This is a genomic window from Streptomyces sediminimaris (genome assembly GCF_047049295.1).
GTDB lineage: Bacteria > Actinomycetota > Actinomycetes > Streptomycetales > Streptomycetaceae > Streptomyces > Streptomyces sediminimaris.
In genome coordinates this window covers 2848457-3079142 of record NZ_JBJWOT010000001.1, presented here as the reverse complement: position 1 = coordinate 3079142, position 230686 = coordinate 2848457, and the positions used below count along the sequence as shown (strand labels likewise).

General features: G+C 72.2%; 193 protein-coding genes, 4 tRNA genes and 4 pseudogenes (2 of these 201 cut by a window edge). 133 read left to right on the top strand and 68 right to left on the bottom strand.

All coding sequences use genetic code 11. The features are described 5' to 3' along the window. A protein-coding gene (locus ACJ9NR_RS14275) for a Cys-Gln thioester bond-forming surface protein (RefSeq protein WP_412487933.1) crosses the window boundary here: on the top strand, positions 1-1147 show its 3' portion. It extends 269 nt beyond the left edge of the window; 1147 of the gene's 1416 nt are visible here — the last part of the coding sequence; the start codon falls outside the window, past its left edge; it ends in the stop codon at positions 1145-1147. A gap of 367 nt (positions 1148-1514) precedes the next feature. Here the strand turns inward: ACJ9NR_RS14275 and ACJ9NR_RS14270 are convergent, their stop codons facing one another. The 4 genes and pseudogenes from ACJ9NR_RS14270 to ACJ9NR_RS14255 all read right to left on the bottom strand — a co-directional run. Further along, positions 1515-1955 carry a VOC family protein gene (locus tag ACJ9NR_RS14270; protein ID WP_412487932.1) on the bottom strand — a complete coding sequence of 147 codons (441 nt, stop codon included), beginning with the start codon at positions 1953-1955 and terminating at the stop codon, positions 1515-1517. Positions 1956-2323: 368 nt separating this feature from the next. Beyond that, positions 2324-3586, bottom strand: a complete 1263-nt coding sequence (locus ACJ9NR_RS14265) for a tyrosine-type recombinase/integrase (RefSeq protein WP_412487931.1) — start codon at positions 3584-3586, stop codon at positions 2324-2326. After that, the gene (locus tag ACJ9NR_RS14260) at positions 3586-3783 is read right to left on the bottom strand and encodes a helix-turn-helix transcriptional regulator (protein WP_412487930.1); all 198 of its coding nucleotides are present in this window, start codon (positions 3781-3783) and stop codon (positions 3586-3588) included. The genes ACJ9NR_RS14265 and ACJ9NR_RS14260 overlap by 1 nt, the downstream gene beginning before the upstream one ends. Then, positions 3780-4112 (bottom strand): annotated as a pseudogene (locus ACJ9NR_RS14255) (replication initiator); the annotation flags it as partial. The pseudogene ACJ9NR_RS14255 and the gene ACJ9NR_RS14260, both read right to left, overlap by 4 nt. Between ACJ9NR_RS14255 and ACJ9NR_RS41710 the strand changes: the two are divergent. Then, positions 4098-4898, top strand: a pseudogene (locus tag ACJ9NR_RS41710) (transposase); the annotation flags it as partial. The pseudogenes ACJ9NR_RS14255 and ACJ9NR_RS41710 sit on opposite strands and share 15 nt — an antisense overlap. Before the next feature lie 383 nt (positions 4899-5281). After that, positions 5282-8383, top strand: coding sequence for an NACHT domain-containing protein (locus ACJ9NR_RS14245; RefSeq protein ID WP_412487929.1), 3102 nt, complete (start codon positions 5282-5284; stop codon positions 8381-8383). Positions 8384-9045: 662 nt separating this feature from the next. Here the strand turns inward: ACJ9NR_RS14245 and ACJ9NR_RS14240 are convergent. Together ACJ9NR_RS14240 and ACJ9NR_RS14235 are read right to left on the bottom strand one after the other, a co-directional pair. Next, complete coding sequence (locus tag ACJ9NR_RS14240; RefSeq protein ID WP_412487928.1) at positions 9046-9360, bottom strand: hypothetical protein; 315 nt, start codon at positions 9358-9360, stop codon at positions 9046-9048. 592 nt (positions 9361-9952) lie between these two features. Then, on the bottom strand, positions 9953-10231 hold the full coding sequence (locus ACJ9NR_RS14235; RefSeq protein ID WP_412487927.1) for a hypothetical protein: 279 nt from the start codon (positions 10229-10231) through the stop codon (positions 9953-9955). A 78-nt stretch (positions 10232-10309) separates the two neighbouring features. Here ACJ9NR_RS14235 and ACJ9NR_RS14230 point away from each other — a divergent pair, with 78 nt between their 5' ends. The 4 genes from ACJ9NR_RS14230 (at position 10310) to ACJ9NR_RS14215 (ending at position 14101) form a co-directional block, all read left to right on the top strand. Next, positions 10310-11065, top strand: coding sequence for a GntR family transcriptional regulator (locus ACJ9NR_RS14230; RefSeq protein WP_412487926.1), 756 nt, complete (start codon positions 10310-10312; stop codon positions 11063-11065). A 286-nt stretch (positions 11066-11351) separates the two neighbouring features. Continuing rightward, positions 11352-13016 (top strand): energy-dependent translational throttle protein EttA, encoded by a 1665-nt coding sequence (gene ettA / locus ACJ9NR_RS14225; RefSeq protein WP_412487925.1) that lies wholly within the window; start codon positions 11352-11354, stop codon positions 13014-13016. A gap of 6 nt (positions 13017-13022) precedes the next feature. Further along, complete coding sequence (locus ACJ9NR_RS14220; protein ID WP_412487924.1) at positions 13023-13436, top strand: acyl-CoA thioesterase; 414 nt, start codon at positions 13023-13025, stop codon at positions 13434-13436. Further along, complete coding sequence (locus ACJ9NR_RS14215) at positions 13433-14101, top strand: DUF8185 domain-containing protein (protein WP_412487923.1); 669 nt, start codon at positions 13433-13435, stop codon at positions 14099-14101. Before ACJ9NR_RS14220 ends, ACJ9NR_RS14215 begins: the two co-directional genes overlap by 4 nt. A gap of 126 nt (positions 14102-14227) precedes the next feature. Here the strand turns inward: ACJ9NR_RS14215 and ACJ9NR_RS14210 are convergent, their stop codons facing one another. The 4 genes from ACJ9NR_RS14210 to ACJ9NR_RS14195 all read right to left on the bottom strand — a co-directional run bounded on the left by ACJ9NR_RS14210 (position 14228) and on the right by ACJ9NR_RS14195 (position 22323). Then, positions 14228-15205 (bottom strand): ABC transporter ATP-binding protein, encoded by a 978-nt coding sequence (locus ACJ9NR_RS14210; protein WP_412487922.1) that lies wholly within the window; start codon positions 15203-15205, stop codon positions 14228-14230. 505 nt (positions 15206-15710) lie between these two features. Beyond that, positions 15711-18425 (bottom strand): FtsX-like permease family protein, encoded by a 2715-nt coding sequence (locus ACJ9NR_RS14205; RefSeq protein WP_412487921.1) that lies wholly within the window; start codon positions 18423-18425, stop codon positions 15711-15713. Positions 18426-18512: 87 nt separating this feature from the next. Continuing rightward, positions 18513-21758: an FtsX-like permease family protein gene (locus ACJ9NR_RS14200; protein ID WP_412487920.1), complete on the bottom strand. Its 3246-nt coding sequence runs from the start codon at positions 21756-21758 to the stop codon at positions 18513-18515. Between the two features lie 160 nt (positions 21759-21918). Continuing rightward, positions 21919-22323, bottom strand: coding sequence for a globin (locus tag ACJ9NR_RS14195; protein ID WP_412487919.1), 405 nt, complete (start codon positions 22321-22323; stop codon positions 21919-21921). Positions 22324-22467: 144 nt separating this feature from the next. On the opposite strand from ACJ9NR_RS14195, the gene ACJ9NR_RS14190 reads away from it, so the two are divergent. Further along, entirely contained in the window at positions 22468-23526 is a 1059-nt protein-coding gene (locus ACJ9NR_RS14190; protein WP_412487918.1) for a methyltransferase domain-containing protein, read from the top strand. Positions 23527-23612: 86 nt separating this feature from the next. Here ACJ9NR_RS14190 and ACJ9NR_RS14185 read toward each other — a convergent pair whose 3' ends face one another. The 14 genes from ACJ9NR_RS14185 to ACJ9NR_RS14120 form a co-directional block, all read right to left on the bottom strand. Continuing rightward, positions 23613-25067, bottom strand: a complete 1455-nt coding sequence (locus ACJ9NR_RS14185) for an FHA domain-containing protein (protein ID WP_412487917.1) — start codon at positions 25065-25067, stop codon at positions 23613-23615. An 81-nt stretch (positions 25068-25148) separates the two neighbouring features. Continuing rightward, positions 25149-26495, bottom strand: coding sequence for a vWA domain-containing protein (locus tag ACJ9NR_RS14180; protein WP_412487916.1), 1347 nt, complete (start codon positions 26493-26495; stop codon positions 25149-25151). Positions 26496-26603: 108 nt separating this feature from the next. Further along, complete coding sequence (locus tag ACJ9NR_RS14175) at positions 26604-27941, bottom strand: PP2C family protein-serine/threonine phosphatase (RefSeq protein WP_412487915.1); 1338 nt, start codon at positions 27939-27941, stop codon at positions 26604-26606. Further along, a complete protein-coding gene (locus ACJ9NR_RS14170) occupies positions 27942-30434 on the bottom strand; it encodes a serine/threonine-protein kinase (protein WP_412487914.1) in 2493 nt (830 codons plus the stop codon). A gap of 21 nt (positions 30435-30455) precedes the next feature. Next, a complete protein-coding gene (locus ACJ9NR_RS14165; protein ID WP_412487913.1) occupies positions 30456-31790 on the bottom strand; it encodes a coiled-coil domain-containing protein in 1335 nt (444 codons plus the stop codon). Positions 31791-31866: 76 nt separating this feature from the next. Continuing rightward, positions 31867-32913, bottom strand: a complete 1047-nt coding sequence (locus ACJ9NR_RS14160; protein ID WP_412487912.1) for a glutamate ABC transporter substrate-binding protein — start codon at positions 32911-32913, stop codon at positions 31867-31869. Positions 32914-32927: 14 nt separating this feature from the next. Continuing rightward, positions 32928-34385, bottom strand: a complete 1458-nt coding sequence (locus tag ACJ9NR_RS14155) for a GlnX family signal transduction membrane protein (protein WP_412487911.1) — start codon at positions 34383-34385, stop codon at positions 32928-32930. 178 nt (positions 34386-34563) lie between these two features. Continuing rightward, positions 34564-35535 carry an N-acetylglucosamine kinase gene (locus ACJ9NR_RS14150; protein WP_412487910.1) on the bottom strand — a complete coding sequence of 324 codons (972 nt, stop codon included), beginning with the start codon at positions 35533-35535 and terminating at the stop codon, positions 34564-34566. Then, the gene (locus ACJ9NR_RS14145) at positions 35526-36842 is read right to left on the bottom strand and encodes a 6-phospho-beta-glucosidase (RefSeq protein WP_412487909.1); all 1317 of its coding nucleotides are present in this window, start codon (positions 36840-36842) and stop codon (positions 35526-35528) included. The genes ACJ9NR_RS14150 and ACJ9NR_RS14145 overlap by 10 nt, the downstream gene beginning before the upstream one ends. An 89-nt stretch (positions 36843-36931) precedes the next feature. Beyond that, complete coding sequence (locus ACJ9NR_RS14140; protein ID WP_412487908.1) at positions 36932-37825, bottom strand: carbohydrate ABC transporter permease; 894 nt, start codon at positions 37823-37825, stop codon at positions 36932-36934. 2 nt (positions 37826-37827) lie between these two features. After that, a complete protein-coding gene (locus ACJ9NR_RS14135) occupies positions 37828-38796 on the bottom strand; it encodes a carbohydrate ABC transporter permease (protein ID WP_412487907.1) in 969 nt (322 codons plus the stop codon). Continuing rightward, a complete protein-coding gene (locus ACJ9NR_RS14130) occupies positions 38796-40157 on the bottom strand; it encodes an ABC transporter substrate-binding protein (protein WP_412487906.1) in 1362 nt (453 codons plus the stop codon). Before ACJ9NR_RS14130 ends, ACJ9NR_RS14135 begins: the two co-directional genes overlap by 1 nt. A gap of 70 nt (positions 40158-40227) precedes the next feature. Beyond that, a complete protein-coding gene (locus tag ACJ9NR_RS14125) occupies positions 40228-41439 on the bottom strand; it encodes an ROK family transcriptional regulator (protein WP_412487905.1) in 1212 nt (403 codons plus the stop codon). A gap of 187 nt (positions 41440-41626) precedes the next feature. Continuing rightward, entirely contained in the window at positions 41627-42721 is a 1095-nt protein-coding gene (locus ACJ9NR_RS14120) for a mechanosensitive ion channel family protein (RefSeq protein WP_412487904.1), read from the bottom strand. Positions 42722-43040: 319 nt separating this feature from the next. Here ACJ9NR_RS14120 and ACJ9NR_RS14115 point away from each other — a divergent pair, with 319 nt between their 5' ends. The 4 genes from ACJ9NR_RS14115 to ACJ9NR_RS14100 all read left to right on the top strand — a co-directional run bounded on the left by ACJ9NR_RS14115 (position 43041) and on the right by ACJ9NR_RS14100 (position 46540). Continuing rightward, a complete protein-coding gene (locus ACJ9NR_RS14115; RefSeq protein ID WP_186280906.1) occupies positions 43041-43577 on the top strand; it encodes an HNH endonuclease in 537 nt (178 codons plus the stop codon). Positions 43578-43874: 297 nt separating this feature from the next. Then, the gene (locus ACJ9NR_RS14110; protein ID WP_412488874.1) at positions 43875-44108 is read left to right on the top strand and encodes a hypothetical protein; all 234 of its coding nucleotides are present in this window, start codon (positions 43875-43877) and stop codon (positions 44106-44108) included. Next, entirely contained in the window at positions 44109-46196 is a 2088-nt protein-coding gene (malQ, locus tag ACJ9NR_RS14105) for a 4-alpha-glucanotransferase (protein ID WP_412487903.1), read from the top strand. 86 nt (positions 46197-46282) lie between these two features. Further along, positions 46283-46540, top strand: coding sequence for a hypothetical protein (locus tag ACJ9NR_RS14100; protein WP_412487902.1), 258 nt, complete (start codon positions 46283-46285; stop codon positions 46538-46540). An 18-nt stretch (positions 46541-46558) separates the two neighbouring features. On the opposite strand, the gene ACJ9NR_RS14095 is transcribed toward ACJ9NR_RS14100, so the two are convergent. Further along, entirely contained in the window at positions 46559-47155 is a 597-nt protein-coding gene (locus tag ACJ9NR_RS14095) for a TetR/AcrR family transcriptional regulator (protein WP_412487901.1), read from the bottom strand. A gap of 128 nt (positions 47156-47283) precedes the next feature. On the opposite strand from ACJ9NR_RS14095, the gene ACJ9NR_RS14090 reads away from it, so the two are divergent. The 3 genes from ACJ9NR_RS14090 to ACJ9NR_RS14080 all read left to right on the top strand — a co-directional run bounded on the left by ACJ9NR_RS14090 (position 47284) and on the right by ACJ9NR_RS14080 (position 51927). Then, positions 47284-48720 (top strand): FAD-dependent monooxygenase, encoded by a 1437-nt coding sequence (locus ACJ9NR_RS14090; protein WP_412487900.1) that lies wholly within the window; start codon positions 47284-47286, stop codon positions 48718-48720. 1039 nt (positions 48721-49759) lie between these two features. Beyond that, positions 49760-51079: a sigma-70 family RNA polymerase sigma factor gene (locus ACJ9NR_RS14085; protein ID WP_412487899.1), complete on the top strand. Its 1320-nt coding sequence runs from the start codon at positions 49760-49762 to the stop codon at positions 51077-51079. Between the two features lie 89 nt (positions 51080-51168). Further along, positions 51169-51927 carry an SDR family NAD(P)-dependent oxidoreductase gene (locus tag ACJ9NR_RS14080; protein ID WP_412487898.1) on the top strand — a complete coding sequence of 253 codons (759 nt, stop codon included), beginning with the start codon at positions 51169-51171 and terminating at the stop codon, positions 51925-51927. A 67-nt stretch (positions 51928-51994) separates the two neighbouring features. Here the strand turns inward: ACJ9NR_RS14080 and pepN (ACJ9NR_RS14075) are convergent, their stop codons facing one another. Continuing rightward, positions 51995-54571 (bottom strand): aminopeptidase N, encoded by a 2577-nt coding sequence (gene pepN, locus ACJ9NR_RS14075; protein WP_412487897.1) that lies wholly within the window; start codon positions 54569-54571, stop codon positions 51995-51997. Positions 54572-54705: 134 nt separating this feature from the next. Here pepN (ACJ9NR_RS14075) and ACJ9NR_RS14070 point away from each other — a divergent pair, with 134 nt between their 5' ends. Further along, complete coding sequence (locus ACJ9NR_RS14070; RefSeq protein ID WP_412487896.1) at positions 54706-55179, top strand: DUF1203 domain-containing protein; 474 nt, start codon at positions 54706-54708, stop codon at positions 55177-55179. A gap of 9 nt (positions 55180-55188) precedes the next feature. Here ACJ9NR_RS14070 and ACJ9NR_RS14065 read toward each other — a convergent pair whose 3' ends face one another. Then, positions 55189-56205 carry an aspartate-semialdehyde dehydrogenase gene (locus tag ACJ9NR_RS14065; protein WP_412487895.1) on the bottom strand — a complete coding sequence of 339 codons (1017 nt, stop codon included), beginning with the start codon at positions 56203-56205 and terminating at the stop codon, positions 55189-55191. A gap of 222 nt (positions 56206-56427) precedes the next feature. Here ACJ9NR_RS14065 and ACJ9NR_RS14060 point away from each other — a divergent pair, with 222 nt between their 5' ends. From ACJ9NR_RS14060 to ACJ9NR_RS14040, 5 genes are all read left to right on the top strand, one after another. Then, positions 56428-56949, top strand: coding sequence for a sigma-70 family RNA polymerase sigma factor (locus ACJ9NR_RS14060; RefSeq protein ID WP_412487894.1), 522 nt, complete (start codon positions 56428-56430; stop codon positions 56947-56949). Between the two features lies 1 nt (position 56950). Next, positions 56951-57679 carry a hypothetical protein gene (locus ACJ9NR_RS14055; RefSeq protein WP_412512694.1) on the top strand — a complete coding sequence of 243 codons (729 nt, stop codon included), beginning with the start codon at positions 56951-56953 and terminating at the stop codon, positions 57677-57679. Between the two features lie 299 nt (positions 57680-57978). Then, positions 57979-58440, top strand: coding sequence for an NUDIX hydrolase (locus ACJ9NR_RS14050; RefSeq protein WP_412487892.1), 462 nt, complete (start codon positions 57979-57981; stop codon positions 58438-58440). 262 nt (positions 58441-58702) lie between these two features. Then, complete coding sequence (locus ACJ9NR_RS14045; protein WP_412487891.1) at positions 58703-60463, top strand: TIGR03767 family metallophosphoesterase; 1761 nt, start codon at positions 58703-58705, stop codon at positions 60461-60463. A gap of 132 nt (positions 60464-60595) precedes the next feature. Then, positions 60596-61756: a serine hydrolase domain-containing protein gene (locus ACJ9NR_RS14040; RefSeq protein ID WP_412487890.1), complete on the top strand. Its 1161-nt coding sequence runs from the start codon at positions 60596-60598 to the stop codon at positions 61754-61756. Positions 61757-61911: 155 nt separating this feature from the next. On the opposite strand, the gene ACJ9NR_RS14035 is transcribed toward ACJ9NR_RS14040, so the two are convergent. Together ACJ9NR_RS14035 and pepN (ACJ9NR_RS14030) are read right to left on the bottom strand one after the other, a co-directional pair. Beyond that, positions 61912-62958, bottom strand: a complete 1047-nt coding sequence (locus ACJ9NR_RS14035) for a hypothetical protein (protein WP_412487889.1) — start codon at positions 62956-62958, stop codon at positions 61912-61914. Positions 62959-63145: 187 nt separating this feature from the next. Then, positions 63146-65713 (bottom strand): aminopeptidase N, encoded by a 2568-nt coding sequence (gene pepN / locus ACJ9NR_RS14030; RefSeq protein WP_412487888.1) that lies wholly within the window; start codon positions 65711-65713, stop codon positions 63146-63148. 158 nt (positions 65714-65871) lie between these two features. Between pepN (ACJ9NR_RS14030) and ACJ9NR_RS14025 the strand changes: the two genes are divergently transcribed. Further along, positions 65872-66534 carry a mycothiol-dependent nitroreductase Rv2466c family protein gene (locus ACJ9NR_RS14025; RefSeq protein ID WP_412487887.1) on the top strand — a complete coding sequence of 221 codons (663 nt, stop codon included), beginning with the start codon at positions 65872-65874 and terminating at the stop codon, positions 66532-66534. Positions 66535-66579: 45 nt separating this feature from the next. Here the strand turns inward: ACJ9NR_RS14025 and ACJ9NR_RS14020 are convergent, their stop codons facing one another. Genes ACJ9NR_RS14020 through ACJ9NR_RS14005 form a run of 4 tightly spaced genes read right to left on the bottom strand, consistent with a single transcriptional unit; the run spans position 66580 to position 70162 of the window. Beyond that, positions 66580-66810 carry a hypothetical protein gene (locus ACJ9NR_RS14020; RefSeq protein ID WP_412487886.1) on the bottom strand — a complete coding sequence of 77 codons (231 nt, stop codon included), beginning with the start codon at positions 66808-66810 and terminating at the stop codon, positions 66580-66582. After that, positions 66810-68234, bottom strand: a complete 1425-nt coding sequence (locus ACJ9NR_RS14015) for an FGGY family carbohydrate kinase (RefSeq protein WP_412487885.1) — start codon at positions 68232-68234, stop codon at positions 66810-66812. Before ACJ9NR_RS14015 ends, ACJ9NR_RS14020 begins: the two co-directional genes overlap by 1 nt. Before the next feature lie 55 nt (positions 68235-68289). Further along, positions 68290-69345: a 2-hydroxyacid dehydrogenase gene (locus ACJ9NR_RS14010; RefSeq protein ID WP_412487884.1), complete on the bottom strand. Its 1056-nt coding sequence runs from the start codon at positions 69343-69345 to the stop codon at positions 68290-68292. After that, positions 69332-70162 (bottom strand): DeoR/GlpR family DNA-binding transcription regulator, encoded by an 831-nt coding sequence (locus ACJ9NR_RS14005; protein WP_412487883.1) that lies wholly within the window; start codon positions 70160-70162, stop codon positions 69332-69334. Before ACJ9NR_RS14005 ends, ACJ9NR_RS14010 begins: the two co-directional genes overlap by 14 nt. A gap of 198 nt (positions 70163-70360) precedes the next feature. Here ACJ9NR_RS14005 and ACJ9NR_RS14000 point away from each other — a divergent pair, with 198 nt between their 5' ends. The 3 genes from ACJ9NR_RS14000 (at position 70361) to ACJ9NR_RS13990 (ending at position 73412) form a co-directional block, all read left to right on the top strand. After that, a complete protein-coding gene (locus ACJ9NR_RS14000; RefSeq protein ID WP_412487882.1) occupies positions 70361-71884 on the top strand; it encodes an FGGY-family carbohydrate kinase in 1524 nt (507 codons plus the stop codon). Beyond that, on the top strand, positions 71881-72522 hold the full coding sequence (locus ACJ9NR_RS13995) for a histidine phosphatase family protein (protein ID WP_412487881.1): 642 nt from the start codon (positions 71881-71883) through the stop codon (positions 72520-72522). Before ACJ9NR_RS14000 ends, ACJ9NR_RS13995 begins: the two co-directional genes overlap by 4 nt. Before the next feature lie 311 nt (positions 72523-72833). Continuing rightward, entirely contained in the window at positions 72834-73412 is a 579-nt protein-coding gene (locus ACJ9NR_RS13990) for a biotin transporter BioY (RefSeq protein WP_412488827.1), read from the top strand. 93 nt (positions 73413-73505) lie between these two features. Here the strand turns inward: ACJ9NR_RS13990 and ACJ9NR_RS13985 are convergent, their stop codons facing one another. After that, positions 73506-74222 carry a hypothetical protein gene (locus tag ACJ9NR_RS13985; RefSeq protein ID WP_412487880.1) on the bottom strand — a complete coding sequence of 239 codons (717 nt, stop codon included), beginning with the start codon at positions 74220-74222 and terminating at the stop codon, positions 73506-73508. A gap of 211 nt (positions 74223-74433) precedes the next feature. Between ACJ9NR_RS13985 and ACJ9NR_RS13980 the strand changes: the two genes are divergently transcribed. Continuing rightward, a complete protein-coding gene (locus ACJ9NR_RS13980) occupies positions 74434-76740 on the top strand; it encodes a serine/threonine-protein kinase (RefSeq protein WP_491074817.1) in 2307 nt (768 codons plus the stop codon). Between the two features lie 126 nt (positions 76741-76866). Here the strand turns inward: ACJ9NR_RS13980 and ACJ9NR_RS13975 are convergent, their stop codons facing one another. Beyond that, on the bottom strand, positions 76867-78285 hold the full coding sequence (locus tag ACJ9NR_RS13975; protein WP_412487879.1) for an amino acid permease: 1419 nt from the start codon (positions 78283-78285) through the stop codon (positions 76867-76869). A 205-nt stretch (positions 78286-78490) separates the two neighbouring features. Here ACJ9NR_RS13975 and ACJ9NR_RS13970 point away from each other — a divergent pair, with 205 nt between their 5' ends. Both ACJ9NR_RS13970 and ACJ9NR_RS13965 read left to right on the top strand, forming a co-directional pair. Next, on the top strand, positions 78491-78979 hold the full coding sequence (locus ACJ9NR_RS13970; protein WP_412487878.1) for a ribose-5-phosphate isomerase: 489 nt from the start codon (positions 78491-78493) through the stop codon (positions 78977-78979). Between the two features lie 38 nt (positions 78980-79017). After that, positions 79018-79827: an Fpg/Nei family DNA glycosylase gene (locus ACJ9NR_RS13965; protein ID WP_412487877.1), complete on the top strand. Its 810-nt coding sequence runs from the start codon at positions 79018-79020 to the stop codon at positions 79825-79827. Between the two features lie 22 nt (positions 79828-79849). Here ACJ9NR_RS13965 and ACJ9NR_RS13960 read toward each other — a convergent pair whose 3' ends face one another. Beyond that, positions 79850-81100 (bottom strand): GNAT family N-acetyltransferase, encoded by a 1251-nt coding sequence (locus tag ACJ9NR_RS13960; protein WP_412487876.1) that lies wholly within the window; start codon positions 81098-81100, stop codon positions 79850-79852. A 162-nt stretch (positions 81101-81262) separates the two neighbouring features. Between ACJ9NR_RS13960 and ACJ9NR_RS13955 the strand changes: the two genes are divergently transcribed. Beyond that, on the top strand, positions 81263-82453 hold the full coding sequence (locus ACJ9NR_RS13955; RefSeq protein ID WP_412487875.1) for a SpoIIE family protein phosphatase: 1191 nt from the start codon (positions 81263-81265) through the stop codon (positions 82451-82453). Positions 82454-82544: 91 nt separating this feature from the next. Continuing rightward, entirely contained in the window at positions 82545-82994 is a 450-nt protein-coding gene (locus tag ACJ9NR_RS13950) for an HD domain-containing protein (protein ID WP_412488825.1), read from the top strand. Positions 82995-83032: 38 nt separating this feature from the next. On the opposite strand, the gene ACJ9NR_RS13945 is transcribed toward ACJ9NR_RS13950, so the two are convergent. After that, positions 83033-84217 carry an acyltransferase family protein gene (locus ACJ9NR_RS13945; protein ID WP_412487874.1) on the bottom strand — a complete coding sequence of 395 codons (1185 nt, stop codon included), beginning with the start codon at positions 84215-84217 and terminating at the stop codon, positions 83033-83035. Between the two features lie 613 nt (positions 84218-84830). On the opposite strand from ACJ9NR_RS13945, the gene ACJ9NR_RS13940 reads away from it, so the two are divergent. Next, on the top strand, positions 84831-85025 hold the full coding sequence (locus ACJ9NR_RS13940) for a hypothetical protein (protein WP_026178055.1): 195 nt from the start codon (positions 84831-84833) through the stop codon (positions 85023-85025). Positions 85026-85239: 214 nt separating this feature from the next. Here ACJ9NR_RS13940 and ACJ9NR_RS13935 read toward each other — a convergent pair. Beyond that, a tRNA-Gly gene (locus tag ACJ9NR_RS13935) sits at positions 85240-85313 on the bottom strand. A 197-nt stretch (positions 85314-85510) separates the two neighbouring features. On the opposite strand from ACJ9NR_RS13935, the gene ACJ9NR_RS13930 reads away from it, so the two are divergent. From ACJ9NR_RS13930 to clpX, 5 genes are all read left to right on the top strand, one after another. Next, positions 85511-85587: transfer RNA gene (locus ACJ9NR_RS13930), tRNA-Pro, on the top strand. A gap of 201 nt (positions 85588-85788) precedes the next feature. Further along, entirely contained in the window at positions 85789-87195 is a 1407-nt protein-coding gene (gene tig, locus ACJ9NR_RS13925; protein WP_412487873.1) for a trigger factor, read from the top strand. 376 nt (positions 87196-87571) lie between these two features. Next, entirely contained in the window at positions 87572-88180 is a 609-nt protein-coding gene (locus ACJ9NR_RS13920) for an ATP-dependent Clp protease proteolytic subunit (RefSeq protein WP_380858657.1), read from the top strand. A 53-nt stretch (positions 88181-88233) separates the two neighbouring features. After that, the gene (locus ACJ9NR_RS13915; RefSeq protein WP_412487872.1) at positions 88234-88944 is read left to right on the top strand and encodes an ATP-dependent Clp protease proteolytic subunit; all 711 of its coding nucleotides are present in this window, start codon (positions 88234-88236) and stop codon (positions 88942-88944) included. 189 nt (positions 88945-89133) lie between these two features. Beyond that, positions 89134-90420, top strand: a complete 1287-nt coding sequence (clpX, locus tag ACJ9NR_RS13910; RefSeq protein ID WP_412487871.1) for an ATP-dependent Clp protease ATP-binding subunit ClpX — start codon at positions 89134-89136, stop codon at positions 90418-90420. Positions 90421-90495: 75 nt separating this feature from the next. On the opposite strand, the gene ACJ9NR_RS13905 is transcribed toward clpX, so the two are convergent. Continuing rightward, positions 90496-91476, bottom strand: a complete 981-nt coding sequence (locus tag ACJ9NR_RS13905; protein ID WP_412487870.1) for a hypothetical protein — start codon at positions 91474-91476, stop codon at positions 90496-90498. Between the two features lie 137 nt (positions 91477-91613). On the opposite strand from ACJ9NR_RS13905, the gene ACJ9NR_RS13900 reads away from it, so the two are divergent. From ACJ9NR_RS13900 to ACJ9NR_RS13850, 11 genes are all read left to right on the top strand, one after another. Then, the gene (locus ACJ9NR_RS13900) at positions 91614-94244 is read left to right on the top strand and encodes a valine--tRNA ligase (RefSeq protein WP_412487869.1); all 2631 of its coding nucleotides are present in this window, start codon (positions 91614-91616) and stop codon (positions 94242-94244) included. A gap of 108 nt (positions 94245-94352) precedes the next feature. Then, a complete protein-coding gene (gene folC / locus ACJ9NR_RS13895; protein ID WP_412487868.1) occupies positions 94353-95837 on the top strand; it encodes a bifunctional tetrahydrofolate synthase/dihydrofolate synthase in 1485 nt (494 codons plus the stop codon). Between the two features lie 6 nt (positions 95838-95843). Further along, the gene (locus tag ACJ9NR_RS13890) at positions 95844-96200 is read left to right on the top strand and encodes a DUF4233 domain-containing protein (RefSeq protein ID WP_412487867.1); all 357 of its coding nucleotides are present in this window, start codon (positions 95844-95846) and stop codon (positions 96198-96200) included. 65 nt (positions 96201-96265) lie between these two features. Then, on the top strand, positions 96266-96679 hold the full coding sequence (gene ndk / locus ACJ9NR_RS13885; protein ID WP_412487866.1) for a nucleoside-diphosphate kinase: 414 nt from the start codon (positions 96266-96268) through the stop codon (positions 96677-96679). Positions 96680-96946: 267 nt separating this feature from the next. After that, on the top strand, positions 96947-97966 hold the full coding sequence (locus ACJ9NR_RS13880) for a rod shape-determining protein (protein ID WP_004001297.1): 1020 nt from the start codon (positions 96947-96949) through the stop codon (positions 97964-97966). Between the two features lie 146 nt (positions 97967-98112). Then, positions 98113-99051: a rod shape-determining protein MreC gene (gene mreC / locus ACJ9NR_RS13875; RefSeq protein WP_412487865.1), complete on the top strand. Its 939-nt coding sequence runs from the start codon at positions 98113-98115 to the stop codon at positions 99049-99051. A gap of 19 nt (positions 99052-99070) precedes the next feature. Then, on the top strand, positions 99071-99754 hold the full coding sequence (gene mreD, locus ACJ9NR_RS13870) for a rod shape-determining protein MreD (protein ID WP_412487864.1): 684 nt from the start codon (positions 99071-99073) through the stop codon (positions 99752-99754). An 80-nt stretch (positions 99755-99834) separates the two neighbouring features. After that, positions 99835-102087, top strand: a complete 2253-nt coding sequence (mrdA, locus tag ACJ9NR_RS13865) for a penicillin-binding protein 2 (RefSeq protein WP_412487863.1) — start codon at positions 99835-99837, stop codon at positions 102085-102087. Further along, a complete protein-coding gene (gene rodA, locus ACJ9NR_RS13860) occupies positions 102084-103280 on the top strand; it encodes a rod shape-determining protein RodA (RefSeq protein WP_412487862.1) in 1197 nt (398 codons plus the stop codon). The genes mrdA and rodA overlap by 4 nt, the downstream gene beginning before the upstream one ends. Before the next feature lie 86 nt (positions 103281-103366). After that, complete coding sequence (locus ACJ9NR_RS13855) at positions 103367-105022, top strand: CYTH and CHAD domain-containing protein (protein ID WP_412487861.1); 1656 nt, start codon at positions 103367-103369, stop codon at positions 105020-105022. A 139-nt stretch (positions 105023-105161) separates the two neighbouring features. Next, entirely contained in the window at positions 105162-107132 is a 1971-nt protein-coding gene (locus tag ACJ9NR_RS13850; RefSeq protein WP_412487860.1) for a TIGR03960 family B12-binding radical SAM protein, read from the top strand. 82 nt (positions 107133-107214) lie between these two features. Here ACJ9NR_RS13850 and ACJ9NR_RS13845 read toward each other — a convergent pair whose 3' ends face one another. After that, positions 107215-107562: a hypothetical protein gene (locus ACJ9NR_RS13845; protein ID WP_412487859.1), complete on the bottom strand. Its 348-nt coding sequence runs from the start codon at positions 107560-107562 to the stop codon at positions 107215-107217. A gap of 185 nt (positions 107563-107747) precedes the next feature. Next, positions 107748-107999 (bottom strand): hypothetical protein, encoded by a 252-nt coding sequence (locus ACJ9NR_RS13840; RefSeq protein ID WP_412487858.1) that lies wholly within the window; start codon positions 107997-107999, stop codon positions 107748-107750. Positions 108000-108174: 175 nt separating this feature from the next. Here ACJ9NR_RS13840 and ACJ9NR_RS13835 point away from each other — a divergent pair, with 175 nt between their 5' ends. Both ACJ9NR_RS13835 and ACJ9NR_RS13830 read left to right on the top strand, forming a co-directional pair. Beyond that, positions 108175-109404, top strand: coding sequence for a sensor histidine kinase (locus ACJ9NR_RS13835; RefSeq protein WP_412487857.1), 1230 nt, complete (start codon positions 108175-108177; stop codon positions 109402-109404). Continuing rightward, positions 109392-110042 (top strand): LuxR C-terminal-related transcriptional regulator, encoded by a 651-nt coding sequence (locus ACJ9NR_RS13830; RefSeq protein WP_412487856.1) that lies wholly within the window; start codon positions 109392-109394, stop codon positions 110040-110042. Before ACJ9NR_RS13835 ends, ACJ9NR_RS13830 begins: the two co-directional genes overlap by 13 nt. A gap of 37 nt (positions 110043-110079) precedes the next feature. Here ACJ9NR_RS13830 and ACJ9NR_RS13825 read toward each other — a convergent pair. Beyond that, positions 110080-110444, bottom strand: a pseudogene (locus ACJ9NR_RS13825) (ArsR/SmtB family transcription factor); the annotation flags it as partial. 117 nt (positions 110445-110561) lie between these two features. On the opposite strand from ACJ9NR_RS13825, the gene ACJ9NR_RS13820 reads away from it, so the two are divergent. Continuing rightward, on the top strand, positions 110562-110732 hold the full coding sequence (locus ACJ9NR_RS13820) for a hypothetical protein (RefSeq protein WP_030944109.1): 171 nt from the start codon (positions 110562-110564) through the stop codon (positions 110730-110732). Positions 110733-110833: 101 nt separating this feature from the next. On the opposite strand, the gene ACJ9NR_RS13815 is transcribed toward ACJ9NR_RS13820, so the two are convergent. Further along, positions 110834-111199 (bottom strand): hypothetical protein, encoded by a 366-nt coding sequence (locus ACJ9NR_RS13815; RefSeq protein ID WP_412487855.1) that lies wholly within the window; start codon positions 111197-111199, stop codon positions 110834-110836. Positions 111200-111502: 303 nt separating this feature from the next. Here ACJ9NR_RS13815 and ACJ9NR_RS13810 point away from each other — a divergent pair, with 303 nt between their 5' ends. From ACJ9NR_RS13810 to ACJ9NR_RS13695, 24 genes are all read left to right on the top strand, one after another. Then, positions 111503-112219, top strand: a complete 717-nt coding sequence (locus ACJ9NR_RS13810) for a hypothetical protein (RefSeq protein WP_412487854.1) — start codon at positions 111503-111505, stop codon at positions 112217-112219. Positions 112220-112334: 115 nt separating this feature from the next. Beyond that, positions 112335-113009, top strand: a complete 675-nt coding sequence (locus ACJ9NR_RS13805) for a DedA family protein (protein WP_412487853.1) — start codon at positions 112335-112337, stop codon at positions 113007-113009. 123 nt (positions 113010-113132) lie between these two features. Then, positions 113133-113432 carry a hypothetical protein gene (locus ACJ9NR_RS13800; protein WP_412487852.1) on the top strand — a complete coding sequence of 100 codons (300 nt, stop codon included), beginning with the start codon at positions 113133-113135 and terminating at the stop codon, positions 113430-113432. Positions 113433-113517: 85 nt separating this feature from the next. After that, positions 113518-114642 (top strand): hypothetical protein, encoded by a 1125-nt coding sequence (locus ACJ9NR_RS13795; protein WP_412488824.1) that lies wholly within the window; start codon positions 113518-113520, stop codon positions 114640-114642. Between the two features lie 48 nt (positions 114643-114690). Then, entirely contained in the window at positions 114691-115455 is a 765-nt protein-coding gene (locus ACJ9NR_RS13790) for a TIGR03936 family radical SAM-associated protein (protein WP_412487851.1), read from the top strand. A gap of 265 nt (positions 115456-115720) precedes the next feature. After that, on the top strand, positions 115721-119665 hold the full coding sequence (locus tag ACJ9NR_RS13785) for an Rne/Rng family ribonuclease (protein ID WP_412487850.1): 3945 nt from the start codon (positions 115721-115723) through the stop codon (positions 119663-119665). 210 nt (positions 119666-119875) lie between these two features. Further along, positions 119876-120943: a glucose-1-phosphate thymidylyltransferase gene (locus ACJ9NR_RS13780; protein WP_412487849.1), complete on the top strand. Its 1068-nt coding sequence runs from the start codon at positions 119876-119878 to the stop codon at positions 120941-120943. After that, positions 120940-121953 (top strand): dTDP-glucose 4,6-dehydratase, encoded by a 1014-nt coding sequence (rfbB, locus tag ACJ9NR_RS13775; protein WP_412487848.1) that lies wholly within the window; start codon positions 120940-120942, stop codon positions 121951-121953. The genes ACJ9NR_RS13780 and rfbB overlap by 4 nt, the downstream gene beginning before the upstream one ends. 78 nt (positions 121954-122031) lie before the next feature. Further along, entirely contained in the window at positions 122032-122943 is a 912-nt protein-coding gene (gene rfbD, locus ACJ9NR_RS13770) for a dTDP-4-dehydrorhamnose reductase (RefSeq protein WP_412487847.1), read from the top strand. Further along, positions 122940-124940, top strand: coding sequence for a glycosyltransferase family 2 protein (locus tag ACJ9NR_RS13765; protein WP_412487846.1), 2001 nt, complete (start codon positions 122940-122942; stop codon positions 124938-124940). The genes rfbD and ACJ9NR_RS13765 overlap by 4 nt, the downstream gene beginning before the upstream one ends. 9 nt (positions 124941-124949) lie before the next feature. Next, a complete protein-coding gene (rfbC, locus tag ACJ9NR_RS13760; RefSeq protein WP_412487845.1) occupies positions 124950-125543 on the top strand; it encodes a dTDP-4-dehydrorhamnose 3,5-epimerase in 594 nt (197 codons plus the stop codon). 226 nt (positions 125544-125769) lie between these two features. Next, positions 125770-126090, top strand: a complete 321-nt coding sequence (gene rplU / locus ACJ9NR_RS13755; RefSeq protein ID WP_384260991.1) for a 50S ribosomal protein L21 — start codon at positions 125770-125772, stop codon at positions 126088-126090. A 14-nt stretch (positions 126091-126104) separates the two neighbouring features. Next, positions 126105-126359 (top strand): 50S ribosomal protein L27, encoded by a 255-nt coding sequence (rpmA, locus tag ACJ9NR_RS13750; RefSeq protein WP_023550764.1) that lies wholly within the window; start codon positions 126105-126107, stop codon positions 126357-126359. Positions 126360-126494: 135 nt separating this feature from the next. Next, positions 126495-127931, top strand: coding sequence for a GTPase ObgE (obgE, locus tag ACJ9NR_RS13745; RefSeq protein ID WP_412488823.1), 1437 nt, complete (start codon positions 126495-126497; stop codon positions 127929-127931). 262 nt (positions 127932-128193) lie between these two features. After that, entirely contained in the window at positions 128194-129744 is a 1551-nt protein-coding gene (locus tag ACJ9NR_RS13740; RefSeq protein ID WP_412487844.1) for an alkaline phosphatase D family protein, read from the top strand. 97 nt (positions 129745-129841) lie between these two features. Continuing rightward, positions 129842-131038, top strand: a complete 1197-nt coding sequence (locus ACJ9NR_RS13735; RefSeq protein WP_412487843.1) for a hypothetical protein — start codon at positions 129842-129844, stop codon at positions 131036-131038. Between the two features lie 184 nt (positions 131039-131222). Next, a complete protein-coding gene (locus tag ACJ9NR_RS13730) occupies positions 131223-132719 on the top strand; it encodes a D-ribitol-5-phosphate cytidylyltransferase (RefSeq protein WP_412487842.1) in 1497 nt (498 codons plus the stop codon). Between the two features lie 170 nt (positions 132720-132889). Then, complete coding sequence (locus tag ACJ9NR_RS13725) at positions 132890-135028, top strand: hypothetical protein (protein WP_412487841.1); 2139 nt, start codon at positions 132890-132892, stop codon at positions 135026-135028. A 239-nt stretch (positions 135029-135267) separates the two neighbouring features. Further along, the gene (locus ACJ9NR_RS13720) at positions 135268-136509 is read left to right on the top strand and encodes a glycosyltransferase family 2 protein (RefSeq protein ID WP_412487840.1); all 1242 of its coding nucleotides are present in this window, start codon (positions 135268-135270) and stop codon (positions 136507-136509) included. Between the two features lie 164 nt (positions 136510-136673). After that, positions 136674-137780 carry a glutamate 5-kinase gene (proB, locus tag ACJ9NR_RS13715; protein WP_412487839.1) on the top strand — a complete coding sequence of 369 codons (1107 nt, stop codon included), beginning with the start codon at positions 136674-136676 and terminating at the stop codon, positions 137778-137780. Between the two features lie 157 nt (positions 137781-137937). Continuing rightward, on the top strand, positions 137938-138477 hold the full coding sequence (locus ACJ9NR_RS13710) for a DUF8830 family protein (protein WP_412487838.1): 540 nt from the start codon (positions 137938-137940) through the stop codon (positions 138475-138477). Positions 138478-138550: 73 nt separating this feature from the next. Next, positions 138551-139837: a glutamate-5-semialdehyde dehydrogenase gene (locus ACJ9NR_RS13705; protein ID WP_412487837.1), complete on the top strand. Its 1287-nt coding sequence runs from the start codon at positions 138551-138553 to the stop codon at positions 139835-139837. A gap of 139 nt (positions 139838-139976) precedes the next feature. After that, entirely contained in the window at positions 139977-140543 is a 567-nt protein-coding gene (locus ACJ9NR_RS13700) for an SCO2584 family spore wall biosynthesis protein (RefSeq protein WP_412487836.1), read from the top strand. A gap of 146 nt (positions 140544-140689) precedes the next feature. Then, entirely contained in the window at positions 140690-141760 is a 1071-nt protein-coding gene (locus ACJ9NR_RS13695; protein WP_412487835.1) for an SCO2583 family membrane protein, read from the top strand. 99 nt (positions 141761-141859) lie between these two features. Here the strand turns inward: ACJ9NR_RS13695 and ACJ9NR_RS13690 are convergent, their stop codons facing one another. Continuing rightward, entirely contained in the window at positions 141860-142972 is a 1113-nt protein-coding gene (locus ACJ9NR_RS13690; RefSeq protein WP_412487834.1) for a M48 family metallopeptidase, read from the bottom strand. Positions 142973-143100: 128 nt separating this feature from the next. On the opposite strand from ACJ9NR_RS13690, the gene ACJ9NR_RS13685 reads away from it, so the two are divergent. From ACJ9NR_RS13685 to ACJ9NR_RS13640, 10 genes are all read left to right on the top strand, one after another. Then, complete coding sequence (locus tag ACJ9NR_RS13685) at positions 143101-143262, top strand: hypothetical protein (RefSeq protein ID WP_412487833.1); 162 nt, start codon at positions 143101-143103, stop codon at positions 143260-143262. A gap of 106 nt (positions 143263-143368) precedes the next feature. Then, positions 143369-143533, top strand: a complete 165-nt coding sequence (locus tag ACJ9NR_RS13680) for a hypothetical protein (protein WP_412487832.1) — start codon at positions 143369-143371, stop codon at positions 143531-143533. A gap of 71 nt (positions 143534-143604) precedes the next feature. Then, complete coding sequence (gene nadD, locus ACJ9NR_RS13675) at positions 143605-144231, top strand: nicotinate-nucleotide adenylyltransferase (RefSeq protein WP_412487831.1); 627 nt, start codon at positions 143605-143607, stop codon at positions 144229-144231. Positions 144232-144247: 16 nt separating this feature from the next. Then, complete coding sequence (locus ACJ9NR_RS13670) at positions 144248-145966, top strand: LCP family protein (RefSeq protein WP_412487830.1); 1719 nt, start codon at positions 144248-144250, stop codon at positions 145964-145966. 123 nt (positions 145967-146089) lie between these two features. Further along, positions 146090-146533, top strand: coding sequence for a ribosome silencing factor (gene rsfS, locus ACJ9NR_RS13665; protein ID WP_412487829.1), 444 nt, complete (start codon positions 146090-146092; stop codon positions 146531-146533). Then, on the top strand, positions 146533-147204 hold the full coding sequence (locus ACJ9NR_RS13660; protein ID WP_412487828.1) for a histidine phosphatase family protein: 672 nt from the start codon (positions 146533-146535) through the stop codon (positions 147202-147204). Before rsfS ends, ACJ9NR_RS13660 begins: the two co-directional genes overlap by 1 nt. A 72-nt stretch (positions 147205-147276) precedes the next feature. Further along, positions 147277-147349: transfer RNA gene (locus tag ACJ9NR_RS13655), tRNA-Ala, on the top strand. Positions 147350-147558: 209 nt separating this feature from the next. Next, positions 147559-147732 (top strand): hypothetical protein, encoded by a 174-nt coding sequence (locus ACJ9NR_RS13650; RefSeq protein WP_412487827.1) that lies wholly within the window; start codon positions 147559-147561, stop codon positions 147730-147732. A 3-nt stretch (positions 147733-147735) separates the two neighbouring features. Then, a complete protein-coding gene (locus ACJ9NR_RS13645) occupies positions 147736-147969 on the top strand; it encodes a hypothetical protein (protein WP_003976229.1) in 234 nt (77 codons plus the stop codon). A 104-nt stretch (positions 147970-148073) separates the two neighbouring features. Then, positions 148074-148146, top strand: a tRNA-Ala gene (locus tag ACJ9NR_RS13640). A gap of 68 nt (positions 148147-148214) precedes the next feature. Here ACJ9NR_RS13640 and ACJ9NR_RS13635 read toward each other — a convergent pair. Both ACJ9NR_RS13635 and ACJ9NR_RS13630 read right to left on the bottom strand, forming a co-directional pair. Beyond that, entirely contained in the window at positions 148215-149828 is a 1614-nt protein-coding gene (locus ACJ9NR_RS13635; protein ID WP_412487826.1) for an NADH-ubiquinone oxidoreductase-F iron-sulfur binding region domain-containing protein, read from the bottom strand. Further along, positions 149825-151180, bottom strand: coding sequence for a ferric reductase-like transmembrane domain-containing protein (locus ACJ9NR_RS13630; RefSeq protein ID WP_412487825.1), 1356 nt, complete (start codon positions 151178-151180; stop codon positions 149825-149827). The genes ACJ9NR_RS13635 and ACJ9NR_RS13630 overlap by 4 nt, the downstream gene beginning before the upstream one ends. Before the next feature lie 420 nt (positions 151181-151600). Here ACJ9NR_RS13630 and leuS point away from each other — a divergent pair, with 420 nt between their 5' ends. The 8 genes from leuS (at position 151601) to holA (ending at position 162466) form a co-directional block, all read left to right on the top strand. Next, the gene (gene leuS / locus ACJ9NR_RS13625) at positions 151601-154525 is read left to right on the top strand and encodes a leucine--tRNA ligase (protein WP_412487824.1); all 2925 of its coding nucleotides are present in this window, start codon (positions 151601-151603) and stop codon (positions 154523-154525) included. A gap of 153 nt (positions 154526-154678) precedes the next feature. Continuing rightward, a complete protein-coding gene (locus ACJ9NR_RS13620; RefSeq protein ID WP_412487823.1) occupies positions 154679-155416 on the top strand; it encodes a hypothetical protein in 738 nt (245 codons plus the stop codon). Positions 155417-155488: 72 nt separating this feature from the next. Then, on the top strand, positions 155489-156334 hold the full coding sequence (locus ACJ9NR_RS13615; RefSeq protein WP_412487822.1) for a DegV family protein: 846 nt from the start codon (positions 155489-155491) through the stop codon (positions 156332-156334). 608 nt (positions 156335-156942) lie between these two features. Further along, a complete protein-coding gene (locus tag ACJ9NR_RS13610; RefSeq protein ID WP_412487821.1) occupies positions 156943-157668 on the top strand; it encodes a ComEA family DNA-binding protein in 726 nt (241 codons plus the stop codon). Then, entirely contained in the window at positions 157665-160238 is a 2574-nt protein-coding gene (locus ACJ9NR_RS13605) for a ComEC/Rec2 family competence protein (protein ID WP_412487820.1), read from the top strand. Before ACJ9NR_RS13610 ends, ACJ9NR_RS13605 begins: the two co-directional genes overlap by 4 nt. 4 nt (positions 160239-160242) lie before the next feature. Continuing rightward, positions 160243-161049, top strand: coding sequence for an arylamine N-acetyltransferase family protein (locus ACJ9NR_RS13600; protein WP_412487819.1), 807 nt, complete (start codon positions 160243-160245; stop codon positions 161047-161049). Positions 161050-161121: 72 nt separating this feature from the next. Next, positions 161122-161367, top strand: coding sequence for a hypothetical protein (locus ACJ9NR_RS13595; protein ID WP_412487818.1), 246 nt, complete (start codon positions 161122-161124; stop codon positions 161365-161367). 109 nt (positions 161368-161476) lie between these two features. Further along, positions 161477-162466 carry a DNA polymerase III subunit delta gene (gene holA, locus ACJ9NR_RS13590; protein WP_412487817.1) on the top strand — a complete coding sequence of 330 codons (990 nt, stop codon included), beginning with the start codon at positions 161477-161479 and terminating at the stop codon, positions 162464-162466. A gap of 315 nt (positions 162467-162781) precedes the next feature. On the opposite strand, the gene rpsT is transcribed toward holA, so the two are convergent. After that, the gene (gene rpsT / locus ACJ9NR_RS13585; protein WP_412487816.1) at positions 162782-163048 is read right to left on the bottom strand and encodes a 30S ribosomal protein S20; all 267 of its coding nucleotides are present in this window, start codon (positions 163046-163048) and stop codon (positions 162782-162784) included. 222 nt (positions 163049-163270) lie between these two features. On the opposite strand from rpsT, the gene lepA reads away from it, so the two are divergent. Both lepA and ACJ9NR_RS13575 read left to right on the top strand, forming a co-directional pair. Further along, positions 163271-165139 (top strand): translation elongation factor 4, encoded by a 1869-nt coding sequence (gene lepA / locus ACJ9NR_RS13580; protein ID WP_412487815.1) that lies wholly within the window; start codon positions 163271-163273, stop codon positions 165137-165139. Positions 165140-165410: 271 nt separating this feature from the next. Then, on the top strand, positions 165411-167285 hold the full coding sequence (locus ACJ9NR_RS13575; protein WP_412487814.1) for an AMP-dependent synthetase/ligase: 1875 nt from the start codon (positions 165411-165413) through the stop codon (positions 167283-167285). Between the two features lie 15 nt (positions 167286-167300). On the opposite strand, the gene ACJ9NR_RS13570 is transcribed toward ACJ9NR_RS13575, so the two are convergent. Together ACJ9NR_RS13570 and ACJ9NR_RS13565 are read right to left on the bottom strand one after the other, a co-directional pair. Continuing rightward, positions 167301-167885 carry a response regulator gene (locus ACJ9NR_RS13570; RefSeq protein WP_412487813.1) on the bottom strand — a complete coding sequence of 195 codons (585 nt, stop codon included), beginning with the start codon at positions 167883-167885 and terminating at the stop codon, positions 167301-167303. 25 nt (positions 167886-167910) lie between these two features. Next, complete coding sequence (locus tag ACJ9NR_RS13565; protein ID WP_412487812.1) at positions 167911-172062, bottom strand: HAMP domain-containing protein; 4152 nt, start codon at positions 172060-172062, stop codon at positions 167911-167913. A gap of 102 nt (positions 172063-172164) precedes the next feature. On the opposite strand from ACJ9NR_RS13565, the gene ACJ9NR_RS13560 reads away from it, so the two are divergent. From ACJ9NR_RS13560 to ACJ9NR_RS13550, 3 genes are all read left to right on the top strand, one after another. Further along, positions 172165-174084 (top strand): SpoIIE family protein phosphatase, encoded by a 1920-nt coding sequence (locus ACJ9NR_RS13560; protein ID WP_412487811.1) that lies wholly within the window; start codon positions 172165-172167, stop codon positions 174082-174084. Between the two features lie 78 nt (positions 174085-174162). Next, positions 174163-175395, top strand: a complete 1233-nt coding sequence (gene hemW / locus ACJ9NR_RS13555) for a radical SAM family heme chaperone HemW (protein ID WP_412487810.1) — start codon at positions 174163-174165, stop codon at positions 175393-175395. Between the two features lie 99 nt (positions 175396-175494). Next, entirely contained in the window at positions 175495-176073 is a 579-nt protein-coding gene (locus tag ACJ9NR_RS13550; protein WP_412487809.1) for a Uma2 family endonuclease, read from the top strand. Here the strand turns inward: ACJ9NR_RS13550 and ACJ9NR_RS13545 are convergent. Beyond that, positions 176051-176923 (bottom strand): DUF3097 domain-containing protein, encoded by an 873-nt coding sequence (locus tag ACJ9NR_RS13545; RefSeq protein ID WP_412487808.1) that lies wholly within the window; start codon positions 176921-176923, stop codon positions 176051-176053. The two genes, ACJ9NR_RS13550 and ACJ9NR_RS13545, sit on opposite strands and share 23 nt — an antisense overlap. 34 nt (positions 176924-176957) lie before the next feature. After that, positions 176958-177686: an MBL fold metallo-hydrolase gene (locus tag ACJ9NR_RS13540; RefSeq protein ID WP_412487807.1), complete on the bottom strand. Its 729-nt coding sequence runs from the start codon at positions 177684-177686 to the stop codon at positions 176958-176960. A gap of 152 nt (positions 177687-177838) precedes the next feature. Between ACJ9NR_RS13540 and hrcA the strand changes: the two genes are divergently transcribed. The 10 genes from hrcA (at position 177839) to ACJ9NR_RS13490 (ending at position 188702) form a co-directional block, all read left to right on the top strand. Further along, on the top strand, positions 177839-178855 hold the full coding sequence (gene hrcA, locus ACJ9NR_RS13535) for a heat-inducible transcriptional repressor HrcA (protein WP_412487806.1): 1017 nt from the start codon (positions 177839-177841) through the stop codon (positions 178853-178855). Next, positions 178856-179992, top strand: coding sequence for a molecular chaperone DnaJ (gene dnaJ / locus ACJ9NR_RS13530; protein ID WP_412487805.1), 1137 nt, complete (start codon positions 178856-178858; stop codon positions 179990-179992). A gap of 190 nt (positions 179993-180182) precedes the next feature. Further along, a complete protein-coding gene (locus ACJ9NR_RS13525) occupies positions 180183-181304 on the top strand; it encodes a nitronate monooxygenase (protein WP_412487804.1) in 1122 nt (373 codons plus the stop codon). Next, a complete protein-coding gene (locus tag ACJ9NR_RS13520; protein WP_412487803.1) occupies positions 181301-182053 on the top strand; it encodes a 16S rRNA (uracil(1498)-N(3))-methyltransferase in 753 nt (250 codons plus the stop codon). Before ACJ9NR_RS13525 ends, ACJ9NR_RS13520 begins: the two co-directional genes overlap by 4 nt. Before the next feature lie 18 nt (positions 182054-182071). Then, positions 182072-182464 (top strand): VOC family protein, encoded by a 393-nt coding sequence (locus ACJ9NR_RS13515; RefSeq protein WP_412487802.1) that lies wholly within the window; start codon positions 182072-182074, stop codon positions 182462-182464. A gap of 64 nt (positions 182465-182528) precedes the next feature. Beyond that, positions 182529-183080, top strand: a complete 552-nt coding sequence (locus ACJ9NR_RS13510; RefSeq protein WP_412487801.1) for a hypothetical protein — start codon at positions 182529-182531, stop codon at positions 183078-183080. A gap of 45 nt (positions 183081-183125) precedes the next feature. Next, the gene (locus ACJ9NR_RS13505) at positions 183126-186341 is read left to right on the top strand and encodes a S41 family peptidase (RefSeq protein WP_412487800.1); all 3216 of its coding nucleotides are present in this window, start codon (positions 183126-183128) and stop codon (positions 186339-186341) included. A gap of 64 nt (positions 186342-186405) precedes the next feature. Beyond that, the gene (locus tag ACJ9NR_RS13500) at positions 186406-186759 is read left to right on the top strand and encodes an HIT domain-containing protein (RefSeq protein ID WP_412487799.1); all 354 of its coding nucleotides are present in this window, start codon (positions 186406-186408) and stop codon (positions 186757-186759) included. Between the two features lie 6 nt (positions 186760-186765). After that, complete coding sequence (locus ACJ9NR_RS13495; protein ID WP_412487798.1) at positions 186766-187671, top strand: ribonuclease Z; 906 nt, start codon at positions 186766-186768, stop codon at positions 187669-187671. 20 nt (positions 187672-187691) lie between these two features. Further along, the gene (locus ACJ9NR_RS13490; RefSeq protein WP_412487797.1) at positions 187692-188702 is read left to right on the top strand and encodes an adenosine deaminase; all 1011 of its coding nucleotides are present in this window, start codon (positions 187692-187694) and stop codon (positions 188700-188702) included. A 4-nt stretch (positions 188703-188706) separates the two neighbouring features. Here ACJ9NR_RS13490 and ACJ9NR_RS13485 read toward each other — a convergent pair whose 3' ends face one another. Together ACJ9NR_RS13485 and ACJ9NR_RS13480 are read right to left on the bottom strand one after the other, a co-directional pair. Further along, entirely contained in the window at positions 188707-189897 is a 1191-nt protein-coding gene (locus ACJ9NR_RS13485; protein ID WP_412487796.1) for an MFS transporter, read from the bottom strand. 231 nt (positions 189898-190128) lie between these two features. Further along, a complete protein-coding gene (locus ACJ9NR_RS13480; RefSeq protein WP_412487795.1) occupies positions 190129-190914 on the bottom strand; it encodes an IclR family transcriptional regulator in 786 nt (261 codons plus the stop codon). A gap of 120 nt (positions 190915-191034) precedes the next feature. Here ACJ9NR_RS13480 and ACJ9NR_RS13475 point away from each other — a divergent pair. From ACJ9NR_RS13475 to ACJ9NR_RS13430, 10 genes and pseudogenes are all read left to right on the top strand, one after another. Then, positions 191035-191385 (top strand): annotated as a pseudogene (locus ACJ9NR_RS13475) (beta/alpha barrel domain-containing protein); the annotation flags it as partial. 194 nt (positions 191386-191579) lie between these two features. After that, positions 191580-192725 carry a carbohydrate kinase family protein gene (locus ACJ9NR_RS13470; RefSeq protein WP_412487794.1) on the top strand — a complete coding sequence of 382 codons (1146 nt, stop codon included), beginning with the start codon at positions 191580-191582 and terminating at the stop codon, positions 192723-192725. A gap of 141 nt (positions 192726-192866) precedes the next feature. After that, positions 192867-193940, top strand: coding sequence for a PhoH family protein (locus tag ACJ9NR_RS13465; RefSeq protein ID WP_412487793.1), 1074 nt, complete (start codon positions 192867-192869; stop codon positions 193938-193940). Between the two features lie 29 nt (positions 193941-193969). Continuing rightward, positions 193970-194467: an rRNA maturation RNase YbeY gene (gene ybeY, locus ACJ9NR_RS13460; RefSeq protein ID WP_412487792.1), complete on the top strand. Its 498-nt coding sequence runs from the start codon at positions 193970-193972 to the stop codon at positions 194465-194467. After that, the gene (locus ACJ9NR_RS13455; protein WP_412487791.1) at positions 194464-195771 is read left to right on the top strand and encodes a hemolysin family protein; all 1308 of its coding nucleotides are present in this window, start codon (positions 194464-194466) and stop codon (positions 195769-195771) included. Before ybeY ends, ACJ9NR_RS13455 begins: the two co-directional genes overlap by 4 nt. Beyond that, positions 195768-196127 (top strand): MmcQ/YjbR family DNA-binding protein, encoded by a 360-nt coding sequence (locus ACJ9NR_RS13450; RefSeq protein ID WP_412487790.1) that lies wholly within the window; start codon positions 195768-195770, stop codon positions 196125-196127. Before ACJ9NR_RS13455 ends, ACJ9NR_RS13450 begins: the two co-directional genes overlap by 4 nt. A gap of 144 nt (positions 196128-196271) precedes the next feature. Continuing rightward, positions 196272-196625, top strand: coding sequence for a cytidine deaminase (locus ACJ9NR_RS13445; protein WP_412487789.1), 354 nt, complete (start codon positions 196272-196274; stop codon positions 196623-196625). 208 nt (positions 196626-196833) lie between these two features. After that, the gene (locus ACJ9NR_RS13440; RefSeq protein ID WP_412487788.1) at positions 196834-197313 is read left to right on the top strand and encodes a hypothetical protein; all 480 of its coding nucleotides are present in this window, start codon (positions 196834-196836) and stop codon (positions 197311-197313) included. 152 nt (positions 197314-197465) lie between these two features. Further along, positions 197466-198782, top strand: a complete 1317-nt coding sequence (locus tag ACJ9NR_RS13435) for a beta-xylosidase (RefSeq protein WP_412487787.1) — start codon at positions 197466-197468, stop codon at positions 198780-198782. A gap of 57 nt (positions 198783-198839) precedes the next feature. Beyond that, positions 198840-199853 carry a WxL protein peptidoglycan domain-containing protein gene (locus tag ACJ9NR_RS13430; protein ID WP_412487786.1) on the top strand — a complete coding sequence of 338 codons (1014 nt, stop codon included), beginning with the start codon at positions 198840-198842 and terminating at the stop codon, positions 199851-199853. Here the strand turns inward: ACJ9NR_RS13430 and ACJ9NR_RS13425 are convergent. Then, a complete protein-coding gene (locus ACJ9NR_RS13425) occupies positions 199747-200085 on the bottom strand; it encodes a P-II family nitrogen regulator (protein WP_412487785.1) in 339 nt (112 codons plus the stop codon). The genes ACJ9NR_RS13430 and ACJ9NR_RS13425 overlap by 107 nt on opposite strands. Continuing rightward, positions 200082-201392 (bottom strand): ammonium transporter, encoded by a 1311-nt coding sequence (locus tag ACJ9NR_RS13420; protein WP_412487784.1) that lies wholly within the window; start codon positions 201390-201392, stop codon positions 200082-200084. The genes ACJ9NR_RS13425 and ACJ9NR_RS13420 overlap by 4 nt, the downstream gene beginning before the upstream one ends. Positions 201393-201587: 195 nt before the next feature. Here ACJ9NR_RS13420 and era point away from each other — a divergent pair, with 195 nt between their 5' ends. Next, positions 201588-202541: a GTPase Era gene (era, locus tag ACJ9NR_RS13415; RefSeq protein WP_412487783.1), complete on the top strand. Its 954-nt coding sequence runs from the start codon at positions 201588-201590 to the stop codon at positions 202539-202541. On the opposite strand, the gene ACJ9NR_RS13410 is transcribed toward era, so the two are convergent. Continuing rightward, complete coding sequence (locus ACJ9NR_RS13410) at positions 202521-203378, bottom strand: helix-turn-helix transcriptional regulator (protein ID WP_412487782.1); 858 nt, start codon at positions 203376-203378, stop codon at positions 202521-202523. The genes era and ACJ9NR_RS13410 overlap by 21 nt on opposite strands. 136 nt (positions 203379-203514) lie before the next feature. On the opposite strand from ACJ9NR_RS13410, the gene ACJ9NR_RS13405 reads away from it, so the two are divergent. Continuing rightward, positions 203515-204369 (top strand): NAD-dependent epimerase/dehydratase family protein, encoded by an 855-nt coding sequence (locus tag ACJ9NR_RS13405; RefSeq protein WP_412487781.1) that lies wholly within the window; start codon positions 203515-203517, stop codon positions 204367-204369. Between the two features lie 10 nt (positions 204370-204379). Here ACJ9NR_RS13405 and ACJ9NR_RS13400 read toward each other — a convergent pair whose 3' ends face one another. From ACJ9NR_RS13400 to ACJ9NR_RS13385, 4 genes are all read right to left on the bottom strand, one after another. Then, entirely contained in the window at positions 204380-205639 is a 1260-nt protein-coding gene (locus tag ACJ9NR_RS13400; RefSeq protein WP_412487780.1) for an MFS transporter, read from the bottom strand. Further along, entirely contained in the window at positions 205636-206958 is a 1323-nt protein-coding gene (locus ACJ9NR_RS13395; protein WP_412487779.1) for a GH1 family beta-glucosidase, read from the bottom strand. The genes ACJ9NR_RS13400 and ACJ9NR_RS13395 overlap by 4 nt, the downstream gene beginning before the upstream one ends. Positions 206959-207025: 67 nt before the next feature. Next, the gene (locus ACJ9NR_RS13390; RefSeq protein ID WP_412487778.1) at positions 207026-207292 is read right to left on the bottom strand and encodes a protealysin inhibitor emfourin; all 267 of its coding nucleotides are present in this window, start codon (positions 207290-207292) and stop codon (positions 207026-207028) included. 21 nt (positions 207293-207313) lie between these two features. Continuing rightward, a complete protein-coding gene (locus ACJ9NR_RS13385) occupies positions 207314-208384 on the bottom strand; it encodes a M4 family metallopeptidase (protein ID WP_412488822.1) in 1071 nt (356 codons plus the stop codon). Between the two features lie 322 nt (positions 208385-208706). On the opposite strand from ACJ9NR_RS13385, the gene leuA reads away from it, so the two are divergent. The 6 genes from leuA (at position 208707) to ACJ9NR_RS13355 (ending at position 216670) form a co-directional block, all read left to right on the top strand. Then, positions 208707-210437, top strand: coding sequence for a 2-isopropylmalate synthase (gene leuA, locus ACJ9NR_RS13380; protein ID WP_412487777.1), 1731 nt, complete (start codon positions 208707-208709; stop codon positions 210435-210437). A 183-nt stretch (positions 210438-210620) separates the two neighbouring features. Beyond that, positions 210621-211316 carry a TerB family tellurite resistance protein gene (locus ACJ9NR_RS13375; RefSeq protein ID WP_412487776.1) on the top strand — a complete coding sequence of 232 codons (696 nt, stop codon included), beginning with the start codon at positions 210621-210623 and terminating at the stop codon, positions 211314-211316. A 148-nt stretch (positions 211317-211464) separates the two neighbouring features. After that, positions 211465-213546: an MMPL family transporter gene (locus ACJ9NR_RS13370; protein WP_412487775.1), complete on the top strand. Its 2082-nt coding sequence runs from the start codon at positions 211465-211467 to the stop codon at positions 213544-213546. Positions 213547-213564: 18 nt separating this feature from the next. Further along, a complete protein-coding gene (locus tag ACJ9NR_RS13365) occupies positions 213565-214791 on the top strand; it encodes a sensor histidine kinase (RefSeq protein ID WP_412487774.1) in 1227 nt (408 codons plus the stop codon). Continuing rightward, positions 214788-215450 carry a response regulator gene (locus ACJ9NR_RS13360; protein ID WP_412487773.1) on the top strand — a complete coding sequence of 221 codons (663 nt, stop codon included), beginning with the start codon at positions 214788-214790 and terminating at the stop codon, positions 215448-215450. The genes ACJ9NR_RS13365 and ACJ9NR_RS13360 overlap by 4 nt, the downstream gene beginning before the upstream one ends. A 2-nt stretch (positions 215451-215452) precedes the next feature. Further along, positions 215453-216670: a sialidase family protein gene (locus ACJ9NR_RS13355; protein ID WP_412487772.1), complete on the top strand. Its 1218-nt coding sequence runs from the start codon at positions 215453-215455 to the stop codon at positions 216668-216670. On the opposite strand, the gene ACJ9NR_RS13350 is transcribed toward ACJ9NR_RS13355, so the two are convergent. Both ACJ9NR_RS13350 and ACJ9NR_RS13345 read right to left on the bottom strand, forming a co-directional pair. Next, positions 216667-217620, bottom strand: coding sequence for an IS481 family transposase (locus tag ACJ9NR_RS13350; RefSeq protein ID WP_412487771.1), 954 nt, complete (start codon positions 217618-217620; stop codon positions 216667-216669). The two genes, ACJ9NR_RS13355 and ACJ9NR_RS13350, sit on opposite strands and share 4 nt — an antisense overlap. Positions 217621-217737: 117 nt before the next feature. Then, positions 217738-218673: a dihydrodipicolinate synthase family protein gene (locus ACJ9NR_RS13345; protein WP_412487770.1), complete on the bottom strand. Its 936-nt coding sequence runs from the start codon at positions 218671-218673 to the stop codon at positions 217738-217740. A gap of 178 nt (positions 218674-218851) precedes the next feature. Here ACJ9NR_RS13345 and ACJ9NR_RS13340 point away from each other — a divergent pair, with 178 nt between their 5' ends. Further along, entirely contained in the window at positions 218852-219280 is a 429-nt protein-coding gene (locus tag ACJ9NR_RS13340; RefSeq protein ID WP_412487769.1) for a protein-tyrosine phosphatase family protein, read from the top strand. A gap of 41 nt (positions 219281-219321) precedes the next feature. Here ACJ9NR_RS13340 and ACJ9NR_RS13335 read toward each other — a convergent pair whose 3' ends face one another. Further along, positions 219322-220803, bottom strand: a complete 1482-nt coding sequence (locus tag ACJ9NR_RS13335) for an alpha/beta hydrolase (RefSeq protein WP_412487768.1) — start codon at positions 220801-220803, stop codon at positions 219322-219324. A gap of 370 nt (positions 220804-221173) precedes the next feature. Between ACJ9NR_RS13335 and ACJ9NR_RS13330 the strand changes: the two genes are divergently transcribed. The 3 genes from ACJ9NR_RS13330 (at position 221174) to ACJ9NR_RS13320 (ending at position 223124) form a co-directional block, all read left to right on the top strand. Continuing rightward, entirely contained in the window at positions 221174-221389 is a 216-nt protein-coding gene (locus tag ACJ9NR_RS13330) for a hypothetical protein (RefSeq protein WP_412487767.1), read from the top strand. Between the two features lie 62 nt (positions 221390-221451). Then, positions 221452-222198 carry a DNA repair protein RecO gene (gene recO / locus ACJ9NR_RS13325; RefSeq protein ID WP_412487766.1) on the top strand — a complete coding sequence of 249 codons (747 nt, stop codon included), beginning with the start codon at positions 221452-221454 and terminating at the stop codon, positions 222196-222198. Between the two features lie 74 nt (positions 222199-222272). Further along, on the top strand, positions 222273-223124 hold the full coding sequence (locus tag ACJ9NR_RS13320; protein WP_412487765.1) for an isoprenyl transferase: 852 nt from the start codon (positions 222273-222275) through the stop codon (positions 223122-223124). 73 nt (positions 223125-223197) lie between these two features. Here the strand turns inward: ACJ9NR_RS13320 and ACJ9NR_RS13315 are convergent, their stop codons facing one another. From ACJ9NR_RS13315 to ACJ9NR_RS13300, 4 genes are all read right to left on the bottom strand, one after another. Further along, positions 223198-223608: a Fur family transcriptional regulator gene (locus tag ACJ9NR_RS13315; RefSeq protein WP_412487764.1), complete on the bottom strand. Its 411-nt coding sequence runs from the start codon at positions 223606-223608 to the stop codon at positions 223198-223200. Between the two features lie 61 nt (positions 223609-223669). Next, positions 223670-224572, bottom strand: a complete 903-nt coding sequence (locus ACJ9NR_RS13310; RefSeq protein WP_412487763.1) for a metal ABC transporter permease — start codon at positions 224570-224572, stop codon at positions 223670-223672. Next, positions 224572-225327: a metal ABC transporter ATP-binding protein gene (locus ACJ9NR_RS13305; protein ID WP_412487762.1), complete on the bottom strand. Its 756-nt coding sequence runs from the start codon at positions 225325-225327 to the stop codon at positions 224572-224574. Before ACJ9NR_RS13305 ends, ACJ9NR_RS13310 begins: the two co-directional genes overlap by 1 nt. 11 nt (positions 225328-225338) lie before the next feature. Further along, the gene (locus ACJ9NR_RS13300) at positions 225339-226298 is read right to left on the bottom strand and encodes a metal ABC transporter substrate-binding protein (protein ID WP_412487761.1); all 960 of its coding nucleotides are present in this window, start codon (positions 226296-226298) and stop codon (positions 225339-225341) included. 243 nt (positions 226299-226541) lie between these two features. On the opposite strand from ACJ9NR_RS13300, the gene ACJ9NR_RS13295 reads away from it, so the two are divergent. From ACJ9NR_RS13295 to ACJ9NR_RS13280, 4 genes are all read left to right on the top strand, one after another. Continuing rightward, positions 226542-227924: a glycine--tRNA ligase gene (locus tag ACJ9NR_RS13295; protein WP_412487760.1), complete on the top strand. Its 1383-nt coding sequence runs from the start codon at positions 226542-226544 to the stop codon at positions 227922-227924. Between the two features lie 73 nt (positions 227925-227997). Then, a complete protein-coding gene (locus tag ACJ9NR_RS13290) occupies positions 227998-228609 on the top strand; it encodes a LysE family translocator (protein WP_412487759.1) in 612 nt (203 codons plus the stop codon). A gap of 121 nt (positions 228610-228730) precedes the next feature. After that, positions 228731-229753: an aldo/keto reductase gene (locus ACJ9NR_RS13285; RefSeq protein ID WP_412487758.1), complete on the top strand. Its 1023-nt coding sequence runs from the start codon at positions 228731-228733 to the stop codon at positions 229751-229753. Positions 229754-229779: 26 nt separating this feature from the next. Next, the gene (locus ACJ9NR_RS13280; protein WP_412487757.1) at positions 229780-230409 is read left to right on the top strand and encodes a TetR/AcrR family transcriptional regulator; all 630 of its coding nucleotides are present in this window, start codon (positions 229780-229782) and stop codon (positions 230407-230409) included. Between the two features lie 111 nt (positions 230410-230520). Here ACJ9NR_RS13280 and ACJ9NR_RS13275 read toward each other — a convergent pair whose 3' ends face one another. After that, a protein-coding gene (locus ACJ9NR_RS13275; protein WP_412487756.1) for a hypothetical protein crosses the window boundary here: on the bottom strand, positions 230521-230686 show its 3' portion. It continues 62 nt past the right edge of the window; the window shows 166 of its 228 coding nt (coding positions 63-228); the start codon falls outside the window, past its right edge; its stop codon occupies positions 230521-230523.

Genomic DNA, 230686 nt, shown 5'->3' with positions numbered 1-230686 from the left:
CACCCTGCAGACGTACTGCGTCGACATCCACAACCCCACCCAGCGGGACGCCAAGTACCACGAGACCGCCTGGAGCGGCACGTCGCTCGGGACCAACAACGACGCGGGCAAGATCCGGTGGATCCTGCAGAACTCCTACCCGCAGGTCAACGACCTCGCGTCGCTCGCCGCGAAGGCCGGGGTCAAGGGCGGCCTGACCGAGCAGGACGCGGCGGCCGGCACCCAGGTGGCGATCTGGCGCTACTCGGACGCGGTCGACGTCGACGCCGTCGACCCGCAGGCCGAGCGACTCGCGGACTATCTGCAGAAGAGCGCCGTCGCCCTGCCCGAGCCCAAGGCGTCGCTGACGCTCAGCCCGCCCGCCGTCTCCGGTCACCCCGGTGAGCTGCTCGGCCCGGTGACGGTGCACACCGACGCGGCCGGCGTGGCCGTGACACCGCCCGCGGACGCGGCGGCCAGCGGGGTGCGGATCGTCGGCAAGGACGGCAAGCCGCTCACGTCCGCGGTGAACGGCGGCCAGATCTTCTTCGACGTCCCCGAGGACGCCCCGGCGGGCTCGGCCGAGATCACCGTGCAGGCCTCGACCACCGTGCCGGTGGGCCGTGCCTTCACCTCGGAGACCCGTAGCCAGACGCAGATCCTGGCCGGCTCCAGCGAGTCGACGGTCTCGGCGCCCGCGAGCGCGACCTGGGGGAAGAAGGGGGCCATACCGGCACTGTCCGCGGTGAAGAACTGCGCCAAGGGCGGCCTGGACGTCACCGCCGCCAACACGGGCGACGAGGCGTTCACCTTCGAGCTGATGGGCACGGAGTACAGCATCCCGGCCGGGAAGTCCCGCACGGTGACGATCCCGCTGCGGGAGGACCAGGCCTACGACTTCACGATCAAGGGACCCGGCGGCCTCGGGAAGCGTTTCACCGGCGTCCTCGACTGCCAGACCCAGAGCACCGACCGTGGCGACACGACGCAGATCCTCAGCGCGCCGAGCCCCGCGACCGTGGGCGGCTCCGCCGGCGACACCAACCTCGCCGCCACCGGAGGCTCCAGCACCACCCCGCTGATCGCGGGCGCCGCCATCGCTTTCGTGCTGATCGGCGGCGCGGCCCTGGTGCTCGTGGGCAAGAAGAACGCACCGACACAGGACTGAACGCGCGGCAGCCGTAGCCTCCGGCGGCACGGGTCCTCGAAGCGACCCGCTCGCCGGGGCCCCGGCCGGCCCGACCGGCGGGCAGAACCGAGCCGGCGACTCGATCGGCAGCGTCCTCTCCGCCGGATCGCCGGTTCGGCGCTCTCCCTGATCCCGGCTGATCCCGGCTGATCCCGGCCGGGTCCTGGCTGGGCAAGGGAGCGCTGCTGTCCGCGCGGTCGTGGTGGTCGGTCCTCTCCTGGCGCTCCTCGCACGGCGTCCGGTGGGAGGGGGCGGCGGGGACGGCAGGAGTGGCGGCCGCGGCCGCTCTGCCCCTGACCCGGCGGACGCAGAGGGGGAGCACCCCCGCCGACGGCCTTCGGCCTTCTCAGTGAAGTTGCTCGGCCAGTCCGACGATGATGCCCTCCGGGCCGCGGAGGTAGCAGAGCAGATGGCTGTCCTCGAACCGGGCGATCCCGCCGACGAGTTCGGCGCCGTGAGGGCGCAGGCGGGCAACGGTGTCCTCGAGGTCGTCGACGGCGAACATGACGCGGTGCGTGCCCACGATGTTGTGCGGCCGGTCGCGCGGCCCGTCGTTGATCGCCTCGGGACTGCGGTACTTCGCCAGTTCGAGCCGGCTGTGACCGTCCGGGGTCCGGACCATCGCGATGTCACAGCGGACGCCGTCGAGTCCGGTGCACTGGTCGGCGACGGGGCCCTCGACCTCCGCCCTGCCCTCGAGCTCCATACCGAGTTCCACGAAGAACGCGATGGCGGCGTCCATGTCCTCGACGACGATGCCGACGTTGTCCATCCGCTGAATCGCCATGCCGGTCTCTCCTTCTTCCTTGTGCGGCCGGTCGTGGCCACGCGGCCACTGATGTTCCCGGGACGGAGCCGGTCGCGCGTTCTCGACATCCGCGCATCGCCGCACTCCGGGAACGCCGGATCGCGCCTCACCGGATCGCGCCTCAGGCGAGATCCATCCGGACGCACCGACCAATCCTGGCCCAGACCGACTCACAACCGGCCTTGTGCCGTCCCGGACCCCGGTCAACTACGAAACGCCAGGTCAGCGGGGTGCACTCATATGGGTTTCCCCGGAGGGTGGCGGTCAGGCAAGATGGGGTGTTACTTACCGCGAGAGGACACGAAACAGCCCCTCACCAGCGGTTTTCCTGCCGATGAGGGGCCGTGTCAGGCGGCTTGGGCCGTCTCTGGGCCGTCATGAGCGTGACCGGCGGTCCGGTACATCGCGGAGATGGCTTTCCGGGTCCGGGTCTCGCTGGACGGCATGAGGTGCGTGTAGACGCGGAGCGTGAACCCTGGGTCGCTGTGACCGAGGTAGAGGCTCAGCGCCTTGATGCTCTCTCCGGCGTCCAAGAGGACCGAGGCGTAGAAGTGCCGGAGCGCGTGCATCCCGTGTTCGCGGGCGGCGGCATACCGCTGCCCCTTCTCAGGGACCGGGATGATGTTGGCGGAAGCCAGCGCGGGCTTCCACGCCTGATCGTTGAATCCCTGGCTCCAGATGGCGGCCCCGATGCCGCTCGTGAAGACGAGGCGGTGCGTCACCTTCCGCCCGGACGGGGTCAGCCAGGGCAAGGTCACTTCGACGGGCGGGAAACGCGCCATGTGCTCGTGGAGGGCGGCCGACACCTCGGGATCGAGCGGTACGTCACGGAGCTTGCCGCGCTTGGGTGGGGCGAAGACGAGCGTGCCGCGAACCTTCTTCACCTGCTGCCGGACGTACAGCCAGCCGAGATCCCCGATGTTGTCGACGGCCAGGCCAAAGACCTCCCCCTGCCGCTGACCGCATCCGGCGCCGAGGTCGACCGTGGCCCGGTATCGCTCGGGGAGTCCCGCCCGCACGCCGAACACCTGCTCAGCGGTCCACGGGTGGACGCGTGTCGGGGCCGGACGAGGAGCCTTGACCGAGCGCGCCCGGCACGGGTTCGAAGCCAGCAGACGGTCATCCACGGCCGCGTTCAGCACGGACGAGACCGCGTCGAAGATCAGGCGCCGGTACTGGGCGGACGAGAGAGCGTCTTCGAGTTGACGGCTCCACTCACGGATGTGCTCCGGCTGGAACGACCCGATGGGCCGAGTACCGAGGTATGGCAGGGCGTGAAGCCGCAGCCGCCCCTCCACGGCGGCCCGGCTAGTGAGGTCGGTGGTGAGGGCGCCGAGCCAGCGTTCGGCGTACTCACGGAACGTCGTCCGTGCCGCCTTCGGGTCGATGTACTGCCCGCGAGCCATGTCCGCTTCGATGTTGGTCAGCCAGGAGTCGGCCAAGCGCTTCTGCTTGTCGGGGAAGCTCTTGGACTTCTCCGTGCCGTCCGGCCCGACGTACCGGGCGCGGTAGCGCATGCCTGTGCCGTAGCGCTCGGTCTTGACCTTGCGGGTCTTGCCGTCCGGGCCGGTCTCGGTCCTGTACCAGCGGTCTTGGATGTGTCCGGCCATCAGGCAACCTCCCTCATCTGGGAGTTGACCCAGGCGCGTACGTCCTCCGGGTCGAAGCGGAGATGCCGACCGACGCGGAAGCCGCGGGGGCCGGTCCGCTTGCGTCGCCACTGGTAGACCGTCTCTACGCTGGGCAGCTCGAACATCTCGACCAGGTCGTCAGGGGTCAGGAACCGGTTCGGAAGCGCTGTGGTCATGCTGCGGCTCCTTCCTGGGCGAGTTGGTCGCGTAGCGCTTCGCGTGCGGTTTCCCGGTTGAGTTGGAGGTCGCGGTGGATGGTGCTGGCGAGGGCAGATTCACCGGGGGTGTGGCCGTGGCCGGGGTATTGCCAGTCGGCCAGGACGAGGACGGTGTCCGGCTCGACGTTGTCCAGGCCGAGGGCGCCGCGTTCCTGTGCGGCGCGGTAGTCGGCGCGTGCCTGGCGGAGGTCGCCAAGGGTCGTGGAGTAGCGGCGAGACTTGGAGGAGAAGTGGCCGCGGAAGCCGAGCATGTGAGCCCAGGCCCATAGGCGCTGGTCCGGGTACAGCAGGACGCCGTCTGGGACCGTGTCCAGACCGGCAACCGGCTGCGCTCTCACCTGCGCGAGTACTTCCCCGGCTTCCTCACCGTCTTCCGCCACTTCCGCGAAGGCCTCGCCTCACCCGTCACCCGCACCCTGCTCGCTGCGGCCCCCACTCCGACCCAGGCCGCCCAGCTGCGAGCGATCCTGAAGAAAGCCGGACGTCAGCGCGAGATTACCGGTGAGGTCGAACGACTCCACACCCTGCTCCGCGAACCCCAGATGCAACAGCCACCCGTGATCGAGCAGGCCATGGGCACCAAAACCCTGGCTTTGCTACGGCAGTTCGACGCGGCCTGCACCAGCGCCGACGACCTGGAAGCAGCCACTACCACAGCCTCGCCCCCCACCAGGACGCCGAGATCATCACCAGTTTCCCCGGTCTCGGCGCCCTCACCGGAGCCCGCGTCCTGGCCGAACTCGGCGACGACCACACCCGCTTCACCAGCCCCCGCACGCTGAAGGCCTACGCCGGATCAGCCCCCATCACCCGATCTTCCGGACGCAAAACCAACCGTCCTGGCCAGGCACATCAAGAACCAGCGTCTCGCCTCAGCCGGCTACATCTGGGCCTTCGCCGCCCTCACCGCATCCCCCGGAGCACGAGCCCACTACGACCGCCGCCGCCAAGCCGAAGACCGACACGTCGCAGCCCAGCGCAACCTCTTCAACCGCCTACTGGGCTGCCTGCACCACTGCCTCACCCACCGCATCCCCTACGACGAGCAGACCGCCTTCCCCAGCACCGCTTGACTGATCAACCGCATCGGATGTCTGTCTGCGCCCCGGCTGGCCGCGCCCGGCGGCGCGCTGCGTGCATGCGGGCGAGGGTGGAGAAACCCTCTGTGGCTGGGGCCGGTCGGCTCCACGGCTTTAGCCACCTCCCCGGTCCGGGTCCCGCGTCGAGCAAGACCAGGGGGCCACTCGTGCACATTGCGGGCAGGTCCAAAGCCTGCCCGAGTTGCCAACCACCGTACGGCCCCCTGATCATGCTCGACCCCAGACCGGGCAGGCCACCGGCCAAACCCGCTCCGCCGACCTCCGCGTCCTGTACGAAAACAGAGATTTCCGCACATCAGACGCGCGCTTCCGGCACACTTGCACAGGCTTCTGTCGTACTGACCCAGGAGGGCTCTATGTCAACCACGCCCCGGCGTATCACAGTGGCCATCCTGGAATCCGACAACAACAAGAAGGGAGATCTCTTTGGGCGCGCAATGCAAGACCTATTCCATGCACTAGGGTACGAAGATTTTGATCTCAATGTGCATAAAGCGGGCCGGGAAATTGATATCAAGGGAAAACATCGCACCGAAATGCGCACGCTCCTAGCAGAGTGCAAGGCGACTAAGGGAGCAACCGGCGGCAGCGACGTAAACAAGTTCGCCGGCGCTGTTCAAGTGGAAGTTTCACGAGCACTCGACCGAGAGGTCGTTCCTTATTTCGCATCAATTGGAGGATTTACAGCGTCGGCACGAGAGCAGGAAGAGGAGGCGGGGAACCGCATGATCCTTCTGGACTCACCAAAGATTGTCAGCGAACTCGTCAGGGGACGAGTAATTGCGAGTCCGGAAAAAGCGGCCGTCGTGGCCTCGAATTGCCCAGATCTCCCAGATCGCGCAGTCATGGGTGACCGCTGTTCGTTGCTAATTCACGAGATCGGTTGGATCTGGGCCTTCTATTTTAAGGTTGGCGGACGCTACTCGTTTTTTACTCTTGTTCATGCGGATGGTCATGGTCTCGACGATGACCTCGTCACCTCCATCGTCGCTTCTGACGCTCAGTCTACGCACCTATTTTCCGAAATCAATTACGTCGCTCCGGTAGACGTGCCCGATGCCACCCCGAAGCAATATCAAGCAGCATCTGCCTATTTCTCCTTCCTGGAACGTGAATGTGGAGGAATCACGCTCGAAGGGCTCCCGGCTGACCAGGAGGTGGGGGCGAAGACGATTCGACTAGAATCCATCTACGTACCTCTCCACCTGTTTCCGATTCCAAAATCGGATAAGCCTGAGGCGGAAAGCGCCAGTACGGTTGGCTCGGTAAAGGCTAACTCCACACGTATCCCGGTGAGCGAGGTCTTGAACTCGCACCGTCATGTCGCCGTTCTTGCGCCCCCGGGGGCTGGTAAGACAACCTTGCTAAAACGACTAGCGGTCGCTTACGCCGTTGCTGAGCGCCGAGATGAAGTTGGAGATGAACTTCCCGCAGCTGAATGGTTCCCTTTGTTCATCCGTTGTCGTCAACTGGGCAGCGAGGTAAGAAAGCCTGTTACTGAGATCATCCAAGGCCTGCTAAGGCACGCCGAGTTGCCGGCACTTACGCAGGCTTTTACTCGGCGAGTGTCAGATTCACTGAAGCAAGGAAATGTGCTTCTTCTCGTCGATGGACTAGACGAGATTAGCGAACCTGGCGATCGTGCCGCTTTTGCCGCGCAATTGCGGACCTTCATAGGCACCTATCCCGCGGCTCGCGTCATCGTTACTTGTAGGGAAGCAGGATTTCGAGCCGTTTCTGGTGCGATGTCGTCGGTCTGCTCACTCTTTCGCATCTCGGATCTCTCGGTTCAAGATATCTTCACACTGTGCCGGGCCTGGCACCATGAAGTGGTGGGTGGAACTACCGAGTCCGCCAATAAACTTGCACAGTCCATCGTTGGGCAGCCGCGGGTTCGTGATTTGGCGATTAATCCACTTCTGCTGACAACACTCCTACTCGTTCAGCGCTGGCTGGGGGAATTACCGCCTAAGAGGAGTGTGCTCTACGACAAGGCCATCGAGGTTCTCCTGATGACCTGGAACACCGAAGGACATACACCGATTGACCAAGATGAGGCGATTCCACAGTTGGCTTATGCCGCATTCTCGATGATGACTGCAAAACAGCAGAGCATCAGCGCAAAGGGACTGAAAGATCTATTTGAGAAGTCCCGCACAGAAATGCCCGAGGTCCTTGGATACGCTCGCATGTCTGCTACCGAGCTGATTGAAAGGGTCGAAGATCGAAGCAGCTTGCTCGTACAAAGCGGTCACATTGTGGAAGACGGGCACCTCCGGCCACTATACGAATTTAAACACCTGACTTTTCAGGAATACTTGGCAGCTCGAGCATGCGTGGAGTCCTGGAACCCGAATCGAAATGAAACTGACGACTACGCCGAAGTTCTGTCTCCGTACATTGGGGACGAATCATGGGCCGAAGTCATTCCGCTCGCCACTGTTCTATCTGGCAGTCGTGGGGCCAAGCGAATGATCGACCGGTTGATCCTTGCCCTGCAGGAAAAGCCCGACGCCGTCAGCGATAAAGGCAGGAGAAGGAGAGGGTGGGAGCCCCTCGCTTACCAGACCCTAGCTCAATGCCTCATTGATGAGGTACAGATTTCTCCGGGACAAGTGCGTAGAGCTATCGACTGTCTAATTAAGTACGCAAGGCCAAGCGCCGTTTGGGTGATTGAAGAACTGCAGCAGTCGCGCTTTGCCCCTGAACTCCCTGACGTTGCTTGGAACGGCTATTCTGCACAAGATGAGCACGTTATGAGTTATGCGGGGGCTATCGCCTCACTTGCCAATATTACTGTAATGTCCGGGGAATCTCCAGCGAATGAAATTCGTACGCTTCTATGCTCCTCGAACGAACGAGAGGTAGTCACAGGACTCTCCTGCGTGATGGTTGGCTGCTACTCTATGATTCAATTTACGGAGCGCCCAGAGGTCGACGTAGAGGGGAATCCTGACGTCGCACCGAAGGAAAAACTTCCTTCCGCCTCAGACAATTCTGAATTCAAATCACTGATCTTGAAAGCATTGGCAGGCGAAGACGGTAATCCGAGAGTTAGGCTTATGGCCCACTGGGCGTTCGCCTGGATGGGGCACCAGGTTCCCTGGGCTGACATCGAACTCGAGAATGCACTGCTCAGCTGCCTTTCGGCCTGGCGTACGTCCTCCAATGAGGAAATTCAGAGAGTCGCGGCGTGGTGTATCTGGAAGCTGCCACTCGCCTCTTCTAGTTCTGGTGCCAACATTCCCGTAGATGACGACTTGAAGGATTTCCTAATCCAAAAATCCAACAAGCCGTCGAGGAATAGCTTCGTGTGGGATGATGCTCGCGCTGCCCAAGTCATCGCGCACTACACTAAACTCAGGGTGCCTTATAATGAGAAGCTAGAGAAGAAAATGGACGAGTGGTCACAGAAGGAATGGGCGGAGAAGCTGGACAGGATCCGTGACACGGCCTGAGTTGCCAGTTTTCTGGACTCGCCCCGCCTGATCTGTCGTATGCAGGGACCATGACCTGCTGTGTTACCCAGCTACCAAGGGGCCTCCGGAGCAGTGGACTAGTCGGTTCCGGATTTGGCGGACAACACAGCTGATGAGGCCGCATGCTTTGCAGAGGCAGCCCACCAGCTTTCGCCACCGGCATCGCTGACCCTCACACTCCACGCTGCTGGGTTTGGGCACGGTGTCCCCCAGGTGCACTCGCCATGTACGGAGGCCGTGCCGGCCCGATGATGGTTCGCCGCCCACCGGCACTTCTGTTCAAGCTTCATGACCCATAGTCAAACCGAAGTGCGTCACCATCGTCTGTCGAATGCGTGTCGAAGTCCCGCAGACCCCATGGTTCAGGGGCGGGTCTAAGCAGGTCAGCGCAGGGGTGTATCGGTAGGCACTGGGCGCCTTCTAAGCGCATGGCCTCACATGGCAACCCACGGTCTGAGCGGCGCCGTGGTGGGAACCTGCTTGGTGTCCGTTCTCACCGCCTGCCAGCCAACATGACCGATCTCTGTAGAGCTACGGATCAGAAGGCGTACAGGGTGAGACGCCCCGGCCTTTCGCGAGTCGCCTCACCCTGTATTCGGTTCCGTCTGCCTGGTCGGCGACAGGGCTTCCGCGCTGCAGGGTTACAAGCCGGATTCTGTAGCCGCGCCCAGACCGGCCGCATGACCGTGACCGCGACTGGTCGCCACGCGCAACACGTCCCGCAACGCGCCGGCCAATTGCGCGGCGAGGAGGCTCAGCTCCTCCACGTTCGCCGCCTCGTCGCCGAGTACCTCGGTTGCCTGCTCCAGAAGTTCGGACGCCATGCCGAGCTGCACTGACTCGATGTGGTCCGCGAGGCGGGACATGAAGCCGTCCGGGTCATCGGTGTTCAGGTAGCAGGGCTTACCCTCCGGTCCCACCCACGGGAGAAGCCTCAGCTCGTTCTGTGCCGTCACGCTTGCGCCTGCTCTCGATAGTCGATGTCGGATGCCGACGGATCGCCGGAGGCCCAGGCGGTCACCGCGTCAGCTCTATGGGGGTTGGGAGGCCGAGGGCCGAGTGGCATGAGCAGTCGCACGCCTCAAAGATCACTGGGACGTCTACCGGTGCCGAAGCCGGCGAGGACTCCCCGCAGGCGTGGTGCGTGCCGATGTGGCAGGCGGTTGAGCGGTAGGGGGGAAGCGGGACGCTTGGGACGCACGGCTGCTGTTGAGGGGGCATCAGCCAACCCCCAGGAGGATCGACCCCGTATTGGCCGGCGCATCGGGGGCCGCGGCATCCGCCGTGTGCTGTCGTACGCGGTTCTCCCAGGCCAGCATGTACGGGCGGACGAGTGCGACGTCCTCACCTCTGAGTGAGTAGTGGTGACTCGTCCAGCAGCGGACCAGCCCCAGAGCGACCGTCGGCCTGTCATCGAGCGTGGGGGAGGCGGGGATGGTCCGTGGCCGTGCCGCGGTTAAGCGGCGGCGGTGCCTGCCCTTGGGGACGGGCCGCGCCCTGGTGAGGGAGGCGGCGCGGCGGATACGGTTGAGCACGCTGAATCAGCTCCTATCGCTGATAGTTCGGTCCCCCGACATCGCCCGTCGCGGGGACCGCTTTGCGTACGACCGCCCAGAGCGTGCGGTCGTTCAGGCTGGTGGCGTGGAGCCCGAACCGGTCGGCCTCGGCGACCACCTCCAGGACCTCCCTCCACGACTCGGCAGAGAGCGATTCCGGTAACTCCGCTTCGACCGACGTGAACCCGGCGTGCTCCTCCACGCGTGAGGAGAGGCCGACGGTGGACAGCCGGGCGGCGATGGCCGCCGCGCTAACTCCCGAAGTGGGCACAGGGCAGCCTCCGTCACCAGCGATCACTTTCAGTGAAGCTAGTTAACTAGATTAGAGCTAGTGGACTAGATTTTCTATATGCCTGAGCAGCCGCCTTACCTCCGCGTCGCCGACGAACTCCGGCGGCGGATCGCGGAGCATGTGTGGGACCCGGGGGACCGCCTTCCCTCGCGGTCCCAGATCGGCCAGGAGTGCGGCGTGGGCGAGAACGTCGTCCGCCGGGCGCAGGAACTTCTGATCTCGCAGGGTGTGCTGGAGGGACGAGCCGGTTCGGGTACCTATGTCGCCGAGCCCCGCCAGCGCGTGCGGGTCGTCCGGTCCTCGGCGCGCGAGCAGCCCCAGGGGTCTCCGTTCCGCGCGGACATGAAGGCCCTCGGCAAGCAGGGTGATTGGGAGAGCCGGACCGACGCGAAGGTGCCCGCTCCCGCCGACATCGCGGCTCGGCTGGGCATCGCCGAAGGCGATCTGTGCGTGCGGACCTCGTACGAGTTCCTGGCCGACGGGAGGCCCGTGCAGGTGTCCACGAGCTGGGAGCCCTACGACCTCACCGCCGGCACCCTCGTCGTCCTTCCCGAGGGCGGCCCGCACGCCGGGGCAGGCGTCGTCAACCGCATGGCCGCCATCGGGATCACCGTCAGCCACGCCGTGGAGCAACCCGAGCCGCGGCAGGCGACCGCCGAGGAAGCCTCACTCCTCGGCATTCAGAAGGCCGCTCTCGTCACCCACATTCGGCGGACCTACTACAGCGATCAGGGGCGGCCCGTCGAGACCGCGGACATCGTTGTGCCCGCCGCTCACAGCGAGATCGTCTACGAGATCCCCATCAATCGATAGCCCACAACCCTGCCTCGGCCGACGGGTGCGCTGCCGGTACCTGGGTGGGGGCACGGCCCTTACGGAATGCGGTGTCGAGTGATCACCTCTGGGCCGTCCCTGGGCCGTGCGAGGTCGCTCGGCGGCGACTGGCGGCGACAAGTAGTGACAGATCAGCTGCCGGTACGGATGGCGAACCCCCAGGTCAGAGCCCCCCACTCATACGCGTTTCCGCCCAGGGGTGGCCGTACGGCAAGATGGGGTGTATCTGCCCACTGCCAGATTTCAAGCTGCCGGACGGTTTCTCTTGGCTGAGTTCATTTACACCATGCGCAAGGCGCGCAAGGCGCACGGCGACAAGGTGATTCTCGACGACGTCACCCTGAACTTCCTCCCGGGTGCCAAGATCGGCGTCGTCGGTCCGAACGGTGCCGGTAAGTCGACCGTGCTGAAGATCATGGCGGGGCTGGAGCAGCCGTCCAACGGTGACGCGTTCCTGTCTCCCGGTTACAGCGTCGGCATCCTGCTCCAGGAGCCCCCGCTGAACGAGGAGAAGACCGTCCTGGAGAACGTGCAGGAGGGCGTCGCCGAGATCAAGGGCAAGCTCGACCGGTTCAACGAGATCGCCGAGCAGATGGCCACCGACTACTCCGACGCGCTGCTCGAGGAGATGGGCAAGCTGCAGGAGGAGCTCGACCACGCCAACGCGTGGGACCTCGACGCCCAGCTCGAGCAGGCCATGGACGCGCTCGGCTGCCCGCCCGGCGACTGGCCGGTCGTCAACCTCTCCGGCGGCGAGAAGCGCCGGGTGGCGCTGTGCAAGCTGCTGCTCGAAGCTCCTGACCTGCTGCTCCTCGACGAGCCCACCAACCATCTCGACGCCGAGTCGGTGAACTGGCTGGAGCAGCACCTCGCCAAGTACGAGGGCACCGTCGTGGCCGTGACCCACGACCGGTACTTCCTGGACAACGTCGCCGGCTGGATCTGCGAGGTCGACCGCGGCCGCCTGCACGGTTACGAGGGCAACTACTCCAAGTACCTGGAGACCAAGGCCGCCCGCCTCAAGGTCGAGGGGCAGAAGGACGCCAAGCGGCAGAAGCGTCTCAAGGACGAGCTGGAGTGGGTGCGGTCGAACGCCAAGGGGCGGCAGGCCAAGTCCAAGGCGAGGCTGGCCCGGTACGAGGAGATGGCGGCCGAGGCCGACAAGATGCGGAAGCTGGACTTCGAGGAGATCCAGATCCCGCCGGGCCCGCGCCTGGGCAACGTCGTCGTCGAGGTCGACAACCTCAGCAAGGGGTTCGGGGACAAGGTCCTCATCGAGGATCTGAGCTTCACGCTGCCGCGCAACGGCATCGTCGGGGTCATCGGGCCCAACGGCGCCGGCAAGACCACCCTCTTCAAGATGATCCAGGGGCTCGAGGAGCCGGACTCCGGTTCCATCAAGGTCGGCGACACCGTCAAGATCTCCTACGTCGACCAGAGCCGCGAGAACATCGACCCCAAGAAGACGCTCTGGGCCGTCGTGAGCGACGAGCTGGACTACATCAACGTCGGCCAGGTGGAGATGCCCTCGCGGGCGTACGTCTCCGCCTTCGGCTTCAAGGGCCCCGACCAGCAGAAGCCCGCCGGCGTGCTCTCCGGCGGCGAGCGCAACCGCCTCAACCTCGCGCTCACCCTCAAGCAGGGCGGCAACCTGCTGCTCCTCGACGAGCCGACCAACGACCTGGACGTCGAGACCCTCTCCAGCCTGGAGAACGCGCTGCTGGAGTTCCCCGGCTGCGCCGTGGTCGTCTCCCACGACCGGTGGTTCCTCGACCGGGTCGCCACGCACATCCTCGCCTACGAGGGTGACTCCAAGTGGTTCTGGTTCGAGGGCAACTTCGAGTCGTACGAGAAGAACAAGATCGAGCGGCTCGGCCCGGACGCGGCGCGTCCGCACCGTGCCACCTACAAGAAGCTGACGCGGGGCTGATCGGTCTTGCGGCACATCTACCGCTGCCCGCTGCGCTGGGCGGACATGGACGCGTACGGCCACGTCAACAACGTGGTCTTCCTCCGCTACCTGGAGGAAGCCCGTATCGACTTCCTCTTCCGCCCGGACAAGGATTTCCAGCAGGGGTCCGTGGTGGCGCGCCATGAGATCGACTACAAGCGGCAGCTCGTCCACCGGCACGCGCCCGTGGACGTCGAGCTATGGGTCACGCAGATCAGGGCGGCGTCCTTCACCATCGCCTATGAGGTGAAGGACGACGACGAGGTCTACGTACGCGCGTCGACGGTGATCGTGCCGTTCGACTTCGAGGCCCAGCGACCGCGCCGGATCACCGCGGAGGAACGGGACTTCCTCGAGGAGTACCGGGACGACGACAAGGAGGAGGCCGTCGCCGCATGACGGTGCTCCACCTCGCCGACGAGGGGGAGGGCGCGGACCTCGCGGCCTTCCTCTCCCGGCTGATCCACTACGACCGTTCGGCCGCGGTACGCCTCCAGGCCGCCGGGACCGCGCTCGCCGTCTTCGGGCGGCCGCCGTCCTTCGAGGTGCTGGCGGTCCGCGCGGTGCGGCTCGCGAAGCCGTACGAGAAGGGGCTCGACGTCACGCTGGACGTGACCGTCTCGGCCGGTGAACTCCTGGAGTCCGTCGACGAGTCGGCGGCCACGGCGCAGGTGCCGGGTGCGGTGACCGGGCCGCCGTGGGCCGGGGTGCTGCCGCCGCGGGGCGGCTGGCGTGCCGAGTCCGGGCTGCCGGCGCCGGACGCGCTGCGGTCGGCGGTCCGCTCGGCGGTCGCGGAATTCCGGTCCCGTACGGGGGAGTTGACGGCGGAGCAGCACACGCGGGCCGAACTCGACCGGATCGGACGGGAGATCTGGTCCCGGACGGTCGGGGAGACGCCTCTTCCCGTCCGGGCCGCGCACGCGGCGCAGTCGCTGGGCTTCCTCCGGCCCGGCGCGCCCGTGGCCCTGTTCTCGTCGGGGGCGTGGCTGCGGTTGCGGACGCCCTACGGGTCTGTCGCCGTGCGTCGGGCGGGACTCGGGGCGCTGGACGTCAGCGTCCGCTGAGCCCTTTCGCGGCACGGACCGGCCGCACGTCGGCGCGGACCGGCCTTCGCGGCGGGACCTGCCGCCAGTCGGCGCGGACCGGGGCTTGGCGGCGCGGACCAGGGCTTGGCGGCGCGGACCGGTCGTTCAGCCGTGGTCGCCGTCGTCCGGCCGTACGGCTATGTGGTCCGCTTCCAGCTCCAGGGCAACCCGGTCACGCATGCCCAGGGTCTCCGTGTACTCGGCGGGGAGCTGGAGGCGGCCCGCGCGGTCGAGCATGGCGTACTCGCGCGCCACCACCCTCTCGCGGCCCGTCGCCTCGTCGACCTCGCTGCGGCGCAGGACCTCCGTGGAGGTGCGGCCGTCGCGGATGGCCACCGTGCGGCGGACCTCGTGGGCCACCGCCTGGTCGTGGGTGACGATCACCACCGTGGTGCCGAGCTGCTGGTTGGCGGTGCGGAAGGCGGCGAAGACCTGCTCGGCGGTGTGGGAGTCGAGTTCGCCGGTGGGTTCGTCCGCGAGGAGGACGGCGGGCTCGTTGGCGAGGGCCACGGCGATGGCCGCGCGCTGCTGCTGGCCGCCGGACATCTGGTGGGGGCGGCGGTCCCGGCAGTCGGGGATCTCCAGCAGCTCCAGCAGGTGCAGGGCGCGTTCGGTCTGCCCGCGGCGGGCCTTCCGGGAACGCGGCCCCGAGCCCTTCCCGGTGAGCTGCATCGGCAGCGCGATGTTCTGGGCCGCCGTGAGATAGGGGAGGAGGTTGCGGGAGGTCTGCTGCCAGACGAAGCCGACGGTGGTGCGGCGGTAGGCGAGGCGGTCCCTCGCGGTCATGGTCATGAGGTCGCGGCCGGCCACCCGGGCGGCACCCGCGGTGGGGGTGTCGAGGCCGGCGAGGATGTTCATGAGGGTGGACTTGCCGCTGCCGGACGCGCCCACCAGGGCCATGAGCTCGCCCTCGCGGACCAGGAGGTCGAGTCCTTGCAGGGCTTGCACCTCCGTGCCGTCCGTGGTGAAGACACGGACGAGACGGTCGCAGGTGATCAGGGCGTCGTGGCCGTAGGCGGGGCGCTCGCGGGACGCGCGGGCACGGGCGGCAAGGTCCGTCAGGGTGGTGTTGACTGTGGTCATCGGAGGTCTCCCGCGGGGATCGCCTGCTCGGTGGGTCGTCGACGGTGGATCCGGCCCGTGGTCACCAGGAGGATGGGGTGCTCGGCCCGGCGCCGGTGGGGTGTCGTGGTCCTGGGCACGGCTGCCGTCCCCGCGCCGCGGCCGCCCGCGGTGGCAGTGAAGGAAGTCGGCCCGGCGCAGGGGGCGGCGGCTCCGGCGGTGAGGGAAGCCTGCCCGGCACAAGGGATGGCGGCTCCGGTGGGGAAGGAAGCCTGCCCGGCACAGGGGACGGCTGCCGCTCCCGCGCCGCGGCCGCCCGCGGTGGCAGTGAAGGAAGTCGGCCCGGCGCAGGGGGCGGCGGCTCCGGCGGTGAGGGAAGCCTCCCCGGCACAGGAGACGGCTGCCGTTTCCGCGCCGTGACCGTCCGCAGTTGCAGGGAAGGCGGACCCGGCGCCGCGACCGTCCGCAGTTGCAGGGAAGGAAGCCTCCCCGGCACAAGGGACGACGGCTCCGGCAGGGCACGCGGTCATCGGGTGTCCCCCGCCCTCAGTTCCGCGACCGCTCCCCGCCGGCCCGTCCACCAGGCCTGCACCGCTGCGACTCCCACGGTCAGTACGAGCACCCCGGTCGCCGGCAGGGCCAGGGACAGGGGGTCCGTGTGCAGGACGGCGTCCTGCGTGGAGGTCCGGGCCGTGGCCAGGGCGACCGTCGTCAGGTCGATGCCCGGCGACAGGAGGCGGATGGTGGCCCAGCCCGTCAGCGCCCCGCCCGCCGCCGCCAGGACGGCCTGGGGCAGGGACTCCAGGATCAGCAGACGGCGGCCCTGACGGCGGGTCAGGCCCATGGTGCGCAGCCGGGCCAGGAGGGCCGTGCGTTCGGGGGCGGTGCGCAGGAGGGAGAGCAGGAGGGCCAGGAGGGCGTAGCCGGCGCCGGCGGCCACCGCTGCCGTGTAGACGTGTTCGGCGCCCGACTGGAGCGGGGAGCCGGCGTAGCCGGCCCGCTCCTCGGAGCGCAGGTCCACCTCCGCCGAGGCCGGGGCCGAACCGCGCAGGGCGGATCCGTCGAGGTGGGAGCCGGTGAGCAGCAGTGCCGTCGGGCGGGCGGCCGGGCCGTGCAGGCCGGAGCGGTCCACCACCAGGAAGTCGTCGCCGACGACGGCGGGGGTGCGGTTGCGCACGGCGGCGACGCGGACGGTGACGGTCGTACCGTCCCCCAGGCGCACCGGGAACGGCCGGGTGCCGTGGATCCTGGCGGTGGCGGGCGAGGCGAGGGCCGGCAGGGCCCGGTCCGCGGCCCGTCTGCGCAACTGACCCGCGGCGAACGGCCCGAGGTGCGTCCTGCGCGCCAACTCGGCGTACTCCGCGGGGTCCACGCCCGCCAGCGGCACCGACCGTGTCAGGTCGGCCGGCTTCGCCTGGTACGTGATGCTCACCGGTGTCACGGCCCGCACGCCGGGTGCCCGGCGGAGCCGGTCCGGCAGGTCCGGCGGCAGCGGGACCGCCGCCTCCACGCGGGCGTCGGCGCCGACGGCCAGGAGCGCCGCCTGGTCGCGGGCCCGGTGGACGCCCGCCAGCACCGAGCCGCCGAAGGCCGCCGTGGTGAGGGCGGTCAGCAGGGCCAGGAGGGGCAGGACCGCGGAGGTGGAGGTGCGGCCCGCGCGGGCGAGGGACAGATGGCCGACCGCGCCGCGCAGGCGGGCCGCCGGGCGGGCCAGGCCGCGCAGCGGGAAGGGGTGGAGGCGGACCAGCAGCAGGGCCGCGGCCATGCCCAGCAGCACCGGCGCCAGGGAGGTCAGCCCGTTGTCCGACGTGCCCTGCCGGCGCAAGGTCTCCACCGCGGCCAGGGCCACGGCGACCAGGGTGAGTTCCGCGACCGTACGGCGCCGGGAGGGACGTACCGACGCCACGTCCTCACGGGCGCCGTGCAGCCGGACCCGCCGGTGTGCGGCCGCCGCCCGCAGCGGCAGGGCCGCGCAGGCGACCGCCGTCACCGCCACCGCCGCCGCGACCGCGCGGCCGGCGCGCTCGCCGGGGAGCGCGAGCAGGGCCGCGCCCAGGCCCAGCGCTCCCGCGGGCAGCGCGAGAACCGCCGTCTCGGCGCAGAGGCGGGCGGTGAGGCCCCGCAGGGACGCGCCGCGGGCGCGCAGCAGGGCCAGTTCGCTCCGGCGGCGGTCGGCGGCGAGGCCGCCCGCCAGCAGCAGGACCACCGCCGCCACGGTCCCGGTGCCGAAGGCGGCGACGGCCACGAGCGGGCGGACGCCGGCGCGCAGTTGCGTGTACCCGTTCACCACGTCGTCGAGGCCGGTGCTCACCGTCGTGGACGGGTCGGTCGCCGTACGGATCCTGCCCTGGGCCGGGCCGCCCTCCAGGGAGGCGACGGCCGACGTCAGGCGGTCCACCTCATGGGCCCGCAGACGGGTGGACGAGGGCGCCACATGCCAGTAGCGCCAGGGGCGTCCGGGCGTGCCCAGCATCGCCGGGGCCGCCTCGGGGGCGAGCAGCAGGGCGGCGCGCCAGTACTTGTCGCCGTCCGCGCCCGAGCCCGGGGTGAGGACCAGGCTCGGGGTGCGCAGGACGGGCTCGGTGCCCCAGTAGGCGCCGGCGGGGTCGCGCGGGTCGACGACGCCGGTGATCCGGACGGCGAGCGGGGGGCGTTCCACGCCGGGCACGTGGACGACCGAACCGACCCTGAGGCGCAGGTGTTCGGCGGTCTCCGCGGTGACGGCGGCCTCCACCTGCGCGGTCGCGGCGGTGACGCGGCCTTCGGTGCGCGGCAGGCGCCCGGCGCGGAGCGTCGCGTGCCGGGCCAGCCCGTGCTGGGCGGCGAGGACGAGTTGCGGCGGGACTCCGCTCGGCCGCGGCAGCCAGGGATCGGGTGCCGCCAGCGGGCTCGCGGTGCGCACCCCGTACGTCGACTGGCCGGGGTCGGCGGCGAGCGGGCGCGGGACGGCGGCGAGGACCCGCGCGTACTGGCCGCCGAGCGTGGCGGGGCGCAGCGCCTGCTCGCGCCGCTCCTGCGGCAGGAGCAGGCCGGGCTGCTCCGCGGACACGTCCAGGACGGTGCTCGCGGGCCGCGCCCGCTCCACGGCCCGGCGCAGACCCGCGTCCTCGTAGCGGTCGACGGCCCGCGGGAAGGCGGCCGCGAGGCAGGCGGTCAGCGCCACGAGCACCGCCAGCGCGCAGGCGGCACCGGGCGCGGCACGCAGCCGCGTGCGGATCCAGGGTGCCGGCACCGGGTTCATGTCACTCGCTCCCTGCCGTCGGAGTCGGCGGGCGTCATGGGCGGCGCGTACGCGGGTGCGGACGCGGGTTCTGCGTACCGGTTCGCCTCACTCACCCCCCTGCTGCCGCAGCGACACCGCCGGGTCTCCCCGCCGCAGCGCCGGCACCGCCGTCACCAGCAGCGGGGCCAGGGCCACCGCCGCCAGCAGTACGGCCACGCGCGGCACGGGGAGTTCGACCAGTACCCGTGGCACCGGGCGGGTGGCCTGCGCGGTCAGCACGATCAGCGGGACCACCGCCCGGGCCAGCGCCGTGCCCAGCGCCGCGCCCACCACCAGCCCGAGCGTCACCAGGGAGCCCTGCTCGACGGCGATCATGCGGGCCAGCCGGCGGCGCGGGGCCCCCAGGGCCCGCAGCACCGCCAGCTCCGCCTCCCGCTCCCGCAGCGAACCCGCCGCGCTCACCGCGAAACCGACCGCGGCCAGTGCCGCCGCGACCCCGGCCGCCGCCGCGAACGCCGCTTCCGGGCCCGCCCCGAACGGGTCGTCCCGCAGCCGCGCGGCCGTCTCGTCCCGCACCACGACCTGCGCCGGATCGAGGTCGGGCAGGGCGCGCAGCGCCGCCGCGACGCGGGCCGTCCCGCCGGGGTCGGTCCGCAGCCACCACTCCGTGGGCCCGACGCCGGTCCCGTGCCGGGCCGCCAGCACACGGTTCAGGGACCGCAGATCGACCAGCAGGCCGCCCCCGCTCGCGTCACCGGTGGTCGGCAGCTCCCGTACCGAGCGCACGATCCGCACCGGCACGCTCTGCCCGGCGACCGTCACGTCCACCCGCTGCCCGGTGTGCGCTCCCGCCGAGCTGAGGAACCGGTCGGTCGCCACCGCCGTGACCGCGGGCGGATCGGGCCGGCGGACCTGCACCCGCACCGTGAGCGACGCGCTGACCCAGGTCTCGTCGCCCGGCACGTACCCGGTGCCGTAGGCGAGGGCCGGTGGCCCCGGCGGACCCGTGCCGAGCATGACGGGCCTGGTCGCCTCGTCCGGGGAGGCGAGCTGCCCGTCGCTGGTCACGGACGCCTGCCAGGAGGCCGGCAGGGAGACCTTCCGCGCGGTGCCGTCCGCGTCCGTCGCCGTCAGACCGGTGACCCGGAACCGGTGCCGCTCGGGACGGCCGACCGGCTGCGGCATCACCAGCTGCACCGCGGTGAGGGTCAGCGGCCCGCCGGAGACGGGCACCTGCAGGGTGTGCGCCCGCCCGTCGGAGGGGAGTTGACCGGCCGGTATGTCGTACGGCGTGCCGTACGCGTCCTCCACCGCGGCCGTCACGTCCGCCGTCGTGCCCGGGCCCGCGGAGCTGCGCAAGGACACCGTCAGCCGCAGCCGGGTGGTGTGCGCGGGCACCCTCGCCCCGGCCGTCCGTCCCTTCGCGCCGAGCGCCGCGAGCAGCGGCCCCACGGGCTCGGGCGTGAGGTCCCGGCGCATCAGGACCGTGTCCGACGCGTGCTCGGTGTCCAGGGCCAGCAGCGTGGCCGTACGGCTGCCGGACAGCGGCAGATCGGCCCGCAGGGCCGGGGCGGCCTGCCGTACGTGGGGGAGGGCCGCGTACCGCTCCGTGCGCCCGAGCCCGTCCGCCCCCTCGGCGAGGACGCGTACCGGCGCCCCCGCCGCGAAGTCCGCCTGGTCGTCCTGCGAGCGGTCCCAGGAGGCGCCCTGCCCGATCGCGAGCATGCCCAGCGCGACGGCGAGGACCAGCAGCAGCACCGGGCCCGCCCCGCGCATCGGGCGGCGGCTCAGCCGCCAGCCCACCAGCGCCGCGGTCAGCCCCCGCCCGCCCGCAGCCCGGCGCTCGGCCGACCGTGCCACCAGGGGCAGCAGCCGCAGGGTCACCACCGTGCCGGCGAGCAGCGCGAGGGCGGGCGCGGCGACCAGCAGCGGGTCGACGCCGAGGGTGCCGGACCGGCGGGCGCTCACCGCGCCCGAGGTCTGCCTGCCGAGCTGCCAGTACGCCACCGCTGCCACCGCCAGCAGGCCCAGGTCCGCGCCCGCGCGCACCGGGGCGGGCAGGGCGCGGGCCCGCACCGGCCCGAACCCCTCCGCGGTGAGCGCGGGCAGCGTCACCGCCAGCGCGCATCCCAGTGCCACGCACACCGCCACCAGCCACACCCCTGGCCGCCCGCCGGCCGGCACGTCCAGCCGCAGCCCGATCCTGGCCGGCGCCCCGTGCCCGGCCAGCAGCCGGGTGAGGGGTCCCGACAGCAGGGGCGCGCAGACCACCGCGGGCACCGCCAGGAACAGCGCCTCCAGGGCGGCGAGCGCCGCGACGCGCGCCCGGGAGGCGCCGCGGGCCCGCAGCAGCCGTACCTCACCGGCGCGTTCGGCGCTCAGCAGCCGTGCCACGAGCAGCAGCGCGCAGCCGGCGAGGAGTACCAGTTGCAGGGCGACGATCAGCAGGGTGGAGCGGGAGACGAGCAGTGAGCGCTCGATCCGGTCCAGGACGTCGGGCAGGGAGGTGCTCACGGCCGTGGTGCCCCTCAGCGCCGGCTGCCTGCGCAGCGCCGCGCCGCCCGCGACGGCCGCCGCGCGCAGGTCGCCGATCCGCCCGGTCGTCAGCGCCGAGAAGTCGGCCGTGGCCAGCCACGCGGACTGGCCGGCGCTCACCCGGCCGCCGCTGAGGACGCCGGGAGCGGCGAGCAGCGGGCCGTACGTCGTGAAGCCGACCGTCCGGACGCCCCGGCCGCCGAGGTCGTCCAGCCGCCAGTAGGGGTCGTCCGGCCGGGTGGGCCGGTACAGGCCGGTGAGCGTGACGCGCACCGCCGGGCCGCCGAGCCGGTCGGTGAGGGTGAGGCGGGCGCCGGGCTTCAGCCCGAGCCGCCGGGCGGCGGTCCGGGGCAGTGCGGCCTCGACGGCGGAGCCGTCCCGGGGCGCCCGTCCCGCGACGATGCGCACCTGCGTGGGGTCCAGCGCCGCGAGATACGTCAGATCCGGTTCCCCGGACCGCTCGGCGGGCGGCCGCAGCGAGCGCGGCAGACCGTAGGGGCCCGAGCGCACCAGGGTCCGCACGGTCACCGGCAGCCCGTCGAAGGTCCGCCGCGCACCCTGCCGTACGGCGCTTCCGGCCGCGGCGCGGCCCCCGGCCGGCACGTCCGCCTTGACGATCAGAGCGGAGTCGGCGGCGTTCCGCGTGTCGCGCAGGGAGCGACGCAGGGCGGCGTCGCCGATCGCGCCCGAGTAGGCGGTGAGCGTGGTCAGGACGGCCGTGCCGAGCAGGACGGTGAGCAGTGCGGCGGCGAGCAGGAGACGGTGCGCACGGGCACGTAACAGGACGAACCGTGCCACCGCACCGAACGCCGTCACGCCCAACCCCCCGTGGTTGTCCAGACCTTCGGGCGATGCTGTCAGAGAGGTCGGGTCACGGGTAAGCGCTTGTACGGCGGACTTGACCGGATCGTGACCGGATTCCGGCGTGACACGACCGGAATCCGCACGTCGGGTGATGCCGGCCGGGCGGTACCGGTCAGCCCGGGGAGTTGATCATCGAGGCGGCGGCGTAGGTGAGGTACTTCCACAGCTGCTGCTCGTGCTCCTCGGACAGGCCCAGCTCGTCGACCGCGTCCCGCATGTGCCTGAGCCAGGCGTCGTGCGCCGCACGGTTCACGGTGAAGGGGACGTGGCGCATGCGCAGGCGCGGATGGCCGCGCCGCTCGCTGTAGGTCGTCGGACCGCCCCAGTACTGCATCAGGAACAGCGTCAGGCGCTCCTCGGCCGGGCCGAGGTCCTCCTCGGGGTACATGGGCCGCAGGACCGGGTCCTGTGCCACGCCCTCGTAGAACCGGTGGACGAGGCGGCGGAAGGTCTCCTCGCCGCCGACCTGCTCGTAGAAGGTCTGCTCCTGAAGCGTGCCGCGCCGAATCTCATTCACCCGTCCATGCTCTCAGACCGCGGGACGCAGGACTTGAGGCGTAGGTCCCCGCGGTAGGCGTGGGTCCCCGCGGTGGGAGGCCGGATTCCGGACCGGCTCGTCGCGGTGCTCGCCTCGGGCGCCGGCGCGCAGGACAGTGGACGTATGGGTACGCACGCCCCCGGCGAAGGCGACGGCGAGGACATCGAGGTCATCGAGGACGTCGAGGACATCGAGGACATCGAGGTGCTCGCGGCCTCGGCGCGGGCGGAGCTCGTGCGGGAGATCGAGGCGGGCGGGGCCTGGAAGGACGACCCGGTGTGGCGGGAGGCCTTCGCGGCGGTCCCGCGCCATCTCTTCGTGCCGTACTACTACGTCGGCGTCGTCGGCGGCTACGAGCGGCGCTGGGGCGAGAGCCCCGATCCGCGCACCCGGGAGAAGTGGGTGCGCGGCGCCTACGCGGACGCCCCGCTCGCCACCCGGCTGCGCGACGGGGAGCTGCTCTCCTCCAGCAGCCAGCCGTCGCTGATGGCGATGATGCTGGCCGAGCTGCGGGTCGAGGACGGCAACCGGGTGCTGGAGATCGGCGCGGGCACCGGCTACAACGCGGCCCTGCTGGCGCACCGGCTCGGCGACGACGACCTGGTCACCACCGTCGACCTGGAGCCGGAGATCACCGAGGCGGCCGGGCGGCACCTGGAGGCCGCCGGGTACCACCCGGCCGTCGTCACCGGCGACGGCGCCCGCGGGGTTCCCGAACGCGCCCCCTTCGACCGGATCATCGTGACCTGCGCGCTGACCTCGTTGCCGCGTGCCTGGCTCGCCCAGTGCAACCCCGGTGCCCGCATCCTGGCGCCGTTCGCCACCGGCCTGCTCGCCCTGACGGTCCGGGACGCCGCCCGTGCGGAGGGCCGCTTCCTGCACACGCCCGCCTACTTCGTGCCCCTGCGCGGCACGGGCCGCCCCGAGGAGGAGCCGGCCGACCTCGCCGGGATTCCGCGCCGGGCCGGGCAGCACGACCTCTTCCGCTTCCTGCTCTCCCTGACCCGTGGCGCCCTCGACCCGCAGCAGGCCCTCACCCTGTGGGAGCGCGAGGAACGACCGCCGCGCGAGCGCTACGGCGTCACGGTCCGCGGCGAGCGGGAGTGGGCCTGGCTGGACGATCCGGAGGGCCCGAACGTCTGGCCCCTGCCAGGCCGGACCGGCGGCTCGGCAGCGCCCTGAAGGGCGCGGGCAGCCGCGCGACCGGCCACGACGGTGCCGCGGACGGACGACGGCACCTCGCGGCGCTTCCGGCCGGGTCCCGGCCCCTAGCCTCGGCGGATCGTGATCGTCGTCCAGGCGCCCACGTGCACCCGGTCGCCGTCCTGCAGCGGCACCGGCACGAAGGGCTGGATCGGCTCCTCGGAGCCGTTGACCGTGGTGCCGTTCGTCGAGTTCTGGTCGACGACCGCCCAGCTGCCGTCCGGCTGCTGCACCAGCACCGCGTGCTGGTGCGAGACGCCCGGGTCCTCCGGCGGCACCGCCAGGTCGATGTCCGGGGTGTCGCCGGTGGAGTGGCGGCGGCGGCCGATGGTGACCTGGTTGCCGCTGAGGGTGCGCTGCTGCTCCGGCGAGTACGCGGGCAGGTTCAGGCCCGCGGCCTCGGGGCCGGAGCGCTGCATCATCGCCATGAAGTACTCGCGGTCGGGGCCGATCGTCGCCGTCCAGGTGGCGGGGCCGGCGGGCGGCTGCCCGTAGCCCTGGCCGGGCGGCGGGGCCTGGGCCGGGCCCGGCTGCGGCGGGTAGCCGTAGCCACCGCCCTGACCGGGGCCGCCGGGGCCGCCGGGACCTCCCGGGCCGCCGCTCGGCGGGGAGATCACCCAGTCCTCGTCGCCTCCGCCGAAGGACGGGCCGCCGGGCTGCGGCGGCCGCCCCGTCTCCTGCGGGAAGCCGGGCGGGGCCGGCGGACCGGGCTGGTGGAAGGCCTGCGGGGCGCCACCACCTTGACCGGGGCCGCCGGGGCCGCCGGGGCCACCGGGAGCACCGTGGCCACCCGGAGCACCCGGACCACCCGGGCCCCTGGAACCACCGGGACCGCCATGACCGCCGGAGGGCCCGGGGCCGCCGGGGCCACCAGGTCCACCCGGGCTGCCGGGTCCACCCGGACCACCCGGTCCACCGGGACCGGCGGGCGGTGTCGGGCCCGGTGGCGGCGGGACCGGGCGGTCGGAGCCGAAGCCGGACGGGTCGCCGAAGGGGCCGGCCGGGCCCGAGGGGTCCGAGCCGTAGGGCGGGCTCGGCGGGATCGGCTCGGCGGGACGGTTCACCTGGGACGGGCGCGAGCCCTGGTACTCGTAGGAGTCACCTGCGCCGCCGTAGGACGGACCGGGGCCACCGGGACCGGGGCCACCGGGACCGGGGCCACCGGGACCGGGCGGCTGCTGGAAGCGCACCGCGGGGCCGGGCGCCGGCGGGCGCGGTGCGGCCGGGGTGTAGGAGGTCGCCGTGTTCGTCAGGAAGTTCCACCGGCACTCCTCGCAGAAGGGCGCGCCGCCCTCGCGGGGCGTACGGCACTGCGGGCAGAGCTCCGGCTCGGGGTCCGGTACGGCGGACAGGTGCCCGCGGCCGCCGGGCGGGGGGCCCTGGCCGGGCGGCGGGAAGCCGTAGCCACCGCCGGGCGGGGGCGGCGGCGGGGGCGGAGGCACGGCACCGGCCATGCGGTGACCGCAGACCTCGCACCAGTCGTCGGAACCCGACTGGTGTCCGTTCGGGCAGGTCGGCATGTCGGCGCTTCCCCCTCTCCTTTTCCGGCCTTCCGGCCGGGTTTCTCCAACCCCAGGGGGCCGGGCTCGCTCTTCGCTGCGTCACTTCTTCACACGAACAGTCTTCGTCGACCGGGTCTCGAGCGTCATCTCGTCGGCCTCCGCGACCTTCGCCTTCAGTCGCACAGTACCGGTCGCGGCGTCGACCACGTCCACCACCTTCGCAAGCAGTTTCGCAGTATCCGCGTTTCCGGAGGCGCTGGCGAGCTGGACGGCCCGGCCCAGTCTGGCCGTCGCTCCGTCGAAATCTCCCGCTTTGCGCAGATCGAGCCCCTGCTGGATGGCCTGTGCCAGCTCGGCCTGCCCCGTGTAGTGGGCGACCTGGGGGTTGATCGCCGTGGAAGCGGCCATGTCGTCGGTCCACACGGCCCGTACCAGGCCCTGGGCGCCGAGGTTCTGCGCCCCGCCGTCGGGCTGCGGGACGACCAGTGAGACCCGGGCGGCGAGCATCTCCTGGCCCAGGCCCGCGGACGGCACCTCGACGCACACGTGGTAGTCACGGGACTCGTCGCCCCAGGAGCCGGTGGGGTAGTCCCCGGCGCGCGGGCCGGCCTCCGTGCGGCGGTCGGTCAGGTCCTCGACGGTGGGCGCGACCTGCTTGACGAACTTGATGGTGGTGCCGACCGGCGTCCACAGCCGGAGGGCGACGTCGGCGACCTCCTTGCCCATGGCCGTCTCCATCATGTGCGTGAAGTCGGCGGCGAGGGCGGCCGGGTCGGCGACGATGTCGGCCGTGCCGAGGAGCGCGGAGGCGATCCCTGTGACTTCTTTCACTTCCCAGTCGGTGCCCACACCTCGTGCGTCACAGGTGAACCGTCCGGCACAGGAGTCCAGGCCGGCCCTGAGGTCCTCGGGCGACTCGTGCTCGTTGCGGCCGTCGGTGAGCAGGATGCCGTGACGGATGGCGACGTCGGCGGAGGAGAGCAGGCGGTCGGCCAGCCGCAGCCAGGTGCCGATGGCCGTGCCGCCGCCCGCGGCGAGCGTCCGCAGCGCCTGCTTGGCCTGCTCGCGGGTGGTGGCATCGGCGACGGCGAGGCGTCCGCCGCCCGGGTAGACCTCCTTGGCCACGTGCGTGCCGCCGATCACCGCGAAGTGCACCCCGTCGCGCAGGGTGTCGACCGCGGCGGCCGTCGCGTCCCGGGCGTTGCGCATCTTCGTCGGCGGGTAGTCCATCGAGCCGGAGCAGTCGACCATGATCGCCACCGCCGCGGACGGGCCCCGGCCCGGCGCGTAGAGGTGGGGTGCGGCCACCGCGCTGCCGACCGTGCCGCCGCCGGTGGCGGTCACCGTGACGATGGCGTTGACCTCACGGCCGCCCTCGGGCAGGTACTCGTTCTGGTACACGTCCATCGAGAACTGCGGCACGTTGGACTTCGAGAAATTGGCCATGCCTGCTCAAATCCCCCTCGAAGACCTCACAGTCGTGAGGTGGTTCCGGTGGTTCCTGGAAGTGGACCGGTCCCCTCCGGTCCGCCGAGACCGTCCCCGTACGCGGCCTCAGGCCGATCCTGCCCCCTGGGACACGGCCGGGAACGGCACGACGGCCACTGTTACGTTGTCGTGGCCCCCGCCGTCCAGGGCATGGCCCACCAGCACACGGGCGCTGTGCAGGGGACGGCTCGCGGCGTCCGGCGGGAGGAGCTCGGCCATCTCCTCCGCCGCCTCGGCGTAGTTCCACAGTCCGTCCGTGCACACCACCACCGCACCCGGCCGGTCCGGCTTGAAGGACGCGGTGTGCGGCTCCAGTTCGTAGGCGTCCGCGCCGAGCCAGCCCGTGATCGCGTGGGCGCGGTCGTCGGCGTACGCCTCGGCCTCGCTCATCAGGCCCGCGGAGACCATCTGCGCGGCCCAGGAGTCGTCCTCGGTGAGCCGGGCCGGGGGCGAGGCGCGGTCCACCGGGACCCAGTAGACGCGGCTGTCGCCGACCCAGCCGACGACCAGCAGCCCGGGCGTCACGACCGCGCCGACGATCGTGCACGCCGGCGCGTTCTGGTGCGGGCTGTGCTCGCGGGCGGTGGCGGGCTCGTCGGCCAGGGCGTTGACGGCGTGCGAGGCGGCCACGATCGCGTCGTGCATGCCCTGCTGCGGGTGGGTGCCGCGCTCCAGGGCGGCCAGCAGCGACTCGTTCGCCGCCCGGGCGGCGGCGAGCGAGGCGTCGTCGGGGCGGGTCGCCGAGGAGACACCGTCGCAGACCACGGCCACGGACGCGGGGGAGCCGTCCGGGAGGGTGGCCAGTCCGATGCCGAACGCGTCCTCGTTGCGGTGGTGGCGCAGCCCGCGGTCGCTGACCGCGGCGACCGGTCCGGCCTCCTGCTCCATGTGGTCGCGCTCGCGCGGCTGCGCGTGCCCGCAGTTCTCGCAGTAGCCGTCGCTGTCGACGCGGCCCGCGCGGCAGGCCACACAGAGCTTGGCCGCCGACTCGGCGGACGCGGAGGGGCCGGCCACGCGCGGGTCCGGCGCCTGCAGGGGGTACTCGTCGGGCTCCGGCGGCCGGTCGAAGCGCACCCCGGAGGCCGGGGAGACCGGCGATCCCGTGGGCGGCGACGGGGGCGGCGGCAGCGGGGAGCCGGCCGAGTCCCTCCCGGGCACGTCCGCGGACCGGTGCGTCGCCGCCGGGGCGTCGGTGCCGTCCGGCTCGGCGGCCTGGGGCCAGGACGCGCCGCCGTCCGCCGGCGGCGCGCCGTTCAGGGCGATCGTCGGGTGGTCCGCCGGCGGCGCCGGCACCGCGGACAGGTCGTATCCGCACGCACCGCAGAAACGGTCGTCCGACTCGAGCGGCCACTCGCAGCTCGGGCAGTTCGACAGGGCGGCCTGCTGGGGCATCTGCGACATCAACTACACCCACGTCCGGGGGCGGTAACGGTTGGCACGTTCCACCAGGTCGATCCTCTCCTCGCCGCCGGGCGCCAGCCGGGCCAGCGTGCGGTACGAACGCTCCAGGCCGAAGCGGAGGCCCCGCTCGTCCAGATCGCTGCCGAGCAGCACCCGCCGCGCCGCGGGCGCGGAACCCTGGCCTCCGGAGAGTATCCAGTCCAGCGCGCAGCCGAGGACCTCGGCCGACAACTGCTCCCGGCGCGCCGGATCCAGACCATAGGCGTCGAGCGCCTCGACCTGTCCCGCCGCGGCGGTCAGGTCGTCCAGGAACGCCACGTCACCGGCGGTCGCCGTGCGCCCGCGCAGCCGCGCCCGCACGGCGGCCACGCGCGCGGCCGTGTAGTGGATCGACGACTCCGGGACCGACTCCAGCGTCCGTACGGCGCCCGGCCGGTCCCCGGTGGCGAGCTGGACGCGGGCCAGGCCGAAGGCGGCGCTGACGTGGCTCGGGTCGGCCGCCCACACCAGCCGGTAGTACTCGGCCGCGTTGTCCAGCTGGCCCAGCACCTCCGCGCACAGGCCGAGCGCCAGCTTCGGCGCGACCTCACCCGGGAAGGCGTCGTAGATCGCGTCGAAGGCGAGCGCGGCGCCCTCCTGGTCGCCGGTCACCAGCGCGGCCACGCCGCGGTACCAGACCACCCGCCAGTCGTCGGGGCGCTCCTGCTCCAGGTTGACCAGCGCCTCCAGCGCGGTGTGAGAGTCGCCGTTCTCCAGCCAGGCGCGGATCTGCCGGAGCCGGGTCTCCACCGACGGCGCCGGCGCGGCGGCCAGCGCCCCGAGCAGCTCGGCCGGCGCGGTCGTCATCAGGCCCGCCAGGAAGCCGGCGTTCGGGTCGGAGGGGTCGACGCGGGGCACCGGCAGGGCGAGGGCCGCGACGGCGGAGTCGACGGGTCCGACGATCGCCCGGGAGCCGTCGGGCGGCGCGGGCGGCCGGGGCCGCTGCCCGCCCCGGCGCACCGCCCGCGCCCCCAGCAGCGACACGTCCCCCTCCAGCCTGGGGAACAACTCGGTGTCGGTGACTCTCAGTTCGGGCCCGAACAGCGTCGACAGCGCGGGCCGTGCCCGCCCCGACTGCAGGGAGACGACCTCGCGCAGCACACCCGTCAGCTGCTCCGCCATCTCCTGCGCGGAGGCGAACCGGCGGGCCGGGTCGGGGTCGGTGGCGCGGACCAGCAGACGGTAGAACGACTCGTACTGGCGGAAGACCTCGATGTTGTCCGGGTCGGGCAGGGAGTCCGCGAAGACGTTCGTGTAGCCCTGGAAGTCGAAGGTCAGGACGGCGAGCGTGCGGGCGACCGTGTACAGGTCGGACGCCACCGACGGGCCGGCCTCGGCGACCTCGGGCGCCTGGTAGCCGACCGTGCCGTAGATGGCCGACTCCTCGTCGTCCATGCGGCGCACCGCGCCCATGTCGATGAGCTTGAGCTGGTCCTCGGTCTGGATGGCGTTGTCGACCTTGAAGTCGCAGTACAGCAGGTTGCGGCTGTGCAGATGGCCGAGCGCCTCCAGCGCCTCGATGCCGTACGCGCACGCCTGCTCCACCGGCAGCGGATCGCGCTTGCCCGCGGGCGTCCGGCGCGCGTTGGCGATCTCCTTCAGCGACTTGCCGCCGACGTACTCCATGACGATGTAGCCGTCCAGGGAGCCGGTGCGCTGGTCGAGGTGCTCCACGAAGTTGTAGATGCGCACGATGTTGGAGTGCTCGATCTCGGCCAGGAAGCGCCGCTCCGAGATCGCCGCCGCCATCGCGTCCTGGTCACCGGTGTCGAGCAGGCCCTTGAGCACCACCCACCGGTCGGAGACCGCCTTGTCGACGGCGAGGTAGACCCAGCCGAGCCCGCCGTGCGCCAGGCAGCCCACGACCTCGTACTGGCCGTGCACCACGTCACCGGCCTTCAGCTTCGGCACGAAGGAGTACGGGTGGCCGCACTTGGTGCAGAAGCCCTCCGTACGGCCCGGCCGCTCACCCCGCGCCCGGCCGACCGGCGCCCCGCAGTCCGAGCGCGAGCAGAACCGCTTGCGCTCGGGCACCTCCGGGTTGTCCAGGACCATCTCGCGCGGGGCGGGCCGCGGCACGTCCGGCACCTCCACCAGCCCCGCGCCCAGCCGGCCGCGGCCGCTGGTTCCGGTGCCGGAACCGGAGCTGCGCACCGACACCGAACGGCCGGAGGTACGGCCCGACAGGGAGCGGGAGAGCCGTCCGGAGACCGAGCGGCGCGACTTCGACGACTGCGAGGACGTACGCGAGCTGCCGCGGCCGCTGGAGCGCGAACTGCCGCTGTCCCGCGACCCCTTGCCGCCGCCCGTGACGCCGGTGGCCGGCGAGCTCACCGTGCCGGTGGCGGACACCACCGGTGCGAGGCCGCAGGTGTCGCAGTACAGCTCACCACCGCCCACGTCCTCGTAGGCGCCCTCGCAGCCCGGTCGCTGGCACTGCTGCTGTGCCTGGCTCATGACGTCACAGCACCCCCTTCGTCACTCACGCTCCCGCACCCCGCGGTCCGCGGGTCCGCCCTGACCCGGCACCCGCGGGGCGCCCAGCGCCTCGGCCGCCGCCTGCTGGTAGCGCAGCACGGCCTGCTCGGCGACGCGCAGGTCGCAGGGCGCGCTCCACAGCATGCGGCGCGCCGCGTCGTACCTCTCGGTGAGCAACGGGTCCTCGGCCAGCCCGTGCCGGGCGACCTTCGCCCGGTAGGCGTCGAGGCGGCCGCGCAGCTCGGCGCGGACCGCGAGCGGCGCGGTCACCGCGGTGAGCGACTCGCGGGCGCGCAGCAGCTCGTCCTCCGCCTTCTCCTCCAGGGACTCCAGCAGCGGGGAGAGCCGGTGCCACTGCGCGTGCCTGCGGTACTCGGCGGCCGTCGCCAGCTGCTCCTGGAGCTGGGTCGGCGGGCCGCTGACGACCGGCACCTCCGTGGCGGCGATCTTCGCCAGGACCTCGCCGCGCGCGCTGCGCGCCTCCGCGAGCGTGCGGTCCGCGCGGCTGAGCACGTCCCGCAGCTTCACCAGCCGCTGCTCGGCGTCCTGCCGGACGGTGAGCACGGCGTCGATCTCCCGGCGCACCTCCTCCAGGGCGCGCGCCTCGCGGTCGTAGACCGTGGTGTCCGGACGGCCGCCGCCGGGCGCCGAACTGCCCTGCGCGGGACGCCAGTAGGCGAGCGGGTCGGAGACCACCCGCTCGCGCAGGGAGGTCAGGGTCCGCGTGATGCGCTCCAGGTCGTCGCCGGCCGGGTGCTCCCCGGGGCGCACGCCGACGGAGTGGGCGAGCTTGCGGGTGCGCTGCAGCTCCGCGGCCAGTAAGTCGATCCGCGCGGGCAGCGCCGACCAGACCGCGTCGGCGGCGACGACCATGTCCAGGCTCGTCGCGTACAGCTCGTTCATCACGTCGACGAGGGCGGCCAGCGAGAACCGCCGGCTCAGCTTGCCGGACGTGCCGTGCAGCGTGGGCGCGTTCGCGGTGGCCGTGGCGGCGCCCGCGACGGCCACGGCCTCGCCGCGCAGCAGCTCGGTCAGCTCCACCAGGTCCTCGTGGCTGGACCAGCGGCGGCGGGAGCGGATCTCCCGGGCGGAGCGCAACGCGTCCGTGTAGGCGTCGAAGTACGTCCACAGCAGCGTGATCGACGCCTCCGCGGCGGCCCAGCGCTCCTCGGTGACGCCGGTGAGCTGCGCGCCCTCCAGGAGTCTGCGGCCCGCGTGGTCCTGCAGGGCGAGGAGCGAGGTCTCGATCGCCTCGTGCTCCGCGCCGAGCCGCGCCAGCGCACGGTCCACCTCGTCCCGGTCCATCACCGGCCCGGCGGGGTCCGTGGCGCCCATCGATCACCTCTCGCTGCTGTCGTGTTCCGTCGTGTCGTCTCTGACGTCCGTCGTCCGGCGTTCCTTCGATGGTCGGTCACTTGTAGTGGGCGGCGGGAGGGGTCGCCGACGCCGACTTCTTCTCGCCCTGGTCCATGGTGGGGTGCAGCCACTTCGCGTACGAGGCGGCCCATCCACCGTTCTTGACGTAGTTCTCCAGGGTCCGGTTGACCTGGCGTACCAGATCGTCGGAGCCCCGTTTCATCGCCACGCCGTAGTACTCGTCGGTGAACAGACCGCCCTTCAGTTCGACCGTCGGGTCCTGCGCCGCCTGGCTCGCGGCGAGCGCGCCGTCGGTGACCACCGCGTCGACCTCGCCGAGCTGCAACTTCACCAGGCAGTCGAGCTGGTTGGGGACGACGGTGGCGATGTCGGTCGAGGCGGGGATCCTGCCGCCCCGGTCCGCGCGCAGGCTGTCGAGCGCGGTGGAGCCCTCCGCCGAGCAGACCTTCTTCCCGGCGAGGCTCGCGTTGTAACCGGTGATCGTCGAGGTCCTGGGCGCGAGGACCTGCTGGCCGGTCCTGAAGTAGGGGGCGGAGAAGGCGACGTCCTTCAGCCGGTCGCAGTTGATCGTCATGGTGCGCACCACCATGTCGACCTCGCCGCTCTGGATCGCCGGAATGCGCTGGTCGGTGGGGATGGCCTTGAACGAGACCGCGTTCGGGTCGCCGAGGAGGTCCCCGGCGATCCGGTGGACGAGGTCGATGTCGAAGCCCTCCAGCGCGCCGGAGGTGTGGTTGGGGTTGAGATAGCCCCAGCGGTAGCTGTTGGTGTCGACGCCGACGACCAGCCGCCGGTCCTTGCGGGCCTTGATCGCGTCGATGACCGCCGTGTTGCCGTCGCCGCCGGACGGCGAGAGGCTCTGGTCCTGCGGGGCCACGCCGTTGTCGCACGTCGTCTCCGCCCTGGCCTGGGTGCCGTGGGCCAGGCTCCGGCCGCCGCCGTCCGCGGCACCGCTCGGCTGGGTGCGGGGCAGCTGCAGCGCGAAGGCCAGGGCCAGGGCGCACAGGGCCGCCATCGCGCCGACCCCGCCCCAGCCGCGCAGGCCGTTGCGCGGACGCCGGCCCGGACGGTGCGCATCCATCGTCACGCCCCCTCTCACCGGTACTCCGAAAGCCTGCGGCCGATGCCGAGCACGGCGCCGGCCGCGCCCAGCACGGCGAGGACGGCGGCGCCGTAGGGCAGGCCGGTCAGGGCGTCCTTGCCGTCGCCCGCGGCCTGCTGGAACTCCGCCTGCTCGTGGCCGAGGGCCGTCTGGAGCGCCTTGTCCACATTGTCGAAGCACACGCTCGTCGGGTCCTTGCCGACGCCGATGACCTTGTCACGGGCCTGCTGGTACTCGCCCTTGTCGTTGAGTTGCTGCGCGACGCCGTGCCGGTCCTTCCACGCCTTCATGAAGCCGTTCGCGTCCTGTACGGGCTTCCTGCCCGCCGGGTCGTCGGCGAGACCGCCGGCCCTGGTCAGGGACGTGGCCAGCCGGCCGATCTGGGCGTCGTAGCCCGCCGCGTAGGCGTCCTTGGTCGCGCCGCCGACCTTCGTGGTGTCCGCGCCGCGGCGGATCAGGCTGAGGTTCTCGTCGCTGCGGGCGGTCAGGGACGCGATGCGGGCGTCGTGCAGGACGTTCAGCGAGCGGACGCCGTGGTCGTAGGAGTCGTTCAGCCCGGCACGGGCGACGACGTGGCCGACGACGAGCCAGAGCAGGACGACCGCGGAGGCGGCCGAGGCGGTGACCAGGCCCTGGTTGAGCACCCGGTTGGTGCGCAGGTAGGTGCGGCGCTGGGCCCAGGCCAGGCCGCCGAGCGCGACGAGGCCGAGGCCGATCGCGGCCCACGGGAAGGCCTTGGCGTCGGCGTAGTCGGACCGCAGCCGCTGGTTCTCCTTCCGGTACAGGTTCTCGGCCTTGGGCAGCATCTGCTGCTGCATCTGCTCGTTCGCCGCCCGCAGGTAGGCGCTGCCGACCGGGTAGCCCTGGCGGTTGTTGGCCCGGGCGGTCTCGATCAGGCCCTTGTACTGCGGCAGCAGCTGGTTGAGGTCCTCGATGGTCTTCGCCGAGTCGGAACCCGCCCGGGAGTTGGAGGCGGCCGTGACGAGCTTGTCCGCGGCGGTGCGGATGTCCTTCTCGTAGCGCCGGCGCATCGCGGGCTTCTCCTGCGGGCCCGCGAGATAGCCGCTGGCCGCCGCCGTGTTGGCGTCGGCGAGCGAGCGGTAGATGTCGGCCGCGTCGGAGCTGAGCGGCTGGCTGCTGGTGAGCACGTCGTCGGCGGCCGCCGCGCGGTCGGTCATCTGCCAGGCGGTGACCGCGCCGAACGCGACGACGAGGAGGGCGACGAGCGCGCCGATGACGCGCAGCCGGCCCGGCTCCGTCGTCGCCGCCTCGCGCAGCCGGTCGACGCCTTCGGCGAAGGCCGTGCGGCGGGTGGCGGCCGGCGCGGGCACGGCGGCGCCGGGAGACGGGGGCGGCGGGGGAGCGGGCGGCCCCGGCTGCGACGGCACGGCCGGCATCGTGGGCAGGCCGGATCCCGGCGGCGCCGCGCTGCTCTTCGGCGGGTGTGTCACTTCGACCTCCCCCATGGTCATCCGTCGCCGCAAGTATCCCTGGCGGGTCCTGCCGGCGGCAGGGCAGGGCTCCGCATCACCCTGCCCATGAATACGCCTGGGGAATCAGTTCGGTTCCGGGCCGGGGCCGCCCCCCGGGACCCGTGCCGCGGCCCGGTCGATTATGGCGCGCCCGGGCTCAGGATTCGAAGTGGGCACGTACCTTCTCGTGCACCTCCGTCCGCGCGCCCACCCGGTCGAGGCCCAGCAGCGCGGCGCCCAGCACCGGACTCGCCGTCACCACCCGGGCCACCGCCTTCGGCGCGCGTACCGCCAGCAACTCGCGGATACCGTCGCTCAGTCGGGGATGCCGGGCGGCCAGCACCCCACCGCCGAGCAGGACCGGTGTCTCCTCCTCCAGCAGCTCCAGGCGGGTCAGGGCCACCGTCGCCATCGTGACCACCTCGCCGGCGAGCCGGTCGACGATCGCGCGGGCGATCGGGTCGCCGTCCGCCGCCGTCGCGAAGAGCACCGGTGTCAGCTCGTGGCGGCGGGCGTGCGGCACCTGCTCCAGGTGCAGCGCCTCGATCAGCGCGAGCATGGTGGGGCGGCCGAAGTGGGCGGGCAGGGTGCGGGCCAGGGCCGTGGGCTCGCCGCGCCCGTCCTCCGCGCGCGCGGCGAACCACAGGGCCTCCTCCGCCAGCCCCCACCCGCCGCCCCAGTCACCGGAGATGCGGCCTATCGCGGGGAAGCGGGCGGTGCGGCCGTCGGGGCGCATGCCGACGCAGTTGATGCCGGCGCCGCAGACGACGGCGACACCGCGCGGTTCGGTGATGCCCGCGCGCAGGATGGCGAAGGTGTCGTTGCGGACCTCCACGGCCGTGCCCCACGCGCGCGCGTGCAGCGCGGCCGCCAGGCGCTCCTCCTCCACGGGGAAGTCGGCGTTGGCCAGGCATGCGGAGACGTGGTCCACCGAGGTGACCCCCGCTGCGGCGAACGCGGTGTCCACCGCCTCCGCGAGGACGTCCACCGCCGCCTCCACGCCCACCACGGGCGGCCGGAACCCGCCGCCGCGTGCCGTGGCGAGGACGGTCCCGTCGGCCGCCACGACCGCCACGTCGGTCTTGCTGTTGCCCGCGTCGACGGCGAGGACACGTGCGGTCATGCCCACGCGAGGTGCTCCCGGTTGTGTGCGATCAGCTTGTCGGTGAGGGCGTCCGCGTAGGCGTACTGCCCGATGAGGGGGTGGGCGAGGAGGGCGCGGAAGACCCGGTCGCGGCCGCCGTGCAGGGCCGCCCGGAGGGCCAGGTCCTCATAGGCCGTCACGTTCGCCATCAGGCCCGCGTAGAGCGGGTCCACGGACGGCACCGCCAGCGGGAGCGCTCCCTTCGGGCCGACGGCTGCCTGCACCTCGATGACCGCGTCGTCGGGCAGGAAGGGCAGCGTGCCGCGGTTGAGGGTGTTGACCACCTGGTACGGGCTGCCCGCCCGCCGCCCGCCGCCCCTCTCGGCCGGGGGCCCCTCGGGCCCGCCGTCGTGACCGCCCAGCAGCGCCGCCGCCAGGTCCACCGCGGCCTCCGAGTAGTAGGCACCGCCGCGCCTGGCGAGCAGCTCGGGCTTCTCGTCGAGGGCCGGGTCGCCGTACATCTTCAGCAACTGCCGTTCCATCTCCGCCACCTCGGCGGCCCGGGAGGGCTTGGTGCGCAGCTCCTCCACGACCTCGTCGTGGGCGTAGAAGTAGCGCAGGTAGTACGACGGGACCACGCCGAGGCGGTCGAGCAGGGCCCTCGGCAGCCGCAGGTCGCCGGCGATCGCGGCGCCGTGCTCGGCCAGCAGCCTGGGCAGGACGTTCTCGCCCTCGGGGCCCTCCAGGCGTACGCCGGTCTCCCAGGTGAGGTGGTTGAGGCCGACGTGGTCGAGGTGGACGTCCGAGGGCGCGACGCCCAGCATGCCCGCGAACTTCCGCTGGAAGCCGATCGCCACGTTGCACAGGCCGACCGCCTTGTGGCCGGCCTGCAGCAGCGCCCGGGTGACGATGCCGACCGGGTTGGTGAAGTCGATGATCCAGGCGTCCGGGCTGGCGCGCCGGACGCGTTCGGCGATGTCCAGGACGACCGGGACCGTGCGCAGCGCCTTGGCGAGGCCGCCGGCGCCGGTCGTCTCCTGGCCCACGCAGCCGCACTCCAGCGGCCAGGTCTCGTCCTGTGCGCGGGCCGCCTGCCCCCCGACGCGCAGCTGCAGCAGCACGGCGTCGGCGCCGTCGGCACCCGCGTCCAGGTCGGAGGTGGTGACGACCCGGCCGCTGTGGCCCTGCCTGGCGAAGATGCGGCGGGCGAGCCCGCCGACCAGCTCCAGGCGGTCGGCGGCCGGGTCGACCAGTACCAGTTCCTCGACGGGCAGGGTGTCCCGCAGGCGTGCGAAACCGTCGATGAGTTCGGGGGTGTAGGTCGAGCCTCCGCCGACCACGGTGAGTTTCACTGGAGGTTGCCTCGCTTCCGGGCGCGGGGGACGGGGATCATCGGCCGGGGGTCAGGGGGTCGTCCCCCGGGAAGACGCAGCACGAACGGTCAACCCTTCACTCCGGTGAGCGTGACACCTTCGACGAACGCCTTCTGGGCGAAGAAGAACACGAGGATCACGGGGGCCATGACCAGCACGGTCGCGGCCATGGTCAGATTCCAGTCGGTGTGGTGCGCACCCTTGAACGACTCCAGACCGTAGGACAGCGTCCAGGCGCCGGGGTTCTCCGACGCGTAGATCTGCGGGCCGAAGTAGTCGTTCCAGGCGTAGAAGAACTGGAACAGGCCGACGGCCGCGATGCCCGGCCGGGCCATCGGCAGGACGACCCTCAGCAGGGTGCGCAGCTCGCTGCAGCCGTCCACCTTCGCCGCGTCCAGGTACTCGTTCGGGATGGTCATCAGGAACTGGCGCAGCAGGAAGATGGAGAACGCGTCGCCGAACGCCATCGGGATGATCAGCGGCCACAGCGTGCCGGACAGGTCCAGCTGCTTCGCCCAGAAGAGGTACATCGGGATGATGACCACCTGCGGCGGCAGCATCATCATCGAGATCACCAGCATGAGCGCCAGGTTGCGGCCGCGGAAGCGGAACTTGGCGAGCGCGTACGCCACCGGGATCGAGGAGGCGACGGTGAGGACCGTGCCGAGGCCGGCGTAGATCAGCGTGTTCTTCCACCAGGTCAGGAAGCCCGGGGTGTCGAAGACCTTCCGGTAGTTGGACCACTCCCAGGTGTGCGGGATCAGGTCGCGGCTGAGCGCCTGGCTGTCGCTCATCAGCGAGGTCAGGAACACGAACACGAAGGGCAGGACGAAGAAGAGCGCGGCGGCGACGCCGAGCGAGTGGACCGCGATCCACTCCAGCAGCGTCCGGCGGCGGGCCGTGCGCTCGGTGGGGGAGACCGGTGTCTTCACCCGCACCGGCCGGTCCAGGACTTGGGCCATCGTCAGTCACCTGCCAGGTTGAGGCCGCCCCGGCGCCGCATCAGGAACGCGGTGAACACCATGGACAGGGCGAACAGGACCAGGGCGACGACGCACGCGGACCCGTAGTCGAAGCGCTGGAAGCCGAGGTTGTAGACGAGCTGGGGGAGGGTCAGGGTCGACTTCTCCGGGTAGCCCGGCTCGAACTGGGTGCCGGCGCCCTGGATCACGCCGGAGGCGACCTTCCCCGCGATGAGCGGCTGCGTGTAGTACTGCATCGTCTGGATGACGCCGGTGACGACGGCGAACATGACGATCGGCGAGATGTTCGGCAGCGTCACGTACCGGAAGCGCTGCCAGGCGGAGGCGCCGTCCAGCTCGGCCGCCTCGTACTGCTCCTGGGGCACGTCGAGCAGGGCGGCCATGAAGATGACCATCAGGTCGCCGATGCCCCACAGGGCGAGCAGGGTGAGGGCCGGCTTGGACCAGCTGGGGTCGTTGAACCAGCCGGGGGCCGGGATACCGGCCTTCTCCAGGATCGAGTTGACCGGGCCCGTACCGGGGTTGAGCAGGAAGGCGAACGCCATCGTGGCGGCCACCGGCGGGGCCAGGTAGGGCAGGTAGAACAGGGTGCGGAACACACCCGTGCCCGTCTTGATCTTCGTGATCAGCAGGCCGACGCCGAGGCCGAAGACGACCCGCAGGGTCACCATCACCAGCACCAGCCAGAGGGTGTTGCGCAGGGCCGGCCAGAAGAACGGGTAGTGCTCGAAGACGTAACTCCAGTTCTTCGTGCCGCTCCACGTCGGCGCTCTGAAGCCGTCGTAGTGCATGAAGGAGAAGTAGACCGTGGAGATCAGCGGGTACGCGAAGAAGACCGCGAAGCCGATCAGCCAGGGCGACATGAAGGCGAGGTTGCGCAGCGCCTGTTTCCTGCGCTTCGCGGTGAGGCCGGGCGGGCGGCGCTTCGGCGCCGGGATGATCGCGGCCATCACTTCGCCTGCGCGATGTCCGTGTCGATCTGCGCGGCCGTCTTCCTCAGGCCGGCCTGGAGGTCGGTGACCTTTCCGCTCTCGTAGTCGTACCCGAAGTTCTGGATCGTGGCCAGGTAGACGCCGCCGTTGACGGAGGCCGGGGTCGTCGTGGAGTTCGGGTTCGCGGCGATCTCCAGGAACGTCTTGAAGCGCGGGTCGTACTTGAGCTTCGGCGACTTCAGGGCGGCCAGCGTCGAGGGGACGTTGTGGATGGCGTTGGAGAAGCCCACCACCGCGTCCGTGTCCGTGGTCATGTACTTCACCAGCTCCCAGGCCGCGTTCTGCTTGTGGCTGGTGGCGGCGATGCCGGTGATGGTGCCGGTGATGTAGCCCTTGCCGTACTGGCTCACCTGGTCGTCGGGGACGGGCAGCGGGGCCACGCCGATGTCGAACGCGGGCTTGGCGTCCAGGGCCATTCCCAGGCGCCACTCACCGTCGAGCTGCATGGCCACCTGGCCGGTGTGGAAGGGGTGCTTGGGGCCCCACTCGTCGCCGAGCTTGGCGCGGTAGGTCTCCAGCTTCCGGAATCCGCCGAGTTCGTCGACGAGCTTCTTCTGGAGGGTGAAGCCGGCCCGGAAGGCGGGGTCCGTGGCGAGTTCGGACTTGCCGGCCTTGTCGAAGTACGTGGGCGAGAACTGCGCGAAGTAGTGCTCGGTCGTGGTCTCCCAGCCGTGGTAGTCGGGCATGAAGCCGAGCTGCTTGAAGCTGCCGCCCTGCGGGATCGTGAGCTTCTTGGCGTCGGCCTCGAACTCCGACCACGTCTTCGGCGGATTCTTGATGCCCGCCTTCGCGAAGGCCGTCTTGTTGTAGTAGAGGCCGTAGGCGTCGCCCAGCAGCGGCGCGGTGCAGCGGTTCCCCTCGAACTGCGTGTACTCGTTCATCGCCTTGGGGAACGTCGTCGCGGGGTCGATGCCCGACTTCTTGAAGAAGGGGTTCAGGTCGACCAGCGCGCCCGAGGAGCAGAACTTGCCGACGTTGTTGGTGGTGAAGGAGGAGATGACGTCCGGGGCCTTGGCGCCGCCCGCGCGCAGCGCCTGGTTGATCTTGTCGTCGGTCATGTTGGCGACGACGTTCACATGGATGTTGGGGTGGGCCTTCTCGAAGCCGGCGATCAGGGAGTCGACGGCCTTCACCTCGTTCGGCGCGCTCCAGGCGTGCCAGAAATTGATGGTCGTCTGCTTCGAGGCGTCGTCGTCGGCACCGGAGGAGGACTGACCGGTGCAGGCGGTGGCGAGGAGGGCCAGGGAGGCGGACGCGGCGAGGGCGACGGCCGCCCTCCGTGACGCTCCGGGGGCGACTTTCCAGGACTTTCCGGGCATGGCTGGATCTCCCAGGGACGGGACGGGGTGGGTGAAGGGGGGCGCGAGGTGGGGCCGGAGGGGCAGAGGCTCAGCGGGAGGTGTCGAAGACCTCGTCGCGGGTGGCCGCGAGCGCGCTTTCCAGCGCGCCCCGCAGCACGGGGTGTTCGTGCACCTCGCCGACCACGAGCCGGGGCCGGGAGGCGGCCAGCTCCTCCAGCTCGGACTGGACGAGCGCGCGCAGCACCTCGCCGCCCAGGGTGAGCGAGCTGCCGCTGAGGACGACGAGTTCGGGGTCGAGGACGGAGACGAGCGAGGCGAGACCGGTGGCCAGCCGGGTGGCGTACGTCTGCAGCAGCTGCCGGTGCGGGCCGTCGTCGGCCCCGGCGGCGCGGGCGACGAGGGCGGCGGCGGACTCGGCGTACGGTCCGGCGGGGATGTCCTCGATGCCCAGGCTGCGGGCCAGCTTCGGGATGGCCTGCGAACCCGCCAGCTCCTGGTAGCCGCCGCTGTTGGCCTTGGTCACCTGGCGCACCAGGGGCGCGCCCGGCACGGGCAGGAAGCCGACCTCGCCGGCGCCGCCGGTCCAGCCGCGGTGCAGCCGCCCGCCGAGGACGAGGGCGGCACCGAGCCCGCCCTCGTTCCACAGCAGCACGAAGTCCTCGTGTCCGCGCGCCGCGCCCAGCCGCTGCTCGGCGACGGCGGCGAGGTTGACGTCGTTCTCGTACTCGACCGGCATCGGCAGCGCCGCGGCGAGTTCGTCGAGCAGGCTCGGCGTGTGCCAGCCGGGCAGGTGGGAGGCGTAGCGCAGGCGCCCGGTGTTCGGGTCGAAGGCGCCCGGGGTGCCGATGACGACGCGGTGGACGTCGTCGCGGGCGAGGCCCGCGGCCTTCACGGCGCCGTCGAGGGCGTCGGTGACCTGCCGGACGACGGGCTGGGCGGGCCGTCTGCCGGGGGTCTGCAGCTCGCAGGTGCCCACCGTGCGGCCGGTGACGTCGGCGACCGCGGCGAGGATGCGCTCGGGGGTGACGTCGAGCCCGGCGGCGTACGCGGCGGACGGGTCGACCTCGTACAGCTGGGCGTTGGGCCCGGGCCGCCCCTCGGTGGTGCCGGTGGCCAGGACGAGGCCGGCCGCCTCGAGGCGGGCGAGCAGCTGGGAGGCGGTCGGCTTGGACAGGCCGGTGAGCTTGCCGATGCGGGTGCGGGACAGCGGCCCGTGCTCCAGGAGGAGGTCCAGGGCGGCGCGGTCGTTCATGGCGCGCAGGACGCGCGGGGTGCCCGGCGTGCCGGCCGTTCCTGCCATGGGGCGCCACCTGCCTTTCGACTGCCCGAAGTTTCTCATCGATCACTGTTAGGAAAGTTTCCTATTGGCTGGAAAGGAACGTAAGCCCAGGGCGAAGGGGGCGTCAAGAGAAACCGCCCCCGAGGCAACGGAGTCGTTACCTCGGGGGCGGGGGCGGGGGCGGGGGCGGGGGAGGGTCCGCGATCGGCTACGGCGCCGCGGGCCGCCGGGTGATCGGGGAGGCGTTCACCGCCTGCGGGGACTCGGTGTCGGAGAACACCGACGGGGCCGCGACCGCCGCCGACGGGTCGGCGGCCTCCTCCGCCTCCGCCGCGGCCGTGGCGCCGCCCACGACGCGGATGTCGGCCGCGTCCAGGGCGCGCTTGATGCGCCAGCGCAGCTCGCGCTCGACGGTGCGGTCCTTGCCGGGCATGGTCCTGGCGGAGACGTGCACGACCATCGAGTCGGGCAGCACGCTGTCCAGGCCGAGGATCTCGACCGGCCCCCACAGCAACTCGTTCCAGGGCTCCTCCCGGCTCATCCGCTCGGCGACCTCGTCGAGCGTGGCCTTCACCAGGTCCAGGTCCTCGTCCGCCTTGAGGGTCACGTCCACACCGGCCGTCGCCCAGCCCTGGGAGAGGTTGCCGATGCGCTTGACCTCGCCGTTGCGGACGTACCAGATCGCGCCGTTGGGGCCGCGCAGCTTCGTCACCCGCAGACCGACCTCGATGACCTCGCCGACGGCGACACCCGAGTCGATCGTGTCGCCGACGCCGTACTGGTCCTCCAGGATCATGAAGACACCGGAGAGGAAGTCGGTGACGAGGTTGCGGGCACCGAAACCGATCGCCACCCCCGCGACGCCGGCGGAGGCGAGCAGCGGGGCGAGGTTGATCTGGAAGGTACCCAGGATCATCAGCGCCGCGGTGCCGAGGATCAGGAACGACGCGACCGACCGCAGCACCGAGCCGATCGCCTGCGCGCGCTGGCGGCGGCGCTCGTTGTTGACCAGCAGCCCGCCGAGCGCCGTGCCCTGCGCGGCCTGGGCGGTCCGGGTCATCCGGTCGATCAGCTTGGTGATCGAGCGCTGCACGACCACCCTCAGCACCGCCGCGATCACTGCGATCAGCAGGACTCTCAGCCCGATCGCCAGCCAGGTGGACCAGTTCTGCTCGACCCAGCTGGCGGCGCTGGTGGCACCCTCCTGGGCGTCCCGGAGTGTCGGTACCGCCGGTGCCGTCGCCCCCGAGGGGGTCGGTGACGGCGAGGAGCCGGCGGCCGGCAGGACGGCGGGCAAGGACACGGCGGAAACCTCCAGGTGCAGCGATCCGCCCCCACCGGCGTACGTCCGAGGTCACGAAAAGGTCACCGGCGGTGCGGGGCCACCACACTATCGGGGCATCGTGTGCGGATCTCGCCGTCCTGTGGGGGAGAGACGGTGCTCACGTGGGGATGAACAGGTGGGATGAACACTCCGCCGCCCTGGGGATGAATGAGATGTGGTCGAAAACACTCCCAGCCCGTTACCGGGACATGGTGGCGCTTCCACCAGGCCAGAGGAGAGACTGACTGCAGATCGTCCCGGCGCGAGCCACGCGCCGCCGACGCACAAGGAGGCATCCGTGCCGCATGTCCTGGTCCTCAACGCGTCGTACGAGCCACTCGGCGTCGTACCGCTCCGCCGCGCGCTCGTCCTCGTCCTCGAGAACAAGGCAGTCTGCCTCGAGGAGTCCGGCGCCTTCATGCACAGCGCAACCGTCACAGTCCCCGCACCCAGCGTGGTCCGGCTCAAGCGATTCGTCCGGGTTCCCTATCGGGGGCCCGTTCCTCTCACCCGGCGGGCGCTCTTCGCGCGCGACGGGGGCCGGTGCATGTACTGCGGTGGCGTCGCAACCAGCGTCGACCATGTCATTCCGCGCAGCCGCGGGGGCAAGCACGTCTGGGACAACGTGGTGGCGTCCTGCCGCCGCTGCAACCACGTGAAGGCCGACCGGCACCTGTTCGAGATCGGCTGGCGGCTGCGCCACAAACCCGCCCCGCCCACCGGCCTGGCCTGGCGCATCATCGGCACGGGCCATAGGGACCCGCGCTGGCTGCCCTACTTGCAGCCGTACGGCGCGGACGACGCCATGGCCCGGATCGACGGCATTTCCGCCTGACGTCCGGGCTTTCGCACACCTGTCGGACGAGAGGGCATGCGGCACCCGGCGCCCGGCCCCGGGAAGGCCGTGTCCCGGGGCCGGGCGCCGGACGCGTGCGCGGGGAGCGGCCCCGCCCTCGCGCGTCCGGAGGGCCGTGCGCACAAAGATCCGAGGCGGCAGCGCGCGCCGGGCGCAGAATGTGCGGCGCAGAATGTGACACGAGGCACGATGTTCGTTTCGTTACGTCTGCCTTCGCGCCGACTGGGTAGGGCTGCGGTAACCCGCACGATCACCGCACTCGACAAGGAGGCCCCTGTGGCCGCATCGGCACCGCTTCTGCTCCCGGCCCTTTCCAAACGTGAGGAGTTCGCCGGCTACGACCCGCACCTGCACGCGTTCAGCGCGGAGGGCACCTGCGTCGAGACCCCGCTGACCAGCGAACCGCCCCTGCCCGACGCCGAGCCGCTCACCAGCGAACCGCCGCTCGCCGACGCCACGCCCCTGACCAGTGAGGCGGTGGGCCTCGAACCGGACACCACGAGGCCCTAGATGACCGCACAGGGGTCGGCCGGACCGCCCTCCGAGGACCTCGCCCGGCTCGCCGGACTGCACGGCGTCGCCACCTCCTACAGCCCCTCCCCGGACCGCACGGTCGCGGCCTCGGCCACCGCCGTCACCCTCGCTCTCGCCGCCCTCGGCGTCGACGCCTCCACTCCCGAGGCCGTCCGCGCCGCGCTCGCCGCCCGCGAACAGGAGCTGAGCGAGCGGCTGCTGCCGCCGACGGTGGTCGTCTGGAGCGGCGGCACGTCCCCCGCGCTCGCGGCCCTCCCGGCCGGCACCCGGCTGCGCGTCGAGACCGAACAGGGCGAGAGCCGCGGCTCGCTCGAGGAACTCCCGCCCGGCGTCCACCGGCTGACGGCCACCGCGCCCGACGGCCGCGGCGCCGAGGCCCACCTGGTCGTCGCCCCGCCCCGGCTGCCCACGCCCACCGCGCGCTCCTACGGGCTGCTCGTCCAGCTCTACTCGCTGCTCTCGCAGCGCTCCTGGGGCATGGGCGACCTCGGTGACCTCGCCGAGCTCGCCGCCTGGGCCGGGCGGGCGCTCGGCGCGGGGTTCGTCCAGGTCAACCCGCTGCACGCGGCCGTACCCGGCGCGCCCACCGACCCCTCGCCCTACCGCCCCTCCTCCCGCCGCTTCCCCGACCCCGTGCACCTGCGGGTCGAGGACGTCCCCGAGTACGCCTACGTGGAGGACCCCGAGCGGCTGCGGGCGCCGGCGGCCCGCGCGGCCGAACTGCGCGCCTCGGTGCTGCACAAGGGCGCGCTGATCGACCGGGACGCGGTGTGGGAGCTCAAGCGCCGGGCGCTGGAGCTGATCCGCGAGGTGGAGCTCGGGCCCGGCCGGCGCGCGGCCTACGCCGACTTCCTCGCCGAGCAGGGCGAGGCCCTGGAGGACCACGCCACCTGGTGCGCGCTGGCCGAGGTGCACGGCTCCGACTGGAGCCGCTGGCCGGCCGCGCTGCGCGACCCCCGCTCGGCCGGCACGGCGCGGGCGCGCGGCGAGCTGATGGACCGGGTCGACTTCCACTGCCGGCTCGCCTGGCTCACCGACACCCAGCTCAGCGAGGCCCAGCGCGCCGCGCGCGAGGCCGGGATGCCCATCGGGATCGTGCACGACCTCGCGGTGGGCGTGCACCCGCAGGGCGCCGACGCCTGGGCGCAGCAGGAGTACTTCGCGGCCGGGATGTCGGTGGGCGCCCCGCCGGACGCCTTCAACGCGCGCGGCCAGGACTGGGGCCTGCCGCCCTGGCGGCCGGACCGCCTCGCCGAGTCCGGCTACGCGCCCTACCGCCGGCTGCTGCGGGCGCTGTTCCGCTACGCCGGCGCCCTGCGCATCGACCACGTCATGGGCCTGTTCCGCCTCTGGTGGGTGCCGCAGGGCCGGCCGCCCACCGAGGGCACCTACGTCCGCTACGACGCCGAGGCCATGCTCGCGATCCTGGTGCTGGAGGCCTCGCGCGCCGGGGCGATCGTCATCGGTGAGGACCTGGGCACCGTCGAGCCCGGCGTGCGCGAGAAGCTGCGCGAGCGAGGGGTGCTGGGCACCTCGGTCCTGTGGTTCGAGCGGGACTGGGAGGGCGACGGCCGGCCGCTGCCGCCGGAGAGCTGGCGCGCCGACTGCCTCGCCACCGCCACCACCCACGACCTGCCGTCCACCGCGGCCCGCCTCACCGGCGAGCACGTCGAACTGCGCCACCGTCTGGACCTGCTGACCCGCCCGCTGGAGCAGGAGCGCGCGGAGGCCGCGGCCGACGCGGGGGAGTGGCTGGCCCTGCTCAGCCGGCTCGGCCTGCTGCACGGCACGGGCGGCGGCCAGGGCGGCTCGGAGGAGGAGGCGCAGATCCAGGCCGTGCACCGCTTCCTGCTGCGCACCCCGGCCCGCATGGTCGGCGTGTGGCTCCCCGACACGGTCGGCGACCGCCGTCCGCAGAACCTCCCGGGAACCTGGGACCAGTACCCGAACTGGCGGCTGCCGGTCGCGGACGCGGAGGGGCGGGCGGTGACGCTGGAGGAACTGGCCCGCTCGCCGCGGCTGCACGCGCTGCTGGACGTGGTGCGGACGGCGCGGCGGGAGTAGCGGCGCGGCAGGGCGGGGGCGGGCGCCCGGTCGCGTACGGCACCCCGGACGAGCGGCCCTGATCGGCGTTCGATACTTTTGGGACCGTGGACAAGAAGAACGCCCTGCGCGCCGGCACCCTGGCCGCCGGTACGACGCTGATGATGCTGCTCATGTCGTCCCCCGCGCTCGCGCTGACCCGCGGCGACGACCCCGGCCCGGGCCTGAGCGTCATCCAGACGCTGGGCCTCTACGTGGCCATCCCGGTCGGCCTGTTCGCGGTCATCGCCGGTCTGGTCTTCTTGCTGGACAGGTCCCACGACAAGCGCGACGACACCACCTCCAACGTCGACGCGAAGGCGTAGCACCCCGGCGTACGACGCTCAGGGGCTCGGCGCCGTCAGATAGCGCTGGAGCGTCGGCGCCAGCCACGCCACGATCTCCTCGCGGCTGAGCGCCACGGCCGGCGCGAGCCGCAGCACGTAGCGGGTGAGCGCCAGCCCCAGCAGCTGTGCGGCGCCGAGCCCGGCCCGCGCGGGTGCCTGTTCCGGATCCGGGCACACCGCGAAAGCGACCGGGATCAGCTGGTCCCGGAAGACGCTCTGCATCCGCTCGGCCCCGGCCCGGTTGGTCGCCCCGACCCGGAGCAGGGCCGTCAGCACCTCGTTCTCCTCCCACATGCCGAGGAAGTGCTCCACGAGCGCCCGGCCGACCTCCCCGCGGGGCAGCGCGGCCACGTCCGGCATGGACAGGTCGATGGAGACCGCCGCCGCGAACAGGCCCTCCTTGTTGCTGTAGTAGCGCATCACCATCGACGGATCGATGCCCGCGTCCCTGGCGATGGCGCGGATGGTGGCCCGCTCGTAGCCGTCGGACGCGAAGCGCTCGCGGGCCGCGGCGAGGATCGCGTCCCGGGTGACCTCGGAGCGCCGGCGGGTCGCGGAACCGGCGTCCGTGCTGCTGCTGTCGCTGACCTTCATATCAACAAGCGTAGGCCAACATCTGTTGGCCAACAAGCGTTGACTCCATCGTGGACACGGTTCTACGGTGGTCAACGCCCGTTGGCAAACAGTCGTGGGCAAACAAGTGTTGGCTATCGGAGGTCATCATGCGGACCCAGCACTCCGTGATCGTCGTAGGCGCCGGCCCCGCCGGGCTCCTGCTGGCCGGCGACCTGGCCGCCGCCGGTGTCCCGGTCACCCTCGTGGAGAAGCGCCCGGACAGGATCAGCAACCTCTCCCGCGCCTTCGTCCTGCACGCCCGCACCCTGGAGCAGCTGGATGCCCGCGGCCTCGCCGACGGCCTGGAGAAGGCCGGGCGCCCCCTCGACAGCCTCCGTCTCTTCGGCCGCCTCAGCATCGACCTCGGCACGCTGCCCTCCCGCTACAACCACCTCCTCGTCATCCCGCAGTACGAGGTGGAGAAGGCCCTGGAGCGGCGCGCCGTCGAGGCCGGGGCGGACCTGCGCCACGAGACGGAGGTGACCGGGCTGACCCAGGACTCCGCCGGCGTGACGGTCGAGGTCCGCACGAGCGGCGGACAGACGCAGAGCCTGCGCGCCGCGTACGTGGTCGGCACCGACGGCATGCGCAGCGCCGTGCGTGAGGCGATCGGGCTGCCCTTCCCCGGCCGTTCCGTGATCCGCTCCGTCGTCCTGGCGGACGTACGGCTGGCCGAGGAGCCCGAGAACCTGCTGACGGTCAACGCCGTCGGTGACGCCTTCGCCTTCCTCGCGCCCTTCGGCGACGGCTACCACCGCGTGATCGCCTGGAACCGCGCCCGGGACGTGCCCGACAGCGAGCCCCTCGGCCTCGACGAGGTCAGGGAGGTCACCCGGCTCGCCCTCGGCCACGACTTCGGGATGCACGACGCCCGCTGGATGTCCCGCTTCCACAGCGACGAACGCCAGGCGCCCGCCTACCGCGTGGGCCGGGTCTTCCTCGCCGGGGACGCCGCGCACGTGCACACCCCGGCCGGCGGCCAGGGCCTGAACACCGGGCTGCAGGACGCGGCCAACCTCAGCTGGAAGCTGGCCGCCGTCCTCCGGGGCCACGCGGAGGCGGACCTGCTCGACAGCTACCAGGCCGAGCGGCACCCCGTCGGCAGGTCCGTGCTGCGCAGCAGCGGCGGCATCGTACGGCTGGCGATGGCCAAGCGGCCCTGGACGCTGGCGCTGCGGGCCGCGCTGACCACCTTCCTCGACCACGTCGGCCCGGCCCGGCGCAAGGCGGTCGGCGCGATCACCGGCATCGGCTACCGCTACCCCGCCCCGCGCGGCGCCCACCGCCTCACCGGCACCCGTGTCCCGGACGTCGCCCTGGCGGGCGGCCGCCTGTACGAGGCCCTGCGCGGCGGCCGGTTCGTACTGATCACCCCGGAGCCGTACGCGGCCGCGGGCGCCCGCGCCGACCGGCTGGCCGTGCAGCGCTGGGCGAGCGACCGGCGCACGACCGTGCTGGTCCGGCCCGACGGATACGTCGCCTGGGCGGCCGACTCGGCGGACGCCGCCGCGATCGAGGAGGCGGTCACCGCCCACGTCGGATGAGGCACCGGCGGGGCGGGACGCCGCTGCGGCAGCCGGCCTGCCGCCCTGCCGGTCTGCCGGCATCCGGCCCCGGTCGTGCGGAGGACCGCCGGGGGAGGTGGGGTGGGGCGGGGCCCGACCCCTCGGTATCCGGTCCAGCTCGTACGGAGGGCCGCCGGGCCGGGGCGGGCCGCGGCGGCGGGCCGCGGCGGGGCGGGTTGCCGGGTGCCGGTCCACCGGTATCCGGGTCCACCGGTATCCGGTCCCGGCCGTACGGAAGGCTGCCTGGGCGAGGCGAGGCGAGGCGAGGCCGGGCGATGCGCGGCGGCGGCGAAGTGCGGGCGGCGGGCCGCGGCGGGTTGGGTGCCGGTGCACCGGTGTCCGGGTCCACCGGTATCCGGTCCCGGCCGTACGGAAGGCTGCCTGGGCGAGGCGAGGCCGGGCGATGCGCGGCGGCGGCGAAGCGCGGGCGGCGGGCCGCGGCGGGTTGGGTGCCGGTGCACCGGTGTCCGGGTCCACCGGTATCCGGTCCCGGCCGTACGGAAGGCTGCCTGGGCGAGGCGAGGCCGGGCGATGCGCGGCGGCGGCGAAGTGCGGGCGGCGGGCCGCGGCGGGGCGGGTGCCGGTCCACCGGTATCCGGGTCCACCGGTATCCGGTCCCGGCCGCAGGGAAGGCGGCCGGAGCGATGCGCGGCGGTGCCGGATCGGATGCCGGAGGTGCCGCGGAGGCGACCGGGCCAGTAGGCCGGTGCCCGTCCGTCCGTTCGTTCGGCTGATCGGGCCGGGTGCGGGCCGGTCGCCGGGTGGCTGACCGGTGGCGCGAGGCCGGGTTCGGGGCCTCGGCCGGGCCGGCAGCGGAGGGGCGGGGTCCGCGAGGCCGGCCGGCGGTTCGGCGGCGCCTTCGGTTTTCCCGGTGCCGTCGGCACCGGCGCGCGATAGCGTCACCTCGTCCCCGTGTGACGCAATTCCCGGACTCGACGCGGTCCCCGGACCGGACGCGGTTCCCGCACCCGGAACAGTCCCCGGACCCGGCGCGGTTCCCGGATTCCCGGAGGTGCCCGTGGTCGCCGACGTCTGTGCCAGCTGCGGCAAACCGCTGCCCGCGCGAGCGGGCCGCTCGGGCCGCAGCTCCCTGTACTGCTCGCCGGCGTGCCGGCAGAAGGCGTACCGCAGGCGCCGGGGATCCGACGAGGCCGCGGCGGCCGGGGTGGACGGTCTGATCGAGGACATCGCCCGGCAGGTCAAGGAGCTGGCCCCGCAGCCGCCCTCCGTCCTGTACTCGGGAGTGACCGACCTGTCGTCGTCCGTCGCACGGCTGCGGCGGGTGGCGCGGCTCGCCCGGGACACGGCGAAGGAATCCGTCACGCCGGCCCCCGTGACGCAACGCCCCGGCACCGGACCCCTCCTCACCGAGGCCGACTTCGCCGCCCTCACCGAGTCCCACCGCCGCGAGATCCAGGTGCACTGCTACCGCATGACCGGCTCCTACGACGACGCCGAGGACCTCGTGCAGGAGACGTTCCTGCGCGCCTGGCGGGCCCGGGACGCCTTCGAGGGGCGGGCCGGCGCGCGCACCTGGCTGTACCGCATCGCCACCAACGCCTGCCTGGACTTCCAGCGCCGCACCGCCCGCCGCCCGCGGCGCTACGAGCCGGTCCCCGGCATGGACCACGGCACCGGCGAGGCACCCGACCGCCTCACCTGGCTGCAGCCCTACCCCGACGACGAGCTGCCCTCGGCCGAGGAACAGCCGGAGGCCGCCGCCGTCTCCCGGGAGACGCTGGAGCTGGTCTTCCTCGCCGCGCTCCAGCACCTCCCGCCCCGCCAGCGGGCCGTGCTGATCCTGCGGGACGTGCTGGGCCTGAGCGCCGCCGAGACCGCCGAGGCCCTCGGCCTGACCGTGGCCTCGGCCAACAGCGCCCTGCAACGGGCCCGGCCCACCCTGCGCGACCACCTGCCCCGGCAGCGCGCCGACTGGACCGCGACGGAGCCGACCGACGCCCAGCGCGCCGTGCTGCAGCGGTACATGACGGCCGCCGAAGCGCTCGACTTCGCCGCGATGACCGACCTGCTCAGCGAGGACGTCCGGCTCACCATGCCGCCCAACCCCTTCTGGTTCGCGGGCCGGGACGCCCTCCTGCGGTTCCTGCGCCCCACGCTCGACCCGGCGTCCCCCGTGTTCCTCGGCCACTGGCGCCACCTGCCCGCCCGCGCCAACGGCCAGCTCGCGGCCGGGGGTTACGTCCGCAGGCCCGGCACGAACGTCTACCGCGCCCAGGTCCTCGACGTCCTCCGCTTCGACCAGGAGGACAGGGTCGTGGAGATCACGTCCTTCGAGCCGCATCTCTTCCCCGCCTTCGGGCTGCCGCTGCGGCTGTGATCCGCCGGACGTCCGGCGACCGATGAGCGTCCGCGGTGGCGTGCGTCTGTATGAGCGGCTGGTACGGAACACCTCCGAAGGAGATCATCATGCAGCTCACCGACAGGACCGCGATCGTGTACGGCGCCGGCGGCTCCATCGGCGGCGCGGTCGCCCGCGCCTTCGCCGCCGAGGGCGCCCGGGTGCACCTCGTCGGACGCACCCGCGAGACGCTGGAGGCGGTGGCCGCGGACCTCCCGGGCGCGGAGGTGGCCGTCGTGGACGCCCTCGACGAGCCGGCCGTGGAGAAGCATCTGGAGCAGGTCGGCGACGTCGACATCTCCTTCAACCTCGTCACCCGCGGCGACGTGCAGGGCGCCCCGCTCACCGACATGGCCGTGGACGACTTCATGCGCCCCGTGATCAACGGCACCCGCGCCAACTTCATCACCGCCCGGGGCGCCGCCCGCCGGATGGCCGAGCGCGGTTCGGGCGTCATCCTCACCCTCAACAGCGGTTCCGCGCACGGAAGTCCGATGATGGGCGGCACCGGTCCGGCCGACGGGGCGATCGACACGCTGGTGCGGAACCTGGCGGTGGAGTGCGGGCCGCGCGGGGTGCGGGCCGTGGGGCTGTGGGCGGCCGGGGTGCCCGAGACGTTCACCGTCGAGAAGCTCTCCGCGGTCGACCCGGCGATCGACGAGGGCGCGGTCCAGGGCATCATCGCGGGCCTCGCCGGCATGCGGATGACCCGCCGCAACCCCACCCTCGCGGACGTCGCGGCCACGGCCGTGTTCCTCGCCTCCGACCACGCGGCCGGCATCACCGGCACGTTCGTGAACGTGACGGGCGGGATGGTTCCGCGCTGAGGACACGCGAAGGGCGCCCGGCGGACCGCCGGGCGCCCTTGTCGCCGTACGAGGGGCTTACGAGGGACTACGCCTGCGCGGCCCTGTCCGCCGCCTGCGCCCTCAGCGCGCGCTCCACGCCCGAGCGGGACTCGGAGACCAGCCGGCGCAGGGCCGCGCTGGGCTCGGCGGAGGCCAGCCAGGCGTCCGTACGGTCCAGCGTCTCCTGGGAGACCTGGATCGCCGGGTAGAGGCCGATCGCGATCTGCTGGGCGATCTCGTGCGAGCGGGAGTCCCAGAGGCCCTTGACGACCTCGAAGTACTTCTCGGCGTACGGCGCGAGCAGCTCACGCTGGTCGGTCTGGACGAAGCCGCCGATGACGGCCTCCTGGACGGCGTTGGGCAGCTTGTCGGACTCGACGACCGAGGCCCACACCTCCGCCTTCGCCTCCGCGGTCGGACGGGCGGCGCGGGCGCTGGCCGCGTGCCGCTCACCGGCGGCCGTCCGGTCGCGCGCGTACTCGCCGGCGATCTCCGTCTCGTCGTAGCGGCCGACCGCCGCGAGCCGCTGCACGAGCGCCCAGCGCAGCTCGGTGTCGACGGCCAGGCCCTCGATGGTCTGCGAGCCGTCCAGCAGCGCCTCCAGCAGGTCCAGCTGCTCCGGCGTGCGGGCCGTCGCCGCGAAGGCCCGCGCCCAGGCCAGCTGGTGGTCGCTGCCGGCCGCGGCCGAGCGCAGATGGGCCAGCGTGGCGTCGGTCCAGCGGGTGAGCAGGGCCTCGCGGGCGGACGGGTCGGCGTACAGGTCGATCGCGAGCTTGACCTGGCGGTGCAGCGACTGCACGACACCGATGTCGGACTCCTTGCCGATGCCGGACAGGACCAGGGAGAGGTAGTCGCGGGCGGCGAGCTCCGCGTCCCGCGTCATGTCCCAGGCCGACGCCCAGCACAGGGCGCGCGGCAGCGAGGACTCGAAGTCGCCGAGGTGCTCGGTGACGAAGGCCAGCGACCGCTCGTCGAGGCGGACCTTGGCGTACGACAGGTCGTCGTCGTTGAGCAGGACGACGGCCGGGCGGCGCCGCCCGGCCAGCTGCGGCACGGCGGTCAGCTCGCCGTCCACGTCCAGCTCGATCCGGTCGTCGCGGACCAGCTTGCCGCTGTCGGAGTCCAGTTCGTACAGGCCGACGGCGATGCGGTGCGGGCGCAGGGTCGGCTCGCCCTGCGCGCCGGCGGGCAGGGCCGGGGCCTCCTGGCGGATGGCGAAGGAGGTGACGACCCCGTGGGCGTCCGTCTCGATCTCCGGGCGCAGGACGTTGATGCCCGCCGTCTGCAGCCACTTCTTCGACCAGGTCTTCAGGTCGCGGCCGGAGGTCTCCTCCAGCGCGCCCAGCAGGTCCGACAGGCGCGTGTTGCCGTAGGCGTGGCGCTTGAAGTACGCCTGTACGCCCGCGAAGAACTCGTCCATGCCGACGTAGGCGACGAGCTGCTTGAGGACCGAGGCGCCCTTGGCGTAGGTGATGCCGTCGAAGTTGACGAGCACGTCGTCCAGGTCGCGGATCTCGGCCATGATCGGGTGGGTGGAGGGCAGCTGGTCCTGCCGGTAGGCCCACGTCTTCATGGAGTTGGCGAAGGTGGTCCACGAGTGCGGCCAGCGCGAGGCGGGGGAGTGCGCCTGGCAGGCGATGGAGGTGTAGGTGGCGAACGACTCGTTCAGCCACAGGTCGTTCCACCACTCCATGGTGACCAGGTCGCCGAACCACATGTGGGCCAGCTCGTGCAGGATGGTCTCGGCGCGCAGCTCGTAGGAGGCGTCCGTCACCTTGGAGCGGAAGACGTACTGGTCGCGGATGGTGACCGCGCCCGCGTTCTCCATCGCGCCCGCGTTGAACTCCGGCACGAAGAGCTGGTCGTACTTCTTGAAGGGGTACGCGTAGTCGAACTTCTCCTGGAACCACTCGAAGCCCTGCCGGGTGACCTCGAAGATCGCGTCCGAGTCGAGGTACTCCGCGAGCGAGGGCCGGCAGTAGATGCCGAGCGGGACGGACTGGCCGTCCTTCTCGTACACGCTGTGCACGGAGTGGTACGGCCCGGCGATCAGCGCGGTGATGTAGGTGGAGATCCGCGGGGTCGGCTCGAACTCCCAGACGTCGTCCTTGGGCTCGGGCGTCGGGGAGTTGGAGATGACGGTCCAGCCGGTCGGCGCCTTCACGGTGAACCGGAAGGTGGCCTTCAGATCCGGCTGCTCGAAGGAGGCGAACACGCGGCGGGCGTCCGGGACCTCGAACTGCGTGTAGAGATAGGCCTGTTCGTCGACCGGGTCGACGAACCGGTGCAGGCCCTCACCGGTGTTGGTGTAGGCGCAGTCGGCGACGACCCGCAGGACGTTGCGGCCCTCGAGCAGGCCGGGGAGGGCGATGCGGGAGTCGGCGAAGACCTCGTCCGGGTCGAGCGCGTCGCCGTTGAGCGTCACCTCGTGGACGGTCGGGGCCACCAGGTCGATGAAGGACTCGGTGCCGGATTCGGCCACCTCGAAGCGCACCGTGGTCACGGACCGGTAGGTGCCTCCCTGCTGCGCGCCGGAGAGGTCGAGATCGATCTCGTACGAGTCAACGGTGAGCAGCTTCGCCCGCTGCTGCGCCTCTTCACGGGTCAGGTTTGTGCCAGGCACCGGGTCATCTCCTCGTCATGTGTCGGTTGCGCCATCCTTCCACGTCGCGGGCCGGTTGCACCGAGGGCTATCCCTTCAGTGCCACGTCCGGTTCCCGCCGGTCACGCGGCGGTGCCCGGGCCAGCCTGGGACGCATGACGACCTATGCGGCACGACCCATCGCCCCGTCCGTCCTCGCGGAGCTGCGCGTCACCGACGACGCGGGCCGCCCGGCGGCCCCCTTCACCGACGACGAGGGCGGCGCCCCGCTGCGCTGCTGCCTGCGCCGCAGCGCGCCCGGTGAGCGGATCGCCCTCGTCTCCTACGCCCCCTTGCGCCGCTGGGCCGCCGAGACGGGCGCCCGGCCGGGTGCCTACGACGAGCAGGGACCCGTCTTCATCCACGCGGACGACTGCGCGGGCCCGGACGGCGGCACCGGCCACCCGTTCGTGGGCGCCCACCGCACCGTGCGCCGCTACTCGGCCGACGGTCACATCCTGGGCGGGGCACTCGTCGACACGCCCGACGACGCGGCCCTCCACACAGCGTTCGACGACCCGGCCGTGGCACTGGTCCACGTCCGGGCCGTCGAGTACGGCTGTTTCCTCTACGAGGTCAGGCGGCCCTGACCCGCCGGGTCAGCCCCGCAGCTCCGCCGCCACCAGCTCCGCGATCTGCACCGCGTTCAGCGCGGCGCCCTTGCGGAGGTTGTCGTTGGAGATGAACAGGGCCAGGCCGTTGTCGACGGTCTCGTCGCGGCGGATGCGGCCGACGTAGGAGGGGTCCTTGCCGGCGGCCTGGAGCGGGGTGGGGATGTCGGAGAGCTCGACGCCCGGGGCGTCCCTCAGCAGCTCCGTCGCGCGCTCCGGGGAGATCGGGCGGGCGAAGCGGGCGTTGACCTGGAGGGAGTGGCCGGAGAAGACCGGGACGCGCACGCAGGTGCCGGAGACCTTCAGCGCGGGGATCTCCAGGATCTTGCGGGACTCGTTGCGCAGCTTCTGCTCCTCGTCCGTCTCGTTCAGGCCGTCGTCGACGAGGTTGCCGGCGAAGGGCAGCACGTTGAAGGCGATGGGGCGCTTGTAGACGCCGGGCTCCGGGAAGTCCACGGCCTCGCCGTCGTGGGTCAGCTTGTCCGCGTCGGCGACGACCTTCTGGGTCTGGCCGTGCAGCTCGGCCACGCCCGCGAGGCCCGAGCCGGAGACCGCCTGGTAGGTGGCGACGACCAGGGCCTCGAGCCCCGCCTCGGCGTGCAGCGCCTTCAGGACCGGCATCGCGGCCATCGTCGTGCAGTTGGGGTTGGCGATGATGCCCTTGGGGCGGTCCGCGATCGCGTGCGGGTTCACCTCGGAGACGACCAGCGGCACCTCGGGGTCCCGGCGCCAGGCGGAGGAGTTGTCGATCACGACCGCGCCCTGCGAGGCGACCTTCTCGGCCAGCGCCTTCGAGGTCGCGCCGCCCGCGGAGAACAGGACGATGTCCAGGCCGGTGTAGTCGGCACTCGCCGCGTCCTCCACCGTCACGCCGTCCAGCTCCGTCCCCGCCGAGCGGGCCGAGGCGAACAGCCGCAGCTCGGTGACCGGGAAGTCGCGCTCCGTGAGGATCCTGCGCATGACCGTGCCGACCTGTCCGGTGGCTCCGACGATTCCGACCCTCACGGTGACTCCCTCTGCGTGTGCGTGCCTGGCGGCTGCTTGCGTGTCTGCGGCGTTTCCATCATGCGGCCGACCCGGGTCCGCCTGTCCAATTCTTTGCACTCCATGCCCGAGGAGTGGAACGCCGGAGGTGTGACGTCCGCCTCTGGACGATTCGCCGGCCGTCCGCCGAACGTTTCCGTGCGCTGCCGCGTCGTAGAGGAAACACGGTGAGGGGGGTGGCTTGTGCTGCGCGGAAGGGTCCGCCGTGCGCCGGAGGACGACGATCCGCTGGACACGGCCCAGGAACGCCGGGTGCGGGCGGTGCTCGCGCTGGGCGGGGTGCCGCAGGCGGACCTGCCGGACGGGGTGCAGCAGGTGCGGCTGCGGCTGCTGGAGCGGGCGGCGAAGGGGTACGAGGCGCCGCGCGATGTCTCCGCGTGGGCGGCCGTCGTCGCCTCCAACCTGGCGATGGACTGGCACCGCGCCAAGCGCCGCCAGCAGCGGATCGGCGAGCGGCTGGCCTCGCTGCGGCAGCCGGAGCATCCCTCGGGCGAGGACACCAGCGTGCTCTCGCTCGCCGTCGCCCAGGGCCTCGACGAGCTGCCCGACGCCCAGCGCCAGGTCCTCGTCCTGCGCTTCTACGCCGACCTGCCGGTCCGCTCGATAGCCGAGGAGCTCGGCGTCCCGGAGGGCACGGTCAAGAGCCGGCTGCACACGGCGGTACGGGCCCTGCGCGCCCGCCTGCACGAGGACGAGGTGGTGTGACATGGCCGCGGAAGACCACGGCACCGACGCGCTCATGGCCGCGCTCACCGGCGAGGAACCGCCCGGCGGGGACCGAGCCGACGCCGCCTTCCTCAGCGAGTACCGCGCGGCCCGGGCCGACGTGGCCCTGCTGCGGGCACAGCTCGGCCTGATCGGGGACGCGCTGGCCCAGGACGCGGCGGTGCGGCGGCGGCCCGCTCCGCCGCGGGCGCCGCGGGACCGGCGCCGGGCCCGCGGGTTCGCCTCCGGCCTCCTGGCCGTGGCCGCCGTGGCGACCGTGCTGGCGGGGATGGGCTGGCTGGTGACACGGGCCGGCGGCGGCGCGGGCGAGGACTCCGGCGCGAGCGCCGACAAGGCCGCGGCTCCCTCCGCGGCCTCCTCCGCGGGCTCCGCCCTGGGCGACCCCGGCCGTCTCGCCTGCGCGCGGCTGGTCGCGGAGGGTGAGGTCACGCGCGTGGAGCCGGTGCCCGCGACCGCGGGCCAGGAGCGGATCACCCTGCACGTGACCCGCTCGTACAAGCCGGAGAAGGCCCCGGAGAAGGTGGTCTTCGTGCTCGGCCGGGGCCTCGCCGAGAAGGGCCTGCACAAGGGCGAGCGCGTCCTGGTGGCCCTGCCGGAGGGGTCGGCGGTCGCGGACCGTGTGGTCGTCGGCGCGCGCGAGATCGCCCGTGAACGCGCCGGTCTCGTCCGCGCGCTGCCCGCGGCGGCCGGCCTGCGCTGCGGCCGGTGAGAAGAGGCAGGCGGGAAGGCGCAGGCGGTGAGAAGAGGCAGGCGGTGGGAAGGGGCAGGCGGTGGGAAGGCGCAGGCGGTGAGCGTGGCCCGGATCCGCCCGTGCGCGCGGACGGCGTCGCCCGCGCCCGCCCCTTCCGCGGGCGATCCGTCCACGGCCTTCTCCAGGGCGTCGCGGGCCCGCAGCGCGTGCCGCAGGGTCGCCGGGCCGGCCGTGAACCGCCCCTCCAGCCCGTTCGCCGCGAGCCACCCGGTCGGCCCCCGCCCGCCGGCCCCGCCCGGACGCATTAACTTCTCCGGGTGCGACGGACATCGAGGGTGGCGGCCTACGCCGTGTGCATCCGTGACGACGACATCCTGCTGGCCCGCTGGACCGGCGGCCGGGGCAGCCCCGAGTGGACCCTGCCCGGCGGCGGCATGGAACACGGTGAGTACCCCCACGACACCGTGCTGCGCGAGGTGGAGGAGGAGACCGGGTACCTCGTCGAGATCACCGGCCTGCTCGGCGTGGACTGCATCAGCCGCACCACCGCCCGCCGCTTCCGCCGCACGGTCGACCACCACGGCGTAGGTCTCCTCTACGAGGCCCGGGTCACCGGTGGCGGGCTCCGCCACGAGGTCGGCGGCTCGACGGACCTGGCGGCCTGGCATCCGCTCGCCGACGTGGGCGGCCTGCGCCGGGTCGGCCTGGTCGACGTGGGGCTCAGGCTGTGGCGGGAGCGGCCGGCGACGGGACGGGTGACGGCGCAGGCCGGGGAGTGACACGCGCCGCTCCCGCGGTGCCGTGAACCGTCTGGCCTACCCCGGCAGATGAACACGGAGTGACCGCGCCCCGGCCTGGTGACGAGCGGCCGTGGGCGCGTCGGGTGGGCCGAGATCCACGTACGGTGATCGGTGTTGCGCGTTGCCGCCTCGTTCACGCGCAGGTCATTCCCGGTGCCAAGCATCCAGAGCGAGCGGGATGTTCGCGAAAGCGACCGCCCGCGACCACTGCCGACGCGTCCGCACTCGGGGAGATCGCGCCATGTCGCGCACACGCTCTGTCGCCGCCAGCATCCCGGCGGTCAACCGCCGTACCGTCCTCGCCGCCACCGGCGCGGCGGCCGTCTCCGCGGGCGTCGGGTACGCCCTGCGGCCGACCGACAGCCAGGCCGCCACCACCACCGGCACGGAGGTCACCCGGGTGGTGGCGCAGTCGCGCCGGGCCCCGGCCGCGCCCCTCGCGCCGTACACCCGGGGCACCACTCTCGCGAGCGTCGCCACCCCGCGCCCGGGCTCCGGCTACCGCCGCCTCGGCGGCGGCCCGGGCTGGGCCCGCGTGGTGCGCGGCGACCTGGCCGCCCCCAAGCCGGGCCGGGCCGGCCGGCGCACCGCGCTCGCCGCGTTCGTGCAGCTCACCGACCTGCACCTGATCGACGCCCAGCACCCGATGCGCCTGGAGTACCTGCGCTCCACCGACCGGCACGCCTGGCGCCCGCACGAGGCGCTGACCGTGCAGGGCGCGATCTCGCTGGTCGAGCGGATCAACGCGCTGCGCGGCGCCCCCGTCACCGGTTCCGCGCTGCACTTCGCCATGACCACCGGCGACAACACGGACAACAACGCGAAGTCCGAGCTGGAGTGGTTCCTCAAGATCATGAGCGGTGGGCGGTTCACGCCCAACACGGGGGACGCACGCCACTACGAGGGCGTCCAGAACAGCGGCCTGAAGACCTACTGGCAGCCCGATTCCGCCCTGCGCGACGGCGACAAGCAGCTCGGCTTCCCGCACCTTCGGGGCTTCCTCGCCGCCGCGATCCGCGAGGTGCGGAGCCCGGGCCTGAACCTGCCCTGGTACTCCACGGTCGGCAACCACGACGCCCTGCCGCTCGGCTGCTACGGCCACGGCGACTCCTGGCTCGCCGAGTACGCGGTCGGCGGCAGGAAGCTGATGTCGCTGTCCGCGTCCGAGGCGAAGAAGCTGCAGGACCTCATCAGGAGCGGCGGCGACCCGAAGGGCCTCGCCTTCCGGGACCTGCTGAAGGCCCACGCCCGTGACATGCGCTCGGTCACGCCGGACCCCCGGCGCGCCCCGTACACCCCGGCCGACTACCTCGAGGCCCACCTCGACCCGGCGCACCGCGGCCCCGGCCCGGTCGGCCACGGCTACTCCGGCGCCAACCTCGAGTCGGGCACGCAGTACTACACCTTCCGCATCGCCGACGACGTCGTGGGCATCAGCCTCGACACCACCGACCCGGGCGGCCACTACCAGGGCTCCATCGGGACGGCCCAGTTGGACTGGCTGGAGAGGCAGCTGAGGGACAACAGGGACTCCTACGCCGTCGTCTTCAGCCACCACACCAGCGGGACGATGACCAACACCCACCACGCCGACCCGGCCCGGCCGCACGAGCGCCGGCTGGGCGGCCGGGCGGTCCTCGACGCCCTCGGCCGTCACCGCAACGTCCTCGCCTGGGTGAACGGCCACATCCACCGCAACGACATCACCGCGCACACGTCCCCGGCCGGCGGCTCCTTCTGGGAGATCTCCACGGCGTCCCACGTGGACCACCCGCAACTCGCCCGGGTCATCGAACTGGCGGACAACAAGGACGGCACGATCTCCCTGTTCACCACCCTCGTCGAGTCCGCCGCCCCGCACCGCACCGACTTCGCCGACCTCAGCCAGACGGGCCTGGCGGCCCTGTACCGCGAGGTGTCGTACAACGCGCCGGGCGCCAGCACGCGCCTGGGCGGTGACGCCGCCGACCGCAACACGGAACTGGTGCTGCGCAAGCACTGAGGGGTGAAGAAGGGCCGAAAGCGGCCCAACCGGCCCGCGGTGCGTCAACCTGGTCCCGGCGGACCGGGTCTGATCCCCCGTCCGACCCGGCGTGAAGTCCGGAGCCAACAGTGAGATGGGGGAGAACACCACATGAACACACGCGTGCGTACGACCCTGGTCGCGGCGACGGCCGTGGCGCTGTCCGCGGCCCTGGCCGGGCCCGCGCTCGCGGCGGCGCCCGCCAGAGGCGGCGGCGCCCACGACGCGACCCGGCGGGCCGCCGAGGCCGTGGTGAAGCAGGGCGTGCCCGGGGTGACCCTCACCGCGAGGCAGGGCCACGCCACCTGGTCGACGACCGCGGGCGTGGGCGACCTCAGGACGGGCGCGCCCCGCTCGGCCGCCGACCGCTACCGGGTCGGGAGCATCACCAAGACCTTCGTGTCCACCGTGCTGCTCCAACTGGAGGCGGAGGGGCGGCTGTCGCTGGACGACACGGTGGACACCTGGCTGCCCGGCGTGGTCCGCGGCCACGGCCACGACGGCCGTGCCATCACCGTCCGCCAGCTGCTCAACCACACCAGCGGTGTCTTCAACTACACCGCCGACGAGGCCTTCGGCCGCAGGTACTTCCGCAAGGACGGCTTCTTCGAGCACCGTTACGACCGGGTGTCCCCGGCGGACCTGCTCGCGATCGCGATGTCCCACAAGCCGGACTTCGCGCCGGGCACCTCCTGGAAGTACTCCAACACCAACTACCTGCTGGCCGCCATGGTGATCGAGAAGGTCACGGGCCGTCCCTACGCCGCGGAGATCCGCGACCGCGTCATCGCGCCGCTGCACCTGACCGCCACCTCGGTCCCCGGCACCCGCGTCACCGTCCCGCGGCCCAGCAGCCGCGCCTACTCCAAGCTCGCCGACACGGCGACGGGCCCCACCTACGACGTCACCACCCTCAACCCCGCCATCGCCTACGGATCCGGTGAGATGATCTCGGACTCCGCCGACCTCGACCGCTTCTACTCGGCCCTGCTCGGCGGCCGCCTCCTCCCGCCCCACCAGCTGAAGGAGATGAAGACCACGGTGCGGACCGGCGGCGCGCCCGGCATCCGTTACGGCCTCGGCCTGATGGACCGCACCCTGTCCTGCGGCGGCCACCCGGTCCACGTGTGGGGTCACGACGGCGGCATCCACGGTTCCGTCTCCGACGCGGTGACCACGGCGGACGGCCGGCACTCCCTGGCGCTCAACCTCAACGGGGACTGGACGGGCGACACGGAACCGGTGATCGAGGCGGAGTTCTGCGGCGACTGAGCGCGAGGCGGCGACCGGGCGCGAGGCGGCCACTGAGCACGAGGAGGCGACCGAGCACGCGAGGCGGCCGCACGAGGAGGGGCCGCACGAGGAGGGGCCGCCCGGTCGCCCCGGCGGCCCCTCCTCTCCCCTCCTGATACCGGCCCGGTCCGTCACTACCGGGGCAGCACCACGACATAGGCGGCGGGTTCCCGGTCGCCGGAGGCCATGAGCGCCGTCCGGACGACCGCCGCCTGCTGCTCCATGGAGTCGCGCAGCTTCTTGGGTGTGACATGGACGACCGTGATGCCCAGGCGCTCCAGGTGCTCCCGCTTGCGGGCGTACTCGGACCACAGCGCGTCCTCGTCCTGCCGCGGGGCCCGGGTGTCCAGTTCCAGGGCGACGGCCTGCTCGGGCCAGTAGGCGTCCAGGCCGCCGAGGTGGGGGCCGCCGGGCAGACGGAGGTCGACGTTCCAGACCGGGTCGGGCAGCCCGTACTCCCGCACCATCCGGTACAGCCGGTCCTCAGCGATCGCCCGGCCCTCGGCCAGCAGGGAGTCCACCGCGTCCACCACGTGCGGGCGGCCCAGCAGCTTCGCCTGGTTCAGCGCCCGCACCACCGAGGCCGGTTCGCAGTGGCCGCCGCGCACCGCCTCGGTCAGCAGCCGCCGCACCGTGGAGGCGTCCGACAGCTGCGACACCGCGTCGGCCAGGGCCCGCGGCACCGGCGCGAGGGGAACCCCCGTCACCGCCCGGGGAGTCGGCAGGGCCGGCGTGCGGACGACGCGCGCGCACCCCGTCGAGCGCAGCCGGCGCAGCCGCGGGACCAGCACGTCGATCCTCTCCAGCGACGGCAGCGGCGGCGCGGAGGTGAAACCGTGGAGCGCCAGCGCCGCCAGTCCGGTGATCATCGCCTCCGCGTAGACGGGCCGGTGCGGTTCGTCCGGGCGGGGCTGGGCCGGCACCCCCGGCGCCGACTCGCGGGACGCGTACATCAGCACCGCGTGCAGCCGCTCCTCGCTGGTCGGCGGGCCCGGGTGGAGGAGGAAGACACCCGGGAGGATCTGCTGCCAGGCCCCGCCGGCGCGGCACTGCTCGTTCATCTGCGCCGACGAGACCCCGTGCGCACGCAGCTGAGCCGTCGTCAGCACGCGCCGGTGCACCTCGGAGAGGTGACGCAGGGGGCGGGGGGAAGCCGGGGGGAGCGGGGTGTTGTGGTTCATGACTCGGGCTTTCCGCGCCCGGTCGGTTCTTTAACCGCTGTTACACGCCCGTCGACAAATACGGACAAGGCATCACTAAAGGACGGGTGTTCGGATGCCGATAGGGCACGGAAAACCCCTGGTCCATTCGGGTTGGGCCAGGGGTTACGGGTGTTATTGACCGGATTCCGTAACGGTCACGGGCCGATCAGCCGTTGGCCAAAGCTTGGGCGCGCAGGGCCCGCGCCAGATCGTCCCGCGCCTCCAGCACCAGCCGGCGCAGCGCGGGCGCGGCGCCCTCGTGCGCGGCGAGCCACGCGTCCGTCGCCCCGAGCGTCGCGGGCGCGTCCTGGAGCGCCGGGAACAGCCCGCGCACCACGTCCATGCCGATCTGGATGGACCGCTGCGTCCACACCCGCTCGATCACCTCGAAGTACTTCGGCGCGTACGGCGCGAGCAGCTCGCGCTGCGAGGACTGCGTGAAGCCCGCGATCGTCGCCTCCACCAGGGCGTTGGACAGCGAGTCGGACTCCACGACCTGCGCCCAGGCCTGCGCCTTGACCGCCTGCGAGGGGCGGGCGGCGAGACAGCGGATCTGGTGGCGCTTGCCGGACGCGGTGTCGTCGCGGGCCAGTTCGGCCGCCAGCACCGACTCGTCCGCCGCCCCGTGCGCGGCGAGCGGCTCCAGGAACGTCCAGCGCAGCTCCTGGTCGACCTCGAGGCCGTCGATCTTGTCCGTGCCCTCCAGCAGGCCCCGCAGCAGGTCCAGATCGTCCGGGGCCGACGCCACCGTCGCGTAGAACCGCGCCCACGCCAGCTGGTGCTCGCTGCCCGGCTCGGCCGCCCGCAGGTCCCGCAGCGCGGTCCGGGCCAGCTGCTCCTCGCCCCTGGGCCGCCACGACGCGGGCGAGTAGTGGACCAGCGCCGAGCCCGCCCACGCGTGCAGCATCTGCAGCACGCCGATGTCGGACTCGCGCCGCCCGAACCGCACCACCAGGTCGATGAAGTCGGCCGCGGGCAGCAGCGCGTCCCGTGTCATGTTCCACAGCGCCGACCAGCACAGGGCGCGGGCCAGCGGGTCGGTCATCGCGCCCAGGTGCTCGCGGAGCGTGGCCAGGGAGGTCGCGTCGAAGCGGATCTTGCAGTACGTCAGGTCGTCGTCGTTGACCAGGACCAGCTCGGGTGCCTGCTCGCCGGCCAGCTCCGGCACGACCGTCCGGGCCCCGTCGACGTCCGCCTCGGCGCGCGCGTACCGCACCAGGCGGTCGTCCTCGCGGCGGTACAGGCCCACCGCCACGCGGTGCGGGCGCAGTTCGGGGTGCGACTCGGCGGCTTCCTGCACCACCGCGAGCTCGTCGACGCGGCCCTCGGTGCTCAGCAGCACCTGCGGGGTGAGGGAGTTGACGCCGGCCGTCTGCAGCCAGCCGCGCGCCCAGGCGCCCAGGTCCCGGCCGCTGGTCTCCTCCAGCGCCGACAGCAGGTCGCCCAGACGGGTGTTGCCGTAGGCGTGCCGCTTGAAGTAGCGGCGGGCGCCCTCCAGGAAGGCGTCCTGGCCGACGTACGCCACCAGCTGCTTCAGCACGGAGGCGCCCTTGGCGTAGGTGATGCCGTCGAAGTTGAGCTTCGCGTCCTGCAGGTCGCGGATGTCGGCGGTGACGGGGTGGGTGGAGGGGAGCTGGTCCGCGCGGTAGGCCCACGCCTTGCGGCGGTTGGCGAAGGTGATCCAGCCGTCGGTGAAGCGGGTGGCGCCGACCAGGGCGAAGGCGCCCATGAAGTCCGCGAAGGACTCCTTCAGCCACAGGTCGTCCCACCACTCCATGGTGACCAGGTCGCCGAACCACATGTGCGCCATCTCGTGCAGGACGACGTTCGCCCGGCTCTCGTAGGACGCGCGCGTCACCTTGCCGCGGAAGATGAACTCCTCGCGGAAGGTCACCAGTCCGGGGTTCTCCATCGCGCCGAGGTTGTACTCGGGCACGAACGCCTGGTCGTACTTGCCGAAGGGGTACGGGTAGTCGAAGTGGTCGTGGAAGAAGTCCAGGCCCTGTTTGGTGACGAGGAAGACGTCCTCGGCGTCGAAGTAGGGGGCCAGGCCCTTGCGGCACAGGGCGCCCAGCGGGATCCGCAGCCGCGTGCCGTCCTCGAGGGTCCGCTCGTAGAGGTCCGTCACGTAGTGGTACGGGCCGGCCACCACGCAGGTGATGTACGTCGAGATCGGCTTGGTCTCCGCGAACCGCCACACGCCGTCGGTGCGCTCGCCCGCGCCGTTGCTCCAGACGGTCCAGCCCTCCGGGGCGCGCACCTCGAAGCGGTACGGGGCCTTGAGGTCGGGCTGCTCGAAGCCCGCGAAGACGCGGCGGGCGTCGGCGGGCTCGTACTGGGTGTACAGGTAGACCTCGCCGTCCTCGGGGTCGACGAAGCGGTGCAGGCCCTCGCCGGTGCGGGAGTAGGCGCACCGGGCGTCCACCACCAGCTCGTTCTCGGCGGCGAGGTCCTCCAGGAGGATGCGGGAGCCGTCGAAGACCTGGCCCGGGTCGAGGTCGCGGCCGTTGAGGGAGACGGAGGTCACACTCGGTGCGATCAGGTCGGCGAAGGTGGCCGCGCCGGGCTCGTTGCAGCGGAAGCGGACCGTGGTGACGGAGCGGAACGTGCGCGGACCGTCCCCGTCCTCCCCGCCCACCGCCGAACGCAGGTCCAGGGCGACCTCGTACCCGTCGACGGACAGCAGGGCGGCCCGCTCCCGGGCCTCGTCGCGGGTCAGATTCTCACCGGGCACGGGCGGTACTCCCTCGGCTGGCGTTCGGCATGTGGACAGGGCCGATCCTGCCATGTGCTCCTGACAGTGGGCACCCGGGAATCGGGTGGCCACCGCGGGAATGGGGCGGACGGCGCCCGGTGTTGTTTGTTGAAACCGACACAATTGCGAGGAGAGCCATGTCCGACACCGCGACCACCTCCGCCAGGACCCCCGTCGACTTCTGGTTCGACCCGCTGTGCCCCTGGGCCTGGATGACGTCCCGATGGGTGCTGGAGGTGGAGAAGGTCCGGGACATCGAGGTGCGCTGGCACGTCATGAGCCTGGCGGTGCTCAACGAGGACAAGCTGGACCAGCTGCCTGAGGACTACCGGGAGATGCTCGCCACCAAGGCGTGGAAGCCGGTGCGCGTGGTGACCGCGGCCTGGCAGAAGCACGGCGAGGACGTGCTCGGCCCGCTCTACGCCGCGCTCGGCACGCGCTTCCACAACAACGGCGAGGGCCCGACCGCCGAGGCCATCGCCGGCGCCCTCGCCGACGCCGGCCTGCCCGCCGACCTCATCGACTACGCCGACCAGGAGGACTTCGAGTTCGACGCCGAACTGCGCGCCTCCCACAAGGAGGGCATCGACAAGGTCGGCCAGGAGGTCGGCACCCCGGTCATCGCCGTCCCCGGCGCGGACGGCGGGCAGCTCGCCTTCTTCGGCCCGGTCGTCACCCCGGCCCCCAAGGGCGAGGACGCCGCCAAGCTCTGGGACGGCACCCTCGCGGTCGCCTCCGTCCCCGGCTTCTACGAGATCAAGCGCACCCGCACGGTGGGCCCCGACTTCAGCAACCTGTGACCGTGCGGGCCGGCTGAAGCAGGCCGGCGCCGGGGCACCCGGGCGTCACCGCCCGGCGGCCTCCTCCTCGCGGAACGTCTCGGGGAGGAGGCCGCGGTCGTACTTGTTGAGATGGCGGTAGTACGTCAGACAGCCCTTGGCGGTGCAGCGCCAGAGGTTGTCCACCTGGTGGCCGTCGCCCTTCGCGGCGCGGACCGCGGCCTTCTCCTCGTCGTCGAGGAGCCGGAAGGGCTGCATGGTGCCGCAGGTGGGGCAGTCCAGTGTGCGTGTCCTCATCAGGCTCTCCTCGCTCGGTCGCGGGCCTGCGCCAGCCGGGCCAGATGGTCCTCGTACGCCGTCGCGTAGTACGCCGCCCGGGCCGGGTCGGGGTCCACCACCGCGGACGCCCGCGTCCAGGCCCGCGCGTCCAGCGGGAGCCCGTACCGCTCCGCCGCCGCCAGCACCGCCCCCCGCGCCCCGACCTCGCCCTCGACGACCCGGAGGGGACGGCCGAGGACATCGGCGAGCAGGCGCATCCAGGCGGCGCTGCGGGTGCCGCCGCCGCAGACCGCGAGGGAGCCGGTCAGCCCCGCCGCCTCCAGGCAGTGGCGGGCCGCGTAGCCGATGCCCTCGCAGGTGGCGCGGATCAGGTCGGCCTTCGTGGACTCCAGGCTGACGCCGGTGAGTTCGGCGCGCAGCCGGGGCTCGACGAACGGGGCGCGCTCGCCGGAGGGCGCGAAGTACGGCAGCACGCGGACGCCGTTCGCCCCCGGCGGGGTGTCCGCCAGCAGCGCGTCGGCCTCCTCGTGGCGGACGCCCGTCGTCGCCAGCACCCAGTCCAGGGCCGCCGTGCCGACCATCGCGGGCATGGCGCGCAGCCAGTGACCGGGACGGTCGGTGGAGATGTACAGGCCGGCCGGCTCGCCCGTGAGGTCCAGGTCGGTCGTGGCGACCAGGCAGGCCAGGCAGGTGCCCACGATCAGCAGGCCGTCCCCGGGACCGGTCACCCCGGCGCCGAGCGCGCAGGACGGCAGGTCGTAGGGGCCGTTCGCGAGCCGGGTGCCCGGCGGCAGCCCCTCGCGCGCCTCGGCCGTCGCGATCGGGTCGCCGACGGGGGCGAGCAGTCCGCGGCGGTGCGTGAGGCCCAGCAGCTCCACCACCCGGTTGTCGTAGGACCGGGTGCGCGGGTCGAGGAACGGCATCGACGCGTCCGACACGTCCGTGGTCGCCGGTGCGCCCGTCAGCCGGCGGAAGACCATGTCCTTGCAGTACAGGGCCGTGCTCGCGGCGTCGAGGGAGGCCGGCTCGTAGCGGTCGAACCAGGCCAGCAGCGGGCCGGGGCACCCCGGGAACATGGCGCTGCCGGTGCGCCGGAACACCGTCTCGAAGGTGCCGTCCGCCAGCCACTGGTCCAGCAGTTCATGGGCCCGGCCGTCCATCCAGGAGGCCGCGGGCCGCACCGGGCGGCCCTCCTTGTCGACCAGCCAGACCCCGTCGCCCTGCCCGGTCAGCCCGGCCAGCTCCACCGGCTCCCCGACCCGCGAGGTCAGCTCCCCGAGGACCGCGACGACGGCCGCGTACACCTCCTCCATGTCCTGCTCGGCCGCGCCCCCGCGCAGCCCGAGTCCCACCGGGCGCGCCTCGACGGCCAGTTCACGCCCCTCGCCGTCGAACGCGGCGGCCTTCACCATGGACGTGCCCACATCGATACCGACGTACATGTCGCCTCCCGGCTCGTCAGCTCAGGCAGTTCGTCAGGTCAGCTCAGGCGGTCTGTCAGGTCAGGCAGTGCGCCGGCGGCTCACCGCGCGCCCAGCGTCCCACCTCTTCGGCGGCGATCCGGGCCGCCTTCCGCGCCACCGCGCGCGAGGCCCCGCCCAGGTGCGGCGTCATCACCACCCGGTCGGCCAGGCCGAACAGCCGGGAGCCGGCGGGCACCGGCTCCCGCGCGTAGGTGTCCAGGGCCGCCGCCGCCACGTGCCCGGCCTCCAGGGCGTCGCACAGGGCCTCCTCGTCGACCAGCGGCCCGCGCGCCACGTTCACCACCACCGCGCCCGGCGGCAGCAGCCCGAGCTCACGGGCGCCGATCAGACCGCGGGTCTCGGCGGTGAGCCGGGCGTGCAGGGTGATCACCGCCGAGCGGCGCAGGAGCTCGTCGAGCGAGTCCACGCGCAGACCGTGGATCTCGCCGCGCGCGTAGGGGTCGTACACCATCACCCGCGCGCCGAACGCGCACAGCGCGCGGGCGACCCGGCTGCCGACGGCGCCGTATCCGACGAGCCCGACGGGCAGGTCCTCCAGCTCCAGCCCGCTGTGCTCGTACGTGTAGTACGCCGCCCCCTCCCAGCTGCCCCGCCCGGCCAGCAGGCCGTGCGCCTGCGGGATGCGGCGCAGGGCCGCCAGCAGCATGCCGACGGTGAACTCGGCGGTCGCGGCGGCGTTGCGGCCGGGGGCGTAGCAGACGCGGACGCCGTGCCGCCCGGCCGCGTCCAGGTTGACGTTGACGGGGCCGCCCCGGCACACGGCCACCAGCCGCAGGTCCGGGCAGGCGCCGAGAACGCGCTCCGTCACCGGGCCCATCTGGGTGACCAGCACCCGCGCGCCGGCGAGCGCCTCGATCAGCTCCTCCTCGGCGTCGCTGGCCTCCGTCACCTCGGCCACCGGGCCGAACGGCTCCAGCGGCCAGCCGAGGGTCAGTTCCCGCACCTCGCAGTCGAGCTCGCGGCGGAGCGCCGCCGTGATGAGCGACGGCAGGACGAAATGGTCGCCGGCGGCGACGACCCGTACCGGTCCGCTCGTCGCGGGGCGCTCCCCGGGTTCAGGTTCGGTCATCACTGCCCTTCGTGGTGGTCGTGGCGCAGATCTCGTGACGGACCCTGTGCTCGTCCAGATCCCGCAGCGCCTGCGCCGACGCCCCGTCGTCGATGAGGAGCAGGTCGAAGCGGGACAGCGGGGCGACCCGGTGCAGCGCGACCCGGGCGAGCTTGGTGTGGTCGAGCAGCAGGACGTTGCGGGCGGCCGCGTCGAGCATGGCCCGCTTCACCGACACGATGTGCTGTTCCTGGTGGTAGGCGTGCCCTCCGTGCACGGCGGACGTCGAGGTGAAGCACACGTCCACGCGCAGCTGCCCGACGGCCTCCACGCAGGACACCCCGAGGAAGGAGGAGTGCAGCGGATCGTAGTCGCCGCCGAGGGCCATCAGGTGGATGCCCCGCTGGCCGGCGAGCAGATTGATCGCCTCCAGGAAGTTGGTGACGACCGTCAGCGGGGTGATCGCGCCGGTCCGCAGGCGGCGGGCCAGCTCCAGGGCGGTCGTGGAGTCGTCGAGCATGATCGCCATGCCGGGCTCCACCGACCGCAGCGCGTGCTCGGCGACGGCGGCCTTCTCGGCGCGCATGGCCTTCAGCCGGTACTGGACGTTGGACTCGAAGACACCGGACGGCTGGGCGGTGACCCCGCCCCTGGACTTCCTCACGATCCCCTGCCGTGCGAGTTCGTCGAGGTCGCGGTGGACCGTCATCAGGCTCACCCCGAAGCGCTCGGCGAGCTCGGCCGCGGTCGCCGAGCCGTCGGCCAGGACCCGCTCGGCCATGGCGGCCTGCCGGCCAGCGGGGCCCGGCCGGCGTGCGCCGCTGTCGTCGCTGCTCATCGCGTCCCGATCGGTCGTCTGGCGGGCCCGGGCCCGATACGGCGTGACGCACCGGGGCGACACCTCGAACCGGCTCGCCAACCGAGGGTGTAACGGCCGAAGTTGCGCGTCAATCCCTCGCGCGAGCGAACGTCACGGGTCAATATCGGAGGCGGATGTGAAGTTCACAGGCCGATCCGGTACGCCCGGGAGGTACGGATGCGGGACGAGCACGAGGCGTGGCTGGGGATCGACCTCGGAACGCAGAGCGTCCGGGTGCTGGCCGTCACCGGGAACGGGACGGTCCTCGGCGGCGGCTCGGCCCCCGTCCGCGGGCACCGCGAGGGCAGGCGGCACGAGCAGGACCCGGAGGAGTGGTGGCAGGGCGTGCGCACCGCGGCCCGGGCCGCGCTCGGCCCGGTCACGGGTGCCCGGGTCGGCGGGCTCGCGGTGTGCGGGACGTCCGGGACCGTACTGCTGACGGACCGGGCGGGACGGCCGCTGAGCCCCGGGCTCATGTACGACGACGGGCGGGCGGCGGCCGAGGCGGCGCGGGCGCGGGCGGCGGGCCTGGCGGTGCAGGACACCTGGGCGCTGCCGAAGGCACGCCTGCTCGTCGAGGAGTACGGGCCCGGACGGATCACCCACCAGCCCGACGTGATCACGGCCCGGCTCGTCGGCAGGCCGGTGCCGACCGACTCCAGCCACGCCCTGAAGACGGCCTACGACGTGGAACGGGAGGCCTGGCCGGACGTCATGGGCCTGCCCGGCGAGATCCTGCCCGAGGTCGTCCGGCCCGGCACGGTGCTCGGGGAGGTCTGCCCGGCCGCGGCCGAGGCCACCGGCATCCCCGCCGGCACGCCCGTCGTCGCCGGGATGACCGACGGCTGCGCGGCGCAGATCGCCTCCGGCGCCCTGCGCCCCGGCTCCTGGAACTCCGTGCTGGGCACGACCCTCGTCGTCAAGGGCGCCGCCACCGAGCCGGTCCGCGACCCGTCCGGCGTGGTCTACAACCACCGGGCGCCGGACGGCGGCTGGCTGCCCGGCGGGGCGTCCAGCGTGGGGGCGGGGGTGCTGACCGCAGCCTTCGCGGGCGCCGACCCGGCGGCGATGGACGCGCGGGCGGCCGCGTACGAGCCCGCGGGCGCGGTGGCCTACCCGCTGGTGTCGCCCGGCGAACGGTTCCCGTTCCTGGCGCCCGGCGCCTTTGCCCTGGTCCTGGGCGAGCCGGCCGGGGACGCCGACCTGTGGGCCGCGCTGCTCCAGGGCGTCGCCTTCACCGAACGGCTCTGCCTGGACTACCTGCACTTCCTCGGCGCCCCGCTGGACGGACCGCTCACCTTCACCGGCGGCGGCGCCCGCAGCCCGTACTGGAACCAGCTGCGCGCCGACATCCTCGGCCGCCCGGCCCGGGTGCCCGAGCAGACCGAACCGGCCCTGGGCATGGCCGCGCTGGCCGCCCACGCGACGGGCTCGGGCCCCCTGGCGGACGTCGCCGAACGCATGGTCCGCATCGCCACCCGCCTGCGGCCCCGGCCCGACCGCACCGCCCGCTTCGCCGAGCCGTACGCCCGCCTGGTGGACGAGCTGACCGCCCGTGGCTGGCTGTCCGCCCCGGTGGCGGAACACGCACACACCCGGCTCCGGCAGACCCTGGACGCCGGCCACCGCGATGCTCCGGACCACGACGATGCTCCGGACCACAGCGATGCTCCGGACCACCGCGATACTTCTGACTCATGAGCACCACCCTCCTGCTGGCCCGGCACGGGCAGACCGTCTGGCACGCCGAGAACCGCTACGCCGGGGTGAGCGACGTCGCGCTGACCGACACCGGGCGCGCACAGGCCGAGGCGCTCGGGCGCTGGGCCGCCGCCCACCCCGTCGACGCCGTCTGGACCTCCACCGTCTCCCGCGCGGTCCTCACCGCCGAGCCCGCCTGCCGCGCGCTCCGGCTCGCCCCGCACCGCGAACCCGGCCTCAGGGAATGCGACTTCGGCGTGGTGGAGGGCCGTACGCTCGCCGAGTTCGCCGAGCAGGACCCCGAGGCCGCGGCCGCCTTCCGCGCCGACCCGGTGGCGCACCCCTTCCCGGGCGCCGAGGACCCGAGGGCCGCCGCCGACCGCGGCGCCGCCGCCCTGCGGCGCATCGCCGCCGCGCACGAGGGCGGGCGGGTCCTGGTCGTCGCCCACAACACCCTGCTCCGCCTGGTCCTGTGCCGGCTGCTCTCCATCCCGCTCGCCGACTACCGCCGCGTCCTCCCGCGGCTGCGCAACGCCGCCGTCACCGAACTCCGTGTGGATGCCGGGTCGGTCGGGCTGCTCTCCCTGAACGTGCCGTGCGAAGAGGAACCCGCGCGGGCGGCCGGCCGCACCGCCTGACCCGTGGGCGCGGCACCGCACGGCCCGGATCGCGGTCGCCGGGCGCCGGGCGCCGAGACCTCCGACCGGGCCACCGGGAGGCCCGGGGACGTTTGGCGGGACCCCACAGACGGGACCGCCGCCGGTGAGGTGAGCCCGGCCTCACTGCCTCCGTGACCGGTATCACGCCGAGGCCGGTGTAAGCCGCATCTTTGTCCGGAGCCCACCAAGCCCGGCGTCCCGCCTTTGTCGACCGCTGACGGTGATCGGGCGGGGGACGCCGGGATAGCGTCACCGTGTCCCAGCATGTCCTCGTCACCCGCGGAGTCCTCATGAGCACCGCCGCCGCCACCGCCCGCCCCCGCGAGGTCCTCGCCGACCTCCTCCCCGCGTCCCGTCTGAAGGACGTGGCGCTCGTGCTCGGCGGCGCCGCGCTCACCGGCCTCGCGGCCCAGATCTCCGTCCCCGTCCCGGGCTCCCCGGTGCCGGTGACCGGTCAGACCTTCGCCGCCCTGCTGGTGGGCACGACGCTCGGCGCGAGCCGCGGCCTGGCCTCCCTCCTGCTGTACGCGCTGGCCGGGCTCGCCGGTGTGCCGTGGTTCGCCGGCGGCACCTCCGGTGTCTCCGTCTCCTTCGGCTACATCGTCGGCATGATGCTCGCCTCCGCCGCCGTGGGCGCACTGGCCCGCCGGGGCGCCGACCGCTCCGTGGTGCGCATGGCGGGCACGATGCTGCTCGGCGAGGCGATCATCTACGCCGTCGGTGTCCCCTACCTCGCCCACGCCGCCCACCTGCCGCTGTCCGCGGCGGTCGCGGCGGGCCTGACGCCGTTCCTGATCGGCGACGCCCTGAAGGCGGCCCTGGCGATGGGCGTCATGCCCACCGCGTGGAAGCTCGTCGGCAAGCGCTGACGCCCGGCCGCCGGCTGCACCTCCGGACACGGCCGGGGCGCGTGGGCGCCCCGGCCGTGACGTATGTCCGGGACGGCTCGGCCGGCGGACGCGTCAGCCGTGCGGCCGGCGGACCGGACGCCGGGACGTCCACCGCAGCCCCGCAGCGCCGGCAGCGATCAGCGCCGCACCCGCGGCGCCCAGCGGCAGGACGTCCCGTCCGACGCCCGTCTTCGGCAGTTCCTTCCGGTCGCCGCCCGGCGCCACCGGCTTGTTGTCGGTGCCGAGCAGCAGGGGAGTGGCCGGGGCGTTCGGCGAGGGGTTCGTCGTACCGAAGGGAACCGGGCCCTGCTGCCAGTACGTCTTCTTCCCGTCACCGGACTGCACGGGCAGACAGATCTTGCCGGTCCTGTTCAGGTCGTAGGTGGCATCGACGGCGTACGACTTCGACTTGCCGGCCGCGAGATTGCCGATCGGACAGGAGAAACCGCTGTTCGAACCCGCTGGAAGATTGTTCTCGGCAATCTGGGAGCAGCCTTGCACGCTTTTGACCGTGAGGCCGTCGAAACCGACGACCAAAAGCTGGATCTTTCCGCTGTCCTTGGTCCCTTCGTTCTTGACCGTTGCGGTAATCGCCGTCTTTCGCGAGCCGTTGTCGACCGAGATCCGCGAAGGCAGGAGCGTTGTCAGCCGCACACCTGCCGGCGCCTCGTCGACGGCCTTTCCCCCCTTGCCGCTGCCGGGTCCCTGGTCGTCCGCGCCGGCGGTGAAGGGAAGGATCATCACCGCCGAAAAAGATGCCGCTACCAGCGATCCCGCGATGGCCGTCATGCGAAGAGAACTCATGTTCACATCCCCCTTGGCTGCGCCTGAATTCGCAGTACTTGAAGAGCTACCACAAGATTTCTCCGCACTATGCTGGTACGGCACGAAGTGTGACCATTGTGGGACAGTCGGGACGTTGCATGGGTAATTGAGGGGGTGCAGCGGATTGCCGGGAAAGTCGGGAAATGCGAGGAACGGCGGAGTTCCGGGGTTGCTGGTGACCGGGCGTTACCGGCTGGTCGAGAGTATCGGCCAGGGAGGAATGGGGCGGGTGTGGCGGGCGACCGACGAAATACTCGACCGTCCGGTCGCCGTCAAGGAGATGCGCATCGACGGACTGGACGCGGAGGACTCCCGCACCCGCCGCGAACGCACGCTGCGCGAGGCCAGGGCGACAGCCCGGATCGACCACCCCAATGTCGTGCGGGTCTACGACGTCGTCGACGAGGGCGAACGGCTGTGGATCGTCATGGAGCTGGTCGCGGGCCGCTCCCTGGAACGGCTGGTGGCACAGGACGGCCCGCTGGCGCCGGGCGCGACGGCACGGATCGGGCTGGGTCTGGTGGGAGCCCTGCGCCAGGTGCACGCGCGCGGTGTGCTGCACCGCGACATCAAGCCCGGGAACGTCCTGGTGGGAAACGGCGCGGAGCGCGTCGTGCTCACGGACTTCGGCATCGCCGCGATCCAGGACGCCAAGGCGCTCACCATGGTCGGGATGCTCGTCGGCTCCCCCGACTACATGGCTCCCGAGCGTGTCTCCGGCCGCCCGCAGGGCCCGCCGTCCGACGTGTGGTCGCTCGGCGCGACACTCTGCGCCGCCCTGGGCGGCCGGTCGCCCTTCTCCCGCCACACGACCCTGGCCACGCTGCACGCGGTCCTGTACGAGGAGCCCGAACTCCCCGCCGCGTCCGGCCCCTTGCGGGACGTCCTGGCCGCGCTCCTGGAGAAGGACCCCGCGGCCCGCCCGGACCTGGACGACCTGGAGGAGGCGCTGCTCCCGGTCGCCTTCCCGCCGACCGTGCCGACGCTTCCCGTGGGCCGGGAACAGGGGCAGGAAGGGCGCGAGGGGCGGGAAGGGCAAGAGGGGCGGGAAGGGCCCAAAGCGCAGGAGAGGCAGGAGAGGCAGGAGAGGCCAGAAGGGGAAGAAGGGCAAGAGGGCGACGGCGGTACGGAGGCGGAGGGGACGGGCGAGGACGCGGCGACCTCCGGGGCAGGGCCCGCCGTGGAGCCGGAGCGGCCCACCCCGGTCTACCTGGACACCCGCCTCCTGCGAGCCGCACGCAACCCCGGGCGACCCGGTCCCGGTCCCGCCGGTCTCGGCCCCGGCCCCGGCCCCGGACCCGCGCCCGGCCCCGGACCCGACGCCCGACCCGCGCCCGGTCCCGGACGCCGACCCGCGCCCGGACCCGACGCCCGACCCGCGCCCGGCCGCGGACCGGACGCCGTACCCGCGACCGAACCCGGCCCCGGACCCGACGCCCGACCCGCGCCCGGACCCGCCCCCGAACCCGGACCCGCCCCCGAACCCGAACCCGCCCCCGTCCAGGACGCGGTACCGCAGCGGGCGCCGGAGCACGCGACAGCTCCCGGTCACCCGCACACCGGGGCCTTCGGCGAGCCCCCTCCGGAGGTCTCCTCGCAGGGGCGTTCGGAGGCCCGTTCCGAGATGCCGTCCGCGAACCCCGCTCCCCCCGCCGGGCAACGGCCCGGCGTCTCGCTGGTCCGCACCTCCACGGCCCCCGTGCAGCATCCCCCGCGGGAGAACGGCTCCGGCACGTCGGCACCCGCCACCCGGCAGGGCCCCGCCTCCCCTCCGGAGCCGTCCACCCGCCCCGCCCTGGGCCCGCACCCCCTGCGCGTGCCGGGGCGCGGACTGCCCGGCCCCGCGCACCCGGCCGCCCCCCGCCGCACCCGTCGCCGCGCCGGCCTCCTGGCCGCCGGCGGTCTGGTCCTCGCGGGCGCCGTCGTCGCCGTCGTCCTGCTGACCGACTCCGGTGCGTCCGGCGGCGATCGCGCGGGTTCCGCCACGTCGCCCCCGGCGTCCGCCGCCTCGCCGGACGGCCGTTCGTCGCCCACCGTGGAGGGCACGTCGAGGCCGCAGACCCTGCCGCCGGGCGTGCACCGCGAGGGCGGGTACGCCTGGGCGACTCCCCAGGGCTGGCGCCGTGACGTCAAGACGGGCTCGGAGGTGCACTACACCTCCCCGGACGGCACACAGGAACTCGCGGCCGCGTCGTCCGTCGCCCGCGGCGACCTGATGGAGACCTGGGCGAAGTCGGAGCGCAACGCCCACCAGGGGCAGAACTACCGGAAGATCCGCCTGGAGAAGGCGACCTTCCGCGGCAACCCCGCGGTCGTGTGGGAGTACACCTTCACGCTGAACGGCACGCCCTGGCACGCCCGGCTGCTGGGCTTCACCCAGGAGGGCAGGACCTTCCAGATCAACACCTGGTACCAGCCGGACACCGAGAGCCGGGCCCTGAAGACCTACGGCGAGGTCAAGGACAGCTTCATCGTGCTGTGAACCGTGCTGTGAACCGTATGCGGCCCGCCGTGGACCGTACGGGCCCGGGCACGGGAAAGGGGCCCGCGGCGATTCCCGCGGGCCCCTGCCCTCACCGGCACGCGTACGTGCCCAAGTCCTCCGGCGTCAGCCCGCCTTGACCTCGTCCGGTGCCGTCACGGCGGACCCGGTCGCGGCGGCGGCCCGGCCGCCGCGCACCTTCTCCTTGACCACGGCGACGACGAGCACCACCGCTGCCACGAGCAGCGACAGCAGCACCGTCTCCCGTCCGTCGTGCTCCGTGTCGGTGAGCATGTAGCCCAGCACGAAGACGATCAGAGCGGCTGCCGCCCAGGTCAGGTACGGGTACAGCCACATCTTCACGACCAGCTTCTCCGGCGCCTCGGCCTGGATGATCCTCCGCATGCGCAGCTGCGAGAAGCAGATGACCAGCCAGACGAACAGGGCCACCGCGCCACTGGAGTTGACCAGGAACAGGAAGACCGAGTCCGGGAACTTGTAGTTGAAGAACACGGCGACGAACCCGAAGACCACCGACGCGACGATCGCGGCCCGCGGCACGCCGCGGGACGTGGTCCGCGCGAACATCCTCGGCGCGTCGCCCCGCTCGCCCAGCGAGAACGCCATGCGGGAGGCCGTGTAGAGGCCGGAGTTGAGGCAGGACAGCACCGACGTCAGCACGATGAAGTTCATGATCTGGCCGGCGTGCGCGATGCCCAGGGAGTCGAGGGCGGCGACGTAGGAGCCCTTCTCCTTGATCGCCGGGTCGTTCCACGGCAGGAGCGAGACGACCACGAGGATCGAGCCCAGGTAGAAGACCGCGATACGCCAGATGATGCTGTTGGTGGACTTGGTGACCGCCCGCCGCGGGTCCTCGGACTCACCGGCGGCCAGGGTGGCGATCTCGCTGCCCATGAAGGAGAAGACGACGAGCAGCACACCGGTGAGGATGGCGCCGGGCCCGTGCGGCAGGAAGCCGCCGTGGTCGGTGAGGTTGCCGAAACCCGCCTTGTCGCTGTGGACGCCGGGCAGCACACCGAAGACCGCCAGCGCGCCGACCACGATGAACGCGCCGATCGCGACGACCTTGATCCCGGCGAACCAGAACTCGAACTCACCGTAGGAACCGACGGAGACGAGGTTGGTGGCGGTCAGCACGAGCATCACGATGAGGGCCCAGCCCCACTGCGGGACGGCCGGTATCCAGCTCTGGAGGATCGTGGCGCCTGCGGTGGCCTCGACCGCGAGCACCACGACCCAGAAGAACCAGTACAGCCAGCCGATGGAGAACCCGGCCCAGCGGCCGAGCGCCCGGTCGGCGTGCGCCGAGAACGACCCGGAGGTCGGGTTGGCCGCGGACATCTCGCCCAGCATGCGCATCACGAGCACGACGAGGGTGCCGACGAGGGCGTACGACAGGAGGATGCCGGGGCCTGCGGTGGCGATGCCGGAGCTGGAGCCGACGAACAGTCCGGCTCCGATGACACCGCCGATGGCGATCATCGTCAGATGACGGTTCTTGAGTCCGGCCTGGAGACCAGTCATGGGGGAAATCCTTCGCGCCTTGTGAGCGGTCCCCGTACGAGCGGTGTACGGGTCGGACCAGTGAAACGGAGGCTAACTGATTCGTGAACCTTTGAAATGGGATCGTTACTTGAGGTTTTCTTGAGGTTCTGTGGTTGAAGCCACAGTTTTTCCTTGTCGGCACCCGGGGCTGCCACCCGGAATCGCCCGTGTCACACTCGGAGCCATGCGCGTGTACCTCGGCTCCGACCATGCCGGCTTCGAACTGAAGAACCACCTCGTCGAGTGGCTCAGGGCGGCAGGCCACGACCCCGTCGACTGCGGCCCGCACGTCTACGACGCCCAGGACGACTACCCGCCCTTCTGCCTGCGTGCCGCCGAGCGGACGGCCGCGGACCCCGACTCCCTCGGCATCGTGATCGGCGGCTCCGGCAACGGCGAGCAGATCGCGGCGAACAAGGTGAAGGGTGTGCGCGCGGCACTGGCCTGGAGCGAGGAGACCGCGTCCCTGGGCCGGCAGCACAACGACGCCAACGTGGTGGCGGTCGGCGCCCGCATGCACACCACGCAGGAGGCGACGAAGTTCGTCGAGACCTTCCTGGGCACTCCGTTCTCGGGGGACCAGCGCCACGTGCGCCGCATCGACATGCTCGCCGACTACGAGAGGACCGGCGAGCTGCCCCCGATCCCGGCGCACCACCCGCAGCAGGACTGAGCCGAACGCCCCCAGGGGGCCGGAAGGGAACAGCAGCCGTGCCAGAGGGGCACACGATCCACCGGCTGGCGTCGGACTACGCCGGCCGCTTCCTGGGCACGGCGCCGCGGGTGACCAGCCCCCAGGGCAAGTTCTCCGACGCCGCCGCCCTGCTCGACGGCGCCGAGCTCACCAGTACCGAGGCCCACGGCAAGCACCTCTTCCTGGGCTTCCGCGACGCCGACTGGGTCCACATCCACCTGGGCCTGTTCGGCAAGGTCGCCTTCGGCGACGCCCCCGCCCCGCCGCCCACCGGCACCGTCCGCCTGCGGCTCGCGAACGACACGTCCTACGTCGACCTGCGCGGACCGACGACCTGCGCACTCGTCACGGACGCCGAGAAGAAGGCCGTCCACGACCGGCTGGGCCCCGACCCGCTGCGCGCCGACGCCGATCCGCGGGCGGCCTACCGGCGCGTCTCCCGCAGCCGTACGCCGATCGCGGCCCTGCTCATGGACCAGAAGGTGATCGCCGGCGTCGGCAACGTCTACCGCGCCGAGGTCCTCTTCCGGCACGGCATCGACCCCTACCGCCCGGGCAGGGACATCGCCCCCGCCGAGTGGGACGCCGTCTGGGCCGACCTGGCCGGGCTGATGCGCGAGGGCGTCCGCGACAACCGCATCGACACCGTGCGGCCCGAGCACACCCCGGAGGCGATGGGCCGCCCGCCGCGCGTGGACGACCACGGCGGCGAGGTGTACGTCTACCGCCGGGCCGCGCTGCCCTGCCACGTCTGCGGCGGCGAGATCCGCACCGCCTCTCTCGCCGCCCGCAACCTGTTCTGGTGCCCGGCCTGCCAGCGGACGTGACGCCGTGCCGGGTCCGGCGCCCTCAGAAGCCGTGCGGCAGCCACGGCGCCACAGTGGAGGCGAAGGCGAGCGACGCCTCCGCGAGCGTGCCCCGCCGCAGCTCCCGCACCCGCCCGGCGGCGGCGAGCGCGTCCAGGGTCACACCGCCGAGGTAGGCCGAGCCCAGCTCCCGCACGGACAGCGCGAGATCGGCCGCGTCCTCCGTGCGCGCGCAGGACGCGCCCTTCGGGTCGCCGGTCAGCCGCCAACGGCCGCTGTTCCAGGGGCAGAAGGAGTCTTCGACGTCCAGCACCACGTCCACCGGCGCCTGGTACGTCCGCGCCTCCAGGGCCGCCCCGACGTCCACCAGCCGTATGTGCAGCGAGTCCCGCACGAGCAGTGAGCAGCGCCGGATGTCGGAGACCATGTGCTGCCAGCCCTCGTCGAGCGGCCGTCCGCGCGTGCTGATCGTCGAGGTGAGGTCGATGTCGCACAGGAACCGCCACAGCGCGGCGTGCGCCGCCGGATCGAGCGCGTACAGATCCCGCAGGACGGCCGTTCCGTTGGGGCCCGCGTGCTCCCAGCCCCCCTTGATCCGGAAGAGCGCGTACCCGACGGTCTCCCCGCCCGCTGCCGCGCTCCCCGCCGCCCGCTCGGCGAGCACGCACTGCAGCGGCGAGGCGCCGTCCCGCCCGCTCTCCGGGTCGAGCAGCGCCACCCGCTCCCAGCCCGGCATCCGCGCCAGCATCCCCGGGCGCCGCGGCACCAGCCGGGCGTAGACCGACTCGCAGGCGCCGAGCGCCTCGGCGGGCGCCGCGTACCGCAGCCGTACCTCATCGGTGCCGGGCGGCACGGACAGCCGTACGCGGGCCGTGTCGACCTCGGCGTTGACGTGGTAGGTGCCGACGCCGTACCCGAACCGGCCGTAGATCGCGGGCTCGGAGGCGGTCAGGACGGCCAGCGGCTCGCCCCAGGCCCGCACGTCGTCCAACTGCCGCCGCATCATGGAGGTCAGCACGCCCCGCCGCCGGTGCGTGGCGGCCACGCTCACCATGGTCACGCCCGCCGCGGGCACCGAGGCCCCGCCGGGCACGGTCAGCCGGAAACCGAATGCCCCGGCCGTCCCCACGCACGTATCGTCGTCCCAGGCACCGATGGAACGGTCCGTCTCCGTGAGCTCGCGCCACAGCGCGCGCTCCTCGGCCGACTCCGGGATCCCGCCGAAGGCGCGGATCAGGTTGTCGTACCACTCGTCCCAGTTCTCCTGGCACAGCACGCGCAAGTCAGTCGCCATGAACCATGCCTACCAGGGCGTTGCGGGACGAGCGAGGGAATTTCGCGGTGACGGACCCGCAACGGCTTTCTGTGAAGTTCACTGTGAAGTCGAACCTCGGACGGGGGACAAGTGGGACCTCCCGTGCCAAGCAGCTGGTCCGATGGATAGGGTCCCGAACTGATGGCAGCAGGACGAGAGCGGCGCGCGGAAGCCGAGACGTTCACGGCCCGGTTGAAGATGCAGTGGCACCGGGCCCGCACCGGCCTGCGCAGAAGCGCCGTCGACTACTTCCGCGGGGACGGCTCGGACTGGGTGGCGCTGGCCGGGCTGCTCCTGACCGTGCCGGTGATCGCGGCCGTGACGCTCGCCGACTCCGTGTGGTGCTCCCCGGCCGTGCTGGTCCTGCCGATCGTGGCGGGCGGCCTGCTGCTGCGCCCGGCGAGCCTGCTCGGTCTGTACGCGGCCGCGGCCACGGCGCTGATCGTGGAGTCGGTGCGGCTCGGCCCCTACACGGAAGGCTCCTCCCGGGTCACCCCGGGCGTGGTGCTGGTGGTCGCCGCCTGCGGCTTCTTCGGCCTGCTCATCGCCCAGTTCCGCAGCCGGGTCGGCGTGCCCTGGCGGCGCGGCGGCACCATGCTCTTCGACCTCCGCGAACGCATCCGGGTGCAGAGCAAGCTGCCGCAGCTGCCGGTGGGCTGGCACCGGGAGATGGCGCTGCGCCCCGCGGGCGGTCAGTCCTTCTCGGGCGACTTCGTGGTCGCCGCCCGCACCGGCGGCGGCCGCACGCTGGAGGTCGTCCTCACGGACGTCTCCGGCAAGGGCATGGACGCGGGCTCGCGCGCGCTGCTGCTGTCGGGGGCGTTCGGCGGACTGCTGGGCTCACTGCCCCCGCACGCCTTCCTCCCGGCGGCCAACGGCTATCTGCTCCGCCAGGACTGGCAGGAGGGGTTCGCCACCTCCATCCATCTCGTCCTGGACCTCGACTCCGGGGACTACGAGCTGTACTCCGCCGGGCATCCCCCCGGCCTCCAGCTCAGCGCGGGCAGCGGGCGCTGGGAGGAGAAGACCGCCGAGGGCCCGCTCCTCGGCGTCTACGACGGCGCGCAGTTCGACCCGGTGAAGGGCTCGCTGCGCCCCGGCGACGTGCTGATGCTGTTCACGGACGGCCTCGTGGAGACCTCCGAGCGCGACATCGTCGAGGGCATCGACCGCCTCACGGGCGAGGCCGACCGCTATGTCGCCGGCGGCTTCCACGGCGCCGCCTGGCACCTCATCGAGGCGGTGGCCAAGGACGTCAACGACGACCGTGCCCTGCTGCTGATCTGCCGCGAGGGCCCGACGGTGACGTCCCGCCCGCCGGCCCTGCCCTGAGCCCCGAGGACGGCGGGCGGGGCCCACTCCCGGCCCGCGCGGCCCCGCCCGAGAGGACACCGGACACGTGAGCGGAACGCCCCGGACACCGATGACCCTGGCCGAAGTCGAGGCCACCGCCCGCGCCGCCCATGAGGGGCAGACCGACAAGGCGGGACGGCCCTACGCCGAGCACCTGAGCGCCGTCGCGGAGGGCGTCCGGGCGCGCGGCGGCGACGCGGAGCAGATCGCGGCGGCCTGGCTGCACGACGCCGTCGAGGACGGCGCGCTCTCCGCCGCGTGGCTGGACGGGGCCGCGCTCAGCCGCCGTACGAAGGACATCGTGCGGGCGGTCACCAAGCGGGCGGGGGAGCGGCCGGAGGAGTACGCGGCACGCGTCCTCGCCACACCGGGCGCCCTGCTGGTGAAGGAGGCGGACCTGGCGCACAACGCCGACCCGGCCCGCCTCGCCCGCCTGGAGGACGGGCCCACCCGCACGCGACTGACCGAGAAGTACACGCGCATGCGCGCACTTCTCGGCCTCCGGCAGCCGCCGGGCTAGGTGCGTCGCCCTGTGCGACGGGAACCGTCGGACAGGACCTATGCGCCGGCGTTCGCCGTCTCGCGCGGCCGTCGCTGCTCGCGTTCACCGGCCGGCTCCGCCGTCTCGGGCCTGAACGCCCACTTCATCTCGGGCTCCACCACGAACCGGAGGGCCCGCCGCACCGCCGGCGTGCACAGCACCGTGACCATGGCGGCCGCGGTGAGCGTCACGGCGATCTCGCCGAGCGGGCCGTGCAGCCACCTGTGGTCGAACCAGCCGTAGAAGTCACCGGCCTTGACCACGAAGCCGTGCAGCAGATAGCCGTACAGCGTGCCCGCGCCGAGCGCGGTGAACCAGGTCCTGCGCCGCGGCACCCAGGCGTAGAAGCACGCGGTCAGCAGCAGCGAGCAGCCGAACAGCGCGAGCACCATGACCGGTCCGGTCCACCACGGCGCGCCCAACTCCTGGGCGGCGTCGCGGTGGTAGAACCACGCCGGGTCCATGCGCGGCACCGCCCACCAGCCGAAGGCCAGGGCGCCCGCGAACACCGGCACCGCGGCGATCCGCACCGCGCGCGTGCGCACCCTCCGGAAGTGCTCGGGCTTCATGCACAGGCCCAGCACGAAGTACGGCAGGAACTGCAGCACCCGCTGGAGGTCGAGGTCGTTGCCGATCTCGGGGGAGACCGACCCGAACATCGCGATGCCGAGCGCGATCGGCAGCGGCCGGCGCAGGTTCCGCCACAGCGGTGTCGTCACGCGCCAGATGAACAGCGCGACCAGGAACCAGGTGAGGTACCAGGGGTCGAGCAGGCTGACGTCCATGCCCGGGTCGTGGTCGGCGTAGCGCTTGAAGAGGGAGTACGCCGTCTCGAAGACGACGTAGGGCACGACGACCCCCGTGACCAGGCGCCTGAGGCGGTCGGGGCGCAGGTCGAAACTGCGCGAGAAATAGCCGGAGATGATGATGAAGGCCGGCATGTGGAAGGTGTACACGACGGTGTACGCCGCCTCCAGGACGCGGCTGTCACCCTTCAGCGGCTCCCAGGAGTGGCCCATGGCCACCAGCACGATCGCCAGGTACTTCGCGTTGTCGAAGAACGCGTCGCGCTGTCTCCCGCGCGATGCGGGCTGTTCCCGCTGTTCCCGGGACGGGCGGGGAGTCGGTACGCCTGAGGCCGGCGGGTCTGCCGGAGGCAGTGGCGTGGTGCGGTGGCCGTGCGGCGGCAACGAGTTCGTCACAGACCCTCCCCTCGGAAACGGGGGGAGGCGATCCCGGACCTCGCTGCGCATACGGGGGACGAGGCAGCGTGAAACATTTGAGGAACCCTAGCGGCGTCCCTGCGTTTTCGTAAAACTCCCCGTGTCTTTCCTGGTTATTGGCTTCGGCTACCTCTCATTAAGGCAACTCGGCTTCCCGGCACGGGTGATGGTGAACACACCATTACATGTCCTGGTTGTCGTGACTCATCCCGACTAAGCGGGGCATATGATCCGGCGATGGCTCTGCCGGATTGTCCGCTTCATCTGCCTTTGGGGGGACTCTCGTTGAGGATTTCGGGTGACTGTGGGGACCATTCGAAATGCCTGCGAACGCGTTGTGTGGAAACGGAAACGATCCCGCTGAATTTCCTGTGCGGGTGCGTCTTCGAAATGCTGTGCGGAGGAGCCGGATCGGGCCCGGCCGCGGGCTGCCGGCCGCATGGTGCGGGCAAAGGCCCGCCACGGCGTGACCGACGATGCCTCAGGTGCCGCATACCCGGGCTCCGTTGGTGGCACGATGGTTCTGGCGGGGGTGCGCGGGCGCCGGTACCCCCGGGCCGGGAGAGCGGACCGACCGAGGGTGTGATCAGTTGTGGCCATTTCACTGTCAGTGGTGCTTCTGTTGGCGATCATCCTGGTGGTGTTGATCCGAGGGGGCTCGATCAAGGCCGGCCCCGCCATCGTGGCGATCCTCTTCGGCTTCTTCCTGGCGTCGACCGGCATGGCGCCGTCCATCAACCGGTTCCTGAACTCGATAGCCGAGACGATCAACTCGATCAGCTTCTGAGAGCCGGCTCCCGCGAGCCGGCTTCCGAGGAGCGGTGACCCCCGGCTCCCGAGGCCCGGCTTCCGGGACCCGGCGGCCACCCGCACGGCCGGTCCCCGCCGGGCGCGGCGCGCTCGCGCCGCGCCCCGGGCCGACCGCGCCCCGCTCACCGCCCGCGGCGCCCCGCGGAAACACTTCAGGGCCCGGTTCCGCGGAACCGGGCCCTGAAGCCTTGTGGAGCGGGCGACGGGAATCGAACCCGCGTAGCCAGTTTGGAAGACTGGGGCTCTACCATTGAGCTACGCCCGCACGGCGTGCGCCGCGCATCGGTGATCGCGGCACGGTAAGCATCGTAGCGGGTCGGACGCGCTCGGCGCACACCCCTTCCCCGCCCGTCGCCCGCCCGTGTTCCCCGTCCGTCGCCGCCCGCGCCGGCCCCGTGCCGCCGCCCCGTAAATGCGGCGTCGGCATGTCCGGCGGGCATGTACCCTACGTGTCGCACCTGACGGGGTGTGGCGCAGCTTGGTAGCGCGTCCGCTTTGGGAGCGGAAGGCCGTGGGTTCAAATCCCGCCACCCCGACCAGCACCGGTCAACACCGGTCGGAGGCCGATCACCTTGGGTGATCGTGTCCCGTGATCGCCTTTGGGGCGTGTCGTCGCTGCCGTTACTATGCAAGCTGCACGCCCGTGTGTCTCTCCTTACGAAGTCCTCCGGGCGGCGAAATCCGCCGGACCAGTCTGGCTCCGGCAGAAACCAAGAAGTCAGCCACAAGGAGACCGAACCGTGAAGAGCGCCGTGGAGACCCTGAACCCGACCCGGGTTCGGCTCACTGTCGAGGTGCCCTTCGAGGAGCTCAAGGACAGCCTCGACGCGGCGTACAAGAAGATCAACCAGCAGGTCACGGTGAAGGGCTTCCGGAAGGGCAAGATCCCGGCGCGCGTCATCGACCAGCGGTTCGGCCGCGGTGCGGTCCTGGAGGAGGCGGTCAACGACGCGCTTCCGAAGTTCTACACCGAAGCGGTCAACGAGGCCGAGCTGAATGTCCTGGGCCAGCCCGAGGTGGACATCACGGAGCTGAAGGACGGCGAGACGCTGAACTTCACCGCCGAGGTCGACATCCGCCCCGCCCTGGAGATCCCGGACTACTCCGGCATCGAGGTCGAGGTCGACGCCGTCGAGGTGACCGACGAGGACGTCGAGAAGTCCGTGGAGCAGCTGCGTGAGCGCTTCGCCTCGACCTCCCCCGTCGAGCGCGCCGCCGTGGACGGCGACGTCGTCACGATCGACCTGGAGGCCAAGGTCGAGGGCGAGGTCCTCGAGGACGGCGTGGCGAGCGGCGTCTCCTACACCATCGGCTCCGGCGAACTCCTCGACGGCATCGACGACGCCGTCAAGGGCCTGTCCGCCGGCGAGGAGGCCACCTTCACCTCCGAGCTCAAGGGCGGCTCCGCGGCCGGCAAGGAGGCCGAGGTCACCGTCAAGGTCACCCAGGTCGCCGCGCGCGAACTGCCCGAGCTGGACGACGACTTCGCGCAGCTCGCCTCCGAGTTCGACACCCTGGAGGAGCTGCGGGCGGACAGCCGCAAGCGCCTGGCGAACATGAAGCAGTACGACCAGGCCACGCAGGCCCAGGAGCGCGTCCTGGAGAAGCTGCTGGAGCTCGTCGAGGTGCCCGTCCCCGAGAAGCTGCTCGAGGACGAGATCAACACCCGCAAGCACAACCTGGAGCACCACCAGCTCGGCCAGATGGGCCTGGACCTCGCGAAGTACCTGGAGATCCAGGGCAAGACCGAGGAGGAGTTCGAGGCCGAGACCAAGGAAGCCGCGGTCAAGGGCATCAAGACCCAGTTCGTCCTCGACGAGCTGGTCAAGCAGGAGAAGCTCAACGTCAACCAGGAGGAGCTCACCGAGCACCTCATGCGGCGTGCGGCCTCCTCCGGCATGTCCCCCGACGAGTTCGCCCAGGCCGTCGTCGAGGGCGGCCAGGTGCCGCTCCTGGTCGGCGAGGTCGCCCGCGGCAAGGCCCTCGCGGCCGTGGTCGAGTCCGCCACGGTCAAGGACACCAACGGCGAGGTCGTCGACCTGGACGACGAGGACGAGACGGAGGCGGCCGCCGATGTCGCCGCCGAGGCCACGGAGGCCGACGCCACGGAGGCCGACGCCGAGGTCGGGGAGAAGACCGAGGGCTGACGCCCGCGGCGCCCGCGAGGCGCCGGAAAGCCGTAGGACGGGCCCCTGGGACGCCATGCCCCGGGGGCCCGTCGGCGTACGGTGGAACCGTGCCGGAAAAGGGGACACGGGGAACCGCGCGAGGCGCCCCGGCGGGCCGGGGGCGGCCCGCACGCCGTCACCGCGACGGCGAGCGGCAGCCGCCCGGCCGCCGGACGCACCCTGCTACGCCCCCGGCGAACACCCCCCACTCCGGGATTCCCCGAAGGGACCAGCGCGTTAGGGTCCATGAGTACGAGGGGAAGGGGACTGGGGTCCCCGCCGAACCCCCGGACGGGAACACGTGAGACGGCCCGGCGCCGTCGTAAGACGAGCAGGTGGATACGTGACGAATCTGATGCCCTCCGCCGCCGGCGAGCCTTCCATCGGCGGTGGCCTCGGCGACCATGTCTACAACCGGCTGCTCAACGAGCGGATCATCTTCCTCGGCCAGCCGGTCGACGACGACATCGCCAACAAGATCACCGCACAGCTGCTGCTCCTTGCCGCGGACCCGGACAAGGACATCTACATGTACATCAACAGCCCGGGCGGCTCGATCACGGCCGGCATGGCGATCTACGACACCATGCAGTACATCAAGAACGACGTGGTGACCATCGCCATGGGCCTCGCGGCCTCGATGGGCCAGTTCCTGCTGAGCGCGGGCACCCCCGGCAAGCGCTTCGCGCTGCCGAACGCCGAGATCCTGATCCACCAGCCCTCCGCGGGCCTGGCGGGCTCGGCCTCCGACATCAAGATCCACGCCGAGCGGCTGCTGCACACCAAGAAGCGCATGGCCGAGCTCACCTCGCAGCACACCGGCCAGTCGGTCGAGCAGATCACCCGCGACTCGGACCGCGACCGCTGGTTCGACGCCTTCGAGGCCAAGGAGTACGGCCTCATCGACGACGTCATCCCGACGGCCGCCGGGATGCCGGGCGGCGGCGGCACCGGGGCGGCCTGAGGCCCTCCCGCACAGCCCCCAGCCGACCGCCACAGCCCCCTAGGAGACAGACAGTGAACGACTTCCCCGGCAGCGGCCTGTACGACCTCCCCCGCCGCCTCAAGGGCGCGGGAGGTACCCCCGGCGCCGAGTACACGGGCCCCGCCGCCGAGTCCCGCTACGTCATCCCGCGCTTCGTCGAGCGCACCTCGCAGGGCATCCGCGAGTACGACCCGTACGCGAAGCTCTTCGAGGAGCGGGTGATCTTCCTCGGCGTGCAGATCGACGACGCCTCCGCCAACGACGTCATGGCGCAGCTGCTGTGCCTGGAGTCGATGGACCCCGACCGGGACATCTCGGTCTACATCAACAGCCCGGGCGGCTCCTTCACGGCGCTCACGGCCATCTACGACACGATGCAGTTCGTGAAGCCCGACATCCAGACGGTCTGCATGGGCCAGGCGGCCTCCGCCGCCGCCGTCCTGCTGGCCGCCGGCACGCCGGGCAAGCGCATGGCGCTGCCGAACGCCCGCGTACTGATCCACCAGCCCTACAGCGAGACGGGCCGCGGCCAGGTCTCCGACCTGGAGATCGCCGCCAACGAGATCCTCCGCATGCGTTCGCAGCTGGAGGAGATGCTGGCCAAGCACTCGACCACGCCGATCGAGAAGATCCGCGAGGACATCGAGCGCGACAAGATCCTCACGGCCGAGGACGCGCTGTCGTACGGCCTGATCGACCAGATCATCTCCACCCGGAAGATGAACAACGCCTCGGTCCGCTGACACAGGGGGACAAGGAGGCTGTATCGTCTGCCGCCCCTTGGCACGGTAAGTGCGCTTCGACACGCTGCACGTCGAAGTGAACCGCGCCAAGGGGGGCCCGAACGGGGGGCTCGGCAAGGTACCGTCGGATGAAGGCAGCACCAGGAGCCGCTGGACCTAGGCGTCTCCCAGGCGAAGGGGAAGCACACCGTGGCACGCATCGGTGACGGCGGCGATCTGCTCAAGTGCTCGTTCTGCGGCAAGAGCCAGAAGCAGGTCAAGAAGCTCATCGCAGGGCCTGGTGTGTACATCTGCGACGAGTGCATCGACCTCTGCAACGAGATCATCGAGGAGGAGCTCGCGGAGACCAGCGAGGTGCGCTGGGAGGAGCTCCCCAAACCCCGCGAGATCTACGAGTTCCTCGAGGGCTACGTGGTCGGTCAGGAGGCCGCCAAGAAGGCCCTGTCGGTGGCGGTCTACAACCACTACAAGCGCGTCCAGGCCGGGGAGAACGGCGGCGCCAACGGCCGTGACGACGCGATCGAGCTGGCGAAGTCCAACATCCTGCTGCTCGGCCCCACCGGCTCGGGCAAGACCCTCCTGGCCCAGACGCTGGCCCGCATGCTGAACGTCCCGTTCGCGATCGCGGACGCGACGGCGCTGACGGAGGCCGGTTACGTCGGCGAGGACGTCGAGAACATCCTGCTGAAGCTGATCCAGGCGGCCGACTACGACGTCAAGAAGGCCGAGACCGGGATCATCTACATCGACGAGATCGACAAGGTCGCGCGCAAGAGCGAGAACCCCTCCATCACGCGCGACGTGTCGGGTGAGGGCGTCCAGCAGGCGCTGCTGAAGATCCTCGAGGGCACCACGGCCTCGGTGCCGCCGCAGGGCGGCCGCAAACACCCCCACCAGGAGTTCATCCAGATCGACACGACGAACGTGCTGTTCATCGTGGGCGGTGCCTTCGCCGGCCTGGAGAAGATCATCGAGTCGCGGGCGGGCGCCAAGGGCATCGGCTTCGGCGCGACGATCCGCTCCAAGCGCGAGCTGGAGGCCAAGGACCAGTTCGAGGAGGTCATGCCGGAGGACCTGGTCAAGTTCGGCATGATCCCCGAGTTCATCGGCCGCCTCCCCGTCATCACCTCGGTCCACAACCTCGACCGCGAGGCCCTGCTGCAGATCCTGGTGGAGCCGCGCAACGCCCTGGTGAAGCAGTACCAGCGCCTCTTCGAACTCGACGGTGTGGAGCTGGACTTCGAGCGCGAGGCCCTGGAGGCCATCGCCGACCAGGCCATCCTCCGCCAGACCGGCGCGCGCGGCCTGCGCGCCATCATGGAGGAGGTCCTGATGTCGGTCATGTACGAGGTCCCGTCCCGCAAGGACGTGGCCCGGGTGGTCGTCACGGCCGACGTCGTCCACTCGAACGTGAACCCGACGCTGATCCCGCGGGACGCCCGCGGGCGGGGGCCGGGGGAGCAGAAGACGGCGTGACCGCCGTACCGAGCACGGCGAAGGGCCCCGGTCGACTCGACCGGGGCCCTTCGCGCGAAGGCCGGGCGCGGGGCGTCAGGCCTTGACGCGTACGTCGTTGCGCAGCTTGGCCGCCGTGGCCGCGGTGTCGTCGATCGAACCGCCGTTGCCGCTGGCGAGCTCGGCGAAGCCGAAGCTGGTGACCACGGCGACGGTGCTGTGGTCACCCCAGATGCACATCGGCATCTTGATGGTCTTCGCGGCGCCCGCGCTCGAGCTGGAGGAGTCGGTGTTCTCGATCTGGACGACCTGGCACTTCATGATGCCGTTCTTGAAGCCCGCGGGCGAGACCTTCTCCGGGCTGCCGAGCATCTTGCCCTTGCTGCTGTCGCCGCTCTGGTCCTTCTGGGACTCCGACTTGACCTTCGCGAACATGGCGTCGACGACCGCCTCCGGGTCGTCGATGGTGCCGTAGACACCGCTGAAGGACAGGTTGGACGCGCTGAGACCCGTGCCCTTCTGGTAACCGGCGCTGACGTCCTTGGGGTTCTGCACGCCCCACTTCTCGAAGTCGGCCTTGTCGTCGTTGGTCATCTTGTCGCCGGAGCCGCCGTTCTCCGACTTCTTGTACTGGCCGTCGATCACGGTCGCCGGCGTGGTCAGCTTGTGCGCGCCGTCGTCGGCGACGGCCGAACCGCCGCTGCCGGAGCCACCGCCGCCGATCACGAAGTACGCGCCCACCGCGATCGCCGCCACCACGGCGACCGCGCCGATGATCAGGCCCGCCTTCTTGCCGCCGCCGCCGCTCTGGGGCGGCTGCGGCGGGTACGGCTGCTGGCCGTAGGGGGCCTGGCCGTACGGGGGCTGCTGGCCGTAGCCGGGCTGCTGGGGCGGCACACCCTGCGGGGGCTGCTGCGGATAGCCGTAGCCGGGCTGCGGCTGGGCCGGCGGCTGCTGGGGGTAGCCGTAGCCGGGCTGGGGCGCCTGCGGCGGCTGCTGGCCGTAGGGCCCCGGCTGGCCGTACGGTCCGGGCTGCTGGGGCTGCCCGCCGTACGGGCCCGGCTGGTTGTGACTCATCTCTGGGTTCCCCTCCAGATGCCTCATGTGGTCCTGACATCCTGGCGCAGGCGGGGCGCGCGCGTTCCGCCGGGGCCCCCACCGTTACAGAACAAACGCGTTTCGGGACTGCCCCGTGACACCCCTAAACTGAGCGCGTGACCGAGAACGCTCAGCAGCAGCCACCAGCGCCCAGCACCGAACTGCCGACCCAGTACGCGCCGGCCGACGTAGAGGGGCCGCTGTACGAGCGCTGGGTGGAGCGCGGTTACTTCGAGGCGGACGAGAAGAGCGACAAGCCGCCGTACACCATCGTCATCCCGCCGCCGAACGTCACCGGCAGCCTGCACCTCGGGCACGCCTTCGAGCACACGCTCATCGACGCGCTGACGCGCCGTAAGCGCATGCAGGGGTTCGAGACGCTGTGGCAGCCCGGCATGGACCACGCCGGCATCGCCACGCAGAACGTCGTCGAGCGCGAGCTGGGCAAGGAGGGCAAGTCCCGGCACGACCTCGGCCGCGAGGCCTTCGTCGAGCGGGTCTGGCAGTGGAAGGCCGAGTCCGGCGGGCAGATCTCCGGGCAGATGCGGCGCCTCGGTGACGGCGTCGCGTGGTCGCGCGAGCGCTTCACCATGGACGAGGGCCTCTCGCAGGCCGTCCAGACCATCTTCAAGCGGCTCTACGACGACGAGCTGATCTACCGCGCCGAGCGCATCATCAACTGGTGCCCGCGCTGTCTGACCGCGATCTCCGACATCGAGGTCGAGTACCAGGACGACGACGGCGAACTCGTCTCCATCAAGTACGGCGAAGGCGACGAGACGGTCGTCGTCGCCACCACGCGCGCGGAGACGATGCTCGGCGACACCGCCGTCGCCGTCCACCCCGACGACGAGCGCTACCGGCACCTGGTCGGCAAGGAGATCAAGCTCCCGCTGACCGACCGCTCCATCCCCGTCGTCGCCGACGAGCACGTCGACCCCGAGTTCGGCACGGGTGCCGTCAAGGTCACCCCGGCCCACGACCCGAACGACTTCGAGATCGGCCGGCGCCACGACCTGCCGGCCATCGCCGTGATGGACGAGCACGCCGTCATCACCGTCCACGGCCCCTTCCAGGGCCAGGACCGCTTCGAGGCCCGTTCCGCGATCGTCGCCGCGCTGCGCGCCGAGGGGCGGATCGTCGCCGAGAAGCGGCCCTACGTCCACTCCGTCGGCCACTGCTCGCGCTGCAAGACCACCATCGAGCCGCGGCTGTCCATGCAGTGGTGGGTCAAGGTCGGCCCGCTGGCGAAGGCCGCCGGTGACGCGGTCCGCGACGGCCGCGTCACGATCCATCCGCAGGAGATGGAGAAGCGGTACTTCGACTGGGTCGACAACCTCCACGACTGGTGCATCTCACGGCAGTTGTGGTGGGGCCACCGCATCCCGGTCTGGTACGGCCCGAACGGCGAGGTCGTCTGCGTCGGCCCCGACGAGCGGCCGCCCGGCACCGAGGCGGAGGGCTGGAAGCAGGACACGGACGTCCTCGACACCTGGTTCTCCTCCGGCCTGTGGCCGTTCTCCACGCTCGGCTGGCCCGGGCAGACCGAGTCGCTCGCGAAGTTCTACCCGAACTCCGTCCTGGTCACGGGCTACGACATCCTCTTCTTCTGGGTCGCCAGGATGATGATGTTCGGCCTGTACGCGATGGACGGCACCCCGCCGTTCCACACCATCGCCCTGCACGGCATGGTCCGCGACCAGTTCGGCAAGAAGATGTCGAAGTCCTTCGGCAACGCGGTCAACCCGCTGGACTGGATGGACAAGTACGGCAGCGACGCGCTCCGGTTCACCCTGGCCCGCGGCGCGAACCCGGGCGTCGACGTCCCGATCGGCGAGGACTGGGTCCAGGGCTCGCGCAACTTCGCCAACAAGATCTGGAACGCCACGCGCTTCGCGCTGATGAACGGCGCGACGGTCGAGGGCCCGCTGCCGGACACGTCCGAGATGTCCTCCACGGACCGGTGGATCCTCTCCCGGCTCAACTCCGTCGTCGCCGAGGTCGACGCGCTCTACGAGGACTACCAGTTCGCGAAGTTGTCCGACGCCCTGTTCCACTTCGCCTGGGACGAGGTCTTCGACTGGTACGTCGAGCTGTCCAAGACGACGTTCAACGCGGGCGGTGCGGCCGCGAAGGTCTCCCGGCGGGTCCTCGGCGAGGTCCTCGACGTCACGCTGCGGCTGCTGCACCCGGTCGTCCCCTTCGTCACGGAGACGCTGTGGACGACGCTCACCGGCGGCGAGTCGGTCGTCATCGCCGAGTGGCCCGCTGACAGCGGCTTTCGTGACGCGGCCGCCGAACGGGAGATCGAGTCGCTCCAGTCGGTCATCACCGAGGTCCGCCGCTTCCGCGCCGACCAGGGCCTCCAGCCCGGCCAGCGCGTCCCGGCGCGCCTGACCCTGGACGGCACGGCCCTCGCCCCGCACGAGGCCGCCATCCGCCAGCTGCTGCGCCTGCAGCCGGAGGGCGAGTCCTTCACGGCCACGGCGACCCTGCCGGTCGCCGGCGCCGAGGTGGCCCTCGACCTCTCCGGCACGATCGACGTCGCGGCGGAGCGCAAGCGCCTCGCCAAGGACCTGGCGGCGGCCGAGAAGGAGAAGGCCCAGGCCGACGCCAAGCTGGGCAACGAGGCGTTCCTCGCCAAGGCCCCGGACCACGTGGTGGACAAGATCCGCGGCCGGCTGGCCAAGGCGGACGAGGACATCGCCCGGATCCGGGCCCAGCTCGACCGGCTGCCCCCGCGGTAGCGGACTTCGCAGGGGCGCGGGGGAGTGCGCGGTCAGCCGCGGACTCCCCCGCGCCCGCCGAACGGGACCAGCCGCCCCTCCCCGTGGGCGCACGCCTAAACTGGCCCTGTGAGTGAAAGCGACCCCTTCGACGAGATCATCGCCGCCGAACAAGACCGCGATCCCGATCTCGCCGTGATCGAGGCAGGCAGCCGCACCCTGCGCACCCAGGGCGGCCCGCCCGAGGCCGACGTGCCGGCGCGCCCCGAGGACCCCGCGACGGACGCGGCCCTGCGCGAGGTCGAGGCGGAGCTGGCCACCCGGTGGGGCGAGACCAAGCTGGAGCCGTCGGTCGACCGGATCGCCGCGCTGATGGACGTGCTGGGCGAGCCGCAGCGCTCGTACCCCTCGATCCACATCACGGGGACCAACGGCAAGACGTCCACGGCCCGCATGATCGAGGCCCTGCTCGGCGCCTTCGACCTGCGCACCGGCCGCTACACCTCGCCGCACGTCCAGTCGATCACCGAGCGCATCAGCCTCGACGGCGCCCCCATCGCCGCCGAGCGCTTCGTGGAGACGTACGAGGACATCAAGCCGTACATCGGGATGGTCGACTCCCAGCAGGAGTACCGGCTGTCCTTCTTCGAGGTGCTGACCGGCATGGCCTACGCCGCCTTCGCCGACGCACCCGTGGACGTCGCGGTCGTCGAGGTCGGCATGGGCGGCTCCTGGGACGCCACCAACGTCATCGACGGGGACGTCGCCGTCGTCACCCCGATCGACCTCGACCACACCGACCGGCTCGGCGGCACGCCCGGCGAGATCGCCACGGAGAAGTCCGGGATCATCAAGCAGGGCGCGACGGTCATCCTGGCTCAGCAGCCCGTCGACGCGGCCCAGGTGCTGCTGAAGAAGGCCGTCGAGGTGGACGCCACGGTGGCCAGGGAAGGGCTCGAGTTCGGCGTCGTCGCCCGGCAGGTGGCCGTCGGCGGGCAGCTGCTGACCCTGCGCGGCCTCGGCGGTGAGTACGACGAGGTGTACCTCCCGCTGCACGGCCCCTACCAGGCGCACAACGCCGCGGTCGCGCTCGCCGCCGTCGAGGCGTTCTTCGGCGTCGGCGCCCAGCGGCCCGGGCCGCTCGACATCGACACCGTCCGCAAGGCGTTCGCGGCCGTCTCCTCCCCGGGCCGGCTGGAGGTCGTGCGCACGTCGCCCACCGTCGTCCTCGACGCCGCGCACAACCCGGCGGGCGCCCGCGCCACCGCCGAGGCGGTCGGCGAGGCCTTCGGCTTCAGCCGGCTGATCGGCGTCGTCGGCGCGAGCGGCGACAAGAACGTACGGGGGCTGCTGGAGGCCTTCGAGCCGATCTTCGCCGAGGTCGTCGTCACGCAGAACTCCAGCCACCGCGCGATGGACGCCGACGAGCTCGCCGCGATCGCCGTGGAGGTGTTCGGCGACGAGCGCGTCCAGGTGGAACCGCGGCTGCCCGACGCGCTGGAGGCCGCGATCACGCTGGCCGAGGAGGAGGGCGAGTTCGCGGGCGGCGGTGTGCTCGTCACCGGCTCCGTCATCACCGTCGGCGAGGCCCGACTGCTGCTGGGAAGGGGCTGACCACCCTTGCGTACGCTCTGTTCATCGACCCTGATCGGCGAGTTCCTGGTGATCGGCTTCGCCGGGCTGGTCGCCATGAAGGACCCCGGCCTGAGCACGGCGACGGTGTGGACGGTCAGCGGCATCGCCATGTTCCTGTGCCTGGCGCTGTGCGGTGTGGTGACGCGTCCGGGCGGGATCGCCCTCGGCTGGATCCTCCAGGTCGCGCTCATCGCCTCCGGCTTCGTCGTCCCGACGATGTTCTTCCTGGGCACGGTCTTCGCGGCCCTGTGGTGGGCCTCGGTGCACTACGGCAGAAAGATCGACGAGGCGAAGGCACGGTTCGCGGCGGAGAGCGGCTCCTCCACTCCTGACGCTGCGTAACACGGTCCCGGACACGCCCTGTAATCTTCGAACACCCGCAACTCCCCTGACCCCTAGGAGCCGCCGTGACTCAGCGCACCCTCGTCCTGCTCAAGCCCGACGCCGTCCGCCGTGGCCTGACCGGCGAGATCATCAGCCGCATCGAACGCAAGGCCGGCTGGCGGATCACGGCGCTGGAGCTGCGCACCCTGGACCAGGACACGCTGGAGCAGCACTACGGCGAGCACAAGGGCAAGCCCTTCTACGAGCCGCTGGTGGAGTTCATGGCCTCCGGCCCGGTGGTCGCGCTGATCGTCGAGGGCGAACGGGTCGTCGAGGGCCTGCGCGCGCTCGCCGGACCGACCGACCCGATCGCCGCCGCCCCCGGTTCCATCCGCGGCGACTACGGCGTGATCGTGCGGGAGAACCTCATCCACGCCTCCGACTCCGAGGAGTCCGCCGAGCGCGAGGTGAAGATCTTCTTCCCCGGCCGGGCCTGACCCCGGGACCGGGGGAAGCGGTCAACCGGACCGGTTACCCCGGACCACGTGGCATATGCGTGGCGATCGAGGGAACGAGAGCCCCCGAACGCCCCTCTCACCAAGCGAACGCACGCAGCATCTGCTGACAATGGCGGAGACCCTTACGCAGTGTTCGAGCAGGCGCCATTACGATGGAGGCCTTCACGTCACAGCACCCACTTCGCCGACCTGAAAAGCCCTCAAAAGCTCCCAGGGAAGGCCAGACGAATCCTGATGGGGAACTCAATGTCGTTCATCGGCCGTGACATGGCTGTCGACCTCGGGACCGCCAACACGCTGGTGTACGTCAGGGGTCGCGGGATCGTACTCAACGAGCCGTCCGTCGTCGCGATCAACACCAACACCGGTGGCATCCTCGCGGTCGGCGCCGAGGCGAAGAAGATGATCGGCCGGACTCCTGGCAACATCGTTGCCGTACGACCTCTCAAGGACGGCGTCATCGCCGACTTCGAGATCACCGAGCGGATGCTCCGCTACTTCATCCTGAAGATCCACAAGCGGAGGTATCTGGCCCGGCCGCGGGTCGTGGTCTGTGTGCCCTCGGGCATCACGGGCGTCGAGCGCCGTGCCGTCATCGAGGCGTCGTCCCAGGCGGGCGCGCGTCAGGTGCACATCATCGAAGAGCCGATGGCGGCCGCCATCGGCTCCGGCCTCCCAGTCCACGAGGCCACGGGCAACATGGTGGTGGACATCGGCGGCGGCACGACTGAGGTCGCCGTCATCTCGCTCGGCGGCATCGTCACCGCCCAGTCCATCCGCGTCGCGGGCGACGAACTGGACAACGCGATCATCCAGCACATCAAGAAGGAGTACAGCCTCCTCCTCGGTGAGCGGACGGCCGAACAGATCAAGATCACGATCGGTTCGGCGTACGACCTGGACTCCGACGAACACACCGAAATCCGCGGCCGGGACCTCGTGTCCGGGCTGCCCAAGACCGTCGTGATCTCCGCGGCCGAAGTGCGCAAGGCGATCGAGGAGCCGGTCAACGCCATCGTCGACGCCGTCAAGACGACCCTGGACAAGTGCCCGCCGGAGCTGTCCGGCGACATCATGGACCGGGGCATCGTGCTGACGGGCGGCGGGGCGCTGCTGCGCGGACTCGACGAACGGCTGCGCCGGGAGACCGGCATGCCCATCCACATCGCCGAGGACCCGCTGGACAGCGTGGCACTCGGATCCGGCAAGTGCGTCGAGGAGTTCGAGGCGCTCCAGCAGGTGCTGGACGCCCAGCCCCGCAGATGACGTAACGCTTCGATTCCGCCGTACGAGACGATCTCCTCTCGTGCGGCGGATCGTTGATATGGAGGCATAGGCTCATCCGAGAGCCTCCGCACACCTGAACACCCAGACCTCTGCACATTCCTATGAGGAAGGCACGGCCGCCGCACGTGAGGGACACACGAGAGAGCCGGCTGCTCCTGGTGCTGCTGATCGCCATCGCGTTCGCGCTGATCACGGTGGACATCCGCGGTGGTGAGGACTCCCCGGTCGCCGGCGCCCGCCAGCTGGCGGCCACGGTGTTCGGCCCCGTCGAGGACGGGGTGTCGTCGGCGGTCGACCCGGTCGGGAACGCCGTCTCGGCGGTCCGCGACTCGGGCACCCGCCACGACCGGCTCGCCCGCCTGGAGAAGGAGAACGCGGCCCTCAAGGCGAAGCTCGGCAGCGACGACCGCAACGCCAGCCGCCTCAAGCAGCTCGACAAGATGCTGAAGGTCTCCGCCGAGGGACAGTACGGCATCAAGGGCGCCCAGGTCATCGCCATAGGAGCGGCCCAGGGCTTCTCCTGGACGATCACCATCGACATCGGCGCCAACGACGGCATCAAGCGGGACATGACCGTGCTCAACGGCGACGGCCTGGTCGGGCGGGTCACCAACGTCGGACCCGACGTCTCGACCGTCCTGCTCGCCAACGACCCGGACTTCACCGTCGGCACCCGCATGGAGAACAGCGACGAACTCGGCTTCGCCTCCGGGCAGGGCGACCGCCCGCTGCGCGTCGAACTGCTCAACAGCAAGGCGGAGGTGAAGAAGGGCGACCGGCTCGTCACCTTCGGCTCCGAGGCCGACAAGCCCTTCGTACCGGGCGTGCCGGTCGGCGTGGTCTCCCGCGTCGACCCCTCCGGCGGCGACCTCACCCGCACCCTGTACGTCACGCCGTACGTCAGCTTCACCAAGCTCGACATCGTCGGCGTCGTCGTCGAGGCCCCGAAGAAGGATCCGCGCGACACGGTCCTGCCGAAGAAGCCCAAGCCGACCCCGACGCCGACGGTCACCGTCACGGTCACCCCGTCGGCCGGCGCGCCCGTCCCCGGCCAGACCCCGTAGCTGTAGGAGCTGAATCCCCATGCGCGTCAACCGGATCCTGCTCTCCGCGGCCCTGATCGTCGTGGCCATGGTCCTCCAGGTCAGCGTCCTCGCCCGGCTCCACCTGCCGGGCGCCGTGCCCGACGTACTGCTGCTGACCGTGCTGGGCCTGGCCCTGGTCTACGGCCATGTCGGCGGCGCCCTCGTCGGCTTCGGCGCCGGCCTGCTCGCCGACCTCGCGCCGCCCGCCGACCACGCCGCCGGACGCTACGCCCTGGTGCTGTGCGTCGTCGGCTACCTCGCCGGACTGGCCAAACCGGACCACGGGCGGCTGAAGTCGGCCACCGGCCCGATGGTCGTCGTGGTCGCCGCCGCCGTCGGCTCGACCCTGCTGTACGCGGGCGTCGGCGCCCTCGTCGGCGACACCGCGGCCCGCCACGTCGGCCTCGCCGGCCTGCTGTTCACCGCGGCCCTCTACGACCTGCTGCTCGCGCCGTTCGTGGTCCCCGGGGTCATGTTCCTGGCCCGGCGCGCGGACAACGACCCGCTGGCCGCGGAGTCGGGCTCTTCGTCCAAGAAGACCACCGACATCTCCTCCGGCTGGATCTCCGCCGGCACCGGCCTCAAGGTCGGCGGCCAGCGCGGTGCCCTGGGCAGCCTGAAGACCAGGGCCAGAACCCGCACCGCGCGCGTGGGCCGCATCAAGGGAGTCAAGCGGCTGTGAGCGCCGGAGAGTTGACGGCCGTCGTTCACAGGTCCGTCGGATATGACACAGAGACACACTGAGAGGGGGAGGCAGCAGCAGTGACCAACATCCCCGAGACCGGACGGACCCCACGGGTCCAGATCCGACTCGTCGTCATCCAGATCCTCGTCCTCTCCCTGCTCGGCACGCTCGGCGGCCGGCTGTGGTACCTGCAGATCCGCGAGGGCGCCGCCTACGCCAAGGAGGCGTCCGGCAACCACGTCCAGCAGGTCGTCCAGCCCGCCGTGCGCGGCTCGATCCTGGACGCGCGCGGCGTGCCGCTCGCCGACAACGAGACCCGCCTGGTGGTCTCCGCGTCCCGCACCGACCTGCTGAAGATGAAGGACGACGGCAAGGCCGTCCTGACCAAGCTGGCCGGCGTCCTGGGCATGAAGCCCACGGACGTCATGCAGCGGGTGCGGCTGTGTGACGCCAAGACGCCGCAGCCGTGCTGGAACGGCTCGCCCTACCAGCCGATCCCGATCACCGACGAGGCCACGCCCCGCCAGGCCATGCAGATCCGGGAGCGCTCCGAGGACTTCCCCGGCATCACCGCCGAACCCATGGCCGTGCGCCGCTACCCGGCCCCCGGCAAGGCCAACACCGCCCAGGTCCTCGGCTACCTCTCCCCGGTCACCGACGCCGAGATCACCAAGGCCCAGCACACCGACTCGCCCTACCTGCGCTCCGACCAGGTCGGCCGCAGCGGCCTGGAGCGCCAGTACGACAAGGAACTGCGCGGCAAGGCCGGCGTCACCCGCTACGAGGTCGACAACCTCGGGCGCGTCATCGGCAAGGCCAAGTCCGACCCCGCCCAGCCCGGTTCGAACCTCGTCACCAGCATCGACTCCCGCGTCCAGCGGGTAGCCGAGTACGAGCTGCACTCGGCGATGAAGACCGCCCGCAAGCAGTACGACAGCATCACCGGCGAGAACTACAAGGCCGACTCGGGCGCCGTCGTCGTCATGGAGGCCAAGACCGGCCGTATCGTCGCCATGGCCTCCGCCCCGACCTACGACCCGAACGTCTGGGTCGGCGGCATCTCCGCCAAGGACTACAGGCAGCTCACCGGCAAGGGGTCCGACTACCCGCTGCTCAACCGCGCCATACAGGGTCAGTCCGCGCCCGGCTCGACCTTCAAGGTGGTCTCCACGGCCGCCGCGGTCGAGGCCGGCTACCCCTGGGACGGCGGCTACCCGTGCACCAGTTCGTACTCGGTGGGCGGACAGGTCTTCAAGAACTTCGAGGGCGAGAGCTTCGGGCCCATCTCGCTGGGCCGCGCCCTCGAGGTCTCCTGCGACACCGTCTTCTACGGGCTCGCCGACCGCGAATGGAAGAAGGACGGCGGCCTCAACCCGAAGAAGGGCCAGCCGAAGGACTACTTCTACAAGGCCGCCCACCAGTTCGGCCTCGGCAAGCAGACCGGCATCGACCTCCCGAACGAGGTCTCCGGCCGCGTCCCGGACCGCCAGTGGAAGCAGGACTACTGGAAGGCCAACAAGGACGCCTGGTGCAAGTCCGGCAAGAAGAACGGCACCTACGTCGAGAAGATCGCCTACGAGAACTGCCGCGAGGGCAACAAGATGCGCGAGGGCGACTCGATCAACTACTCGATCGGCCAGGGTGACACGCTGCTCACCCCGATCCAGGAGGCGATGATCTACGGGGCGCTCGCCAACGGCGGCACCGAGTACGTCCCCACCATCGGCAAGGCGATCATCAGCGCCGACGGCAAGACGGTCCAGCCGATCAAGCCGCAGGTCAAGGCGAAGCTCCCGGTCAGCAAGGCCACCCTCAAGGGCATGGACAAGGCCCTCGCGGGCGTCATCACCCGCGGTACCGCCAACTGGAAGTTCCAGGGCTGGCCGCAGGACAAGATCACGCTGCACGCCAAGACCGGTACCGCCGAGGTCTACGGCAAGCAGACCACCTCCTGGCTGGCCACGTACTCCAAGGACTACACGGTCGTCATGACGATCGCCCAGGCCGGTACGGGTTCCGGCGCCTCCGGCAAGGCCGTGCGCGACATCTACAGCGCCCTGTACGGCGTCCAGTCCGACGGCTCGGTCGACAAGAAGAAGGCGCTGCTGCCCACGCCGCAGAAGGGCCTGCCCAAGGTCAGGACGGACGGCACGATCGACTCCCCGAAGGTCGCCAAGGACCCGGCCAAGGAGGTGGCGAAGGCCCTGGAGAAGGGCGCCACCAACCCGGGCGGAACCCTGCCGGCCGCGACCACCGCCTCCCCGGCCGCGACGAACCGGAACACCCGCAGGCGGCCGCGCAGGCGGGGGAACCGGAGGATGCTCACATGACCGGCAACAGCTTCTCCGTCCCCGGCTACGGCCCCCAGCGGGCCGGCTGGACACGGATCTTCGCCCGTGACTCGCTCGCCCGCCGACTGGACTGGCCGATACTGCTCGCGGCGGTCGCGCTGTCGCTGATCGGCGCGGTCCTCGTCTACTCGGCGACCCGCAACCGCACCGAGATCAACCAGGGCGACCAGTACTACTTCCTCATCCGGCACCTGATGAACGCCGGCATCGGCATCGCCTTCATGATCGGCACGGTGTGGATCGGCCACCGCTCCCTGCGCACCGTCATCCCGATCCTGTACGGCATCTCGGTCTTCCTGATCCTGATGGTGCTCACCCCGCTCGGCTCCACGGTCAACGGGGCGCACTCCTGGATCGTGCTCGGCGGCGGCTTCTCCCTCCAGCCCTCGGAGTTCGTGAAGATCACCATCATCCTCGGCATGGCGATGCTGCTGTCGGCCCGGGTCGACGCGGGCGACAAGAAGTACCCCGACCACCGCACGGTCCTCCAGGCCCTGGCCCTGGCCGCCGTCCCGATCCTGATCGTCCTGCTCATGCCCGACCTCGGCTCGGTCATGGTCATGGTGGTGATCATCCTCGGCGTGCTGCTCGCCTCCGGAGCCTCCAACCGCTGGGTGTTCGGCCTCATCACGGCCGGCGCCGTCGGCGCGGTCGCCGTCTGGCAGCTGCACATCCTGGACGAGTACCAGATCAACCGCTTCGCGGCCTTCGCCAACCCCGCGCTCGACCCGGCGGGCGTCGGCTACAACACCAACCAGGCCCGCATCGCGATCGGCTCCGGCGGCCTGACCGGCGCCGGCCTCTTCCACGGCTCGCAGACCACCGGCCAGTTCGTGCCCGAACAGCAGACGGACTTCGTCTTCACGGTCGCGGGGGAGGAGCTCGGCTTCGTCGGCGCCGGGCTGATCATCCTGCTGCTCGGCGTGATCCTGTGGCGGGCCTGCCGCATCGCCCGCGACTCGACGGAGCTCTACGGCACGATCGTCGCCGCCGGGGTCGTCGCCTGGTTCGCCTTCCAGATCTTCGAGAACATCGGCATGACCCTCGGCATCATGCCGGTCACGGGCCTGCCGCTGCCGTTCGTCTCCTACGGCGGCTCGTCGATGTTCGCCGTCTGGATAGCGGTGGGCCTGCTGCAGTCGATCAAGGCACAGCGACCCATGTCGGCGTAGCGCACCCGGTGTTGCGCCGCCGTCCGCCCGCCATTCATGCCCGAAGGTCCCTGCCGCTCGGGGACGAATCCCACTAGATTCGGGTCATGGCGGACACGAAGCGCGAGATCGAGCGGAAGTACGAGTCCGACGACAGCGGGCTGCCCGACCTGACCGGCGTCGCCGGGGTCGACGCCGTCGTCGACAAGGGTGTCGCGCATCTGGACGCCACGTACTACGACACCCCCGACGAGCGCCTCGCCGCCTCCGCCATCACACTGCGCCGCCGCACCGGCGGCGCGGACGCGGGCTGGCACCTGAAGTTCCCCGTCGCCCCCGGCGTCCGCGACGAGATCCGCGCCCCGCTCTCCGACGAGCTGCCGCGCAGCCTCGCCGGCCTGATCCGCTCCCGTGTCCGCGACGCCGAACTGCGGCCCGTGGTCCGGCTGCGGTCCGACCGCGACATCCGCGACCTCGTCGACGCCGGCGGCCGGCTGCTCGCCGAGGTCAGCGTGGACGCCGTACGCGCGGAACGGCTCACCGGCGACGGCGGCGTCGCCCAGTGGACCGAGCTGGAGGTGGAACTCGCCGACGGCGGCGACCCTGCCTTCCTCGACAAGATCGACAAGCGGCTCCGCAAGGCGGGCGTACGGCCCTCCGGATCGGCGTCGAAGCTGGCACGGGCACTGATGGAGACGGCACCGCGCACGAAGGGCGGGCGGGACGGAGAGGCCGGGAGGAGCGGACAGGCCGGGCGGGACGGACAGGCCGGGCGGGACGGACAGGCCGGGAAGATCGAAAAGGGAGCGAAAAAGGTAAAAGCTGCACAGGGTGCAAAAGGCACAAAGGGCGTAAAGAAGGCAGGCGGGCGGCGCGGGCCCGAAGCCGTGCGGGCGACGGCCGGCGACCACGTCCTCGCCTACGTCCGCGAGCAGCGGGACGCCCTCGTCTCACTCGACCCGGCCGTGCGGCAGGACGCCTACGACTCCGTGCACCGCATGCGCGTCGCCACCCGCCGTATGCGCAGCGCCTTCCGCTCCTACGCCAAGGTCCTCGACCGGACCGTCACCGACCCCCTCGGCGAGGAACTGAAGTGGCTGGCCGGCGAGCTCGGCGTGGACCGCGACCAGGAGGTGCTGACCGAGCGCCTGACGGCGGCCCTGGCCGAACTGCCCCGCACACTGATCCACGGGCCGGTCCGCACCCGGCTGCGCACCTGGGCGAACGCCCGCCGGGGCGGGTCCCGGCGCCGGCTGACCGGCGTCCTGGACTCCAGGCGGTACCTGGCGCTGCTCGACGCCGTGGACGCGCTGGTCGCCGAACCGCCGCTGCTCCGGGCGGCCGCCGGCAGCCCGGAGAAGGTGATCGCCAGGGCCGTACGCAAGGACTTCGCGAGGCTGTCCGGCGTGGTGGAGCAGGCCATCGACCTGGAGCCCGGCCACGACCGCGACCTCGCCCTGCACGAGGCGCGCAAGAAGGCCAAGCGGACCCGGTACTCCGCGGAGGCCGCCGTCGCCGCCCTCGGCGAGCCGGCGACCGCGCTGGCCAGGTCGATGAAGTCCCTGCAGAACCTGCTGGGCGACCACCAGGACAGCGTCATGACCCGGCAGACCCTGCGCGAGCTGTCCGCCGTGGCACACGCGGCCGGGGAGAACGTGTTCACCTACGGCCTCCTCTACGGCCGTGAGGAGGCACGCGCGGCGGCGGACGAGGCGGAGCTGCCGGGAGCGTGGCGGGAGGTCACGGGCGGGATGGACGTGTGACGGCCCCGCGCGGCGCCGGTGCGGGAGGTCCGGGTGGTCGGGGCGGGTGCGGGAGGTCCGGGCGGTCGGGGCGGGTGCGGCGTCGCGTTAGGCTAGAGGGTCACCCCTGTCAGTTCACCCAGCCCCGAAGGTTCGCGAGATGCCTGCCGAAGTCGCTGCGGCCGCCGAGTCCGTGTTCCCGCAGCTCGAAGCTCTGCTCCCGCATGTGCAGAAGCCGATCCAGTACGTCGGCGGAGAGCTCAACTCCACGGTCAAGCCGTGGGAGTCCTGTGACGTCCGCTGGGCGCTGATGTACCCGGACGCCTACGAGGTCGGCCTGCCCAACCAGGGCGTCATGATCCTCTACGAGGTCCTGAACGAACAGGAGGGCGTCCTCGCCGAGCGCACCTACAGCGTGTGGCCGGACCTGGAGGCGCTGATGCGGGAGCACGGCGTCCCGCAGTTCACGGTGGACAGCCACCGGCCGGTCCGCGCGTTCGACGTGTTCGGGCTCAGCTTCTCCACGGAGCTGGGCTACACCAACATGCTGGCGGCGCTGGACCTGGCCGGGATCCCCCTGGAGTCGAAGGACCGGACGCCGGACGACCCGATCGTCCTGGCCGGCGGCCACGCGGCCTTCAACCCCGAGCCGATCGCGGACTTCATCGACGCCGCGGTCATCGGCGACGGCGAGCAGGCCGTACTGGACATGACACGGATCATCCGCGAGTGGAAGGCGGAGGGCCGCCCCGGCGGCCGCGAGGAGGTCCTCTTCCGCCTGGCGAGGACGGGCGGGGTGTACGTCCCGGCGTTCTACGACGTCGAGTACCTCCCCGACGGCCGTATCGCCCGCGTGGTCCCCAACAAGTCGGGCGTCCCGTGGCGGGTGTCCAAGCACACGGTCATGGACCTCGACGAGTGGCCGTACCCCAAGCAGCCGCTGGTCCCCCTGGCCGAGACGGTCCACGAACGCATGTCGGTGGAGATCTTCCGCGGCTGCACCCGCGGCTGCCGCTTCTGCCAGGCGGGCATGATCACGCGGCCGGTCCGCGAGCGCTCCATCACCGGCATCGGCGACATGGTCGACAAGGGGCTGAAGGCGACCGGCTTCGAGGAGGTGGGCCTGCTCTCGCTCTCCTCGGCGGACCACTCCGAGATCGGCGACATCGCCAAGGGGCTGGCGGACCGCTACGAGGACGACAAGATCGGCCTCTCCCTCCCCTCGACCCGCGTGGACGCCTTCAACGTCGACCTCGCGAACGAGCTGACGAGGAACGGCCGCCGCTCCGGCCTGACCTTCGCCCCCGAGGGCGGCTCGGAACGGATGCGCAAGGTCATCAACAAGATGGTCTCGGAGGACGACCTGATCCGCACGGTCGCGACGGCCTACGGCAACGGCTGGCGCCAGGTGAAGCTGTACTTCATGTGCGGCCTGCCGACGGAGACCGACGACGACGTCCTCCAGATCGCCGACATGGCGACCCGCGTGATCCAGAAGGGCCGCGAGGTCTCCGGCTCCAACGACATCCGCTGCACGGTCTCCATCGGCGGCTTCGTCCCCAAGCCCCACACGCCCTTCCAGTGGGCGCCGCAGCTCTCGGCGGAGGAGACCGACACCCGCCTGCAGAAGCTCCGCGACAAGATCCGCGGCGACAAGAAGTACGGCCGCTCCATCGGCTTCCGCTACCACGACGGCAAGCCGGGCATCGTGGAGGGCCTCCTGTCCCGCGGCGACCGCCGCATCGGCGCGGTGATCCGCGCGGTCTACGACGACGGCGGCCGCTTCGACGGCTGGCGCGAGCACTTCTCCTACGACCGCTGGATGGCCTGCGCCGACAAGGCCCTGATCCCCCAAGGCGTCGACGTCGACTGGTACACCACGCGCGAGCGCGCCTACGAGGAGGTCCTCCCCTGGGACCACCTCGACTCGGGCCTCGACAAGGACTGGCTCTGGGAGGACTGGCAGGACGCCCTCGACGAGACGGAGGTCGAGGACTGCCGGTGGACGCCTTGTTTCGATTGCGGGGTCTGTCCCGCGATGGACACGACAATTCAAATCGGCCCCACGGGCAAGAAGCTGCTGCCGCTGACGGTCAAGAAGGACGCTGCGAGCAGCGGTCACTCTCACTGACGTGAGTGAGGCGTCGGACGGATCGTAGGGGGCGACGGCGCGTCGGCTGGTATGAGCCTTCGGGGACGGACCGAGTCGGGTGTCAGCGTGGGCGGAAGAGGTAGGCGAGGTTGAGGACCACCAGTCCGGCCCAGGAGATGAGCAGTGCGGTGGTCCCGCCGGGAGCGAAGGTTGTTGCGGCGGTGCCGAGGATCAGTGAGAGCAACAGGACCCTGAGCTCCGCCCTTCGACCACGGACCACAGCTCGCTGAAAAGGGCCGGGCTCCGCCAGCCGCTCGGCGCACACCTCGTCGAACGACGCGGCGACGCGGTCGTCGATCCGGTCCCCGAGCCGTTCGACGAACAGGTCCACGATGGCGTTCTCGTCCCCGCCTTCCGGGCGCTCGGCGGGCTGGGGACGTTTTGCCGGTGCCGGGGGCTGCTCGGTCATCGTGGTCTCCTCCAGAGGTGTGGGCGGGGGCGTGGCGGCAGCACCCGCAGTGACATCGGGTCGGCGATGGTGGGGCGGACCCTCGTGGCCGGGGAAGCCGGGGAAGCCGGGGAAGCCGGGGCGGCAGGAAGCGGTGGCCGGCACGACGCACGGGGCCGCCATCGGTAGTCCCGCGACGGCGGCCATCACGATCGCCGCGGCTTGAGTTCGGCTCCGCGGGCAGAGGCGACGATGTCGAACCAGGCGTCGACGATCAGCAGCGCGGCGGTTGCCGCCGCGGTGAGCGGGTGCCGAGGATCCCGGCGCAGCAGCAGTGCTCCGGTGGCGGTGAGGCCCAGGGCCTCCAGCCCTACCCGCGCGGCCGACCAGCGCGGGACGCTGGGTGCGGCGGGCAGCGCGTCCGCAGCGCCGCAAGCTGCCGAATCGACGAAGGCCATGGGGCTGCGTCTCCTCCCGGATGCGGGCTTGTGTGCCTTACATGGACAAGCTTTCCTGCGGCGGGCGCGCGCGTCGGTAACGCGAAGGTCCGACTTGGGGGTGGTACTGGCTTCACCATCGATCCGGATACACGGTGCATGGCATGTGCGTCACCAGGCGTTCTACCGTCGAGTCATGAGGAGTCCCCGGACGCTGCGACGCGCACTACTTCGAGCGCGACGGGACACCGGCTTCGCGGCAGCCGGGATTCCGCTGCACCTTGCCCTGACTCCGCTGTGGGTCTGGGGCGTGACGATCGTCGTGAAGGCGAACGCGTGGGCTGTGGTCCCGATACCGTTCGCACTGTTCCTCGTCGGCGTTCCGGCGCTCACCGTTGTTCAACGACACCGTTATCGAGCGTTACTCGGTGTGGACGTCCCCCGGCTGACGCCGACGCCGGAACGATGGTGGCCGAGGCGTGCCCTGCGGTGGCTGTCCTCGGCCCAGACCTGGCGACAGGTCGGATACCACCTCCTGCTCGGGCCGTTGCTGGCTGCTCTGGAACTGCTGGTGCTCGCGGCGTGGGCCGTGGCGGTGGCGGGTGCCACCGTCTTCGGGTGGCTCTGGGCGCTGCCGGTGGACCGGGCGTTTTTCTACACTGTCGGCGGCGTCTACACCGTCGGCGGTGTCGTGCTGCTGTGCAGCGCCCCCTGGCTGGCCGGGGCGACGGCCCGAACCGAGGCCCGGCTCGCGCCGACGCTGCTGGGGCCGAGCCGGAACGAGCGGCTTCGGCAGCGTGTCGAGCATCTGGTCGAGAGCCGCAGCGACCTGATCGAAGCCGTCGACGCCGAGCGCCGCCGCATCGAACGCGATCTCCACGACGGCACCCAGCAGCGCCTGGTCTCCCTTGCGGTCAATCTCGGACTGGCCAAGGCCACTCTCACCGACCTGCCGGACGATGCCCGTACGGTGATCGACGCGGCGCACCGGGAGGCGAAGGAGGCCATCGCCGAACTCAACGACCTTGTACGGGGGTTGCACCCCGCGGTCCTCGAAGACCGAGGGCTGGACGCTGCGTTGTCCGGTCTGGCCGCCCGGGTACCGTTGCCGGTACGTCTGCGCGTCGACATCGGAGAGCGAGCAGCGCCCGTCGTGGAGTCGGTCGCCTATTTCGTGGTCTCCGAGGCGCTGACCAACGTGACCAAGCACGCCCGTGCCACCCGCTCGGGGGTGACCGTCGAACGGATCGGGAAGGTGCTGCGCGTGAACGTCACCGACGACGGGATCGGTGGCGCCGACGCCTCAGCCGGCAGCGGGCTCGGCGGACTGGCCAAACGCGTCGGCTCCGTCGACGGATCCTTCCGCATCAGCAGCCCCGCCGGGGGCCCGACCACGATCACCGCGGAACTGCCGTGCGAGCTGTGATCGCCGAGGACTCGGTGCTGCTGCGCGTGGGGCTCGTCAAGGTGCTCGAGATGGCCGGCTTCGAGATCGCAGCCGACGTGGGTGACGCGGACGCTCTGTTGACCGCGGTCGAGCAGCACCGGCCCGAACTGGCCCTGGTCGACGTCCGGATGCCGCCGGGCTTCACCGACGAGGGAGTGCGTGCCGCGCTGGTGATCCGCCGCCAGTGGCCCCGGACGGCGGTGGTTCTGCTCTCGCAGTACGTGGAGGAGCGGTACGCGGCCGATCTGCTGACCGCGCACACCGACGGGGTCGGCTACCTGCTCAAGCAACGTGTCGCCGACGTGGAGGAGTTCATCGCCGCGGTACGGCGGGTCGCGGACGGCGGCACGGCGCTGGACCCCGAGGTCGTCGCCCAGTTGCTGCTGCGCCGCCACAGCGACCCGTTGGAGCGGCTGACACCACGTGAACGGGAGGTGCTGGCGCTGATGGCCGAGGGACGCTCCAACGCGGGAATCGCCGAGGCACTGGTGGTCAGCGACAGCGCGGTCGCCAAGCACATCAACAACATCTTCGCCAAACTCGGCCTGCCCGCCGCCGACGCCGACCACCGGCGCGTCCTCGCCGTGCTGCGATTCCTCGGGGTGCCCCCGAACTGACCGGCCACGGGAGAGCGCCGATGGCCGACGACGCGTCGTCCGGGCACGTGCGGTCGGTCTCGACGGCCACCACGGCGGTGCGCAGGTCGTCCAGGGCGTGGCCGAGGCGGTCGTCGGCGAGTTCATAACGGGTGCGTCACCGTCGCGGACGGTGACGACCAGGCCGCAGTCCCGCAGGCACGCGAGGTGGTTGGACAGGCGGGTGCGCGAGACCTCCAGTGCGTCGGCGAGGTCGGCGGGGCAGGCCGGTGCGTTCCGCGGGGCGAGCAGGATTCGGCAGCGGGTGGGGTCGGCGAGGGCGCGGCCGAAGCGGGCCAGTACGTCTATGTCGGTGGCGGTTGTGTCGGTGGCGATCGTCAGCACACTGCGACCGGGCTTCTCGCTCCGTCCCTCGGCGGCCATACGGCCGTTGCCGAGGGCAAGAAACCCGAATGCCCCGATTCACGCTTCATAAACAAGGTGTTGTCGGCGTATGAAGGGAGGATCGCAGGGAAAACGGCGTCCAGGAGGTTGATAACTATGGTTCCCCTGTTGCTCGTCCTGCTTCTGGCGCTCATTCTCTTCGGTGCCGGTTTCGCGCTCAAGGTCCTGTGGTGGGTCGCGATCGCCGTGCTGGTGGTGTGGCTGCTCGGTTTCGTGATGCGTTCGACCACCACGGGCGGCGGACGGGGTCGCTGGTACAGATGGTGACCTGACGTCACCCGCCCCGGGTGAAGGGCCCGGCCGCCCGGCCGGGCCCTTCAGCGTGTGTCGGCGCGTGCGTTCGCGCGTGCGTCGGTGCGACCGCGTCGTCACCTCCGGTCCGGATGCGGGTGCACGCCGAAGTGCCCGGTACGGGAGGGGAGTTCGGGGGCCACGACGGTCAGGGTGTCGTGCGCGGCGTCCGCCCCGTCGCTCACCGTCACCGTGACGGCGTGCTGTTCTCCGGTGTGCCCGAGGCGTCCCGTGACGGTCACCGTGTGGCCGTTCACCTCGACGTTCAGGTTCGAGCCGGCGGGTGCGGAGGCGCTGACGACGTGCCGTGGTCCGGCCGGCCACACGGTCACGGACGAGGTGAACTCCGTGCCGGCCGTGACCTCGATCTGTGAGGGGGTGAGGATCATGAAGCCCTTCGGGTGCCATGACCCACTGCGGAGAGGTGCCTGGTTGCCGGTCATGTGCTCAGCGTGCGCCGCCGTCGCCCGCCGGTACAGGTGACGGTCGGCCCTCGCGGAGGGCCGTTCGAGGCGGTTCCGGGGCCGTTCGGCCTCACGTTCGTGCCGGGGTGGAGACGTGAACGCGGCCGGGCCGGAGCGTGTCCCGCTCCCACGCGGTTTGTCGTTCACCCCGTCGTCTTCTACAGTCGCGTAGAACTTCTACGGCCGTGTAAATGACGCCGTGGTTCGAGCGTGCCGTGCGTCCGGCTCCGGGGACAGGGGACAGGGGACAGCAGGGCCGGAAGGTGGCGGAGCGCGGTGCCGGTGACCTGTGGAGCCGATCGCGCCGCCGCGGAGCCCGGGCCGGCCGCCGGGAGGCGGCCGACCGCCGCGGGCCGTCTGCGCCGCTGGACCGCCGCGGTGCTGCTGACGGTGATCCCGGCCGTGTACCTGGCGGTCTCGGCCGATCAGAGCCACAACGTGGCCGCCGTGCGGAAGCTGCGGGCCGAGCGGGCGGGACTCGTCCACGGGGCGCCCTCCGCGGTGCAGCGCGCCGTGTACGAGGTGCCGATACCTCCCGGTGCGCGCGGCGAGGCCTTCTTCGAGGCCAACACCTGGGAGAAGGACTCCCTCTACGTCCAGTTCACCACCACCCGCGCCGGGCTCACCGGCTTCCTGGCCCGGGTCGGCACCAGCCGCGCGCGGCTGCGCGCCGGCCGCGTCACGGTCAGGGTCCCCCGCGGCCGGGCCGCCCGCGTGCACTGGCGGTTCCCGGCGGGCCGCCACTGGGCGGGAACGACGCTGCCCGCACCGGGTCTGCACCCCTCACGCGAGATCACGGTGGACCTCGACGATCCGCGCGAGCCCGTCGTGTTCGTGGTCTCCACCATCCGTTTCGTCCACTACCCGCACGCGTCACAGGGTCCGTCCACGCCATCGCCGTCGCCGCACGCGTCACAGGGTTCGTCCACGCCGTCGCCGCACGCGTCACAGGGTTCGTCCACGCCATCGCCGTCGCAGTCGCCGTCACCGCTCCCGTGAGGCGGAGCCGGGGCCCCTCCCGGCGGCCGGCGGTTCCGCTCCCGTCACGGCATGGCACCGCGCACCCCGGGGTACTCCGCTGGTCGCGGCTCTGACCGATCCAGAGGTGATCCCTGTGTCCGCGCCTCATCTGCCGGGCGTCTTCGCCGACCTCGCGCCGCTCCTGAACCACTGGGGCTACGCGGCGGTCGGCGGCCTGCTCTTCCTGGAGGACTTCGGTGTGCCGGCCCCCGGGGAGACGGTGCTGATCGCTGCCGCCGTGTACGCGGGAGCGGGACAGCTCAACGTCGTCGCGGTCGCCGGGATCGCCTTCGTCGCCGCCGTCTGCGGCGACAACATCGGCTACCTCATCGGCCGGTACGGCGGCCACCGCCTGGTGATGCGCTACGGGCGCTACGTGCTGCTCACCCCGGCCCGCGTCGAGAAGGCGGAGGAGTTCTTCGCCCGCAACGGCGGGAAGGTCGTCACGGTCGCCCGGTTCATCGAGGGACTGCGCCAGGCGAACGGCATCGTCGCCGGGATGAGCGAGCTGCCCTGGCGCCGGTTCATCGTCTTCAACGCCCTGGGCGCGGCGCTGTGGGTGGCCGTCTGGGTGACCCTCGGCGACCTCGCCGGGGACCACATCGGCACCCTGTACCCGGCCATCCAGCGCTACGAGCGGTACGTCCTCATCGCCGCGGGCGTCGTCCTCGCCGCCCTGATCGCGCGCCATCTGCTGCGCCGCCGCCGGGAGAGGAACGCGAGCCGGCCGTCCCCGGAGCGGGACGACCAGCACACCTCGGCCTCCTGACCCGCCCCCGGGACCCCCGCTTCCGCGGGCTCCCCGGGATCCCGGACGCGGAAGGGCGGTTGCGCGGTGTGAGCCCTACGCTGACGGCATCACACGGTTTCCCTCACCTGCGCGGGAGGTCTCATGGCCGGGACGAGCGATCTCCTCACCACGGCACGGCAGGAGCACCTGAAGTACTACGCGGCGCTGAGCGAGCGCCTCCCGGATCTGGAGGGCGACGTGATCGCCGCGGCCCACGAGGCGATCCGCGGCCTGTGCGCGCCCGGCCCGGGCGCGGACGTGCCCTCCTCCGCCTACGCGCCGGTGCTGGAGGCCGTCGCCGCCGCCGTCGAGTACTGCGAGTTCACCGGGCACCCGGACGGCGTGCGGTACTACAGGTACTGGCACGCCCTGCTGCTGGCCGACCAGGCCCTGTGCGAGTGACCGGTCCGGGATCCGCGCGGGCGGCTGCGGCGTCCACATCGGTATGGACCCGCACGAGATCGGTACGGACCCGCCCGAGATCGGTATGGACTCGCACAAGATCGGTACGGACCCGCCCGAGCCGCCCGCCGGCGCACCGCGGCAGCCGCCCGCGCGGCAGGTCCCCGAAGGCTGCCTCGTCGTGGCGATCCGTCTCCCCGCGCGCGTCGTCGCCCTGGTGCTCGTCCTGCCCCTGCGGATGGCGTGGGACGCGCTCGTCGCCGGCGGGCGCCTGCTGACCCGCACCGTCCTGCGGCCGGCCGGACGGGCGTCGCTGTGGATCGCGCGGGCGCTCCTCGTGTGGCCGTTCGTCGGTCTGTGGCGGTACGTCGTCGACCCCCTGGGCAGGGCGCTCAGCCGGCTCGGGCGGGTGCTCGTCGCCGTACCGCTCGGCTGCCTTCACCGATACGTGCTGACGCCCCTCGGCCACGCCCTCATATGGCTCTACGCGCGCGTGCTGACGCCCGTCGGGCACGGCCTGTGGTGGGCGCTGAGAGGGGCCGGGGCGGGGCTCGCCGCGGCCGGGGCCGGCGTGGCCGCCGGCGTCGCGTGGCTGGTGCGCCACCTCGTCGTCGTCCCGGCCCGGTGGCTGCACGAGTGGGTCCTGACGCCGGTGGGGCGGGCGATCGCGTGGTGTGCGGCGGGGCTCCTGCGGGGCCTGCGCCTGGCCGTCACCGGGGCGGGGGTCTGCCTGTGCCGGGTCCTGCGCGTGCTGCTGGTGCCGCCCGCGCTCGTCCTGTGGCGGTGGGTGCTCGTGCCCGCCGGGCGCCTCCTGGCCGTCACGGGGCGCGAGGCGGGGCAGGCGCTCGGGCACGCCTGGCGGGTCGCCGGACGGGTCTCGCTCGCCGTGGGCCGGGCCCTGGGAGCCCTCCTCCGGTGGATCTTCGTGGAGCCGGTGCGCTGGTTGCACCGGAGCGTGCTCACCCCCGTGGGCCAGGCCGTGCGCGACACCGTGCTGCGGCCCGCCGCCGAGGCGGCGCGCGGCGCGGGCCGGGCGGTCCGGTCGGCGCTGGCCGCCGCCCGGGAATCCGTACGGCAGGCGCGGGCCGATGTCCGGCGCGTGCTGTTCGGCGCGCGCCCCGAACCGGTCGAGGCTGTGGACCGGCGGGAACCTGTGGGCCGCGCGGCACGTACTCTTGGTAGGAGTACGACCGCTCTCACGAAGGACTGAACGACACTGGGCAAGCGACAGCCCGAAGGCCCGCCGCCCGCACCCGCGGTGCAGCGCATCCGACTGCGCTACACCAAGCGCGGCCGCCTCCGGTTCACCAGCCACCGTGACTTCCAGCGCGCCTTCGAGCGCGCGTTGCGCCGCGCCGAGGTGCCCATGGCGTACTCGGCGGGGTTCACGCCGCATCCGAAGGTGTCGTACGCCAATGCCGCACCCACCGGCACGGGCAGTGAGGCGGAGTACCTGGAGATCGCGCTCACCGAGGCGCGGGATCCGGAACTCCTGAGGGCCCTGCTCGACGAGTCGCTGCCCGACGGGCTCGACGTCGTCGACGCGGTCGAGGCCCGCACCTCCGGGCTCGCCGACCGGCTCACGGCTTCCGTGTGGGAGCTGCGGCTGGACGGCGTCGACCCGGCGGAGGCGGAGCGCGCCGTCGCGGCCTTCAACGCGGCCGGGACCGTCGAGGTCCAGCGCACGGCCAAGAACGGCGTGCGGACCTTCGACGCCCGCTCGGCGGTCGCGGAACTTCACACGCACCGTTCGACGGCTGATAGGCCGACCGACCAGCCCTGTGCGATACTGCGGCTGGTTGTTCGGCACGTGACGCCTGCCGTACGACCCGACGACGTCCTGTCCGGTCTCCGCGCCGTGGCCGACCTGGCGCCGCCGGTCCCCGCAGCGGTGACCAGGCTGGCGCAGGGGCTGTTCGATGAAGAGACCGGCGCGGTGACCGACCCGCTCGCGCCCGACCGCGAGGCGGCGACGGCCCTACCCATGGCCGGCTCCGCTGCCGCCGCGAAGGCGCCGGCCTAGGGAAGGCCCCGCGAAGGACAGGACGTACGTCGAAGCGCCGCCCTCGTACTCGGGAGCCACCTGGGTCGGGCAGCGCACCGACCAGAAGACTTTCGCCAGGCCGTACACATGAGGTGTACGGAACCGGCGAGACAGGACACAGAGAGTTCCCGTGCGGCGCCCGCGCCCCGGACGGCGGCACCGCGCATCGCGCGAGCCGCGGACGTCACCGGCTTCCTGCCGGACCAGGCGCGGCGCCCGGGAGCCTGACGGGAGAAATGCCCGCATGCTCGAACCGACCGAACCCGCAGAGTCCTCGACGGGCTCCGAACTGAACACTCCGAGCGACACCCTGCCGCCGCGCCGTCGGCGCCGTGCCGCTTCCCGCCCGGCGGGTCCCCCCGCCGCGGCCGCCTCCGAGACCCCGGAGGAGATCGTCGCGCCGGCCATACCGGCCGACGGCGACAGCGAGGCGGACGAGGACGAGACCGGCGCGACGGCGGTCACCACCGCGTCCGACGCGTCCGAAGAGGCCGAGGCCGTGGAGACCACCGGGGTGACCGAGGCGCCGGCGGCTGCCGAGGAGCCCGCGCCCGCCGCGCGTACGCGGCGCCGTGCGACCCGTCGTGCGTCCGCGCCCGCCGGGGCACCCGCCGCCGAGGCGGCCGAGACCGTCGTGGCCGCCGCTCCCGCGCAGACCGGAGCCGAGGCCCAGGAGAGCGCGGCCGTCGCCGAGGAACCGGCCGAGTCGGCCGAGGACGCCGCTCCCCGTCGTACGCGCCGCCGTGCCACGCGCCGCGCGTCGGCGCCGACTGGTACGCCCGTGACGGCCGAGACCGCCGAGACAACCGAGACCACGGAGGCGGCTCCCGCGCAGGACACCGCCGCCACCACCGCCGCCGAGACCGCCGAAGCGGCCGAGGCCGCCGGAGAGGAGGCTGCGCCGCGTCGTGCTCGTCGGCGGGCGACGCGTCGGGTGGCGTCGCCGGTGGAGGAGTCGGTCGTGACGGGTGCCGGGGCGGTGGAGGAGTCCGCCGTCGAGCCGGTCGCGCGGTCCGGGGCCGAGAGTGCCGAGGCTGCGCCGGAACCCGCCCAGACCGCCGAGGCCGCCGAGGCCGTCGAGGAGGAGGCCGCGCCGCGTCGTGCCCGTCGGCGGACCGCCCGTAAGGCCGCGACCGGGTTCGCGGCGCCCGCGCAGCCGGCGCAGGACGCCGGGGACGCCGAGGGCGAGGAGCGGCGCCGTCCGGCGCGCCCCGCCGTCGCCGTGTTCCAGGCGCCCGTCTTCGCCGAGCCGCAGTTCCAGACGCCGGAGCGGGCCGCCGCGCAGGCGGCCGCCGAGCAGGCCGAGGAGACCACCGAGCCGGAGGAGCTGCCAGAGGAGCGGTCCGGGGCCCGGCGCCGCCGCCGTCGCCGGGGCGGCGCGTTCGGCGACGAGGCCGAGACGCAGGCGGCCGAGACGCGGACGGCCGAGACCGCCGAGGACGAGTCGGAGGAGGCCGAGGACCAGACCGAGGACGCCGCCGAGGGCGAGGACTCCGAGGAGACCGGTTCGCGCCGCCGCCGTCGCCGGGGCGGCCGTCGCCGCCGGCGGGGCGAGTCCGCCGACGCGGGCGGTGACGACGAGTCGGAGGAGTCCGACGAGAGCGCCGCCGCGCAGCAGGCGCAGGACGCCGAGGACACGGCCGAGCAGGTCGAGGAGGACGAGGAGGAAGGGACCGGCGAGGGCGGCGGCTCGTCCGCCGGCAGCCGCCGTCGCCGTCGCCGCCGGCGTCGCGCCGGTGACTCCTCGGTGGACAGCGAGCCCGGCGAGGGCGACCCGGAGCGCACCGTCGTCAAGGTCCGCGAGCCCCGTCCGAAGTCCGAGCCGTCCGACGAGGTGCAGTCCATCAAGGGCTCCACGCGTCTGGAGGCCAAGAAGCAGCGCCGCCGCGAAGGCCGCGAGCAGGGCCGCCGCCGCGTGCCGATCATCACCGAGGCCGAGTTCCTGGCCCGCCGCGAGGCCGTCGAGCGGGTGATGGTCGTCCGGCAGAGCGGCGAGCGCACGCAGATCGGCGTCCTGGAGGACGGCGTGCTCGTCGAGCACTACGTCAACAAGGAGCAGGCGACCTCGTACGTCGGCAACGTCTACCTGGGCAAGGTCCAGAACGTGCTGCCGTCGATGGAGGCCGCCTTCATCGACATCGGCAAGGGCCGCAACGCCGTCCTGTACGCCGGTGAGGTCAACTTCGAGGCGCTCGGCATGGCCAACGGGCCGCGCCGCATCGAGTCCGCCCTCAAGTCCGGCCAGTCCGTCCTGGTCCAGGTGACGAAGGACCCGATCGGGCACAAGGGCGCGCGTCTGACCAGCCAGGTCTCCCTCCCGGGCCGCTACCTCGTGTACGTCCCCGAGGGCTCGATGACCGGCATCAGCCGCAAGCTGCCCGACACCGAGCGGTCCCGGCTGAAGACCATCCTCAAGAGGATCGTCCCCGAGGACGCGGGCGTCATCGTGCGCACCGCCGCCGAGGGCGCCAGCGAGGAGGAGCTGCGCCGGGACGTCGAGCGCCTCCAGGGGCAGTGGGAGGACATCCAGAAGAAGTCGAAGAACGGCGGCAGCTCGGCGCCGTCGCTGCTGTACGGCGAGCCGGACATGACGGTCCGGGTCGTCCGCGACATCTTCAACGAGGACTTCTCCAAGGTCGTCGTCAGCGGCGACGACGCGTGGGAGACCATCTACGGCTACGTCGCGCACGTCGCGCCCGACCTCGCCGACCGCCTGTCGAAGTGGACCTCCGAGGTCGACGTCTTCGCCACGTACCGGATCGACGAGCAGCTCGCCAAGGCGCTGGACCGCAAGGTCTGGCTGCCCAGCGGCGGTTCGCTGGTGATCGACCGGACCGAGGCGATGGTCGTCGTCGACGTCAACACCGGCAAGTTCACCGGCCAGGGCGGCAACCTCGAGGAGACGGTCACCAGGAACAACCTGGAGGCGGCCGAGGAGATCGTGCGCCAGCTGCGGCTGCGCGACCTCGGCGGCATCATCGTCATCGACTTCATCGACATGGTGCTGGAGTCCAACCGGGACCTGGTGCTGCGGCGCCTGCTGGAGTGCCTGGGCCGGGACCGCACGAAGCACCAGGTCGCCGAGGTCACCTCGCTGGGCCTGGTGCAGATGACCCGCAAGCGGGTCGGCCAGGGCCTGCTGGAGTCCTTCTCCGAGACCTGCGTCCACTGCAACGGCCGCGGTGTCATCGTGCACCTGGAGCAGCCGGCCTCCGCCGGTGGCGGCGGCAAGCGCAAGAAGCGCGGGCGCGGCGGTGACGGGCACGTCCACGAGCCCGAGACCGTGGCGGCCGCCGAGGTCCCGGAGGTCCCGGAGGTCTCCGGGGAGACCGAGGCCGAGGTCGCCGCCGAGGTGGCGGCGCCGGTCGCGCTGGCCGAGCCCGCGTTCGCGCCCGACGAGGAGCTGTACAGCAGCGTGGCCGAGGCGGAGGCCGCGGCCGGCCGCGGCCGCTCGCGGCGCCGGGCGAGCCGCAGGGCGTCCGCTCCGGCGGGCGCGCCGAAGCGCCAGGAGAAGAAGGCCGAGGCGCCGACGGCCCAGGACACCACGGTCGAGGCCGAGGTGGAGCGTCCGGTGCTGCCGGAGCCGGCCGCCGAGGTGCTCGGCGAGCCCGCGGCCGTGGAGGACGCCGTCGTTCCGGCGGAGCCGTCCGCGGCGGACGAGGCCGCGCCCAAGGGCCGTACGCGCCGTCGTGCCACCCGCAAGGTCTCCGCGCCCGCCGGTTCACCGGCCGGGGCCGAGGCCGCGGTGGTGACGGTCGCCGAGACCGCGCCGGTGGCCGAGCCGCCGGCCGCGGAGGCGGAGCCGGCCGGGCAGGTCCCGGCGGCCGCCGAGGACACCGCTCCGGCCCGTCCGCGCCGCCGGGCGGTGCGCCGGGAGACCGCGCCCACCGCGTCCGAGGAAGCGGCCGTCGTGGTCGTGCCGTCGGCGGAGTCGGAGGGCGAGGCCGGGGCCCGGGCCGAGGGCGCCGAGGCCGCACCGGCGAAGAAGGCGGCCCGTAAGACGGCCAAGAAGGCCACCGCGAAGAAGGCCGCCACCAAGAAGACGGCGGCCAAGAAGACGACGGCGGCCAAGAAGACCGCCGCGAAGAAGACGACCGCCAAGAAGACGGCGAAGAAGACGGCGAAGAAGACGGCGGCCGCCGAGCAGCAGTCCGTCTCCTCCGTCTCCACGGCGGCGGACGAGGGCTGACGGCCCTCGGCGCGCCGACGACGTGATCCGCCCCCGGACCGGACGGCCGGGGGCGGATCACGTCATCCCCGCGGTGCGCCGTACGGCGGAGGTCGAACGTGTGAATGGGCAGTGAAGCGATAGGGTTATGCTGCTGTCCGAAGTTGAGGCCAAATTCAGACAAGTTGGGATTTTCTTCCCAGCGCAGGCATAGTAGTTGGGGACCATCACGTGAAGGCTCTTGTGCTCTCCGGAGGAGCGGGCACCCGGCTCCGTCCGATCACCCACACCTCGGCCAAGCAGCTGGTGCCCGTCGCCAACAAGCCTGTGCTGTTCTACGGCCTGGAGGCGATCGCCGAGGCCGGGATCAGCGAGGTCGGCATCGTCGTCGGCGACACCGCGGACGAGATCCGCGAGGCGGTCGGTGACGGCTCCCGGTTCGGGATCAAGGTCACCTACATCCCGCAGGAGGCTCCGCTGGGCCTCGCCCACGCCGTGCTGATCGCCCAGGAGTTCCTCGGCGACGACGACTTCGTCATGTACCTCGGCGACAACTTCATCGTCGGCGGCATCACCGGTCTGGTGGAGGAGTTCCGCAGCGAGCGCCCCGACGCCCAGATCCTGCTGACCCGGGTGCCCGACCCGACCTCCTTCGGCGTCGCCGAGCTCGACGGCACGGGCCGGGTGGTGGGCCTGGAGGAGAAGCCGAAGGTGCCCAAGAGCGACCTCGCGCTCGTCGGCGTCTACCTCTTCACCCCGGCGATACACGAGGCCGTCCGGTCCATCGAGCCCTCCTGGCGCGGCGAGCTGGAGATCACGCACGCCATCCAGTGGCTGATCGACGACAAGCGCGACGTCAGGTCCACCACGATCTCCGGCTACTGGAAGGACACCGGCAACGTCACCGACATGCTGGAGGTCAACCGGTCCGTCCTGGAGAGCCTGGAACCGGTCACCGAGGGCACGGTCGACGAGAGCAGCGAGATCATCGGCCGGGTCCGGATCGAGGCGGGCGCCAGCGTCCGGGGCAGCCGTATCGTCGGACCGGTCATCGTCGGTGCCGGTACGGCGGTGGAGAACGCCTACATCGGCCCCTTCACCTCCGTCTCCGAGGACTGCCGGATCGTGGACAGCGAAATCGAGTACTCCATCGTGCTGCGCGGCTCGTCCGTGACCGGTGTGCGCCGCGTGGAGGCCTCGCTCATCGGGCGTGACGTCGAGGTCACGCCCGCACCCCGTAACCCTTCGGCCCACCGGCTCGTGCTCGGTGATCACAGCAAGGTGCAGATCTCCTCATGACAGCCCCCTCCGCTCCGGCCCGCCCGACCCGGATCCTGGTGACCGGTGGTGCCGGCTTCATCGGCTCGCACTACGTCCGTACCCTGCTCGGCCCCGAGGGCCCCGGCGACGTCGCGATCACCGTCCTGGACAAGCTGACGTACGCGGGCAACCCGGCCAACCTCGACGAGGTGCGCGAGCACCCCGGCTTCGCCTTCGTGCAGGGCGACATCTGCGACGTCGAGCTGGTCGGCAAGCTGATGGCCGAGCACGACCAGGTGGTGCACTTCGCCGCCGAGTCGCACGTGGACCGCTCCATCGACGGCGGCGCGGAGTTCGTGCGCACCAACGTGGTCGGCACCCACACCCTCATCGACGCGGCCCACCGCGCGGGCGTCAAGACCTTCGTGCACATCTCCACCGACGAGGTCTACGGCTCCATCGACGAGGGCTCCTGGCCCGAGACGCACCCGCTGCAGCCCAACTCGCCGTACTCCTCGGCGAAGGCCTCCAGCGACCTGATCGCGCTGTCGTACCACCGCACCCACGGCCTGGACGTCCGGGTCACCCGCTGCTCCAACAACTACGGGCACCACCACTTCCCCGAGAAGGTCATCCCGCTCTTCGTGACCAACCTCCTCGACGGCAAGAAGGTCCCGCTCTACGGCGACGGCGGCAACGTCCGCGACTGGCTGCACATCGACGACCACGTCCAGGGCATCGAGCTGGTGCGCACCAAGGGCAGGCCGGGCGAGGTCTACAACATCGGAGGCGGCACCGAGCTGTCCAACAAGGAGCTCACCGGGCTGCTGCTGAAGGCGTGCGGCGCGGACTGGGACACCAGCGTCGAGTACGTCGAGGACCGCAAGGGCCACGACCGCCGCTACTCGGTGGACTGCACGAAGATCCGCGAGGAACTCGGCTACGCACCGCGCAAGAGCTTCGAGCAGGGCCTGGCGGAGACGGTGCAGTGGTACCGCGACAACCGCGCCTGGTGGGAGCCGCTGAAGGAGCGCGCGGCCCTGGGCTGAGGCATCATCCGTCATGAACGGGTCCGGGTCCCCGGGCCCGTTCATGTGTTCCGCACACCACCCACGTCAAGAAGAGACATGAATCCGACACAGGAACAGGCAGTCTGGCTGGTCACCGGAGCCGGCGGCATGCTCGGCCAGGATGTGCTGGCCGCCCTCGCGGCCGGGGGTGAGCGGGCGGTCGCGCTGGACCGCGCGGCGCTGGACCTCACCGATCCGGAGGCCGTGGGGCGGGCGCTTGAGGAGCACCGGCCCGCCGTCGTCGTCAACTGCGCGGCCTGGACGGCCGTCGACGACGCCGAGACCCGGGAGGCCGAGGCGCTCGCGATCAACGGCGACGGCCCGGCCCACCTCGCCGCCGCCTGCGCCCGCACCGGCGCCGTCCTGCTGCACGTCTCCACCGACTACGTCTTCGCCGGCGACGCGGGCAGCCCGTACGCCGAGGACGCCCCGACCGCCCCGCGCAGCGCCTACGGCCGCACCAAGCTGGCCGGCGAGCGGGCCGTGCTGACGACCCTGCCCGCCCGCGGCTACGTCGTCCGCACCGCCTGGCTGTACGGCACCGGCGGCCCCAACTTCGTCCGTACGATGATCAGGCTGGAGGGCGTCAAGGACACCCTCGACGTCGTGGACGACCAGCGCGGCCAGCCCACCTGGAGCGCCGACCTGGCCGGACTGCTGCTCGCCCTCGGGCGCGGCGCGCTGGCCGGCACCGCCCCGGCCGGGATCTACCACGGCACCAGCTCCGGCGAGACCACCTGGTACGGCCTCACCCGGGAGATCTTCCGGCTGCTCGGCACCGACCCCGACCGGGTCCGCCCCACCACCAGCGAGGCGTTCGTCCGCCCCGCCCCCCGCCCCGCCTACAGCGTGCTCGGGCACGAGCGGTTCGCCGAGGCCGGCATCGAGCCGCTGCGCGACTGGCGCGCGGCCCTCGCCGAGGCGTTCCCGGAGATCCACCGAGTGCACGAGAAGGAGAACGCGGCGTGACAGTCAAGGTCAGTGTCGTCATAGCGGTCTACAACCCGGGCAAGTACGTCGAGGACTGCATCACGGGCGTGCTGCGCCAGAGCCTGCCCACGGACGAGTTCGAGGTCTTCTTCGTCGACGACGGCTCCACCGACGAGACGCCGGCCCGCCTCGACCGGCTCGCGGCCGAGCACCCCCACATCCACGTCATCCACCAGGAGTCCTCCGGCTGGTCGGGCCGGCCCCGCAACACCGGCATCGCGGCCGCCAAGGGCGAGTACGTGATGTTCGTCGACCACGACGACTGGCTCGGCGACGAGGCCCTGGAGCGGATGTACGACTACGGCAAGGCGAACGACGCCGACGTGGTCGTGGGCAAGATGGCGGGCATCGGCCGCCCCGTCCCGCAGGAGCTGTTCCGGGTCAACCGGCCGCGCGCCTCGGTGGAGAACGCGCCGCTGATCGACAGCCTCACCCCGCACAAGATGTTCCGGCGGGAGTTCCTGAACGAGCACAACATCCGCTTCAAGGAGGGCCGCCGACGGCTCGAGGACCACGTCTTCGTCGTCGAGACCTATCTGCGCGCCAGGAACGTCTCCGTCGTCGGCGACTACCTGTGCTACTACCACATCACCCGCGACGACGGCTCCAACGCCGGCTTCCAGCGCTTCGACCCGGTCGGCTACTTCAACAACCTGCGCGAGGCCCTCGACGTGGTGGAGGAGCTCACCGAGCCCGGCCCGCTGCGCGACAAGCTGTTCAGCCGCTGGCTGCGCAACGAGATGGTCGAGCGGCTGCGCGGCAAGCGCCTGCTCAAGCTCCCCGAGGACTACGCGGAGGAGCTCTACCGCGAGATCCGCGGCGTGGTCACCGAGCGCTTCGGCCCCGGAGTCGTCGCCCGCCTCGGCCTCACCCAGAAGGTGGTCGCCGGGCTGATCTTCGCCGACCGCTACGCCGACATCCGCGCCCTCGCCGCCTGGGAGGCCGGCATCCGGCCCACCGGCGAGCTCACCTCGCTGGAGTGGCGCGGCGGCAGCCTGCACGTCGGTTTCGACGCGGAGTACCGGATCGGCGACGAGCCGATGACCTTCCGCAGGGACGGCGGGCGCGCGCTGCTCGGCCTGCCGCTGCCGGAGGAAGCGCTGACGGCGCTGGCCGGGCAGAACATCGAGCTGGCCGCCCCGCTGGCCAAGAGCGACGTCGACCTGGTGGTGCGGCACCGCGAGGACGCCCGCCAGTTCTACCTGCCCGTCACCAGCGAGCGGCACGAGCTGCCCGCCGGGGACGGCGCCTTCCGCCAGCGGATCTCCGCCCGCTCCGAGCTCGACCCGCTGACGGCCGCCGGCGGGGCCCCGCTCGACCGGGGCATCTGGGACCTGCACCTGCGCATCAAGTCCTGCGGCTGGAGCAAGGAGACCCGGCTCGGCGCCGTACGCGGCGCGGACGTGGAGGCCGGCCGGACGGCCGCGCTGCTCGGCGCCCCGGCCCGCCTCGTGCTGCCGTACTGGACCGACGGGCCCGGCAACCTCTCCCTCGACGTCGACCAGCACACCAACAAGCTGGAGGGCGAGGCGGTGGCGCGGATGGACCCGGCCGCGGCCTCGCTCGACGGCGCCACCGTCCGCCTCCCGCTGCCCCTGCACCTCGCGGCCGGCGGGAGCGAACCGCTGCAGCTGCGCTTCGAGCGCAAGAACGTCGGCAAGTACCCCGCCGACGCCACGGCCGACGGCACCGCCCTGACCGCCCGCCTGCCGCTGGAGCAGCTCACCGGCAAGCGCTGGGCGGTCCGCATCGGCGTGCCGTCCGCTGCCCGCGCCACGGCGAAGTGGACCCGGCTGCCGGTCGACGTGGTGGTCGACGCGGCCGGCAGCGCCCGGGTCATCGACCGGCACGTCCCGCCGGCCGGGGCGGCCGGGAAGAAGGCGGCGCCGAAGCGGCCCGCCGCGCCGCGTCCGCTGTGGCGCCGGGCCGCCCGACGGCTGAAGTCCGCCCTGACGAACCAGAAGAAGAACAGCTGAGGACCCGTCATGCGACCCCTTTCGATCTCCGGTGCCTGGGTGCACGAGCCGAAGGTCTTCCCCGACGGCCGGGGCAGCTTCCACGAGTGGTTCAAGGCGCCCGTCTTCGAGGAGGCGGCCGGCCACCCGCTGAGCGTCGCCCAGGCCAACATGTCCGTCTCCAGCCGGGGCACGCTGCGCGGCATCCACTTCGCGGACGTGCCGCCCGGCCAGGCCAAGTACGTCAAGTGCGTGCGCGGCGCGGTGCTCGACGTGATCGTGGACATCCGCACCGGCTCGCCCACCTTCGGCCGGTGGGAGGCCGTCCGGCTGGACGACCGGGACCACCACGCGGTGTACCTCTCCGAGGGCCTCGGGCACGGCTTCATGGCCCTCACCGACGACGCGACCGTGGTCTACCTGTGCTCCGAGGGCTACGCCCCGCAGCGCGAGCACGGCATCCACCCGCTCGACCCGGCCGTCGGGATCGAGTGGCCGACCGGTATCACCCCGCTGCTGTCGGCCAAGGACGAGCAGGCGCCGACCCTGGCCGAGGCCGCCGAGCAGGGGCTGCTGCCCTCCTACGAGGCGTGTGCGGCCTACCGGGAGAGCCTGGGGTCCTGACGGACGCGCCCGCGCCCCGGCCCGGGCGCGGGCTCGGTTTGACCAGTCCTGGGCGGCCCCGTAACCTTGACCGTCGGCGTGTCCATGGACTAGGGCGCGCCACATCCCCGTAAACCTCTTCCTCCGGAGCGCCGGCTGCCCTGCACCGCCGCCCCGGAGAGGCCGTCCGTCTTCCGGGTGGCTGGACTGCGGGGGTGCCGTTCCCGAGCGAGAGAGTGAGATCCGCGTGTACGCCATCGTGCGCAGCGGTGGTCGCCAGCACAAGGTTGCTGTCGGCGACATCGTTGAGGTTGACAAGATTTCCACCGCCAAGGTGGGCGACACGGTCGAGCTCTCGACCCTGCTCGTCGTCGACGGCGAGTCCGTGACCAGCGACCCGTGGGTGCTGGCCGGCATCAAGGTCCAGGCCGAGGTCGTGGACCACCACAAGGGTGTCAAGATCGACATCCTTCGCTACAAGAACAAGACCGGCTACCGCCGTCGCCAGGGCCACCGCCAGCAGTACACGGCGATCAAGGTCACTGAGATCCCCACGGCTGCGAAGTAAGGGACTGAGAACAGATGGCACACAAGAAGGGCGCATCGTCCACCCGGAACGGTCGCGACTCCAACGCCCAGCGGCTCGGCGTGAAGCGCTTCGGCGGTCAGGTCGTCAACGCGGGTGAGATCCTGGTCCGCCAGCGTGGCACCCACTTCCACCCCGGCGCGGGCGTCGGCCGCGGCGGCGACGACACGCTGTTCGCCCTGCAGGCCGGTGCGGTGGAGTTCGGTACCCACCGTGGCCGCAAGGTCGTGAACATCGTTCCGGTCGCCTGAGTCCTCGGACTTAACGGCTCGGCCCGAACGTTTCGCGAGGCGGACCTCACTTCCCCATCGGGAAGGCGGGTCCGCCTTTCGCGTGTTAGAGCAGAGACACATCCGTACGTTTTCGCAGTGCTGGAGGCACCCCACATGACCACCTTCGTGGACCGCGTCGAACTGCATGTCGCCGCGGGTAACGGAGGCCACGGCTGTGCCTCCGTCCACCGTGAGAAGTTCAAGCCGCTCGGCGGGCCGGACGGCGGCAACGGCGGGCGCGGCGGGGACGTGGTCCTCACCGTCGACCAGTCGGTGACGACGCTGCTGGACTACCACCACTCCCCGCACCGCAAGGCCACGGGCGGCAAGCCAGGCGAGGGCGGCAACCGCTCCGGCAAGGACGGGCAGGACCTGGTGCTGCCGGTGCCGGACGGCACGGTGGTGCTGGACAGGGCGGGCAACGTGCTCGCCGACCTCGTCGGCCACGGCACCTCCTACGTCGCCGCCCAGGGCGGCCGCGGCGGACTCGGCAACGCGGCGCTGGCCTCGGCCCGCCGCAAGGCGCCCGGCTTCGCGCTGCTGGGCGAGCCGGGGGAGCTGCAGGACATCGTCCTGGAGCTGAAGACCGTCGCCGACGTGGCGCTGGTGGGCTACCCGAGCGCGGGCAAGTCCTCGCTGATCTCGGTGCTGAGCGCCGCCAAGCCGAAGATCGCCGACTACCCCTTCACGACGCTCGTGCCCAACCTGGGAGTGGTGACCGCCGGTTCGACCGTCTACACCATCGCCGACGTGCCCGGTCTGATCCCGGGCGCCAGCCAGGGCAAGGGCCTGGGTCTTGAGTTCCTGCGGCACGTGGAGCGGTGCAGCGTGCTGGTGCACGTGCTGGACACGGCGACGCTGGAGTCCGAGCGCGACCCCGTCTCCGACCTCGACGTCATCGAGGAGGAGCTCAAGCAGTACGGCGGGCTCGACCGGCGGCCGCGGATCGTCGTCCTCAACAAGATCGACGTACCCGACGGCAGGGACCTCGCCGAGATGGTGCGGCCCGACCTGGAGGCGCGCGGCTACCGGGTCTTCGAGGTGTCGGCGGTGGCCCACCTCGGGCTGAAGGAGCTGTCGTTCGCGCTCGCCGACCTGGTGGCGAAGGCGCGTGCCGCGCGGCCGCAGGAGGAGGCGACGCGCATCGTCATCCGGCCCAGGGCCGTCGACGACGCGGGCTTCACGGTGAGCCGCGAGGAGGACGGGCTGTTCCGGGTGCGCGGCGAGAAGCCCGAGCGCTGGGTGCGGCAGACCGACTTCAACAACGACGAGGCCGTCGGCTACCTGGCCGACCGGCTCAGCCGCCTCGGTGTCGAGGAGGAGCTGGTGAAGGCGGGCGCCCGCGCCGGCGACGGCGTGGCCATCGGGCCCGAGGACAACGCCGTCGTCTTCGACTGGGAGCCGTCGATGATGGCCGGCGCGGAGATGCTGGGCCGCCGTGGCGAGGACCACCGCTTCGAGGCGCCGCGGCCCGCGGCGCAGCGGCGGCGGGACCGCGAGGCGGAACGCGACGAGTCCCTCCGCGAGTTCGACGGCTTCGAACCCTTCTGACCCGGCCGCGGCGCGTGCTCCCGGCGCACGTGGGATTCGGCTCGAACTCCTCGTACTGAACATCCCCGCGATGTCCGTCAATTGAGGCGGCAGGGGATCCGCTGTGACCAGATCGCGTTCCTCGCGTTGTTCCTGTGTCACAACGGGTCTCCTGTTGTCGCTCATTTGTCATGCACGCGAAGGCTTGCGTTCAGTCCGCGGACCGTCCGGCTGCGTGAGCCTTCACGTGTCCAAGATGTCCGCGAGGCAAGGGAGTTCGCCGATGACGAGAGCAAGCTCGCCCGAGCGACGCCGCTTTCTGACCGCCGGTACAGCCGCGCTCGGCGCCGCAGCCTCCGCCGTGCTCTGGCTGCCGGGCACGGCCCGGGCGGCCGGGGGCACCCTGCCCGACGGGCTCTTCGGCCTGGGGATCGCCTCCGGCGACCCGCTGCCCGACGGCATCGTGCTGTGGACCCGGCTCGCCCCCGACCCGCTCAACGGCGGCGGCATGCCCGACCGGGCGGTCGAGGTCGAGTGGGAGCTCGCCGAGGACGAGCGGTTCAGGAAGCGGGTGCGCCGGGGCTCCGCGCAGGCCCGCCCCGAGTACGGGCACAGCGTTCACGTGGACGTCCGCGGGCTGCGCCCGGACCGCGCGTACTGGTACCGCTTCCGGGCGGGCGGCCAGGTCTCGGACACCGGCCGCACCCGCACCGCCCCCCACGCGCACGCCAGGAACGGCTTCCTGCGGGTGGCCCTCGCGTCCTGCCAGAACTGGCAGCACGGCTACTTCACGCCGTACGCCGACATGGTCGAGCAGGACCCCGACTTCGTGCTGTTCGTCGGCGACTACATCTACGAGTCCGCGCCCTCCTCGGCGGGCCCGCGCCGGCACGAGGGCACGGGGGAGCCGTACACCCTGGAGCAGTACCGCAACCGGTACGCCCAGTACCGCAGCGACCCCGACCTGCTGAGGATGCACGCGAGCGCGCCCTGGGTGGTCACCTTCGACGACCACGAGGTCGACAACGACTGGGCCGGCGAGGTTCCGCAGGACCCGGCCAAGCAGCCCCACGACGCGTTCGTGGCCCGGCTGACGGCGGCCTTCCAGGCGTACTACGAGCACATGCCGGTGCGTGCGACGGCCATCCCCAGCGGCCCGCACATCCGGATGTACCGCCGCCTGGAGTTCGGCCGCCTGGTGCGCCTCAACGTCCTCGACACCCGCCAGTACCGCAGCGACCAGGCGACCACGCAGGCCGGCGCCGAGAGCCCCTCGATGACCATGCTGGGCGCCGGGCAGAAGGCCTGGCTGCTGGACGGGATGCGGAACTCGCCCGCCCGCTGGAACCTCGTCGCCTCGCAGATCATGATGGCCGAGACCGACATCCTGCCCGGCGAGGGCAAGCTCTGGTACTACGACGCCTGGGACGGCTACCAGGTCGAACGCAACGCGCTGCTGCGGGAGTTCGCCGAGGTCCGCAACCCGGTCGTGCTCAGCGGCGACCGCCACCTGACGATGATCAGCGATCTGCGGACCGACTACTCCGACCCGGACTCCGAGGTCGTGGGCGCCGAGTTCGTCGGTACGTCCGTCTCCAGCAACGGCGACCAGGACCAGGCCGCCTTCCACGCCCAGTGGGACCCGCTGAAGGCGGACAACCCGCACTGGAAGTTCATCGACGCCCACCGCGGCTACCACCTCCTCGACATCCACCGCGACGGTATCGACGCGCAGGTGCGGGCGGTGGACACGGTGGTGCGGCCGCAGGCGACGCCGAGCACGGTGGCGCGGCTGCGGGTGGACAGCGGCCGTCCGGGTGTCGAACTCGCCTGAGACCGTGTGAAGACCGTGTGACCGAGGCCTGGGGCTCATACGCGTCCCAGGCCTTTCTCAGGTAAGTCTCAGGCGTGAGTCTTACCATCCCTTAACCATGGAGACCGACCGCACGAGAGATGACGCCCGGGTGAACGACACCGACCTCCCCGCCCCGCTGCCCCCCGGTACCCGGCTGCTGCACATCGGCCCGCACAAGACCGGGACCACCTCGATCCAGGGCGCGCTGTTCGCCGCGAAGGACCGGCTGCCCGCACACGGCGTCGAGTTCCCCGGGCACACCCGCCACCCCATGGAGGCCGCCCTGGCCGCCGTCGCCCGCCCCGCGATGATGGGCGACGCCGCGCCCACCGAGCAGCACTGGTCGAAGCTGGTGCAGCAGGTGCGCGCGGCCGGTGACCGCACGGCCGTGGTCAGCAGCGAGTTCTTCGCCGACGCCGACGACGACGAGACGATCGCGCGGATCGTCGAGCAGCTCGGCGGCGACCGCGTGCACGTCCTGGTCACCCTGCGCCCGCTGGCGAGGATCATGCCCTCGCAGTGGCAGCAGTACGTGCAGAACGGCCTGCGGATGGGCTACGGGGACTGGCTGGAGCACATGCTGCGCAAGGCCCCGTACGAGCAGCCCAACCCCAGCTTCTGGCGCCGGCACCGGCACGACCGGCTGGTCGGGCGGTGGGCGCGGGCGGTCGGCCCGGAGCGGATCACCGTGGTCGTGGTCGACGACCGGGACCGGGGCGGGCTGATGCGCACCTTCGAGGCGCTGCTCGGGCTGCCCGCACAGTTCCTGCAACCCGTTCCGGACACGGCGAACCGCTCCCTCACGCTCGCCGAGACCGAAATGCTGCGGAACCTCAACAAGGAATTCCGCGGAAATGGCCTTCCGGACGAGCTGTATTCCCGGCTGGTGCGCAACGGCGCGGTCATGCATATGAAGAACACGTGCAGTCCCACGCCGCGTGACGTAAAGATTCCGACGCCGCGGTGGGCCGTCGAGGCCGCCGCCGGTATCGGCGCCGAGATGGCGGACGCCATCACCCGTACGGGCGTACGCGTGCTCGGTGACCCGGCGCTGCTGTCCGCCGTGCCGAAGTCCGCGCAGGAGCGGCCGCAGGAGCCGCTGATCGCCCCCGAGGTGGCAGCCCAGGCCCTGTACGGCGCCCTCGCCGCGGCCGCGCAGGCGCCGGTGCGGCACAGCTCCGCGGCCAAGGCGCGCACGGTCCACCAGACGTCCTCGGTGGAACTCGTGAAGGTGCTCGGTCACCGCTGTCTGAAGAAGCTCGGCCGGCGCTGACCGGCTGTGCAGTTACTCACACAGGAATTCCGCGGGATCCCCGCAGGGCGTCACGGCGTCATCAGCAGTGCAAGGTGAATGCCAGGTGGCGCGTACATATGCGGTGAAGGGCGCTCACCTTGCACAGCGGTAACCGCAAGTGGGACCATTTCCCCGTTCCCTGACGCCCCAAGGTAGGTCCTCTGTGTCCCAGCGCATAGCCAAGCCCCGTACCACCGCAGTGATCCTGGCCGGTGGCACCGGCCAGCGGGTGGGTCTGTCGATCCCCAAGCAGCTGCTGAAGATCGCCGGGAAGGCAGTCATCGAGCACACCCTGACCACCTTCGAGAACGCCGACTCGATCGACGACGTCGTCGTGCTGATGGCCCCGGGGTACGTGCCCGACGTGGAGAAGATCGTCGCCAAGGCCGGGTTCACGAAGGTCAGGAAGATCATCGAGGGCGGCTCGACCCGGAACGAGACCACCGAGCGCGCCATCCAGGCACTCGGCGAGGGCCTGGCCGAGGGCGAGGACCTCAAAGTCCTCTTCCACGACGCCGTGCGCCCCCTGCTCTCGCAGCGCGTCATCGACGACTGCGTGGCCGCGCTGGAGCGCTACCAGGCCGTCGACGTCGCCATCCCCTCCGCGGACACCATCATCGTCACCCGCACGCACGGCGAGGACGGCGAGTTCATCACGGAGATCCCGGACCGCTCCCGGCTGCGCCGCGGCCAGACCCCGCAGGCCTTCAGGCTGTCCACGATCCGCCGGGCCTACCAGGTCGCGGCCGAGGACCCGCACTTCCAGGCCACGGACGACTGCACGGTCGTCCTGCGGTACCTGCCGGACGTGCCGATCCACGTGGTGGCGGGCGACGAGTACAACATGAAGGTCACCCAGCCCGTCGACGTCTTCATCGCCGACAAGCTGTTCCAGCTCGCCTCGACGGCCGCGCCCGAGCAGGTGAGCGAGGAGGCCTACCGCGAGCTGCTGACCGGCAGGACCGTGGTGATCTTCGGCGGCTCGTACGGCATCGGCAAGGACATCGCCGAGCTCGCCGGGTCCTACGGCTCCACGGTGTACGCGCTCGGCCGCTCCACCACCGGCACCCACGTGGAGAACCCGGAGGAGGTCGACGACGCGCTGTCCAAGGCGTACGCGGAGACCGGGCGGATCGACTACGTCGTCAACACCGCGGGCGTGCTGCGCATCGGCAGGCTGGCCGAGACCGACAACGCGACCATCGAGGAGGCGCTGAAGGTCAACTACCTGGCCCCGGTGCAGATCGCCCGTTCCGCGTACAAGTACCTGGCGGAGACCAAGGGCCAGCTGCTGCTGTACACCTCCAGCAGCTACACCCGCGGCCGTGCCGAGTACAGCCTCTACTCCTCGACCAAGGCCGCCATGGTGAACCTCACCCAGGCCCTGTCCGACGAGTGGGCGGGCGAGGGCATCCGCGTCAACTGTATCAACCCCGAGCGCACCGCGACACCCATGCGCACCAAGGCTTTCGGTCAGGAGCCCGCGGGCACCCTGCTCTCCTCCGAGGCCGTCGCCCGCACCTCGCTCGACGTGCTGCTGTCCGAGCTGACCGGGCACGTCATCGACGTCCGCCAGCAGGACCCGACGGCGGGCGCGGCGAAGGCCTCCGGCTTCGAGCAGGCGCTGGCCTCGGTGCTGGACCGACAGGACGGCGTGTAATAATCGACGGGAATTAGTCTTCCGTTATTCAGGCCTCTGCTTTCCGGTGTCCATGCAGTGCATTGACCGGGCCGACGCAGGGGCCTGAATCCGTACACCCGACGAATTACCGCACACTCCGCACAGTCCAGAAAAAAACCGGCTTCCTCCCCTCCCAGAGCAGGTTATCCGTGATATCCACCGCTATTCGCGTCGCCCGAGTGGGCAGCGCGGCCGAGCTGGCCGCGGCGGCGCTCATGATGCTGGGTTTCCCGGCGCTCATGCTGGCCGCGCTCATCCCGAGCGTCTACGCCTTCGCGGCCGCGGCCGCCGTGACGTACCTGGCGGACCACTATCTGCACCGCAAGGACAGCTACCTGGTCAGCCGGCTCAGCAAGGTCCGTGCGGGCCTGTCGATCCGCTTCCTGATCCGGGAGCTGCTGCTGATACTGCTGCTGGCCCGGATGTCCCTCGCGGGCAACCTGATCTACTACGGCGCGGTCGCCTGCTTCATCGCGTTCTACGGCCTCCAGGCCCCGCAGGGCGCCCTGGTCACGCTGATCCGCAACCGCCGCCGGATGCCGGTCGCCACCCGCAACGTGGACCTGAAGTCCCGCATCAGCATCCCGGACGCCCCCTCGCGCCACCTGCTGGACCGGTCCGCCGAGAAGATGCTGCACCTCGACCTCGCGGCCGTCATCGGCATCCTGGTCTCCGCGGAGGCCGGCTCCTCCGTGCCCGCCTTCATCGGCATCGGCGTCACCCTCTTCCTCGGCTGTCTGTACGTGCTGGCGCTGACGCCGTACGTCCGCGCCGGGAAGACCCCGCCGAACCCGGAGAAGGTGCTCGCGGCCGTCGACGACTGGCTGCGGGAGTACCGGCCGGAGACGGTGCTGTACTTCTCCGGCTCCAAGGACTCGGCCTACCAGGTCAACATGTGGCTGGAGACCATGGAGCAGCTGGACTCCCGGCCGCTGGTCATCCTGCGCGAACGCGTCATCCTGGCGAGCCTGGCGCCCACCACGGTGCCCGTCGTCTGCGTGCCCGGCGGCGTGCACCTGATGAACATGGAGCTGTCGACCGTGCGCGTCGCGCTGTACGCGGCGAACGTCGGCAAGAACATCCACCTGCTGCGGGTGCCCACGATGAAGCACGTCTTCATCGGCCACGGCGACAGCGACAAGCTGGCCAGCGTCAACCCCTTCAGCAAGGTGTACGACGAGGTGTGGACCGCGGGCCGCGCGGGCCGCGACCGCTACGCCATCGCCGACGTCGGCGTCCGCGACGAGGACATCGTGGAGGTCGGCCGCCCGCAGCTGGCCCCGATCGAGAGCCGGCGGGACGTGCCGGACGGCGGCGGTGACGAAGCCGCCGAGGAACGCTGCCCGACGGTGCTGTACGCGCCCACCTGGGAGGGCTGGGACGCCAACCCGGGCAACACCTCGCTGGTGCTGGCCGGCGAGAACATCGTGAAGAAGCTGGTGAAGGCCGACCCGCCGGTCCGCGTCCTGTACAAGCCGCACCCCTTCACCGGCACCGTCAGCAGGCAGGCCGCCGTCGCCCACCAGCGGGTCACCGCCCTGGTCGAGAAGGCCGCCGCCGAGCGTGCCGCCGACTCCCGCTTCACCGTCGACGCCGCCGCGCAGGCCGCGGCCAGGGCCGAGCTGGCCCGTATCGAGGCCCGCCTCGCCGAGCTGTCCGGCTCCGCGGGCGACCGCGGCGACGAGGCCGAGGCCACCCGGGACGGCGTGGCCGATCTCGGCCGGCACGAGGAGATCGCGCGGCTGAGGGGCGAGTGGAACGACGCGTACTGGCGCTCCCTCCCCGCATGGGAGCACCGCGTCGTCACGGGCGCCGAGCCCCGGCTGTACGACTGCTTCAACGTCTCCGACGCGATGGTCTCCGACATCTCCTCCGTGGTCTCCGACTTCATCGCGAGCGGCAAGCCGTACGCGGTCACGGACTCCGCCGGGCTGGGCGTGGAGGAGTTCAAGCGGCAGAACACCGCCGTACGCGCCGCGGTGATCCTCTCCAACAGCGCTGGCGAACTGGGTGAGCTGCTGACCGCGGTGCGCTCCCCGGCCGAGGACCCGCTGGCGGAGGACCGCAAGGAGCTGAAGCAGTACCTGCTCGGCCCGGACGAGCCCACCTCCATCGAGCAGTTCAACTCCGCGGTGGCGAACCTGGCGCTGAAGGCCGAGACCCGCAACCTCGGCCAGGAGTCCCGGTCCGCGGCGGGCGCGGCCGGCGCGGACGAGCTGTCGGACCAGCTGTCCCCGGCGCAGCCGGTGTCGGCGACCGGGGAGCCGGACGGCACGAAGCAGCGCTGACCTCCCCGCCCCGCGCGTACGGAGCCCGGCCCCGGGGACCCTTCCCCGGGGCCGGGCTCTCTCGCGTTTCTTACCGTCCGGGGCGCCGGGCCGCTGAGCAACTCCCACCGGCGATGCGTACTTTCCGGTGTCCGCAGCCGCGCACCGATGTCGATCAGCGGGGCAACCTCCTCGGGTGGGCGCCCGTCTGACAGGTTGCGAATGCGCAGGGGGAAGTGCGCCTTGACCGAGGGGGAAATGTGACCGACGCGCAGCCTGATGTCAGTGTGATCATCGGTGCGTACGAAGCGATGCCGTATCTCGTCGAGTGCCTCGCGTCCGTCGAGGCGCAGACCATCGACCCGGGACGCGTCGAGGTCATCGCGGTGGACGACGGCTCCACCGACGGCACGGGGGAGTACCTGGAGCGGTTCGCGGAGCGCGCCGCCATGCCGGTGACGGTGATCCGGCAGGACAACTCCGGCGGCCCCAGCGGGCCGCGCAACGTCGGTCTCGGCAAGGCCGCCGGCCGCTACGTCTTCTTCCTCGACGCCGACGACCGGCTCGGGCCCGAGGCGCTGGAGCGGATGGTCGCGACGGCCGACCGCAACGGCACGGACGTGGTGCTCGGCCGGGTCGAGGGGATCAACCGCAAGCCGCCGCAGTCGATGTGGGACAGGTCGTTCGACCGCACGGACGTCTTCTCCTCCAACATCAAGTTCACGCTGAGCGCGCAGAAGCTGTTCCGCCGCGCGCTGCTCGAGCGGCACGGGATGCGGTTCGACGAGTCGCTGTGGACCGGCGAGGACGCGCTGTTCACGATGGAGGCGTACCTGCGGGCGGACGGCGTTTCCGTGCTGGCCGACCACACCTGCTACTACCTGGTCGGCCGCGACGACGGCAAGCACGTGACCAAGAGCGGGAGCTACACCCTGCGCTTCGACTCGGCTCGCGCCCTGATGAACCTCATAGCCGAGCACGTGCCCGCCGGGGCGCGCCGGGACGCGCTGCTGGTCAGGCCCTTCCTGGTGACGCTGCTGCCGCAGTTCGGCGCCAAGTACCTGAGGGACGGCGAGACGGTACGCCGGCACAAGTTCGAGCTGGCGAAGCCGCTGATGGAGGAGTTCTGGAGCGAGGGCGTGGCGCGCCGCCTCAAGGTCGAGGAACGGCTGCGCCTGCACCTGGTCGCCGAGGACGAGCCCGAACTCCTGAAGGAAGTGGTCGAGTTCGTCAGGGCGGGGAAGCAGCCACCCGCCGTGCTGGAGAGGCGCGGCCGCCGGCTCTACCTCGCCTACCCGTACTTCCGCGACACCTCGGCCGCCGTCCCCGACACGATGTACCTCGCCGCCCCTCGCGAGGCCCGGGGCTTCCCCGGCTACCGCGAACACTCGGCGGGCGGCACCGTGCTGCGCCGCACGGTGCGCACGGCCCGCCGGGTGCTCAGGTCCGGTGACGCGGCGCGGCGGACGCGCACGCCGGGCGGGACCGCGGCGGCGGCCTGACGACGGCCGGAGCCGGGCCGGGGTTCGCTCCGGCCACCCTGCGCACCGCCTGTCCGGGGACTGGACCGGCGCGCGCCGGCCGGTCTGCTTCGCGTAGATTGCCGGGCGGGGGACGCCCGAGCGCGAGGGGACGGAAGAGCAAGGTGGCAGGGGCAAGGCAGGCTGTGAGCGAGGCCCGCAGGATCGTCGTCAAGGTGGGCTCCTCGTCGCTGACCACCGCCGCGGGCGGCCTCGACGCCGACCGTGTGGACGCGCTCGTCGACGTACTGGCGAAAAGCCGCAGCGGGGGAGAGAAGGAGATCGTCCTGGTCTCCTCCGGTGCCATCGCCGCCGGCCTCGCCCCGCTGGGACTGCGCCGCCGTCCCCGGGACCTGGCCCGCCAGCAGGCCGCCGCCAGCGTCGGCCAGGGCCTGCTCGTGGCCCGCTACACCGCCTCCTTCGCCCGCTACGGCGTCCGCGTCGGGCAGGTGCTGCTCACCTCCGACGACATGAGCCGCCGCGCCCACCACCGCAACGCCTCCCGCACCCTCGACAAGCTGCTCGCGATGGGCGCCTTCCCGGTCGTCAACGAGAACGACACCGTCGCCACCGACGAGATCCGCTTCGGCGACAACGACCGGCTCGCCGCCCTCGTCGCCCATCTCGTCCACGCCGACCTGCTGGTCCTGCTCTCGGACGTCGACGGCGTCTACGACGGCGACCCCGGCAGGCCCGGCACCTCGCGGGTGGCCCAGGTGCGCGGACCGCAGGACCTGGCGCACGTGGACATCGGCAGCACGGGCCGGGCCGGCGTCGGCACCGGCGGCATGGTCACCAAGGTCGAGGCCGCCCGGATCGCGGCCGCCGCCGGCATCCCGGTCGTGCTCACCAGCGCGGTCCACGCGGCGGACGCGCTGCACGGCAAGGACACCGGCACCTACTTCCACCCCGCCGGCAAGCGCTCCGCCGACCGGCTGCTGTGGCTGCAGCACGCCTCCACCCCGCAGGGCCACCTGACCCTCGACGACGGGGCGGTGCGGGCCGTCGTCGAGCGGCGCACGTCGCTGCTGCCGGCCGGGATCGCCGCCGTGGAGGGCGAGTTCAGCGCCGGGGACCCGGTCGAGCTGCGGGACGGCGCGGGACGCGCGGTGGCCCGCGGGCTGGTCAACTTCGACGCCAGGGAGATCCCCCAGCTCCTCGGACGCTCGACGCGGGAGCTGGCGCGCGAGCTCGGCCCGGCCTACGAGCGCGAGGTCGTGCACCGCGACGACTTGGTGATCCTGCATCCCTGACGCCCACCGGGGACCGAAAACAGGGGGAACGCCCCGCAAAACGGCGCGCCCAGAGGTGGACGTTCCGCAAAACCGCCCCACGGGCCCTTGCGGCCTGCTCAACTTTGTCTCAGGGACACATTCCGCCGAGCCCTGCTCGACCGTGAAGGAGGCCGTCGTGAGACGAGTGCGCCCTGGGACGGCGTCCCACGGCGGCGTGGGGGGCGCCACGAGTGCCGGAGGTGCCACGGCTGTCGGGGGCGCCGGTGGGGCGAAGGGCGTGGGCGGCGCCAGGAGCACCGCCCCCCGCGCGGTCGGCGAGCGGCGCGCCCTGACCAGCGTCGCGGCCGGGGACCGCTACGAGGAGCCGGCCGACCTGCCCCGCCTGTGGCACGTCACGCTCAGCGTGTCCGGCGAGGAGGCTCCGCTGAAGGAGGTGCGGCGCGGCCTCGAACAGCTCGCCCACGACCACCCCTTCCTGCTGACCAGCCGCTACGCGAACGACCACGCGGAGATCCGCTACTGGGAGGAGGCCCGCGACCTGCACGACGCGGCCGCCGTCGCGCTGCGCCTGTGGGGCGAGCACCGCCAGACCGCCAAGCTGCCGCCCTGGGAGATCGTCGGCCTGGAGGTCATCGACCGCGAGACCTACCACCAGCGCGTCGCCGAGGGGTACGGCCCGCCGCCCGCGAGCCCGGTGGGCGTGCACCCCTTTTGAGCCCCCTTCGGCGGGTGTCTCGGGGTTTGGGATGTCCGGTGAACGGTTCCCGGCGGCGCACTACTCTTCCCCCATGACCACGCTCTCGCCGTACGACTCCATGTCCCCGGTCACGCAGGCCGCCTACCGCGCCAAGGCCGCCGCCGCGGACCTCGCCCCGCTGCCCCGCGCGGAGAAGGACGACGCGCTGCTCGCCATCGCGGACGCCCTGGAGGTCCGGACGAGCGAGATCGTCGAGGCCAACGCCAGGGACGTCGCCAAGGCCCGCGCGGCCGGGACCAGCGAGGCCGTCGTCGACCGGCTGACGCTCACCCCGGAGCGGGTGCGCGCCATCGCCTCCGACGTACGGGACGTCGTCGCCCTGCCCGACCCCGTCGGCGAGGTGGTCCGCGGCTCGACCCTCCCGAACGGCATCGACCTGCGCCAGGTCCGCGTCCCGCTCGGCGTCGTCGGCATCATCTACGAGGCCCGCCCGAACGTGACGGTCGACGCCGCCGCGCTCTGCCTGAAGTCCGGCAACGCGGTCCTGCTGCGCGGCTCCGCCTCCGCCTACGAGTCCAACACCGCCCTGGTGCGCGTCCTGCGCGACGCCGTCGGAGGCGCGGGCCTGCCCGCCGACGCCGTCCAGCTGGTACCCGGCGAGGGCCGCGAGAGTGTGCGCGAGCTGATGCGCGCCCGCGGCCTGGTCGACGTCCTCATCCCGCGCGGCGGCGCCTCCCTGATCCAGACGGTCGTCGCGGAGTCCACCGTCCCGGTCATCGAGACCGGCACCGGCAACTGCCACGTCTACGTCGACGCCCAGGCCGACCTCGACATGGCGGTCGGCATCCTGATCAACTCCAAGGCCCAGCGGGTCAGCGTCTGCAACGCCGCCGAGACCCTCCTGGTCCACCAGGACATCGCCCCCGAGTTCCTGCCGCGCGCCCTCGACGCCCTCGCGGAGGCCGGGGTGACCGTCCACGCCGACCCGCGCGTGCTGGCGTACGCGAAGGACTCCGCGGCCACCGTCGTCGAGGCCACCCCGGAGGACTGGGACACCGAGTACCTCTCCTACGACATCGCCGCCGCCGTGGTGGACTCGCTGGACAAGGCCGTCGAGCACATCCGGCTGTGGAGCTCGGGCCACACCGAGGCGATCGTGACGACCTCCCAGCAGGCCGCCCGCCGCTTCACCCGGCTGGTCGACTCCACCACGGTCGCCGTGAACGCCTCGACCCGCTTCACCGACGGCGGCCAGTTCGGCTTCGGCGCGGAGATCGGCATCTCCACGCAGAAGCTGCACGCGCGCGGCCCGATGGGGCTGCCGGAGCTGACGAGCACCAAGTACATCGTCACCGGGGACGGCCACATCCGGCGCTGACCGGAGCCGCGGGACGGGGGCGCATATGCGTCTGGCACGCGCTCCCGGTACGCGCCCATGCCGCAGGCGGGCGTCTCGGCAGGCGGACGAATTTCCATACGGTCTGCCCAAATTGACCCCCCAGGTCTACTCTGAATACGTGCCGGAGGACGTGGGGGGCACGCCGTTCCCTGACGGCTGGGAGCCCGACGACGACCACGACCGCGGAGTGTCGGACGAAGAGTTCGCCTCCGTGGTGTTCGACGAGGCCTTCGTACGGGCGGCCGCGGTGCACGAGCCCACCGCGGTGGAACGCCTCCTGGCCGCCGCACAGGCGAGAGCGGAGGCCTCCGAGGCGGAGACCCGCCGCGCCCACGGCCGCGGCGAGCGCTACGAGAACGGCTACGGCCGCACCGGTTTCGGCCATGATCCCGACTTCGACGACCTGGACGACACCGACGTCCTCGAAGGCCGCCACGGCACCACGGGGACCTACGGCAAACAGGTCCGCTGGCACCGCCCCGTCGCCTGGATGCTCGCCCTCGTGATGGGCATAGGCATGGTCGCGCTGGCCTTCACGGCGGTCTACCGCGGCGCCGCCTCGGGCAACCGCGAGCAGGTGCCGCCGCCCGCGTCGACCGGTCTGGAGCAGGGGAGCGCGGCCCCGCCCTCCGCCTCCGCCGACACCGCCCAGCCGGCCATCTCGGTCATCCCGCGCAGCCCCTGAGCGGCGCCCGCGGCACCGCACGCGCGCGCGTGGCCGCCGCGTGCCCTCGTCCTGGCCGGAACGCGGCGCGTTCCTGGTGAGAACCTGTCAGAACTTGTCGCGCAGCGGGGCGTTTACCCGGGCTTCCGGAGACCTACCCTGAAGATATGGGAGGGCCTGGAGACCCACCTGAGGGGACACCCGAGGGCACCCCCGCAGGCGGAGAGGACGAGTACCGGTCCGTCGTGTTCGACGAATCGTTCGTCCGTGCTGCCCGCCTCCAGGAGTTCTCCGCGCGGGAGCGCATGGCCGACCACGCGCCCGCCGTACGCCGCCGCCCGCCGCTGCGCCGCGGCCTGTCCCGGCAGGCGCTGGTGCTGGTCCTGCTGATCGCGGTGGCCTTCGGCACCGCGATCTACATGGGCGTACGCCACCCCTACCGGACGCCGTCCGCCCGGCAGCCCGTCGAGCCCCTGCGGATGACCGTCATACCGCTCGCCCCGCAGGGCAGGGTGCCCGGCGCCGCCGATCCCGAGTACCTGTACGAGCACAGTCCCGCCGCCCGGTTCCGTATCGGCTCCGAGGGCATACCGCTGCCGGCGGCGCGGCGCACCGCCCACTTCTCCGAGAGCCAGGTGATGGCCGCCCTGACCACGGCCAAGGACTACATCGTGCGGTCCGCGCTCTACCCCGACGTCATCTCCGGTCAGGACGTCCGCGCCGTACGGGTCAGGCTCGACGGCGACCAGCTCGACCAGTTCGACCAGAGCTTCCGGCATCCGGTGGCCGACGGCCGGCACGAGGCGACCGGATGGCTGGTCCGCTACGACCGGACCCGCGCCCGGCTCGCCGACCAGAGGATCCGGGTGCAGGGCACCCTCCGGGCCGCCGAGGTCGACTCCGCCACCCTCGAGGTCACCGCGGACCACACCTTCGTCTACGCGCTGAAGCCGGCCGGCTCCGACGCCAGGGCGCAGGCATCCCTGTTCACCGTCCGGCGCGAGCTGCACTTCCGCTTCGGCCGCGACGACCTGCGCCTGGGCCAGGCCCGGCTCGTCCTCTCCTACGTCCAGGCCGGCCCGCTGTCCTGCGCCGAGGACTCCACCGACCACCTGCACCCGCTGCTGGCCGGCCAGACGGCCCGGGCGGGCGGCCCGGCGGGCACGGACCCGTACGCCACGGGCGGCATCACGGCCCTGTGCGGCACCCTCGCGACCAGCGCGCAGCCGAAGGTGTGAGCCGGCCGGCGGGACGCACCCGCCCGCCGGCCTCCCTCCGGCCCCGGCCGTCCAGCTCCCGCCTCGCGCCGCGGGTCCGCCCCGGTCCCGTGTCCCGCGTCAGTCCTCGTCCCGCGGAGGTGCGTCCGCGCCGGGCGGGTCCGTCGGCGGCCGGTCCTCCTGCGGTGCCGAGCTCGTGAAGCCGTCGAAGCCGCGCCGCACCCGGCCCCCCAGGCCGCCGGCCCCGCCGGCGATGTCGCTGACCAGCTTCATCAGCGGGTCCTTGGAGCCCTTGACGTTGCTCGCGTAGCTCGCCGCGGACTCGCGCCAGGAGTCCGAGACCGAGGTGTCCTTGTCCTCGGCACGGCGCGGGTAGTGGCCGTCCATGATCCGCTGGTAGTCGCGGGACTCGGCCCACTTCTTCAGCTCGGCGGCGCGCACGGTGGTGAAGGGATGGGTCCGCGGCAGCACGTTCAGGATCTTCAGCACGGAGTCGCGCAGGTCGCCGCCCGCCTCGTACTCCTCGGCCTGCTTGAGGAAGGCGTCCACGTTCATCTCGTGCAGGTGGTTGCCGCCCGCGATCTTCATCAGGCCCCGCATCGAGGCCCGCAGGTCCTGCCCGGCCAGCAGGCCGGCCCGGTCCGCGGACAGCTCCGACTTGCGGAACCACTCGCGCAGCGCCGTCACGATCGCCATGATCGCGAGGTTGCCCAGCGGGATCCAGGCGACCCGGACCGCGAGGCTGGTCAGGAACAGCAGGATGGTGCGGTACACGGCGTGGCCGGACAGGGCGTGGCCCACCTCGTGCCCGACGACCGCCCGCATCTCCTCCTCGTCGAGCAGCTCGACGAGGCCCGTGGTGACGACGATGATCGGCTCGTCCAGGCCGATGCACATCGCGTTCGGCTGCGGGTCCTGGTTGACGTACATCGGCGGGACCTTCTCCAGGTCCAGGATGTAACAGGCGTCCCGCAGCATGTCGTTGAGATGCGCGAACTGCTGGTCCGAGACCCGCACCGAGTCGGACAGGAACAGCAGCCGGAGACTGCGCTCGGGCAGCAGCCCGCTGAGCGCCTTGAAGACCGTGTCGAAGCCGCTCAGCTTGCGCAGCGCCACCAGCGCGGAGCGGTCGGCGGGGTGCTCGTACGCGCGCGAGGAGATCCCCGGGAACCGTCGGCGCTGCCTGCTCGGTACGTGCTCGTGTCCGTTGTGCTCGTGGCCGTCGTCGGACATGTGTTGTCCCCCATGTGCGTGTGAGTGGCCCTTTGCTGGCCCTTGTGCGGCCCTTTGCGCCCCCGAAGCAAGGCCCAGCCTAGGCGGAGTTACCGTGGACGGGCACTACACCGAAGGAGTCCGGCACCATGGAGCACACCGCCGCAGCCATGTGGCTCGTCCAGGCCGCGAGCGCGTCCCCGCACCAGGGGCCGGGGAATCTGCTCCGGATCGTGCTGGTCGTGATGCTGGTGGGATGCGCGCTGACCGGGTGGTTGCTGTTGCGGGGCTACAAGCAGAAGGACGACTGAGGACCGCCCGGGGTTCCCGACGGCGGAGTCGGCGTGATCGCCCCGAAGGCGCCCGCTTACCATGGGCCGACATCTTCGTCCCGCCCACACCGGATAGGTACTGCCGATGACGAGCTTCCACAGCGCCGCCGCTCAGCTGGTTCCCCTCGCCGCCGGAGGCGAGGGCGGTGGCAACCACGAGAGCCTCAGCCCCTACCTCACCGGCGGCGGCGCCCTGTTCGTCCTGCTGCTCCTGCTGTGGATCACCACCCGTTTCAACCGCGACCGCTGAGCCCGTCCCGGGCCGCCGCAGGGGACCGGCCCGCCCGGTCCTCTCAGGCCGGGCCGGTAGGGTCTGCACGCATGGGAGAGCAGGAGAGGCCTACCGGCCCGTCGAACCCCGGCAAGCGCCGTCTCGGCGTCATGGGCGGAACGTTCGACCCGATCCACCACGGGCACCTCGTGGCGGCCAGCGAGGTCGCCGCGCAGTTCCACCTCGACGAGGTGGTCTTCGTGCCGACCGGCCAGCCGTGGCAGAAGACGCACCGCCATGTCTCCCCGGCCGAGGACCGCTATCTGATGACGGTCATCGCGACGGCCGAGAACCCGCAGTTCTCGGTGAGCCGCATCGACATCGACCGGGGCGGCGCCACCTACACCGTGGACACGCTGCGTGATCTGCACGCGCTGAACCCCGACACCGACCTGTTCTTCATCACCGGCGCCGACGCCCTCGGCCAGATCCTCACCTGGCGGGACTCCGAGGAACTGTTCTCCCTCGCGCACTTCATCGGCTGCACCCGCCCCGGCCACCACCTGTCCGACCACGGCCTCCCCGAGGGCGGGGTCTCGCTGGTCGAAGTTCCCGCGCTGGCCATCTCCTCCACAGACTGCCGTGCGAGAGTCGCCAAGTCGGAACCCATCTGGTACATGGTGCCGGACGGAGTCGTGCGCTACATCGCCAAGCGCGAGCTGTACCGCGGCGAGTGAGCCGAGAGGGGCACCGGTGAACGACCGATACGACGCGGGCTACGGCGACCAGGGCGAGCAGTACGAACTGGTCGGCTACGACGAGTACGGCCGGCCCGTCTACCGGCAGGCCACACGGCAGCAGGCGCCGCAGCAGCCGTACGACCCGTACGCGCAGCAGCAGGGCTACGGCTACGACCCGTACGCGACCGGCTCGCAGCAGGTCCCGCAGCAGGCTCCGCACCAGGTCCCGCAGCAGTACGACCCCTACGGCACCGGCCGGCAGCCCCCCGTCGACCCCTACGACCCCTACGGGACCGGTGCGCCCCAGGGCGGCGCGCCCGGCACGGGGTACGACCCCTACGGGCGGGCCGCGGCCAGTGGGCAGCAGCCCCGGGTCGCCGAGCAGACCGCCCACATCCCGCAGCAGGCGGGTCCGGGGGAGCGGACGCGGGACGCGCCGCCGCCCGAACGGGACTACCGCACCGAGCAGTTCGCCTTCGTCGAGGATCCCGACGGCGACTCCGAGGACGTCATCGACTGGCTGAACTTCACCGAGAACCGCACCGAGCGCCGCGAGGAGGCCAAGCGCCGCGCCCGCAGCCGCCTCGTCGCCCTCGTCGTGGTGCTGGCCATGGTGGCGGTCGGCGGCGCCGGCTACCTCTGGTACGCCGGCAAGCTGCCGGGCCTGTCGTCGTCCGGTTCCAGGAAGGGCGGCACCGCCACGGCCGCGGGCGCCCAGAACCGCGACGTGATCGTCGTCCACCTGCACAACACCAAGGGCGGCGGCACCTCCACGGCGCTGCTCGTCGACAACACCACCACCAAGCAGGGCACCACCGTGCTGCTGCCCAACTCCCTCTCCCTGACGGACGACGACGGCACCACGACCACGCTCGCCAAGTCGGTCGAGGCCGACGGCTCCTCCGGCACCCGCGACGCCCTCGACACCGTGCTGGGCACCGACATCGAGGGCACCTGGCGGCTGGACACCCCGTATCTGCAGAACCTGGTCGACCTGGTCGGCAACATCGAGGTCGACACCGACGCGGACGTGCCCGACCCGGACGCCAAGAAGAAGGGCGCCGAGCCCCTCGTCCACAAGGGCAAGGGCCAGACCCTCAGCGGCAGGACGGCCGTCGCCTACGCCACCTACCGCGCACCCGGCGAGGCCCAGAACGCCCAGCTGGAGCGGTTCGGCCAGGTCATGGCGGGCGTGCTGCGCAAGCTGTCCTCCGACCCGGCGGCCGCGACGACGACCGTGCAGACCCTGGCCCAGATCCTGGACCCCTCGCTCACCGACAAGGACCTCGGCACCTTCCTCGCCAAGCTCGCCGACCTCGCCAAGGGGGGCGACTACAAGACCGCCCTGCTCCCCGTCCGCAGCGACGGCACGCTGAGCGCGCAGGCCAGCGCGAGCGTGGTCAAGGACGTCCTCGGCGGCGCGGCCAAGAGCCCCGAGCAGGGCTCCGCGGTCCGGGTCTCGGTCCAGAACGCCAGCGGCGCGAAGGGCAACACCGAGAAGGCCCGCGTGGTCCTCCTCAACGGCGGCTTCACCTTCCTGGGAGGCGGTACCGCGAGCACCACCTCGGCCAGGTCCGAGGTCGTCTACACCGACGCCAAGGACAAGGCGAACGCCACCGAGGTCGCCAAGACCCTGGGCCTGCCGAGCGGCTCCGTGCGCAAGGGCACCACCACCTCCAACGCGGACGTCTCGGTGATCCTCGGCCGGGACTACAAGCCGTCGTCGTCCTAGCCCGGCCCGGTCGGCGGGCCCCCTCGGCACCGGGCGCCCCACGTGATCCCTCGATCACGTGGGGTGCGCCCGGCGGTCCGTGAGACCCTTGGTGTCAACAGACCGCCGACCGAAAGCCGCGTAGTGACCGCCACTGACCGTTCCCTCGAGCTGATCAACACCGCCGCGCAGGCGGCCGCCGACAAGCTCGCGCACGACATCATCGCGTACGACGTCAGCGACGTGCTGTCGATCACGGACGCCTTCCTGCTGGCCTCCGCGCCCAACGACCGCCAGGTCAAGTCGATCGTCGACGAGATCGAGGAGCGGCTGCAGAAGGAGCTCGGCGCCAAGCCGGTGCGCCGCGAGGGCGACCGCGAGGCCCGCTGGGTCCTGCTCGACTACGTCGACATCGTCGTCCACGTCCAGCACAGCGAGGAGCGCGTCTTCTACGCCCTGGAGCGGCTGTGGAAGGACTGCCCCGAGCTGGAGCTGCCCGCGGACGCCAAGGCCACCCGCGGCAAGGCCGAGGAGCACGCCAGGCTGCAGGCCGCCGAGGAGGCGACCGACCTCGGCGGTGAGTGGTGATGAGCGCCACCGGTGAGGTGTCCTCCGGCAGGCCCGGCCGGGGACGCCGCATCATCCTCTGGCGCCACGGCCAGACGTCCTGGAACGTGGAGCGCCGCTTCCAGGGCACCACGGACGTCGCCCTGACCGAGGCGGGTATGGCCCAGGCCCGCCGCGCCGCCCGGCTGCTCGCCTCCCTGGGGCCCGACGCGATCGTCGCCTCCGACCTGCAGCGGGCGGCGGACACCGCGGCCGAACTCGCCGCGCTGACCGATCTGGAGGTCACCCACGACGAGGGGCTGCGCGAGACCTACGCGGGCGTCTGGCAGGGGCTGACGCACGAGGAGATCATCGAGCGCCACGGCGAGCAGTACGCCGCCTGGAAGCGCGGTGAGCCGGTCCGCCGCGGCGGCGGTGAGCTGGAGACCGAGGTGGCCGAGCGCGCCGCCCCCGTGGTGCTGCGGCACGCCGAGAAGCTGCCCGACGACGGCACCCTCGTCGTGGTCAGCCACGGCGGGACCATCCGCACCACCATCGGGCGCCTGCTGGGTCTGGAGTCCCGCCACTGGGAGAGCCTCGGCGGCCTGTCCAACTGCTGCTGGTCGGTCCTGGGCGAGGGCGCCCGCGGCTGGCGCCTGCTGGAGCACAACGCCGGCACGCTGCCCGAGCCCGTGCTCGGCGACGACGACTAGCGGATTTCACTTTCCGGCAGGTCGCAGGCTAAAGTTCTTCTTGTTCGCCCCGCCGAGCGGGAAGAACCTGATGGGGCTATAGCTCAGTTGGTAGAGCGCCTGCATGGCATGCAGGAGGTCAGGAGTTCAATTCTCCTTAGCTCCACAACAAGATCCCGTCTCCGTCAGGAGACGGGATTTTTCTGTCTGTTCCTGTACGACTTGAGTCACTTGGAGTCCGAAGGCGTATACCTCTGTGGAGGCGCCCCGGCGTGCGTGTCCGTACTGGTACTCAGGCGTCGCTGACCGTATTGGCCCGGCCGTGGCAGAATCAAACGGCCGGAAGGGAGCGCGGCCCGACGGGAGGGAGCTGTGATGCCTGCGAGCATCTTCGAGGAGGTCGGCCACCTCCTCGAAGCGGCGTCTGCACGGGACACGGTCACCCGTCTGAGCTGCCCTTCCTGCGGTTCCGCCCATGTCGCGCAAGTCCTCGGCGACAACGGCGGGATCTCCTACGTGTGCACGGCCTGCGGCCACAGCTGGAGCTGATCGATGGGTGCACACAGGCGCAAGTGCGATTGGTGCGGCAGCGGTACGCCGATCGTCCGCGACATGGAGCCGGTCAACCCCGACTACCAGTACTGGTGCGAGGAGTGCGCGCGGGCGCTGATCATAAAGGGCGACCCGATCGAGACCTACCGTGAGCTGGAGGGCGAGCCGATCTACGGTCGTCTGCTCGAGGAGCACTGCACGCTCAAGAGGTTCTACTCGTTCGTCACGGCCTGACCGGGCCCGCCCCGCCCGGGGCCCACGGAAACGATTTGGTGTTCCACCCGGTGGACCGTGTAATGTTGGCGTCGCCGCCGGGGAAACCGGGCGGACCGCAGCACGGGGCTATAGCTCAGTTGGTAGAGCGCCTGCATGGCATGCAGGAGGTCAGGAGTTCAATTCTCCTTAGCTCCACGGCAGATCCCGCCGGATCGTGAAGATCCGGCGGGATCTTTGCGTGTGCGGGGGGAGTTGTGCGCACCTCAGCGGCCGAGCGCGCGCCGTCCCCGGCCCTGGGAGAGCACCGGCAGGTTGCGGGACGGAGCCCGGTCGCGCGGCGCCTCCTCCTCGATGCGCAGGGCGAGCGCCGGGCAGCGGCGCACCGCGCGCAGCGCCTTGGCCTCCGCGTAGCGCGGCACCTGGGCCTGGGCGACGGTCGGGAAGCCGTCGGCGCCGAGTTCGAAGACCTCCGGGAGGATGTCCGCGCACAGGCCGTGGCCCCGGCACAGCGTCCAGTCGACGTAGATCTTCTGACGGCTGGGGCCGTTCTCCGCGGCCTCCGGGCCGCCCGGGATGCCCGTCGGCATCTGGCCGCCCTCGAAGAGCGGCAGAACGCCCTCCACGGGCCGTCCGCAGCCGTTTCCGAGGACGTGCGCGGCGAGGTCGTCGGTGAAGGCCTTGATGGTCGACTCCAGGAACATCGCGGAGCCGTCCGGGTGCGAGCACGCGCCGCGCCGCTTCACGTTCTTGGCGACCTGCTTGAGCGCCTCCAGGGCGGCCGGGCCGCCGCCGCCGAGGATGTCCTCCATGCCGCGCGCGGCGGCCGGCAGACCGAGGTAGCAGGGGCCGCACTGGCCCGCGCTCTCCTCGGCCAGCCACTGCGCCACGCGCAGCGACTCGCCCAGCGGGCAGGTCTCCTGACTGATCGGCAGGATCGCGCCGGCACCGAGCGAACCGCCCACCGCGTCGAGGGAGTTGCGGGAGACGACGGCCTCGTCGACCGTCGCCGCGTCGATCCACTTGCCGTGGTAGCCGCCGGTGAGCACGCCCTGCGGGACGGGCGGGGCGCCGGCGAGCTGGAGCACGTAGCGCAGCGGGACCCCGGTGGGGACCTCGATCACCATGGGGCGGGCGACCGCGCCGGAGACCGTCAGCATGACGGTGCCCGGTTCGTCGTAGAGGCCGGTGTTGCCGTAGCGCTCCGGGCCGATGCGGGCGGCGATGGCGAGCTGCGCGAAGGTCTCGGCGTTCGACAGCAGGGTGGGCGCGCCGCCGACGCCGCTCTGCGAGGCGCTGATCTTCCGGCCGGGCGGGATGGCCGGACCGCCGTCGATGGAGCGGATCAGGGAGGCGGCGGCACCGGTGACCATGCGGACGGGGTTGCGCTGGACCCAGGCCTTCAGCGCGGAGCGGCGTCCGTTGCTCAGGCCGCGTTCGGCGAGGGCGGCCTCCATCGAGCGCTGCGTCGACTCACGTGTGACCCCCACCACGAGCGTGCGGGCGCCCAGGGCCTCGGCGACCAGCAGCGCGCCGTCCAGGATGAGGTGGGGGGCGCGGTTGATCAGGACCGTGTCCTTGCGGCAGGCCGGCTCGTCCTCACTGCCGTTGACGACGACGACCGGCCGTACACCGCGCTTGATCGCGGACTCGGCGACCGAGCGCAGCTTCTTGTGGAAGGGGAAGCCGGCGCCGCCGCGGCCCTTGAGGTTGATGTTCTCGGCGAGCTTCGCGAGCTGCTCGCCGCCCAGGGGCTCGAGCGGGCCGTGCACCTTCAGGTGCATCGAGAGGTCGAGTCGTTCGACAAGGTCGAAGCCGGACGTGAGCTGCGGAAGCCCGACCACGCGGACTTCCGGGACGTCGGGCAGGGCCTCGTTCACCTATAGCCTCCGGACGGCGTGTTCCAGGATTCGCCCGAACCCGGCGCGTCCCAGGAGGTACCGGGCGTCGATTCGTCGGCGGGACCGCTGTTGTACGTGTCGTTCGAGTTGTACGCGCCGTAGTGGGCGTTCGTCTCACCGGTGTCGTACATATCACTGTTGCGGTAGGCCGCGGTGCCCGAATTGTTGTAGGTGGGGATGTTGTATCCGGTGTCCTGGAGCGGGTCGTAGGCGGACGGCGGTGCCTCGCCGACCGGCGGGGGCGACGGCACGGGCCAGCTGCCCGAGGCGCCGCCGGCGGCGTCGACGCGCGGCATCGCCCCGGTGGCCCCGATGTCCGGGGGCAGGTCCATGCGGGCGGTCTGGTCGGCGCCGTACTGCTGCCGCCCCTGCTGCTGCGGGGTGACGGCCCGGTAGGCGGCCGCGAAGCCGCCGGTGGACTCCGGGCTCGGGGCGCGGGAGGAGGCGGTGTCGTAGAAGCCGTCCGTGGCGGACGCCGCCGTGTCCATGGGGGACCGCTTCGGGGTCCGGGCGTTCTCGTAGCCCGGCAGCGCGGAGGGGGTCTCGGCCGCACGCGCGCGCGGGGAGGGCCTTTCGGACACGCGCGCGCGGCTGGCCTCCAGCTCCTCGCGGGCCGCCCCGGGGTCGTTGCCCAGCATCACGGCGAGGCGGTCGGCGACCTTCCGCTTGAACGGGCGCGGGGCCGCGCGCAGGGCGAGCGCCGCGGCGACCGCGACCACGCACAGCTCGTAGGAGACCATGAAGAAGGTCTTCGCCGGGCGTCCCGCGTACAGGCCGTGGATCAGGGCCGCGCACCACGACGGGTAGGCCAGCATGTGCATCGCGCGCCAGCGCGCGGCGACCGGCGCCGGGGAGGCGAACTGGTTGCGCAGCGCACCGGTGATGCCGACGAAGATCATGAGGTACGCCGCCAGCGAGCCCATGCCCACGAGGGTGGCGCTGCCCGGGTTCGCCGTGCCGGTGCCCGTGATCAGCCAGCCGAAGGGGATCAGCGCCGCGATCCAGTCGGCGTGGTCCAGGGCGAGCTTGACCCCGATGTGCACCAGCAGGAAGGCGATCGAGGCGACGGCGGTCACCCGGTGGATGCCCTGGGCCACGATGCGCTGGCGGATGTTCAGGATGAGCCGGTCCTGGGCCACCAGCCCCCAGATCACCGAGCAGGTGAGGCAGACGAGCGACAGGACGCCCGCACCGAAGTTGAGGAACTGCTGGAGCCAGTCGCCGCCGAGGAGCACGACGACGGGTATGAGCAGCAGGACGACAGCCGACGCCATCCCGTAGCCCGACCGGCCGGGTTTGGGGAGGGTGCTGTTACTACGACGAGGGTTCATGGGGGCAACTCCGAGCGGTATCGGGAAAGCGGTCCCGCTGCCGAACTTTAGGTGGCGCCATACCGGTGGGTACGAGGTTTGGGTTATTGGGTTGTTATCCAAGGGCGGGGCAGTCGCTGTGATGTCCGGGTGTCGGGTGTTACGCGAAGTAAGCTTTGACTTCTGTTCAGTTGTCGTCCGGGTGTGACACCGGGGCCAGAGACCCATACGCAAGCGCGTCGCGTCGTGCTCAAGCGCTGCGGTACCCTAACCGCATGCGTGCCGTACGCCTTCTGCTTAGCGAGCCGCGCTGATCAGTCCCGACCGCCGGGCGACCCGGGGTGGTCGGAGTCGGCGCGGCGTCCCCTCCTGTGCGAGGGGATTTTTCATTTCCGCAGGTCGCAGCAGTCGGCAGAGACGATCGATGGAGCTTTGAGGATCATGAGCGAGACGAACCCCGCTGCCGCCGCCGAGGCGGCAGCGCCGCACCGCTACACGGCCGCCGTGGCGGCCGAGATCGAGGCACGCTGGCAGGACTTCTGGGACGCCCACGGCACGTACGCGGCGCCGAACCCGAAGGGCGACCTGGGAGGCGACCCCGAGGTCGTCGCCCGGCCCAAGAAGTTCATCATGGACATGTTCCCGTACCCCTCCGGTGCGGGTCTGCACGTCGGCCACCCGCTGGGCTACATCGCCACCGACGTCTTCGCCCGCTTCCAGCGCATGACCGGGCACAACGTCCTGCACACCCTGGGCTTCGACGCCTTCGGCCTGCCCGCCGAGCAGTACGCGGTGCAGACCGGCACGCACCCGCGCGTGTCCACCGAGGCCAACATCGAGAACATGAAGGCCCAGCTGCGCCGGCTGGGCCTGGGCCACGACAAGCGCCGGTCGTTCGCCACGATCGACCCGGACTACTACAAGTGGACCCAGTGGATCTTCCTGCAGATCTTCAACTCCTGGTACGACGAGGAGGCGGACAAGGCCCGCCCGATCGCCGACCTGGTCGCCCAGTTCGAGACCGGTGACCGCGCGGTCCCCGGCGGCCGCTCCTGGGACGAGCTGACCGCCGGCGAGCGCGCCGACGTCCTGGGCGAGTACCGCCTGGCGTACGCCTCCGACGCGCCCGTCAACTGGTGCCCCGGCCTGGGCACCGTGCTGGCCAACGAGGAGGTCACCGCCGACGGCCGCTCCGAGCGCGGGAACTTCCCCGTCTTCAAGGCGAAGCTGCGCCAGTGGAACATGCGGATCACGGCCTACGCCGACCGGCTGCTGGAGGACCTGGAGGCGCTGGACTGGCCCGAGGCGATCAAGCTGCAGCAGCGCAACTGGATCGGCCGCTCCGAGGGCGCCCGCGTCGACTTCCCGATCGACGGCGAGCACATCACCGTCTTCACCACCCGCCCCGACACCCTGTTCGGCGCGACCTACATGGTGCTGGCGCCGGAGCACCCGCTGGTCGAGAAGTTCACGCCGGCCGCCTGGCCGGAGGGCACCCACGAGGTGTGGACCGGCGGCCACGCGACGCCCGCCGAGGCCGTCGCGGCCTACCGCGCGCAGGCCGCCGCCAAGTCCGACGTCGAGCGCCAGGCCGAGGCCAAGGACAAGACCGGCGTCTTCACCGGCGCCCACGCCACCAACCCGGTCAACGGCCGGCGGGTCCCCGTCTTCATCGCCGACTACGTCCTGATGGGCTACGGCACCGGCGCGATCATGGCCGTACCGGCGCACGACACGCGTGACTTCGAGTTCGCGCGCGCCTTCGAGCTGCCCGTCGAGTGCGTCGTTGAGCCCACGGACGACCGCGGCACGGACACCACCACGTGGGACGCCGCCTTCGTCTCCTACGACGCGAAGATCGTCAACTCCTCCAACGGCGACATCTCCCTGGACGGCCTGGGCGTCGTGGACGCCAAGGCGCGCATCACCGAGTGGCTGGCCCGCAAGGGCATCGGCGAGGGCACCGTCAACTTCCGCCTGCGCGACTGGCTGTTCAGCCGCCAGCGCTACTGGGGCGAGCCCTTCCCGATCGTCTACGACGAGGAGGGCATCGCCCACGCGCTGCCCGAGTCGATGCTGCCGCTGGAGCTGCCCGAGGTCGACGACTACTCGCCGCGCACCTTCGACCCGGACGACGCCGACACCGAGCCCGAGACGCCGCTGTCGCGCAACGACGAGTGGGTCCACGTCACCCTGGACCTGGGCGACGGCCCGAAGAAGTACCGGCGCGAGACCAACACCATGCCCAACTGGGCCGGTTCCTGCTGGTACGAGCTGCGCTACCTGGACCCGCACAACGACGAGCGGCTGGTCGACCCCGAGATCGAACGGTACTGGATGGGCCCGCGCGAGGGGCAGCCGCACGGTGGCGTCGACCTGTACGTCGGTGGCGCCGAGCACGCCGTGCTGCACCTGCTGTACGCGCGCTTCTGGTCCAAGGTCCTGTTCGACCTGGGCCACGTCTCCTCGGCCGAGCCGTTCCACAAGCTGTACAACCAGGGCATGATCCAGGCCTACGTCTACCGCGACAGCCGCGGCATCGCGGTGCCGGCCGCCGAGGTGGAGGAGCGTGACGGCGCGTACTTCCACCAGGGCGAGAAGGTCTCCCGGCTGCTGGGCAAGATGGGCAAGTCCCTGAAGAACGCGGTCACCCCGGACGAGATCTGCGCCGAGTACGGCGCCGACACGCTGCGCCTGTACGAGATGGCGATGGGTCCGCTGGACGTGTCGCGGCCGTGGGACACGCGCGCGGTGGTGGGCCAGTTCCGGCTGCTGCAGCGGCTGTGGCGCAACGTCGTCGACGAGACGACCGGCGAGGTCACCGTCTCCGACGCCGAGCCGGACGAGGAGACGCTGCGCGCCCTGCACAAGGCCGTCGACGGCGTGCGCCAGGACCTGGAGGGCCTGCGCTTCAACACCGCGATCGCCAAGGTCACCGAGCTGAACAACCACCTGACCAAGGAGTATGGGGGCGGGGCAACAGGTTCCTCGGTCGAGGGTGGCGGCGGGCGACGGGCGGGCGGGGCGGTGCCGCGGTCGGTCGCCGAGCCGCTGGTACTGCTGGTCGCGCCGCTGGCCCCGCACATCGCCGAGGAACTGTGGCGCAGGCTGGGCCACACCGAATCGGTCGTCCACCGGGACTTCCCGGTCGCCGACCCGCGGTACGTCGTCGACGAGACCGTGACCTGCGTCGTGCAGATCAAGGGCAAGGTCAAGGCGCGTCTGGAGGTCTCGCCGTCCATCTCCGGCGAGGAGCTGGAGAAGATCGCGCTGGCGGACGAGAAGGTCGTCGCGGCGCTGGACGGCGCGGGGATCCGCAAGGTGATCGTACGGGCGCCGAAGCTGGTGAACATCGTTCCGGCGTAGACGAGCCCGCCGGGCCCGCGGCGCGGCTCCCGTCGTCTCGGGGTACTCCCCTACGGGCAGGTTCGGGGTTCTTCCGGAACTCCGGGCCTGCCCGTCTCCGTTACCGTGGAAGAGCGGCGCGGGGTGTGCCGCGCGGCTCGGAGGAGGAGCGACATGGAAGCGGTGATCGCGGTGTTCGCCCTGCTCTTCGTACTGTTCCTGGCACTCGGCGCCTACGCCGCGGTGAAGGCGGTCGGCGCCGCCAAGCGCGGCGTGGACCGTACGATCTCGCAGGCCCGGCGCACGGTCGAGGACCACACCCTGCGGGCCAGGTCCCTCGCGCAGCCGGGAGCTGCGGGCGAGCTGGCCCAACTGCGGCTGAAGCTGCGCACGTCCATGCGCGCCACCCAGGACGCGCTGCACGCGGGCGTGTCCGAGGACGAGTCCCTCAAGGAGTCCCTGGGCCTCTTCGAGCGCCTGAGCGTGCACGGGCACGAACTGGACGACGAGCTCAAGCGACTGGAGGCCGAACCGGACCGCAGGACGCTCGCCGAGCGGCTGCCCGGCCTGCGCGAGCGCGCCGAGCGCATCACGCACTCGGCGGACTCACTGCGCTGGGCCGCCCGCGACCGGGCCCACCGCTTCGCCGACGACGACCTCGGCACGCTGAGCGCCCAGATAGACGTGGAGGCCGGCGCCCTGCGGCACTGGACGCACGAGGAGCCCCCCGCCGCGTCGTCGCGGTGGCCCGACGCCCCTGCCGCCGACAACGCGACGGGCCGGCAGACGTGGCCGGAGACCCCCCGCCCGCGTACGGCCGAGGAGGAGCCGACGCGAGCCGCCCTCACCCCGCCCGCACAGCGCCCCGCCTACCCATGGCAGAAGAAACCCCGCCCCGAGAGCACTACTTGATCCGGTCAAGGGCATCCCAGGTGAGAGGGGTCGGGCTGCCGACCGGGCACCACGGCAGGTAACCTCCAGCTCATGTCCCGCCATGTCGCGATCGTCACCGATTCAACGGCCTACCTGCCGCCGCGGACGATGGAGCGCCACGGCATCACAGCGGTGCCTCTGACGGTGGTCCTCGGTGACCGGGCGCTGGAGGAGGGCACCGAGATCTCGACCCGTTCCCTGGCCCAGGCGCTCCAGAAGCGGCGGCCCGTCACCACCTCGCGGCCCAGCCCCGAACTCTTCGCCGAGACCTACCGCAAGGTCGCCGGTGCCGGCGCGAGCGGCATCGTCTCCCTCCACCTCTCGGCCGAGCTGTCGGGCACGTACGACGCGGCGGTCATGGCGGCGCGCCAGGCGCCGGTGCCGGTCCGGGTCGTGGACACCGGGACGGTCGCGATGGCCCTCGGGTTCTGCGCGCTCGCGGCGGCGGAGGCGGCGGAGTCGGGCGGGACGGTGGACGAGGCCGTCACGGCCGCCGAGAAGAGGGCCTCCGGCACGTCCGCCTACTTCTACGTCGACACCCTCGACTATCTGCGCCGCGGCGGCCGGATCGGTGCCGCGCAGGCGCTGCTGGGTTCCGCGCTCGCCGTGAAGCCGCTGCTTCGGCTGGACGACGGCCGGATCGAACTGCTGGAGAAGGTCCGGACGGCCTCACGAGCGATCGCCCGCCTCGAGGAGATCGCGGCCGACCGCGCCGGTGGAGCTCCGGTCGACATCGCCGTCCACCACCTCGCCGCCCCGGAGCGCGCCGCGGCCCTCGCGGACCGGCTGCGGACGCGGGTGCGGGGCGTGGCGGATCTGCATGTGAGCGAGGTGGGGGCGGTGATCGGGGCGCACACCGGTCCCGGGCTGCTGGGGGTCGTCGTCTCGCCGCGGTGACCGTGCACCCGGCTGATCAACCACCCGTGCGGGTGGCGGGGTTTTCCACAACCGGGCGGTAGTCCCCGGAAATCGAGCAAGATCATCGCGGGGCCGGGCAGGTGCCCGATGCTCGCCGCATGGCAATGCGATCACGTTCACGTACAGCGACCGTCTCCAGTGGGCCGGGGCGGCAGGCCGGATCCGACGGCCGGATTCGGCACCGCCCGCCGCCGGTGCGGAGCAGGAGCGGGAGCCGGAGCCGGAGCCGGACGTCCTGGCACCGGTACGCGTCGGCGTCGGCGTCGGCGGAGGAAGTCCGCCGGCGCGCGGAGGCGCTGTTCCCCGAACACGCCGGTGAAGGGCGGGAGCGGGAGCGGGAGCAGAAGCAGGGTCGGGAGCAGGAGCAGGAGCAGGAGCGGGAGTGGGGGGCCGGGTCGCTGGGGGCTCTGGGGGATCGGGGGACCCTGGAGGATCAGGGAAGCCTGAGGGATCGGGGGAGCCTGCGCGGTCAGGGAGGCGCGGGCGACGGCACGTCTGGAGGGTCTCGGTCCGGAGAGTCCCGGTTCGGAGAGTCCCGGTCTGGAGAGTCCCGGTCCGGAGAGTCCCGGTCCGGCGAACCCCGGCTCGTGGAGGCATGGCGGGTCCGGGCCGGGCTGGCGGTGCGGGAGCGGGTGCCGTTGTGGCTGCAGACCAGGTGCGGGCTGGAGCGGCGGAGCGTGGTCGCGCTGTCCGTGCTGCTCGTCGTGGCCGCCGTCTTCGCCGTCCAGCATTTCCGGACCGGTCGGACCCAGTCGGTACGGGCGCCCGAAGTGGTGCGGGCGGCGGCTCCGTTCGGCGAGCGGAAGGGGAGCGCAGAGCCCCAGCCGGCCGGGGCGCCAAGCCCTCCGGGTACGGCCGGGGCCGAGATCGTCGTGGACGTCAGTGGCAAGGTGCGTGAGCCCGGGATCCATCGACTGCCCGCGGGCTCACGGGTCGCCGACGCGCTGAGCGCGGCCGGTGGGGTGCGTCCCGGCACGAGCACGGACGGGCTGAACCGGGCACGCCTGCTGGTGGACGGGGAGCAGGTGATCGTCGGAGGGCCCGCGGCCCCGGCGCCCGCGGTCGGCGGCGGTTCGTCCGGCGGGGCGGCGGGCCGGGCGGCGGCGGGCGGTGCCCCCGCGGCTCCGATCGCTCTCAGCACCGCGACTGTGGACCAGCTCGACACGCTGCCGGGCGTCGGCCCCGTGCTCGCCCGGCACATCGTCGACTACCGCGCACAGCACGGCGGTTTCCGCTCGGTGGACGAGCTGCGCGAGGTCAACGGCATCGGCGCCCGCCGCTTCGCCGATCTGCGGAATCTCGTACGGCCATGAGGCGCGTCCCCGGTCTCCCGACGCGGCGCGCGGCCGTCCACGCCGCCGCCGAAGGACGGCTCGGAGCCGCCCACCCCCGCCAGGAAGGACCGACCGACCTGCGCCTCGTACCGCCCGCGCTCGCGGCCTGGGCGACGGCCGCGGTGCTGCTGGACGCGGCGCCCGGCCGGGTCGCGGCCGTCGCGGTGGCGTGCACGGCCGTGGCGGTGGTCTTGCTGGTGGCACCGGGGCGGGGAGCGCGAACGGGGCCTCCCGGGGCGGGACGGTGGCCGCGGCTCCCGGCCGCCGCCGTGCTGCTCTGCGTCGCCGGGGCCGCCGTCTCCGCCGGGCTGCACGGAGCCGATGTGCGGCGTGGGCCCGTGCCCGGCCTGGCCCGGCGGTACGCCTCCGTGACGGCCGAGGTCGAGATCACCTCCGACCCCCGGCTCACCCGGCCCCGGATCAGGGGCGACCACGCCATGCCGGCCTCCGTCCTGATGGACGCCCGGGTACTGCGGGCCCAAGGGGCGGACGGGACGGCGGTGGTCACCCGGGCACCGGTGCTGCTGATCGTCGACGTGCGGGCCGGCGCAGGAACCGGTGGAGGAACCGGTGGAGGAACCGGAACCGGGACGCTCGCCGCCGGAGGGCCGGCACGCTCACCCTGGCTCCGACTGCTTCCCTCCACTCGCCTGCGCGTCCACGCCCGGTCGGCGCCCGCAGCCGTCGGCGGCGACCGGATCGCGGGTGTGCTGCGCGTGCGGGGACGGACCCCGCCGGAGGTGGTGCGCGGGCCCTCGGGCGCGCAGCGGTTCGCGGGGCGGTTGCGGGCCGGGTTGCGGGAGGCGACGGACGGGCTGCCGCCGGACGCGCGGGCGCTGTTGCCCGGACTGGTCGTCGGTGACACCTCGCGGATCACCCCGGAACTGGACGAGGCGTTCAAGGAGACCGATCTCGCGCACACACTCGCGGTGTCCGGCAGCAACCTCACCATCATCCTCGCCCTGCTGATCGGGCCGGCGGGCATGGCCCAGCTCGTGGAGCGGCGCGGGCTCGCGCCCCGGCTCGGCATCCCGCTGCGGACGACCGCGGTGCTCGGCGCGGCGCTCACGCTCGGGTTCGTGGCCGTGTGCCGGCCGGGCCCGAGCGTGCTCAGGGCCGCGGCCTGCGGCAGCGTCGTGCTGCTGGCGCTGGCGACCGGACGCCGCAGGTCGCTCCTCCCGGCGCTGGCGACCGCGGTCCTGCTGCTGGTGCTCTATGACCCCTGGCTGGCGCGGAGCTACGGTTTCCTGCTGTCGGTGCTGGCCACCGGTGCCCTGCTCACGCTCGCTCCGCGCTGGAGCGAGGCGCTGCGGCGGCGCCGGGTTCCGCCGAGACTGGCCGAGGGGCTGGCCGCGGCGGCGGCCGCGCAGGCGCTCTGCGCGCCGGTCGTGGCCGTGCTGTCGGCGCGGGTCAGCCTGGTGGCGGTGCCGTGCAATCTGCTCGCGGAGATCGCGGTGGCACCGGCCACGGTGCTGGGCTTCGCGGCGCTGGCGACGGCACCGGTGCTGATGCCGCTGGCCGAAGCGCTCGCATGGTGCGCGCGTTGGCCCACGTCCTGGATCGCGAACATCGCCCGCACCGGGGCGGCGCTGCCCGGTGGGTCGGTGCACTGGCCGGGCAGCTGGAGCGGGGCGGGCCTGCTCGCCCTCGTCACGGTGGCCCTCGTGCCGGCGGGCCGGCGGCTGCTGCGCCACCCCTGGCTGTGCGCGGCCTGCGGGGCGCTGCTCGTCCTCGTCGTGGTGCGACCGCCCCCGCTGACCCGGGTGATCACGGGATGGCCGCCCCCGGGGTGGCGACTTGCGGTGTGTGACGTGGGACAGGGCGACGCGATGGTGCTCGCGGCGGGGCGCGGCAGCGGTGTCGTGGTGGACGCCGGGCCCGATCCGGCGCTCGTCGACCACTGTCTGCGCACGCTCGGCGTCACCCGGATCCCACTGCTCGTACTCACCCACTTCCACGCCGATCATGTGGCCGGGCTGCCCGGTGTGCTGCGCGGACGTCCGGTGGGGGCGATCGAGACGACGGGCTTCGAAGAGCCCGCGGACCAGGCGGAGTTCGTACGGAAGGAGGCGGCGGCCCGGCACATCCCGCTCACCCGGGCCACGGCGGGCGAGCAGCGGCGCACCGGCACGCTGAGCTGGCGGGTGCTGTGGCCCCCGCCGCGCCCGGCACCGGAACCGGACGGGCCGAACGACGCCAGTGTCACTCTGCTGGTCAGATCCGCCGGGCTGCGGTTCCTGCTGCTCGGGGACCTCGAACCCCCGGCCCAGCAGGAGCTGTTGCGGTCGCCGCAGGGAGCGCTGCTGGATGGTGTGGACGTGCTCAAGGTGGCCCACCACGGTTCGGCGTACCAGGACCCGGAGCTGCTGCGCAGGGTGGCGCCGCGGCTGGCGATCATCTCCTGCGGGCGGGACAACCCGTACGGGCATCCGGCTCCCGGTACGGTCGCGGCGTTGCGGGCCGAGGGCGCGGTGGTGCTGCGGACGGACCGGGACGGAGCGCTCGCGGTCGCGGGGGCGGGCGGGCAGTTGCGGGTGGCGGCAGACTGAGGGCATGCCTATCCGAGAGAAGACCGACGGCTATCTCAGCCGCCTGGGACTCCAGCCCGGGCAGCGGCCCACCGCGCCCACCGCCGAAGTACTCCGCGATCTGCACCTGCGCCATCTGCGGGCCGTGCCCTTCGAGAACCTCTCGATCCACCTCGGTGAGGAGATCGTGCTGGAGGAGGACCGGCTCGTGGACAAGGTGGTGGGGGCGCGGCGGGGCGGGTTCTGTTACGAACTCAACGGCGCGTTCGCCGCGTTGCTCGGCGAGCTCGGGTTCGAGGTCACACGGCTGGCGGCGCGGGTGCACGGGGACGCGGGGCGGCTCGGGATCCCCTACGACCATCTCGCGCTGCGGGTGCGGACCTCGGACGGGCGGGAATGGCTGGCGGACGTGGGGTTCGGGGCGCACAGCCACTACCCGCTGGCGTTCGCGGACAGGAGTGAGCAGAAGGATCCGGGCGGCATGTTCCGGATCGCCGAGGCGGGGCCGGACCTGGACGTCGTGGTGGACGGCAGGTCGCAGTACCGGCTGGAGGTGCGGCCGCGCGAGCTCGGCGACTTCGTGTCCGGGGCGTGGTGGCACAGCACCTCGCCCAGGTCGCACTTCGCGCGGTCGCTGGTGTGCTCGAGGGTGGCGGAGGACGGCGGGAGGATCACGCTCAGCGGGCGGACCTTCAAGGTGACGGGCCCCGACGGGACGCGGCAGGAGCGCGAGTTGGGCAGTGACGAGGAGGTGCTCGGGGTGTACCGGGAGCGTTTCGGGATCGAGCTGGACCGTGTGCCGGCCGTGCGGAACCCCGACGGGCGCTGTTGATTCGGTGGTGCGGGCGCCGCAGGGGCTGACCTGCGTCCCGCCCCTGCGGTGGGCGTGCCGGAGAATGGGCCCGTGAGCGATGTGAGACATGTGCTGGTGCTGCCGGACCGCGAGGCCGCGGAAGAGGCGGCCGAGGCACTGGGGGAGCGGTTCGGGGTCGCGGAGGAGCCACGGCTGGTACGGGACGCGCTGGCCGGCGAGGACGACGCGGAGGACGCGCAGTGGCTGGTCGTCCTGCGGGACGAGGACGAGCGGCTGGACCCCGCGGAGCTGGACGCGTTCGCGGGGGAGTGGGAGGGCTGGCGCGAGGAGCCGTAGCGCCCTGCGAGCCGCAGTGCCGCGCGGCGGAGCCGTGCATGCCCCGTGTCCGCCCCCGGGGCCGGCCGGGCCGGCCGTGTTGTCAGTGGGCCGTGCCATGCTTGGCGCGATGGCCAGGAAGACTGCGAATGACGACCCTCTCGCCCCCGTGACGCTTGCCGTGGGCCAGGAGGACCTCCTGCTCGACCGTGCCGTGCGGGAGGTGGTGGCCGCCGCGAGGGCCGCCGACGCCGACACGGACGTGCGTGACCTGACCCCCGACCAGTTGCAGCCCGGCACGCTCGCCGAGCTCACCAGCCCCTCGCTCTTCGCGGAGCGCAAGGTCGTGGTCGTACGCAACGCGCAGGATCTCCCGGCCGACACGGTCAAGGACGTGAAGGCATACCTCGGGTCGCCCGCCGAGGAGATCACCCTCGTGCTGCTGCACGCGGGAGGAGCCAAGGGCAAGGGGCTGCTCGACGCCGCGCGCAAGGCGGGTGCCCGGGAGGTCGCCTGTCCGAAGATGACCAGGCCGGCGGACCGGCTGGCCTTCGTGCGCGGGGAGTTCAGGGCGGCCGGGAGGTCGGCCACGCCCGAGGCCTGCCAGGCGCTGGTCGACGCGATCGGCAGCGATCTGCGGGAGCTGGCGTCCGCCGTCTCCCAGCTGGTCGCCGACGTGCAGGGGACCATCGACGACGCCGTCGTCGGGCGGTACTACACCGGGCGGGCCGAGGCGTCGAGCTTCGAGGTCGCCGACCGGGCGGTGGAGGGGCGCGCGGCCGAGGCCCTGGAGGCGCTGCGCTGGGCGCTGTCGACCGGCGTCGCACCGGTGCTGATCACCAGCGCGCTCGCGCAGGGAGTGCGGGCGATCGGCAAGCTGTCCGCCGCGCGCGGGGGGCGGTCGGCGGATCTGGCCCGGGAGCTGGGGATGCCGCCCTGGAAGATCGACCGGGTACGGCAGCAGATGCGGGGGTGGACGCCGGACGGGGTGTCCGTCGCGCTCCGGGCCGTGGCCGAGGCGGACGCGGGTGTCAAGGGCGGCGGCGACGACCCGGACTACGCCCTGGAGAAGGCGGTCGTGACGATCGCCCGGGCAGCGCGCTCACGCGGACGAGGCTGAGAACAGCCCCCGGCGGTGTTCACCCCGCCGCCCTCACGCCCTCCCGCGCACCGCGGACCCCTCCGCCGCCTCCGGCTCCGCCCAAGGCCGAGCCCCGGCGGGGCTCGGCCCCTGGACGTCCTCAATGCCCCGCGCATGCCGAAGGCCCCGGCGCCCCGCCCTGGGGAAGGGCTGGGGCCGGGGCCTCCGGTTCGTGCGGGTGAGCCCGTACCCGCGTGGCGAACGCAGGCCGCGTACAGGCTCGGGGTGCCGGTCGGGGGCGGATGAGAGAGGGCCCGCCCTGGGTCCTTCCGGCGATCAGATCAAAGAGAGATGTCAGCCCTGGAGGGACGCGACCTTGTGAGCAAGCGCCGACTTCTTGTTGGCGGCCTGGTTCTTGTGGATGACGCCCTTGGAGACGGCCTTGTCGAGCTGACGCGCGGCAGCGCGCTGGTACTCGAGGGCCTTCTCGCGGTCACCCGCGGCAGCGGCCTCGCGGGCCTTGCGGATCGCGGTCTTGAGGGAGGACTTGACGGCCTTGTTGCGCAGCCGGGCCTTCTCGTTGGTCTTGTTCCGCTTGATCTGGGACTTGATGTTCGCCACTGATTGAGCCTTTTCAGGTTCAGGCACGGGACCGCACGCGGCCCGTGCCAGGTGATTTCTTGAGGTGTGCCCCGCGCTGAGAGGGCATGAGGCACAGCCACCCAGGCTACCAGTGGCCCGGCCCACGGCCCAAAACGGTCCCAGGTCGCCGCCCGTGGGACGATGGAGCCTACGTAAAGATCCGACCCGAGGCATAAGGCGCCTCAAGAGACAGGACCCTGCGTGCCCGCGACCCCTAACAATGTGCCCGAGCCGAGCCGCACCGACCCGGCTCTGATCCGCAACTTCTGCATCATCGCGCACATCGACCACGGCAAGTCCACGCTCGCCGACCGGATGCTCCAGCTGACCGGCGTGGTCGAGCAGCGCCAGATGCGCGCTCAGTACCTCGACCGCATGGACATCGAGCGCGAGCGCGGCATCACGATCAAGTCCCAGGCGGTGCGCCTGCCGTGGGCTCCCACCCACGACGAGAACCACACGCACATCCTCAACATGATCGACACCCCGGGGCACGTCGACTTCACGTACGAGGTCTCGCGGTCGCTCGCCGCCTGCGAGGGGACCATCCTCCTCGTCGACGCAGCCCAGGGCATCGAGGCGCAGACCCTCGCCAACCTCTACCTGGCGATGGAGAACGACCTCACGATCATCCCCGTGCTCAACAAGATCGACCTGCCCGCCGCGCAGCCCGAGAAGTTCGCCGAGGAACTGGCCAACCTGGTCGGCTGCGACCCCGACGACGTGCTCAGGGTCTCCGCGAAGACCGGCGTCGGCGTCGACGCGCTGCTCGACAAGGTGGTGGCGGACATCCCCGCCCCGGTCGGCGTCGCGGACGCCCCGGCCCGCGCGATGATCTTCGACTCCGTCTACGACTCCTACCGCGGTGTCGTGACGTACGTCCGTGTCATCGACGGCCAGCTCAACAAGCGCGAGCGCATCAGGATGATGTCGACCGGGGCCACCCACGAGCTGCTGGAGATCGGGACGAACTCGCCCGAGATGCTGCCCGCGGACGGGCTCGGCGTCGGCGAGGTGGGCTATCTGATCACCGGTGTGAAGGACGTCCGCCAGTCCAAGGTCGGTGACACCGTCACCAGCCAGCAGAAGGGCGCCACCGAGGCGCTCGGCGGCTACAAGGACCCGAAGCCCATGGTCTTCTCCGGTCTGTACCCGCTGGACGGTTCCGACTACCCGGAGCTGCGCGAGGCCCTCGACAAGCTCCAGCTCAACGACGCCGCGCTGGTCTACGAGCCGGAGACCTCCGCCGCCCTCGGCTTCGGCTTCCGCGTCGGCTTCCTCGGCCTGCTCCACCTCGACGTCATCCGCGAGCGCCTGGAGCGCGAGTTCGGCCTCGACCTGATCGCCACCGCGCCCAACGTGGTCTACCGCGTGCTCATGGAGGACGGCAGCGAGCACACGGTCACCAACCCGAGCGAGTTCCCCGAGGGCAAGATCAACGACGTGTACGAGCCCGTCGTACGCGCCACGATCCTCGCGCCCACCGAGTTCATCGGGTCGATCATGGAGCTGTGCCAGACCCGGCGCGGCACCCTGCTCGGCATGGACTACCTGTCCGAGGACCGCGTGGAGATCCGCTACACGCTCCCGCTCGCGGAGATCGTCTTCGACTTCTTCGACCAGCTGAAGTCGAAGACGCGCGGCTACGCGTCGCTGGACTACGAGCCCACCGGCGAGCAGACCTCCAGCCTGGTCAAGGTGGACATCCTGCTGCACGGCGACAAGGTGGACGCCTTCTCCGCCATCACGCACCGGGACCAGGCGTACGCCTACGGCGTGCGGCTGGTGGCCAAGCTGAAGGAGCTCATCCCGCGGCAGGCCTTCGAGGTGCCCGTCCAGGCCGCCATCGGCTCGCGCGTCATCGCCCGCGAGACCATCCGCGCCATCCGCAAGGACGTCCTCGCCAAGTGCTACGGCGGTGACATCTCCCGTAAGCGCAAGCTGCTCGAGAAGCAGAAGGAGGGCAAGAAGCGGATGAAGATGGTGGGTTCCGTCGAGGTGCCGCAGGAGGCGTTCATCGCGGTGCTCTCCAGCGACGACAACGCGGGGTCGGGCAAGGGCAAGAAGTAACCGGGAACGCGGACCGTTCGCACACCGGGGGCTCGCCGCGCAGGTTCGGCGGGCCCCTCGGCGTGGGGGCGGACGCCGCACCGGCCGCGACCGGTCGCTCAGGTGAAGAATCCGGGGATACGGGAGATCGCCGACCGTCCCCTCTTACGTCGGGGCCGGTCGCGCCTTACTCTGATGCCTGCTCCATAGTTACTCGCGAGTTAAACAACGCTCGCGGGTGGAAACCAGCCGCACTGAGCCAGCCGCACTGCCGCGGGCCCCGGAGGATGTCGTGAGCGACACACAGACACTGATCGAGAACCGTCCGCCGAGCGTGGCGACTCTCTTCCTCGAACGCGTCGCGGCCACACCGGACGCCGAGGCCTACCGCTACCCGGTGGCGCCTGCCTCCGGCGAGGGCCCCGACGAGTGGAAGTCGCTGAGCTGGGCGCAGGCCGCCGAGCGGGTCTACGCGATCGCGGCGGGTCTGATCGAGCTGGGTGTACTGCCGGAGCAGCGGGTCGCGCTCGCCTCCTCCACCCGGGTCGAGTGGCTCCTCGCCGACCTCGGCATCATGTGCGCCGGCGCCGCGACGACCACGGTCTACCCGCAGACCAACGCCGACGAGTCGGCGTTCATCCTCGCCGACTCCGACAGCCGGGTGCTGGTCGCGGAGAACGCGGAGCAGGTCGCCAAGGTGGCCGGCAAGCGCGCCGAGCTGCCCGACCTCACGCATGTCGTGGTGATCGACGCGGCCGGCGTCGAGACGGGCGACTGGGTGCTGACCCTCGCCGAGCTGGAGGCCCGGGGCGCCGCCCGGCTGGAGAAGGACCCCGAGCTGATCAAGGAGCGCGTCGGCGCGATCACCAGGGACCAGCTCGCCACCCTCATCTACACCTCCGGCACCACGGGCCGCCCCAAGGGCGTGCGCCTGCCGCACGACAACTGGTCGTACATGGCGAAGGCGATCGCGGCGACCGGACTGGTCGGGCCCGAGGACGTGCAGTACCTGTGGCTGCCGCTCGCGCACGTCTTCGGCAAGGTGCTCACCTCCGGCCAGATCGAGGTCGGCCACGTCACCGCCGTCGACGGCCGCGTCGACAAGATCATCGAGAACCTCCCGGTGGTGCGGCCGACGTACATGGCGGCCGTCCCGCGCATCTTCGAGAAGGTCTACAACGGGGTCGCGGCCAAGGCGAAGGCCGGCGGCGGCGCCAAGTACAAGATCTTCCAGTGGGCCGCGGGGGTCGCCCGCGAGTACGCCAAGGCCTCCCAGGAGAACTTCCGGCGCACCGGCACCCCGTCCGTCCCGTTCGGGCTCGCCGCCCGGCACAAGGTGGCCGACGCGCTCGTGTTCGCCAAGATCCGCGAGGCGTTCGGCGGCAACCTGCGCGCCTGCGTCTCCGGTTCGGCCGCGCTCGCCCCGGAGATCGGCTACTTCTTCGCCGGTGCCGGCATCCACATCCTGGAGGGCTACGGCCTCACGGAGTCCTCGGCCGCCTCCTTCGTCAACCCGGGCGAGGCCTACCGCACCGGAACGGTCGGCAAGCCGCTGCCCGGCACGGAGGTGCGCATCGCGGACGACGGCGAGATCCTGCTGCGCGGCCCCGGCATCATGCAGGGCTACCACGGGCTGCCGGAGAAGACGGCCGAGGTGCTGGAGCCGGACGGCTGGTTCCACACCGGCGACATCGGGGAACTGTCCCCCGACGGCTACTTGCGCATCACCGACCGCAAGAAGGACCTCATCAAGACGTCCGGCGGCAAGTACATCGCGCCGGCCGAGGTCGAGGGCCAGTTCAAGGCCGTGTGCCCGTACGTGTCCAACATCCTGGTGCACGGCGCCGACCGGAACTTCTGCACCGCGCTGATCGCGCTCGACGAGCCGTCCCTCCTCGAGTGGGCCAAGGACAACGGCCTGGAGGGCAGGTCCTACGCCGAGATCGTCGCCGAGCCCGCCACGGTCGCCCTCGTCGAGGGCTATGTGAAGGAGCTCAACCAGGGGCTGCAGCGCTGGCAGACCATCAAGAAGTTCCGGCTGCTGCCGCGGGACCTCGACGTGGAGCACGGTGAGATCACGCCGAGCCTGAAGCTGAAGCGGCCGGTCGTCGAGCGGGAGTACAAGCACCTGATCGACGAGATGTACGCCGGTACGCGGGAGGCGTAGGGCGGCGGAGCGCGGTCAGCCCGTGCGTCCGCTCATCAGCTGACGGATCTCCCGGATCCGGGCGCGCAGCGCGTCCCGGTCCGGGGGGTCCTCGCCGTCCAGTTCCGCCTCCAGCTCCGCCAGCCTCGCGTCCGCCTCCCCGTGGTCCGTCCTGGCGTCCGCGCGCCGCTGCGCGAGCAGGCGCCGAAGCTGCAGGTTCTTGCGGTGCAGGTCGAGGAAGACGGTCACCTTCGCCCTGAGCACCCACGGGTCGAAGGGCTTGGTCAGATAGTCCGCGGCCCCCGTGGCATACCCGCGGAAGGCGTAGCCGGAGTCGTCGTCCGCGCCGGTCAGGAAGATGATCGGGACGTCCTTGGTCTGGTCGAGCCGCTTGATGTTCGCGGCCGTCTCGAACCCGTCCATGCCGGGCATGCGCACATCGAGCAGGATGAGGGCGAAGTGCTGCCGCAGCAGCGCCTTCATCGCCTCCTCGCCCGAACGCGCGCGTACCAGCGGCTCGTTGAGGGACCCCAGGACGGCCTCCAGCGCGATCAGGTTGTCCTCCACGTCGTCCACGAGGAGGATGCTGGCGCGCTCGTCGGTCGTTGCCTCAGCGCTCATGGTGACTGTGCCTCATGACTGTGCCTCATGATTCGGTCGTCGGCGGAACCGCTGCTTCCCCGCCTGCGCCCGGCTTCGGTGCAGCGGTCTCGGAGATGCCGTGCGCGCCCTCGGGGTCCAGGAGCGCGCACACGACCTGGAGCAGCTGGTCGACGTCCACCGGTTTGGGTACGTAGTCGTTCGCACCGCGGGCGATGGACTTCTCCCGGTCCCCGGGCATCGCCTTGGCGGTGAGGGCGACGATCGGCAGGCCGGTCCAGCGGGGGGTGCGGCGGATGGCGGAGATGGTCTCGTAGCCGTCCATCTCCGGCATCATGATGTCCATCAGGACGAGTTCGACGTCCGGGTTGCGTTCCAGGGTCTCGATGCCCTCGCGGCCGTTCTCCGCGTACAGCACCGGCATCCCGACCCGGCCGAGGACGTGGGTGAGGGCGAAGACGTTGCGGATGTCGTCGTCGACGATCAGCACCCGCCTGCCGGGCAGCACCTGACCCGCCCGGCCCGCGGTCCACTCCTCGAGTTTGGTGGGAGCCGGCCAGGCGTCCTCCGCGTCGTGCGCGGCGGTGAGCGGTTCGGCCGGCAGCTGCTGGGGCACCGGGAGCGCGCGCGCCTCGGCGACCGGTCCGGTCGCCGTGTGGCCGGGGCTGACGACGGGGACGTACAGCGTGAACGTGGACCCCTTGCCCGGCTCGCTCTCGGCGACGATACGGCCGCCGAGCAGGCCCGCGATCTCCCGGCTGATGGACAGGCCGAGACCGGTGCCGCCGTACTTGCGGTTGGTGGTGCCGTCCGCCTGCTGGAACGCCTCGAAGATCACCGGCAGTTTCTCGGCCGCGATGCCGATGCCGGTGTCGCGGACCGCGAAGGCGATCACGTCGTCGCCCTCGTGGACGCGCAGGTGCTCGGGGTCCCCGACCCGGCTCACCCGCAGCTCCACCCGGCCCGTCGCGGTGAACTTGATCGCGTTGGACAGCAGGTTGCGCAGGATCTGCTGCAGTCGCTGCTCGTCCGAGTACATCTCGCGCGGCACGTCCTCGCCGACCGACACCTCGAAGGCGAGCCCCCGGTCCAGGGTGAGCGGGCGGAAGGTGGCGTGGACGTAGTCGAGCAGCTTGATCAGCGGCAGCTTCTTGGGACGTACGTCCATCCGGCCGGCCTCGATCTTCGACAGGTCCAGGATGTCGTTGATCAGCTGCAGCAGGTCCGAGCCGGAGCGGTGGATGGTCGTCGCGAACTGCACCTCCTGGTCGGTGAGACGGCCGTCCGGGTTGTCGGACAGCAGCCGGGCGAGGATCAGCAGGGAGTTGAGCGGCGTGCGCAGCTCGTGCGACATGTTCGCCAGGAACTCCGACTTGTACTGGGAGGAGGTCGCCAGCAGGGCCGCCTTCTCCTCCAGTTCGGCGTTCGAGCGCTGCAACTCCGCCTGCTGCATCTGCAGTTCGTCGGAGCGCTCCTGGAGCTGCATGGCCAGCCGCTGGGACTCGCCGAGCAGGGACTCCGTACGGGAGTTGGCGATGATCGTGTTGATGGCGACGGCGATGGTGTTCACGAACTGGTCGAAGAAGGCCAGGTGCACGTCGGAGAAGCGGGAGAAGGAGGCCAGCTCGATCACGCCGAGGAGCTTGTCCTCGAAGAGGATCGGGATGATGACGACGCTCGTGGGCGCCGCCTCGCCGAGCCCGCTGTTGATCTTGATGTAGTCCGGCGGGGCCTCCTCGACCAGGATCCGCTTCTTCTCGCGGGCGGCCTGCCGCACCAGTCCGTGCACCGGCAGACCGCCGGTCTCGACGGTCGCGCCCTGCGCCGAGCCGTACCCGGCGATGAACGCGAGCCCCTTGGCGGGCACGGAGGTGCGCAGAGTGGTGCCGTCCTCGTCCGGGTCGGCGAGGAAGAACGCGCCGTACTGGGCGTTCACCAGCGGCGTCAGCTCGCGCAGCAGCAGGTCGGCGACCTCCATCAGGTCGCGGTGGCCCTGCATCAGGGCGGCGAGGCGGGCCAGGTTGGACTCCAGCCAGTCCTTCGCGCGGGTCGTCTCGCGGAGGTTGGCCACCATCAGGTTGATGTTGTCCTTGAGCTCGGCGACCTCGCCGCGCGCCTCGACCGTGATCGAGCGGGACATGTCGCCCTGGGCCACGGCGGAGGCGACCTCGGCGATCGCGCGGACCTGGGTGGTGAGGTTCAGCGCGAGCTCGTTGACGTTGGTCGTCAGGCGCTTCCAGGTGCCGTAGACGCCCTCGACCCGTGCCTGGCCGCCGAGTTGGCCCTCGGAGCCGACCTCGCGGGCGACGCGGGTGACCTCGGAGGAGAAGGAGGAGAGGGTGTCGACCATGGTGTTGATGGCGGTCTTCAGCTCCAGGATCTCGCCGCGGGCGTCCACGTCGATCTTCTTGGAGAGGTCGCCGTTGGCGACGGCGGTGGTGACCTGGGCGATGTTGCGCACCTGTGAGGTCAGGTTGTCGGCCATGTAGTTGACGTTGTCGGTCAGGTCACGCCACACCCCGGAGACGCCGAGGACCTGGGCGCGGCCGCCGAGCCGGCCGTCGGTGCCGACCTCGCGGGCCACGCGGGTGACCTCGTCGGCGAAGGCGCGCAGCTGCTGCACCATCGTGTTGACGGTGTCCTTCAGCTCCAGGATCTCGCCGCGGGCGTCCACGGTGATCTTCTTGGAGAGGTCGCCGTTGGCGACGGCGGTGGTGACCTGGGCGATGTTGCGGACCTGCGAGGTCAGGTTCAGCGCCATGAAGTTGACGTTGTCGGTGAGGTCCTTCCAGACGCCGGAGACGCCGCGCACCTGCGCCTGGCCGCCGAGGTTGCCTTCGGTGCCGACCTCGCGGGCGACGCGGGTGACCTCGTCGGCGAAGGCGGAGAGCTGGTCGACCATGGTGTTGATGGTGGACTTCAGCTCCAGGATCTCGCCCTTGGCCTCGACGGTGATCTTCTTGCCGAGGTCGCCCTGGGCGACGGCGGTGGAGACCAGCGCGATGTTGCGGACCTGCGAAGTGAGGTTGTCCGCCATGAAGTTGACGTTGTCGGTGAGGTCCTTCCAGACGCCGGAGACGCCGCGCACCTGGGCCCGGCCGCCGAGGTTGCCTTCGGTGCCGACCTCGCGGGCGACGCGGGTGACCTCGTCGGCGAAGGCGGAGAGCTGGTCGACCATGGTGTTGATGGTGGACTTCAGCTCCAGGATCTCGCCCTTCGCGTCCACGGTGATCTTCTGGCTCAGGTCGCCGTTGGCGACCGCCGTGGTGACCTGGGCGATGTTACGGACCTGCGAGGTCAGGTTGGAGGCCATGAAGTTGACGTTGTCGGTGAGGTCCTTCCAGACGCCGGAGACGCCGCGCACCTGGGCCCGGCCGCCGAGCTGACCCTCGGTGCCCACCTCGCGGGCGACCCGGGTGACCTCGTCGGCGAAGGCGGAGAGCTGGTCGACCATCGTGTTCACGGTCAGCTTCAGTTCGAGCAGCTCGCCGGTCGCCTCGACGGTGACCGTACGGGTCAGGTCGCCGCGGGCCACCGCCGTGGTCACCAGGGCGATGTCACGCACCTGGGCGGTCAGCCGGGCCGCCATCGTGTTGACGGCCTCGGTCACGTCCCGCCAGCTGCCCGACAGACGCGCCACCTTCGCCCGGCCGCCGAGCCGCCCCTCGGTGCCCACCTCGCGCGCGACCCGGGTCACCTCGCCGGTGAACAGCGACAGCTGGTCGACCATCCGGTTCACGGCACGGCCCAGCCGCCGCAGGTCACCGCGTAACTGCCGGCTGCCGTCGTGCAGGTCGACCCGCTGGGTGAGGTCACCGCCGGCCACCGCGTCCAGCACCCGCGTGGCATTGGCCGCCGGGGCCACCAGGGCGTCCAGGATCTGGTTCACGTCGTTGACCCGGGACGTCCACGCGCCCTGGCCCGGACTGGCCGAAACCCGCTCGTCGAGCCGCCCGTGGCGCACCAGCTCCCGCTTCACGCGCCGCACTTCCCCGTTGAAGTGGGTGCTCCGGTCCACGAGCTGGTTGAAGGCCGCCGTCAGTTCGGCCACGATCCCGCGGCCCGTCTCGGGAACCTTGGCGAAGTCCCCGTCCCGGGCGGCGTTCATCGCGGCGAGCAGCGGGCGCAACTCCGATGCTCGGACTTGTTCCGGTTTCTGTCCGTCTTCGAGCGCACGCGTAGCACTGTTCTCACTCATGGCGGCCCACTTCGGTAACTCGGTGCTTATGGGCGTGGTCAGTCTGTCACTCTGTCGGCATCGACTGAGGCGTATTCGTCCGAACCGCTCGGGGAGCTGTCCATGGGGGCCATTCCGACGCAACGGGAGACCGCTTCCTGTGCCTGCGGGGCGCCTGCGCAGGGGCACATGCCCGCGCACGGGGAGGCGGAACCCCGCGCGCAGACGTGCACGACGTTCCCCGGAAGCCCTCTCGCGCCCGGGTCCGCCCGCGCGCTCGTCCGGGCCACGGCCGCCGGGTGGAGCGCGGACCGCCTGCCGGGCGCCGACCACCTCACCGGCCGTCTCGTCGACGACGCCGTGCTCGTCGTCAGCGAACTCGTCACCAACGCCGTCGTGCACGCGGGCACCGAGGTCACGCTGGAGCTCCGGCTGGAGCAGGGCGCCGGAGCGCTGGTCGTGGAGGTCTCCGACCACCACCCCTCCCGCGCGCCCCGCGACGCGGAGGCCGAGGCGCCGTACGAGACACCGGAGTACGGCCGCGGGCTGCGCCTGGTCGCCACGCTCGCCGAGTCCTGGGGCGTCTCCTTCCGCAGGGGCACCAAGACGGTGTGGGCACGGCTGACCGACCAGGCACGGGCGGCCGGCGGCCCGGAGAGCCGCGGTGGCCGGCTCGTCCTGGAGCGCGGACTGCGCGCCGCGGAGAGCCTCGCGCCCGATCCGCAGCGCGCCGAGCGCGACCGGGACTGGCTGCACCGGGGCGCCCTGTCCTTCCTCGCCGAGGCCTCCGACCTGCTCGCCGGGCAGCTCGACGAGAACCTGGTCGCCGCCCTCGCCGGGCAGCTGATCGTGCCCCGCCTCGCCGACTGGTGCGCGGTGTGGCTGGAGGACGAGGCCATGGGCCGCGGCTGGGCCGACGGCACCGCGGGAGCCGGACCCCGGCTCGCCCGGGTCTGGCACGGCAGCGAGAACCGCATGGAGGAGCTGCGCCGGGCGCTGGAGAAGGACCCGCCGCACCCCGCCGACGGGGCGGGGACGTCCGGGCCCGTGCCGCACCCCTGGCCCGGCGAGGCACTCGGCGCGCGCGGAGAGCACGGCGCGGCGCTCGCCTACCGCCTGGTCGCGGGCGGCCGGCCGCTCGGCACGCTCGTCATCGGGCGGGCCGGGCTGCTGCGCTTCCCCGACGAGGTCACCGGGCTGATAGAGGACCTCAGCCGCCGGGTCGCGCTCGCCATCGGCGCGGCCCGCCAGTACGCGCGCCAGGCCACCATCAGCCAGGTGCTCCAGCGCGGGCTGCTGCCCGCCGCCGTCGCCGAGATCCCCGGCGTGCGCAGCGCCCTCGTCTACGAGCCGTGCGACAAGGGCGGCCCCAGCGGCGACTTCTACGACCTCTTCCCGGCCGGTGACGGACGCTGGTGCTTCGCCGTCGGCGACGTCCAGGGCAAGGGCCCCGAAGCCGCCGTGGTCATCGGCCTGGCCCGCCCCTGGCTGCGCCTGCTCGCGCGCGAGGGCTACCGCGTCGCCGACGTCCTCGACCGCCTCAACCGGCTGCTCCTCGACGACGCCACGGAGGCCGCGGACGCCGCCGCCCGGGCCCTGGTCCGGCCGCCCGCCCCCGGCGACGGCCCGCAGACCCGCTTCCTGTCCCTGCTGTACGGCGAGCTGAGGCCCTTCGACGGCGGCGTACGCTGCACCCTGGCCTCCGCCGGCCATCCGCTCCCGCTGCTGCTCGGCCCGCACGGGGACGTCCGTACGGCCGCGCGTCCGCAGACCCTCCTCGGAGTCGTCGAGGACGAGACCTACACCAGCGAGACCTTCGAGCTGCGGCACGGCGACAGCCTGCTCTGCGTCACGGACGGGGTCACCGAGCGCCGCGACGGCTCCCGCATGTTCGACGACGCCGACGGGCTCGCGGACGCCCTCGCCGGCTGCGCGGGCCTGAGCGCGCAGCTGATCGCGGAGCGCATCCGCCGGCTGGTGCACGAGTTCGGCGGGAAGCCGCCGGAGGACGACCTGGCCCTGCTGGTGCTGCAGGCGGAGTGAGCGGCACGCGGACCGGGCCCGGCCGGCGTGCCGGACAGCGGGGACGGGTCCCGGCCGGCGTGCTGGACAATGGACGGCATGCCTTCCGCACTTCCCGACGGCGAGCCGGTCCCCGCCGACGGCGCCCTGCCCGCCTCCGCGCTCGCCGGCGCCGCCGCCCGCCCCCTCGGGTTCTACCTGCACGTCCCGTACTGCGCGACCCGCTGCGGCTACTGCGACTTCAACACCTACACCGCCACCGAACTGCGCGGCACCGGCGGCGTCCTCGCCTCCCGCGAGAACTACGCGGACACCCTGATCGACGAGCTCCGCCTGGCGAGGAAGGTCCTGGGCGACGACCCGCGCCCGGTCCGCACGGTCTTCGTCGGCGGCGGCACCCCGACGCTGCTGCCCGCGGCCGATCTCGTCCGCATGCTCGGGGCGATCCGCGACGAGTTCGGCCTCGCGCCCGACGCGGAGGTCACGACGGAGGCGAACCCGGAGTCGGTGGATCCCGCGTATCTGGCCGTCTTGCGGGAGGGCGGCTTCAACCGCGTCTCCTTCGGCATGCAGAGCGCGAAGCGGCATGTGCTGCGCGTGCTGGACCGCACCCACACCCCGGGCCGCCCGGAGGCGTGCGTGGCGGAGGCCCGCGCGGCGGGCTTCGAGCATGTGAACCTGGACCTGATCTACGGCACGCCGGGGGAGTCGGACGACGACTGGCGGGCGTCGCTGGAGGCGGCGATCGGCGCGGGCCCGGACCACGTCAGCGCCTACGCCCTGATCATCGAGGAAGGCACGCAGCTGGCCCGCCGCATCCGCCGCGGCGAGGTCCCGACGACGGACGACGACGTCCACGCGGACCGGTACCTGATCGCGGAGGACGTCCTGTCCGCGGCCGGTTTCGACTGGTACGAGGTCTCCAACTGGGCCACCGCTCCCGCGGCCCGCTGCCTGCACAACGAGCTGTACTGGCGCGGCGCCGACTGGTGGGGCGCGGGCCCCGGCGCGCACTCGCACGTCGGCGGGGTGCGCTGGTGGAACGTGAAGCACCCGGGCGCCTACGCGGCGTCACTGGCGCAGGGGCGGTCGCCGGGAGCGGGGCGCGAACTGCTGTCGGAGGAGGACCGCCGGGTGGAGCGGATCCTGCTGGAGCTGCGGCTGCGGGAGGGGGTGCCGCTGTCGCTGCTGAAGGAGGACGGCCTCGCGGCGTCCCGGCGGGCACTGGGGGAGGGGCTGCTGGAGGGCAGGCCGTACGAGGAGGGGCGAGCGGTGCTGACGTTGCGGGGGCGTTTGCTGGCGGATGCGGTGGTGCGAGACCTGGTGGACTGATCACTCCGGCGGGTGAATCGCCCCGGAACTGCGGTTCGGTCCCTAACCTGGTTCGTAGTCTGCCGCTGACAGTACGCGGCGAATGTGGAGGCCACGGAGATGACCGCTGTGGACGAACGTGGAGTCGCGGAGTTCTTCGAGGGATTCGAGCCGCCCGAGGGGCTCAAGGTGGAGCTCCTGCGGGGGGAAATCGTGATGATGGCCAGCCCTGATCTGGTGCACAACCTGATCGTGCTGCTCACGGAGAGGCAGATCCCACTGGATCGCTGGTATCCCCTCCAGACTCAGGAAGTCGACGTCGTCGACGAGGCGAGCGAGCCGGTTCCGGACCTCGTGGTCGTCGCGCGCGACATGTTGCCCGGCTCAGGGCGACTGCTGCCGAGTCAGTTGATCACGGCTGTTGTCGAGGTCGTTTCCAGGACCAGCGTCCAGCGGGACTATGAGATCAAGCGGTCGATCTACGCCGCCGGGAAGGTGCCCGCCTACCTCATCGTGGACCCGATCATGGCGCAATGCGTCCTGTTGACGGTGCCCGAGGGGAAGGGCGAGAACGCCGACTACCGGACGCAGCACCTCGCGAAGTTCGGTGAACCGCTGCCGCTCGACGTTCTGGGCATCGAGCTTGACACCAGTGAGTTCGGAACCTTGCCCAACGCTAGGCCCCACCGCTACCCGTGACGAAGTCGATCAGTTCCTCCACCCGCCCGAGCAGCTCCGGCTCCAGGTCCTTGTAGGAGCCGACCCGCTTCAGGATCGCCTGCCAGACCGCCCCGGTGTTCTCCGGCGGCCACCCCAGCGCCCGGCACACCCCCGTCTTCCAGTCCTGCCCGTGCGGGACGCGCGGCCACGCGTCGATGCCCAGGGACGCCGGTTTCACCGCCTCCCAGATGTCGATGTACGGGTGGCCGACCACCAGCGTGTGCTCACTCGTGACCGACTCCGCGATGCGCCACTCCTTGGTGCCCGGCACGAGATGGTCCACGAGCACCCCCAGCCGCGCGTCCGGCCCGGGGCCGAATCCGGCCACGATCGACGGCAGGTCGTCGACGCCCCCCAGGTACTCCACGACCACGCCCTCGACGCGCAGGTCGTCGCCCCAGACCTTCTCGACCAGTTCCGCGTCGTGCCGGCCCTCGACGTAGATCCGCCCGGCGCGCGCCACCCGCGCGCGTGCGCCGGGGACGGCCACCGAACCGGACGCCGTACGGGCCGGACGCACCGGAGCCGCGCCGGACGGGCGCACGAGCGTCACCACCCTGCCCTCCAGCAGGAACCCCCGCGGCTCCAGCGGGAACACCCGGTGCTTGCCGAAGCGGTCCTCCAGGGTCACCGTGCCCGCCTCGCAGCGGATCACCGCCCCGCAGAAACCCGTGCCGGGCTCCTCGACCACCAGACCGGGCTCGGCCGGGACCTCCGGCGCGGGCTCGGACTTCTTCCACGGCGGGGTCAGGTCGGCGGAGTACGAACGAGGCCGCGGGCCCGAGGGGCCCCCGTTGGCCGGGCGGTGGCGGGAGACGGGTGGGCGCATTCGGACGACGATAGGAGAACCGGCCGGCCGGTGGTCACGACACGCCGAAACGCGCCGCCAGCTCGTCCCGCTGGGCCCGCACGAACCGCGCGTCCACCACCGCTCCGTGACCGGGCACGTACAGCGCGTCCTCGCCGCCCAGGTCGAGCAGCCGGTCGAGCGCGGCCGGCCAGTGCGAGGGCACGGCGTCGGAACCCGCCTGCGGCCGCCCCGACTCCTCGACCAGGTCGCCGCAGAAGACCACCTCGGGGGAGCCGGGCACCAGCACCGCCAGGTCGTGGGCCGTGTGGCCGGGGCCCACGTTCGCCAGCAGCACCTGCCGGCCGCCGCCCAGGTCGAGGGTCCACTCCCCGGAGACGTGGTGCCGGGGCGCGGCCAGCGCGTCCACCGCCTCCTCGGCCGCCCGCTCGTCCAGCCCGTGGCCCACCGCGTCCGCCCGCAGCTCCTCGCGCGCGTGCCGCGCCTCGAACAGCGCGTCCACGCCCACGGCGCCGTACACCTCCGCGCCCGCGAACGCCGCCGCCCCGAAGACGTGGTCGAAGTGCGGATGGGTGAGGGCGAGATGGGTCACACGGTGACCGGCGAGCCGCTGCGCCTCGGTGCGCAGCCGGGTGCCCTCCGCGAGGCTCGAACCCGCGTCGATCACGAGCGCCGTGCCCGCCCCCACGACCAGGCCCGCCGTGCAGTCCCAGTGCGGAAGCCGGCGGCGCCCGGTCCCGTCCGCCACCCGCTCCCACCCGAGCTCTTCCCAAGTCACCGTCATACCGCGACGCTAGCGGTACGGGCCGGCCCGGCGGGGACTGCCTTGCCCGGGGTGTACCCCACCGCCGTACACTGGGCCGGGGAACTCTGGCACTCGGATGGACAGAGTGCCAGGCAAAGCGCCCGGGGACGACTTTCTGGAGGTGTGCGCGAATGCTGAGTGAACGACGGCTCCAGGTGCTGCGCGCCATCGTCCAGGACTACGTCGGCACCGAGGAGCCGGTGGGCTCCAAGGCGCTGACCGAGCGGCACGGCCTCGGCGTCTCCCCGGCCACCGTGCGCAACGACATGGCGGCCCTGGAGGACGAGGGCTACATCGCCCAGCCGCACACCAGCGCCGGGCGCATCCCGACCGACAAGGGCTACCGGCTGTTCGTCGACAAGCTCGCCGGCGTCAAGCCGATGTCCGGACCCGAGCGGCGCGCGATCCAGAACTTCCTCGACGGCGCCGTGGACCTCGACGACGTCGTGGCACGGACGGTACGGCTGCTCGCGCAGCTCACCCGGCAGGTCGCCGTCGTGCAGTACCCCTCGCTGACCCGCTCGACGGTGCGGCACGTGGAGCTGCTCTCGCTCGCCCCCGCGCGCGTGATGCTCGTGCTGATCACCGACACCGGCCGGGTCGAGCAGCGCATGGTGGACTGCCCGGCGCCGTTCGGAGAGGCCTCGCTGGCGGATCTGCGGGCGCGGCTCAACAGCCGGGTCGCGGGACGCCGTTTCGCGGACGTGCCCCGGCTCGTGGAAGACCTGCCGGACGCCTTCGACGTGGAGGACCGGGGCACGGTCGCCACGGTGCTCTCCACCCTCCTCGAGACACTCGTCGAGGAGAACGAGGAGCGGCTGATGATCGGCGGCACCGCCAATCTGACCCGCTTCACACATGACTTCCCCCTCACGATCCAGCCGGTGCTCGAGGCGCTGGAGGAGCAGGTCGTGCTCCTCAAGCTGCTCGGGGAGGCCGGGGATTCGGGCATGACCGTACGCATCGGTCATGAGAACGCCTATGAGGGACTCAACTCCACTTCTGTGGTGTCGGTGGGCTACGGTTCGGGCGGCGAGGCAGTCGCCAAGCTCGGCGTGGTCGGCCCGACCCGCATGGACTACCCGGGAACGATGGGAGCGGTACGCGCAGTGGCACGGTACGTCGGACAGATCCTGGCGGAGTCGTAAGTGGCCACCGACTATTACGCCGTCCTCGGCGTGCGCCGCGACGCGTCGCAGGAAGAGATCAAGAAGGCCTTCCGGCGGCTCGCGCGCGAGCTGCACCCGGACGTCAACCCGGACCCGAAGACCCAGGAGCGGTTCAAGGAGATCAACGCCGCCTACGAGGTGCTGTCGGACCCGCAGAAGAAGCAGGTCTACGACCTCGGCGGCGACCCGCTCTCGCAGGCGGGCGGCCAGGGCGCGGGCGGCTTCGGCGCCGGCGGCTTCGGCAACTTCTCCGACATCATGGACGCCTTCTTCGGCACGGCCTCGCAGCGCGGCCCGCGCTCGCGCACCCGCCGCGGCCAGGACGCCATGATCCGGCTGGAGGTCGAACTCGACGAGGCGGCCTTCGGCACGACCAAGGACATCCAGGTCGACACGGCGATCGTCTGCTCCACCTGCAACGGTGAGGGCGCGGCGCCGGGTACCTCCGCGCAGACCTGTGACATGTGCCGGGGCCGCGGTGAGGTCTCGCAGGTCACCCGGTCCTTCCTGGGCCAGGTCATGACCTCGCGGCCGTGCCCGCAGTGCCAGGGCTTCGGCACCGTGGTGCCCAGCCCCTGCCCGGAGTGCGCGGGCGACGGCCGGGTCCGCTCCCGCCGCACGCTCACCGTCAAGATCCCGGCCGGTGTGGACAACGGCACCCGCATCCAGCTCGCGGGCGAGGGCGAGGTCGGCCCCGGCGGAGGCCCCGCCGGCGACCTCTACGTCGAGATCCACGAACTGCCGCACTCGACGTTCCAGCGGCGCGGCGACGACCTGCACTGCACGGTGACGATCCCGATGACCGCGGCGGCCCTGGGCACCAAGGTCCCGCTGGAGACCCTGGACGGCCTGGAGGAGGTCGACATCCGGCCCGGCACCCAGTCCGGCCAGTCGATCCCGCTGCACGGCCGGGGCGTGACGCATCTGCGGGGCGGCGGCCGCGGCGACCTCGTCGTGCACGTCGAGGTCCAGACCCCGAACAAGCTCGACCCCGACCAGGAACGCCTGCTGCGCGAACTGGCCAAGCTGCGCGGCGAGGAACGACCCCAGGGACAGTTCCAGCCGGGGCAGCAGGGTCTGTTCTCCCGGTTGAAGGATGCGTTCAACGGGCGCTGACGCGTGTCGGGCCGTCTGCTGGGGGTCCGGGGGTCGGCCCCCGGGCAGGTACAGTCGGCCGGGGCAGCAGGGTCTGTTCTCCCGGTTGAAGGACGCGTTCAACGGGCGCTGAGCCGTGGCCGCCGGGGCGGCCCCCGCGAAGGGGACGGGTGGATTCGGACTTGTTCGGAGGACGTGACAACATGCCGTCATGTCCTCCGCGCTGACCGATCTCTTCCCGCTTCCGATCGTGCAGGCCCCCATGGCGGGCGGCGTCTCCGTGCCCCATCTCGCCCAGGCCGTGTCCGAGGCCGGCGGGCTGGGGTTCCTGGCCGCCGGGTACAAGACGGCCGACGGCATGTACCAGGAGATCAAGCAACTCCGCGCGCTGACCACCCGCCCCTTCGGCGTGAACCTGTTCGTGCCGCAGCCCGAACACCCCGGCGCGGGCACCGGCTCCGGCGCGGCGGCCGGCGCCGCGCTCCCCTCGGCGGGCGCGGTCGAGATCTACGCCCACCAGCTGGCCGGCGAGGCCGCCTGGTACGAGACCGAGCTCGGCGACCCGGACAGCGGCCGCGACGACGGCTTCGACGCCAAGCTCGCCGTGCTGCTCGACAACCCCGTGCCGGTGGTCTCCTTCCACTTCGGCGTGCCGAGCCGCGAGGTGATCGACTCCCTGCACCGCGCCGGCAGCTACACCCTGGCCGCCGCGACGACCCCGGAGGAGGCCCTCGCCGTGGAGCGGTCCGGCGCCGACGCGGTCGTGGCGCAGGGCGTGGAGGCCGGCGGCCACCAGGGCACGCACCGGGACGTCCCGGAGCACAACGGCGCCGGTATCGGCCTGCTCTCCCTGGTCGCCCAGGTCCGCGAGACGGTGAGCATCCCGATCGTCGCCGCCGGCGGCATCATGCGCGGCGGGCAGATCGCCGCGGTGCTGGCGGCGGGCGCGAGCGCGGCCCAGCTCGGCACGGCGTTCCTCGTCACCCCGGAGTCCGGCGCCAACGCCGTCCACAAGCAGGCGCTGACCAACCCCCTGTTCGTACGTACGGAGCTGACCCGCGCGTTCAGCGGCCGGCCGGCCCGCGGCCTGGTCAACCGCTTCATGCGCGAGCACGGCCCGTACGCCCCCGCCGCCTACCCGGAGGTCCACCACCTCACCGCCCCGCTGCGCAAGAAGGCCGCCGCCTCCGGCGACGCGCAGGGGATGGCGCTGTGGGCGGGGCAGGGCCACCGCATGGCGCGCGAACTCCCGGCCGGACAGCTGGTGGAGGTCCTCGCCGCCGAACTCGACGTGGCCAGGACAGCGTTGTCGGGCAAGGGGGACCTGCGATGACCGCGCCCGTGTTCCTGATCGACTCGCTGGCGGACGCGGCCGCCGGGACGGTCCTCGAACTGGCCGGTCCCGAGGGCCGGCACGCGGTGTCCGTACGACGGCTCCAGCCCGGTGAGGACGTGGTGCTGACCGACGGCCGGGGCCGCGGCGCGGCCGGCGCGGTCGTCCGCACGGAAGGCAAGGACCGGCTGTTCGTCGAGGTCGCCGAACTCCCGGTCGAGCCCGAGCCGGTGCCCCGGATCACCGTCGTCCAGGCCCTTCCCAAGGGCGACCGCGGCGAGCTGGCCGTCGAGACGATGACGGAGACCGGCGTCGACGCGATCGTCCCCTGGGCGGCCGCCCGCTGCATCACCCGGTGGAAGGGCGAGCGGGGCCTGAAGGCGCTCGACAAATGGCGCGCCGCGGCCCGCGAGGCCGGCAAGCAGTCCCGCAGGCTGCGCTTCCCGGAGGTCGCGGACGCGGCAACGACCAAGCAGGTTGCCGCACTTCTCGCCAAAGCCGACTTCGCCGCCGTCCTGCACGAGGACCGCGCCCGCGCCGGCGCGCCGCTGGCCACCGCCGAACTGCCCGCCGCGGGTGAGATGGTGCTGGTCGTGGGCCCCGAAGGAGGCGTCAGCGAACAGGAGCTGGCGCTCTTCGAGGAGGCGGGCGCGAAGGCGTACCGGCTCGGGCGCAGCGTGCTGCGCACATCGACCGCGGGCACCGCGGCGACCGCCCTGCTGCTCGGCCGCACCGGACGCTGGTCCTGAACACCCCAGAGGAACGCCGTGGAACTCGCCCAGGTCAGACTGCTCGTCAGCGACTTCGCCGCCTGCTACCGCTTCTACTGCGAGGTCCTCGGCCTCAAGCCGCAGTCGGGCGCGGCCGAGGGCCCCTACGAGAAGTTCAGCCCGGCCACCGGCTCGGCGGGCATCGCCCTGCAGGACCGGTCGATGATGGCCGAGATCCTGCAGGAACTGGGTGACACGGCGACCGGCCACCGCTCCCTGGTGGTGCTGCGGGTCGACGACCTCGACGCCTACTGCGAGCAGATCACCACCCGCGGCGCCACCCTGCTGCACGGCCCGTCCCCCATGACGGAACGCATGCGGGTGGCCCACCTCAGGGACCCCGAGGGCAACCTGGTGGAGCTCCAGGAGTGGCTGCTGCTGCGCGGCTGACCCGGCGCCTTTGTGACCGTATGCGCTCTACCGCCCGGCGGAACTCGGTGGCAGTCTGCCGTCCATGGGGGCGTTGAGGCAGATCTGGCGGCGGCCGCGGGGACGGCGGGTCGCGGCCGCGGTGGCCTGTGCGGCGGCCGCCGCGGGCGGGGCCGTGGCCTGTGATCCCAACGGGCTGAGCTCCGCGGCGGTGGCGTACACCACCGACCGGACGGCGACCGCGGCGCTGAAGGCGCAGCACGTCGACGTGCAGTGGCTCAGCTGCACCGCCAACTACGGCAACAACCAGGCGTCGAGCCGGGCGCCTTCGGCGAGCGAGACCACCGTCGCCAACGTCGACTGCCAGGGCCAGACCAAGGACGGCAAGGACATCACCGTCACGGGCAAGGTCACCCGGGCCGTCGACGGCGCCTGTGTGCGCGGTGACCTGACCGCCAAGGTCGGCGGCAAGGTCTGGTTCCACGTGAGCGGGCTCGGCAACTGCAACGCGACGCCGTCGCCCATCATCAACAACCCCTCCAACGGACAGCGGCCGGGCGCCACCGCCACCGTGACCGTCACCAGGACCATCTGGTGCAAGGGCGACCCGCAGTGCTGGCCGGTGGCGGGCAAGTGATCCAAAGGCCTGGCTGCGCGAGCCGCGGCTGCCTAAGGTGATCGGGTGACTCAGCCCGCCGCCACGGCCTCCGCAGCCTCCTCCGGATACCTCCGATTCCCGCACGTGCGCGGCGACTTGGTGACCTTCACCGCGGAGGACGACATCTGGCTCGCCCCCGTCGACAGCGGCCGGGCGTGGCGGGTCAGCGCCGACGACGTGCCGGTCTCCACGCCGCGCATCTCGCCCGACGGCACCACCGTCGCCTGGACCTCCGCCCGCGACGGCGCCCCCGAGGTGCACATCGCCCCGGTCGACGGCGGGCCGTCCAGGCGTCTGACGCACTGGGGCAGTTCGCGTACCCAGGTGCGCGGCTGGACCCCCGACGGCCGGGTCCTGGCGATCACCACCCACGGCCAGGCCGGCCTGCGCCGCTCCTGGGCGCACAGCGTCCCGCTCGACGGCGGACCCTCCACCCTGCTGCCGTACGGGCCCGTCGGCCATGTCGCCCACGGGCCCGCGACCGTGCTGCTGTCCGCGCCGATGGGGCGCGAGGCCGCCTGGTGGAAGCGGTACCGGGGCGGTACGGCCGGGAAGCTGTGGATCGACCGCGAGGGGGACGGCGAGTTCGTACGGCTGCACGAGGACCTCGACGGCAACCTCGAGTTCCCGGTGTGGGCGGGGGAGCGCATCGCCTTCCTCTCCGACCACGAAGGCGTCGGTGCGCTGTACTCCTCCCTCGCCGACGGCTCCGACCTGCGCCGGCACACCCCGCTGGAGGGGTTCTACGCCCGGCACGCCTCCGGGGACGGCACCCGGGTCGTCTACGCGTCCGCCGGTGAACTGTGGCTCCTGGACGACCTGGACGGGGCCGAGCCGCGCCGGCTCGACGTGCGGCCCGGCGGGCAGCGGGCCGACCGGCAGTCCTTCCAGGTGGACGCCGCCCACTGGTTCGGCTCGGCCGCCCCCGACCACACCGCGCGCGGCAGCGCGGTCGCCGTGCGGGGCACCGTGCACTGGGTCACCCACCGCTCGGGACCGGCCCGCGCGCTCGCCGCCGCACCCGGGGTACGGGCCCGGCTGCCGCGCACCTTCCGGACGGAGGGCGAGGAATGGGTGGTGTGGGTGACGGACGCGGAGGGCGACGACGCCCTGGAGTTCGCGCCCGCCACAGGCCTCGCGCCGGGGGCCACGCCGCGCCGGCTCGCCGCGGGGCAGCTCGGCCGGGTCCTCTCACTCGCCATGGCGCCCGACGGCAGCCGCGCGGCGGTCGCCGCGCACGACGGCCGGGTGCTGCTCGTCGAGCGCGAGACCGGCGAGGTCCGCGAGGTCGACCGCAGCGACGACGGCGACGTCACCGGCCTGGTCTTCTCACCCGACTCGGCCTGGCTGGCCTGGTCCCACCCCGGCCCCCGCCCGCTGCGTCAGCTCCGCCTCGCCAACACCACCGACCTGTCGGTCACCGAGGCGACCCCGCTGCGCTTCCAGGACTACGCCCCCGCCTTCACCCTCGACGGCAAGCACCTGGCGTTCCTGTCCAACCGCTCCTTCGACCCGGTCTACGACGAGCACGTCTTCGACCTGGCCTTCGTGGTCGGCGACCGCCCGCACCTGATCACGCTGGCGGCGACGACCCCGTCCCCCTTCGGCCCGCAGCGGCACGGCCGCCCCTTCGAGGCACCGGACAAGGACGAGACCCCCGACAGCGAGGGCGTGCCGGCCACCCGCGTCGACCTGGAGGGCCTCGCCGACCGCATCGTGCCCTTCCCGGTCGAGGCCGCCCGCTACTCGAACCTGCGCGCGGCCAAGGACGGCGTCCTGTGGCTGCGCCACCCGGTGCAGGGGGTCCTCGGCTCCTCCCGGGCCACCCCGGACGACCCCGACCCCAGGACCGAGCTGGAGCGCTACGACCTCGCCCAGCACCGCCTGGAGCACCTCGCCGCCGACGCCGACCGGTTCGCGGTCAGCGGGGACGGCAAGCGGATCCTGCTGTGGACGGACGGCCGGCTGAAAGTGGTGCCCAGCGACCGGCGGGCCTCCAGCGACGACGACAGCGACACCAACGTCACCGTCGACCTCTCCCGGATCCGGCAGCGGATCGAGCCCGGCGCCGAGTGGCGGCAGATGTACGACGAGACCGGCCGCATCATGCGCGACCACTTCTGGCGGCCGGACATGAGCGGCGTCGACTGGACGGGCGTCCTCGACCGCTACCGGCCCGTGCTGGAACGGGTCGCCACCCACGACGACCTCGTCGACCTGCTGTGGGAGGTGCAGGGCGAACTCGGCACCTCGCACGCCTACGTCCTCCCGCGCGGCGGCCACGGCCACGGGCCCCGGCAGGGCCTGCTCGGCGCCGACATCTCCCGGCACGGGGACGGCAGCTGGCGCATCGAGCGGATCCTGCCGACGGAGACCTCCGACCCGGCCGCCCGCTCCCCGCTCGCCGCACCCGGCGTCGCGGTACGGGCCGGCGACGCGATCGTGGCGGTGGGCGGCGTCCCGGTGGACCCGGTCACCGGGCCCGGGCCGCTGCTCGTCGGCACGGCCGGCCGGCCCGTCGAGCTGACCGTCTCCCCGGCCGGCGGCGGCGACGCCCGGCACGCGGTCGTCGTCCCCACGGCCGACGAGGAACCCCTGCGCTACCACGCCTGGGTCGCGGACCGCCGCGCCCACGTCCACGAGCACTCCGGCGGCCGCCTCGGCTACCTCCACGTCCCCGACATGCAGGCCCCCGGCTGGGCCCAGATCCACCGCGACCTGCGGGTCGAGGTCGCCCGTGAGGGCCTGGTCGTCGACGTCCGGGAGAACCGCGGCGGTCACACCTCCCAGCTCGTGGTGGAGAAGCTGGCCCGGCGCATCGTCGGCTGGGACCTGCCCCGCGGCATGCGCCCCTCCAGCTACCCGCAGGACGCGCCGCGCGGCCCGGTCGTCGCCGTGGCCGACGAGTTCTCCGGCTCCGACGGCGACATCGTCAACGCGGCGATCAAGGCCCTGGGCATCGGCCCGGTGGTCGGGACGCGGACCTGGGGCGGCGTGATCGGCATCGACAGCCGCTACCGGCTGGTCGACGGCACGCTCGTCACCCAGCCCAAGTACGCGTTCTGGCTGGAGGGTTACGGGTGGGGGGTGGAGAACCACGGCGTGGACCCGGACGTGGAGGTGGTCCAGCGCCCCCAGGACCACGCGGCGGGCCGGGACGCCCAGCTCGACGAGGCGATCCGCATCGCGCTCGCGGCCCTGGCGGACAATCCCGCCAAGACACCGCCGGGCCTGGACTGACGCCCCTCGATCACGCCCCGATACGATGCCCCGGTACGCGACCGGCCGGCTTTGAGGAGAGCACATGCCAGGGGAGCCGCAGGACGACTGCCTGTTCTGCAAGATCGTCGAAGGTCACGTCCCGGCGACGATCGTCCGGGAAACGCCGACCACCGTCGCCTTCCGGGACATCAACCCCCAGGCTCCCACGCACGTCCTGGTGATCCCCAAGGCGCACTACGCCAACGCCGCCGTGCTCGCCGCCGCCGACCCCGCCCTCGCCGCCGACCTGCTGCGCGAGGCCCAGGAGGTCGCCGACGAGGACAAGCTGGAGAGCTACCGCGTCGTCTTCAACACCGGCACCGGCGCCGGCCAGACCGTCTTCCACGTGCACGCCCACATCCTCGGCGGCCGCGGCCTGCAGTGGCCCCCCGGATAGCCACCGGTGTCCGTACGCGAACTGGTCGTCCTCGGCACCGCCAGCCAGGTCCCGACCCGGCACCGCAACCACAACGGCTATCTGCTGCGCTGGGACGGCGAGGGCCTTCTCTTCGACCCCGGCGAGGGCACGCAGCGGCAGATGCTGCGCGCCGGGGTGGCGGCGCACGACCTGAACCGGATCTGCGTCACGCACTTCCACGGGGACCACTCACTCGGGCTGGCCGGCGTCATCCAGCGCGTCAACCTCGACCGGGTTCCGCACGAGATCAGCGCGCACTACCCGGCCTCGGGGCAGCGTTTCTTCGACCGGCTGCGGTACGCGACGGCGTACCGGGAGACGGTCGCGCTCACCGAGGCACCGCTCGAGGCGGACGGCGTCGTGGCCGTCACGGGCTCGTACACCCTCGAAGCGCGCAGGCTCTCCCACCCCGTCGAGTCCTACGGCTACCGGCTGATCGAGCCCGACGGCCGCCGCATGCTCCCCGAGCGGCTGGCCGCGCACGGGATCGAGGGCCCGGACGTCGGCCGCCTGCAGCGGGAGGGCTCCCACGACGGCGTCCTGCTGGCGGACGTCAGTGAGGTCCGCCGCGGCCAGCGGTTCGCGTTCGTCATGGACACCCGGCTGTGCGACGGCGTGCACGCGCTCGCCGAGGGCTGCGACCTGCTCGTCATCGAGTCGACCTTCCTCGACGAGGACACGCGCCTGGCGACCGAGCACGGCCACCTGACCGCCGGGCAGGCGGCGGCCGTGGCCCGGGAGGCGGGCGTACGGCACCTGGTGCTCACGCACTTCAGCCAGCGCTACACCGACGCGGACGAGTTCGAGCGGCAGGCGCGGGCCGCCGGTTTCGAGGGGGAGCTGACCGTCGCGCACGATCTGCTGCGGGTACCGGTTCCGAAACGCCGGTGAAACGTCCGTACGATGCTTCGATGCCCCTCCCCAAAGCTGAACTCCACCTCCACATCGAAGGCACCCTGGAACCGGAGCTGGCCTTCGAGCTGGCCGCGCGCAACGGCGTCGAGCTGCCGTACGCCGACACCGGCGAGCTGCGCGCGGCCTACGACTTCGAGGACCTCCGGTCCTTCCTGGACCTGTACTACGAACTCATGGCCGTCCTGCGCACCGAGCGGGACTTCGAGGACCTCGCGAACGCCTACCTCGCCCGCGCGGCGGCCCAGGGCGTGCGGCACGCGGAGATCTTCTTCGACCCGCAGGCGCACCTCGCGCGGGGCGTGGCGATGGGCACGGTGGTGGACGGGCTGTGGCGCGCGCTGGGCGGCAGCGAGGCGAACCACGGCGTCTCGACCCGGCTGATCCTGTCCTTCCTGCGCGACGAACCCGCCGAGTCGGCCCTGAAGACCCTCGAGGCGGCCGGGCCGTACCTGGACCGGATCACCGCCGTCGGCCTCGACTCGGCCGAGGTGGGACACCCGCCGGCGAAGTTCCGCGAGGTGTACGAGGCCGCCGCGGCGCTCGGCCTGCGGCGCGTGGCGCACGCCGGCGAGGAGGGCCCGCCGGAGTACATCACCGAGGCCCTGGACGTGCTCGGTGTCGAGCGCGTCGACCACGGGCTGCGCTGCATGGAGGATCCGGCGCTGGTGGAGCGGCTGGTCCGGGACCGCGTCCCGCTGACCCTGTGTCCGCTGTCCAACGTCCGGCTGCGCGCGGTCGGCGCCCTCGCCGACCACCCGCTGCCCGCGATGCTCGACGCCGGCCTCCTCTGCACGGTCAACTCCGACGACCCGGCCTACTTCGGCGGCTACGCCGGTGACAACTTCACCGCCGTGGCGGCGGCCCTGGGCCTGTCCGAGGACCGTCTGCGCGAGCTGGCCCGCAACTCCTTCGCCGCGTCCTTCCTGGAGGACGACGAGGAGCGGCGGGCCGGGTACCTCGCGGAGGTGGAGGCGTACGAGTTCCAGACACCGGCCTCCGGGCACTGAGCAGCTAGGCGGCCGTGGTGTCGTAGGAGATCGGCAGGGGTGTCTCCACCGGGATCTCGACGACCGGGAGGGCGGTCCGGCCCACGCGCAGGGCGACCGCCGTCATCGGCACGGCGACCACGAGGAGGCCGAGGGCGAGGACGACGCCCATCACCGTGAAGCCGGCCCGCGCGGCCAGGACGCTGCCGGTCAGCGGGCCGGCCGCCGTGCCCAGCGAGGACGCCGAGCCGACCAGGACCGCCCAGCGGCCGCGCGGGTCCAGGAAGGCGGCCAGGCCGATCACGTACGACAGCACCACCGGGTAGAGCAGGTTCCAGGCGATCTCGCCGCCCGCGAAGGTCGTCAGGTCGGTCGCGGACGCGCTGAGCACGACGCAGCCGGCGATGACGGCGGTACCGGCACCCACCGGGACGGCCCGCCCGAACCGCGGCCCGACCGCGCCCGCGACCGTCAGGCCCAGCAGCCCGGCGCCGAGCGCCGCCGCGAAGACCACGCCGACGGTGGCCTCCGGCAGGTGCGCCTGCGCCAGGCCGATGCGGCCGCTGACGCCCCACAGGGAGTTCTGCGCGAGGGACCAGCAGAGCAGGGCGAGGGCGAGGACCAGCCCGGAGCGGACGTGGGGGAGACGGGTGCCGCCGGGGGCGGTCCGGTGGACGCCGGTACGCCGCGGGAGGCGGCCGGTGAGCGGCCAGGCGGCCAGCGAGGTCAGGGCGATCGCGGCCGGCGGCCCGCCGTGGCCGGGGCCGAGGTGCGGAACGACCAGGTACACGGCGCCCGCGAGCGCGGAGACGCCGAGCAGGCCGGCCGTGGTCGTGCGGTGCGGGTCGGGCTGGGCGGCGATCCGGGCGGCGGCCACCGTCGTCGCCGTACCGGATCCGAAACCGCCGACCAGCGCGCCGAGGACGACGGCCGGGACGCAGTGGGTCAGCGCGGCGGTGCCGTAGCCGAGCGCGGCGAGCGTGAGTCCGGCGCGGGCCAGGGTCCGGGCCCCGATCCGTTCGACGCGCGAGGCCAGCAGGAAGCCGGCCGCCGCCGAACTCAGCAGCAGCGCACTGCCGACGGCACCCGCCTGCGTGGCGGTCAGCGGCAGCCCGGCCTCGAGGCGGCCCACGGTGGTGGGCAGCAGGTAGGGGGCGAGGTACCCGGCCGTGAAAAGGGCGACGAGGGGCCAGGGGATGGTGCGAGGGGCGAACACGGGCGTTCCCAGGGCATGCGGAAGGAGCGGCACAAGAAGGGGGTGTGGGCGCAGGCCGTCGACGGACAGGAACGCGCGAGCAAGTTGTATCAAGCACGCGGTTTGCGGAAGAAGCCCGGAAGGTGTGATGTGGAGCACATGTTGTTTGGTGTGCCGGAGACCGGGTAAACGAGGGCCTCGCATCGGGCCGCGCGGCGGGTGGACCGGGCCCCGGCCCGCGGGGAGCGGGCGCTAACGCCAGTGCGCGGAGCCTCCCGCGCCCGGGGCGCTCGACTCGATCTTCAGCCGGATCTCCCGCATCACCGCGACGATCCGCTCCTGGTGCTCCGGCGTCAGCCGGGCCACCGGCACCGAGCAGCTGATCGCGTCCTGCGCGGGAGTCTCGTAGCGCAGCGCGAAGCCGAAGCCGGCGATGCCGGGGACGGCCTCCTCGCGGTCGATCGAGTACCCGCGGGCGCGGACCCCGGCGAGGTCGGCGGCGAGGGACTCCCTGCCGGTGCGGGTGCGGGGGGTCAGCGCCTCGTACGGCCCCTCGGGCAGCTCCTCGTCGCCCCGCTCGGCCAGCAGGGCCTTGCCGAGCGCGCCCGCGTGGGCGGGCAGCCGCCGCCCGACCCGGCTGATGGTGCGCAGGTACTCGTGCGACTCGCGGGTCGCGAGATACGCCACGTCCCGGCCGTCCAGCCGGCCCAGGTGGATCGTCTCGCCCAGCGCGTCGGAGGCCTCGTCGAGATGGGGCCGCACGACGCGCACCCGCGGGTCGGAGTCCAGATAGCTGGTGCCGGTGAGCAGGGCGTGGAGGCCGATGCCGTAGAGCGAGCCGGTGATGTCCGTGCGCACCCAGCCCCGGCCGATCAGGGTCTGCAGCAGCGCGTACATCGAACTGCGCGGCACGCCCAGCTCGCTCGCCAGTTCCTGGAGCCGCGCGGGCCGGTCGCCGCGTGCCGCGAGCAGTTCCAGCAGCTCGACCGTCCGCGCGGCCGACTTCACCTCACGGACGCCGCCATCTGTCTCCGACATGGGGCGATGGTAGTCGGCCGGTTCCGGACCGTTGACCGCCTCCGTTCGCATATATAAGCCACGTCTCCATACATGGACATGCTGGACGGGTAGTGGGCTGGACGGGTAGCGGAGGGAGACGCCGTGACGGCCGAGATCCAGGCCCGCGCCCACGCGGCCGTCGGCGTCCGCGCCTACTCCTCCGCCGTGCACGCCTTCGCCCCGGAGATCGCCGACGCCTTCTTCGCGGCACTGACGGCCGAGGACGCCGGCACGGTCGAGAGGCTGCTGCGCGGCTTCTACGTCCCGTTCGCCGAACTCCGCGACCGCGTGCCGGGGTACGCCGTCTCGCTGGTGAAGGCCGCGGCCCGGCTGCGCGGCCGCCCCGTCGGCCCTGTACGCCCCCCGCTCACCGACCCCTCGCCCGCCGACCTCGCGGACCTCGAGGCCCTCGTGAGCACCGGACTCGACCTGGTGGGAGCCTCCCTGTGAACCTCGCCCCGACCGGTGGCGGTGGGCCGGCGGCGACCTGACCCGGCGCGAGCGCGGCGACGCGGCGGCGACGCGCGTCCGGATCCCGGCGGGTCAGCGCGGTCGCCCCCCGCCGGGGTGGTGCGGCGGGAGCGGCGAGGTGTCGGTGGGGTGGTGCACACTGGCCTGATCCGCACCATGCCAGGGAGCGCACCGTGATCACGCCCACCGGGAAGGGACCGTCGCCCATCACCGAAGGACCGCAGTGCCAGGCCCAGGTCGACCCCCTGGCGGCGCTGCGCGGTCCGGACGATCCGCCCTGGGACGTCTATCTCACCGGCACCGTCTTCCTCGACATCATCTTCACCGGGCTCGACTCCGCCCCGGTGCGCGGGACGGAGTCCTGGGCGCGCGGGATGGGGTCGAGCCCCGGCGGCGTGGCGAACATGGCCACCGCGCTCGCCCGTCTCGGCCTGAGGACCTCCCTCGCCGCGGCCTTCGGCGACGACCACTACGGCGAGTACTGCTGGGACGCGCTGGAGCAGGGCGAGCACATCGACCTCTCCACCTCCCGCACCATCCCCGGCTGGCACTCCCCGGTCACCGTCTCCATGGCCTACGAGGGCGAGCGCACGATGGTCTCCCACGGCCACGAACCGCCCTTCGAGGCCGTGCTCGACCAGGCCGGCGCCTACGACCGCACGCCCCGCGCACGTGCCGCCATCGCCGCCCTCGCCCCCGGCAGGCGCGCCCCCTGGATCGCCGGGGTCGCGAGCCGCGGCACCCGCATCTTCGCCGACGTCGGCTGGGACGACACCGGCGCCTGGGACCTCGCCGGCCTGCCCGACCTCGAGCACTGCGAGGCCTTCCTGCCGAACGCGGAGGAGGCGATGCGGTACACCGGCGCCACCTGCCCCCGCGCCGCCGCCCACGCCCTCACCGAACACGTGCCGCTCGCGGTGGTCACCCTCGGCGCCGAGGGCGCGTACGCGGTGGACCGGCGCACCGGCGAGACCGCCGAGGTCCCCGCCATCGCCGTGGAGGCCCTGGACCCGACCGGCGCCGGGGACGTCTTCGTGGCGGGCTTCGTCACCGGCACCCTCGCCGGCTGGCCGCTCGCCGACCGCCTCGCCTTCGGGGGCCTCACGGCGGCCCTGTCGGTGCAGGAGTTCGGCGGCTCCCTGTCCGCGCCGGGCTGGTCCGAGATCGGCGCCTGGTGGCGCACGGTGCGGTCGCTGCCCGGCCAGGACCCGGCCGCCCTGCGCCGGTACGCCTTCCTGCAGGCGCTGGTACCGGAGGAGGAAGCCCGTCCGTGGCCGCTGCGCCGGGCGGTGCCGACGATCGGCTTCCGGTCCGCGTAGCGGGCACCGGCCTGTGAAACACAGGGCACGGAAAAGTCCTACGGGCTTGTCACCGCCCCGGCGTACCCTGGAAACCGCCAGGCAGCCAGAGCGGCCAGCGCGCCGCAACGAGGAGGACGAGCAAGGCCTACGAGCCGGCCCATGACTCAGACACCCACAGCTCAGACCCCCGCGCAGGGGCAGGCGAGAGCCGCGTTCACCGTGCCCGCCCAGCATCCGATGGTCACCGTTCTGGGATCCGGCGACTCCCTTCTGCGCGTGATCGAGACGGCCTTCCCGGCGGCCGACATCCACGTCCGGGGCAATGAGATCAGCGTGGTCGGCGATCCGGTGGACGTCGCCCTCGTCTCACGCGTGTTCGACGAGATGATGCTGGTGCTCCGCACCGGACAGCCGATGACGGAGGACGCAGTGGAACGCTCGATCGCCATGCTCAAGGCGAGCGAGAACGGCACGAGCGACGGCCAGGAGACCCCGGCCGAGGTACTGACGCAGAACATCCTGTCCTCCCGCGGCCGCACGATCCGCCCCAAGACGCTCAACCAGAAGCGCTACGTCGACGCGATCGACAAGCACACGGTCGTCTTCGGCATCGGCCCCGCGGGCACCGGCAAGACCTACCTCGCCATGGCCAAGGCGGTGCAGGCCCTGCAGTCCAAGCAGGTCAACCGCATCATCCTGACCCGCCCGGCGGTCGAGGCCGGCGAGCGGCTCGGCTTCCTCCCGGGCACCCTGTACGAGAAGATCGACCCGTACCTGCGCCCCCTGTACGACGCGCTGCACGACATGCTCGACCCCGACTCGATCCCGCGCCTGATGGCCGCCGGGACCATCGAGGTCGCGCCGCTGGCGTACATGCGCGGCCGCACCCTGAACGACGCCTTCATCATCCTGGACGAGGCCCAGAACACGAGCCCCGAGCAGATGAAGATGTTCCTCACCCGGCTCGGCTTCGACTCGAAGATAGTGATCACCGGTGACGTGACGCAGGTCGACCTGCCGAGCGGCACCAAGTCGGGCCTGCGCCAGGTCCAGGAGATCCTGGAGGGCGTCGAGGACGTCCACTTCTCCCGCCTCACGTCCCACGACGTCGTACGGCACAAGCTGGTGGGCCGTATCGTCGACGCGTACGAGAAGTACGACAGCAGGCACGGCACCGAGAACGGCACCCACAAGGGCGGCCGGGGCAGACAGTCCGGGCACAAGGGGCCGTGACATTGGAAAGCGGGAGACCGAGCAGCAGCATGTCGATCGACGTCAACAACGAGTCCGGCACCGAGGTCGACGAGCAGGCGATCCTCGACATCGCCCGCTACGCGCTCGCGCGGATGCGCATCCACCCGCTCTCCGAGCTCTCGGTGATCGTCGTGGACGCCGACGCCATGGAGCAGCTGCACGTCCAGTGGATGGACCTGCCGGGTCCCACGGATGTCATGTCCTTTCCCATGGACGAGCTGCGTCCGCCGTCGAAGGACGAGGACGAGCCCCCGCAGGGCCTCCTCGGCGACATCGTGCTGTGTCCCGAGGTCGCCAAGAAGCAGGGCGACGAGGCGCCGACGCAGCACTCCATGGACGAGGAGCTCCAGCTCCTCACCGTCCACGGGGTGCTGCACCTCCTCGGCTACGACCACGAGGAGCCGGACGAGAAGGCCGAGATGTTCGGCCTGCAGGCGGCCATCGTGGACGGCTGGCGCGCGGAGAGGGGCCTGACCGGCCCGTCCCCGGCCCCGACCGTGTCATGAGTGCGCAGATCGTCGCGGGCGCGATCGCCCTGGTCGTCGTGGCGTGGCTCGCCGCCTGCGCGGAGGCGGGCCTCGCGCGTGTCTCCAGCTTCCGCGCCGAGGAGGCCGTGCGCTCCGGCCGGCGCGGCAGTGCGAAGCTCGCCCAGGTCGCGGCCGACCCGACCCGCTATCTGAACGTCGCGCTGCTGGTCCGTGTCGCCTGCGAGATGGCGGCCGCGGCCCTGGTGACGTACGCCTGCCTGCAGGAGTTCCCGGGCACCACCCGTGCCCTGCTGGTGGCGATCGCCGTGATGGTCCTGGTGTCGTACGTCGCCGTCGGCGTCTCGCCGCGCACCATCGGCCGCCAGCATCCGCTGAACACGGCGACGGTGGCGGCCTACGTGCTGCTGCCGCTGGCCCGGATCATGGGCCCGGTCCCGAACCTGCTGATCCTCATCGGCAACGCGCTCACCCCGGGCAAGGGCTTCCGCCGCGGGCCGTTCGCCTCCGAGGCGGAGCTCAGGGCGCTGGTCGACCTCGCGGAGAAGGAGTCGCTGATCGAGGACGAGGAGCGCCGCATGGTGCACTCGGTCTTCGAGCTCGGCGACACCCTGGTGCGGGAGGTCATGGTCCCGCGCACCGACCTGGTCGTCATCGAGCGCTACAAGACGATCCGCCAGGCCCTCACCCTCGCGCTGCGCTCGGGCTTCTCGCGCATACCGGTCACCGGTGAGAGCGAGGACGACATCGTCGGGATCGTGTACCTGAAGGACCTGGCCCGCAAGACGCACATCAGCCGCGACGCCGAGTCGGAGCTCGTCTCGACGGCCATGCGCCCGGCCGCCTTCGTGCCCGACACCAAGAACGCCGGCGATCTGCTGCGCGAGATGCAGCGGGAGCGCAACCACGTCGCCGTCGTCATCGACGAGTACGGCGGCACGGCCGGCATCGTCACCATCGAGGACATCCTCGAGGAGATCGTCGGCGAGATCACCGACGAGTACGACCGTGAACTGCCGCCCGTGGAGGACCTCGGCGAGGACCGCTACCGGGTCACCGCCCGCCTCGGCATCACCGACCTCGGGGAGCTGTACGGCCTCGAGGAGTTCGACGACGAGGACGTGGAGACGGTCGGCGGCCTGCTCGCCAAGGCCCTCGGCCGTGTGCCCATCGCCGAGGCGTCCTCGGTGGTCGAACTGCCCGACGGCCGCGAGCTGCGCCTGACCGCCGAGGCCGCGTCGGGCCGCCGCAACAAGATCGTGACCGTGCTGGTGGAGCCGCTGGCCCCACCGGGCCCGTCCGAGGAGGAGGCGAAGGAGGAGTGAGCCCCGAGGAACTGCGCGAGCTGTGCCTGTCCTTCAACGCCGCGGTGGAGGACTTCCCGTTCACCCCGGAGACCTCGGTCTTCAAGGTGCTGGGCAAGATGTTCGCCCTGAGCCGGCTCGACGGCAGGCCGCTCACCGTGAACCTCAAGTGCGAGCCGGAGGACGCGGTGCGGCTGCGTACCGACCACCCCGGCCTGATCGTCCCCGGCTATCACATGAACAAGCGGCACTGGAACACCGTCACCGTCGACGGCACGCTGCCGGACCGGCTGGTCCGGGAGCTGGTGGAGGACTCCTACGACCTGGTGGTGGCCGGTCTGCCGCGGGCGGAGCGGCTGCGGCTCGACCGCCCCTGAGCGCGCCTGCGCCGCCGCGGCGACCGCCGTGGCCGCGGTCGGCCCGCCTGCCGCCACCTCCGGGAGGCGACCGGCCGCCGGGCCGGCGCGGGGCGGAGCACCCCGTGGCCGGATGGCAGCCCCGGGGCTCCGTATGCTCGGCTCATGACCGACAGCAGCACGCTTGACCCCGAGGACCGCAAGATCGTCACCCTGGCCCGTTCCGCGCGGGCCCGCAACGCCGTGCCCGAGGGTGCGGCCGTACGGGACGAGACGGGGCGTACGTACGTCGCAGGGACCGTCGATCTTCCGTCGCTGAAGCTGAGCGCGCTGCGGGCGGCGGTCGCGATGGCGGTGGCCTCGGGGGCGAAGTCCCTGGAGGCGGCGGCCGTGGTGACCGAGGCCGGGTCGGCCGCGGACGAGGACCGGGCCGCGGTGGCGGACCTGGGCGGTCCGCGCACCCCGGTGCTGGTGGCCGGGGCGGACGGAACGGTCCGGGACACCGTCACTGCGGGTTGAGAACCGGCCGCTTCAGAGTCGTCCGGAATTCATCCTTGCCGTTTCTCCGCCCCGCGCGCATCAATGGAACCGGTGGTTCTGACGGCTCGTCAGTTCTGATCTGGCACCCCACCCGGCGTACCGCACCGCGCCCCCGACGGGCCGTCCGGACCGCTCCCGACCATCCCCACATGGCAATTCCCAGACACGGGAAGGGAACCGGATCCCCATGAGAGCCAGACGAATCAGCACCGGTGCGGCCATGGCGGTGGGGGCCCTCGCGGCCGCCTCGCTCGCGTTCGCCCCCAGCGCCCTCGCCGTGACGCCCCAGTCCGCGACGATCACCGCCGACTGCGGCGCCTTCGGCGGGGGCGACGCCACACTCACGGCCACCCAGGACGGCACGTCGGCGACGCTCACCCTCACGTCGTCCGCGATCACTGCTCCGATCGCCCTCTCGGCGAACTCGATCACCTCCACCCTCACCATGGCGAACGGCGCGACCGGCGGCACCGACACGTTCAGCGGCACGCGGAACCCGGCCATGGCGGCCGGCGACCCGGTCACCGTCGGGCCCCTCTCGGGCACCGTCGCCCCCGGTGACAGCCTGGACGCCTACGGCGGCTCGCTGAAGATGACCGTCTTCGGCATCACCATCACCTGCACCGCGACGGCTCCGCAGTCCCCCGGGCCCTTCGTCTTCGACTGACATCCACAGTCCGCACGCAGCCGATGGGCCGTCAGTTCCCGCCACCCGCACGGGAATTGACGGCCCATCACTTCATTTCGGCGCCTCCATTGACTTCTCACGCGATCCACACATCAATGCCCCCAGTGAGCGCACAGAGAAGGGGGCACTCCATGGGTCCGACCACCCGAAGACGCCGCTGGGCGTCTCTGCTCGGGGCGACCGCGCTCGCGGTCACCGCGGGCGGCGCGCTGGCCTGTCCGGCCGGCGCCGCCACGAACGTGGACTTCGCCACGCACTGCATCCCGCCCGCGGTCGCGGGCATCCCGCCGATCGACGGCACCACCACGGCCTCCGTCGCGGTGGACAACACCAGCCCGAAGGTCGGCGACACCGTCACCGTGACCTACACGGTCGCCAAGCCCGCCGCCGGCAACCCCACCGCCGTCGCCCTGCCGGCCGACATCATGACGCCCACCGGCAAGGTCACCCTCGGGGGCGCCCAGACGGGCTCCGTCACGGTCGCCGGCCCGAAGAAGAACGATCCGGTGCCGGGCAACGGCGCCTTCCCGTCGTTCTCCATGACCGGCACCTTCAAGGTCACCGGCGCCGGCTCCATCACCCTCTCGCCCGGCGACTACAACATCCACACCAGCTACATCCTGGAGCTGGACACCCCGTGCACGGTGACCGACCCGCCCGCGCCGACGTCCGAGACGATCACGGCGACGGACTCCACCCCGGTCAACAACCGGGCCATCCAGCTCGGCAAGGCCTCCGGCGCGCCCGGTGACAGCGTCACCGTCAGCGGCAGCGGCTTCACCGCCGGCGCCACGGTGACCCTCGCCGGACGCTCCGGGAGCAACCAGACCGCGGACCGGGCCACCGTCACCGCCGGCGGCGACGGGAAGATCAGCGGTTCCCTCACCGTCAACGACAGGACGACGACCGGGATCGTGGCCTACGAGGGCAGCGCGTGGAGCGACGCCCTGGGCGCCGGGCCCGCCGTCTACACCGTCACCGACAACACCCCCGTCCCGGACGGCAGCCAGAAGCTGACGACCACCGTGAAGGCCGGGACCCTCTCCATGTCCCAGGCCGGGGACGCCGTCGCGCTGTCGGCGGTCGACTTCGGCAGGGGCGGGGCCTCGACCGGCGCGCTGCAGACGGTCACCGTCAAGGACTTCCGCGGCGGACCGGCCGGCTGGTCGCTCACCGGCAAGGTCACCGACTTCACCGGACCCGGCGCCACGATCGATGCCGGGAAGCTGAGCTGGACCCCCGCCTGCGCCACCAAGGCGGGCAGCCCCAGTACCTGCGAGGCCGGCTCGGCGGGCACCGTGGGCTCCTCGGGGGCGACGCTCGCCTCCACCGCCGACGGCACGCTCACCGGCGGCGAGTTCACCGCGGACGCCCGGCTCTCCCTGGACGTACCGGCGTTCACGCCTCCCGGCTCCTACTCCGGCGTCCTCACCCTCACGCTCAGCTGACCGTACGGGCGTCCGCACCCGCCCGTCCCACACCTCGTCCACGTGGGGGCCGCACCCATGCGCACGCTGTACGCCCTGCTCCTGACGCTCTTCCTGACCGGCCTGACCGCGCCCGCGCACGCCGCGGACAACGGCAGCTGGTCCGTGTACCCGGTCTCCTCCGAGATCGCCGCACGCCCGTACTTCTACCTCTCCGCCGACCCCGGCGCGACGATCGAGGACAGGGTCGTCGTCGCCAACAAGACCGGCGGGCCCCTCACCTTCCGGCTCTACGCCGCCGACGCCTACAACACCCCGCGCGACGGCGGGTTCGCGGTGCGGACCGCGCAGGAGCGGCAGCGCGGCTTCGGTGCCTGGGCGCGGCCCGCGAAGTCCCGGGTGACCGTACCGGCACACGGCAGGGTCACCGTGCCCTTCACCCTGCGGGTGCCCGAGGGCGCCGAACCCGGCGACCACGCGGGCGCGCTGGTGGCGCTCGACGAGCGGATCGAGAAGGGAGACGGCTCACTGGCGCTCGGGGTGCGGCGCGCCGTGGCCGCCCGCGTCTACCTCCGCGTCGGCGGCCCGACCGTGCCCGCGATCGCCGTGGAGAACGTCCATGTCGTCCACCACCAGCCCCTCCTCCCCGGCCTCGGCGACAGCACGGCGACGGTGTCCTACACCCTGCACAACACCGGCAACGTCACCCTGGACCCCAGGGTGGAACTGCGCGCGAAGGGCCTGTTCGGCCGCACACTCCTCGCCCGCGACCTGACCCGCGTACCCTCCGAACTGCTGCCCGGCCAGCGCGTCCGCCTCACCGAACCGTGGCGCGGCGCACCCCGACTCGACTGGGGAAAGGTGGAGTTGACGGCGAGCGCGGAGCACACCCGGGCCTCGGCGAGCGCGTCCTTCCTCGCCGTGCCGTGGGCGGTGGCCGTGGCCCTGCTGCTGGTGGCGGTGGCCGCCGGGGCCGTCCTGGCGGTCAGAGCGCGTCGGGGCCGCGGTCGCCGGTCCGTACCCGTACGACCGTCTCGACCGGCACGGCCCACACCTTCCCGTCCCCGATCTTCCCCGTCCGCGCGGCCCTGACGATCGCGTCGATCACGGCCTCGCAGTCCGGATCCTCGACGACGACCTCGATGCGGGCCTTGGGGACCAGGTCGACCTGGTACTCGGCGCCGCGGTACACCTCGGTGTGGCCGCGCTGGCGGCCGTACCCGCTGGCCTCGGTCACGGTCAGGCCGTGCACCCCCAGTTCCCGCAGCGCGGTCTTCACCTCGTCGAGGCGGTAGGGCTTGACGATCGCGGTGATGAGCTTCATGCCTGGGTCTTGGCCTTCTGAGCGGGGGAGAGGACGGAGGAGCCGACCGGGGCGCCGTGGCCCAGGACGCCGTGATCGTATGCCGTCTCGGCGTGCACCGTAAGGTCCAGGCCGCCCTGCTCGTGCTCCTCGCTCGCCCGGAAGCCCATCGTCCTGTCGATGACCTTGCCCAGGCCGTACGTCACGAGGAAGGCGTACGCGGCCACGGCCAGCACGCCGACCAGCTGCTTGCCCAGCTGGGCGAGCCCGCCGCCGTAGAGGAGACCCTCCGTGCCGCCGGTCATCGCCTTCTGGGCGAAGACGCCGATCAGCAGCGTGCCGATGACGCCGCCGATGAGGTGGACGCCGACGACGTCCAGCGAGTCGTCGTAGTTGAGCCGGAACTTCCAGCTCACCGCGTACGAGCAGACGACACCGGCGGCGAGGCCGACCACCAGCGCGCCGAGCAGCGAGACCGAGCCGCAGGACGGGGTGATCGCGACCAGGCCCGCGACCGCGCCGGAGGCGGCGCCCAGGGTGGTGGGGTGGCCGTCGCGCTTCTGCTCCACGAACAGCCAGCCGAGCAGGCCGGTGCAGCCGGCGGCGAGGGTGTTGAGGAAGGCGGCCGCGGCGAGGCCGTTGGCGCCGAGGGCCGAACCCGCGTTGAAGCCGAACCAGCCGAACCAGAGCAGACCCGCGCCCGTCATCACCATGGGCAGGTTGTGCGGGCGCATCGCGTCCTTCTTGAAACCGAGCCGCGGGCCCAGGACCAGGCAGAGCGCCAGCCCCGAGGCGCCGGAGGTGATCTCGACCGGCATGCCGCCGGCGAAGTCGAGCGCGCCGAGACGGTCCAGCACCCAGCCGCCCGGGCCCCACACCCAGTGCGCCACGGGAACGTATACGAGCAGCGCCCAGACGGGTACGAAGACCAGCCAGGCGGAGAACCTCGCCCGGTCCGCGATCGCCCCGCTGACCAGCGCGGCCGTGATGATCGCGAAGGTCAGCTGGAAGGTCGCGAACAGCAGCGTGGGCACGGTGCCGTGCAGGCTGCCCGGGCCGATGCCGGCCATCCCCGCGTGCCGCAGGCCGCCGATGAGCCCGCCGCCGATGTCGTCGCCGAAGGCGAGCGAGTAGCCGCCGGCCAGCCAGACCACCGTGACCAGGGCGATCGACACGAAGCTCATCATCAGCATGTTCAGGACACTCTTCGTGCGGACCATGCCGCCGTAGAAGAGGGCCAGGCCCGGGGTCATCAGCAGGACCAGGGCGGTGGCGGCGAGCAGCCAGGCGGTGTCGCCGGTGTCGGCGTGCGGGGCGGCGAGCGTCACGGGCGTCTCCGTCGGGGTGGGGGCGGGTCCCCTCGGGGCGGGGGCTCGTCGAAGCGTCACCGGCCCGCGTTTCCGGTTGTGCACGGGTGTGTTTCCGTGGTGTTTCGTTGCGTGAGGGTTTCGGAAAGCTCACCGCGGCGGGGGCGCGCGGGGCGTGGTACGGCGGGGCCCGGTGGATCAGGGAGAATGAGGGGCATGAGCGTTCGTACCCAGTCATCCGAAGCGTCCGGCGAGACCGTCCACCGGGCCGGCTTCGCCTGCTTCGTCGGCCGCCCCAACGCCGGCAAGTCCACCCTCACGAACGCTCTGGTCGGGCAGAAGGTGGCGATCACCGCCAACCAGCCGCAGACGACCCGGCACACCGTGCGGGGCATCGTCCACCGGGAGGACGCGCAGCTCATCCTGGTCGACACCCCGGGGCTGCACAAGCCGCGGACGCTCCTGGGGGAGCGGCTGAACGACGTCGTGCGCACCACGTGGGCCGAGGTGGACGTCATCGGCTTCTGCCTGCCTGCCGACCAGAAGATCGGGCCCGGCGACCGGTTCATCGCCAAGGAGCTCGCCGGGATCAGGAAGACGCCGAAGGTGGCGATCGTCACCAAGACCGACCTGGTCGACTCCAAGGCCCTCGCCGAGCAGCTGATCGCGGTCGACCGGCTCGGCAAGGAACTCGGGTTCGAGTGGGCGGAGATCGTGCCGGTGTCGGCGGTGGGGGACAAGCAGGTGAGCCTGCTCGCCGACCTGCTGATCCCGCTGCTTCCCGAGGGGCCGGCGCTCTACCCGGAGGGTGACCTCACGGACGAGCCCGAACTCGTCATGGTGGCCGAGCTGATCCGGGAGGCGGCGCTGGAGGGTGTGCGCGACGAGCTGCCGCACTCCATCGCGGTCGTGGTCGAGGAGATGCTGCCGCGCGAGGACCGCCCCGCGGACCGCCCGCTCCTCGACATCCACGCCAACCTTTTCATCGAGCGCTCCAGCCAGAAGGGCATCGTCATCGGCCCCAAGGGCAAGCGGCTGAAGGACGTCGGGATCAAGTCCCGCAAGCAGATCGAGGCGCTGCTCGGCACGCCGGTCTTCCTCGACCTGCATGTGAAGGTGGCGAAGGACTGGCAGCGCGACCCCAAGCAGCTACGGCGTCTCGGCTTCTGACGGGCTCAGGTCCTGCAGGCCCACCACCCGCAGCAGCCGCAGCCGCTCGTAGGACTCCGTGCCCGGGCGGGCCGTGTGGACGACCAGCCGCTGGTTGTGGTCGGAGTTGACCAGGACCTCGCAGTCGAGTTCGAGGGTGCCGACCACGGGGTGCCGGAAGCGCTTGGTCGAGGCGCGCCGGACGGCGACCCCGTGCTCGTCCCAGAGACGGGCGAACTCCTCGCTCCCGGCGCGCAGCTCGGCGGCCAGCGCGGCCGGTTCCGGGTCCCCGGGACGGGCCGCCGCCACCGCGCGCAGGTCGGCCACCTGCTCGCGTGCGCGCTCGGGGCGGTCCTCGGGCGGCAGGAGCTCCCGGGCCGCGGGGTCCAGGAAGAAGCGGCGCAGCATGTTGCGCCAGCGCGGCGGGCGGGCGAGGGCGTCCCCGCTCAGCGCCCGCGACATCGCGTTCTGGGCGAGCACCTCGCCGCAGTCGGTCACCACCAGCGCCGGGCAGTCGTGCAGCCGGTCCAGGACCAGCAGGAGCCCCGGGCGCACATGTGTGCTCGTCGCCGTACGGCGTGGCGGTTCCTCGCCCGTGAGGTGGAAGAGGTGGTCGCGCTCGTCCTGGGTCAGCCGCAGCGCGCGGGCCAGGGCGGAGAGCATCTGGCGCGAGGGGCGCGGGCCCCGGGACTGCTCCAGCCGCGTGTAGTAGTCCACGGACATGCCGGCCAGCTGGGCCACCTCCTCGCGGCGCAGCCCGGGCGTACGGCGGCGGGCCCCGGCCGTGAGGCCCACGTCGGCGGGGTCCAGGCGGGCCCGGCCGCGACGCAGGAAGTCGGCGAGTTCGGCTCGGTTCACCTCTCCAGGGTGCGGGAGGCCGGCCGGCTTATCCAGGGACTGCCGATCCCCTGACGAAGGGGTCTCTCCCGCCCGGCGTCCGGTCCGCCGAGGCTGGTCACCGACGACAGGAGATCCAGTGCGTGAGGAGCACAGCATGCTGACTTTGGTGACCGGTACGACGGGGCAGGTCGGGCGGCGCTTCGTGCCGAGGCTGCTGGCGCAGCGGCAGCCGGGGGAGCAGGTGCGCGTCCTGGTGCGGGACGCGGCCCGCGGCGAGCGGTTCGCGGAGCTGGGCGCGCAGGTGGCCGTGGGGGACCTGCGCGAGGAGGAGACGCTCGGCAAGGCGCTCGCCGGAGTGGACGCCGTCGTGAACGTCGCGGCCTCCTTCCGCGGCGTGCCCGACGAGGAGGCGTGGACCGTCAACCGGGACGCGGCGGTGGCGCTGGGGCGGGCCGCGCAGAACGCCGGAGTGGCGCGCTTCGTCCAGGTGAGCACGGGCAACGTCTACGGCACCGGACGGGGACGCCCGCTGACCGAGGAGGACGAGAGCCGGCCGGGCGGCCGGATGTGGGGCGCCTACCCCGAGTCGAAGGCCGAGGCCGAGCGTGAACTGCTCGCGATGGAGGGCCTGGACGTCCGCATCGGCCGGCTCCCCTTCGTCTACGGCGAGGGCGACCCGCACCTCGCCGACGTCATGGCCTGGGCCCCGAGGTGGGCGCCGCACCAGCGCCTGCAGATGGCCCATCACGCGGACGTCGCCCAGGGCCTGATGCGGCTGCTGTACGCCCCGGGCATCGCCGGCCGGATCTACAACATCGCCGACGACGCCCCCGTCACCACGGTCGAGCTGTACGGGCTCAACGGCGTGGAGGTGCCCGACGCGCTGTACGGGAACACGGACCCCGACCCGTGGCACGGGATCATGTCCAACCGGCGCATCCGCCGGGAACTGGGCTTCCGGCCCATCTACCCGAGCGTCTGGACGGCCCGGGACGCCGGCGCGCTGTAGCCGAGGGGCCTCACTCCACGCCCCTGATCCGCCCCACCAGCACCGCCCCCGCCAGACCGATCACGGCCGCCACCAGGTACAGCACCCGGTAGCCGCCCAGGTACGTCACGATCGGCGCGGCGAGGGCGGGCGCCGCGACCTGCGGCAGGGCGTTGGCCACGTTGATCACGCCCAGGTCCTTGCCGCGGTCCAGGGCCTTCGGCAGGACGTCCGTCATCAGCGCGAAGTCCACGGAGGTGAACACCCCGAAGCCGACGCCGAGGACCGCCGCCGCGACCACCGCGCCGGGCCAGGTCTGCCAGCCCGCCAGCGCGGCCGTCGCCGCCGCCATCAGCACGCCCGACCAGATCACGAACGGCTTGCGGCGTCCGGTGCGGTCCGACCACACGCCGCCCACGACGACCGTGGCGAGCAGGGTCACGCCGTTGACGGCCGTCAGGACCAGCACGCCCCGGTCCGGGTCGCCGTAGTGCAGCCGGTCCCGCAGGTAGTACAGCAGGTACAGCAGGACGAGGGCGTTGCTGAGGTTGATCAGGAAGCGGGTCAGCCAGGCCCAGCCCAGGTCCGGATACCGCCGCGGGCTCAGCCGGAACCCGGCCAGGAAGCTGCGCCACGACCAGGGCGGCCGGTCCGCCGGTGCCAGCCGCAGGTCCTCGTACCGGACGACGTACGGCACCACGCCCACCACGGTGAACACCGCGCACGCCGCGTACCCGGCCCCGACGCCGCCGGCCACCGTCGCCAGTCCCGTCCCGCCGACCACCCCGAGGATCTGGGCGGCGCCCAGCCAGCCGCCCACCGACCCCCGCTGCAGCCGGGGCACCCGGTCCGGCACCGCCGCCGTCACCGCCGCGAACGCCGCGTTGAGGGTGAGCTGGACCAGGCACCAGCCCGCCGCCATCGTCCACACCCCGCCCGCGCCCGCGAGCAGCAGCAGCGACAGGGCGCCGCCCGCCGCCCCGGCCACGATCCACGGCGTACGGCGGCCCCGGCGGGAGGTGGTGCGGTCCGAGAGCGCGCCGAAGAAGGGGTTGGCGGCCAGCGACACCGCGGCGCCGGCGCCCGTCACCCAGGCCAGCATCGTCTCCTTGGACATGCCGGAGCCCGGAGCGAAGTCCTTCGCCTGGGAGGCCAGCAGGATCTGCAGCGGGCCGTACCAGCCCACCCAGATCGCCCCGTTGGCGAGCGCGAGCGAGGCCGTCCAGCCCCGTCCGACCGGTGTGACGGGCTCGGCGAGCGCCGCCGGGGCCGCCCGCTCCAGGGAGGTCATCTCTGCGCCCGCAGCACGTCCCGCAGCCAGGCGTACGACGCCTTCGGCGTGCGCTCCTGGGTCGCGAAGTCCACGTGCACGAGCCCGAACCGGCGCGCGTAGCCCTCCGCCCACTCGAAGTTGTCCAGCAGCGACCACACGAAGTAGCCGCGCACGTCGACGCCCGCCTGAAGCGCCCGGTGCAGGGCGCGGAGATGGCCGTCGAGGTAGGCGATCCGGTCCTGGTCGTCGATGCCCTCGTAACTGCAGCCGTTCTCGGTGATGACGACCGGCGGCAGGCGGTCGCCGTAACGGTCGCGGAAGCCGGTGAGCAGTTCGGTCAGGCCCTCGGGGACGACGGGCCAGCCGAAGTCCGTGACCGGGACGCCCTCGATCCGCCGGACCGAGAAGGGGAGATCGGCGGGGATGGTGAGGCCGCCGAACTCGATGTCCGCGCCCTGCGGGGCGCCCACCCGGGTCGGCGCGTAGTAGTTGACGCCGTACCAGTCGACCGGCTCCGAGATGACCTTCAGGTCGGACTCGACGTCGCCCGGCATCAGCTCGCCCAGCCCCTCCGGATACCGGCCCAGCAGCAGGGGGTCGGCGAACAGCCGGTTGAGCAGCAGGTCGTAGAAGTCCGCCGCCTCCACGTCCGCCGGCTCCCGGGAGGCCGGCCAGGTCGGGCCGTGCGAGTTGGCGATCCCGATGTCCGTGGCGCCGGCCGCGCGCAGGGCCCGTACCGCCAGGCCGTGGGCGAGCAGCTGGTGGTGGGCGACCGGGAGCGCGTCGAACATCAGCCGCCTGCCCGGCGCGTGCGCGCCCAGCGCGTGGCCGAGCAGGGTGTGTTCCGCGGGTTCGTTGAGGGTGATCCACTTGTGCACCCGGTCGCCGAGCCGCTCGGCGACCGCCGAGACGTACTCCGCGAACCGGGCCGCGGTGTCCCGCTCCAGCCAGTCCAGCGTGACCGGCAGGTCCCAGTGGAAGAGGGTCGCGACGGGCCGTACGCCCGCCGCGCACAGCTCGTCCACGAGCCGGTCGTAGAACTCCAGGCCGCCCTCGGAGCGCACCCGCGGCCAGGAGACCGAAAAGCGGTACGCGTTGACACCGAGGCCGGCCAGCAGGGCCACGTCCTCGCGGTAGCGGTGGTAGTGGTCGCAGGCCACCGCCGCCGTGGAACCGTCCTTCACCCGTCCCGGCCCGTCCGTGAAGGCGTCCCACACGGACGGCTCGCGCTCGTCCGCCGCGCCCTCGATCTGATGGGCCGAGGTCGACACGCCCCACAGGAACCCGGCCGGGAAACGGGGCATCGCCTTCGCCGCGCCGAACGCTTCAGTCGCCATGCGCGGATCATCCTTACCTCCGGTAACGGAAGTCAACGCCCGCGCATGGACGACCTGTTGGCCGAGCTCAGGCTCCTTCCTTCAGCACCTTGGAGACCAGCGTCCGCTGCTCCTCGGTGAGCTGGGGATCCGCGGCGTAGAACGTCCTGCCGTCCACGGTGATCTCGTAGCTGAACCCGTCCGGAACACCGGCCGGGGGCTTGCTGTGGCCCCCGGCCACGGCCTGCTCGGCCAGGGCGTGCCACTCCCCGGCGTCGGGCCGTGTCGAGGTGTCCACCTCCGCCTGCCGCTCGATGCCCGCGAATCCGCCCGTGCGCCTCACTCGAATACGCATGGGTCCGTGTCTAGTACGGAACTACGAGGTCCGCACCCCGACCTGCTCCCAGGCCTTCAGGACGGCCTGAAGTTCATCCCCCTCGCTGAAACGGGCCCTCGCCGCCGCGACCGTGAGCTTGGCGAAGTCCGCGAACAGGGCGTCCTTCTTCAGCTCGCCGCCGGTCAGGACGTCGTACCAGACCTGCCCCGCCTTCTCCCAGGCGTGGCCGCCCAGGGCCGCGGCGGCCAGGTAGAAGGCGTGGTTGGGGATGCCGGAGTTGATGTGCACGCCGCCGTTGTCGCGGCCGGTGCGCACGAAGTCGTCCATCGTGGCGGGCTGCGGGTCCTTGCCGAGGACGTCGTCGTCGTACGCCGTGCCCGGCGCCTTCATGGAGCGCAGCGCCTTGCCGGTGACGCGCGGGGCGAGCAGTCCCGCGCCGATGAGCCAGTCGGCCTCGGCGGCGGTCTGGCCCAGCGTGTACTGCTTGATCAGCGAGCCGAAGACGTCGGACAGCGACTCGTTCAGGGCGCCGGGCTGGCCGAAGTAGGTGAGGTTGGCCGTGTACTGGGTGACGCCGTGGGTGAGCTCGTGGCCGATGACGTCGATCGGGATGGTGAAGTCGAGGAAGATCTGGCCGTCACCGTCGCCGAACACCATCTGCTCGCCGTTCCAGAAGGCGTTGTTGTAGTCGTTGTCGAAGTGGACCGTCGCGTCGAGCGGCAGGCCGCCGCCGTCGATCGAGTGGCGCTCGTACGCCTTCAGATACAGCTCGAAGGTGGCGCCGAGGCCCGCGTAGGCGCGGTTGACGGTGGCGTCCCTGCCCGGCTCCGAGCCCTCCTGGCGGACCTTCCTGCCCGGCAGGTCCGTGTGGTGGCGGGCGTCGTAGACGGTGCGGTGCGGCTGGTCGGCCGCGGCGCCTGCGGGCGGGGCGACGGCCGGGGCGCCGATGACCGTGGTCATCCGGCGGTGGGTGCGCTCGTAGGCGTCGTGCTCCAGTGTCCTGCGCGCGCTCGCGGCGAGCGCGGGGTCCTCGTGCTGGGCCAGCCTGTCGAGGATGTGCGGAGGTACGACGGTGCAGAAGACGGGCTCGAAGCCCCCGTTGGTCTTCATCATGCCCGGAACCATTGCACTGCGTCATTTCGCTGTCACTACCCGCAACCATGATTGGTGAAATATGGGGACAGCCGTCCGCACGCTCCGTGACGAAGTGGTATGGCGCACGTTTTGCCCGATTCATGAGACGGGTCCCGCATACTGATACGGCGCCCCGCGTCCGAAGGGGCTCGGCTAGCATGCGGAGCATCATGCGTTTCGGGCTGCTTCTTCTTAGCTGCCGCGGCGAGGGCCTGTAGTCCAGGTCGACTCCCTCCCCGCGGAGCTTCGCGTTGCGTCGTCGGCCGTCCTTCCGGACACCTCGAGGAGCCCCGCAATCATGGCGAACCGCCAGCAGCCCAGCACCATGCCGATCCACAAGTACGGCCGTTACGAGCAGGTCGACATCCCGGACCGCACCTGGCCGGACCGGCGGATCACCGTCGCCCCCCGCTGGCTCTCCACCGACCTGCGCGACGGCAACCAGGCCCTGATCGACCCGATGTCGCCCGAGCGCAAGCGCCGGATGTTCGACCAGCTGGTCAAGATGGGCTACAAGGAGATCGAGGTCGGCTTCCCCGCCTCCGGCCAGACCGACTTCGACTTCGTGCGCTCCATCGTCGAGGAGGAGGGCGCGATCCCCGACGACGTCACCATCTCCGTACTGACGCAGGCCCGCGAGGACCTGATCGAGCGGACCGTGGAGTCGCTGAAGGGCGCCAGGCGCGCCAACGTCCACCTGTACAACGCCACCGCGCCGGTCTTCCGCCGGGTCGTCTTCCGTGGCTCCAAGGACGACATCAAGCAGATCGCCGTCGACGGCACGCGCCTGGTGATGGAGTACGCGGAGAAGCTGCTGGGCCCCGAGGCTGACGGTACGACGTTCGGCTACCAGTACAGCCCCGAGATCTTCACCGACACCGAGCTGGACTTCGCGCTGGAGGTCTGCGAGGCGGTCATGGACGTCTACCAGCCGGGCCCGGGCCGCGAGATCATCCTCAACCTGCCCGCCACGGTGGAGCGTTCCACCCCCTCCACGCACGCGGACCGCTTCGAGTGGATGCACCGCAACCTCTCGCGCCGTGAGCACGTCGTGCTGTCGGTCCACCCGCACAACGACCGCGGCACCGCCGTCGCCGCCGCCGAGCTGGCCGTGATGGCCGGCGCCGACCGCGTCGAGGGCTGCCTGTTCGGGCAGGGCGAGCGCACCGGCAACGTCGACCTGGTCACCCTGGGCATGAACCTGTTCTCGCAGGGCGTCGACCCGCAGATCGACTTCTCCGACATCGACGAGATCCGCCGCGTGTGGGAGTACTGCAACCAGATGGAGGTCCACCCGCGTCACCCGTACGTGGGAGACCTGGTCTACACGTCCTTCTCCGGCTCCCACCAGGACGCCATCAAGAAGGGCTTCGACGCGATGGAGGCCGACGCGGCCGCCAAGGGCGTCACCGTCGACGACATCGAGTGGGCGGTGCCGTACCTGCCGATCGACCCCAAGGACGTCGGCCGCTCCTACGAGGCCGTCATCCGCGTCAACTCGCAGTCCGGCAAGGGCGGCATCGCCTACGTCCTGAAGAACGACCACAAGCTGGACCTGCCGCGCCGGATGCAGATCGAGTTCTCCAAGCTGATCCAGGCCAAGACGGACGCCGAGGGCGGCGAGATCACCGGCGCCGACATCTGGGCGGTCTTCCAGGACGAGTACCTGCCGAACCCCGAGAACCCCTGGGGCCGGATCCAGGTCAACAACGGCCAGTCGACCACCGACACCGACGGTGTGGACACCCTCACGGTGGAGGCGACCGTCGACGGCGCCGACACCGTCCTGACCGGCTCCGGCAACGGTCCGATCTCGGCCTTCTTCGACGCGCTGCAGTCCGTCGGCATCGACGTACGCCTGCTGGACTACCAGGAGCACACGATGAGCGAGGGCGCCTCCGCACAGGCCGCCTCCTACATCGAGTGCGCGATCGACGGCAAGGTCCTGTGGGGCATCGGGATCGACGCGAACACCACGCGTGCCTCGCTGAAGGCGGTCGTCTCCGCCGTCAACCGGGCCGCCCGCTGACGCTCCGACCGGGCCCTTCCGGCGCCCCGGCCGCCCTGCACGGCGGCCGGGGCGCCGTCGTTTATCGGCCATCTGTTCGTGGAGGTCACGGAAAGGTCTCGTCCGGGGTACTGACTACGGCTCACGGATGTGGCTAACATCACGCCAGTGCGGCGATGAGGCCGCGCGGTGAGGAGGTGCGACGTGCTGCCAGTACGGGGACGAAACGGCCGAGCCGCCAGGCCTGCGCGCTTGCTGGGCACCCGCACCGCGTGGACACCCGTCGGGGACGGCGAGTTCTTCTGCCCCGGCTGCGGAGGCGACCGCAACTACCAGCGCCTGACGGGCCACCGTCGCTTCGTCGTCCTGGGCGTGCCCGTGCTGCCGCGCGGCGAGACCGCGCCGGTCGTCGAATGCGCCGCCTGCCGCGCCCACTTCGGCACCGACGCCCTCGACCGCCCCACCACCATGCGGTTCTCCGCGATGCTCCGCGACGCCGTGCACACGGTCGCCCTCGCGGTGCTGACCGCGGGCGGCACCTGCTCGCGCACCGCCCTGGAGACCGCCGCCGGCGCGGTCCGGGCGGCGGGCTTCGACGACTGCACCGAGGAACAGCTCAGCGCGCTCGTCGAGGCGCTGGCCGCCGACACCGGCCGGATCTTCGGCGAGCCCAGCGGCGCCGGTCTCGCCATCGAGCTGCACGAGGCACTGGACCCGCTCGCCCCGCACCTGGCCGCCGTCGGCCGTGAGTCGGTGCTGCTCCAGGGGGCCCGGATCGCGCTCGCCGACGGGCCCTACACGCCCGCCGAGCGTGACGTCCTGAGCACGGTGGGGGCGGCCCTGACCATCTGCGCGGACGACGTGACGCGGCTGCTGGCGGCGGCGCGTACGCCGTCCTGATGCTTCCGCGTACTCCCGCGGGAGTAATGCCGCCGCGAGGCCGCCCGCGGCAGTAGCGCGCAACTCGCCCGCACGCCCGACGAAGCCGCCCCCGCGCGCCGGGAGTCTGGAGACGACCCAGACATCCCGACCGGAGGGAGGCCCGTCCATGGGGGCCGCAAGGACGCGAACAGGGGGGCGGCGTGCCGTGCCCTGGGTGGTGCTCGGCCTGTGGCTGGCGGCCCTGGTGCTCGCCGGACCGTTCGCCGGGAAGTTCGGCGACGTGCAGCAGAACCGGTCCGTCGACTATCTGCCCGACAGTGCCGACTCCACCCAAGTGGCCCGCATCCAGGACGAGTTGCCGGGCGGCCAGGCCACCGACCTGGTGCTCGTCTACCACCGCGACGGCGGCCTCACCGCCGCCGACCGGCGGAAGGCGGGCGCGCAGGTCGCCGAGATCGGGGCCAGGTACCCGCTGACGGACACGCCCAGGGCGGTGCCGTCGCGCGACGGCAGCACGCTCATGTACCCGGTCTCCAGCACCCGGCCCGGCCAGGACGACAAGGCGCGGGACGCCTTCGTCGACGGCGTGCGGGACATCGCCGACGGCGGTGCGGGGCTCAGCGCCGAGGTCGGCGGGCCGGGCGCACTCAACGCCGACATGAGCAAGGTGTTCGGCTCGATCGACGGCACGCTGCTCTACGCCACCCTCGGCGTCGTCACCGCCCTGCTGATCCTCATCTACCGCAGCCCCTTCCTGTGGCTGGTGCCCCTCGCCAGCGCCGGGGTCGCCGCCGGCCTGGCGATGGCCGCCGCGTACGGGCTGCACGAGGGCCTCGGCGTCACCATCACCGGCCAGAGCGGCGGTGTGATGACGGTGCTCGTCCTCGGCGCGGGCACCGACTACGCCCTGCTGCTGATCTCCCGCTACCGCGAGGAGCTGCGCCGCCACCAGCGCCCCTACGACGCCATGCGCGCGGCGCTGAAGGGCTGCGGCCCGGCCGTCCTCGCCTCCTCCGGCACCGTGGCCGCCGGACTGCTGTGCCTGCTCGCCGCCGACCTCAACAGCAGCAGCGGCATGGGCCCGGTCGGCGTGGTGGGCGTGCTCGCCGCGCTCGTCGCGATGCTCACCCTGCTGCCCGCCCTGCTGGTCCTGCTCGGCCGCCGTGTCTTCTGGCCGGTGATCCCGGCGTTCGGCAGCACGCCCAGGGCGCGGCGGTCGCTGTTCGCGGCGATGGGCGGCTCCGCCGCCCGCCGCCCCGCCGCCGTGCTCACCCTCGGAGCCGTCCTGCTCGGCGCGCTCGCCCTGGGCGCGCTCAGCCTGCCCGGCACGCTCAAGCAGGAGGACGCCTTCACCAAGCGGCCCGAGTCGATCTCCGCGGGCCGCACCCTCGCCCGCGCCTACCCCGGGCGCAGCAGCCAGCCGATCACCGTCATCGCCCCCACCGCGAAGACCGGCGCCGTGCTGGCCGGGGCCCGCGGCACCGAGGGGGTCGCGCAGGCGGTGCCCGGCCGCAGCGGCTCCGGCTGGACGGAGATCTCCGTCTTCGCCACCGCCGCCCCCGAGTCGCCGGGCGAGACGCGGACCATCGAGGCCCTGCGCGCCGGGCTCGACGACACCTACGGCACCCACGTCGGCGGCCCCAGCGCCCAGCAGCTCGACCTGGCCGACAGCCAGGCCCGGGACCGCGACGTCGTCGTGCCGCTCGTGCTCGCCGCCGTGTTCGTGATCCTCGTGGGACTGCTGCGCAGTCTCGTGGCGCCGCTGATGCTGCTCGTCGCGGTGGTCGCCGTGTGGGGCGCCGCCCTCGGGATCGGCGGGCTGGTGTTCGGCCCGGTGCTCGGCTTCGCGGGCACCGACTCCGGGCTCGGCCTGCTCTCCTTCGTCTTCCTGGTGGCACTCGGCGTCGACTACGGCATCTTCCTGATGCACCGCATGCGCGAGGAGTCCCTCGCGGGCGGCGAACCGCAGACGGCGGCGCTCACCGCGCTGCGCACCACCGGCGGGGTCATCGCCTCCGCGGGCGTCGTCCTGGCCGCGACCTTCGCCGTGCTGACGACGCTGCCGCTGGTGGCGCTGGTCCAGCTCGGCTTCGTGATCGCGGTGGGCGTGCTGCTGGACACCTTCCTGGTGCGCACCTACCTGGTGACGACGGCGAGCGTGCTGCTGCGCCGGAAGGTGTGGTGGCCGGGGCGGCTGTCGCGGGAACCGCGGCCGGCGCGCTCCGAGCGGCAGCCCGAGCCGGTGTGATGCGCGGAAGATGAACCTGTGAGGCAGACGACGACACCGACCCGGCAGCGGCCGGCCGACCGCGTCATCGCGGTGATCAACCGCGATCCGCGGACCGCGCCGCACGGCACCCGCAACGACGCGGTCCTCGCCGCGGTCCTCGCCGCGCTGGCCGTGTGCGTGGCGCTCCTCACCGACCAGGGCCGCCGCCCCGACGCGCTCGGCTGGACGCTGCTGCTCGCCGCCCACGTGCCCATCGTGTGGCGGCGGCGCCGCCCGCTGCTCGTGCTCGCCCTGACCGGGGCCCTGGTCCTGCCGTACCACGCCCTGGACAACAACCACGGGGCGGCGACCACGGTCGGCCTCGTCGCCCTGTACACGGTCGCGGTCACCGGCCGCCCGCTGCGCACCATCCTGACCGGCGTCACCGTCCTCGCCGTCGCCTTCAGCGTGATGCTCACCGTGAACCCGCACCAGGCCGTGGAACTGCTGCGGATCTCCGGCTGGGTGATCGCCGTGCTCTTCAGCGGCGTCGACGTCCGCTACTACCGGCAGTACGTCGCCTCGATCGTGGAACGCGCCGAACGGGCCGAGCGCACCCGCGAGGAGGAGGCCCGGCGCCGGGTCGCCGAGGAGCGGCTGCGCATCGCCCGCGACCTGCACGACCTGCTCGCCCACACCATCACCCTCATCGGCGTGCAGACGTCCGTCGCCGCGCACGTGCTGGCCGCCGACCCCGAGCGCCTGGACCGCGGGACGATCGCCAAGGCGCTGGACGAGATCGCGGACACCTGCCGCACCGCGCGCGGCGAACTGCGCACCACCCTGGAGGTGCTGCGCGCCGCCGAGCACGGCGAGGGCCGCGGCCCGCTGCCGGGGCTGGACGGCGTGCCCGACCTGGTGGAGACCGCCCGGCTCGCGGGCGCACGCGTCGAGCAGACGGTACGGGTGGGGCAGGCCCCGCCCGCCGTCGGCGCCGCCGCCTACCGGATCGTGCAGGAGGCGCTGACCAACGCGGTGCGGCACGCGGGGCCCGAGCCCGCCGTACGGGTCGAGCTGTACGAGCGGGACGGCGCCCTGCGGCTGTCCGTCGCCGACGACGGCACCGGGCCCACCCCGGGCGGCACGCCCGGCTTCGGGCTGGTCGGGATGCGGGAGAGGGCGCGCAGCGTGGGTGGCACACTCGACGCCGGGCCGCGGCCGGAGGGCGGCTTCCTGGTGAGCGCCGTACTGCCGCTGACGACCGCTGTGGAGGGGACCCGATGACGATCCGTGTGCTGCTCGCCGACGACCAGACCCTGGTGCGGGCCGCCTTCGCCATGCTGGTCGAGTCCGCGCGGGACATGGAGGTGGTCGGGCAGGCGGGCAGCGGCCGGGAGGCCGTGGCGATGGCCCGCAGCGAGCGCGCCGACCTGGTGGTGATGGACCTGCGCATGCCGGACCTGGACGGCATCGAGGCGACCCGTCTGATCGCCGCCGACGAGGACCTGGCCGGGGTGCGGGTGCTGGTCCTCACCACCTACGACACCGACGAGAACATCGTGGAGGCGCTGCGCGCGGGCGCCTCCGGGTTCCTGGTCAAGGACACCCGCCCGGCCGAACTCCTCGACGCCATCCGCACGGTGTCCGCGGGGGACGCGCTGCTCTCGCCGGGCCCCACGGCGCGGCTGATCGAGCGGTTCCTGCGCAGTCCCTCGGCGCCCGCGACGGGCGGGCCGGAGTGCCTCTCCGGCCGGGAGCGCGAGGTGCTGACCCTGCTGGCGCGCGGGCTCAACAACACCGAGATCGGCGAGGCGTTGGGGCTCAGCCCGCTGACGGCGAAGACCCATGTCAGCCGGATCATGGGCAAGCTCGGCGCGCGGGACCGGGCGCAGCTGGTGATCGTCGCCTACGAGTCGGGACTGGTGACCCCGGGAACGAGGTGAGGGTGATCCTCCCGAGCCGCACCCTCCTCGCCGCCACCGTGCTCCTCACACCGCTCACCGCCCTCACCCCGGCCTCCTCCGCCGCCACGGGCTGCGCCTCGTCCGTGCCGTACACGTCGGGCCGGGACGGCTACGGCACCTTCCGTGTCCCGGCGGCCGTCACCACCGTCCGGGGCACCGTCCTCGCCTTCGCCGAGGGCCGCCGGGACGGCGCCGGCGACACCGGCCGCATCGACGTCGTCCTGCGGCGCTCCGGCGACGGCGGCTGCACCTGGGGACCGCTGCGGGTGGTCGCCGCCGGGAACGGCGACACCCGCGGCAACCCCGCACCCGTCGTCGACCCGCGCACCGGCGACGTCGTCCTCGTCACCTGCTACAACGGCGGCGGGGTCACCGAGGCGCAGATCATGCGGGGCGAGGTCACGCCCGAGCGGGGCAGACGGGTGTTCGTGCAGCGCAGCCGGGACGACGGGCGGCACTTCACGCCGCCGCGGGAGATCACCGCCCAGGTGAAGCCGGCGGGCTGGCGCTGGTACGCGACGGGGCCGGGCCACGCCCTCGCGCTGACCCGCGGCCCGCACGCGGGCCGGCTGGTCGTCCCGGCCGACCACTCCGCGGCGCCGCCCGCCGGCTCCCCCGACACCGGCCAGGAGGCCGCGTACTACGGCGCCCACGCCTTCCACAGCGACGACGGCGGCCGCACTTGGCGGCTGGGCTACGCCGACGCCCGCTACGACGGCGTGCACAACGCCAACGAGTCCACCGCCGCGCAACTCCCCGACGGCAGGCTGTACTTCAGCTCCCGGGACCAGAACGGCACGAGCGCGGGCAACCGCCTCGACACGTACTCCGGCGACGGCGGGCAGAGCCTGCAGCGCCCCTACGCCGTGCAGCACACCCTCGACGACGTCCCGGTGGTCGAGGGCAGCGTGCTCCAGGTCCGCGGCCCGGCCGCCCCGTTGCTGTTCTCCGGCCCCTCCGTGCCGACCGCGCGCCGGGCGATGGCGATCTGGCGCAGCACCGACGGCGGAGCGACCTTCACCCGGGCACTGACGCTCTCGCGGCGGCCGGCCGCCTACTCCGACCTGGTGCAGGTCAGCCGCCACACGGTCGGGATCCTCTACGAGACGGGGACCACCGGGGCGTACGACACGATCGAGTTCCGCCGGCTGCCGGCCGGCGCCCTCGCCTCCCGGGCCATCCCCCGGGGCGTGCCCTAGATGTATTGACCCGTGAGGTTGGGAACGCGGCTGGCGGGTGGCTGACCCTTGAGCGCGGTGTGTCCGCGGTGGTGATTGTAGGTGTGCAGCCAGTCGGGGAAGGCGTCGCGTCGTTCCTGCTCGCTGCGGTAGGGGCGGGCGTAGGCCCATTCGTCGAGCAGGGTGCGGTTGAAGCGTTCGACCTTGCCGTTGGTCTGTGGCCGGTAGGCGCGGGTGCGCTTGTGCGTGATGCCGGCCGCGGCCAGGGCATCGCGCCACAGACGGGCCTTGTAGCAGGAGCCGTTGTCGGTCAGCACGCGCTCGACGCTGATCCCACAGGAGGCGAAGAACGCCTGCGCCCGCCGCCAGAAGGCGACGGCGGTCTCCTGCTTCTCGTCGGTGAGGATTTCGCTGTAGGCCAGGCGGGAGTGGTCGTCGACGGCGGTATGGATGTAGCTGTAGCCGGCGCCGGAACGCTTCTTGCGGCCCGCCTGGCGGCCCAGGACCTTGTGGCCACCGCCGTCGGGGATGTTGCCGAGCTTCTTGATGTCCACATGCACCAGCTCGCCGGGCCTGGCGCGTTCGTAGCGGCGTATGACGCGGCCGGTGGCCCGGTCCAGGTGGGTCAGGCGGGCCAGGCCGTAGCGGGTCAGCACCCGGTGCACGGTGGAAGGCACCAGCCGCAGCAGGCCCGCGATGCGGGCGGGTCCCCAGCGGCGCAGCACGCGGACCTTGATGATCCGCCGCTCGGTACGTGTCGGGGTCCGCCGTGGGCTGGCGTGCGGGCGGCTGGAACGGTCGGCCATGCCCGCCTCGCCGTGCTGGCGGTAGCGGTCGGCCCACCGCTTGGCGGTGTTCACGGAGACCTGGAAGCGTTCCGCGGCCCGCCGCAGGGGCCAGTCGTCGTCCACGACACAGCGGGCCAGACGCAGGCGTCCGGTCTCGGTCAGCGGTGCGTTACGGTGCGGCATGAGGGCCTTTCTGGTCGCCGGTGCAGATGTCGCAATCCACACCGAGCCAGAAGGCCCTCACCCATTTCAAGATCACACGTCAGTGATCGCTGTCACCAACCTCCGTGGACAGAACACCTAGAGCAGCCCGGCCGCCGCGAGGAACGTCCCCACCCGCTCCACCTCCTGCGGCGACAGCGGCACCTGGGGCTCCGCCGTCGCCGGGCAGTCGATGACGCCGCGCAGGTGCAGGGCCGCCTTGAAGGCGCCCAGGGCCGAGGAGCCGCTGCCCATCCGGGCCGGGTCGCCCGCGCGCACCAGGCCGAACAGGGCGCACAGGCGCTCCTGTTCGGCCCGCGCGCCCCGCCGGTCGCCGGCGCGGCAGAGCCGGTCGAGGCGGACGTAGCCGTGCGGGTCGACGTTGGCGAGGCCGGGGACCGCGCCGTCGGCGCCGAGTGCGAGTGCCGCGTCGACGAGCAGTTCCGATCCGGTCAGGACGCTGAAGCCGCGGACGTCGTGGCGGTCCCGGGCGCCGGTGACGACCTCGCGGAAGGCGGCCAGGTCGCCGCTGGAGTCCTTCAGGCCCGCGAGCACGCCGTCGGCGGCCAGGTCGAGGACGACACCGGCCGGCAGCTTGGTGTGCACGGCGACCGGGATGTCGTAGGCGATCACCGGCACCGGTGCCGCGGCCGCGATCAGGCGGAAGTGGCGGTCGATCTCGGCGGGATGGGTGCGGGCGTAGAAGGGCGCCGCCGCCACCACCGCGTCCGCGCCCGCCGCAGTCACCGACGCCACGTGGTCCAGCACCCGCGGTGTCGTCATGTCGATCGCACCGGCCAGCACCGGCACCTGGCCGGCCACATGGCCGGTCACCGTCTCCACCACCAGCCGTCGCTGCGTGTCGCGCAGGTACGCCGCCTCCGAGGAGGACCCCAGCACGAACAGCGCGTCCACCCCGCCTGCCAGCAGGTGGTCGACCAGCCTGAGCAGGGAGGGGACGTCCACCTCGCGGTCCGGCGTCAGGGGCGTGCAGACGGGCGGGACGACCCCGGTGAGCGGGGCGGGAAAGGTCATGGGGCCTCCGTGGGCTGGTTCCGGCGTACGAGGTCGCGGGTCGGGACATCCCGCGGTACAGCATGGTGGCAGCGCAAGCGGTGGTCCGGGCCCGCCGACGACGCCGGCCGGCCGTCCGGCGTCCGCGCGGCGCACGGCGGCGGAGCGGAGGAACGCCGGAGCCCCGTACGCTGACGCGATGACTCGGACCTGGCATCCCGCCGACCCCGGTGTGCTGCGGCTGCCCTCCGGGCGCCTGGTCCGGGGCCGCGGCCTGCGCCGTCCCCTCGCGGCGGGCGCGCCCACGCCCGCGTACGCCCTCCACCTCCTGGGCCGCCGGCCCCCGCCCGTCCCCTGGGAGTCCCGCTGGATCCGCTGGCCGGACTTCCGCCTCCCCACCGACCGCGCGGACGCCCGCGCGGCGCTGCAGGAGGCCTGGCGGCGGGCCGCCGACGAGCGCGTGGAGATCGCCTGCGGGGGCGGCCGCGGCCGCACCGGTACGGCACTCGCCTGCCTGGCGGTCCTGGACGGCGTACCCGCCGAGGAGGCGGTGGCCTTCGTACGGCGGCACTACGACCGGCGCGCGGTGGAGACGCCGTGGCAGCGGCGGTACGTGCGGCGGTTCTGACCGGGGGAGAGCCGGCCGCCGGACGGGTACGGCGGGTGCGCTCAGCGGCAGTGGACGTCCCGCCGTGGGCGTTCGCCCGTCGCCAGGAAGCGGGAGACGGTCTCGTCGCCGCACGCGGTGCCGTTGGCGAGGTAGGCGTCGTGGCCGGTGGAGTCGTTGACGACCATGACGGCACGGCGGCCGAGGGCGGCGCGCAGTTTGAGCGCGCCGGTGAGCGGGGTGGCCGGATCACGCTCGTTCTGCACGAGCAGGATGTCGGAGGGACCGCGGTCCGTGATGCGGACCGGGGCCTCCCGCGGCCGGTAGGGCCAGGCGGCGCAGAGCATCGCGTTGCGCGGCATGCCGGCGGTCAGCGGGTACGCGGCGCGGCTGACGGCGACCGCCCGCCGGTACCAGGAGGCGTTGCGGGGCCAGGCGACGTCGTTGCAGATGGTGGCGCCGGTCACCGAGTAGACGTTGCGCAGGACGGCGTCGGGCGGGGTGGCCGGCGCGGGCGGCACGGTGCCCTTGCGCGCGGCCAGGATCAGCTTCGCCAGACCGGGCCAGTCGTCGGGGTCGTAGAAGTCGTTCAGCATGGTCTGGCGGAGCACGTTGCCGTTCAGCTCCGCCGGGTTGGCGCCTGGCCAGGGGATCGGCTCGCGGTCCAGGCGGGCGGCGAGCCGCAGGAAGGACGGCCGCACCCCGGCGGCGGTACGGGCGAGGCGGTAGGGGTTGCCGGGCCTGGACGCCCACGCGGCGAACCGCGGGAAGACGTCCTCGACACCGGTCTCGAACTCAGCGAGGAAGGCGCGCTCGGCCAGCACCGGATCGGGGTCGAGGTTGCTGTCCAGGACCACCCGGTCGGTCCGCCGCCGGAACATCTCGCTGTAGGCGGCGCCGACGTACGTGCCGTACGACTCGCCCCACACCGACAGCCTCCGTTCGCCGAGCGCGGCTCGGATGCGGTCCACGTCACGGGCGTTGTTCCTGGTGCTGATGGACCGCAGCAACGCGCCGCCGTGCCGGGCGCAGGCGGCCGACATGCGCCGGGCGGCGGCCATGTTGCCCGTGACCGAGCCGTCCGGGGCGGGCCAGGGGCGCAGCGTGGTGGGCGCGAGGTCCGCGTGCCGCCAGCCGCAGTCGACGGCGGTGGACGGCGCGTTCCCGCGCGGCGCGAACCCGACCAGGTCGTAGGCGTCCCGCACGGCTCGCGGCAGTTTCTGCCCCTTGCCCGAGGGGTCCCCGAGGCTGTCGCCGCCGGGCCCGCCGGGAATGAGCAGCAGCGCGCCCCGGCGGGCGGACGGCTTCTCGGCGGGGATGCGGGAGACGGCGATGTCGATCTGCCGGCCGTCCGGACGGCCGTAGTCCAGGGGCACCCGGAGGGTCGCGCACCGCTGGCGGGCGTCGAGTCCGCCGCCCGCGCACCTGCCCCACTTCAGCGGCGGGGCGGCGCCGGCGGCGGAGGCGTCGAGGGGTGCCACGACACCGAAGACGATGCCGGAGGCGGCGGCGATGAGGGCGGCGCTCTTCGTGATCTCCTTCATGCCTACGAGCGTCCCGGAACCGGCCGATGCCTCCCATCCGGTCAACACCCTTGTCCCGCAGGGGGTTTACCACAGGGCGGAGGGAGGGTTTCTCCTCCGCCCCGTGTTCCGCGTGACAAGCACTCGAAAATACCGTCGGTTTGCGGAATCCCGCCCGATCCGCACCGCGATATACGGCTGCGGTTTTCGAAAGGGGACATGGCCAACCCTCTTGTGCCGCACCGCACTTGTCGTGGGCAGACTCCCGCCGAGTGTAGGCGGAACGGGCCATGCTGGAGATGAAAAGCGTGAAACCGGAAAGGAGGGGGGAGCGAGGAAAGGTGGTGCAGGAATTGTCCGTCGCATTCGTTACGGCCGTCAAGGAGAGGAAATGAAACCCCCCATCGGCACTTACGTCGTGGACACCCGCAGCGGAAAGGTGGGAATCGTCATGGGCCATGAGGGGCCGTACGTGCAACTCAGACCGTACGGCGGGGGCAGGGAGTGGGACGCCGACCCCGGCACCGTGCGCGGGGCCACCACCGCCGAACGCCTCAGCGCGGCGACCGCGTACGCCAATGCGCGCAGCCGGGGCGAAGTCCCCTGACGCCGGGCGCGGGCTCGCGCACCCGGGGCCCGCGGACCGCGGCGGTACGGGACAATGGCCGCATGAGTCTGTTCCGCGACGACGGCATCGTGCTGCGCACCCAGAAGCTGGGTGAGGCGGACCGGATCATCACCCTGCTCACGCGCGGTCACGGGCGGGTACGGGCCGTGGCCAGGGGCGTGCGGCGCACCAAGTCCAAGTTCGGGGCCCGCCTCGAGCCGTTCTCCCACGTCGACGTGCAGTTCTTCGCGCGGGGCAGCGAGCTCGTCGGGCGCGGGCTGCCGCTGTGCACGCAGAGCGAGACCATCGCCCCGTACGGCGGCGGGATCGTCGCCGACTACGCCCGCTACACCGCGGGCACGGCCATGCTGGAGACCGCCGAGCGGTTCACCGACCACGAGGGCGAGCCGGCCGTGCAGCAGTACCTGCTGCTCGTCGGCGCGCTGCGGACGCTGGCCCGCGGCGAGCACGCCCCGCACCTCGTCCTGGACGCCTTCCTGCTGCGCTCCCTCGCCGTCAACGGCTACGCCCCCAGCTTCACCGACTGCGTGAAGTGCGGACTGCCCGGCCCGAACCGGTTCTTCTCGGTCGCCTCGGGCGGCTCCATCTGCGTCGACTGCCGGGTGCCCGGCAGCGTCGTACCCTCGCCGCAGACCCTGGAGCTCCTCGGGGCGCTGCTTACGGGAGACTGGGAGACCGCGGACGCGTGCGAGCCGCGGTACGTCAGGGAGGGCAGCGGACTGGTCTCCGCCTACCTGCACTGGCATCTGGAACGCGGGCTGCGTTCACTTCGTTACGTGGAGAAGTGAACCGCCCGGAGGAGCAAGCCGTCGGGAACACCGGGCCGCTCGGAACAGCGGCCGTCTAAGGAGACGAGACACACATGGCAGTACGCGGGATCCTGGGACGCCGGCGCCGCGAGTACAAGGCGCCGGAGCCGCACCCGTCGGGCGCCCGCGCGCCGAAGCTGCCGGGCGAGCTGGTCCCCGACCACGTGGCGATCGTCATGGACGGCAACGGCCGGTGGGCGAAGGAGCGCGGCCTGCCGCGCACCGAGGGGCACAAGGTCGGCGCCGAGCGCGTCGTCGACGTCCTGCAGGGCGCGATCGAGATGGGCGTGGGCAGCATCTCGCTGTACGCCTTCTCCACCGAGAACTGGAAGCGCTCGCCCGACGAGGTCCGCTTCCTGATGAACTTCAACCGCGACTTCATCCGCAAGTCCCGCGACCGGCTCGACGAGCTCGGCATCCGGGTGCGCTGGGTGGGCCGTATGCCCCGGCTGTGGAAGTCGGTCGCCCAGGAGCTCCAGGTCGCCCAGGAGCAGACGAAGGACAACGACCTGCTCACGCTGTACTTCTGCATGAACTACGGCGGCCGGGCGGAGATCGCGGACGCCGCGCGGGCCCTCGCGGAGGACGTGCGGGCGGGCCGGCTCGATGCGTCCAAGGTCTCCGAGAAGACCCTGGCGAAGTACCTGTACTACGCGGACATGCCGGACGTGGACCTGTTCCTGCGCCCGAGCGGCGAGCAGCGCACCTCCAACTTCCTGCTCTGGCAGAGCGCGTACGCCGAGATGGTCTTCCAGGACGTGCTGTGGCCCGACTTCGACCGCCGCGACCTCTGGCGGGCCTGCGTCGAGTTCGCCTCCCGCGACCGCCGCTTCGGCGGCGCCGTCCCGAACGAGGAGCTGCTGAAGATGGAGCGGGCCATGCAGGGCGACGACGGCAACGGCTGAGCCGGGACGCACCCCCTGGGCGGCGCGGGGAGCCGGCCGGCCGGCCACGACCCGCCCGCACCCGGGCGGCCGCTCAACCGGCGGAGCAGTCCCCGCAGGTACCGAAGACCTCGACCGTGTGGGCGACGTTGGCGTACCCGTGCTCCGCCGCGATCGCCTCCGCCCACTTCTCCACCGCGGGGCCCTCGACCTCCACCGCCTTGCCGCACACCCGGCAGACCAGGTGGTGGTGGTGCTCGCCGGTGGAGCAGCGGCGGTAGACCGACTCGCCCTCGGAGGTGCGCAGGACGTCCACCTCGCCCGCGTCGGCGAGGGACTGGAGGGTGCGGTAGACGGTGGTCAGACCGACCGAGTCGCCCTTGTGCCGCAGCATGTCGTGGAGCTCCTGCGCGCTGCGGAACTCCTCGGCCTCCTCCAGGGCCGCCGCCACGGCTGCCCGTTGCCGGGTCGCACGGCCCTTCACGGGCGGTCCAGCGGTCGTCACCGGTTCCTCCTCGGTCGCCTGCGGTCTGCCCGGACATTGTGCCAGTCCGGCCCGCGCGCGGTCAGACGCCGGCCTTGCCGTGCGGGCCCCGGGCAGCCGGAATCGCGCGCTCTGCCAGGGCCTCCGCGGGATGCGCGGCGGCCGCGGCGCGGGCGCGGCGCCGGCCCAGCGGGGCCGCCAGCGCCGTCAGTGCGACGAACGCGGCGATGGCCAGCAGCACGATGGTCGCGCCGGGCGGCACGTCCTGGTAGTAGGAGGTGACCGTGCCGCCGATCGTCACGCTCACCCCGATCGCCACCGCGATCGCGAACGTGGCCGCGAAGCTGCGGCTCAGCTGCTGCGCCGCCGCCACCGGCACCACCATCAGCGCGCTCACCAGCAGCAGGCCCACCACCCGCATCGCGACCGTGACGGTCACCGCCGCCGTCACCGCGGTGAGCAGGTTCAGGGCGCGCACCGGCAGCCCCGTGACCCGCGCGAACTCCTCGTCCTGGCTGACCGCGAAGAGCTGCCGGCGCAGACCGAGGGTGACCAGCACGACGAAGCCGGCCAGCAGGCAGATCGCCGTGACGTCCGAGGGCGAGACCGTGGACAGGGAGCCGAACAGGTACGAGGTCAGGTTCGCGTTGGAGCCGCCCGGCGCGAGGTTGATGAACATCACGCCGCCGGCCATGCCGCCGTAGAAGAGCATCGCCAGGGCGATGTCGCCGCGGGTGCGGCCGTACCGGCGGATCAGCTCCATGAGGACCGCGCCGAGGACGGAGACGGCGCTCGCCGTCCAGACCGGGGAGGCGGAGAGCAGGAAGCCGAGGCCGACGCCGGTCATCGCGACGTGGCCGATGCCGTCGCCCATCAGGGCCTGGCGGCGCTGCACGAGGTAGATGCCGATGGCGGGGGCGGTGACGCCGACCAGGACGGCGGCGAGCAGGGCCCGCTGCATGAAGGCGTAGTCGAGGAGGTCCATCAGTTCAGCGGTCCGCTGCGGGTCGGAAGGTGGGGCTGTACGGGGCCGTGGCCCGGCAGGGGGTGCCGCCCGGCCGTCCGCGGGGGCGGGCCGTCGTGCAGCACGCGGCCCTCGCGCAGCACGACGGCCCGGTCGATCAGGGGCTCCAGGGGCCCGAGTTCGTGCAGGACGAGCAGGACGGTCGCGCCCCGGGCCACCTGCTCCCGGAGGGTGCGCGCGAGGACCTGCTGGCCGGCCAGGTCCACGCCCGCCATCGGCTCGTCCATGATCAGCAGTTCGGGTTCGGCGGCGAGCGCGCGGGCGATGAGCACCCGCTGGTGCTGGCCGCCGGAGAGGGCGTTCACGGAGTCCTTCGCCCGGTCCGCCATGCCGACCAGCTCCAGGGCCCGCCGCACCGCCGCGCGGTCCGCCTTGCGCGGCACGCCGAAGCGGGCCCGGGACAGCCGCCCGGACGACACGATCTCGGTGACGGTGGCCGGGACGCCGCCCGCGGCGGTGGTGCGCTGCGGGACGTACCCGAGCCGCGCCCAGTCCCGGAACCGCACGTGCTCCGTGCCGAACAGCTCGACCGTGCCCGCGCTCACCGGCACCTGCCCGACGAGCGTGCGGACCGCGGTCGACTTCCCGGAGCCGTTGGCGCCGAGCAGGGCGACGACCTCCCCGCGGCGCACGGTCAGGCCGATGCCGCGCAGTACGGGGCGCGCGCCCAGGTCGACGCGCACGCCGCGCACGGACACGACGGGTTCGCCGGTCATCCCGTCCCCCGTCACCTGGCGCCCAGCGCCCGTCGCAGCGCCTCCAGGTTGGCCTCCTGGACCGAGAAGTAGTCCGTGCCGCGGGACTTCGCCGTGATGCCCTCGATCGGGTCGAGCACGTCCGTGCGCAGCCCGGCGTCGGAGGCCACGGTCCTCGCGGTCTTGTCGCTGACGAGCGTCTCGTAGAAGACGGTGGTCACGCCGTCCGCCTTCGCCATCGCCTCCAGCGCCCGCACCCGGGCCGCGCTCGGCTCGGACTCGGGGTCGAGGCCGTTGACGGCCTCCTCGGTCAGGCCGTAGCGCTCGGCGAGGTAGCCGAAGGCGGCGTGCGTGGTGATGAAGACCTTGGACCTCGTGTGCGCGAGCCCGTCCTCGAACCGCCTGTTCAGGCCGTCGAGCCGTTTCACCAGGGCCGCGGTGTTCTTCTCGTAGTCGGCCGCGTGGTCCGGGTCAGCCTTCGCGAAGGCCCTGCCGACCCCCTCGGCGACCTGGGCGTACTTCACCGGGTCGAGCCAGACGTGGGGGTCGAGGCCGGACGTCTCCCCGTTGCCGGAGCGGTCGTGGGAGGCCGCGTGGCCGCCGACCTCGTTGCCGTGCTTCTCCAGCGGGGTGAGGGAGGCGGCGTCGATCTTCGTCCTGACCCCGGACTGGGCCACCGCGTCGTCGACGGAGGGCTGGAGGTTGCTCAGGTAGAGCACCGCGTCCGCCTGCTGGAGCCGAGCGGTCTGCTTGGCGCTGATCTCCAGGTCGTGCGGCTCCTGCCCGGGCTGGGTCAGCGAGGTGACGCGGACGTGGGAGCCGCCGATCCGCTGCGCGAGGAAGGTCATCGGATAGAACGACGCGACGACGTCGAACGTGTCCGTGCCGCCCGCGGCGGCGCTCTCGGTGGAGCAGGCGGAGAGGGTGGTCAGGCCGAGGGCCGTGACGGCGGCGGTCGCCAGGGCGGGTATGAGGCGTCGTCGTACGTTCATGACATTCATTTTCAACTGACATGGAAATCATTGTCAACAAGCGCTGGTCGGGAGGCGGGACGCGGGGGCGGTCGCGAGGTTCTGAAGCCGTACCGATTTGATTGAGGGGGAGCCCCCGCCGGTACCCTGAGGCATTCGCTGTGAAGCGCCTCGCTTCGCCCGCCCGTCTCCCGACCGCCACCCCTCATCGAGGCGCTCCGCGCCGCACCCGTCAGTATTCGTCGTCGTAATGAAGAGAGCACCGTGGCCGCCGACAAGATCGACACCATCGTCAGCCTGAGCAAGCGCCGTGGCTTCGTATTCCCGTGCAGTGAGATCTACGGCGGCCAGCGCGCCGCCTGGGACTACGGGCCGCTGGGTGTCGAGCTCAAGGAGAACCTGAAGCGCCAGTGGTGGCGCTACATGGTGACCTCGCGCGAGGACGTGGTCGGTCTCGACTCGTCCGTGATCCTGGCGCCCGAGGTCTGGGTCGCCTCCGGCCACGTCGCCACCTTCACGGACCCGCTCACCGAGTGCACCTCCTGCCACAAGCGGTTCCGCGCGGACCACCTCGAGGAGGCCTACGAGGCCAAGCACGGCCGCGTGCCGGAGAACGGCCTGGCGGACGTGAACTGCCCGAACTGCGGCAACAAGGGCCAGTTCACCGAGCCCAAGCAGTTCTCGGGCCTGCTCTCGACGCACCTCGGCCCGACGCAGGACTCCGGCTCCATCGCCTACCTGCGCCCCGAGACCGCGCAGGGCATCTTCACCAACTTCGGCCAGGTGCAGACCACCTCGCGCCGCAAGCCGCCGTTCGGCATCGCGCAGATGGGCAAGTCGTTCCGCAACGAGATCACGCCCGGCAACTTCATCTTCCGCACCCGCGAGTTCGAGCAGATGGAGATGGAGTTCTTCGTCAAGCCGGGCGAGGACGAGAAGTGGCACGAGTACTGGATGGAGCAGCGCTGGAACTGGTACACCGGCCTGGGCCTGCGCGAGGAGAACATGCGGTGGTACGAGCACCCCAAGGAGAAGCTCTCCCACTACTCCAAGCGCACCGCCGACATCGAGTACCGCTTCAACTTCGGCGGCAGCGAGTGGGGTGAGCTGGAGGGCGTCGCCAACCGCACCGACTACGACCTGAACGCCCACTCCAAGGCCTCCGGCCAGGACCTGTCGTACTTCGACCAGGAGGCCGGCGAGCGCTGGACGCCGTACGTCATCGAGCCGGCGGCCGGTGTCGGCCGGGCGATGCTCGCCTTCCTGCTCGACGCCTACGTCGAGGACGAGGCGCCGAACGCCAAGGGCAAGATGGAGAAGCGGACGGTGCTGCGGCTGAACCACCGCCTCGCTCCCGTGAAGGTCGCCGTCCTCCCGCTGTCGCGCAACCCCGAGCTGTCCCCGAAGGCCAAGGGGCTGGCGCAGGCGCTGCGCCAGCACTGGAACATCGAGTTCGACGACGCCGGCGCCATCGGCCGCCGCTACCGCCGCCAGGACGAGATCGGCACGCCGTACTGCGTGACCGTCGACTTCGACACGCTCGAGGACAACGCGGTGACGGTGCGCGAGCGCGACTCCATGAAGCAGGAGCGGGTGTCGCTGGACCAGATCGAGGGATACCTGGCCGGCCGTCTGATCGGCGCCTAGGGAGTCCGTGGCCCCCGATACAGGCCCCGCATTGGTCCTGTATCGGGGGCCGCTGCATGGTCAGGCTGGCTCCATGAGCCTCGCCTTCCTCCTCACCACCCTGGTCGTCGTCGCCACCCCGGGCACCGGCGTCGTCTACACCCTCGCCGCCGGCCTGTCGCGAGGGCGGCGGGCCGGCCTGGTCGCGGCCCTCGCCTGCACGCTCGGGATCGTGCCGCACGTCCTGGCCACCGTCACGGGGCTGGCCGCGCTGCTGAACGCGAGTGCCGCCGCCTTCCAGACCCTCAAGTACGCGGGGGTGGCCTATCTCCTCCACATGGCCGTGGCGACCCTGCGGGACAAGCGGACGATCGACGTCGACCAGGAGGCCGCGCCGCTGTCCGCCGGGCGCGTGATCGTGCGGGGCGTGCTGATCAATCTGCTCAACCCGAAGCTGACGATCTTCTTCTTCGCGTTCCTGCCGCAGTTCGTCGACCCGGCCCGGCCCCGCGCCCTGCCGAGGATGCTGGCACTGAGCGGAGTCTTCATGCTCGCGACCTTCGTGGTGTTCGCCGGGTACGGGATCCTCGCCGCGTCCGTCCGCAGCCACGTCGTCGCACGGCCGAGGGTGATGACGTGGCTGCGGCGCGGCTTCGCGGGGTCGTTCGCGGCGCTGGGCGCGAAGCTGGCGGTGGCGACGCGTTAGCGGTTCGACGGCACATCGCTCGTGGTCCGGACCGCACGTCGACAGGCAGGTCTGGACCATGCCGGGGGCGTTGGAATGACAGATATTGAAATCTGTCATCTGTCATGGCAGGGTGGACGGCATGACGATCCAGACACGCAAGCTCGGAACCACCGGCCCCCAGGTCTCCGCCCTCGCCCTCGGCTGCATGGGCATGTCCGCGCTGTACGGCGACGCGGACCGGGCCGAGTCGATCGCGACCGTCCACGCCGCCCTGGACCAGGGCGTGACCCTGCTCGACACCGGCGACTTCTACGCCATGGGCCACAACGAGATGCTGATCGGCGAGGCGCTGCGCACGGCCCCCGCCCAGCTGCGTGAACACGCCCTGACCAGCGTGAAGTTCGGCGCCCTGCGCGACCCGGACGGCGGATGGAGCGGCTACGACGGGCGGCCGGCGGCCGTGCGGAACTTCGCCGCGTACTCCCTCCAGCGCCTCGGCGTCGACCACATCGACGTCTACCGGATCGCGCGGGTCGACCCGGACGTGCCGATCGAGGAGACGGTCGGCGCGATCGCCGAGCTGGTCGAGAAGGGGCACGTGCGGCACATCGGGCTGAGCGAGGCGAGCGCGCCGAACATCCGGCGGGCCGCCGCCACCGCGCCCATCTCCGACCTGCAGATCGAGTACGCGATCATCACCCGCGACATCGAGCGGGAGATCCTGCCGACCGTGCGGGAGCTGGGCATCGGCATCACGGCGTACGGCGTGCTCTCCCGCGGTCTGATCTCCGGCCACTTCAGCCGCGACCGGCAGCTCGCGGCGACCGACTTCCGGGCCGCGGCGCCCCGCTTCCAGGGCGAGAACCTCCAGCGCAACCTCGACCTCGTCGAGGCGCTGCGGAAGATCGCCGAGCAGAAGGGCGTGACGGTCGCGCAGATCGCCATCGCCTGGGTGCTGGCCCAGGGGCCGCGCCACGACACGGCCATCGTGCCGCTGGTCGGCGCGCGGACCCGGGAGCGGCTGAGCGAGTCGCTGGGCGCCCTGGACGTGACGCTGGACGAGGCCGACCTGGCGGCGATCGAGGAGGCCGTCCCGGCGGGCGCGGCGGCGGGCGACCGCTACCCGTCCGCGCAGATGGCGCACCTCGGGACCGAGCACTGAGCGCCCCGCCGGGTACGGTCTGAGCCATGGCACCGACCCAGCAGACGCTGACCGCCGAGCGCATCCTCGAAGCGACCGAGGAGGTGCTGCGCCGCCACGGGCCCGCCAAGGCGACCGTGGTCGACGTGGCCCGCGCGCTCGGCGTCAGCCACGGCAGCGTCTACCGGCACTTCCGTACCAAGGCGGCGCTGCGGGAGGCGGTGACGAAGCGGTGGCTGGACCGCACGACGGCAGTCCTGGCCGACATCACCGCGGACGCCGGACGCGACCCGGAGGCCCGGCTGCGCGCATGGTGCGCCGCCCTGTTCGCCGCCAAGCGCCGCAAGGCGGGCGCCGACCCGGAACTGTTCGCCACCTACTCCGTCCTGGTCGGCGAGTCCGGCCAGGTGGTGAGCGAGCACATCACGGAACTGACCGCCCAGCTCACCCGCATCGTGCGCGCCGGCGCCGAGGCGGGCACCTTCGCGGTGGCGGACCCGGCGGTCGCGGCCCGGGCCCTGTTCCAGGCCACGGGCCGCTTCCACGACCCCTGCTACGCGGGCGAGTGGGAACTGCCGGGCGTGGAGGCGGAGTTCGAGGCCGTGCTGGATCTGGTCGTGCGGGGGCTGCGGGCCGGCCGTCCGCGCGCCGTGCCGGCACCGGCACCGCCGCCGTGACCGCCCCGGGGGTCGGGGCGGTCCGCACGGCCGGGTTCCCGGGGCGCCGGGAACGGTGCCGCCGGTGCCCGCCGCCCCTGCGGCCACCCCCTCCGCAGGGGCGGCGTGCCGTCATCGGCCCGGGGGCGTCCCCTGGTCCCCGGACGGGTCCACCGTCGCCTGGTGCGCCTCGGCCAGATGCTCCTCCGCCTTCAGCCAGGGCAGGAACTGCGCGCTCCTGCGCCAGCCGCAGGTGTCACATCTGATCGTGCGCTGCACTCCGGTCCGCTGGACCCGG

Coding starts and splice junctions, on each gene's coding strand:
- ACJ9NR_RS14270 (WP_412487932.1), bottom strand. CDS start 1,955: ATGGCGATTCAGCGGATGGACAACGTCGGCATCGTCGTCGAGGACATG.
- ACJ9NR_RS14265 (WP_412487931.1), bottom strand. CDS start 3,586: ATGGCCGGACACATCCAAGACCGCTGGTACAGGACCGAGACCGGCCCG.
- ACJ9NR_RS14260 (WP_412487930.1), bottom strand. CDS start 3,783: ATGACCACAGCGCTTCCGAACCGGTTCCTGACCCCTGACGACCTGGTC.
- ACJ9NR_RS14245 (WP_412487929.1), top strand. CDS start 5,282: ATGTCAACCACGCCCCGGCGTATCACAGTGGCCATCCTGGAATCCGAC.
- ACJ9NR_RS14230 (WP_412487926.1), top strand. CDS start 10,310: ATGCCTGAGCAGCCGCCTTACCTCCGCGTCGCCGACGAACTCCGGCGG.
- ACJ9NR_RS14215 (WP_412487923.1), top strand. CDS start 13,433: ATGACGGTGCTCCACCTCGCCGACGAGGGGGAGGGCGCGGACCTCGCG.
- ACJ9NR_RS14210 (WP_412487922.1), bottom strand. CDS start 15,205: ATGACCACAGTCAACACCACCCTGACGGACCTTGCCGCCCGTGCCCGC.
- ACJ9NR_RS14205 (WP_412487921.1), bottom strand. CDS start 18,425: ATGAACCCGGTGCCGGCACCCTGGATCCGCACGCGGCTGCGTGCCGCG.
- ACJ9NR_RS14190 (WP_412487918.1), top strand. CDS start 22,468: ATGGGTACGCACGCCCCCGGCGAAGGCGACGGCGAGGACATCGAGGTC.
- ACJ9NR_RS14185 (WP_412487917.1), bottom strand. CDS start 25,067: ATGCCGACCTGCCCGAACGGACACCAGTCGGGTTCCGACGACTGGTGC.
- ACJ9NR_RS14180 (WP_412487916.1), bottom strand. CDS start 26,495: ATGGCCAATTTCTCGAAGTCCAACGTGCCGCAGTTCTCGATGGACGTG.
- ACJ9NR_RS14170 (WP_412487914.1), bottom strand. CDS start 30,434: ATGAGCCAGGCACAGCAGCAGTGCCAGCGACCGGGCTGCGAGGGCGCC.
- ACJ9NR_RS14165 (WP_412487913.1), bottom strand. CDS start 31,790: ATGGGCGCCACGGACCCCGCCGGGCCGGTGATGGACCGGGACGAGGTG.
- ACJ9NR_RS14160 (WP_412487912.1), bottom strand. CDS start 32,913: ATGGATGCGCACCGTCCGGGCCGGCGTCCGCGCAACGGCCTGCGCGGC.
- ACJ9NR_RS14140 (WP_412487908.1), bottom strand. CDS start 37,825: ATGGCCCAAGTCCTGGACCGGCCGGTGCGGGTGAAGACACCGGTCTCC.
- ACJ9NR_RS14135 (WP_412487907.1), bottom strand. CDS start 38,796: ATGGCCGCGATCATCCCGGCGCCGAAGCGCCGCCCGCCCGGCCTCACC.
- ACJ9NR_RS14130 (WP_412487906.1), bottom strand. CDS start 40,157: ATGCCCGGAAAGTCCTGGAAAGTCGCCCCCGGAGCGTCACGGAGGGCG.
- ACJ9NR_RS14125 (WP_412487905.1), bottom strand. CDS start 41,439: ATGGCAGGAACGGCCGGCACGCCGGGCACCCCGCGCGTCCTGCGCGCC.
- malQ (WP_412487903.1), top strand. CDS start 44,109: ATGACCGCACAGGGGTCGGCCGGACCGCCCTCCGAGGACCTCGCCCGG.
- ACJ9NR_RS14095 (WP_412487901.1), bottom strand. CDS start 47,155: ATGAAGGTCAGCGACAGCAGCAGCACGGACGCCGGTTCCGCGACCCGC.
- ACJ9NR_RS14090 (WP_412487900.1), top strand. CDS start 47,284: ATGCGGACCCAGCACTCCGTGATCGTCGTAGGCGCCGGCCCCGCCGGG.
- ACJ9NR_RS14080 (WP_412487898.1), top strand. CDS start 51,169: ATGCAGCTCACCGACAGGACCGCGATCGTGTACGGCGCCGGCGGCTCC.
- ACJ9NR_RS14070 (WP_412487896.1), top strand. CDS start 54,706: ATGACGACCTATGCGGCACGACCCATCGCCCCGTCCGTCCTCGCGGAG.
- ACJ9NR_RS14055 (WP_412512694.1), top strand. CDS start 56,951: ATGGCCGCGGAAGACCACGGCACCGACGCGCTCATGGCCGCGCTCACC.
- ACJ9NR_RS14045 (WP_412487891.1), top strand. CDS start 58,703: ATGTCGCGCACACGCTCTGTCGCCGCCAGCATCCCGGCGGTCAACCGC.
- ACJ9NR_RS14040 (WP_412487890.1), top strand. CDS start 60,596: ATGAACACACGCGTGCGTACGACCCTGGTCGCGGCGACGGCCGTGGCG.
- ACJ9NR_RS14035 (WP_412487889.1), bottom strand. CDS start 62,958: ATGAACCACAACACCCCGCTCCCCCCGGCTTCCCCCCGCCCCCTGCGT.
- ACJ9NR_RS14025 (WP_412487887.1), top strand. CDS start 65,872: ATGTCCGACACCGCGACCACCTCCGCCAGGACCCCCGTCGACTTCTGG.
- ACJ9NR_RS14020 (WP_412487886.1), bottom strand. CDS start 66,810: ATGAGGACACGCACACTGGACTGCCCCACCTGCGGCACCATGCAGCCC.
- ACJ9NR_RS14015 (WP_412487885.1), bottom strand. CDS start 68,234: ATGTACGTCGGTATCGATGTGGGCACGTCCATGGTGAAGGCCGCCGCG.
- ACJ9NR_RS14010 (WP_412487884.1), bottom strand. CDS start 69,345: ATGACCGAACCTGAACCCGGGGAGCGCCCCGCGACGAGCGGACCGGTA.
- ACJ9NR_RS14005 (WP_412487883.1), bottom strand. CDS start 70,162: ATGAGCAGCGACGACAGCGGCGCACGCCGGCCGGGCCCCGCTGGCCGG.
- ACJ9NR_RS14000 (WP_412487882.1), top strand. CDS start 70,361: ATGCGGGACGAGCACGAGGCGTGGCTGGGGATCGACCTCGGAACGCAG.
- ACJ9NR_RS13995 (WP_412487881.1), top strand. CDS start 71,881: ATGAGCACCACCCTCCTGCTGGCCCGGCACGGGCAGACCGTCTGGCAC.
- ACJ9NR_RS13990 (WP_412488827.1), top strand. CDS start 72,834: ATGAGCACCGCCGCCGCCACCGCCCGCCCCCGCGAGGTCCTCGCCGAC.
- ACJ9NR_RS13985 (WP_412487880.1), bottom strand. CDS start 74,222: ATGACGGCCATCGCGGGATCGCTGGTAGCGGCATCTTTTTCGGCGGTG.
- ACJ9NR_RS13975 (WP_412487879.1), bottom strand. CDS start 78,285: ATGACTGGTCTCCAGGCCGGACTCAAGAACCGTCATCTGACGATGATC.
- ACJ9NR_RS13970 (WP_412487878.1), top strand. CDS start 78,491: ATGCGCGTGTACCTCGGCTCCGACCATGCCGGCTTCGAACTGAAGAAC.
- ACJ9NR_RS13960 (WP_412487876.1), bottom strand. CDS start 81,100: ATGGCGACTGACTTGCGCGTGCTGTGCCAGGAGAACTGGGACGAGTGG.
- ACJ9NR_RS13955 (WP_412487875.1), top strand. CDS start 81,263: ATGGCAGCAGGACGAGAGCGGCGCGCGGAAGCCGAGACGTTCACGGCC.
- ACJ9NR_RS13950 (WP_412488825.1), top strand. CDS start 82,545: ATGACCCTGGCCGAAGTCGAGGCCACCGCCCGCGCCGCCCATGAGGGG.
- ACJ9NR_RS13920 (WP_380858657.1), top strand. CDS start 87,572: ATGCCCTCCGCCGCCGGCGAGCCTTCCATCGGCGGTGGCCTCGGCGAC.
- ACJ9NR_RS13905 (WP_412487870.1), bottom strand. CDS start 91,476: ATGAGTCACAACCAGCCGGGCCCGTACGGCGGGCAGCCCCAGCAGCCC.
- ACJ9NR_RS13880 (WP_004001297.1), top strand. CDS start 96,947: ATGTCGTTCATCGGCCGTGACATGGCTGTCGACCTCGGGACCGCCAAC.
- mreD (WP_412487864.1), top strand. CDS start 99,071: ATGCGCGTCAACCGGATCCTGCTCTCCGCGGCCCTGATCGTCGTGGCC.
- rodA (WP_412487862.1), top strand. CDS start 102,084: ATGACCGGCAACAGCTTCTCCGTCCCCGGCTACGGCCCCCAGCGGGCC.
- ACJ9NR_RS13855 (WP_412487861.1), top strand. CDS start 103,367: ATGGCGGACACGAAGCGCGAGATCGAGCGGAAGTACGAGTCCGACGAC.
- ACJ9NR_RS13850 (WP_412487860.1), top strand. CDS start 105,162: ATGCCTGCCGAAGTCGCTGCGGCCGCCGAGTCCGTGTTCCCGCAGCTC.
- ACJ9NR_RS13845 (WP_412487859.1), bottom strand. CDS start 107,562: ATGACCGAGCAGCCCCCGGCACCGGCAAAACGTCCCCAGCCCGCCGAG.
- ACJ9NR_RS13840 (WP_412487858.1), bottom strand. CDS start 107,999: ATGGCCTTCGTCGATTCGGCAGCTTGCGGCGCTGCGGACGCGCTGCCC.
- ACJ9NR_RS13835 (WP_412487857.1), top strand. CDS start 108,175: ATGAGGAGTCCCCGGACGCTGCGACGCGCACTACTTCGAGCGCGACGG.
- ACJ9NR_RS13820 (WP_030944109.1), top strand. CDS start 110,562: ATGGTTCCCCTGTTGCTCGTCCTGCTTCTGGCGCTCATTCTCTTCGGT.
- ACJ9NR_RS13815 (WP_412487855.1), bottom strand. CDS start 111,199: ATGACCGGCAACCAGGCACCTCTCCGCAGTGGGTCATGGCACCCGAAG.
- ACJ9NR_RS13800 (WP_412487852.1), top strand. CDS start 113,133: ATGGCCGGGACGAGCGATCTCCTCACCACGGCACGGCAGGAGCACCTG.
- ACJ9NR_RS13795 (WP_412488824.1), top strand. CDS start 113,518: ATGGACTCGCACAAGATCGGTACGGACCCGCCCGAGCCGCCCGCCGGC.
- ACJ9NR_RS13785 (WP_412487850.1), top strand. CDS start 115,721: ATGCTCGAACCGACCGAACCCGCAGAGTCCTCGACGGGCTCCGAACTG.
- rfbB (WP_412487848.1), top strand. CDS start 120,940: ATGACAGCCCCCTCCGCTCCGGCCCGCCCGACCCGGATCCTGGTGACC.
- rfbD (WP_412487847.1), top strand. CDS start 122,032: ATGAATCCGACACAGGAACAGGCAGTCTGGCTGGTCACCGGAGCCGGC.
- rfbC (WP_412487845.1), top strand. CDS start 124,950: ATGCGACCCCTTTCGATCTCCGGTGCCTGGGTGCACGAGCCGAAGGTC.
- rpmA (WP_023550764.1), top strand. CDS start 126,105: ATGGCACACAAGAAGGGCGCATCGTCCACCCGGAACGGTCGCGACTCC.
- obgE (WP_412488823.1), top strand. CDS start 126,495: ATGACCACCTTCGTGGACCGCGTCGAACTGCATGTCGCCGCGGGTAAC.
- ACJ9NR_RS13740 (WP_412487844.1), top strand. CDS start 128,194: ATGACGAGAGCAAGCTCGCCCGAGCGACGCCGCTTTCTGACCGCCGGT.
- ACJ9NR_RS13735 (WP_412487843.1), top strand. CDS start 129,842: ATGGAGACCGACCGCACGAGAGATGACGCCCGGGTGAACGACACCGAC.
- ACJ9NR_RS13705 (WP_412487837.1), top strand. CDS start 138,551: ATGACCACGCTCTCGCCGTACGACTCCATGTCCCCGGTCACGCAGGCC.
- ACJ9NR_RS13695 (WP_412487835.1), top strand. CDS start 140,690: ATGGGAGGGCCTGGAGACCCACCTGAGGGGACACCCGAGGGCACCCCC.
- ACJ9NR_RS13690 (WP_412487834.1), bottom strand. CDS start 142,972: ATGTCCGACGACGGCCACGAGCACAACGGACACGAGCACGTACCGAGC.
- ACJ9NR_RS13685 (WP_412487833.1), top strand. CDS start 143,101: ATGGAGCACACCGCCGCAGCCATGTGGCTCGTCCAGGCCGCGAGCGCG.
- ACJ9NR_RS13680 (WP_412487832.1), top strand. CDS start 143,369: ATGACGAGCTTCCACAGCGCCGCCGCTCAGCTGGTTCCCCTCGCCGCC.
- nadD (WP_412487831.1), top strand. CDS start 143,605: ATGGGAGAGCAGGAGAGGCCTACCGGCCCGTCGAACCCCGGCAAGCGC.
- ACJ9NR_RS13660 (WP_412487828.1), top strand. CDS start 146,533: ATGAGCGCCACCGGTGAGGTGTCCTCCGGCAGGCCCGGCCGGGGACGC.
- ACJ9NR_RS13650 (WP_412487827.1), top strand. CDS start 147,559: ATGCCTGCGAGCATCTTCGAGGAGGTCGGCCACCTCCTCGAAGCGGCG.
- ACJ9NR_RS13645 (WP_003976229.1), top strand. CDS start 147,736: ATGGGTGCACACAGGCGCAAGTGCGATTGGTGCGGCAGCGGTACGCCG.
- ACJ9NR_RS13630 (WP_412487825.1), bottom strand. CDS start 151,180: ATGAACCCTCGTCGTAGTAACAGCACCCTCCCCAAACCCGGCCGGTCG.
- leuS (WP_412487824.1), top strand. CDS start 151,601: ATGAGCGAGACGAACCCCGCTGCCGCCGCCGAGGCGGCAGCGCCGCAC.
- ACJ9NR_RS13620 (WP_412487823.1), top strand. CDS start 154,679: ATGGAAGCGGTGATCGCGGTGTTCGCCCTGCTCTTCGTACTGTTCCTG.
- ACJ9NR_RS13615 (WP_412487822.1), top strand. CDS start 155,489: ATGTCCCGCCATGTCGCGATCGTCACCGATTCAACGGCCTACCTGCCG.
- ACJ9NR_RS13605 (WP_412487820.1), top strand. CDS start 157,665: ATGAGGCGCGTCCCCGGTCTCCCGACGCGGCGCGCGGCCGTCCACGCC.
- ACJ9NR_RS13600 (WP_412487819.1), top strand. CDS start 160,243: ATGCCTATCCGAGAGAAGACCGACGGCTATCTCAGCCGCCTGGGACTC.
- holA (WP_412487817.1), top strand. CDS start 161,477: ATGGCCAGGAAGACTGCGAATGACGACCCTCTCGCCCCCGTGACGCTT.
- ACJ9NR_RS13570 (WP_412487813.1), bottom strand. CDS start 167,885: ATGAGCGCTGAGGCAACGACCGACGAGCGCGCCAGCATCCTCCTCGTG.
- ACJ9NR_RS13565 (WP_412487812.1), bottom strand. CDS start 172,062: ATGAGTGAGAACAGTGCTACGCGTGCGCTCGAAGACGGACAGAAACCG.
- ACJ9NR_RS13560 (WP_412487811.1), top strand. CDS start 172,165: ATGGGGGCCATTCCGACGCAACGGGAGACCGCTTCCTGTGCCTGCGGG.
- hemW (WP_412487810.1), top strand. CDS start 174,163: ATGCCTTCCGCACTTCCCGACGGCGAGCCGGTCCCCGCCGACGGCGCC.
- ACJ9NR_RS13550 (WP_412487809.1), top strand. CDS start 175,495: ATGACCGCTGTGGACGAACGTGGAGTCGCGGAGTTCTTCGAGGGATTC.
- ACJ9NR_RS13545 (WP_412487808.1), bottom strand. CDS start 176,923: ATGCGCCCACCCGTCTCCCGCCACCGCCCGGCCAACGGGGGCCCCTCG.
- ACJ9NR_RS13540 (WP_412487807.1), bottom strand. CDS start 177,686: ATGACGGTGACTTGGGAAGAGCTCGGGTGGGAGCGGGTGGCGGACGGG.
- hrcA (WP_412487806.1), top strand. CDS start 177,839: ATGCTGAGTGAACGACGGCTCCAGGTGCTGCGCGCCATCGTCCAGGAC.
- ACJ9NR_RS13525 (WP_412487804.1), top strand. CDS start 180,183: ATGTCCTCCGCGCTGACCGATCTCTTCCCGCTTCCGATCGTGCAGGCC.
- ACJ9NR_RS13520 (WP_412487803.1), top strand. CDS start 181,301: ATGACCGCGCCCGTGTTCCTGATCGACTCGCTGGCGGACGCGGCCGCC.
- ACJ9NR_RS13510 (WP_412487801.1), top strand. CDS start 182,529: ATGGGGGCGTTGAGGCAGATCTGGCGGCGGCCGCGGGGACGGCGGGTC.
- ACJ9NR_RS13500 (WP_412487799.1), top strand. CDS start 186,406: ATGCCAGGGGAGCCGCAGGACGACTGCCTGTTCTGCAAGATCGTCGAA.
- ACJ9NR_RS13490 (WP_412487797.1), top strand. CDS start 187,692: ATGCCCCTCCCCAAAGCTGAACTCCACCTCCACATCGAAGGCACCCTG.
- ACJ9NR_RS13480 (WP_412487795.1), bottom strand. CDS start 190,914: ATGTCGGAGACAGATGGCGGCGTCCGTGAGGTGAAGTCGGCCGCGCGG.
- ACJ9NR_RS13465 (WP_412487793.1), top strand. CDS start 192,867: ATGACTCAGACACCCACAGCTCAGACCCCCGCGCAGGGGCAGGCGAGA.
- ybeY (WP_412487792.1), top strand. CDS start 193,970: ATGTCGATCGACGTCAACAACGAGTCCGGCACCGAGGTCGACGAGCAG.
- ACJ9NR_RS13455 (WP_412487791.1), top strand. CDS start 194,464: ATGAGTGCGCAGATCGTCGCGGGCGCGATCGCCCTGGTCGTCGTGGCG.
- ACJ9NR_RS13445 (WP_412487789.1), top strand. CDS start 196,272: ATGACCGACAGCAGCACGCTTGACCCCGAGGACCGCAAGATCGTCACC.
- ACJ9NR_RS13440 (WP_412487788.1), top strand. CDS start 196,834: ATGAGAGCCAGACGAATCAGCACCGGTGCGGCCATGGCGGTGGGGGCC.
- ACJ9NR_RS13435 (WP_412487787.1), top strand. CDS start 197,466: ATGGGTCCGACCACCCGAAGACGCCGCTGGGCGTCTCTGCTCGGGGCG.
- ACJ9NR_RS13430 (WP_412487786.1), top strand. CDS start 198,840: ATGCGCACGCTGTACGCCCTGCTCCTGACGCTCTTCCTGACCGGCCTG.
- ACJ9NR_RS13425 (WP_412487785.1), bottom strand. CDS start 200,085: ATGAAGCTCATCACCGCGATCGTCAAGCCCTACCGCCTCGACGAGGTG.
- era (WP_412487783.1), top strand. CDS start 201,588: ATGAGCGTTCGTACCCAGTCATCCGAAGCGTCCGGCGAGACCGTCCAC.
- ACJ9NR_RS13405 (WP_412487781.1), top strand. CDS start 203,515: ATGCTGACTTTGGTGACCGGTACGACGGGGCAGGTCGGGCGGCGCTTC.
- ACJ9NR_RS13400 (WP_412487780.1), bottom strand. CDS start 205,639: ATGACCTCCCTGGAGCGGGCGGCCCCGGCGGCGCTCGCCGAGCCCGTC.
- ACJ9NR_RS13395 (WP_412487779.1), bottom strand. CDS start 206,958: ATGGCGACTGAAGCGTTCGGCGCGGCGAAGGCGATGCCCCGTTTCCCG.
- ACJ9NR_RS13390 (WP_412487778.1), bottom strand. CDS start 207,292: ATGCGTATTCGAGTGAGGCGCACGGGCGGATTCGCGGGCATCGAGCGG.
- ACJ9NR_RS13385 (WP_412488822.1), bottom strand. CDS start 208,384: ATGAAGACCAACGGGGGCTTCGAGCCCGTCTTCTGCACCGTCGTACCT.
- leuA (WP_412487777.1), top strand. CDS start 208,707: ATGGCGAACCGCCAGCAGCCCAGCACCATGCCGATCCACAAGTACGGC.
- ACJ9NR_RS13370 (WP_412487775.1), top strand. CDS start 211,465: ATGGGGGCCGCAAGGACGCGAACAGGGGGGCGGCGTGCCGTGCCCTGG.
- ACJ9NR_RS13360 (WP_412487773.1), top strand. CDS start 214,788: ATGACGATCCGTGTGCTGCTCGCCGACGACCAGACCCTGGTGCGGGCC.
- ACJ9NR_RS13350 (WP_412487771.1), bottom strand. CDS start 217,620: ATGCCGCACCGTAACGCACCGCTGACCGAGACCGGACGCCTGCGTCTG.
- ACJ9NR_RS13345 (WP_412487770.1), bottom strand. CDS start 218,673: ATGACCTTTCCCGCCCCGCTCACCGGGGTCGTCCCGCCCGTCTGCACG.
- ACJ9NR_RS13340 (WP_412487769.1), top strand. CDS start 218,852: ATGACTCGGACCTGGCATCCCGCCGACCCCGGTGTGCTGCGGCTGCCC.
- ACJ9NR_RS13335 (WP_412487768.1), bottom strand. CDS start 220,803: ATGAAGGAGATCACGAAGAGCGCCGCCCTCATCGCCGCCGCCTCCGGC.
- ACJ9NR_RS13330 (WP_412487767.1), top strand. CDS start 221,174: ATGAAACCCCCCATCGGCACTTACGTCGTGGACACCCGCAGCGGAAAG.
- recO (WP_412487766.1), top strand. CDS start 221,452: ATGAGTCTGTTCCGCGACGACGGCATCGTGCTGCGCACCCAGAAGCTG.
- ACJ9NR_RS13320 (WP_412487765.1), top strand. CDS start 222,273: ATGGCAGTACGCGGGATCCTGGGACGCCGGCGCCGCGAGTACAAGGCG.
- ACJ9NR_RS13310 (WP_412487763.1), bottom strand. CDS start 224,572: ATGGACCTCCTCGACTACGCCTTCATGCAGCGGGCCCTGCTCGCCGCC.
- ACJ9NR_RS13305 (WP_412487762.1), bottom strand. CDS start 225,327: ATGACCGGCGAACCCGTCGTGTCCGTGCGCGGCGTGCGCGTCGACCTG.
- ACJ9NR_RS13300 (WP_412487761.1), bottom strand. CDS start 226,298: ATGAACGTACGACGACGCCTCATACCCGCCCTGGCGACCGCCGCCGTC.
- ACJ9NR_RS13290 (WP_412487759.1), top strand. CDS start 227,998: ATGAGCCTCGCCTTCCTCCTCACCACCCTGGTCGTCGTCGCCACCCCG.
- ACJ9NR_RS13285 (WP_412487758.1), top strand. CDS start 228,731: ATGACGATCCAGACACGCAAGCTCGGAACCACCGGCCCCCAGGTCTCC.
- ACJ9NR_RS13280 (WP_412487757.1), top strand. CDS start 229,780: ATGGCACCGACCCAGCAGACGCTGACCGCCGAGCGCATCCTCGAAGCG.